We start from the raw sequence: 219,659 nt of genomic DNA, 5'->3' as shown, positions 1-219,659 counted from the left end.
GACCATACCCTGGCGGTCTGACTCCGCAGCGGACAGGGGCTGACCGGGAGGGCTTAACGCCCTCCCGTGCCGACTAAGGGAGCGAACCGCCCCACTCGCCGATAGCCCGCTTTGCTCTGGCCAAGGCGCTCCCGCCCAGCGCCAGCGGGATGATCCGAGATGCGGGCGCGGCTAGCGGCCCTCGTAGGTCAGCAACGCTTCCACATGATAGGGCGAAACCACGTCCACGCTTGCCGACGAGAGCCACACGCTGTTGCGGTCGCCGAACCAGCGCCGGCCAAGCGATAGCCGGCGGATGAGCGGCCCCTGCCATCCGCTCACCAGCCTTGCCCCCGCTTATGGGAGCAGGGCTAGGGTAGGCTTCACCTCTCCTCCACCACCAGAGACGCCGGCGCACTGCCCAGCGCCTGCCAGCTCGGCCGGTACATCGACTCCACCTGCGGCGGCGGTACGCGGTAGCTGCCCGGGGTCACCGCGCGGGCCAGATAGAGCAGGTGGGTGGTGCCGTAGCCGTCCACGTCCAGCGCCGCCACGTAGCGGTCGCCGCGGTATTCCTGGTGCTTGATCCGCGCGTTCTGCATCGCCTGGCGCCATTCCTTGACCTGGCTGCCGGCGTCGTCGAGGCTCGCCGCGCTCTGCGCCAGGTTCTGGTTTTCCAGCTCCAGGCCGGCGGGCAGCAGGTCCACCACCAGGGCATCGGGCACGCGCTGCTTGGCGCGCACCGCCAGGTGCACCAGCACCAGCTCGCCGCTGGTCAGCCGCTGCAGGTCGAGCGGGCGGCCGTCCATGCCCAGATATTCGCGCTCGATGCTGAGGTTGTCGCCGCCGGCCGCCGGCGGCTGCACCGGGTAGCCGGACAGGGTCAGTTGCTGGTAGAGCTTGGCGCTGCCGGCATTGCTGACGCTCAGCGGCTCGGCCAGCTCGCCGCGCTCCAGCTTGATGCCCGGTTGCCGCTCGCTCAGTTCGAACTGGAAGGCACCACTGGAAAGCGCAGCGCGCCAGGGCTGTTCCGGCTGACCGAGCAGGCCGCGACCGGCGAGGAACAGGGCGTTGCGCTCCTGGGTCGACAGCCAGCGCTGGCCGGCCAGCTCGTCGGCCAGGTCGAACAGCCGCTGCTCGCGCTGGCCGGCGGCCAGGTCGTGTTCCTCCAGCACGGCGAGGATCAGCGCCTGGTCGCGCAGCGCGCTGCCGTAGTCGGCCATCCAGCGCTCGCCGTCGCGCGGCTGGATCAGGCCCTGGGCCAGAGCCTGCTCGCCGCGCGGCGCGTCGCCCATCAGCGTCAAAGCAGCCGCCAGCTGCACCAGCGGCAGACCGGAACGCGCCTCGCTGCGCCGCTCGAACAGGCTGCGCAGCGCGCCCAGCGGCGCCTGCTGGCTGCGCGCCAGGACGTAGCCGGCGTAGGCCTGCACGGCGAAACGGGTGTGGGCGAAGTCCTCGCTGTAGCTGGCCTCGATCAGGCTGCTCTGCTGCAGGTAGCGCAGCAGGCGGTCGCTGGCCTTCTTCAGCGCCTCGGCCGGCACGCCGAAGCCCTGCTCGCGGGCACGCAGGAGGAAATCGGTGACATAGGCGGTGAGCCAGTATTCCTCCTCGCTCTCGGCGCTCCACAGGCCGAAGCCGCCGCTGTGCCGCTGCATACCGAGCAGACGTTCGATGCCCAGTTCGATGCTCTTGCGGCGCTGCTCGTCCGGCTCGCCTGCCAGGCCGAGACGCTCGAGGCTGGCGGCGTCGGCGTAGAGCGAGGGGTAGAGGCCGCTGGTGGTCTGCTCCAGACAGCCGTAGGGGTAAGCCTTGAGCGCGCGGATCTGCTCGCCGAGGTTCAGCGGCGGCCGGCTCGACAGCGCCAGCAGCGCTTCCAGCCCGGCCGGCTCGAACGCCGCCAGGCTGCCGGCCGGCAGGCTCCAGGGCTCGCCCTCGCCGAGCACCGCACGGAAATGCCGCAGCTGCGCCGGATAGGCCGGGCGAATGCCCAGGGTCCATTCGCGGCTGAAGTCGCCGAGTTCCTCACCCGGCAGCGCCAGACCCTGCACCTCGACATGGATACGCCCCTGGCCCAGGCCGCCCTCGGCGCGCACCGGGATGCGCAGGGTGGTGCGCTGGCCGTCGGCCAGCTGGATCGGCGCCTCGCCGCGCTGCAGCAGGCGCAGCTGGCCATCCACGTCCACCCGTACGTCGAGCTGCTGCTCGGCGCCGGAGAGGTTGGTCAAATCCAGCGCCAGGCTGGTTTCGTCGCCGCCAGCGAGAAAGCGCGGCATCGACAGCTCGGCGATCAGCGGCGCGGCGACCAGCGTCTTGGCCTCGGCCATGCCGAAGCGCTCGTCGCTCCAGGCCTGCGCCATCAGGCGCAGCTCGCCGTTGAAGTCGGGAATATCCAGGCTGACTTCGCCCTCGCCCTGCTCGCTGAGCTGCAGCGCTTCGCTCTGCAGGGCGACGATCAGCACGCTGGTGTCCGGGCGCTTGCCGCCGGCGGCCAGCCCGGCGTCGCCGCCGAAGGCCAGGCTGGCCAGGCGGCCCTGCCCCTCGATCAGCTGGCCGTAGACGTCCAGCTGATCGGCGCCGTAGGCCTTGCGCCCGAAGAAACTGGCGAAGGGATCGGGGGTGGCGTAATCGGTGATATTGAGGATGCCGACATCCACCGCGGCGACCAGCACCCGCACTTTCTCGGGGATGCTGCCGTCGGCGTTGCGCGCACTGACCTTGACCTTCAGCGGCTGCTTGGGTCGCATCTTTTCCGGCGCCTCGAGGGTCAGCGCCAGCTGGCGCGGCGCACGCTGCAGCGGCAGGTGCAGCAGGCCGACGGCGCGCTTGGGCGTGACCTGCGCCTTGCGCTCGCCGGGGCGCACCACCTGGGCGCTGAGATACAGGTCGTGACGCGCCCAGGCCGGGTCGATGGGCAGCTCGAAGGTCTTGCCTGCCGCCGGCACGCTGATTTCCTGCCACCACAGCGGTCCCTCGCTGGATTCCAGCAGCAGGTAGCCGCTGCCGGCGGCCGGCGGGGTGACGCTGATCCTGGCCACATCGCCCGCGGCGTAGGCCGGCTGGTCCAGCGCCAGCTTGACCTGGTCGGGACGCACCGCGCCGCCCTCGGCGTTGTCCTGCCAGCGGTAGCCGGCCCAGAAGCGCAGGCTGCTGAGCAGGCCGGTGCGGTTGTCCACCAGCTCGACCCGGTAGGGGCCCCACTCCACCGGGAAGCTGACCTTGGTGGTGCCGCCGGCCTCGATGCTCAGCGGCTCCTCGCTGAGGGTGAGGAACTTCTCGTTGAAGTTGTGCCGCCAGCCCTCACCGTCGGAGAAGCTCCAGAAGTAGTCGCGGCGCTCGCGCACCAGGCGCACGGTCAGGTCGTCGGCGGCCAGCTTGTTGCCGGCGGCATCGGCCACCAGCAGCTCGAACTCGGCCAGGCTGTCGGCATCCACCTCCTCGCCGTCGAACAGCCCGCGCAGCCCCGGCAGACGCTCGGCCGGCCATACCGGCTGGACGATGCGCCGGGTGATCGGCCGGCCGCCGGATTCCTGCAGGCTGGCCTGGAGGATCAGGCGCAGCGGCGATTTGGCCTCGCCCCAGCGGTTTTCCGGGCGCAGCACGGCGCGGCCCTGGTCGTCGAGACTGATCTCGTCGAGTTCCTGATCCTGAGTCAGATCGGCCTCGGTGACGTCGCCGAACTGGTAGCCCGGCAGGCTCGCCACCGCCTCGCGCAGCGGCCGCACGTAGAGCTGGCCGGTCAGGCGGTTGCCGGCGGCCGGCGCGCCGTAGAGGTAGCGGCCGGTCACGGCGAACTCGGGATTGTCGCCCGGCGCATAGGGCTGCTCGCGGCCCTTGAGTTCCAGGGCCAGGCGTTCGGGGAGGAAGTCCTCGACGAGAAACTCGTACAGCTGCGGGCTGCCGTCGCCGAGGTCGAGCAGCAGCTGCCAGCGCCCGGTGGGCGCCTCCTCGGCCAGCTGCAGCTGGTACTGGTAGAGGCCCCCCTCGTCCGCCGTCCAGACGAACTTGCGGCTGACCTGCTCGTCCGGCCGGCGCACCTCGACGCTCACCGGCTGGGCCTTGACCGGCTTGCCGTCGGCGTCGCGCAGCAGGGCATTGAGCAGCACCGTCTCGCCGGGGCGATAGAGGTCGCGCGGGCCGAACACGAACAGCTGCAGCGGATGCGCCTTAGGCCCGGCGATATCGAACTCGGCCAGGTCCAGCGCCGGTGCATTGAGGCGCAGCAGGCTGGTCTGCTCGCCCTGCTTGGCCAGCAGCAACTGGGCCTTGGCCGGCAGCGGCAACTGGGCGTGACCGGCGGCGTCGGTCTTGCCCTCGGCGAGCAGCGCGCCGTCGCCATCGAGCAGCTCGAGCTGTACCCCGGCCTGCGCCTGGCCACCTTCCAGGGCCTGGGTGAAGACGTCGAGACGGTCGCGGTAGCGGTGCGCGGACAGGCCGATGTCGCTCAGGGAAAACAGCGTCGCCGGCTGCGAATAGCTGTAGCTGCCGGCCTCGCGCATCACCGCTAGGTACACCCCGGGCTGCTTGAACGGCTCCAGGCCGGCGATCGGCAGCAGCAGGGTCTCGCGCGTGTTGCGCGCCGGGTTGAGGTCGAAACGTCCGCCGTAGACCAGCTCGGCCATCGGCAGCAGCTCGCGCGCCTCCCAGGTGTCGAGGTTGCTGCTGCGCCCCCAGCGGGCGAGGAAGCCCGGCAGCGCCTCGGGCTTGATGCGGAAGAACTCGACGTTGACCTTGTCGACGTTCAGCGCGATCACCGGCAGGCCCTCGGCCAGGCGGGTCGGCAGCAGCGAGCCGCGGCTGGCGAAACCGACGCTGGCCTGCAGGTCGCGGGTCTCCAGGCGGCTGACGTGCTCGGCGGCAAGCTTGGCGCCATTGATGCCGCGCAGGCCGGCGTCGATGGTCAGCACCAGCTTGCGCTTGGGCTCCAGGTGGCGCAGGCGCAGTTCGCTCAGGTTTTCGGACAGTTCCCAGGCGCCGTCGACCTTGCCGTCCTTGCTGTCGACCAGGTGCAGGCGCTCGGCGAAGAGCTGGTCGGGATCGAGCGGCACGGAGAAGGTCACCGACAACGCGCTGGCGCCGTCCAGTTGCACCTCGGACACGTCGACCACCTCCAGTTCGCGGCCGGCATGGCGCGCGGCCAGCGCGGCGCGATCCACCGCCGGCTGCGGCGGGCGCTGCTGCTCGGCCGCGGGCGCGGTGCTGGTGACGGTGGCGGGGTCCTGGGATGAATCGCAGGCGCTGAGCAGGCTCAGGGCGAGGGCCAGAAGCAGTCCTTTGTTCGGCATTGCGGGCTCCGGTATAGGGGGGCGCAGAGAACCCCAACTATAGCCGAGCGCCTACCCAGGGAGGAGGCGCGGCGGCGAAAGCGCCAAGCCGCGCACAGCTCCCTGGCCCAAGCACGACGACGATTTCAGCCGCGGTTCAATGGCACAGCTCGCAGACCTCGGCATTGGGCGCCAGGGTGAAGAAGTCGTCCATCGACATATGCACCAGGTTCTCGTGGTCGCCGGCCTCCAGGTAGACGTCCGCCAGCCGCGCCAGTTGCGGGTCGATCAGCATGTCCAGGCCATACAGCGCGCCGAGCGCCGGCACCGCGCCGCGCTGGCAGTCCTTGAACAGGCCGACCAGGTTCTGCTCGCCGCTCAGTTGCCAGCGCTGGCTGCCCTTGCGCACCTTGTCCAGGTCGAGCTTGCGGTTGGCCGGCAGCACGGCCATCAGGTAGTGGCCGCGGCGGTCGTCGAGGATCACCGGCTTGGCCATGCGCGCAGCAGGAATGTGCGCCTTGCGCGCCGCCTCCAGGCTGGTGGCCGAGGGCTCGTGCTCGATCAGTTTGTAGTCGCAATGCGCCCGCTGCAGATGGCGCTCCAGGGTTTCGGCCATACGCATGATCCACCTCCTCGGTCGCCGCGGCGACGCTTGGTTGACTGGCCCTGAAAAAAGTCTAGCCAGACCGGCAGGCAGGCGAAGGTGCGGTTGCTGCTATGACCAGACGGCCATAGCAGCAAAGGTACTAACGCCGCCTATAATCGCCGCTTTGCCGGAGCCGCCCATGTCCGCCCTGCTCGACGCCTGGCGCCACACCCCGACCCAGCGCCGGGTCTGGGCCCTGGCCGCGCCAATGATTCTCTCCAACCTGTCGGTGCCGCTGGTGGCGCTGGTCGACAGCGCCGTGGTCGGTCACCTGCCGCACGCCCACCAGCTGGCGGCGGTGGCGGTGGGCGGCAGCCTCTACACCCTGCTGACCTGGGCCATGGGCTTTCTGCGCATGGGCAGCACCGGCTTCGCCGCTCAGGCCGCCGGCCGCGGCGACGGCGGCGCGCTGCGCCAGGTGCTGCTGCAGGGCCTGCTGCTCGGCGTGCTGCTGGCGCTGCTGCTGGCCGTGCTGGCGATCCCCTTCAGCGGCGTCGCGCTGGGTCTGATGCGGCCATCGGCGGCACTCGACGCGCTGGCCCGCGAGTATTTCCAGATCCGCCTGTTCGGCCTGCCCGCGGCCCTGGCGAGCTACGCCCTGGTCGGCTGGCTGCTGGGCACGCAAAACGCGCGTGGGCCGCTGGCGATTCTGCTCACCGCCAACCTGCTCAACGTGGCCCTGGACCTGTGGTTCGTGCTCGGCCTGCAGTGGGGCGTGGCCGGCGCGGCCTGGGCCTCGGTGATCGCCGAATGGAGCGCCGCCCTGCTCGGCCTGTGGCTGACGCGCCGTGCCCTGACGCGCTACCCCGGGCAGTTCGAGCGCGCGGCGCTGAAGCGCTGGCGCAACTGGCGGCCGCTGCTGGCGGTGAACCGCGACATCTTCATCCGCACCCTGGCGCTGCAGCTGGTGTTCTTCCTCATCACCGTGCAGGGCACCCGCCTGGGCGACGCCACGGTGGCGGCCAACGCCCTGCTGCTCAACGGCCTGCTGCTCACCGCCCACGCCCTCGACGGCCTGGCCCATGCGGTCGAGGCGCTGTGCGGCCATGCCCTCGGCGCCCGCGACCGCGCCGCGCTGCGCCGCTCGCTGCTGGTGGCCGGGGCCTGGTCGCTGCTGGCCAGCCTCGGCTTCGCCCTGTTCTTCCTGTTCGGCGGACACTGGTTCATCGGCCTGCAGACCGATATCGCCGCGGTGCGCGACACCGCACTGCAGTACCTGCCCTACCTGGCGCTGCTGCCGTTGCTGGCGGTGTGGAGCTACCTGCTCGACGGCCTGTTTATCGGCGCCACCCGGGCGCGGGAGATGCGCGACGCCATGCTGATCGCCCTGGCGCTGGCCCTGCCGCTGGGCTGGGCGCTGCAGGCGCTGGGCAACCACGGCCTGTGGCTGGCCTTTCTCGCCTTCATGGGGCTGCGAAGCCTGGTGCTGGCTGGCTATGCTTGGCACTTGAGTCGTCGCGACCGCTGGTTCGCCCCACCGCCAGCAGGAGAGACCGCCCCTGCTCAGCGCTGAGCTGCCACACAACGAAGCCCAGCGCCAACAGGCCCTGCAGCGCACCGACCAGGCGCTGTACCGGGCCAAGCGCGGCGAACTCGCCGCAACCGATCAATAACCCGCAAGGAGCACTCGATGGCCGCCGCACTCGTCGCCTATCTGCACTTTCTGGCGATCTTCGCCCTGTTCGCCCTGCTCAGCGTCGAGCATGTGCTGTTCAAGGCGCCGCTGGATCTGCGCCGCGCGCGCAGCCTGATGCTCACCGACCTGGCCTACGGTATCTGCGCCGGCCTGGTGCTGCTCACTGGCCTCGCGCGGGTGCTGTGGTACGGCAAGGGCTGGGCCTACTACCTGCACAACAGCCTGTTCCACGCCAAGGTGGGGCTGTTCATTCTGGTCGGCCTGCTGTCGATCCTGCCTACCGTGGTCTTCCTCAACTGGCGCCCGGCGCTCAAGACCGGCCGGGTGCCGGAACCCAGCGCCCGGCAGATCGTCCTGGTGACCTGGTGCATTCGCCTGGAGTTGCTGCTGCTGTTGCTGCTGCCGCTACTGGCGGCGCTGCTGGCGCGGGGTTATGGAGTGATCGGCTAACGAATCGGCGGCCGGGTGCAGCCACCCTGGCCGGCGGCGGGGTTTCACCTGCCGCACAGAATCCTGGCCCGGATGCAATCCGGGGCCGAGCGCGGCGTTCCCGAATTGCCTCCGGCGGCGCTTACAGCCCCTGCAGGGCGTCGAGCAGCGCCTGGTTCTGCTCCGGCGCACCGATGCTGATGCGCAGGAACTGGGCGATGCGCTGCTGCTTGAAGTGACGCACTATCACGCCCTGCTCGCGCAGGCCGGCGGCCAGGGTGGCGGCGTCCTTGTCCGGGTGGCGGGCGAAGACGAAGTTGGCGGCCGACGGCAGCACCTCGAAACCCAGGCCCTGCAGCCCGGCGACCACCGCCTCGCGGCTGGCGATCACCTGCTGGCAGGTCTGCTCGAAGTAGGCACGATCCTCGAACGCCGCCGCCGCGCCGGCGATGGCCATGCGATCGAGCGGGTAGGAGTTGAAGCTGTTCTTGATCCGCTCCAGCGCTTCGATCAGCTCCGGGTGGCCGACCGCGATGCCCACGCGCAGCCCGGCCAGCGAGCGCGACTTGGACAGGGTCTGGGTGACCAGCAGGTTCGGGTAGCGGTCGACCAGGGCGATGGCGCTCTGGCCGCCGAAATCGATGTAGGCCTCGTCCACCAGCACCACCGAATCCGGATTAACCTGCAGCAGCCGCTCGATGGCGTCGAGCGCCAGCAGGCAGCCGGTCGGCGCGTTGGGGTTGGGGAAGATGATGCCGGCATTGGGCCGGGCGTAATCCTCGATGCGGATCTGGAAGGCATCGTCGAGCGGCAGCGCCTCGAACTCGATGCCGTACAGGCCACAGTAGACCGGGTAGAAGCTGTAGGTGACATCCGGGAACAGCAGCGGCTTGCCGTGCTGGAACAGACCGTGGAAGGCGTGCGCCAGCACCTCGTCGGAGCCGTTGCCGACGAACACCTGGGCGGTGCTCACGCCGTAGTAGTCGGCGACCGCCTGCTTCAGGCGTTCGCCGTTGGGGTCCGGGTACAGGCGCAGGTTGTCGTTCAGCTCGGCCTGCATCGCGGCGATGGCCTTGGGCGACGGGCCGTAGGGGTTCTCGTTGGTGTTGAGCTTGACCAGCTTGCTCAGCTTGGGCTGCTCGCCCGGCACGTAGGGCACCAGGTCTTTGACGAAGGGGCTCCAGAACTTGCTCATCTGCCCTTCTCTCCTCGAATTCGTTGCGTTTTTGATGGGTATCGCTGCGCTCAACCCATCCTACATTCAGCCTTTGATCCGGTACTCGGCGCTGCGCGCATGGGCGGTCAGCGACTCGCCGCGGGCCAGCACCGAGGCGCTCTTGCCCAGCTCCGAGGCGCCGTCCGGCGAGCAGAAGATGATCGACGAGCGCTTCTGGAAGTCGTACACCCCCAGCGGCGAAGAGAAGCGCGCGGTGCCGGAAGTGGGCAGCACGTGGTTGGGGCCGGCGACGTAATCGCCCAGCGCCTCGGCGGTGTAGCGCCCCATGAAGATCGCGCCGGCATGACGAATCTGCGGCAGCCAGGCCTCCGGGTCGGCCACCGACAGTTCCAGGTGCTCGGGGGCGATGCGGTTGGCCACCTCGATGGCCTGGGCCATGTCGGTCACCTGGATCAGCGCGCCACGGCCTTCCAGCGAGGTGCGGATGATCTCGGCACGCTCCATGCTCGGCAAGAGCCTCTCGATGCTCTCGGCGACGCGGTCGAGGAAGGCGGCATCGGGACTGACCAGGATCGACTGGGCGTCCTCGTCGTGCTCGGCCTGGGAGAACAGGTCCATGGCGATCCAGTCCGGATCGGTCTGGCCGTCGCAGACCACGAGAATTTCCGAGGGCCCGGCGATCATGTCGATGCCGACCTTGCCGAACACGTGGCGCTTGGCGGTTGCCACGTAGATGTTGCCCGGGCCGACGATCTTGTCCACCGGCGGCACGCTCTCGGTGCCATAGGCCAGCGCCGCCACGGCCTGGGCCCCACCGATGGTGAACACGCGGTCGACGCCGGCGATGGCGGCCGCGGCCAGGACGATCTCGTTGATCTCGCCGCGCGGGGTCGGCACCACCATCACCACCTCGGGCACGCCGGCGACCTTGGCCGGGATGGCGTTCATCAATACCGAGGATGGATAGGAAGCCTTGCCGCCCGGCACGTACAGGCCGGCACGATCCAGCGGGGTGACCTTCTGCCCCAGCACGGTGCCGTCGGCCTCGCTGTAGCGCCAGGAATCCTGTTTCTGCCGCTCGTGGTAGCTGCGCACGCGCTCGGCCGCGACTTCCAGCGCCTGGCGCTGCGCGGGGGAAATACGTTCGAGGGCCAGTTCCAGGCGCTCGCGCGGCAGGATCAGGTCGGCCATGCTGGCGACCTCCAGGCCATCGAAACGCTGGGTGTATTCGACCAGCGCGGCATCGCCCCGCTCGCGCACGGCCTGGATGATCTCCAGCACGCGCTGGTTGACGCCATCGTCGGACACACTCTCCCAGCTCAGCAGATGATCCAGGTGTCGGGCGAAGTCCTGGTCAGCGGCGTTGAGTCGGCGAACAGCAATGGGAGCGGTCATGGCAAAGCCTCGTGTAATGGCAAATCTCAGGCGCCGCTAGAGTAGCAAGCCCACCGTGCGGGCACCTGAGAATTTGGCTATGACACGGATAGGCTGCGGGATGTCAGCTGGTATGTCGCGCCTCGACGGCGCCGCGCAGGGTCTCGATCAGCGCCTGGATACGGGCGTGCTGCATCTTCATCGAGGCCTTGTTGACGATCAGCCGCGAGCTGATGGTGGCGATCAGCTCCTGCGGCTCCAGACCGTTGGCGCGCAGGGTGTTGCCGGTGTCGACCACGTCGATGATCTTGTCGGCCAGGCCCACCAGCGGTGCCAGCTCCATCGAGCCATACAGCTTGATGATGTCGACCTGACGACCCTGCTCGGCGTAGTAGCGCTTGGCGACATTGACGAACTTGGTGGCCACGCGCAGGCGCCCTTTCGGCTCCGGCGCACCGACCTTGCCCGCGGTCATCAGCTTGCACTGGGCGATCTGCAGGTCCAGCGGCTCGTACAGGCCCTGGCCGCCGTACTCCATCAGCACGTCCTTGCCGGCCACGCCGAGATCCGCGGCGCCGTGCTCGACATAGGTCGGCACGTCGGTGGCGCGTACGATCAGCAGGCGCACGTCATCCTGGGTGGTGGGGATGATCAGCTTGCGGCTCTTGTCCGGGTTCTCGGTCGGCTCGATGCCCGCGGCCGCCAGCAGCGGCAGGGTGTCGTCGAGGATGCGGCCTTTGGACAGGGCGATGGTCAGCATGGAGCGGTTTCCTTGAACGGCAACGGCCACTCCGACAAGGAGCGGCCATACGGCAGTGGACGCGAGCGCTTAGCCCGGTACGCGGCGAATCTTGGCGCCGAGCAGCTGCAGCTTCTCTTCGATGCACTCGTAGCCACGGTCGATGTGGTAGATGCGGTCGATCAGGGTGTCGCCCTCGGCCATCAGCGCCGCCAGCACCAGGCTGGCCGAGGCGCGCAGGTCGGTGGCCATGACCGGTGCGCCCTTGAGCTGCTCTACCCCGGTGACGATGGCGGTGTTGCCTTCGACCAGGATATTGGCGCCCATGCGCAGCATCTCGTAGACGTGCATGAAGCGGTTCTCGAACACCGTTTCGATCACTGTGCCGGTCCCCTCGGCCACCGCATTGAGGGCGATGAACTGCGCCTGCATGTCGGTGGGGAAGGCCGGATAGGGCGCGGTGCGCAGGTTGACCGCCTTGGGTCGCTTGCCCTTCATGTCCAGCTCGATCCAGTCCGGACCGGTGCTGATCTCGGCGCCGGCTTCCTGCAGCTTGGCCAGCACGGCCTCCAGCGTCGAGGGGTCGGCGTCCTTGACCTTGACCCGACCGCCGGTGATGGCCGCGGCCACCAGGTAGGTGCCGGTCTCGATGCGGTCGGGCATCACGCTGAAGCGCGCGCCGTGCAGGCGCTCGACGCCGTCGATGACGATGGTGTCGGTGCCGGCGCCCTGGATCTTGGCGCCCATGGCGTTCAGGCAGTTGGCCAGGTCGACCACTTCCGGCTCGCGCGCGGCGTTTTCCAGCACGCTGCGACCCTTGGCCAGGGTCGCGGCCATCATGATGTTCTCGGTGCCGGTAACGCTGACCACGTCGAAGAAGAAGTGCGCGCCGCGCAGGCCACCTTCCGGCGCCTTGGCCTTGATGTAGCCGCCTTCCACGTCGATCTGTGCGCCCATGGCCTCGAGGCCGCGGATGTGCAGGTCGACCGGGCGCGAACCGATGGCGCAGCCGCCGGGCAGGGCCACCTCGGCTTCGCCGAAGCGCGCGACCATGGGCCCGAGCACCAGGATCGAGGCTCGCATGGTCTTGACCAGCTCGTAGGGCGCGACCAGGGTCTTGATCGAACGCGCGTCGACTTCCACCGACAGCTTCTCGTCGATCACCGGCTCGATGCCCATGCGGCCGAACAGCTCGATCATGGTGGTGATGTCGTGCAGGTGCGGCAGGTTGCAGATGGTCACCGGGGCGTCGCCCAGCAGGGTCGCCGCGAGGATCGGCAGGGCGGAGTTCTTCGCCCCGGAAATGCGGATTTCGCCATCGAGGCGAGCGCCGCCGGTAATGATCAGTTTGTCCATAGGAGTCTCGTCGCCCGCAGGCTCAGGAACGCGCGGCCCAATCGGCCTGGCTGAAGAATTTCATGGTCACGGCGTGGATGCTGCCATCGGCGATCCAGGCATTGAGGTGGGCATAGATCTGCTGCTGGCGTTTGACCGGGCTGAGAGCGGCCAGTTCGTCGCTGATCAGGTTGAGCTGGAAGTTGCAGCCTTCGCCTTCGACTTCCACCTGGGTATTCGGGAGTTTTTCCTCTAGGAGGCTTTTCACTTCTGCAGCCTGCATGCTCGACCTCGATTGACGCATATCGGGCTACCTGCGCCCGCGGGTCGGCCATCATACAAAAAAGCCCCCCGCCTGCGAACCCCGCATGAGGCAGCGCTGACGGAGGGTTTGTGCGCCATTCGGCGCTTGCGCCCCTCGCTGCGCCGTCAGCCGGCGCTGCCCGCGTCCTGCAGCGGCAACAGCTCCAGCAGGCCGCAGACCTGGGCGATCTCGCGCATGTCCGCGGGCAGGCCGCCGATGACCAGCGTCTTGCCCGCTGCCTGGGCGTCGCGCAGGAAGGCCAGCAGCAGGGCCAGACCGACGCTGCTGGATTTCTCCACCGTGGCGCAGTCGACCAGCAACTGCGCCGCGCTGCTAGCGGCGATCAGCCGCGCGCCCCGCTCGCGCAGGGCGGGACCGGTGGAATAGTCGAGCACGCCGGCCAGCTGCAGCTGGCCCGGTGCGCGCTCATCGATGCTCGCCTGACTCACGACTCACCCTTGGCTTCGCGCGCCTTGGCCACGGTATCGGCCCAGGTGTCGATGACCTTGTCCAGGTCGTTGCGATTGTTCTGCATGGACTGGGCGAACTGGTCGCGGAACAGCTTGCCGACGTTGATGCCGTTGATGATCACGTTGCGCAGCTTCCAGGTGCCGTCCTGCGCCACCATGGTGTAGGACAGCGGATAGACCACGCCCTTGCCGTCCTTGATCTCCATGTTCACCGCGGCGCGCTGCGGGTCCTGCTGGCCGGCCACCGGCAGCACGCGGATGTCCTGGTTGTTGTATTCGAGCAGGGCGTTGCCATAGAACTGCATCAGGCTGCGCTTGAAGTTCTCCTGGAAGCGCGCCATCTGCTCGGGCGAGGCCTGGCGCGAGTAGCGCACGGTCATCACCCCGCGGGAGATGCCGTCGACGTCCACCACCGGGCCGAGGATGTCGTTGAGCGCCTGGTAGAAGGCCGCCGGATCGCTGCGGTACTGCTCCTTGTTGGCCTTGAGATCGGCCAGCAGGGTGTCGGTGGTCTGCTGCACCACCTCGTGGGCGCTGGGCGCGGCCAGTGCCAGCAGCGGCATGGCGGCGAGCAGCGCGAGCAGGGAATTACGCAAGGTCTTGAGCATGGATCGGCCCCTCATCAATTGGCTTCGTCTTTATTGACCGAATTGAGCAGGAATTTGCCAATCAGGTCTTCCAGCACCAGCGCCGACTGGGTGTCGTGGATGGTGCCGCCGTCTTTCAGCACCGCCTCCTCGCCGCCGACGCTGATGCCGATGTACTTCTCGCCGAGCAGGCCGGCGGTGAGGATCGACGCGGTGGAGTCCTCCGGCAGGTTGTCCACCCGGCCTTCCAGCTCCATGGTCACGCGGCCCAAGTAATTGTCGCGATCCAGGTCGATGGCGGTGACCTTGCCGATGGTCACCCCGGCCATGGTCACCTTGGCGCGCACGGTGAGCCCGGCGATGTTGTCGAAATAGGCGTAGACCCTGTAGGTATCGGCCGCGCTGCCGACGCTCAGGCCGCTGACGCGCAGGGCCAGCAGCAGCAGGGCCAGCAGACCGGCCATAAGGAACAGGCCGACACCAATCTCCAGCGTGCGGTTTTGCATCAGAAATCTCCAAACATCAAAGCGGTCAGAATGAAATCCAGGCCGAGCACGGCCAGCGAGGCGTACACCACGGTGCGCGTGGTGGCGCGGCTGATGCCTTCGGACGTGGGCTCGCAGTCGTAGCCCTGGAACACGGCGATCCAGGTGACCACGAAGGCGAAGACGACGCTCTTGATCACGCCGTTGAGCACGTCGTCATGAAAGGAAACGCTGTTCTGCATGTTGGCCCAGAACGAGCCTTCGTACACCCCCAGCCAGTCGATGGCGACCATCGCCCCGCCCCAGATGCCGACCACGCTGAAGATCATCGCCAGCAGCGGCATGGAGATGAAGCCGGCCCACAGGCGCGGCGCGATGATGTACTTGAGCGGATCGACGCCGATCATCTCCAGGCTCGACAGCTGCTCGGTGGACTTCATGTTGCCGATCTCGGCGGTCAGCGCCGAACCGGCGCGCCCGGCGAACAGCAACGCGGTGACCACCGGGCCGAGCTCGCGCAACAGGGTTAGGGCGACCATCTGCCCCACCGCCTGCTCGGAACCGTAGTCGACCAGGATGTTGTAACCCTGCAAGGCCAGCACCATGCCGATGAACACGCCGGAGACGACGATGATCGCCAGCGACATCACGCCGACGGCGAACAGTTGCTTGACCAGCAGCTGAAACGGCTTGCCGGCGACGTTGCGGCCGAGCAAGGCGTGCAGCAGAAACAGCACCGAGCGCCCCAGGGTCGCCACCACATCGATACCCGCACGACCGAACAGGCGCAGCCGTTCGAGCGGAGCAATTCTACGCATCAATTTTTCCCCAACAGATCGTCGCGATAATCCGGCGCCGGGAAATGGAACGGCACCGGGCCATCCGGAATGCCCTTCATGAACTGGCGGATGCGCGGGTTATCCGACTCCATCAGCTCGGCCGGCGTGCCCTGGCCGAGCACCTGCGCATCACCGACCACATAGATGTAGTCGGCGATGCTCGCGGTTTCCGCCAGGTCGTGTGACACCACCACGCTGGTGATGCCCAGGGCGTCGTTGAGCAGACGGATCAGGCGCACCAGCACGCCCATGGCGATGGGGTCCTGGCCGACGAACGGCTCGTCGTACAGCAGGATCTGCGGGTCCAGGGCAATCGCCCGGGCCAACGCCACGCGCCTTTTCATGCCGCCGGACAGCTCGTCCGGCATCAGCTCGATGGCGCCGCGCAGGCCGACCGCCTGCAGCTTCATCAGCACGATGTCGCGGATCATCTCGTCCGGCAGCTGGGTGTGCACGCGCAGCGGAAAGGCCACGTTCTCGAACACGTCGAGGTCGGTGAACAGGGCGCCGCTCTGGAAGAGCACGCCCATCTGCTTGCGCATGTCGAACAGCTCGTCGCGCGACAGCTTCGGCAGGCTAACGCCACCCACCCGGACATCGCCAGCGGACGGCCGCAGCTCGGCGGCGATCAGGCGCAGCAAGGTGGTCTTGCCGCAACCGGACGGCCCCATGATGCCGGTGACCTTGCCGCGCGGAATGCGGATATCGACATTGTCGAAGATATCCCGCGAACCGCGCTGAAAACTGACGCCCTGCAACTCGATCGCGTAATCGTGCTCGGCGCTCATCTGAACTCCTTGAAAATCAAGCCTTCCTGGCAGACGCCGCCTCCCGAAGCGGGGACACGCGCCTGCAAGACGAGCCGAAATGGCCGCGGACTATAGCATTTGCCGCCGATGCCGCCCAAGAGCGGCGCCGTCCGGCGTTCAGACTTGCGACAGCATTGGCGTTCGCCAGGCGATCAGGACAGGTGAGCGCGGCGCCCTTTCCCGCTATAATCCCCGTCTTTTTCGTCCGACAGCCTCGCCGAGCATGAACCAGACCCGCGACCTGATAGATTCCGCGCAGCGCACCATCCGCCTCGAAATCGAGGCGGTGCAAGAGCTGCTGCCCCGCATCGACGCCAATTTCGTCAAGGCCTGCGAGCTGATCCTGGCCTGCCAGGGCCGCGTGGTAGTGGTCGGCATGGGCAAGTCCGGGCATATCGGCAACAAGATCGCCGCCACCCTGGCCAGCACCGGCACCACGGCGTTCTTCGTCCACCCGGCCGAGGCCAGCCACGGCGACATGGGCATGATCACCCGCGACGACATCGTTCTGGCCCTGTCCAACTCTGGCTCCACCGCCGAGATCGTCACCCTGCTGCCCTTGATCAAGCGCCTCGGCATTCGCCTGATCAGCATGACCGGCAACCCGGACTCGCCGCTGGCCAAGGCCGCCGAAGTCAATCTCGACGCCCGCGTCACCCAGGAGGCCTGCCCACTGAACCTGGCGCCGACTTCGTCCACCACCGCCAGCCTGGTGCTCGGCGACGCCCTGGCCATCGCCCTGCTGGAAGCGCGCGGCTTCACCGCCGAAGACTTCGCCTTCTCCCATCCCGGCGGCGCCCTCGGCCGGCGCCTGCTGCTCAAGGTGGAAAACGTCATGCACGCAGGCGAAGCCTTGCCGCGGGTGAACCGCGGCACCAGCCTGCGCGACGCCCTGCTGGAAATGACCCAGAAGGGCCTGGGCATGACCGTGGTGCTGGAAGACGACGGCCGCCTGGCCGGCATCTTCACCGACGGCGACCTGCGCCGCACCCTGGACAAGGGCATCGACGTGCGCCAGGCGCTGATCGACGAGGTGATGACCCCGCACGGCAAGACCGCCCGCGCCGAAATGCTCGCCGCCGAGGCGCTGAAAATCATGGAAGACCACAAGATCAACGCCCTGGTGGTGGTCGACGAGCAGGACCAACCGGTCGGCGCGCTGAACATGCACGACCTGTTGCGCGCGGGGGTGATGTGATGAACGACCTGTTGCGCCGCGCCCGCGCGATCAAGCTGGCGATCTTCGACGTCGACGGCGTGCTCACCGATGGCCGCCTGTACTTCCTCGAGGACGGCAGCGAGTTCAAGACCTTCAACACCCTGGACGGCCACGGCATCAAACTGCTGATCGCCTCCGGCGTGCGCACCGCGATCATCAGCGGGCGCAAGACCCCGGTGGTCGAGCGCCGCGCCAACAATCTCGGCATCCAGCACCTGTTCCAGGGCCGCGAGGACAAACTCGTGGTGCTCGACGGCCTGCTCGCCGAACTGGGCCTAAGCTACGAGCAGGTCGCCTACCTGGGTGACGACCTGCCGGATCTTCCGGTGATTCGCCGGGTCGGATTGGGCATGGCCGTGGCCAGCGCCGACGCCTTCGTCCGTGAGCATGCCCATGGCGTGACCCAGGCGCGCGGCGGCGACGGCGCGGCGCGGGAATTCTGCGAACTGATCATGCGTGCCCAGGGCACGCTGGATGCGGCCCAAGCCGCCTACCTGTAGAGCACAGCATGCAGCGTAAAGCCCTCAACTACCTGATCTTCGCCCTGATCGCCTCCCTGGTCGCGGCGCTCGGCTACTGGAACATCGCCCCCGACGGCGACCGCCAGGCCCAGCCGGCAGACAGCGACAACGCCGTGGACTTCTACGTGGTCGGCGCGCGCACCGTGCAGTTCCAGGACGACGGCAAGCTGCACTACCGCATGACCGCGGACAAGCTCGAACACGTCAAGGCCAGCGACATCACCCTGGTCAGCATGCCCAAGCTCGACCTGTACCGCGGCAGCGAACTGCCGTGGAAGGTCACCAGCCAGCGCGCCGAGGTCTCCCCCGGCGGCGTCGAGGTGGAACTCATCGACGACGTGCGCATCGCCCGCACCGACGCCGAGGGCCGCCCGACCATCATCACCAGCAGCCGCATGACCGTGATTCCTGACAAGGAATATGCGCAGACCGAGCAAGCCGTTAGAATCGTCGCGGCCAACGGGGTGACCACGGCACAAGGAATGAAAGCGTACTTGAACGACGGCAGGATGCTCCTGCAGTCCAACGTAAGAGGCCAGCATGAGGTTCGTTAACACCCTCCCCCTGATTCTCAGCCTCGGCGCCGCATTGGGAAGCGCGGCGGCCTGGGCCCTGCCGTCCGACCGCGAGCAGCCGATCCGCATCCAGGCCGACAGCGCCGAGCTGGACGACAAGCAGGGCGTGGCGGTCTACCGCGGCTCCGTGATCATCACCCAGGGCACCCTGAAGATCACCGGCGACACCGTGACCATCACCCAGACCGCCAGCGGCGACATCGACGTGTTCACCTCGGTAGGCAAACCGGCCTACTACGAGCAAAAGCCGGCGGCGGACAAGGAAATCGTCAAGGCCTACGGCCTGACCATCCAGTATTTCGCCAGCAACGAACGCATCGTGCTGATCGACCAGGCCAAGGTGATCCAGGAAGGCAACACCTTCGAGGGCGAGAAGATCGTCTACGACACCCAGCGCCAGATCGTCAACGCCGGCCGTGCCACGGGCACCAACGTCAGCGTGCCGCGCCCGCGTATCGACATGATCATCCAGCCGAAGAACAAACCCGCGGACCAGCAGGCACAGCAGTAATGGCCATTCTCAAAGCCCAACACCTGGCCAAGAGCTACAAGGGCCGCCAGGTCGTCCGCGACGTCAGCCTGAGCATCGAGAGCGGGCAGATCGTCGGCCTGCTCGGCCCCAACGGCGCCGGCAAGACCACCTGCTTCTACATGATCGTCGGCCTGGTGCGCGCCGATCAGGGCCGCGTGCGCATCGACGACCTCGACGTCAGCCACCAACCCATGCACGGCCGCGCCCGCGCCGGGATCGGCTACCTGCCGCAGGAAGCCTCGATCTTCCGCAAGCTGTCGGTGGCCGACAACATCATGGCCATCCTCGAGACGCGCAAGGACCTGGACCGCGCCGGCCGCCAGGCGGAGCTGGAAAACCTGCTGCAGGAATTCCACATCCACCACATCGCCGACAGCCTCGGCATGAGCCTGTCCGGCGGCGAGCGCCGCCGCGTGGAAATCGCCCGCGCCCTGGCCACCAACCCCAAGTTCATCCTGCTCGACGAGCCCTTCGCCGGCGTCGACCCGATCTCGGTGGGCGACATCAAGCAGATCATCCACCACCTCAAGACCAAGGGCATCGGCATCCTGATCACCGATCACAACGTGCGCGAGACCCTGGATATCTGCGAAACCGCCTACATCGTCAACGACGGCCAGCTGATCGCCGAGGGCGACGCCGAGACCATCCTCGCCAACCAGACGGTGAAAGAGGTTTACCTGGGCCACGAATTCCGCCTGTAGCTCGCCCGCTATTTCACTACAGAAATATGGCAAGCCCTAGGCAAAGCCGAGAAGTTCAGGCATATAATTTGCTTCCTGGTGGCGCCGCGGCGCCCTGTAGTGGAAGGCGTAACCCGCCGGTGAATTAAGGTCTGCAATGAAACCATCGCTAGTCCTCAAGATGGGCCAGCAGCTGACGATGACCCCGCAGCTGCAACAGGCTATCCGCCTCCTCCAACTGTCGACCCTGGACCTGCAACAGGAAATCCAGGAGGCACTGGAGTCCAACCCCATGCTCGAGCGCCAGGAAGACGGCGACGACTTCGACAACAGCGACCCCATGGCCGACGGCGCGGAAAGCGCCGCGCCCACCCCGAGCAAGGAAGACAGCTACCAGGAAACGACCCCCACGGTCGACAACCTGGAAGAGGGCGAATGGGGCGAACGCATCCCCAACGAGCTGCCGGTCGATACCGCCTGGGAAGACGTCTACCAGACCAGCGCCAGCAGCCTGCCGAGCAACGACGACGACGAGTGGGACTTCACCACCCGCACCTCCAATGGTGAGAGTCTGCACAGTCATCTGCTCTGGCAACTGAATCTGGCTCCGATGTCGGACAAGGATCGACTGATCGCCGCCACCCTGATCGACTGCATCAACAACGACGGCTACCTGGAAGAAAGCCTCGAGGAAGTCGCCGAATCCTTCGACCCCGAGCTGGACGTCGAACTGGACGAGGTGGAAGTGGTGCTGCACCGCATCCAGCAGTTCGAGCCGGCCGGCATCGGCGCCCGCGACCTGCGCGAATGCCTGCTGCTGCAACTGCGCCAGTTGCCCGCCGGCACGCCCTGGCTGAGCGAGACCCAGCGCGTGGTCGGCGACTACCTTGAACTGCTCGGCAGCCGCGACTACGCCCAGCTGATGCGCCGCAGCAAGCTCAAGGAAGACGAGCTCAAGCAGGTCATCGACCTGATCCAGCGCCTCAACCCGCGCCCGGGTTCGCAGATCGAGTCCAGCGAGCCGGAATACGTGGTGCCCGACGTCATCGTGCGCAAGCACAACGACCGCTGGCTGGTGGAGCTGAACCAGGAGGCCATGCCGCGCCTGCGGGTCAACCCGCAGTACGCCGGCTTCGTCAAACGCGCCGACTCCAGCGCCGACAACACCTTCATGCGCAACCAGCTGCAGGAAGCGCGCTGGTTCATCAAGAGCCTGCAGAGCCGCAACGAGACGCTGATGAAGGTCGCCACGCAGATCGTCGAGCACCAGCGCGGCTTCCTCGACTACGGCGACGAGGCGATGAAGCCCCTGGTGCTGCACGATATCGCCGAGGCGGTGGGCATGCACGAGTCGACCATCTCGCGGGTCACCACGCAGAAGTTCATGCACACCCCGCGCGGCATTTACGAGCTGAAATACTTCTTCTCCAGCCACGTCAGCACCGCCGAGGGGGGCGAATGCTCGTCCACCGCGATCCGCGCCATCATCAAAAAACTGGTTGCCGCAGAAAACGCGAAAAAGCCGTTGAGCGACAGCAAGATCGCTGGTTTACTGGAGGCACAAGGCATCCAAGTCGCCCGTCGGACAGTCGCTAAGTACCGCGAATCCCTCGGCATAGCGCCCTCCAGCGAGCGCAAGCGACTGATGTAGGCCAGATCGATTGGAAGCCTCTCGCTTCCAAGCCAAAGTGTTCCGGCGGCGGGTCGCATAGGACCCGCCTCTTACACAAGGCAACAAGGAGAAAGCGGTATGCAAGTCAACATCAGTGGACACCAGCTGGATGTGACCGACGCCCTGCGTGACTATATCGGCGAGAAACTCGGCCGATTGGAACGCCACTTCGACAAGATCACCAACGTTCAGGTGACCATGGAGGTCGAGAAGCTCAAGCAGAAGATCGAAGCTACCCTGCACGTCGCCGGCGGCGAGGTCGTCGCCAACGCCGAACACCAAGACATGTACGCCGCCATCGACCTGTTGGCCGACAAACTCGACCGTCAACTCATCAAGCACAAGGAAAAGCAGCTCGAACGCCTGCAAGGCGCCACGGCCCGCTGACATTCCCCATCCATGATCCGACTTGAAAACATCCTGACCCCCGGCCGTTCCCTGGTGAACGTGCCGGGCGGCAGTAAGAAACGCGTGCTCGAACAGATCGCCAATCTGGTGGCACGCGACCTGCCCGACCTGGATGCCCAGGACATCTTCGAAAGCCTGATCGCCCGCGAGAAGCTCGGCTCCACCGGCTTCGGCAACGGCATCGCCATTCCCCACTGTCGCCTGGCCGGCTGCAGCGCGCCGATCAGCGCGGTGCTGCGCCTGGACACCGCGGTGGACTTCGACGCCATCGACGGCGCCCCGGTCGACCTGCTGTTCGTCCTGCTGGTGCCGGAAGCGGCCACCGACGCCCACCTCGAACTGCTGCGCCAGATCGCCAGCATGCTCGATCGCCAGGACGTCCGCGAACGTCTGCGCCAGGCCCCGGCCAGCGCGGATCTGTACCAGGTGGTCGTGGACATCCAGAACGGTCAATAAGCATGCGCCTGATCATCGTCAGCGGTCGCTCCGGCTCGGGCAAGAGCACCGCCCTCGATGTACTTGAGGACAACGGCTTCTACTGCATCGACAACCTGCCCGCCGGCCTGCTGCCGGATCTGGCCGAACGCGCCCTGCTCAACACCGAGATGCTGCTGCCGCAGGTGGCGGTGTCGATCGACGCGCGCAACCTGCAGAGCCACCTCAAGCGCTTCCCGGAACTGCTCGAACAGGTGCGCCAGCGCAACATCCGCTGCGACATCCTCTACCTCGACGCCGAAGACGAGACCCTACTCAAGCGCTTCTCGGAAACCCGCAGGCGCCATCCGCTGACCGACGAGAACCGCTCGCTGGCCGAGGCCATCGCCGATGAGAGCCAGGTACTGGCGCCCATCGTCGACCTGGCCGACCTGAAGATCGACACCACCCACCTCAACCTCTACCAGCTGCGCGACAGCCTCAAGCTGCGCCTGCTGGGTCAGCCTGAGCCGGGCACCGCCTTCCTGATCGAATCCTTCGGTTTCAAGCGCGGCATGCCGGTGGACGCCGATCTGGTGTTCGACGCGCGCTGCCTGCCCAACCCCTACTGGAAGCCGGAACTGCGCGACTTCTCCGGGCTGCAGCAGCCGGTGGTCGACTACCTGGCGGCGCAACCGGAGGTCGAGGAAATGTACCAGGACATCCTCGCCTACCTGGAGAAATGGCTGCCGCGCTTCGCCGCCAGCAACCGTGCCTATGTCACCATCGCCATCGGCTGCACCGGCGGTCATCATCGCTCGGTATACCTGGCCAACCGCCTGAGCCAGGCGCTGAAAAAACCGCTGAAGAACGTCCAGGTGCGTCACCGCGACCTCAGCTAAGGAACTCCGCCGCGATGCCAGCCCGTGAAATCACCATCATCAACAAGCTCGGCCTGCACGCCCGCGCCGCCGCCAAGTTCGTCGGCGTGGCCAGCACCTACCCCTGCCAGGTGCGCATCGGTCGCTCCAGCGACAGCCTGGTGGACGGCAAGAGCATCATGGCGGTGATGATGCTGGCGGCCGGCAAGGGCACCCCGGTGCACCTGCACACCGAGGGCGAGCAGGATCACGAGGCGCTGGACGCGCTGGTCGGCCTGATCGAGAACTACTTCGAGGAAGGCGAGTAACCCCCCCAAAAAACCACAAGGCCACCCGCGGGTGGCCTTGTCGTTTCGGCCCATCTCAACTGCCGGCGACGGTCATCTTCTCGATCAGCACCGAGCCGGTGCAGATATTGCCGCGCCGTTCCAGGTCGCGGCCGACCGCGACGATCTGGCGGAACATGTCGCGCAGGTTGCCGGCGATGGTCACCTCCTGCACCGGGAACTGGATCTCGCCGTTCTCCACCCAAAAACCGGCGGCGCCGCGCGAATAGTCGCCGGTGACCAGGTTCAGGCCCTGGCCCATCAGCTCGGTGACCAGCAGGCCGCGCCCCATGCGTTTGAGCAGAGCGACCTGGTCTTCGTCGCCATGGCTGACGAACAGGTTGTGCACGCCGCCGGAGTTGGCCGTGCTCGGCAAGCCCAGCTTGCGTCCGGAATAGGTGCCGAGCACATAGGACACCAGCTCGCCCTTGTCGACGAAGGACTTGGCGTAGGTGGCCAGGCCGTCGCCGTCGAAGGCGGCGCTGCCCAGCGCCCGCGGCAGGTGCGGGCGCTCGTCGAGGCTCAGCCATTCGGGGAACAGGCGCTGGCCCAGCGCACCTTCAAGGAAGGAGGAATGGCGGTACAGGTTGCCGCCGGAAATCGCCGCCAGCAGGTGGCCGAACAGGCCGCCGGCCAGCTCGGCGGCGAACAGCACCGGCACCTCGCAGGTCGGTACCGGGCGCGCGCCGAGGCGGCTCACCGCGCGCAGCGCGGCGCGCCGGCCGATCTCGCCGGCGTCGGCGAGCAGTTCGCCCTGGCGGTTGACGTCGTACCAGTAGTCGCGCTGCATCTGCCCTTCGCCGCCGGCGATCATCACGCAGCTCAGGCTGTGGCGGGTGCTGGCGTAACCGCCGACGAAGCCATGGCTGTTGCCGTAGACGCGGCAGCCCTGGTGGGTGTTGAGGCTGGTGCCGTCGGCGTTGTTGACCCGGGCATCGGCGGCAAAGGCCGCCGCCTCGCAGACCAGCGCCTGCTCCACGGCCTGCTCGGGGCTGATCGACCAGGGATGGTAGAGATCCAACTCGGGCAGCTCGCGGGCCATCAGCGCGGCATCGGCCAGGCCGGCGCATTCGTCCTCGCTGGCGTGCCCGGCAATCGCCAGCGCTGCCGCCACCGTCTCGCGGATCGCCGCGCTGCCGGTGGCCGAGGTGCTCGCCGAGCCCTTGCGCTGGCCGACGTAGAGGGTGATACCAAAGCCCTGATCGCGATTGAACTCGACGGTTTCCACCTCGCCCTGACGCACCGTGGTGGACAGTCCCTGGCCGGCGGACACCGCCACCTCGCAGGCGCTGGCGCCCTGGCGCTTGGCCTCGGCGAGAATCTCTTCGACCTGCGCCTGCAACTGGGGCAGGGCCTGCGGGCCGATCACCTCTACTTCACTCATAACCACTCCGATTCTCAAAATAAGCTGCAAGCCACAAGCAACAGCCGAGTCCGCTCCCATCTTGCCGCTTGAAGCGTGCGGCTTGAAGCTGCCCCTACTGCTATCATGGCGGCGTTTCCCACTGGACCCGCCCCATGTCTGATTCCTTCGACGACTTCTCCCTGGAGAAGAGTAAATCCCAGGTCAAACGCGAGCTGCATGCCCTGCAGGAACTCGGCGAGCGCCTGACCACGCTCAAGCCGGACCTGCTGGCCAAGATGCCGCTGACCGACGCCCTGCGCCGTGCCCTGGCCGAAGCGCCGAAACACACCGCCAACGCCGCGCGCAAACGCCATATCCAGTTCATCGGCAAGCTGATGCGCGAACAGGATGTCGAGGCGATCCTCGCCATGCTCGACCAGGTGGACAGCTCCACCCGCGAATACAACGAGCGCTTCCATGCCCTCGAGCGTTGGCGCGACCGCCTGATCGCCGGCGGCGACGAGGCCCTGGAAGGCTTTATCGGCCAGTACCCGGACGCCGACCGCCAGCACCTGCGCGGGCTGATCCGCCATGCCCAGCACGAGGCGGCGCACAACAAGCCGCCCGCCGCCGCGCGCAAGGTGTTCAAGTACATCCGCGAACTGGACGAAATGCAGCGCGGCCTGCGTTGATAACCTCCATCCGTAACGCCGGTAGGTTGGGCTGAGCACAGCGAAGCCCAACATATGTGCGCCGAACGGACGCCAGTTCGACAGTTGAACGCCGGGCGGAGCGCTGCGCGCTCCCTGTTGGGCTTGGTCGCAAGCTCCTCAACCCAACCTACGCCCCCGTCCCGCCGACGGTGATGGCGTCGATCTTCAGGGTCGGCTGGCCGACGCCCACCGGCACCGACTGGCCGTCCTTGCCGCAGGTACCGACGCCGCTGTCCAGCGCCAGGTCGTTGCCCACCATCGACACCCGACTCATGGCCTCCGGGCCGTTGCCGATCAGGGTCGCGCCCTTGACCGGGGCGGTGATCCGGCCGTCCTCGATCAGGTAGGCCTCGCTGGTGGAGAAGACGAACTTGCCGCTGGTGATGTCGACCTGGCCGCCGCCGAGGTTGGCGCAGTAGATGCCCTTCTTCACCGAACGGATGATCTCCTCCGGGTCGCTCTGCCCGGCCAGCATGTAGGTGTTGGTCATGCGCGGCATCGGCAGGTGCGCGTAGGACTCGCGGCGGCCGTTGCCGGTGCGCGCCACGCCCATCAGGCGGGCGTTGAGCTTGTCCTGCATGTAGCCCTTGAGCACGCCGTTCTCGATCAGCGTGGTGCACTGGGTCGGCGTGCCTTCGTCGTCGACGCTGAGCGAACCTCGCCGCCCTTCCAGGGTACCGTCGTCGACTATGGTGCACAGGCTGGAGGCGACCCGCTCGCCGATGCGGCCGCTGTAGGCCGAGCTGCCCTTGCGGTTGAAGTCGCCCTCCAGGCCGTGGCCGACCGCCTCGTGCAGCAGCACGCCGGACCAGCCGGCGCCCATCACCACCGGCAGGGTGCCGGCCGGCGCGGGAATCGCCTCGAGGTTGACCAGGGCCTGGCGCAGCGCCTCGCGGGCATAGCCCATGGCGCGATCCTCTTCGAGGAAATAGCGGTAGTCGGTGCGCCCGCCGCCGCCATGGCCGCCGCGCTCGCGACGGCCGTTGTGCTCGACTATGACGCTGACGTTGAAACGCACCAGCGGGCGCACGTCGGCGCTCAGACTGCCGTCGTGGGCGGCCACCAGCACCCGGTCCCAGACCCCGGCCAGGCTCACGGTGACCTGCTTGATGCGCGGATCGAGGGCGCGGGTGGCGCGGTCGATGCGTTGCAGCAGCTCGACCTTCTCGGCGCGGCCGAGCACGTCCAGGGGGTTGTCCGGTGCGTAGAGGGCACTGACCTGCGGGCTGGCGAAGGCCTGCACTCGGCCCTGCTGCCCGGCGCGGGAGATCGAGCGGGCGGCGCGCGCCGCCTGGCGCAGGGCATCCAGGGTGATGGCGTTGCTGTAGGCGAAGCCGGTCTTCTCGCCGGACTGGGCGCGCACGCCGACGCCCTGGTCGAGGTTGAAGCTGCCCTCCTTGACGATGCCGTCCTCCAGCACCCAGGTTTCCGAGACCTGGCTCTGGAAATACAGGTCGGCGGCGTCGATCCCCGGGCCGGCGAGTTCGCCGAGCACGCCGGGCAGGCTGTCGAGGGTCAGGTTGCCGGGGGCGAGCAGGTGCTCGCTGACGGACATCAGCATCGGGTTCATGGTCACTCCACTGCAATCGGACGCACGGCGTCCGATGAAAGAATTCTGCGGTGCGCCTGCACCGGCATGCGTTGCCGGATCGCCGCCTGCTCGGCGCCGTCACGGCTGGCCAGCAGCACCGCCTGGCCCTGATCCTGCTCGGCCAGCACGCGGCCCCAGGGGTCGACGATGGCCGAATGACCGAAGGTCTGCCGCGGCCCGGGGTGCTCGCCACCCTGCCCCGCCGCCAGCACATAGCACTGGGTCTCGATGGCGCGGGCGCGCACCAGCACCTGCCAGTGCGCGGCGCCGGTCACCGCGGTGAAGGCCGAGGGCGCGCTGATCAGCTCGGCGCCGGCCTGGCGTAGCGCGCCGTACAGCTCGGGAAAGCGCAGATCGTAGCAGACGCTCAGGCCCAGGCGGCCGACCGGGGTATCGGCGACCACGATGCGCTGGCCATGGGCGAAGTCGTCCGACTCGCGGTAGCTGCCACGGTTGTCGGCCACTTCGACGTCGAACAGGTGCAGCTTGTCGTAGCGCGCCACCCGCTGGCCGGCGTCGTCGATCAGCAGCGAACAGGCATGCGGCTTGGCCTCGGGCGCCTCGTCCGGCGGCAACGGCAGGGTGCCGGCGACTATCCACAACTTGAGGTCGCGCGCGGCCCGTTGCAACCAGGGCAGGATTGGCCCCTGGCCCAGCGCCTCGGCACGGCCGAGCGCGGCCAGGTCGCGGCGGCCCATGGCGGCGAAGTTCTCCGGCAGCACCGCCAGGCGCGCGCCGCCGGCCGCCGCCTGTTCCAGCAGTTGGCGGGCCTGGGTCAAATTGGCCAGCACGTCGTCCTGACTGACCATCTGGATCACGGCAAAGGTCATGGCATACCCGATATGGGATGGAAGCGGATGGCTGACAGCTTACCTGGGTTTCTCGAAAGGCTTGTCAAAACTGATCTGCGGACTCTGCATGGGGCCCTTGACGTCGTACTGCACGCTGGCGAAGCGCGCCACGCGGTCGCCGAGCAGCTTGTCGACGACGAACAGCGCGCCGCCGATGGCCGGGGCGCCGACGATCAGCGCGGCCAGCGGCAGGTTGTTGGTCACCGGCAGGGTCACCAGCAGCTTGGCGTCGATCCGCTCGTTACGCATGTCGAGGTTGCCGTTGAGCTCCAGGTTGCTCGACGGGCCGCTCAGCACGATCGGCTCGCGGGTGACGAACAGGCCGTCGTTGGCCTGCAGCCGCCCCTTGACCCGGTCGTAGCTCAGGCCCTTGCCGAGCAGGTCGGAAAAATCCAGGCGCAGGCGGCGGCCGATGGAGTCGAAATTGAGCAGGCCGAACACCCGCAGCGCCTGCGCCGAACCCTGCACCTCGACGAACTGGCCGTTGCGCAGCGCCGGTTCCAGGCTGCCGGAGAAGCGCTTGAGCGACAGCCAGGCCGGCGAGCCCGGCCAGTTGCCGTCGATATCCAGGCGGAAGCTCTCGCTGGTGGCGCTGGGGGCATAGCCCCAGGCCAGCAGCACCTTGGCCAGGTCCTTGCCCTGCAGACGGCCCTGGTACCAGCTGCGCGTGGCCCCCGGCGCGCCGCGCCAGCCGGCGCTGCCGCCGACCTTGAGGCCCTGCAGGTCGAGATCGAGCTGGTCGAAACGCACGCCGTCCGCCTCCGGGCGCGCCTGCAGCGACCAGGCACCGAGAATCTTGGCGCCGCGCCGCACCTCGCCGATGCGGATATCCAGCGCCGGAATCTGCCGCGGGTCGACGGCCGCCAGCGGGTCCGGCGCATCCGCCGGCTTGTCCGGATCGGCGGGCGGCAGGCGCAGGTAATCGAGCTCCACGCGAATCGGCGTCTCCGCCGCATCGGCCAGCAGCACGCGACCGGCCGCCAGTTCGCTGTCCAGTTGCAGGGCCCAGGCCTGGCCCTCGCGCGCCAGGCCCACTTGCAGATCGTTGAACTCGCTGCCGAAGCCGCGGAAACGCTCGATCCGCAGCTGGGCGTCCTTGAACAGGCGCTGGCTCTCGGCGTCCACGCTCACCGCATGACGCTGGCGCACCTGCTGCCAGGCGTCCCAGTTCAGCTCGTCGAGCCGGCCGCGCAGGCGCAGGCCCTGGCTGCTGGGCAGCCGCGCCGGGGTGCCGCCGAGCATCAGCTCGCCGCGCCCCTGGCTCAGCTCGCCCGGCGGCGCGGCCAGGGCCAGGCTGGCCAGGTTCTGGTAGTCGAGCCAGTAGCGCCGCTCGCGGCCGGCCAGGGTCATGCGCCAGTCGGCGTAGCGCTCCTCGCCGGCCGCCTTGGCGAAGGGCGGCGGCAGGTCGATGGCCACGCCCTTGAGATTGGAGTCGACGCGCAGCTGGCTGTCGTCGCCGTCCAGGGTCAGGCGCAGGCGGTAGGGCAGCAGGCCGCTAAGCGGCAGGCTCTGCTCGATGCCGAGCCACTGACGCAGGGTCTCCACCTCGGCCTGGCCGCGCAGATCGAACAGGGTGCGTGTCCGTCCCCGCGCGCCTTCGGCGCTGATGCTGCCGCGCACCTGGCGGCCGAACACCTGGGCCCGCACGTCCGGCGCACTCAGGCCGCTGGCGCTGTTGAAACGGAATGCCCCCTGGATCTGGCTCAGTTGCAGGGCGGGATTGACCAGCTCGAGGTGCGCGCCTTCGGTGGCGAAGTCCACCACCACGCCGGGCGGCGCGCCCTTGGCCAGCGGGATGTCCAGCTGCAGGCGCCCGGCCAGCGGGCCCTCGCCCTGCCAGCCGGCGAACAGCTCGGCGGTGCCCAGCGGCGCCTCCTGCAGCAGCTTGAGGGCGTCGCCCAGGCTGCTGCTCACCTCGCCGTCGAGCTGCAGGCGCGGCGGCTGACCGTTGTGCAGCAGCGGGATAGCGGCGCTGACCGCGCTCACCTGGCTGTCCAGCAGGCGCCCCTGCTGCAGGCGCACGCGTACGCCGTCGTCCTCGATCAGCACCTGGCCGCGGCCTTCGCGCAGCGCCGGCCAGCCGGGCTGGAAGGCCAGCTCGGCCTCCGCCACCTGGAAGAACAGGCTGAGGCTGCGCGCCGTGATGGCCGCGCCCTTGTTCAGCGAACCCTGGTACTGGAAGTAGCCCTCCTCCACCTTGCCGGCACGGATCGCGCTCTGCAGCCAGCGGCTCAGTTCGGCGCTCATGCCCGGCGAGCGGGTCGGCAGGTATTTCTCGGTGTAGGCCGCATCGCCGTCGCGCAGGCCGACGCGCAGGTCCATGTAGTCCTCGGCGTCGGGGTCGCGGCGCATGCGGATCAGCATGTCGCCGGCGAGCTGCCCTTCCTCGCCGTCCAGGCGCATATAGGGGCTGGCCAGGGTCAGGCCATCGTCGTTCCAGGCCCAGCTCAGCCGCGCCTGAGCGTGGCGGTAACGCCAGGGGGCGGGGAACAGCTGATCCAGGTGCAGGGCGAAATTCTCGCTATTGAGGCGCAGCTCGCCCTGAAACGGGTTCCCCGACACGCTGCCGCTGACGTTCTCGGCCGCCGGCGCGCCGCGGTAGGCGGCGATGCCGACCCGCTCCAGGTTGGCGGCGAACTGCAGGCGCGCTGCGCCCTCGCGGCGCGGCTGGTAGTCCAGCTGCAGGTTGGCCACGCCGCCCACCGGGGCCAGCCCGGCCAGCGTCTGCTCGGCGGCCTCCGGCAGCGGCGCCAGGGCCTGGACCAGCGGCGCCCAGGCGGCCAGGTCGAAGCGGTCGGCGCGCAGTTGCCAGCGTTCGTCGTCGCTGCCGGCGTGGCTCTGACTCAGGGCCAGGTGCAGCTCGCCGATGCGCCGCTCGCCCTGGTTGAAGGCCAGGGAATCGAGCTGCACCTGTATCCCCGCGTCGCCACGCTGGAAATAGGCATTGAAGGCCAGATCCTCCAGGCTCACCGCCTCGCGCTCGGCGTAGCCGCCGCGCACCTGCGGCGCATGCAGGCGCAGCGCGCCGCGCTGCAACTCGCCGCCGCGACTGCTCAGCCACAGCTCGCCGCCGGCCTGCAGGCGCTGCACCTGCCAGGCGGCGGTCAGGCGCGGCGGCAGCCAGGCGGCCCAGTCGCTCTGCGGCAAACTCAGGTAGAGCTCGGCCTGGGTCTGCCGCCACTGCTGCGGCTGCATGCGGGTACGCAGCTGCAGGCTCAGCGGCTGGCCGTCGGGCAGCAGCAGGCGGGCGTCGAGACGCTGGCGGTTGACGCCGTAACGCAGGCTGAGGTTGAGGTAACTGAGTTTCAGCGGCTCCTGTCCGGCGGCCTGCAGCACCAGCTGGCTGTCCACCAGGCTCAGGCGCTGCACCACGCGCAGCCGTTGCAGCAGCTCGGCGATGTCGGCGCGCCCGCCCTGCGGCCCGTCGGGCAGGCCCTGCAGGCGCCAGCTGCCGTCGTCCTGCTGCTGCACGTGCAGCTGCAAACCGGTCAGTTGCAGGTGGCCGATGCGCGCGCGCCGTGCCAGCAGGCTGGCCAGCAGGTCCGGCACCACCCGCACCCGGTCCAGCACCAGGCGCTGCTCGCCATCGCCGACCTGCACGTCGCGCGCCACCAGCAAGGGGGCGAAGCCCTGCCACTGCCCTTCCAGCGCACCGATGCGCACCGGCACGCCGAGCGCGGCGCCGGCGCGGTTCTCCGCCTCCAGGCGGTACTCGGCGACCAGCGGCACCAGCTCGCGGCCCAGGCTGACGTACAGCGCCGCCAGCACCAGCAGCGCGGCACAGAGCCCCAGGCCCCAGCGCAGCAGGGCCATGAACAGACGGGCCAGCGCGTTCATCTCAGCGGCGCCTCAGAGCAGCACCACATCGTACTGTTCCTGGGAGTACATGGTTTCCACCTGGAACTTGATGGTGCGGCCGATAAAGGCCTCCAGATCGGCGACATTGCCCGACTCCTCGTCGAGCAGGCGGTCGACCACCTTCTGGTTGGCCAGCACCCGGTAGCCCTCGGCCTGGTAGGCGCGCGCCTCGCGCAGGATCTCGCGGAAGATCTCGTAGCAGATGGTCTCCGCCGTCTTCAGCTTGCCGCGGCCCTGGCAGGCGCTGCACGGCTCGCAGAGCACCTGTTCGAGGCTCTCGCGGGTGCGCTTGCGGGTCATCTGCACCAGCCCCAGCTCGGTGATGCCGATGATGTTGGTCTTGGCGTGGTCGCGCTCCAGCTGCTTCTCCAGGGTGCGCAGCACCTGGCGCTGGTGCTCCTCGTCTTCCATGTCGATGAAATCGATGATGATGATCCCGCCCAGGTTGCGTAGACGCAGCTGGCGGGCGATGGCGGTGGCCGCCTCGAGGTTGGTCTTGAAGATGGTCTCTTCGAGGGTGCGGTGGCCGACGAAGGCGCCGGTGTTGACGTCGATGGTGCTCATCGCCTCGGCCGGGTCGACGATCAGGTAGCCGCCGGACTTGAGCGGCACCTTGCGCTCCAGCGCGCGCTGGATCTCGTCCTCGACGCCGTAGAGGTCGAAGATCGGCCGCTCGCCGGGGTAGTGCTCGAGGCGGTCGGCAATTTCCGGCATCAACTCGGCGACGAACTGGGTGATCTTCTGGAAGGTCTCGCGCGAGTCGACGCGGATCTTCTCGGTGCGCGGGCTGACCAGGTCGCGCAGGGTGCGCAGGGCCAGCGACAGGTCCTCGTAGATCACCGAGGGCGCCTTGGCGTTCTGGATCTGCGCGGCGATCTGGTCCCACAGCCGGCGCAGGTAACGGATGTCGATGAGGATCTCGTCGGCGCCGGCGCCTTCGGCGGCGGTGCGCAGGATAAAGCCGCCGGCCTCCTCGATGCCCTCGGCCGCCACGCAGTCGGCGACCACCTGCTTGAGCCGCTCGCGCTCGGCCTCGTCCTCGATCTTCAGCGAGATGCCGACGTGGCTGGTGCGCGGCATGTACACCAGGTAGCGCGAGGGAATCGACAGCTGGGTGGTCAGGCGCGCGCCCTTGCTGGCGATGGGGTCCTTGGTCACCTGCACCACCAGGGCCTGGCCCTCGTGCACCAGGGCGCTGATCGGCTCCACCGCGGCGCCCTCGCGGGTGGAAATTTCCGAGGCGTGGATAAAGGCCGCACGCTCCAGGCCGATGTCGACGAACGCCGCCTGCATGCCCGGCAGCACGCGCACCACCTTGCCCTTGTAGATGTTGCCGACGATGCCGCGCTTCTGCGTGCGTTCGACGTGCACTTCCTGCAGCACGCCGTTTTCCACCACCGCCACGCGCGATTCCATCGGCGTGATATTGATCAGAATCTCTTCGCTCATGCATCCATCCCGCTGGATTGGGCGGCGCGCTGCCGCAAGTTTAGCGCTGGGCCGGCAACTGCCAGCAGGCAATGCCGAATTCGCCGAGCAACTCGGCCGTCTCGCACAGCGGCAGGCCGACCACCGCCGAATAGCTGCCTTCGAGGCGGCTGACGAATACCGCCGCCAGCCCCTGGATACCATAGCTGCCGGCCTTGTCGCACGGCTCGCCGCTGGCCCAGTAGGCTTCGATCTCGCGCTCGCTCAGGGCGCGGAAGGTCACGCTGCTGGCCACCACCCGCGCCGCCTCGCGTCCGCCGCCGGCCAGCGCCACCGCGGTCAGCACCTGATGGCTGCGCCCGGACAGCGCCTGCAGCATGGCGCGCGACTCGGCGAAATCGGCCGGTTTGCCGAGGATGCGCCCATCGAGCACCACCACGGTATCGGCGCCGAGCACCACGGCATCGGCTGACCCGCTCAGGGCGGCCAGGCCGGCGCGCGCCTTTTCCCGCGCCAGGCGCTCTACATAGGCGACGGCGGGCTCGTCTGGCAACGGATTTTCGTCTATCGCGGCGATTTGCGTGACGCAGGGCACGGCGATCTGCGCCAGCAGCTCGCGGCGGCGCGGCGAGGCAGAGGCCAGAAACAGCTTGGCCATACGAACTTCTCCCTGTCGGGCGAGGCGCGGCCGGCCGCAGCTGGCACGCTCAGTTGACGTTAAGGCGCTGGTGCAGCCCGCGCAGGATGACGCAGACCCAGGGCCAGAGCAGCGCGCTGACCAGCGCCGGCAGCACGAAGGCCAGGGTCGGCGGACGGCTGCCGGTCAGGGCATTGAGCCACAGCTGCACCAGCTGGGCCAGACCGAACACCACCAGCAGCACGGTACTCTGCTGCCACATGGGGAACATGCGCAGGCGCTGGTGCAGGCTCAGCACCAGGAAGGTGATCAGGGTCAGGATCAGCGCGTTCTGCCCGAGCAGGGTGCCGAACAGCACGTCCTGGGCCAGGCCGAGCACCCAGGCGGTGGTCATGCCGACCCGATGCGGCAGGGCCAGCACCCAGTAGGTGAGCAGCAGCGCCACCCACAGCGGCCGGCCGATCTGCATGAACTCCGGCAGCGGCGAGACGCTGAGCAGCAGGCCGAAGGCCAGGCTGAGCCAGATCACCCAGCCGTTGCGCGGTTGCACGCCGACCATCAGTTGGTCTCCTCTGCGGGGGCGGGCGACGCCACCGGGGCCGCGGCCGACTCGGCAGCGGCCGGCGCAGCGCCCTGGCTGCGCGCCTGCTCGGCCTCGCGGTCGGCGGCTTCCTGGGCCTCGGCGGAATCGTTGGCGCGCTGTTCCGGGGTGCGCTGATCGGAGAACACCAGCAGCAGGTAGCGGCTGCGATTGAGCGCGGCGGTGGGTACGGCGCGGACGATGGCGAAGGGCTGGCCGGAGTCGTGGATCACCTCCTTGACCGTGGCCACCGGGTAACCGGCGGGAAAGCGCTGGCCCATGCCGGAGCTGACCAGCAGGTCGCCTTCCTTGATGTCGGCGGTGTCGGCCACGTGGCGCAGTTCCAGGCGCTCCGGGTTGCCGGTGCCGACGGCGATGGCGCGCAGGCCGCTGCGGTTGACCTGCACCGGAATGCTGTGGGTGGTGTCGGTGAGCAGCAGCACCCGCGCGGTGTAGGGCATGATCTCGACCACCTGGCCCATCAGGCCGCGGGCGTCGAGCACCGGCTGGCCGAGGAATACGCCGTCCTTTTCGCCCTTGTCGATGAGGATGCGGTGGGTATAGGGGTTGGGGTCGACGCCGATCAGCTCGCCGACCAGCACTTCCTCGTCCAACAGCGCCGCCGAGTTGAGCAGCTCGCGCAGGCGCACGTTCTGCTCGGTCAGCGCGGCCAGCTTCTGCAGGCGACGCTGCAGCAGCAGGGCCTCGGCCTTGAGCTTCTCGTTCTCCGCCATCAGTTCGCTGCGACTGGAAATCTGCTGGGTGGCGCCATCCCAGGCGCGCACCGGCAAGTCGGCCAGCCAGTAGAAGGGCGTCAGCACCAGGCCCAGCTGGCTGCGCAGCGGCTTGAGCGCCTCGAAACGGGCATCGACCACCATCAGCACGGCCGAGAGCACGGCCAGCACCAGCAGGCGGATGCCCAGCGAGGGGCCTTTGGCGAAGAGCGGCTTAATGGCCGACCCCTTGTGCGCCGCGAGGGCGGAAGACGCGCGAGTTCATGCGAAAGACAAACCGATCCGGCAAGGAATGGGGCGAGTGTACTGCAGTGCTTGAACATGCGCGTGCCGCCCGAAGGCGGCACGGCGGACCCGGCTGGAGCGTCGGATTACTCCGAGGACAGCAGGTCCATGGTGTGGCGATCCATCATCTCCAGCGCCTTGCCGCCGCCACGGGCGACGCAGGTCAGCGGGTCTTCGGCGACTATCACCGGCAGGCCGGTTTCCTGCGACAGCAGCTTGTCCAGATCGCGCAGCAGCGCACCGCCGCCGGTCAGCACCAGGCCGCGTTCGGCGATGTCCGAGGCCAGCTCGGGCGGCGACTGCTCCAGCGCGCTCTTGACCGCCTGGACGATGGTCGCCAGGGATTCCTGCAGCGCTTCGAGCACTTCGTTGGAATTGAGGGTGAAGCTGCGCGGCACGCCCTCGGCCAGGTTGCGGCCGCGCACGTCGACTTCGCGGATTTCGCCGCCCGGGTAGGCGGTACCGATTTCCTGCTTGATCCGCTCGGCGGTGGATTCGCCGATCAGCGAGCCGTAGTTACGGCGCACGTAGGTGATGATGGCTTCGTCGAAGCGGTCGCCGCCGACCCGCACGGATTCGGCGTAGACCACGCCGTTCAGCGAGATCAGGGCGATTTCGGTGGTGCCGCCGCCGATGTCGACGACCATCGAGCCGCGCGCCTCTTCCACCGGCAGGCCGGCGCCGATGGCCGCGGCCATCGGTTCTTCGATCAGGAACACTTCGCGGGCGCCGGCGCCGAGCGCCGATTCGCGGATGGCGCGGCGCTCGACCTGGGTCGACTTGCACGGCACGCAGATCAGCACGCGCGGCGAGGGCTGCAGGAAGCTGTTCTCGTGCACCTTGTTGATGAAGTACTGCAGCATCTTCTCGCAGACGCTGAAGTCGGCGATCACGCCGTCCTTCATCGGGCGGATGGCGGCGATGTTGCCCGGGGTACGGCCGAGCATGCGCTTGGCCTCGGAACCGACGGCGACGACACTTTTCTGGTTACCGTGGGTACGGATGGCGACCACCGACGGCTCGTTCAGCACGATGCCGCGTTCGCGCACATAAATGAGGGTATTGGCAGTGCCCAGGTCGATCGACAGATCGCTGGAAAACATGCCACGCAGTTTCTTGAACATGGGGAAAGGGACCCTAGGCAACGCGTGGGTAAAGGCAAAGCGCGAAAACGCGCAGGTAAAAAGTGCGGCAAACTCTAACAACGGCAGGGATTTTGAGCAAGGCGGCAATATGGTAGATTGCCTGTTTTTCCGGGCCTTGCAGCCGCACATCGCGGCCTTTGACCGCCGGCTCGCGACATCCGTTCCCTGCGTCAGGCACGCATAGCAAGACCCCGATCACACTTCCACTGGAGAACCCCCGATGGCGCTTGAACGCTCCGAGGTGGAAAAAATCGCCCACCTGGCCCGCCTGGGCCTGAACGAAGGCGATCTTCCGCAAACCACCGCGACCCTGAACAACATCCTCGGCCTGATCGATCAGATGCAGGCGGTCGACACCCAGGGCATCGAGCCCCTGGCCCACCCGCTGGAAGCCACCCAGCGCCTGCGCGCCGACGTGGTCTGCGAGAGCAACCAGCGCGACGCCTACCAGGCCATCGCCCCGGCCGTGGAAAACGGCCTGTACCTCGTGCCGAAAGTCATCGAATAAAGGAAAGGGCCTGACATGCATCAACTGACCCTGGCCGAGATCGCCCGCGCACTCGCCGCCAAAGAATTCTCCGCCGAAGAGCTGAGCCGCAGCCTGCTGGCGCGCATCGCGCAGCTCGATCCGCAGCTCAACAGCTTTATCACCGTCACCAGCGATCTCGCCATCGAGCAGGCCAAGGCCGCCGACGCCCGTCGCGCCGCTGGCGAGAGCGGCGCCCTGCTCGGCGCGCCGATCGCCCACAAGGACCTGTTCTGCACCAAGAACGTGCTGACTTCCTGCGGCTCGAAGATCCTCACCGGCTTCAAGGCGCCCTACGACGCCACCGTGGTGGAAAAGCTCGCAGCCGCCGGCGCCGTGACCCTGGGCAAGCTGAACATGGACGAGTTCGCCATGGGCTCGGCCAACGAATCCAGCCACTACGGCCCGGTGAAGAACCCCTGGGACCTCTCCCGCGTACCCGGCGGCTCCAGCGGCGGCAGCGCCGCCGCGGTGGCCGCGCGCCTGCTGCCGGCCGCCACCGGCACCGACACCGGCGGTTCGATCCGCCAGCCGGCGGCGCTGACCAACCTCACCGGGATCAAGCCCACCTACGGCCGGGTTTCGCGCTGGGGCATGATCGCCTATGCCTCCAGCCTCGATCAGGGCGGCCCGCTGGCCCGCACCGCCGAGGACTGCGCCCTGCTGCTCGGCGCCATGGCCGGCTTCGATGCCAAGGACTCCACCAGCGTCGAGCAGCCGGTGGACGACTACCTGGCTGCCCTGAGCCAACCGCTGGCCGGCCTGCGCATCGGCCTGCCCAAGGAATACTTCGGCGCCGGCCTCGACGCGCGTATCGGCGAGAAGGTGCTGGCCGTGGTCGAGGAGCTGAAGAAGCTCGGCGCCACGGTGAAGGACATCTCGCTGCCGAATATGCAGCACGCGATTCCCGCCTACTACGTGATCGCGCCGGCCGAGGCCAGCTCCAACCTGTCGCGCTTCGACGGCGTGCGCTTCGGCTACCGCTGCGAAAACCCGGTCAACCTCGAAGACCTGTACAAGCGTTCGCGCGGCGAAGGCTTCGGCGCCGAGGTCAAGCGGCGCATCATGGTCGGCACCTACGCGCTGTCGGCCGGTTACTACGACGCCTACTACATCAAGGCGCAGCAGATCCGCCGACTGATCAAGAACGACTTCGTCGCGGCCTTCCAGGATGTCGACCTGATCCTCGGCCCGACCACGCCGAACCTGGCCTGGAAGCTCGGCGAGAAGAACGCCGACCCGGTGTCCGCCTACCTGGAAGACATCTACACCATCACCGCCAACCTGGCCGGCATCCCCGGTCTGTCGATGCCGGCCGGCTTCGTCGATGGTCTGCCGGTGGGCGTGCAGCTGCTCGGCAACTACTTCCAGGAAGGCCGCCTGCTGAATGTCGCGCACCAGTACCAGCAGGTCAGCGACTGGCATAAACAAGCACCGAGCGGCTTCTGAGGACGACAAAGATGCAATGGGAAACAGTCATCGGGCTCGAGATTCACGCTCAGCTCAGCACCCAATCGAAGATCTTCTCGGCCAGCGCCACCAGCTTCGGCGCCGAGCCCAACACCCAGGCCAGCCTGATCGACCTCGGCATGCCCGGCACCCTGCCGGTGCTCAACGCCGAGGCGGTGCGCATGGCGGTGAAATTCGGCCTGGCGATCGACGCGCACATCGCGCCGCAGAACGTCTTCGCCCGCAAGAACTACTTCTACCCTGACCTGCCCAAGGGCTATCAGACCAGCCAGATGGAGCATCCCATCGTCGGCAAGGGTCATCTGGACATCAGCCTGGAAGACGGCACGGTCAAGCGCATCGGCATCACCCGCGCGCACCTGGAAGAGGACGCCGGCAAGAGCCTGCACGAAGACTTCCACGGCATGAGCGGTATCGACCTGAACCGTGCCGGCACGCCGCTACTGGAGATCGTCTCCGAGCCGGATATCCGCTCGGCCAAGGAGGCGGTGGCCTATGTCAAAGCCATCCACGCCCTGGTGCGTTATCTGGGCATCTGCGACGGCAATATGGCCGAAGGCTCGCTGCGCTGCGACTGCAACGTCTCGGTACGGCCCAAGGGTCAGGTCGAGTTCGGCACCCGCGCCGAGATCAAGAACGTCAACTCCTTCCGCTTTATCGAAAAGGCCATCAACCACGAGGTGCAGCGGCAGATCGAGCTGATCGAGGACGGCGGCCAGGTGGTGCAGGAAACCCGCCTGTACGACCCGAACAAGGACCAGACCCGCTCCATGCGCAGCAAGGAGGAAGCCAACGACTACCGCTACTTCCCCTGCCCCGACCTGCTGCCGGTGGTGATCGAGCCAAGCTTCCTCGACGAGGTGCGCGCCAGCCTGCCGGAGCTGCCGGTGCAGAAGCGCGAGCGTTTCGAGAGCCAGTTCGGCCTGTCCACCTACGACGCCACGGTGCTGGCCGCCAGTCGCGAGCTGGCCGACTACTTCGAGGCGGTCAATGCGGTGTGCGGCGACGCCAAGCTGGCGGCCAACTGGGTGATGGGCGAGCTGTCCAGCCTGCTCAACAAGGACAACCTGGAAATCGAGCAGTCGCCGGTGTCCGCCGAGCAGCTGGGCGGGATGATCCTGCGCATCAAGGACAACACCATCAGCGGCAAGATCGCCAAGATGGTGTTCGAGGCCCTGGCGGCCGGCGAAGGCACCAGCGCCGATGAAGTGATCGAGAAGAAGGGCCTCAAGCAGGTCACCGACTCCGGCGCCATCGAGAAGATGCTCGACGAAGTGCTGGCGGCCAACGCCGAGCAGGTCGAGCAGTATCGCGCCAGCGATGAAGCCAAGCGCGGCAAGATGTTCGGCTTCTTCGTCGGCCAGGCGATGAAGGCCTCGAAAGGCAAGGCCAACCCGGGGCAAGTGAACGAACTGCTGAAGAAGAAGCTCGAAGGCTGAGCCGGATCGGCTCGCTTGCCACAGCTGTAACGACGCCGGGCTTGCCCGGCGTTCGTTTACCTGGAGAACCAGACGATGCTCATTTGTAACCCGGATGCAATCCGGGAATCCTTGCGCCCCCGGATTGCATCCGGGCTACAGGCCGTCGTCGTGCTCGGCCTGCTCGCCGTGCTCGCCGGCTGCTCCACCTTCGGCAGCGGCAGCGGTGCCACGGAAACCGGCAAGGCCTCCTACTATGGCGACCGCCACCATGGTCGCAAGACCGCCAGCGGCGAGCGCTTCGACCAGCACGCGCTGACCGCTGCGCACCGCAGCCTGCCGTTCGGCACCCGGGTGCGGGTCACCAATCTGAGCAACGAACGCAGCGTGGTGGTGCGCATCAACGACCGCGGCCCCTTCGTGCGCGGGCGCATCATCGACGTCTCGCGCGCCGCCGCCGAACGCCTGGGCATGCTGCGCGCCGGCGTGGTGCCGGTGCGGGTCGAGCAACTGAAGTGAAACAGGACTGGTAACAAATAGCGCCCCCGCCCCTCTGGCGCGGCGATACGCCATCGCTACACTAGCCGCATTTTTCCCGGAGCCCCCGCAATGACAATGATGACCTACGTCTACCTGATCGCCGGCCTGGTGCTGCTGGTCGCCGGCGCCGAGGTGCTGGTACGCGGCGCCGCCAAGCTGGCCGCGCAGTTCGGCATCCCGCCGCTGATCATCGGCCTCACCGTGGTGGCCTTCGGCACCAGCGCGCCAGAAACCGCGGTCAGCGTGCAGTCGGCGATCAACGGCAGCGGCGACCTAGCGATCGGCAACGTGGTCGGCAGCAACATCGCCAACGTCCTGCTGATTCTCGGCCTGACCGCCCTGGTCGCACCGCTGATCGTCTCGCGCCAGCTGATCCGCCTCGACGTGCCGATCATGATCGGCGCCAGCCTGGTGACCTTCGCCCTGGCCTGGGACGGCGAACTGAGCCGCCTCGACGGCGCCCTGCTGTTCGCCGGCGTGCTGGCCTACACCGGCTTTCTGATCTACAGCGCCCGCCAGGACAAGGGCGGCGCAGACGACGAGTTCGCCAAGGAATTCGGCCTGAACGAACCGGCCAAGCCCCATGCCTGGGTGGTCAACCTGGGCCTGATCGTCGCCGGCCTGGTGCTGCTGGTGGGCGGCTCCAACCTGCTGGTCGAAGGCGCCGTGCAACTGGCCCGCGCCCTCGGTCTGTCGGAGCTGGTGATCGGCCTGACCGTGATCGCCGTCGGCACCTCGCTGCCGGAACTGGCCACCTCGATCATCGCCGCCTTCAAGGGCGAGCGCGACATCGCCGTGGGCAACATAGTCGGCAGCAACATCTTCAACCTGCTGTGCGTGCTGGGCCTGGCCTCGCTGGTGGCGCCGGCGGCGATTTCCGTGTCGCCCAACGCCCTGGCCTTCGACTTCCCGGTGATGATCGCGGTGGCCGTGGCCTGCCTGCCGATCTTCTTCGCCGGCTACCGCATCAACCGCTGGGAAGGCGCGCTGTTCCTCGCCTACTACGCGGCCTACACCGGCTACCTGGTGCTGTTCGCCACCGGCCGGCCGTTCGCCCAGACCTTCGGCGAGGCGATGATCGGCTACGTGCTGCCGCTGACCGCCGTGACCCTGGCGATCATCGCCGTGCGTGCCTGGCACAAGCAGCGCGGCCAGGAGATCTGAACATGAGCGACAACCACGAGCAGGGTCTCAAGGTACGCCGCGAGGTGATGGGCGACGCCTTCGTCGAGCGCGCCCTGGGCAACGCCACCACGTTCACCCAGCCGCTGCAGGACTTCGTCAACGAGCACGCCTGGGGCGGCGTGTGGACCCGCGACGGCCTGCCGCGCGCCACCCGCAGCCTGATCACCCTGGCCGCGCTGACCGCGCTGAAGTGCCCGCAGGAACTCAAGGGCCACGTGCGCGGCGCGCTGAACAACGGCTGCACGGTGGAGGAAATCCGCGAGACCCTGCTGCACTGCGCGGTCTACGCCGGCGTGCCGGCCAGCATCGACGCCTTCCGCGCGGCGCAGGAAGTGATCGAGGACTACCAGCGCAGCACTTGAGCTGGACATGCGGCCGTGGGCGGGGCTTCACAGCGAAGGTCGCCGCTGAAGCCCCTCCCGCAGGCGGCCCGCCGCTCGCTAGATCCAGCCGCCCCATTGCAATAGCAACAGCCCAACATTGGTGGTCACCACCGCCGCCAAGGTGGTGATCACGATGATCGCCGCCGCCAGTTCGTGGTTGGCGCCCACGGCGCGGGCCATTACGAAGCTGGCCGCCGCCGTGGGGCTGGCGAAGTAGAGGAAGAGGATCGCCAGATCCGCCTCGCGAAAGCCGTACAGCCAGGCGCCCGCGGTTGCCAGCAGCGGCAGCCAGACCATCTTCATCAGGCTGGAACTCAGCGCCGTGCCGCTGCTGCGGCGCAGCGAGGCCAGGCTGAGGGTGCCGCCGATGCAGATCAGCGCCAGTGGCAGGGTCATCTGCGCGAAGTACTCGGCCGAGGTCAGCAGCCAGTCCGGCAACGCGATCCGCCAGTAGGCGAAGGGAATCGCCAGCAACACGCCGATGATCAGCGGATTGCGCAGGATGCTCCTGGCGATGGCCAGCGGCCCGGTCTTGGCGCCGGGGCTGTAGATGGCCAGGACGATGGCCGAGAGCACGTTGTAGCAGAGGATCACCACCCCGCCGAGCACCGCCCCCAGGGACAGGCCGTAGTCGCCGTAGAGGCTGGTGGCCAGGGCCAGACCGACGATGCCGTTGTTACCGCGAAAGGCGCCCTGGGTGTAGATGCCGCGATCCTCGAAGGGGATGCGCCAGATCGCCCAACCCCAGGCCAGGACGAAGCAGACCAGGGTGGCAGCGACGAAGAACAGCAGCAGCGCCGGCTGCAGGGCGCTGCCCAGATCGGCCCGGACTATGCCGAGAAACAGCAGGGTCGGCATGGTGCCGCGAAACACCAGGCTCGAGGCGGTATCGATAAAGGTGCGGTCGATCCAGTGCAGGCGCTTGAGCGCCACGCCGAGAAACAGCATGGCGAATACCGGCGCGGTGATGGCGAGGGTTTGCTGGACGACGGCGAACATGGCGATCCCGGCGGGAGTTGTATGACGACCTATGTTAGCCGGCTAATCATTGCCCTGCTACCGTCGCCCGTTCGATTCCGTAGCCCGGATGCAATCCGGGGTTGACGGTTGCGTTTGACGCGCAGTCAGCGCCGTACCGGACGCTTCTGCAACTTGCGCTGCAGGGTACGGCGGTGCATGCCGAGGGCGCGGGCGGTGGCGGAGATATTGCCTTCGTGCTCGGCCAGCACGCGCTGGATATGCTCCCACTGCAGGCGATCCACCGACATCGGGTTTTCCGGCACCAGGCTGTCGAGGTCGGCGTGTTCGGAGAGCAGCGCGGTGAGCACGTCGTCGGCGTCGGCCGGCTTGCACAGGTAGTTGGCCGCGCCGCGCTTGATCGCCTCCACCGCGGTGGCGATGCTGGAGTAGCCGGTGAGGATCACCACGCGCATCTCCGGATCGAGCTCGAGCAGCTTGGGCAGCAGCACCAGGCCGGAGTCGCCTTCCATCTTCAGGTCGACCACGGCGTAGTCGGGCAGGTCTTCCCTGGCCAGGGCCAGGCCCTCGTCGGCATTGGCCGCGGTGGACACGCGCAGGCCGCGGCGGCTCATGGCGCGGGCCATGACGCGGGTGAAGGTGGGATCGTCGTCCACCAGCAGCAGGTGCGGTTGCTCTTCGCCGTCGAACAGGGATTCGTCGCTCATGGTTTTTCCTTGTCAGGCCACGCCATAGGCTCGCGGCAACTTCAGTTCGGTGAGGGTGCCGCCTTCTTCATGGTTATACAACTTAACCGTGCCGCCGGCACGGGTCACGCTGGCCTGGCTGAGAAACAGGCCGAGGCCGAAGCCCTTGCCCTTGGTGGTGAAGAACGGCCGGCCGAGCTGCTCGGCGATCGCCAGCGGCACGCCGGTGCCGTGGTCGCGGATGCTCAGACGCAGCCACTGGTGATCCCAGTCGAGGCGGATGTCGAGTTTGTCCGGGCAGGCGTCGGCGGCGTTGTTGAGCAGGTTGAGCAGCGCCTGGGTCAGGTCGGCCGGTGGCATCAAGCGCGGCGGCGTGCCGCGGCCCAGGCACTGGTAGCGGTAGCTGGCCTCGGGGCGCATCAGGTGCCAGCGATTGAGGGTGGTTTCCAGCCACTCGACGCAGGACTGCTCGACCACCGCCTGGCGCCGGTCCGCCTCGGCGGCGCGCACCAGTTGCTGCAGGGTGTCCTTGCACAGCTTGACCTGTTCCTGCAGCAGCGCCAGGTCGTCCTGCAGCGCCGGCCTGTCGCGGTACTCCTGGCGCAGCTCCTTGAGCAGCACGCTCATGGTCGCCAGCGGCGTGCCCAGCTCGTGGGCGGCGCCGGCGGCCTGGGTGGCCACGGCCAGCAGCTGCTGGTCGCGCAGGCTCTCCTCGCGGCGCTCGGCGCGCAGCTCGTCCTGGCGGCGCAGCTCCTCGGCCATCTTGGCGACGAAGAAGGTGATCAGCGCCGCGGACAGGGCGAAGCTCAGCCACATGCCGTAGACCAGCAGGCTCTCGCGCGCCGCCGGCAGCTCCAGCGGATGGGTCCACACCAGCAGCAGGGTGTAGCCGGCCAGCGCCAGACCGGCGAGGACGATGGTGAACAGCCACGGCAAGGTCGCCGCGGCGATGGTCAGCGGCACCAGGTAATAGGAGACGAAGGGGTTGGTCGAGCCGCCGGTGTAATACAGCAGCACGCTGTGGATGATCAGGTCGCAGGCCAGCTGCACCGCGTATTCCAGCTCGGTGACCGGCCACGGGCCACGCAGCCGCAGGGCGGTGCCCAGGCACAGCAGCAGCGACACGCCGAGGGTCGCCGACAGCTCCAGCCAGGGCAACGGCAGCATCCCCGACTTGTAGGCGAGCCCCACCGAACCGGCCTGGGCGGCCAGCACGAGGATACGGATCAGGGTCAGGCGCCAGAGGTTCTGGCGGCTGGCGGACAGCAACTGCACGGGTTCGAGCATGACAACTCCCTAGGTGCGCGGAGTATAACCAAGCCCGACGCGGCCTTCCGCCGCTGCGGCAACCGGCCGCATGCGGCGCCGCCGCGCCTGCTTCTGGTGCGTACCGCCTGGTCGCGGCATGGCGCCGCACCAGCCCGGGGCGGCGCGCGCCGATAGGGCAACGGGGGCAACCCGCCGCCAGGCTTTTCTGACTCCATGGCCAGGTTTTTGCTTTGACTCCGCTCGCCTCCTATCGACGAGCGATTTCCATGTCCGCCCCACCCAATGCCCCACGCCTGCAGCTGACCGCCATCAGCAAGCAATACCCCGGCTGCCTGGCCAACGACCGTATCGACCTGACCATCGCCCCCGGCGAGATCTGCGCCCTGCTCGGCGAGAACGGTGCCGGCAAGAGCACCCTGATGAAGATCATCTACGGCGTCACCCAGCCCAGCAGCGGCGAAATCCGTTGGCAGGGCGAACGGCTGGCGATGCGCGACCCGGCCATGGCACGCCGCCTGGGTATCGGCATGGTGTTCCAGCATTTCTCGCTGTTCGAGACCCTGACCGTCGCCGAGAACATCGCCCTGGCCATGGGCGCGCAGGCTGGTACGCCGAAGCAGCTGGAGCCGAAGATTCGCGAGGTGTCGCAGCGCTACGGCATGGCGCTGGAGCCGACGCGCCTGGTGCATAGCCTGTCCATCGGTGAGCGCCAGCGCGTGGAAATCGTCCGCTGCCTGATGCAGGACATCCAACTGCTGATCCTCGACGAACCGACCTCGGTGCTCACCCCGCAGGAGGCCGACGAGCTGTTCGTCACCCTGCGCCGCCTGGCCGCCGAGGGCTGCAGCATCCTCTTTATCAGCCACAAGCTCGGCGAGGTGCGCGCGCTGTGCCAGAGCGCCACGGTGCTGCGTGGCGGGCGCGTGTCCGGCCATTGCGTGCCGGCCGAATGCAGCGACCTGCAGCTGGCGCGGTTGATGGTCGGCGATGCCGAGGGCCTGGAAAGCAGCTACCCGAAAGTCAGCGGCGGCCTGCCACGGCTGCGCGTCGATGACCTCAGCTGGCACAACCCCGACCCGTTCGGCTGCTCGCTCGAACACCTTCGCCTGGAGGTGCGCAGCGGCGAGATCGTCGGCATCGCTGGAGTGGCCGGCAATGGCCAGGACGAATTGCTCGCCCTGCTCAGCGGCGAAACCCGCCTACCGCGTGGCGAACGCGAGCGGGTCAGCCTGGATGCCACGCCGGTGGCCAACCTGCCCCCCGATGCACGGCGCGGGCTGGGCCTGGCCTTCGTACCGGCAGAACGCCTCGGCCATGGCGCCGTGCCGGAGATGAGCCTGGTGGACAACGCCCTGCTCACCGCCTTCGGCCAGGGCCTGGTCAAGGGCGGCCTGGTGCAGCGCGGCAAGGTGCGCGCACTGGCCGAGGAAATCATCCGCCGCTTCGCAGTGAAGACGCCGAATGCCGATACCGTGGCGCGCAGCCTGTCCGGCGGCAATCTGCAGAAATTTATCCTCGGTCGAGAGATTCTGCAGAACCCGAAACTGCTGGTGGCCGCGCACCCGACCTGGGGCGTGGACGTCGGCGCGGCCGCCGCCATCCACCGCGCGCTGATCGCCCTGCGCGATGCCGGCGCGGCGATCCTGGTGATATCCGAAGACCTCGACGAGCTGCTGCAGATCAGCGACCGCATCGGCGCGCTGTGCAGCGGGCGGCTGTCGCCGCTGACCGAGACGGCGCAGGTCTCCAGCGTAGACGTCGGCCGCTGGATGGCCGGTGAATTCGATCAACCCGCCGCCGCTGCGGCCTGCTGACGGAGCCCGTCATGCTGTTATCCCTGCAACCGCGCGGCCAGGCGTCGCGCCCCATGCTCTGGCTGTCGCCGCTGCTGGCCGCTGTACTGACCCTGGTCAGCGGTGTGCTGCTGTTCACCCTGCTCGGCCATAACCCGCTGGAAACCCTGCACACCCTGCTGATCGCCCCGGTCAGCGACTGGTACGGCGTGTCCGAACTGCTGGTCAAGGCACTGCCGATTCTGCTCTGTGCCCTCGGCTTGGCGGTGGCCTACCAGGCGCGCATCTGGAACATCGGCGCCGAAGGCCAACTGCTGATCGGCGCCCTCGCCGGCAGCGCCATGGCCCTGCAACTGATCGACTGGGACAGCCGCTGGGCGCTGGCCTGGGTAGTGCTGGCCGGCACCTGCGCGGGTGCGGCCTGGGCCGGGCTCACCGCCTGGTTGCGCACGCAGTTCAACGCCAACGAAATCCTCACCAGCATCATGCTCAACTACATCGCGCTGAACCTGCTGCTGTTCTTCGTGCATGGCCCGCTGAAGGACCCGGCCGGTTTCAACTTCCCCGAGTCGGCCATGTTCGGCGATACCAGTCGCCTGCCGCTGGTCAGCGAGGACGGACGCCTGCACGGCGGCCTGTACCTGGCGCTGCTGGCCCTGGTGGCGGTGTGGGTGCTGCTGCACAAGAGCTTTCTCGGCTTCCAGATCAAGGTACTCGGCCTGGACAGCCGCGCCGCCGGCTTCGTCGGCTTTCGCGAGAAGCGCCTGGTGTGGTTCGCCCTGCTGGTCAGCGGCGCCCTGGCCGGTCTGGCCGGCGTCGGCGAAGTGGCCGGCCCCATCGGTCAACTGGTGCCGCAGGTCTCGCCCGGCTACGGCTACGCGGCGATCACCGTGGCCTTTCTGGGGCGCCTCAATCCGCTCGGCATCGTCGCTGCCAGCCTGCTGATGGCGCTGCTCTACCTGGGCGGCGAGAACGCGCAGATGAACCTCAACCTGCCGCAGGCGATCACCCAGCTGTTCCAGGGAATGATGCTGTTCTACCTGCTGGCCTGCGACGTGCTGATCCTCTACCGGCCACGGCTGAAGTGGAAATGGGCACGCCGCGAAACGCTTGCCGAAGCCACCACCTGAACGCCAAGGAAATCCCCATGGATCTCGATCTGTTGACCAATATCTTCTACGCCATGGTGCGCACCGGCACACCGCTGCTGCTGGTGGCCCTGGGCGAGCTGGTGTGCGAGAAAAGCGGCGTGCTCAACCTCGGCCAGGAAGGCATGATGCTGTTCGGCGCAGTGATCGGCTTTATCGTCGCCTTCAGCACCGGCAGCCTGTGGCTGGGCGTGCTGCTGGCGATGGCCGCCGGCATGCTGCTGTCGCTGCTGTTCGCTGCCGTGGCACTGGGCTTCAACGCCAACCAGGTGGCCACCGGCCTGGCCCTGACCATCTTCGGCGTCGGCCTGTCCACCTTCGTCGGCGCCGCCTGGGTCGGCAAGCCGCTGAGCGGCTTCGAGCCCATCGTCATTCCAATGCTGTCCGATATCCCGCTGATCGGGCGCATGCTGTTCGCCCAGGACGTGCTGATCTACCTGTCCTTCGCCCTGTTCGCCCTGGTGGCCTGGGTGCTGCTGAAAAGCCGCATCGGCCTGATCATCCAGGCCGTCGGCGAGAACCCGGACGCCGCCAGCGCCATGGGCCTGCCGGTACTGCGCGTGCGCACCCTGGCGGTGCTGTTCGGCGGCGCCATGGCCGGCCTGGCGGGCGGCTACCTGTCGCTGGCCTACACGCCGATGTGGGCGGAAAACATGACCGCCGGGCGTGGCTGGATCGCCCTGGCGCTGGTGGTGTTCGCCAGCTGGCGGGTGCTGCGCGTGCTGCTCGGCGCCTACCTGTTCGGCCTGGCCAGCATCCTCCACCTGGTGGCGCAGGGCATCGGCCTGTCGATCCCCTCGAACCTGCTGGCCATGCTGCCCTACGTCGCCACTATCCTGGTGCTGGTGCTGCTCTCGCGCGATGCGATCAAGACCCGGCTGTATGCGCCGGTGTCGCTGGGCCAGCCGTGGCAGCCGGGGCATTGAGATGAGTAACGGTGCGCGCGGCCGGTAGGGTGCGCCGCGCACCGGACATTGCCCCTGACCCCAGAGTCAGCTATCGTGCGCCGCACGTCGTTCTGGCGCACCTGGATCAGCAGACAGGGTCAACACTGAGCTGGCTTACCTGACATCAACCTCAGAGGAGCCTGCTCATGGCAGCTACCCGTATCTGGATCAAGAACCCGCTCGCCATCTTCACCGCCAACGACCTGGACGCTTCCGGCGGCCTGGTGATCGAGGGTGGCCGCATCACCGAAGTGCTCAGCAAAGGCCAGCAGCCGTCAACAGCCTGCGAGCAAACCTTCGATGCCCGCGAGCATGTGCTGCTACCGGGCCTGATCAACACCCACCATCACTTCTACCAGACCCTCACCCGCGCCTGGGCGCCGGTGGTCAATCAGCCGCTGTTCCCCTGGTTGAAGACGCTCTACCCGGTGTGGGCGCGCCTCACGCCGGAGAAACTGGCCCTGGCCAGCAAGGTGGCGCTGGCCGAACTGCTGCTATCCGGCTGCAGCACGGCTGCCGATCACCATTACCTGTTCCCCGGCGGCCTGGAGAATGCCATCGACGTACAGGTCGAGGCCGTGCGCGAGCTGGGCATGCGCGCCATGCTCACCCGCGGTTCGATGAGCCTGGGCGAAGCCGACGGCGGCCTGCCGCCGCAGCAGACGGTGCAGCAGGGCGAGGTGATCCTGGCCGACAGCCAGCGCCTGATCGGCCAGTACCACCAGCGCGGCGACGGCGCGCAGATCCAGATCGCCCTGGCGCCCTGCTCGCCCTTCTCGGTGACCCAGGCCATCATGCGCCAGAGCGCCGAGCTGGCCGAGGAACTGGACGTGCGCCTGCACACCCACCTGGCCGAAACCCTCGACGAGGAAGACTTCTGCCTGCAGCGCTTCGGCCTGCGCACCGTGGATTACCTGGACAGCGTCGGCTGGCTCGGCCCGCGCACCTGGCTGGCCCACGGCATCCATTTCAACCCCGACGAAATCGCCCGCCTTGGCGCCGCCGGCACCGGCATCTGCCATTGCCCCAGCTCCAACATGCGCCTGGCTTCGGGCATCTGCCCCAGCGTCGAGCTGGAGGCCGCCGGTGCGCCGCTGGGCCTGGGCGTCGACGGCTCGGCCTCCAACGATGCGTCGAACATGATCCTCGAGGCGCGCCAGGCGCTGTACATCCAGCGCCTACGCTACGGCGCCGAACAGATCACCCCGCAACGCGTGCTCGGCTGGGCCAGCAAGGGCTCGGCGAAATTGCTGGGGCGCAGCGATATCGGCGAGCTGGCCGTCGGCAAGCAGGCCGACCTGGCGCTGTTCAAGCTCGACGAGCTGCGCTTCTCCGGCAGCCACGATCCGCTCTCCGCGCTGCTGCTGTGCGGCGCCGACCGCGCCGACCGGATGATGATCGCCGGCATCTGGCGCGTCATCGACGGGCAGATCGAAGGGCTGGATGTGGCGCAGTTGATCGCCGATCACCGTCAGGCGGCGCGTGAGCTGATCAACGGCTGAGGACGCCCGAGCAGTGAGCCGTGCGCACCGCATCACGACGGTGTGCACGGCACACACTACCGGCCAAAGACGCCACATCTCGCACCACAACGCAGCACCTGCACATCCTGCGCACCAATAGCGCTCCGCCATCTTCCCAGCCCTTGCCCGCCAGGGCTTTCGCCACGGATATCTGTCTTATTGGTCAGCTTTTTGCAGTCAGGGGATCAGCCAACCAACGGCCATCCCGACACCAAGACTGGAGCTGCACCCACCATGCACAAGAAGAGCAAGAAACCGCTGCTGCACACCCTCGTCGCCGCCCTGGGCTTTGGCGCCATGCTCGGCGCCTCGGCCGCCGACCCGCTGAAGGTCGGCTTCGTCTACATCGGCCCCATCGGCGACCACGGCTGGACCTACCAGCACGAGCAGGGCCGCCAGGCGCTGATCAAGGAGCTGGGCGACAAGGTCAGCACCAGCTTCGTCGAGAACGTACCGGAAGGCGCCGATGCCGAGCGGGTGATTCGCAACATGGCCAAGGGCGGCTACGACCTGATCTTCACCACCTCCTTCGGCTACATGAACCCGACGCTGAAGGTGGCCAAGCAATTTCCCAAGGTCACCTTCGAGCACGCCACCGGCTACAAGCAGGACAAGAACCTCGCCACCTACCTGTCGCGCTCCTACGAGGGGCGCTACGTCGGCGGCTTCCTCGCGGCGAAGATGACCAAGACCAAGAAGGTCGGCTACGTCGCCTCCTTCCCCATCCCCGAGGTGATCCGCGACATCAACGCCATCCAGCTGGCCCTGGACAAGTACAACCCGGGCACCGAGATCAAGGTGGTGTGGGTCAACACCTGGTTCGATCCGGGCAAGGAATCCGACGCCGCCAACGCGCTGATCGACCAGGGCGTGGACGTGATCTTCCAGCACACCGACAGCCCGGCGCCGATCCAGACCGCCGAGCGCCGCGGCGTCCACGCCGTGGGCTATGCCTCGGACATGGCCCACTTCGGGCCCAAGGCCGTGCTCACCTCCATCGTCAACGACTGGGGCCCGCACTACGTCAAATCCACCCAGGCGGTGCTCGACGGCAACTGGCAGAGCCAGGACTTCTGGGGCGGCCTGGCCGAGGACACCATCGACCTGCCGATCAGCGACCTGGTACCGGCCGAGGTGAAGAGCGAGGCCGAGCAGATCATCGCCGACATCCGCAGCGGCAAGTTCCACCCTTTCACCGGTCCGATCAAGGATCAGAGCGGCGCGGTGCGCATCGCCGACGGCGTGAGCGCGACCAACGCCGAACTGGCCGCGATGAACTACTACGTGGAAAACCTGAAGGCCGAGTTGCCGCAGTAAGCGGCTGGCGGGTTTCACCCGCAGCCTTGCAACTACCGATGCCGTCCCTGTTTATCTCAGCAGAACCGCATCACCGTGGCGCCGGTCTTCGGCGCCACGTACCGCTGCCCTGGGTACGAGAAGACTCGCAGCACCGCCCCCGGAGCTTTTATGCACAGCCTACCCCTTATCGATATCGCCCCTCTGTACAGCAACGACGCGTCGGCCTGGCCTGCCGTGGCCGAACAGATCGACCGCGCCTGCCGCGACTGGGGCTTCTTCTATATCGTCGGCCACCCCATCCGCGCCGAGCGCATCGACGCCCTGCTCAGTGCGGCGAAGCGCTTCTTCGCCCTGCCTGCCGACGACAAACTCAAGATCGATATCACCCAGACCGCCCACCATCGTGGCTATGGCGCCATCGCCACCGAGCAGCTCGACCCGAGCAAGCCGAGCGACCTGAAGGAAACCTTCGATATGGGTTTCCATATGCCGGTGGATCATCCGGATGTCGTGGCCGGCAAACCGCTGCGCGGGCCGAATCGCCACCCGGATCTGCCCGGCTGGGCCGCGCTGATGGAACAGCATTACGCCGATATGCAGGCGCTGGCCAAGACCCTGCTGCGCGCCATGGCCATGGCCCTGGACATCGCGCACGACTTCTTCGACGCGCGCTTCCATGAGCCGATCAGCGTGCTGCGCCTGATTCACTACCCGCCGCGCCACACCGCCAGCAGCAGTGACCAGCAGGGCGCCGGCGCGCATACCGATTACGGCTGCATCACCCTGCTCTACCAGGACGATGCCGGTGGCCTGCAGGTGCGTTCGCGCGACGGCCAGTGGGTCGACGCGCCGCCGCTGGCCGGCAGCTTCGTGGTCAATATCGGCGACATGCTGGCGCGCTGGAGCAACGACCGCTACACCTCCACCCCGCACCGGGTGATCAGCCCGCTGGGGGTGGATCGCTACTCCATGCCCTTCTTCGCCGAGCCGCACCCGGACACCCTGATCGACTGCCTGCCGAACTGCTCCAGCGCGGACAACCCGGCCAAGTACCCGCCGGTGACCAGCGCCGCGTACCTGCTGTCGCGCTTCGCCGATACCTATGCCTATCGGCGTGAGGCGGCACAGGGCTGATTGCAGCGTAGGGTGGATGACGCTCTTTTCATCCACCGCTCGTGCAGCCGGAACGAACGTTGTGGTGGACATGAAAAGCGAAGTCCACCCTACGCAGCGGGCCATGCGGCACAGCGCGATCCTGTCCCAGCGGTTAAACTTGGCCGCACCGCAAGCCTGACGACGAGAACCGACCATGCCCGAATGGCTCAACGCCCTGCCCAAGGCCGAACTGCACCTGCACCTGGAGGGCTCGTTGGAGCCCGAGCTGCTGTTCGCCCTGGCCGAACGCAACCGCATCGCCCTGCCCTGGGCCGATGTCGAGACCCTGCGCGCGGCCTATGCCTTCAACAACCTGCAGGAATTTCTCGACCTGTATTACGCCGGCGCCAACGTGCTGCGCAGCGAGCAGGACTTCTACGACCTGACCTGGGCCTACCTGCAGCGCTGCAAGGCGCAGAACGTCATCCACGTCGAACCCTTCTTCGACCCGCAGACCCACACCGACCGCGGCGTGCCCTTCGAGGTGGTGCTGCGCGGCATCCAGCAGGCACTGCGCGACGGCGAGCAGCAACTGGGCATCAGCCATGGCCTGATCCTCAGCTTCCTGCGCCATCTGCCCGAGGAAGAGGCGTTCAAGACCCTGGAACAGGCCATGCCGTTCCGCGACGCCTTTATCGGCGTCGGCCTCGACAGCTCGGAAAAAGGCTTCCCGCCCCGGCTGTTCCAGCGGGTGTTCGCCAAGGCGCGCAGCGAAGGCCTGCACGCGGTGGCGCATGCCGGCGAGGAAGGCCCGCCCGAGTACATCTGGGAAGCGCTGGACCTGCTCAAGGTCGAGCGCATTGACCACGGCGTGCGCGCCAGCGAGGACGAGCGGCTGATGCAGCGCCTTATCGACGAGCAGATCCCGCTGACCGTCTGTCCGCTGTCCAATATCAAGCTGTGCGTGTTCGAGCACATGGGCCAGCACAACATCCTCGAGATGCTCGAGCGCGGGGTGAAGGTGACGGTGAACTCGGACGATCCGGCCTACTTCGGCGGCTATGTCGGCGAGAACTTCGCCGCCCTGCACCAGCACCTGGGTATGACCGAGGCCCAAGCCCAGCGCCTGGCGCAGAACAGCCTGGACGCGCGCCTGGCCTGATGCCGCAGGGCTCCCCCCCGAGCCCTGCCCCTTCCGCTAGAATGCGCCCTTTCCTCGCCCTGTCGGTCGCCGCATGTCCGCCATCCCCGCCCCCACCGCTCCCCTGGTCGCCATCGTCGGCGGCGGCCCCGCCGGCTTGATGGCCGCTGAGGTGCTGGCCCGCGCCGGGGTGCGCGTCGAGCTGTACGACGCCATGCCCTCGCTGGGCCGCAAGTTCCTCCTGGCCGGGGTCGGCGGCATGAATATCACCCACTCGGAACCGAAGGACGCCTTTGTCGGCCGCTACGGCGAGCGTCAGCGGGAAGTCGCGGCGCTGCTGCAGGACTTCGACGCCGACGCCCTGCGCGCCTGGATTCACGACCTGGGCATCGACACCTTCGTCGGCACCTCCGGGCGCGTGTTTCCCACCGACATGAAGGCCGCGCCGCTGCTGCGCGCCTGGCTGCGCCGCCTGCGCGAACTGGGCGTGACCCTGCACACCCGCACCCGCTGGCTGGGCTGGAACGACGACGGCAGCCTGCGCCTGGCCACTGCCGACGGCGAACGCCGGCTCGCGGCCGACGCCTGCCTGCTGGCCCTGGGCGGCGGCAGCTGGCCGCGACTGGGCTCCGACGGCGCCTGGACGACGCTGCTGCAGGCGCGCGGCGTCGAGGTGGCGGCGCTGCAGCCGAGCAACTGCGGTTTCGAGGTCGCCGGCTGGAGCGAGCACCTGCGGGACAAGTTCGCCGGCGCGCCCCTGAAGAACGTCGCCCTGAGCCTGCCCGGTGAGGACGCACGGATCGGCGAGTTCGTCCTCACCGAGAGCGGCGTCGAGGGCAGCCTGGTCTACGCCTTCTCCGCCGCCATTCGCCGCGCCATCGAGGCCGAGGGCCAGGCGGTGATCAGCCTCGACCTGCTGCCGCAGACGCCGCTGGCCAAGCTGCAGCAGGCGCTGGCCAGGCCGCGCGGCAAGCAGTCGATGGCCAAGCATCTGCAGCGCCAGGCCGGTCTGGACGGCGTCAAGGCCGCCCTGCTGCGCGAGCTGGCGCCGGCCGCCGCCTTCGCCGATCCGCCCGCCCTGGCGTCCTGGATCAAGGCGCTGCCGCTCACCCTGCTGCGCCCACGGCCGCTGGCCGAGGCGATCAGCAGCGCCGGCGGGGTACCCTTCGAGGCGCTCGATGACGGCCTGATGCTCAGGGCGCTGCCCGGGGTGTTCTGCGCCGGCGAAATGCTCGACTGGGAGGCGCCCACCGGCGGCTACCTGCTCACCGCCTGCTTCGCCAGCGGCCGGGTCGCCGCCCACGGCCTGTTGAACTGGCTGCGCCACGCCAACCGCGACTAAGCTCAGGGGCCCCCCCACTGCGCACAGGTCCTTCGCCACCGTGACTCCCCTGCTGGTCTGCGACGACTCCGCCATGGCGCGCAAGCAGCTGATCCGCGCCCTGCCCGCCGAATGGCCGGTGGCCCTGAGCCAGGCCGGCAATGGCGAGGAGGCGCTGGCGCTGGTCCGCCAGGGCCGCGGCCAGGTGCTGCTGCTGGACCTGACCATGCCGATTCTGGACGGCTACCAGACCCTCGCCGCGCTGCGCGCCGAGGGCCTCGAGAGCCAGGTGATAGTGGTCTCCGGCGACGTGCAGGAGGAAGCCCTGCGCCGCGTGCGCGAGCTGGGTGCGCTGGCCTTTATCCAGAAGCCGGCCGACCCCGAGCGGCTGCGCCAAACCCTGATCGAGCTGGGCCTGTTCGCCCCCCAGGCTACGCCGACGGCGCAGGCCCAGGCCGCCGCCCTGGACGCGCTCAAGGTCAGCTTCCGCGACGCCCTGCGCGAGGTCAGCAACGTCGCCATGGGCCGCGCCGCCGCGCTGCTGGCCAGGGTGCTCGGGGGGTTCGTGCAGCTGCCGGTGCCGCAGGTGAATATCTTCGAGGTCGGCGAACTGCATATGACCCTGCTCGACGCCCAGCGCGGCGAGCGTTTCAGCGCCATCTGCCAGGGCTTTATCGGCGAGGCCATCGCCGGCGAGGCGCTGCTGCTGTTCCACGACTCGGAAGTGGACGACATGGCGCGCCTGCTCGGCTGGCAGCCGGAGAGCGAGGCGCAGACCTCGGAGATGCTCCTGGATCTGGCCAGCATCCTGATCGGCGCCTGCCTGGCCGGCATCGCCGAGCAGCTCGACCTGCGCTTCTCCCAGGGCCATCCGCAGCTGCTCGGCCAGCACGCCAGCCTCGATCAGCTGATCCAGATCAACCGCCAGCGCTGGCGCAAGACCCTGGCGGTGGAGATCAGCTACAGCCTGGAGGGCCACGCCATCCACTTCGACCTGCTGCTGCTCTTTACCGAAGACTCGATCGCCCGTCTGACGACGAAGATCGGCTACCTGATGGAGTGAGGCGATGCCCGCGCAGATCGACATCCGCGAAGTTCACTGGCTGCTCGACATCGTCCAGTGCATCGACGTCGGCGTGCTGGTGCTCGACCGCCAGTACCGCGTCGAGGTGTGGAACGCCTTTATGGAAAACCACTCCGGGCTGGGCCCGGATCAGGTGCAGGGCCGCTCGCTGTTCGAGCTGTTCCCCGAACTGGACCGGCCCTGGCTGGAGCGCAAGGTGGAAAGCGTGGTGCAACTGGGCACCCGCGCCTTCAGCCTGTGGCAACAGCGCCCCTACCTGCTGCGCTTCAACAGCTACCAGCCGATCACCGGCCGGGCCGACTTCATGTACCAGAATGTCACCCTGCTGCCGCTGGCCGGCCAGCCGGTGGAGCATGTGTGCCTGGTGATCTATGACATGACCGCCGCGGCGGTGGCGGCGCAGGCCCACACCGTGCGATGAAGCCGCCGTAGCCGCGCGCGATATGCCCCGAATCTCATCCGTGCTGCGGCTGAGTGCGGCGCCTTACTTCTTGCCACCCTTGGGCTTGCCGCCGAAGCTCGGCACCTTGCGCACCGCCTTGGCCTTGGGCTTGGCATCCTCTTCCTCGAACCAGCGGCCGAGGTGGATATTGCCCTTGCCGGCCGACTTGGCCGCGCCGGGGATGAGTTTCTGCTTGGGCTTCTTCGGTTTCTTCAGCACCTGGCCGCCAACCGCCGTCAGGGGTACGCGGTGGTCGGGGATGAAATCAGGCTCGTCGACGCGCTTGATCAGCTGCTGGGTGAGGTTCTCGATGGCCGCCAGCTGCTCCACCTCGTCGGCGCACACCAGCGAGATCGCCTCGCCCGTGGCGCCGGCGCGACCGGTGCGGCCGATACGGTGCACGTAGTCCTCGGCGTTGATCGGCAGATCCAGGTTGACCACCAGCGGCAGGTCGTCGATATCCAGCCCGCGCGCGGCCACGTCGGTGGCCACCAGTACCTGCACCTCGCCGGCCTTGAACCGCTCCAGCGCACGCAGGCGCGCCGGCTGCGGCTTGTCGCCGTGGATCGAGTCGGCGGCCACACCGATGGCCAGCAGCTCCTGTTCGAGCTGATCGACGCCCTTGCGCGTCTTGGCGAATACCAGCACCTGGCCCCAGCGTTTTTTCTGCAACAAGTGCAGAAACAGCTCGCCCTTGCGCTTCTTGTCCACCGGGATCAGCCACTGCTTGACGCTCTTGGCCGCGGCGTTGCGCGGGCTGACCTCGACCGACAGCGGGTCGCGCAGCAGCTCGCCGGCCATCTGCCGGATAACGTCGGAGAAGGTGGCGGAGAACAGCAGGGTCTGGCGCTTTTTCGGCAGGGCGCTGAACAGCTCGTCCAGCTCGCGGGCAAAGCCCAGGTCGAGCATGCGGTCGGCCTCGTCGAGCACCAGGCACTGCAGCTGGTTGAACCTGACCGCGTTCTGCCGGTAAAGGTCGAGCAATCGTCCCGGCGTGGCCACCAGCACGTCGACGCCCTTGCGCAGCTTCATCATCTGCGGGTTGATGCTGACCCCGCCGTACACCGCGTAGCAGCTCAGCGGCAGGTGCTGGCCGTAGACCAGGAAGCTCTGCAGCACCTGCTCGGCCAGCTCGCGGGTCGGCGCCAGCACCAGCGCGCGCACCGAGTTGCTCGCCACCTGCGGGCCTTCCAGGGTCAGGCGCTGCAACAGCGGCAGGGCGAAGCCGGCGGTCTTGCCGGTGCCGGTCTGCGCCGCGGCCATCAGGTCGCGGCCCTTGAGCACGGCGGGAATCGCCTGGCTCTGCACCGGGGTCGGGGTCTGGTAGTCGAGGCCAGCGAGGCTGCGCAGCAGCGGCTCGATCAGGCCGAGGGAGGCGAAGGTCATGGGGGGCAACCGGTCGAAAAGAAACAGGCGCGCAGTTTACCCGGTCTGCGCCCATGGCAGGGGCGAAGCTGCTATTCACCTGGCCCGGATGCAATCCGGGGAGGTTGGCCGCAAAGCCATCCGGGCCACGACTCGCTAGCCGGCGGCCAGCAGCGCGCGCACCTTGGCCGCCGACAGCTTCTGCAACTGGCAGAGCAATGCGTGATCGGCCTGGTGCCGGCCGTGGCGGCGGCGCAACAGGTCGAACAGGTGCAGGGTCAGGTTGGCCGCCATCTCGGCATCGGCCAGGGCGCGGTGGGCGCGGCCGGTGTCCGGCAGCCCGGCCCAGCGGTTGAGGTTGCCCAGCTTGTGGCTCGGCGCCTCCGGCAGCAGGCGCCGCGACAGCAGCAGCGAGCAGGCGAACGGCTGTCGCCGGCGACGGCGGATGCGCGCCAGTTCGGCGTCCCAGAATTTCTGGTCGAAGGCGGCGTTGTGCGCCAGCAGCGGCCGCTCGCCGATAAAGTCGGCCACCTCGGTCATCACCTGGTCGGACGGCGGCGCCGCGCGCAGCATGGCGTTGCTGATGCCGGTGAGCTGCTCGATAAAGGGCGGCACCCAGGCGCCGCTGTTCATCAGGCTCTGGTAGCGGGCGACGATCTGCCCGCCCTCGATGATGGCCACGCCGATCTCGGTGGCACGGGCCTGGTCCGGCGACACGCCGGTGGTTTCGAAGTCGATGACGGCAATGGATTCCACGAATGTCCTCAATGACTCTTGAGCAGCAGGCTGCCCTCGATGGGCACGTAACGGCTGGCGGCGCGGATCAGCGATTGCGCGGTCAGCCCCGGCACGCCGTAGGCGATCGCCTCGGTGCCGCGCTGGCGCACGCGCTCGAGCAGCAGGTCGAAATCGCCGTCGCCGGAGGCCAGCACCACCACGTCGACCCGCTCGGCGGCGTCGAGCACGTCGATGCAGATGCCGACGTCCCAGTCGCCCTTGGCCGAGCCGTCGCTGCGCTGGATATAGGGTTTGAGCTTCACGGTGAAGCCGAGCTTGCGCAGGATCTGCTGGAACTGCTGCTGCTTGGCGTCGCCGCGCTCGATGGCATAGGCGTAGGCCTCGACTATCTGCCCCTGGCGGCTGGCGTCGGCCCAGAAGGCGGCGTAGTCGAAATGGCAGCCATGGGCCTGGCGCACCGTGTAGTAGAGGTTCTGTACGTCGGCGAATACGGCGATCTTCTTCACCGGGCATCCTCGGTCGGCGGGCGGAAAGCCCTGCCAGTATGCCAGAGCATTGCCATCAGCGCGGAGCGCGCGGCGCCTCTGCTACAGTGCGGGTCTTCGTCTTTGCCGAGTTCTGCCGATGAATCCACTGCCGATCCTGCGCGATGCCTGGTTCTTCTTCAGCCACAACCTGGCGGCCATAGCCCGCCTGTGCCTGCCGCTGCTGCTGGCCGAGGCCATCGCCCAGGTGCTGCTGGCGGCTCAGCTCGGCGAAGGCGCCAATCCGGCCTACGGCATCCTCCTCGGCGTACTCTTCTATCCGCTCTACGCCGCGCAGCTGATCCTCTTCCTCGACGCCCGCAGCAACGGCCGCGCAGCGACCGGCAACGAGTTGTTCGCCGCCGCCCTGCGCCTGTGGCCGGGGTTCGCCCTGCTGGCCGGACTGAGCACCCTGGCGATCCTGCTCGGGCTGTCGCTGCTGGTGCTGCCGGGCATCTGGATCATGGTCAAGCTGGCCTTCGCCGAGCTGCTTCTGGTGCTGCGCGGGCAGCCGCCGATGAACGCCCTGCGGGGCAGCTTCGAGTTGACCAATGGGCGCTTCTGGGAGGTGTTCAGCTGCCTGGCCGGCGTGCTGGTGCCGCTCTGGCTGCTCGACTGGTGGACCCTGCCGAGCCGCGACGACAGCCTGCTGTGGGTGCTGCAGCAGACGGCCAGCGGCTTCCTCCAGCTGTTCGCCCTGGTGGTGCTGTTCCGCCTGTTCATGCTGCTCGACCGGCAGCAGGCGCAACGGCAAAACAGCGACTAGGCTTGGCCGTCTCGCCAACCAAGGAGCCCCGTCATGAGCGACGCCAACCCCAGCATCCTGTCCCACGTATCCATCGGCACCAACCGTTTCGAGGCGGCCTGCGACTTCTACGCCAAGGTGCTGGCCACCCTCGGCTGCAAGGAAATCATGCGTCACCCCGGCGCCGTGGCCTTCGGCCGCGAGTACCCGGAGTTCTGGGTGCAGACGCCGATCGACGGCCAGCCGGCGACCCTCGGCAACGGCAGCCATTTCGGTTTCGTCGCCCCGGACAAGGCCGCGGTGCACGCCTTCCACCAGGCCGCACTGGCCGCCGGCGCCCGCGACGAGGGTCAGCCGGGGCCGCGCCCGGAGTATGGCGAACCCTATTACGGCTGCTTCGTGCGCGATCTCGACGGGCACAAGATCGAGGCCGCCTACTGGGACATGGACCTGGTTCAGCAGCTCTACGGCGAGCCGCATAACCACTAGCAGGGGCGCCGCCCGTTACTGGCGCGCCGCCACCGGCTGGTAGCGCAGCGCGGTGCGGCGCGACAGCTCCGCCAGCAGGTCGATATCCAGGCCCTGCAGCTTGCCGCTTGCGCCCTGCATGCGAAACGGCGGCCACACACAGGTCGGTCATCACTCGCAGCGGCGCGTCCTCGGCCCGGCACAGCGGCGCCAGCAGAAACGCATCAGCCCCGCCCCGAACCCTGCGGTTTGAGCCCGGACAGCCGCGGCAGCAGCACCCGCTCGAACAGCCGCGGGAAGAAGCGCGCCAGCACCCGCGCGCGCCAGTCGACGTTGGACAGCACCAGCAGGCGCCGGCGCCTCAGTGCGCCGTGGTAGATCGCCTCGGCGACGTCCTGCGGCGAGGCCACCTTGCCCATCGCCAGCGGCGGCTGGGCGGCCACCGAACCGTCGCCGACCAGGGCGTTCTTGCGCAGGTCGGTGGCGGTGAAGCCGGGGCACACCAGCATGACGTTGACCCCCGAGCCCTTGAGCTCGTAGCGCAGGGTCTCGAACAGGCCGTGCAGGGCGTGCTTGCTGGCGTTGTAGGCGCTGCGGTAGAGCAGCGGGGCGATGCCCGACAGCGAACTGAGCACGATGATCTGCCCACCGCGGGCGATCAGGCTGGGCAGCGCCGCCTGGGTGCAATGCAGCGCGCCGAAGTAGTTGACCGCCATGACCCGCTGGAACACCTCCAGGCTGGTGTCGGCGAAGGTGCTGCGGTGGGTGATGCCGGCGTTGTTGACCAGCACGTCGATGCCGCCGAAACGCTCGATGGCCAGGGCCACTGCGCGCTGCACCGCGGCGGCGTCGGCGACGTCGCAGAGCAGGCCAAGGGCCTCGGCGTTGTGGTGATCGGCCAGGTGCTGCACCAGGCTGTCGAGCGCCGCCTGCTGCAGATCGAAAATCACCAGGCGCGCGCCGGCCTGGGCCATGCGCACGGCCAGGGCGCGGCCGATGCCGGCGCAGCCGCCGGTGATCAGCACCACCTTGCGGTCGAACACCTTGTTGGCGAATACCTTGCGATACATGAACTGCCCCCCACGAGCCAAGCCTGGCCGACACTACAACCTGTTATGGCTGCCATCGCAACAGGGCGGCGTGGCCGTGTGCTTGCAGCCACAGAAAAACAGGGTGTCGGTCTGCTCGGCATGGTACTTCAGCGGCGTCAGTCCACTGCCCTTGTGGCTGCCGTCGCAGAACGGCTGGCTGGCACTGCGCCCGCAACGGCACCAGAAGTAATCCTGCCCGGCCTGAACCTCGACCGCATAGGGGCCGCGCTGGGCAATCAGCGGCTCGTTCATCGCACCCTCCCGGCAGGACGGCGCCACGCCTGGGCCGATGGGCCGCAGTCGGGTATCCTCGCCTCCTTCCAGCATAGCCGCCCGCGTCGCCATGTCCCTGCCCCGCCCGTTTCGCCTGCTGCTCGCCCTGGTGGCGCTGCTCGGCCTGTCCCTTGCCCTGGTCCATGCGCTGAGCTGGCGCCCGGCGCCGCGCGAGCCGGCGCCGCTGGCCTGCAGCGGCCAGGTAGCGCAGCTGCAGCCGGGACAGGCGCTCAAGGTGATGACCTGGAACCTGCAGTACCTGGCCGGCAAGGGTCATGTGTTCTGGTACGACCTGCCCGGCGGCGACGGCCCCGACGACCGGCCCAGCGCCGCGGATCTGGCCAGCACCCTCGACGAGGTGGTGCGGGTGCTGCGCGACGAGCAGCCGGATGTCGTCCTGCTGCAGGAGCTGCACGACGGCGCCCGGGCCAGCGACCATCAGGATCAACTGGCCCTGCTGCAAGCGCGCCTGGCCGACCTCTACCCCTGCGCCAGCCAGGCCTTCTACTGGCAGGCCGGCTTCGTCCCGCACCCGCGCATCCTCGGCAGCGTCGGCATGAAGCTGGCCACCCTCAGCCGCTTCCGGATCGCCCGCGCCGAGCGCCTGCAACTGCCGCAGCGGCCCGGCAACCCGCTGACGCGCCCGTTGCAGCCCAAGCCCGCGCTGCTGGTCAGCCATCTGCCGATCCGCGGCGGCGGCGAGCTGGTGACGCTCAACGGCCATTTCGATGCCTTCGCCCGGGGCGACGACACCCAGGCGCGCCAGCTGAGCATGACCGACGGCCTGCTGCGCCAGCTGCAGGCCGCGGGCACGCCCTGGGTGCTCGGCGGCGACTTCGACCTGCTGCCGCCCGGCCAGTTGCCGGACGCTGAGCGCAGCCGCTACGCCAGCGACAACCGCCTGCAGGAGCTGGCCGCGCGCTACCCGCTGATCCCCAGCCTGGATCAGGCGGCTGGCGGCGAGCAGGCGCGCTGGTACACCCACTACCCCAACGACCCGGCCGCCAGCGGCCCTGACCGCACCCTCGACTACCTGCTGCACAGCCCGCGGCTGACTCCGCTGAGCAGCACGGTGCGCCAGCACGACACGCTGCACATCTCCGATCATCTGCCGCTGATCGGCCGCTTCTTTCTGCCCAGCCTCGACTAATCTGCGAAGGACAGGGGCTGGACAAGCGCCACCGCGGTTGGCCATGCTGGTCGCGTGACACTTTTATAACGACAAGACGGCGCCGAGCCGCGTACTCCCAGATGCCAAGATGCTGCTGCCTTCTGCTCGCCGCCCTGCTGTGGCTACCGAGCCTTGCCGCCACGGCCGAGATCGACGCGCTGCGCCAGGTCAGCGTCGGCTATTACGAATTCCCGCCCTACTCCTACACCGACGCCCAGGGCCGCCCCAGCGGCGCCATCCTCGAACTCAGCGCACGCCTGCTGCGCCACGCCGGCTACCAGGCGCATTTCCGCTCCTACCCCGGTGCGCGCCTGTACAGCGGCCTGCGTGACGGCAGCGTGCAGCTGTGGCCCGGCGCCCCGGGCAAAGCGGAGCTGGTCGGGCACACCCTGGAGGCCCGCCACCGCCTCGGCGAGATCACCCTCAACCTGTATTTCCGCCGCGACACGCCGCTGCCGCGTCTGCCCGACGATCTCAAGGACAGCGGAGTGATCCTGATCAGCGGCTACAGCTACTGGCAGGAGGTCAACCAGTGGCTCGCCGACCCGGCGCTGGGCATAGTGGAACACCGCACCGCCAGCCACACCGCCGCCCTGGAGATGCTGCAGCGCCGCCGCGGCGACTACCTGCTGGACTACCAGACCCCGGTGGAGCAGGCGCGCCGGCGCCTGGGCATGGGCGAGCTGCCCTTCGTCCAGCTGCAGCGCCTGCCGCTGAAGCTGATCGTCTCGCGCCATGTCCCCGGCGCCGAGGCGTTGCGCGATGCCCTCGACCGCGCCTACGAGGAACTGCGCGCCGCCGGCGAAGACCTGCAGTTGCCTTGAGCCGTGTCAGCGCGGCTCGGGGCTCTCGCCGTCTCGGAGCAGCGTCAGCGCATGGGCCAGGCTGGCCGCGGACAGTTCGCCGAGATGGCTGCCCAGCTGACGCCCATCAGCGGCGTAGAACAGCGTGCTGGGCAAGGCGCGCGAGCCGACCTGCTCGCCCAGGCGATTGCCGGCGTCGAGCAGCACGTTGCCCAGCCCCGGCGCCTCGGCATCGAGAAAGGCCGCCACCTGCGCGGCGGACTCGCCCTGATTGACGAACAGAAAGGTCATCCCCGGCTCGTCGCGCTGCGCGGCGGCCAGCACCGGCATTTCGCGTCGACAGGGCGGGCACCAGCTGGCCCAGAGGTTGACCACCAGCGGCTTGCCGGCGAAATCCTGCAGATTGACCGCACGCCCCTGCAAATCCTGCAGGGCCAGATCGGGTAGCCGGGTGCCCTGCTGCAGGGCCTGCAGCACCGCGCTGCCGCCCAGCCAGCAGGCCAGGCCCAGCGCCATGGCCGTCGCCAGCGGCCGACGCAGACGCGCGTCGCGCCAAAGGTACCAGGCGCCCAGGGTCAGCGCGGCGAGCAGCCCCGGCCAGGCGAGAAAGCCGCCGTCGCGGATATCCAGCACCCGCCACGGCGCCGCACGGTAGAACTCGGCGTAGACCAGCACGAAGGCCAGCCGGGCCACCAGCAGCCCCAGCAGCAACAGGCGAAACAGCTGCCGCTCCGGGTTGCAGCCCTGGCGCCGGCCACTCCACCAACCCGCCAGGGTCGCCAGCAGCAGGCTGCCGAGCAACAGCAGATGGTCGGTGGCCAGGGCCAATGGGCCTATATCGAGGGTCAGCATGGCAACTCCGCAGACAGAAGACAGCGGCTGGGACAGTCCCCGGCCGCCGCGGGTTCACTTGCGCGGCTTGGCCCGCGCGGTGGGTTCGGCGATCAGCGGGTCGTCCGGCCAGTAATGCTTGGGATACCTGCCCTTCAGATCCTTCTTCACCTCCAGGTAGGTATTGGCCCAGAAGCTGGCCAGGTCCTGGGTCACCTGCACCGGCCGCCGCGCCGGCGACAGCAGGTGCAGCTTGAGCCCCAGGCGGCCGCCGGCGATGCGCGGGGTGGCGGCCAGGCCGAACAGTTCCTGCAGGCGCACGGCCAGCACCGGCGGCTGTTCCCTGTAGTCGATGGCGATGCGCGAGCCGGACGGCACCGTCAGCGCCCGCGGCGCCAGCTCGTCGAGACGCTGCGGCAGCGGCCAGGGCAGCAGGGTCGGCAGGATCGAAGGCAGGTCGAGGCTGGCGAAGTGGCTGAGACGATTGACCTTGCTCAAGTAAGGCGTCAGCCACTGCTCGAGGCTGGCCAGCAGCGCGGCGTCGGACAGGTCCGGCCATTCGCTCTGCCCCTGCTGCCGCATATCCAGTTCGCGCAGCAGCGCCACCCGCGCCTGCCATTGGCGCAGCTCCGGCGTCCAGGGCAGCAGCTCCAGGCCCTTGCGCCGTACCAGGCCGACCAGCGCCCGGCAGCGTGCCTCCTCGTCCAGCGCGGCCAGCGCCTGGCGCTCCAGCACCAGCTCGCCAACCTTGCGCTGACGCTCGGCGCGCAGCACGCCTTCGCGCTCGTCCCAGTCGAGCACATCCAGCGTCTCGACCTGCTCGGCCAGCTCGCACTCGAACAACGCCGGGTCGAGGTCGGCGGCGAGATAGATGCGCTCCTCGCGCTGGCCCTGGCGACTGCCTAGATCGGCTACCACCAGCCATTCGTGCTTCATCAGCGCGTCCGCCTCGGCGAACTGCGCGGCGCGGCCGTTGGCCAGGCGATAGTCGGCGCCACCAGCGCGGCGCTGCTGGGCGATGCGATCGGGGTAGGCGAAGGCCAGCAGGCAGCCGAGCCAGCGCGGGTGTTCGGGCTCGCTCACCGCCTGGGTCACTGGCCGGCCCTTGAGCAGGCCCTGGAACTGCCGCGCCAGTTGCCGGGCGCGCTGCACGCCGCCCTGGGCCGAGCGCCCGGCACGGCTGTCGCCACTGAGCAGGGCCAGGCGATTGTGCAGATCGGCGCCGCCGCCGCGGAGGATATCGCGCTCGGACAACAGCGCCGCCAGGTCGCAGGCCAGCGCGCCGAGGCCCAGCGTCTGGCCGCGCAGCAACAGGTGGGCGAGACGCGGATGCGCCGGCAGCTCGGCCATGGCCTGGCCGTGGGCGTTGAGCGCGCCGCGCGCATCCAGCGCGCCGAGGCGGCCGAGCAGCTCCAGCGCCTGGGCGTAGGCGGCGGGCGGCGGTGCGTCGAGCCAGCTCAGCTCCTGCGGCGTCACGCCCCAGCGCAGCAGCTGCAGGGCCAGCCCGGCCAGATCCGCCTGAAGAATCTCCGCCGCGGAATAGGCGCTTAGCTGTTCGTGCTGGTGCTCCGACCACAGCCGGTAGCAGGCGCCCGGCTGCAGGCGCCCGGCCCGCCCGGCGCGCTGGGTGGCCGAGGCGCGCGAGATGCGCTGGGTATCGAGGCGGGTCATGCCGCTGGCCGGATCGAAACGCGGCACCCGCGCCAAGCCGGCGTCGACCACCACGCGCACGCCGTCGATGGTCAGGCTGGTCTCGGCGATATTGGTGGCCAGCACCACCTTGCGCGTGCCGGGCGGCGCCGGCTCGATGGCGGCGCGCTGGGCGGACAGATCCAGCTCGCCGTGCAGCGGGCAGAGCCGGATGTCGCCCTGCCCGGCCAGGGCCTCGCCCAGCTGCTCGGCAACGCGGCGGATCTCGGCCTGGCCGGGGAGGAACACCAGCAGGCTGCCCGGCTCGTCGGCCAGCGCCTGCAGCACGGTTTGCACCACCCGCGGCTCGATCCACTCGCCCGGCGGCGATGACGCCCCCCAGCGGATATCCACCGGGAACATGCGGCCCTCGCTGCGCAGCACCGGCGCCTCGCCGAGCAACGCCGCCAGGCGCTGCCCTTCCAGGGTGGCGGACATCAGCAGCAGCTTGAGCGGCGGCGCGCCGCTGTCCGCGCCGCGAAACATGGCGCGGCCATTGAGGCACAGCGCCAGGGCCAGGTCGGCGTCCAGGCTGCGCTCCATGAACTCGTCGAAGATCACCAGGCCGACGCCGTCCAGCGCCGGATCGTCCTGCAGGCGGCGGGCGAGGATGCCCTCGGTGACCACCTCGATGCGGGTGTTCGGCCCGATCTTGCTGTCCAGGCGGATGCGGTAGCCGACGGTCTCGCCGACCCGCTCGCCCAGTTCGCTGGCCAGGCGCTCGGCGGCGGCGCGGGCGGCCAGGCGCCGCGGTTCGAGCATGAGGATCGACTGGCCCGCCAGCCAGGCCTGGTCCAGCAGCGCCAGCGGCACGCGGGTGGTCTTGCCGGCGCCGGGCGGCGCCTCCAGTACGGCTTCGTCACGGTCAGCCAGGGCCTCGCGCAGGGCCGGCAGCAGGGCATCGATGGGCAGGGCGTTCATGGGCTCTCCACGGCAGGCCGGCGATTATAGCGGCGAACTGCCAACAGGCTCGCGGGTCAGAGAGTTCGGACAGCAGTTTTGCAATCACCGCCTTGCTATAGTTGCGCCACTTTTCTCCCTGGAGGTGCTCGATGCGCACGCAATCCCGCGTTATCGCCGGCGTTCTCGCCGTCGCCCTGTTCACCCAGCTGACCGCCTGCGGCACCCTGTTCTACCCGGACCGCCGCGGCCAGATCGAAGGCAAGATCGACCCGGCGGTCGCCGCCATGGACGCCATCGGCATCCTGTTCTTCGTCATTCCCGGGCTGATCGCCTTCGCCATCGACTTCGCCACCGGCGCCATCTACCTGCCCGGCGGCCAGACCGCCCAGCTCGACCCGCAGCAGCTCAAGCAACTGGTGGATGCCGAGGGCAAGCTCGACCAGGCCGGCCTCAAGGCGCTGATCGAGCGCAGCACCGGTCACCAACTGCCGCTGGACGACCCGCGCCTGATCCGCCACAGCGGCAGCGCCCAGCAACTGGCCGCCTTCGGCCTGCGCCCGGCGGCCTGAGCCACTCATGCAGATCCAGCGCCAGCATGCCCGACTGATGCGCCTGGCCACCGCCGCGGCGCTGGCGGTGGCGCTGAGTCTGGTGCTGGCCAAGGCGATCGCCTGGTGGCTGAGCGGCTCGGTCAGTCTGCTGGCCGGGCTCACCGACTCGCTGCTCGATAGCGCCGCCTCACTGATAAACTTGGTGGCGGTGCACTTCGCCCTGCAGCCGGCCGATGAGGATCACCGCTACGGCCACGGCAAGGCCGAAGCCCTGGCCGGCCTCGGCCAGTCGCTGTTCATCGGCATCAGCGCCGTGCTGGTGGGGATTCAGGGCGTGCAGCGCCTGCTCGCGCCGCAGCCGCTGGCGGCCGAGGGCCTGGGCATCGCGGTGATGCTGCTGTCGCTGGCGCTGACCGTCGCCCTGCTGCTGTTCCAGCGCCGCGTGGTGCGCGAGACCGGCTCCACCGCGATCCACGCCGACTCGCTGCACTACCGCTCGGACATCCTGCTCAACGGCAGCATCCTGCTGGCCCTGCTGCTGGCCAGTCTCGGCTGGCAGCAGGGCGATGCGCTGTTCGCCGTCGGCATCGCCGGCTACATCCTGTGGAGCGCCGTCAGCATCCTCCGCGAAGCGGTGGCGGTGCTGATGGATCAGGAACTGGCCCCGGAGATCAGCACGCGTATGCACCTGCTGGCCTGCAGCGTGCCCGGCGTGCTCGGTGCCCACGACCTGCGCACGCGCATCTCCGGCACCCGCTGGTTCGTCCAGCTGCACCTGGAACTGCCCGGCGAGATCAGCCTGTCCCAGGCCCACGCCCACTGCGTGGCGGTGGAGGCGGCGATCCGCAGCGAATTCCCGCGCGCCGAGGTGCTGGTGCACGCCGACCCGCCGGAAGTGGTCGAGCGCTGAGGCTGCCGCTCGCGGCCCGAGCCGATGAGCGGCTGGTGCGCGGCGCACCCTACGAACCCGACTCGCCGTCTACGCGACCAATAAAAAAGGGGCCTTGCGGCCCCCTCGGGGAATCTGTCCGGTGCTGGCGGTGTTGTCGCCGCTTTCGTCGCCCGCCTGGTTGGGCAGTGCGGACCCGGGTGCCGGTGCGATCCGGTGGGATCGCCGGCGCCGGCTCGCCTGGTTGGGCGAGGCCGGTGGGACTTGTCGTCCGGGCCGTGAAACTGAAAGAAAGCTTACGCCCGCAGCGCCGAAGAAATATTGCGAACATTGCTCACAAACCTGCCACTTGCGCAATTTTTAACTAAGCGCGCATGATTAAAAGCAATCCAATCAGACAGCGAGCCAAAAGTGGACAAACTCGACCGCTACGACCTCAACATTCTCGCCGAATTGCAGCGCGACGCCGGCCTGTCCAATCAGGAGCTGGCCGAACGCATCGGCCTGTCGCCCTCGCCCTGCTCGCGGCGGGTCAAGCAGCTGGAGGACGACGGCTACATCCTCGGCCAGGTCGCCCTGCTCGATCGCAAGAAGCTCGGCCTGAGCCTGACCGCCTACGTGCTGATCGGCATGGACCGCCACACCCCGGAGCGTTTCGAGCATTTCCAGGAGCAGATCCGCAAGTGCCCGGAGGTGCTCGAATGCTGCCTGGTCACCGGGATGGACGCCGACTACCAGCTCAAGGTGGTGGTGCCGGACATGGATCACTACCAGAAGCTGCTGCTCGGCACCCTGACCCGCATCGACGGCGTCTCCAGCGTGCGCTCCAGCTTCGTCCTGCAGCAGATCCTCTCCAGCACCCAGCTGCCGCTGCAGCACCTGCGCGACTGAAGGTCGCAGGCCCGGCGCGGAAATGCCGCAGGGCGGATCGGGGCGCGTATAATCTGCGCCCCGCGTTTGCCGTCCGAACCACGAGGCCCCATGGAAACCGAACAATTCGAAGCCCTGATGATGTACGTGCTGGTCGGCGGGCTGATGCTGTTCATGTTCTTCATCATCTGGGACCTGGCGAAGAAATCCAAGGCCGGCCGCCTGGGTACCGCCATCCTGTTCCTCGGCCTGGGCCTGTGCCTGTTCGCCTTCCTCGCCAAGCCGATCATCACCTACATCATCGAGACCGCCCGCGGCATTCACGGCTGAGGCCGACCACGGCACGGACGAGCCAGGCGCAAGCGCGCCGCCACTGACAAGGAGTTTGCATGAGCGCCGCCAACCTGGTGATGCAGAGCTATGGACGCTGCTGCGCCAGCCCCGCTTTCTTCGACGATTTCTACCGCCATTTCCTCGCCAGCTCGCCGCTGATCCGCGAGAAATTCGCCAAAACCGACATGAGCGGGCAGAAGCAGCTGCTGCGCCAGGGCATCCTCAACCTGGTGATGCACGCCCGCGGCCTGCCCGATACCAAGCTGCGCGCCCTCGGCGAATCGCACTCGCGCCAGCGCCTGGACATCCGCCCCGAACTCTACGACCTGTGGCTCGACGCGCTGCTGCTGAGCATCAACCAGCACGACAATGCGTGCGATGCGGATATTCGCCAGGCCTGGCGCGAGGTGCTGAACCAGGGCATCGCGGTAATCAAGGCGGGCTACTGAAAACAGCGGCGGCGCCCAGTAGGGCGCGCCGTGTGCACTAGCCTGCGCGCCCGACCTGCAGAAACGCAAAGGCCCGCCGGAGGGCGGGCCCGCCTGGATCGCGCCAGGGACTAGACGCGAAACGCGCCGATCAACTGCTTGAGCCGCGAGACCAGCTCGCTCAGCTCGCGGCTGGCCTGTTCGGTCTGGCTGGCGCCGGCGGCGGTGCGTTCGCCGGCGTGGTTGATCTCGACGATGTTCTGGTCGATGTCGTGGGCCACCGCGGTCTGCTGCTCGGCGGCGGCGGCGATCTGCTGGTTCTGGTCGACGATCAAGCCCACCGCACCGAGGATGTTCTCCAGCGCCTGCTGCACCTTGGCCGACTCGCTGACCGTGCCATCGGCCATCTGGTGGCTGGCGTTCATCGCCTTGACCGCCGCACCGACGCCGCCCTGAAGCTTGGCGATCATCGACTCGATTTCCTCGGTGGACTGCTGGGTGCGCTTGGCCAGGTTGCGCACCTCGTCGGCCACCACGGCGAAGCCGCGGCCCTGCTCGCCGGCACGCGCCGCCTCGATGGCGGCGTTGAGCGCCAGCAGGTTGGTCTGCTCGGCGATGCCCTTGATCACGTCGAGCACCTGGCTGATCGAGGCGCTGTCGCTGGCCAGCTGGTTGATCACCGCCACCGACTGGTCGATCTCGCCGGCCAGACGCTGGATGGCGCCGACCTGGGTCTCGACCAGGGCGCGGCCGCTGACCGTTTCCTGGTTGACGCTCTGCGCGCTGCCCACCGCGGCGGCGGCGCTGCGCGCCACTTCCTGAGCGGTGGCGGACATCTGGTTCATCGCCGTCGCCACCTGTTCGATCTGCGCTCGCTGGCCGGCCACCGCCTGGTTGCTCTCGCCGGACACCAGCTCGACGCGGTCGGCCTGGCCCTCGACTTCGCCGACGGTATGGCCGACCCGCTCGATCAGGTCGTGGATACGCACCACGGTCTGGTTGAACACCTGGCCCAGTTCACCCAGTTCGTCGCGGCTCTGCGCCTGGAAGCTCACGGTCATGTCGCCGGCAGCGACCTTTTCCATCACCTGGCCGAGGGTCTTCAGGGTGGAGCGGGTGGAAACGTAGAAGCCGGCGTAGAGGTAGAGAATCAACAGGAACACCACTACCAGGGCCGCCACCAGCAGCACCATCTGCGCGCGGTTGTCGTTCAGGCGCTCGCTCAGCTGGCTGTCGAGGAAGGCCAGCAGGCCGTCGTTGAAGGCATGGGTCTTGGCCATCTGCTGGCTGACCTGGTCGTAGAATTGCGCCCAGGGCGTGTCCAGACTGTCGGCGATGATCACCTGATCCTCGAACAGCACGGCGCTGTCCTTGAGGGTCTGCCGGCTGGCCTCGGCCAGGCTGCCCAGGCCGTTCTGCGCGGCGACGTTGCCGGCCAGCGCTTCCTGCAGGTTGAGGCCGTACTCGGCGTGCAGCTTTTCCAGTTGCAGCAGCAGGTCGTCGAACTTGGTGCTGGCCGCGGAGTTGAGGAAGCCCTGGCCCAGGGAGTAGGAGCCAATGGCCCGGCCCTGGCTGAGCACATCGGTGACCTGCGGGGTGACGTTGGCGATCAGCTCGGTGATCTGCCGCACCTGCCGCTGCGGGTCCTGGCTGAGGCCGGCCTGGCTGGCCACCAGCTTGATGAACACCTGGGAGGAGCCGAGCAGCTTCTCGACTATCACCGTCTTGCTCTGCAACGAGGTCTCGGCCTCGGCGCTCTTCAATGCGGCGAGCATCTCGTCGCGCTTGGCGGAGAACTCGGCGGCCTGCTCGGCATCGCGCACCACCGGCTCGAGGCCTTGCAGGCCGGCGTCGAGCGCCTGCTGCAACTGCTTGATGCGCCCCTCCAGATCGCCGGCCTGGCCGGACTGGCCGATCATCGCGTTGATCTGCACCAGGTCGTTGAGGCTCTCCAGATCGCGGCGCAACTGCAGGCTGTCGCCGAGCAACTCAAGGCTTTCCAGTGCGCTCTGGGTGCCGACGAACTGGCGATAGGAGTCACGCACCAGGTAGAAGTTGGTGACCAGCATGGGCAGGAAGAACAGAACGCTGATCAGGCTGAACTTCATGCCGAAGCTGAGGCGATTCATCAGCGCGATGGCCGGATACAACACGGTCTTCACTAGACGTCTCCAGTTGCCATTATTGTTATGAGTGTTGCCTGGACCGCCGCCGAGCCTCTCATGGGCTGACGACGGCGTCCTGTGCAGCCCGATCTGTATGTGAGTAGGCGCCGTCTATACAGGCAGGCAGTGAGACGGACATCACGAAAACAGGATCGACCACGGCCTCCTATATACCCGTTATCGACGCCGATCTCTGTAACTTAAGGTTAAGCGTCCGTCCCTAGGGGATTAGACCCACCATCCGTCGCCTGGATTAGCCGCCGGCGTAATCCGGGCCATGCAACCGCCGCGGATTTCGGGTTCCGCGTTGATCGCCGATTGCGCTCAGACCAGCAGCACCCAAAGGGCGTAGCCGGCGTACCAGACCACCGCGGCGCGGATCAGCAGCTGCCAGAGCTGATCCAGGGTATCGACGCCCGCCTCGCCCAGCACCGGCGCCGGCATTTCCCCGGCGGCCCGCCCGGCCTTGATCACCAGCTGCGCCGCGGAAATGTCCCAGCTGAGCAGCTCGTGCAGCAAGGCGCGGCTGACCGCGACGAAATTGCCGACCAGGGCGAAGCTGGAGGCCAGTACCCGCGCCGGCAGCCAGTCGAAGGCGTGCCGCAGCTGCACCGCGCGTTCGCGCAGCGCCGGCTGCTCGGCATGTTCGGCGCAAAGCGCCAGCAGGCGATAGGCCAGGGCGGCCATGGGCCCGAGCAACAGGTACCAGAAGATCACCGCAAAGAAACTCTGGTAGGCCTGCCACAGCAGATGCCCCTGCACCTGCTGCAGGAGTTCGGCACCCTCCTCCGGCTGCAGCGCCAGGTCACGCTCCACCACGTGGTAGGCCGCCTGCCCGTCGCCGCGGCGCCAGGCGTCGCGAAACGGTCCCAGTGCGGTCAGCAGATCGCCCCGTCCCAGGCTGTAGATCAGCACCAGCAGGTGCACCGGCAGCGCCAGCCAGCCGTAGGCCATCGGTTCGAGCACCAGCAGCACCAGGCCCAGTGCCAGCACCGGCACCAGCACCAGCGCTGCCAGACACAACCAGGGCGCCTGCTGCAGACTGCCCTGCTGCAGCCGCTGCAACTGGGCCAGCCAGGGGCCGTCCTGCTGGATGCGCAGGCGCCAGGCGGAGAACTTCTCGACCCACAGCACCAGCAGAATCACCAGAAAACTCATCGTACTTCTCCTTTAATCCTTGAGCGCGGCGTGCAGACGCGACCAGTCGAAGGCCGGCCCCGGGTCGGTCTTGCGCCCGGGGGCGATATCGCTGTGGCCGCGAATGCGCTGCGCCGACAGCGCCGGGTAGGCGGCCAGCAGCTGGCGCGTCAGCTCGCCCAGACAGGCATACTGGGCATCGGTGTAGGGCTGCTCGTCAGTGCCTTCCAGCTCCACGCCGAGGGAAAAATCGTTGCAGTTGTCGCGCCCCTCGAACCAGGACTGCCCGGCATGCCAGGCGCGATCCAGGCAGGAGACGAACTGGGTCAGCGTACCGTCGCGCTCGATGAAGAAATGCGCGGAGACCCGCAGCGTGGCGATCTCGGCATAGAAGGGGTGCTCGTCCAGCGGCAGGCGGTTCTGGAAGAACGCCTGCACCTTGCCGGTGCCGAACTGCCCGGGCGGCAGGCTGATGTTATGCACCACCAGCAGCGATACCTCGCCGCTTGGCCGCGCATTGAAATTCGGCGAAGGGCAATGGCCAATGCCCTGGAACCAGCCGGTGGAGGGGTCAAGCTGCATGGGGCGCTCCTGAACGAGGCCCCACTCTAGAGCAGCCAGCCGCAGCGGCCAAGGGCGCGCAAGGATTGGAAAAGATTCGGCCCGGAAATCGAGCACGCGGCTTCGTGGTCGTAGGTTGGGCTGAGAAGCCCGCGACGAAGCCCAACAGCGGCGCACGCCGCATCAGCATCGCCGGGGCCACATGGGTGGCCCGGCAGAACGCCTCAGGCGTTCTTCAGCTTGCGCAGATTGCCGATCACCGACTCCAGGGCGCGGTCGAACAGCAGCGCGTCGTCGAGCAGGCGGATGGCGTTGCGGCGGAACTCCACGGCCAGGCCGGTGCGGGTCTTCTCCAGCACCTTCATGCCGGTGCGGTTGACGAAGACGAACTTGCCGGTGGGCTTGATGATCGCCGCCAGCTTGCAGCGCAGCTTGTGCTCCTCGTCTTCCTGGAACTCGACCCAGCTACCGACGCGCAGGTTGTCCACCTGCAGCAGCGCCTCGTCGTCGTCCGGCAGCGCCACTTCCGGCTCCTGCGGGTGGGTCTGGCCGGGCGCCAGGAGAACGATCTCCTCGATCACCTCGACCATCGCCGGTGTGTCCTCGACTGGCTCGGCCGGCGGCAGCTCCAGCAGCGGCAGCTCGAGGCCGGCTTCGGCCAGGGCGCTACGCTGCTCTTCGTCGAGCGCGGCCGGGGCCACCTCGGCCTCCGGGGCGGCGCGCTTGAAACGCTGGAAGGCCTGCACGTGCAGCACCTCCAGCTGGCTGAAGAACTCGCTGGTGGAGAAGGGATCGAAGGCCGCACTGGCCATCCCCTCGCGCAGCGCCTTGAGTAAGCCGGGCACCAGTTCCAGCAGGCGCAAGCGCGCCTCGGGATCTTCATGCGGCGCCACGCTCCAGACCAGATCGTCCATGGTCTGCAGAGCAGCCTGCCACTCCGGCGAATCCACCCCATGCTTGAGGCAGGAGAGCATCAGTACCTTGCTCCAGGCTTCCTGCAGCAAACGCACCACCACCTCGGGCAGGGTCTTGCCCAGCAGCCGCTCGTTCAAGGCCTGCTCCACCTCGCGGCGGGCCAGTTCGGCCTTGGCGCTGCCTTCCTCGGCATCGCGGGTGCGTTGTTCGAGCAGCTCGCTGCGCCTACGCTCGTCGCCAGTGAAAGCCATGAACTCGGCAAGCAGCTCGGAGAAGATGCTCGGGTCGTCGACGAAATCGTTGAGCAGACGCTGCACCACCTGTTCGATCTTCTGGTACAGGCTGTCGCGCTGGGCGTCGTCCTGATCGACCCAGCCCAGGGCCGCCGAGGCGATCTCGTTGAGCAACCGGCGCGCCGGGTGGCTGCCGCGGCTGAAGAAGGTCTTGTCCAGCACCGCGACCTTGAGCATGGGAATCTGCAGGCGGCCGATCAGCGCCTTGAGTGAGTCCGGCAGGGTGCGGTCGTCGAGGATGAACTCGAACAGCATCGACACCAGGTTGATCACGTCCTCGTCGACTTCGCCGACCACGCGCGCCTTGCCGCTCTTGGCGCTGGCGCGCACCAGCAGCTGCTCGAGCTGATCGCGCAGGTCGAAATCGGCCACGCTGACCTGTGCCGGCGCGCGCTGCTGCATGTGCGACAGCAGGCGCATCAGGTCGTTGCTGGAAATCGGCAGCGCATCGGCCACCTGGGCGCGCCTGGGCATCGCCGTGCCGCGCACCTGGGAGAGCAGCTCCTGCAGGGCGCCGAACACCTCCTGCACACCCTCTCCGGCTCCTTCCAGCAGCGGAATGCCTTCCTCGCCTGCGCCGTGGGCGTGTGCGGAGGCGGCCGGACGCTGCTGCCGACGCGGCGCGGCGGACTTCAGCTCGGGCAGCACACCGGCGGCCACCAGTGCCTGGTTGGCCTCGGCATAGAGCAGATCGCTGCCGCCCAGCACGTATTTTTCGAACAGTTTGAGGATGATCAGCTTGACCTTGATTTCCACGCCCAGGCTGCTGCAGGCATCGAGGAAATGCTCGCTGAGCTGGGTCGGCCCGAGCGGGTTGCTCTTGTCGTCGAGCTTCTTGCTGATCACCGCATTGAGACGGGTGGTGAGGTGCCCGAGGGCGACGCCGTCACGGCTCATTACCTTGGCCACCATGGCATCCAGGGCCACGGTTTCTTCCAGCTCGTCGTTCTGCACCAGGCTCAGGCTGTCGAACGACACCGCATCCAGCGCCGGTTGCGGCCTGCCGATTTCGTACTGATTGAGGCTGGAAAAGGATTCGAAGACCTTCTGCAGGAAACCGCGCTCGATGTTCTTGCGCTTCAGGCGCAGGTCGCGCATGGCCTCGAAGAAGGTGTTCTGCTCGGCATTGCTGGTCGCCCGGTCGGCCATCTCGAAGAGGGTATCGTCGGCGTTGTCGAACAGGCTCTGCAGGCTCTGCTTGAGCTGTTGCGCAGCTTTGTCACGCACCTGAATCAGCGCCACGGGCAGTCTTCCTACCGGCGAAGTTGGCGATTGCTCAGCGGCGGCCTTGTTCAGAGGCACCACATTCGCGTCGGTCTTCATTCTAGTCTCCCGCAGACTGCCCGAACTCGGGCCTTCTGGTCTGCACAGCGTCAACCGAGCGTCGTCCGTAACGTCAAAGGCCTGGCGTCAATAATGAAAAAAGTAAAGGCATTATAGGGAGGCTTCACGCCACACCAAGCCAATTTTTCCCACATCCATGACCCAGGTCACAGATAGTGCCCGACTACCTCCAGACGGTCGTCACCACGGGACGAGCGCCACACCTACAGCGTAACGGCCCATGCGTCAGCCCGCTGCACCAATGGTCGGCTGCCCCTATAATCGCCGCACCCCCGACCCGGAGCCGACCATGCCCAACCTCACCCTCGCCGACCTCACCGCCGAAATCGAGGCCAATGTCCGCCGCGCCCTGGCCGAGGACATCGGCAGCGGCGACATCACCGCCCAGCTGATTCCCGCCGAGCGCCTGGCCAGCGCCCGCGTCATCACCCGCGAGGCGGCGGTGGTCTGCGGCACGGCCTGGGTCGATGCAGTGTTCCGCCAGCTCGACCCGCGCGTGGCGGTGCACTGGCAGGTGCAGGACGGCGACCGGGTCAGCGCCGAGCAGACCCTGTTCAGCGTCGAAGGCCCGGCCCGCGCCCTGCTCAGCGGCGAACGCAGCGCGCTGAACTTCCTGCAGACCCTGTCGGCCGTCGCCACCCGCTGCCGCCACTACGCCGACCTGGTCCAAGGCACCGCGGTGAAGCTGCTGGACACCCGCAAGACCCTGCCCGGCCTGCGCCTGGCGCAGAAATACGCGGTGACCTGCGGCGGCTGCCACAACCACCGCATCGGCCTGTACGACGCCTTCCTTATTAAAGAGAACCATATCGCCGCCTGCGGCGGCATCACCCAGGCCGTCAGCGCCGCCCAACAGATCGCCCCGGGCAAGCCGGTGGAGGTGGAAGTGGAGAACCTGGAAGAACTGCGCCAGGCCCTGGCAGCCGGCGCCGATATCGTCATGCTTGACGAGCTTTCACTGGAAGATATGCGCGAGGCCGTACGCCTGACCGCCGGCCGCGCCAAGCTGGAAGCCTCCGGCGGCATCAACGACAGCACCCTGCGCAGCATCGCCGAGACGGGCGTGGACTACATCTCGCTGGGCACCCTGACCAAGGACGTGAAGGCGGTGGACCTGTCGATGCGACTGGCGTTGTAACCACCCTGAGTAGCCCGGATGCAATCCGGGCTACTCGATAGCGAGCTCACAGGCTGGATCACGCTTCGCCGATCCGCCACAGCACCGGAAGGTGGATGAAAAAGCGTCATCCACCCTACGCGCAGAGCGTTCGGCTTACGACGCCTGGCGCGCGGCCCCTTCGAGAATATTGAAGAACACGGTTTCCAGGGAAACCGCCGGCTTGATCGTCAGCAGGTGGCCTCCGATCTGGTTCAGATGGGCGATAAAGGCCGGCAGATCCGCCTGCATCACCTCGCACTCGAACTCACCCTCGCGCAACACGCGAACCTGCTCGCCGATCGGCTGCGCGGCGTGATAGCGCACCAGCATATCGTCGGCGCGCTCGGCGGCCAGTTCGCGCGGGGAACGCACGGTCAGCAGCTCGCCCTTGTTGATGAAACCGAAACGGTCGGCGATGCGCTCGACGTCGTGCAGCACATGGGAGGTGAAGAAAATCGCCCCGCCCTGCTGTTTGAACTCGGTGAGGATATCCACCACATCCTTGCGCCCCACCGGGTCGAGCCCGGACAACGGCTCGTCCAGCACCAACAGCCTGGGCTGCACCACCATGGCATGCGCCAGCGCCACGCGCTGCACATTACCCTTGGACAACTCGCGGATACGCCGCTTGGCGTTCATATCCACGGAGAAGCGCTCCAGCCAGTGCATACACCAGGCATCGGCGTCCGCTCGTTTGATGCCGTACATGGAAAGCCCCATGCGCAGGATTTCCAGCGGCGTGAACTGCTCGTACAGAGCCGGCGTTTCGGGCACGTAGGCTAGGGGGGCGCGAGCTGAAGCATTGCGCGCATCCACACCATAGATGCTCACCTGGCCCTGATAGTCGTTGATGATGTCGAGCATCACCTTGATCGTCGTGGACTTGCCGGCGCCATTAGGCCCGACAAAACCGAAGACTTCGCCCTCGGTGAGCGCGAAGCTGATGTCCTTCAGCGCCCGAACCTCTTTGCCCTTGACGCGAAACGTCTGGCTGACGCTCTTGAACTCCAGCACAGCACTCACTGCTGACTCTCCATACCGGGAATTTTCAGTTCTTTAAACTCGATTCGCCCGTCGCGTAACTCGTAACCAAGCCTCAACGGGTCTTGCGGAAGCGTAGACATCGCCCCGGAATCGACCAACTGCTGCAAATCCTGCAAAGGACCATGACCCTCCTCGTAGCGACGCTGGGCAGCCCGCAGGTCGATCAACCCCTGCAGTCGCATCACCCGCTTGTCGAGCATCTCACGCAGTTTGGGATCATGGGTCGTATCACGCTGTTGCATCAGGTAATTCAATGCCAAACGCTCATCTGCCAGCGCCTCGGCTCGCAACATGATCGCCATGCGTCGCAAGGTGACAGCGTTCTCCGGCCAGCGCTCTGCAGACAGTTCCAGGGCCTGCACCGCCTGCGTCTTGTCCTTCTCGAAAAAGGCCAGATTGACCCCATAGAAGAAGGGCGGGATACCGTCCCAGAAACGGCAATTCACGGCTCGGCGCAACACATCGTTACCCTCGCCAACCGCCCCACCCCAGGTCAGCAAACCGTTGGCCAGGTAATAGTTGTCTTCGTGGCAGGCATTGAGCTGGGCGACGACCACCTGCGCACGAACCAAATAATGAATATCGGCCTGGCCCTGGTCCACAGCCGTAGCAGAGAGGCGTATGGCCTCCAGGTTCGCAGCAAGAAAGCGATCACCAGCATAAAGCGCGGTCAATACCGGGGCTGACACCACAACACGGTCCTTGACCGTGGCGTTGTGAAAGACAATTGGCTGACCACTGCGCCACAGCACCGCAGCCACGAACGCAGCGAAACCGGCGAGAGCGAACAGAAGACTCAAGGAGCGCTTGAACATGATCAAGCGAAACGCTTGCGCTGCAATACCCACACCGCCAACCAGAGGAAGGCGAAACCGTAGGCCAGGCAGCTGAGCACCAGCACACCCAGGTCACTGGGCAGGAATTCCATGCGGCCATAAAGGGCGGTCATGCGGATGTCTAGCGAGCCCAGGTCGGGCAGCAGGTAGCCAAGCACACCGACGCCGGCTCGGTAGCTCTCCGCGCCCTCGACGACCCAGGTTTCGCGCGTCAGCAATTCGATGATGGCCGCAAAGGAGCGCGCCATCAGCATAAAGCCCAGCGTACCGATCAGCACGAAACTGGGCGTGGAGGCGACCATGGCCAGGAAGACAGCCAGCGCCGTCAACACCAGCAGATCCAGCCCGATCAGCGCCACGGTCGCGACATAAGGCCAGCCCAGCGAAACGCCGGTGGCCTGGGCGTAGTCTTCGCCGATCCAGGCCACCAGCAGGCCGAGCGCAAGCGCCATCACGATCAGCACGCAGGACATCAATACGACAACAGACGCGAAGCGGCCAAGCAGCAAACCCTGCCTGGGACGCGGATACGTCAGGGAAGAAAGGAAATAACGCCTGTCGAACTCGCGCGAAAGCAGTTCCTGCACCACCAGTACCATGATCAGTGGCAGGATCAGGCGCATCACCGACAACCCAACGTCCAGCCCTACGGTTGCAGGTTGGCGGCCGCTGAACTCGGAGGCCATCCAGACGATAAGCAGAAGAAAGAAGAGCGATATACCAGCGAGCCAGAGAAAGTGAGCGCGGAAAGCGAGCAGGAGGCCCGAGCGAAAATCAGAAAGCATATGCAAGTGGGTATCTGGAGGATGAAAAATTCAGCTGTTATACCGCAAACAGGAGCGCCATATACAGAGAGCGGATTACTTTCGAGTGGAGGCCATGATCCACAGTGAATTCTTGACGTCGGCCTGAGCATTGGCGTCGTTCGCCTTGGCGCGATACTCGTTGAACTGTGGAATGGCGATGGCAGCGAGAATGCCAATAATAGCGACCACGATCATCAACTCGATCAATGTGAAACCGGAACTTTTAGAACGCATAGATTGCACTGCCCACATTGAAGATACCTATCTCGCCAATAAAAAGGCCGTGAAGATAGCTCCCCACGGCCTCGGTTCTAACAGTAACTAAAAGCGTTACTGGAAGTTGACCAACTGAGCTTCAGGCACGCCAGCTGCGCAGTTGGCGCTCAGCGACTGGGCACCAACGCTACCACCAGTGCTGGAAGCACGGTAGCCACGGTAGCTCGGGTTAGCCACTGGGATAACCGTGCCCGCAGGCTGACCTGCACAAGAGGCGTCGTTAAAAACAGGCTGGTTACTGCCATCTACGCCGATCTGAGCGCAAACCAGACTGGAGCTACGGCTGCCAGTCTCGTGGCATGCACCAACGTTAATGGCGTTGCGAGTTTCGTCACAGTTGTAGGCACCAATCACACCTTTCGAAAGGTTCAGCTTTACAGTATCGCCAAGAATAGTGCACTCGTTAGTGGTGATATCCTCACCGCTGTCAATAACTGTCGGGGCAGCCATCACAGAGGAAGCGAAAACAACAGCAGAAGCGGCAAACAGAGCCAGCAGATTCTTCTTCATATCAATCACCCTTAGCGCTGAGCGGCAGTCATGACGCTGATGGAGTTCTTCACATCAGCCTGAGCAGTGGAGTCGTTCGCCTTGGCGCGATACTCGTTGAACTGCGGGATGGCGATGGCGGCGAGGATACCGATGATCGCAACGACGATCATCAGCTCGATCAGGGTGAAACCCTTTTGCTTCTTCAGAGACTTCATGGATTAACTCCTATGTGGTTAAGGTCAGCGACCTGAACCGGATAATGCAGACACCATGCCAAAAGCGGAAATCCCGTAAAGTCAGCAGAAAAGCCGAACAAGCGCCACTCAATGGAAACGCACACCGGCAACATGTGACGCTTTTCGTCACACCTAATAACGAGGCTTGGGCCAGCGCCGAATATGGGCTATATAAGCAGCACTATTTCCCAGACCAAGCGCCCGAATCATGAGCGATACCGCCCAACTGACCGGCCTCGCCCGCCAACTGGTCAACGCCAGTCTTCTCGACGAACGCACCGCCAGCCAGGCCTTTGCCCAGGCGCTGCGTAATAAGATCCCCCTGGTTTCCTATCTGGTGCAGAACAAGCTGGCCTCCAGCCGCGCCGTGGCCGAAATCGCCTCCGAGCAGTTCGGCGTGCCCTACTTCGACCTCAGCGCCATCGACAAGGACAGCCAACCCCGGGAAATCATCAGCGAAAAGCTGTGCCGTCAGCACCGCGTGCTACCGCTGTACCGGCGCGGCAACAAGCTTTTTATCGCCCTGTCCGACCCCACCAACCATCAGGCCATCACCGATGTGCAGTTCAGCACCGGCATCAGCACCGAAGCCCTGCTAGTAGAGGACGACAAGCTGGGCGAGGCGCTGGACAAGTTCTTCGACACTGGTAACAGTGGCATGGAAGATCTGGCTGACGTCGACCTGGATGGTCTCGATGTCGAAGCGGTCAATGACGACAAGGACGATGCCGCCGGGGGCGATGCCGACGACGCCCCGGTGGTGCGCTTTATCAACAAGATGCTGCTGGATGCCATCAAAGGCGGCTCCTCCGACCTGCATTTCGAGCCTTACGAAAAAGCCTATCGCGTGCGTTTTCGTACCGACGGCATGCTCCATGAAGTGGCCCGTCCGCCTATTCAGCTGGCCAGCCGACTCTCGGCACGTCTCAAGGTGATGGCGCAGCTGGATATTTCCGAGCGGCGCAAGCCACAGGATGGCCGGATCAAGATGAAGATCTCGAAGAACAAGGCCATCGACTTTCGCGTCAACACCCTGCCCACCCTGTGGGGCGAGAAGATCGTGATGCGAATCCTCGACCCCACCAGCGCGCAGATGGGCATCGACGCGCTGGGCTACGAGGAGGAGCAGAAGGAGCTCTACATGACTGCGCTCAAGCAGCCGCAGGGCATGATCCTGGTCACCGGCCCCACCGGCTCGGGCAAAACGGTGTCGCTCTACACCGGCCTGAATATCCTCAACACCACGGATATCAATATCTCCACCGCGGAAGACCCGGTGGAAATCAATCTGGAAGGCATCAACCAGGTCAACGTCAATCCCAAGCACGGCATGGACTTCGCCCAGGCACTGCGCGCCTTTCTGCGTCAGGACCCGGACGTGATCATGGTCGGTGAGATTCGCGACCTGGAAACCGCTGAGATCGCCATCAAGGCCGCACAGACCGGGCATATGGTGATGTCCACCCTGCACACCAACAGCGCCGCGGAAACCCTGACCCGCCTGCGCAACATGGGGGTGCCGGCGTTCAACATCGCCACCTCGGTCAACCTGATCATCGCTCAGCGCCTGGCGCGCAAACTCTGCGGATGCAAGAAGGAAGTGCAAGTCCCGCACGACGTACTGATAAAAGAAGGCTTCCCGGAAAACAAGATCGGCAGCTTCAAGCTCTACGCGCCCAACGGCTGCGATAACTGCAAAGGCGGCTATAAAGGAAGGGTGGGGATTTATGAAGTAGTTAAAATCACGCCTTCGCTGCAACGCATTATCATGGAAGAAGGCAACTCCATCGAAATCGCCGCACAGGCCAAAGCCGATGGCTTTCACGACCTCCGTACTTCCGGGCTTTACAAGGCGATGCAAGGCATTACCAGCCTGGAAGAAGTCAACCGCGTGACCAAGGATTAATCCATGGCGGAAAAAGCTCTAAAAACCAGCGTATTCGCCTGGGAAGGTACCGACAGGAAGGGCGCCAAGATCAAGGGCGAGTTGTCTGGCCAATCCCCCGCCTTGGTCAAGGCGCAGCTGCGCAAGCAGGGCATCAACCCGCTCAAGGTACGCAAGAAAGCCATATCGCTGTTCGGCGCCGGCAAGAAGATCAAGCCGATGGATATCGCCTTGTTCACCCGGCAGATGGCCACCATGATGAAGGCCGGGGTGCCGCTGCTGCAGTCCTTCGACATCATCAGCGAAGGCTTCGACAACCCCAATATGCGCAAGCTGATCGACGACGTGAAGCAGGAAGTCGCCGCCGGTAACAGCTTCGCTTCCTCCCTGCGCAAGAAGCCGGAGTTTTTCGACGACCTGTACTGCAATCTGGTGGACTCGGGCGAACAATCCGGTGCACTGGAAACCCTGCTGGATCGTATCGCCACCTACAAGGAAAAAACCGAAGAACTCAAGGCCAAGATCAAGAAGGCCATGACCTACCCCATCGCAGTAATTGTTGTGGCGATCATCGTTACCGCAATCCTACTGATCAAGGTGGTACCGCAGTTCGAAAGCGTATTCGAAGGTTTCGGCGCTCAGTTGCCTGCCTTCACCATGGTGGTGGTAAATCTCTCCAGATGGCTGCAGGAATGGTGGTTCCTGGTGCTGTTTGCCTTGTTTATTTCGATTTACAGCTTCAGCCAGACATATAAACGCTCGGAAAAGTTTCGCGATGCTCTGGATAGGGCTCTACTGAAAGCGCCTATCGTTGGCGACATTCTGTACAAGGCTGTCGTCGCGCGCTTCGCGCGCACCCTGGCGACCACCTTTGCCGCCGGCGTGCCGCTGGTGGATGCACTGGATTCGGTAGCGGGCGCTACAGGCAACGTGGTCTTCCGCAATGCGGTGAACAGGATCAAGACTGACGTGTCCTCGGGCACCCAGCTCAATTTTTCCATGCGCAATACGGGCATCTTCCCCACCATGGCCGTGCAAATGACCGCCATCGGCGAAGAGGCCGGCTCGCTGGACGAAATGCTGGACAAGACCGCGAGCTATTACGAAGCGGAAGTGGACAATGCGGTGGACAACCTGACCACCCTGATGGAGCCGCTGATCATGTCGGTGCTCGGCGTGCTGGTAGGCGGCCTGATCATCGCTATGTACCTGCCCATCTTCCAACTGGGCTCGGTGGTTGGTTAATCAATGGTTCTCGACATTCTGGCCGACAGCTTGTCGGCCTTCGTTTTTGCCTGTGTCGTTTTTGGCCTGCTGATCGGCAGTTTCCTCAACGTGGTGATCTACCGTCTGCCGCTGATGCTCCAGCGCGACTGGCAGAGCCAGGCGCGCGAGGTGCTGGAGTTGCCGCCGGCGCCCAAGGCGCAGACTTTCAACCTGGTTCTGCCCAATTCCAGTTGCCCCAGCTGCGGCCATGAAATCCGTCCCTGGGAGAATATCCCGGTGCTCAGCTACCTGTTCCTGCGCGGCAAGTGTTCGAACTGCAAGGCGCCGATCGGCAAGCGCTACCCGCTGGTGGAGCTGGCTTGCGGGCTGCTATCCGGCTATGTCGCCTGGCATTTCGGCTTTACCTGGCAGGCCGGTGCCATGCTGGTGCTGGCCTGGGGCCTGCTGGCGATGAGCCTGATCGATGCCGACCACCAGCTGCTGCCCGATGTGCTGGTGCTGCCGCTGCTGTGGCTGGGGCTGATCGTCAACTATTTCGGTCTGTTCACCAGCCTGGAAGACGCGCTGTGGGGGGCGATTGCCGGCTACCTGAGCCTGTGGTCGGTGTACTGGCTGTTCAAGCTGATCACCGGCAAGGAAGGCATGGGCTATGGCGATTTCAAGCTGCTGGCCATGCTCGGCGCCTGGGGTGGCTGGCAGATTCTGCCGCTGACCATCCTGCTGTCGTCGCTGGTCGGCGCGGTGCTCGGGGTGATCATGCTGCGCCTGCGCGGCAGCGACGCCGGCACGCCGATCCCCTTCGGCCCCTACCTGGCCATCGCCGGCGGGATCGCCCTGCTCTGGGGCGATGCGATTACCGGCAGCTATCTGAAGTTCGCCGGGTTCTAGCCGTGGGGTGCGCCGCGCGCACCAACCAACCGGTTCCGCCAGAAGCCTAGGCTGGACATGCCGCCAGGCTCGTCCAGCGCGGAACCGGCAATGGTGGACAAGGCGTCGCTATGTCCACCCTACCCATTCATGCAGTTGCCTTCGCTTGTGGCTTGAGGCTTGCCGCTGGCGGCTCCCTACCCCTACCCTTGCGCCACCCGAATCCAAGGACTTGCCCATGTTGCAATGGATGACTCGCCCGGGCTGGCCCGGCCACCTGCTCGCACTCGGCGCCGGCGCCCTTACCCCGCTAGTCCTCGCCCCCTTCGATATCTGGCCACTGGCCCTGCTGTCGATCGCCCTGCTCTACCTGGGCCTGCGCGAGCTTCGCCCCGGCCAGGCGGCGCTGCGCGGCTGGAGCTATGGCTTCGGCCTGTTCGCCGCTGGCACCAGCTGGGTCTACGTCAGCATCCATGACTACGGTGCTGCCTCGCCGGCGCTGGCCGGTTTCCTCACCCTGGGTTTCGTCGCCGGTCTCGGCCTGTTCTTCGCCCTGGCCGCCGCGCTTTGGGCGCGCTGGCTGCGCCGCAGCGAGGCGCCGCTGGCTGACGCCCTGGCCTTCGCGGCCCTGTGGCTGGCTCAGGAAGTGTTCCGCGGCTGGTTCCTCACCGGTTTTCCCTGGCTCTACGCCGGCTACAGCCAGCTGGACGGGCCGCTGGCCGGCCTGGCACCGCTGGGCGGGGTCTGGCTGATTTCCTTCAGTCTGGCGCTGTCCGCGGCGCTGCTGGTCAACCTGCCGCGCCTGCGGGCGCGCAAGGCCTTCCTCGCCGTCGGCCTGGCGCTGCTGCTGACGCCCTGGGTCGCCGGCCCGGCGTTCAAGGATCGCCCCTGGACTCGTCCGGCCGGCGACAGCCTGACGGTCGCCGCCGTGCAGGGCAACGTCGAACAGAACCTGAAATGGGATCCGGCCCAGCTCAACGCCCAGCTGGCGCTGTACCGCGACCTCAGTTTCAGCGCCGAGCGGGTGGACCTGCTGGTCTGGCCGGAAACCGCCATCCCGGTGCTCAAGGATCTGGCGCAAGGCTATATCGGCGTGATGGATCGCTTCGCCCGCGAGCAGGGCAGCGCGCTGATCACCGGGGTGCCGGTGCGCCAGGCCAATGAACGCGGCGAGCTGCGTTACTACAACGCCATCACCAGCTTCGGCGACGGCCAGGGCACCTACCTCAAGCAGAAGCTGGTGCCCTTCGGCGAGTACGTGCCGCTGCAGGAGGTGCTGCGCGGGCTGATCGCCTTCTTCGACCTGCCGATGTCCGACTTCGCCCGCGGCCCGGCCGAGCAGCCGCCGTTGCTGGCCAAGGGTTATCGGGTGGCGCCCTATATCTGCTACGAGGTGGTCTACCCGGAATTCGCCGCGGCGTTGGCGGCCGATAGCGAGATCCTGCTGACGGTGAGCAACGACGCCTGGTTCGGCACCTCCATCGGCCCGCTGCAGCACCTGCAGATGGCGCAGATGCGTGCGCTGGAGGCCGGCCGCTGGATGATCCGCGCCACCAACAACGGCATGACGGTGGTGATCGACCCGCAGGGCCGAATCCAGTTCGAGCTGCCGCAGTTCGAACAGGGCGTGCTCTACGGCGAAGTGCTGCCGATGACGGGGCTGACGCCCTACCTGCAGTGGCGCATCTGGCCGCTGGCGATCCTCTGCGCCCTGCTGCTGGGCTGGGCGCTGCTGGCCGGGCGCATGGCCAAGACGGTCTAGCCGGCCGTCTCGGGGGATAAGGCTATGCCTGTGTTAAGCGTTGGGAGTGGGCGCAAAGGCCGTAGGGCGGGCTTTAGCCCACGCCAACCACCCTTGGTGGGCTAAAGCCCACCCTACAAGGCCAAAGCGGATCGCCGCGCGGCGCCACCTACGCCAGCAGGCCGGCTCAGGCCAGTTCGACACGGTTGCGGCCCTTGCTCTTGGCCTGGTAGAGGGCGTCGTCGACCCGCTTGTAGAAGGCCTCCGGCGAGTCGTCGCACAACGGCAGGTAGTCGCCGACGCCGATGCTGCAGGTGATCGACAGGCTCAACGCCGGCAGTTGCAGCGGCTCCTGCTCCAGTTCGCGGCGAAAGCGTTCGGCCAGGTGCAGCGCCTGTTCCAGGCTGGTGTGCGGCATCAGCACGGCGAACTCCTCGCCGCCCAGGCGCAGGAGGATGTCGCTGTCGCGGCGAAACACCTTGCGCATGCGTTCGGCGAACAGGTGCAGGCAGAGGTCGCCGGCGCTGTGGCCGTGGCGGTCGTTGACCTGCTTGAACCAGTCGATATCCAGCAGCACCAGGGCCAGCGAGCCGTGCTGGCGACGCACGGAGGCCAGCCAGTTGCTCAGCAGCACGTTGAACTGGTAGCGATTGCCCAGCCCGGTGAGGGCGTCGGTGCGGCTGCGCTGGTCGAGCTCCTCGCTGTGCTGGCGCAGGCGCATCTCGCGCTCCAGGCCGATGCGGTACTCGCGGTGCCAGCGGTAGAGAAACAGCATCATGTAGGCCAGGTAGATCAGCAGCGCCACCGACTCGGCCGGCGCGTCGCGCTCCTGCCAGAACTTCACCGCGGTGGCCGGCAAGTAGATCAGCAGCATGGCCAAGGCGCAGGGGCCGCGGCGCATCGGGTAGGTGAAGGCCATGGCGGTGGCGAACACCACCACGTTGAGCATCACCATCAGGTGCGAGACGTCTAGCGCCCGGCTCAGCTCGACCCCGGCCAGCATCAGCCCCCACAGCAGCGCCTGCAGCAGCATCAGCAGCCAGTGCTGGCGCAGCCAAAGCTGCAGGCCGATCTCGCCGCGCTGCTCGCGGGGTTCGTGGAGGATGCGCAGGGCGACGAACAGCAGCAGCAACAGGCCGCCGGCCAACCAGAGCCAGAGGTTCTGCATCGGCGAGCGGCTGGTCAGCCACAACAGGCACCAGGCCAGCAGGTAGTAGAAGCCGCCAAAACGCGAGCGCGCGTGCACGTCGTTCGCCTCGCGCCACAGCTTGAAGGCACTGCTGGACATCTTCACTTCAGGCAGCATGGTGCGCACTCCGACCACTACAGCATCAGCCTAGTCGAATGATGGCATTTTGGCTCCTCGCCAGGAGTGCAAACCGAAACTATGCAAAGCAGAGGTCATGTGTTGCGCCGCGCCTGTGTAGGGTGGACATGGCGCAGCCTTGTCCACCCTGGCCGGCGATGCGCGGACAAGCGTTCGACATGTCCGCCCTACTCGAACGCTTCAAGCGCTCAGGCGTGCACCAGCCGATCGCGCCCCTGCGCCTTGGCGCGGTAGAGGGCGCGGTCGACCCGACGGAAGAAGGCCTCGGCTTCGGCGTCCTGCTCGACGTCGAAGCTACCGACGCCGAGGCTGGCGGTCAGCGGCAGTAGCTGCTCGCCCAAGCGCAGGCCGTCGCGAGCCAACTCCTGGCGGAATTGCTCGGCCAGGGCGGCGGCGTGCGCCAGGTCGGTGTTCGGCAGCAGCACGCCGAATTCCTCGCCACCCAGGCGCAGCAGGGCGTCGCCGTCGCGACGGAACACCTCGCGCAGGCGCTCGGCGAAGGCGCTGAGGCAGGCGTCGCCACAACTATGGCCATACTCGTCGTTGATCCGCTTGAACCAGTCGATATCCAGCAGCACCAGCGACAACGGCTCGCCGCGGCGCCGGGCGTTGGCCACCAGGCTGGGGAACAGGTTGTTGAACTGGTAGCGATTGCCCAGCTGGGTCAGGCTGTCGGTGCGGCTGAGCAGGTCGAGGCGCGCCTGTTGTTCCAGCAGCTTGAGTTCCAGGGCCAGAGTGGCCTGGTACTCGCGGTGGCTGCGGCCGAGCACCAGCAGCAGGTAACTCAGGTAGCAGGCCAGAGTCACCAGCAGTGCACGCTGCTGCGGCCACTCCAACGCCAGCACCACCAGACCGGGCAGGTAGAGCAGCGCGATGGCGAGCATGGCGCGGCGCTTGCGCATGGCGAAGTTGAAGGTCATCGCCGTGCTGAAGGCGACGGTGGCCAGGGTGGCGATCAGCGCCGAGTCGGCGAACTCGGCGCGGTACAGCGCCCAGGCGTGGGCCTGGCCCCAGCACAGCGAGGTGAGCAGCAGCAGGCCCCAGTGCTGGTCGAGCCAGCGCTGCAGCTGCTGCGGGTTGTCCAGCGGGCCGGGACGGTGCAACTGGCGCGCCAGCAGCAGGACGAAGAACAGCGCACTACCGCCCAGGCCGACAGCGAGCAGGCCAGCGGGATCGGCGCTGAACAGCCAGGTCAGCAGCCAGGCCAGCAGGTAGTAGAAACCGCCCAGACGGGTCCGAATGCGGGTGTCTTGCACTTCGCGCCAGAGGGCAAAGGCGGCGGGATGGCGCGGTACTTCGGCGTCGGTCATGGCGTTTGTGATCACAGCAACTACTGGCCTGAGCATAGCGCCTTTTGCCGAGCAGCGAGATATCGAACTGCCAGTATCGTTGCGCCGCCCGTCTGCCAGCCCGCTAGCGCAACAGCAGCAGCGGGCCGGTGCTGGTCTGCAGCATATGGCTGGTGGTGCTGCCGACCAGGAACTGGCGGATGCGCGAATGGCCATAGGCGCCCATCACCAGCAGGTCGATGTCCTGCTCGGCCTGGTAGTCATGCAGGGTCGGCTCGACCTCGCCGGCGCGGATCGCCAGCTGCACCTGATGGCCGCCGGCGACCAGGCGCCGCTCGGCCTGCTGCAACTGGGCGCGAGCGGCGTCGCTGTCGGCGCCGACCATCACCACATGGATCGGCAGGCCCTGGAACAGCGGGCTGGCGGCGAGCAGGTCGACGCCCTTGTCGCAGGTGGCGCTGCCGTCGTAGGCCAGCATCAGGCTGCGCGGCGCCTGGAACTGGCCGGGGCTGACCAGAATCGGCCGATGCAGGGTGCGGATCACGCTTTCCAGCTGGCTGCCCACCAGTTGGCTGACCGCGTCGCTGGTCTCGCCCTGGCGGCCGATCACCAGCAGACGGATGTCGTTCTCCAGCTCGCGCAGACTGCCGGCCAGATCGCCATGGCGCTGGCGCAGCTGCGGGTTGGCCACGCCGTCGCGCTGGGCGCGTTCCCTGGCCGCCTCCAGGGCCAGGCGACCTTGCTCCAGCCCCAGCTTGCTGCGCCGTTCGTCGAGTTCGGCCAGTTCCTGCAGCAGCTGCTCGCGGCTGCCCAGGGCGATATTGCCGGACAGGTCGCTGCGCGGCGGGTACTGCTTGTGGTCGAGCACATGCAGCAGGGTCAGAGGCGCGCCCAGACGCAGGCTGGCCCAGGCGGCGCAGTCGCACACCGCCGGGGACGACAGGGAACCGTCGATGCAAGCCAGTACCTGGGTCATGGTGGTGGTTGCTCCTCTCGCTCAAGTCCGGCCTCAACGGCTCGCGGCATCACCTTAGCAACCCCGCCCTCGAAGTCAAAGGCGGCGCGCAGTCGCCAGGCCCGGCTAACACCCGGTTACCTTTTGCCCCAGAGCCCCGGCCGAACGCATGCCGCAGCGCCCGGTCGAACGCCAGCCTCTTGCGAGGCCGGCAGGCGCGTTCAACTGCAACACAGGGCCGCCATACTGCCGTTTTCCCACCTGTCTGCGAGCGCTTTAGCGATGCTGTCCGCTGCCAAGGGGGTGCTAGGAAGGCTACCTGTCGTCAGCCCATGGAAATGGGCACTGTTGCTATTCGTCCTGCTGATGGTCTATCAGGTGCGCGCCCTGCATCTGGACGACCGTCTGTACTTCTGGATCAAGACCAGTTGGCACGAAGAGGCCTGGGAACACCGCAGCCTGTGGCTGCCGGAATACCGCGTGAGCATCGAGGCCAAGGCGGTGGCGGGGGTGACGGACAATTTCTCCGGGCTGAGTTACGACGACGACCGCGACCAGCTCTGGGCCGTGGTCAACAACCCCGAACAGTTGCTGCGCCTGAGCCCGGACGGCGAGTTGCTCGCGCGCTACCCGCTGAGCGGTTTCGAGGACGTCGAAGGCGTCACCTACCTGGGCGACGGCCTGTTGCTGCTGGCCGAGGAACGCCAGCACGGCCTGGTGGCGGTTCAGGTGCCGGAAAAGCCGGGGCCGCTGTTTCGCGAGGACTACCGGGCGCTGACCCTGGGCATCGGCCTGGGCGGCAACCAGGGCTTCGAGGGGCTGGGCTACGACCGCGCCGGCGACCGCCTGTTCGTGGTCAAGGAACACTCGCCGCGCAAGCTCTACGAAATCCGCGGCCTGAAAAGCAGCCTGGCCGGCGACTTCAACCTGGAGATCATCGACCGCCAGGCCTGGATCGAGCGCAAGGTGTTCGCCACCGACCTGTCGTCCGTGCATTTCGACGAACGCACCGGGCACCTGGTGCTGCTCAGCGACGAATCCCAGCTGCTGATCGAGCTGGACGGCGCGGGCCAGCTGATCAGCTTCCGCTCCCTGCTGCAGGGCTTCGCCGGCCTGGGCAGCAGCGTGCCGCAGGCCGAGGGGGTGACCTTCGACAAGCGCGGCAACCTCTACCTGGCCAGCGAACCCAACCTGTTCTACCGTTTCGAGCGCGACTGACCCAGCCTTGCCGGGGGGTCGGGCGGCGCTCCGATCTAGCCCATGCCAACCCCCGTGGTGGGCTAAAGCCCACCCTACGCGTTGTCCCCACTCCCAACTCTTGCCTTTGCAAGCGCCGGCAGACTCAGCCGCGGCGAATCAGCCAGATCCCGGCGACGATCAGCAACAGGCCGGCGACCTTGCCCAGGCTGATCGGCGCCTGGCGAAAGCCGGCCCAGCCGAAGTGGTCGAGCAGCAGCGCCATGCCCAGCTGGCCGGCGATCACCAGCACCATGAACAGCAGCGCGCCGACCCGCGGTCCGGCGAAGGCGGCGGTGGCGATGAAGAAGGCGCCGAGCAGGCCGCCGCTCCAGTGCCACCAGGTCAGCACCTTGAGGGCGGCGAAGCTCGGCGCCTCGCGCTGCACCAGCACCATCAGCAGCAGCGCCAGGCCGCCCACGGCGAAGGATATGAAGGCCGCCGCCAGCACGCTGGAAACCTGCTTGGCCAGCTGGCCGTTGATCCCGGCCTGCAGCGGCAGGAAGGCGCCGGCGACCAGCGGCAGGGCGAGCATCCACCAGGGTATGGCAGGCATGGCGATCTCCAGCAGAACACGAGCGCGCGATTATGCCGCAAATCCTGTCCGCCCCGTCAGCCCACGGAGGCCGGCGGCATCACAGCGGCTTGCTGAACTGCAGCAGGGCGACCCGCTGCTGGCGGTGATCGCGACGCTCCACCAGCCCGCTGAGCGCGTAGCCCAGGCGCGGATAGAGCAGCAGCCCGGCGCTGTTGGCGTTGAAGCAGGACACGCGCATCTCGCGGGCCTTGAAGTGCTGACGGGCGAGCGCCTCCATGGCCTCGATCAGCTGCTGCGCCACGCCCTGGCCGCGCGCCCAGGGCGCCACCATGACGTTGCCCAGGGCGCAATACTCGCCGTGCTGCCACTGGTAGAAGTTGGCGAAGCCGGCGACCCGGTCGTCCAGGCAGACCACCGTGCTGTCGCGGCGCTCGGCCATGGCCGCGGCCAGTTGGCCGACGCTCAGCGGCCAGCTGGCCTTGGGGTAGCAGTAGAAGAGTTCGTCGGCGTTCTGCGGGAAGGTCACCACCGCGGCGAGGTCGGCGGCCTGCGCCGGGCGGACGGTGAAGCTGGAGGTCGTGGGCATGGCGGGACCAGTCGGGGAAGGAGATGCCGAGCCTAGTGCGTCGTCTGGCAATAATCCATCGCGCCGCGATTCTCCGCGACAGCCTGATGACCTCAGCGTGGCGGATACTGCACCAGCACCTTGGCCACGGTCTCGCGAATCGCCGCGGCGCGCTCGGCCGGGCTGGGCGCGTTGTTGCGCAGCACCTGCCGGGCGCTGCCGCGCCAGACCAGCTTGCCGTCGCGGCCGTCGATCAGGTCGATCTGCAGGGTGCCGACCTGGTAGTCCAGGGTGCGCGTCTCGGTGTAGGCCGGGCCGCCCCAGTAGCCGCCCCAGGGCCCGCCCCAGAAGCCGCCGTGGTAGGTGCTGACCTGGCTCTGCTTGTTCTCCACGATCAGCGCCGCCTGCACCCGCAAATCGGCCGGAGTGCCGCCGGCGGCCGGACGCAGGCCGCGCTGGTCGAGCTGTTCGGCGGTGGCGTCGCGGATGCGCTGCTCGGTGAGGTCGCTGTGCAGGCGCGGATCGTTGGGGCTGTAGGTCAGCGCCGGCTCCTGCCAGCTCCAGCTGCGGTAGGCGGCGAAGTCGCGACTGGTGTCGTAGTCGCGCTCGACCTGGATGCTCTGGCAGGCGGCCATCAGCGCCAGGGCCGGGAGAATCAGTAGACGCGGGAACATGGTGGTTTTTCCTCAGCCATCAATAGGGCGGGTAACCGCGCAGGGCGGCCTTGACCGCGGCGCGCAGGGCATCGGCGCGCTCGCTCTGGCTGCCGCCGCTGCGCGCCTCGCCGCTGCCGCTCCACACCGGCTGGCCGTCGCGGCCGTCGAAGAACTGCACGTACACCACCGCCACTTCCTCTTCGTAGGTGCGCACCAGCGGCACGCTGCCCCAGGCGCCGTAGCCATCCCAGTGCCGGCCATGGCCGTAGTAGGCGCCATAGTCGTCGTAATACTGGCGCAGGCGCCGCTCCAGGTTGAGCGAGGCGCTGACCTGCAGGTCGCCGGGCTGGCCGGCCGGCGCCGGACGCAGGCCGTGCTGGTCGAGGCCGCTGCCGAGGCTTTCGGCCAGCAGCTCGCTGCCGGCCCAGGCGCTGCCCGCCGGCAGCTGGCCGCCCTGCCAGCTCCAGTTGCGGTAGCGTCCGTAGTCGCGCGGCGGCGCCGGGTAGGCGCTGCGGTCGAAGACCTGGGCGGCCTCGGGCGGCGCCGGCGGCATCGGCAGGGATTGCGCCTGGTAGGGATTGGGGCTCTGGCAGGCGACCAGCAACGGCAATGACAGGATGGCGATGGCGGTGCGCATGGTGTTCTCCGTGGTCGCGCGCGGCATACCCAGTGGTTTCAGGCTACGCCCGGCCTGCCGCAGCGTCCATCGCGGCCGATCAGAGCGGCCGGCACAGCCAGTGCAGGTAGCGCCCCAGCCCGGCGAAGCTGGGGTGGCGGCGGTAGGCCAGCTCCATTTCCAGCAGGTCGAGCAGCTCGGCCTTGGCCTGGAACTCCTGCGGCATGTAGTCGTGGAACACGCGCACGCCGCTGCGGCTTTCGACCTGCCACTGCGCACCGAGTTGCGCCGCCAGCTCGCGTGGGTCGAGCGGGCGTTGCGGGGTCAGGCTCTGTCCCTCGCCGGCGAAGCGCTCCTTGCGCAGCTTGCGGAAATGGCCCTTGAGCAGGTTGCGGTAGACCAGCGCGTCCTTGTTGTAGAAGGCCAGCGACAGCCAGCCGTCCGGCGCGACCAGCTGGTGCAGCACCGGCAGGATCGCCGCCGGCTCGGCCAGCCATTCCAGCACGGCGTGGCACAGCACCAGGTCGAAGGGCTGCTCAAGCTGGCCGAGCAGCTCCTGCCAGGGCGCCTGGATAAAGGTGGCGGCCTGGCCGGCCTCGGCGAAGCGCTGGCGGGCGCCGTCGAGCATCGGTGCGGCCGGTTCGGCCAGGGTCAGCTGGTGACCGCGCTGGGCCAACCACAGGCTCATGTGGCCGAGCCCGGCGCCGACATCGAGCACCCGCAGCGGACGCTCGGGCAGCGCCTCGGCCAGGTCGGCCTGGAGCACGGCGAGGCGGATGGCGCCCTTGGCGCCGCCGTAGATCTTCTCGGCGAAACGGGTCGCCAGCTCGTCGAAGTGGCGGTCGCTCATTGGCCGAAGCGCCGTTCGCTATCGGCCAGCTTGGCCCGCACCACCTGCTCCATGTCCAGACCCAGTTCGCTGCACAGCAGCAGCAGGTAGAGCACGATGTCGCCGACTTCCTGGCCGGCATGGGCGAGCTTGTCCGCCGGCAACTGGCGCGATTCGTCCTCGGACAGCCACTGGAAGATCTCCACCAGCTCGGCCATCTCCACGCTGGCGGCCATGGCCAGGTTCTTCGGGCTATGGAAGCGCTTCCACTGGTTGCCGTCGCGGATGGCGTGCAGACGGGCGGTGAGTTCGGGCAGGTTCATGACGGGCTCCTTTCGAGCCGCATAGCTTCGGCTCGAACGGGGCGTGCTGCAAGCGGCGCTTGACCGGCGCGTAGCCCGGATGCAACCCGGCAAAGGTGCATCCCGGCCCCCGGATGGCATCCGGGCTACTTCAGGCTTGCAGCGGCTGCCAGCTGCCGGCCATATGCGGCACGTCGCCCGCGCCGAGCAGGCGGAACTGGCCGCTCGCCGCGGGTTCGCTGGCCTGCAGCGCGACATGCGCCGGCAGCAGCACCGGCTTCTGGAAACGCACCTCCACCTCGTAACCCGCCAGCGGCAGCCGCCCCTGCAGCTCGGCCAGGCAGCGCGCCTTGTTCCACAAGCCATGGGCGATGGCGCGGGGAAAGCCGAACAGCTTGGCGCTGGCCGCATACAGGTGGATCGGGTTGTAGTCGCCGGCCACCCGCGCGTAGCGCCGTCCGGTATCGGCCGGCGCCGCCCAGTCGGCCAGCGGCGTCAGTTCCAGCGGCGCCTGCTCCGCGCGCGTTGGCGGCTGGCCATCCAAGCGCAGGGCGCGGCAGAGGATGCGGCTGTCGCCCTCCCAGAGCAGGCCGAGCTGGTCTTCCAGGCGGGTGATCAGGCTGAAGCTGGCGCCCTTGTCGTGCACCTGCAGGTCGGCCAGTTGCACGCTTGCCTGAAACGGCCCCAGGCCGCCGAGCGGGCGCAGCACGCGGATGCGGTTTTCCAGGTGCACCAGGCCGAGCAGTGGGAAGGGAAAGCGGTGGTCGGTGAGCAACTTCATCTGCAGACCGAAGGCGAGGAGATGCGGGTAGATCGGCGGCAAATAGGCGCTCTCGGCGATGCCGCAGACCTGGCGATAGCGCGCCAGGTGCGCAGGGCTGACCTCTACCGGGCAGCGCAGGCCCAGCTGCGGCAGGCAGCGGCCAGTCACCCGGCGCCGCAGGGCGGCGCGCAGGAACAGGCCGGGCAAGGCCGGCGGGGCGTTGAGGTCGAGCCAGTCGACGGCCATGGGCAAACTCCTCGGCAAATGAATGCAGCAGCTTAGCCGCCCCGCTCGTCCCGACATTGGCTGCGCTGCCCGCCTCTGCGGCAAGCCAGTCAATCCGCCTGCCGCGCCGGTTTGCGCCATGGCCTCTGCTGCCCCTAAGATGGCGGCGCCTCACGGATAACAAGAAAACCTAAAAAAATGCGTGATCTGACCGACGATGTGGCGCTGATGCGCCCGGTAATCGATGCCTTGCGTGCCAGCGGAACCGACCCCGACCGGGTGTTGGCGCGCGTCGGCCTGCCGCCCGGCGGCCTGCCTGCCGGACGCTTCCCGCACAGCGCCCAGGCGCTGTTCTGGAAAGCCGCCAGCGAAGAGTGCGGGCAGGAGCATGTCGGCCTGTTCCTGGCCCAGCACCTGCCGGCCTTCCATGGCCTGCTGCTGGAATACCTGTTCCTCTCCAGCGACACCTTCGGCAGCGGCCTGCGCCATGCCCTGCGCTACGTGCGCCTGCTCTCCGACACGCTCAACGCCGGCCTGCAGGTGCAGGGCGAACGCGCCGTGCTCAGCCTGGGCCTGGCGCCCGATACGCCGCGGCACTTTCCCGAAATGCTCGCCGGCGCGGTGATCCGTCTGTTCGACGCCCTGACCGAAGGCGCATTCGTCGCCCGCGAGGTGCGCTTGATGCATGCCGCAGGCGCACCGGCGGCGCGCTACCAGCAGGTCTACGGCTGCCCCGCACGGCTCGGCGCCGAGGACTACGCCCTGGTGTTCGACGCCGCGGTGCTGGACAAGGCCTCGCGCCATGCCGCGCCCGAACTGCTGCGCATGCACGAGTCGCTGGCGCGCCGGCAACTGGCCGAGGTGGAGCGCCTGGACCTGGTGCGCCAGGTGCGCGAGCTGATCGGCGAACTGCTGGTCGATGGCGGCGCCACCCTGGAGCAGGTGGCGGCGCGGCTGAACATGCCGGCGCGGCGCCTGCGCGAGCGCCTGGCCATGGCCGGGGTGCGCTTCAACGACCTGATCACCGACTACCGCTGCCGCCTGGCCAAGGAGCTACTGCTGAAGACCGACGAGCGCATCGAAGTGATAGTCGAGCGCACCGGCTTCTCCGAACCGAGCACCTTCTACCGCGCCTTCAAGCGCTGGGTCGGCGAGACGCCGGTGGAGTTTCGCAAGCGCGGCAAGGCGTGAGGCGACGTTTCGCTCTGGTGGGCTGAAGCCCACCCTACAACCGACGCCCTCCTGGATGGGCCGGGCGGCGCTCCGCTTCAGCCCACCAATTCCACTCAGGCGCCCAGCAGACTCTGCCCGCACACCCGCAGCACCTGCGCGGTGACCGCGCCGGAGCCGGGCTGGGCGAACCAGGCCACGGCCTCGGCGACGTCCTGTGGCAGGCCGCCCTGGCTCATCGAGTTCATCCGCCGCCCGGCTTCGCGGATGCCCAGCGGGATGGCGGCGGTCATCTGCGTCTCGATAAAGCCCGGCGCCACCGCGTTGATGCTGATGCCGCGCTTGGCCAGCGCCGGCGCCCAGGCCTGGGCCAGGCCGATCACTCCGGCCTTGCTCGTCGCATAGTTGGTCTGGCCGAGATTGCCGGCGATGCCGCTGATCGAGGCGATCAGCACCACGCGGCCGTTGTCGTGCAGCTTGCCGGCGTCCAGCAGGGCCTGGGTCAGCACTTGCGGGGCCTGGAGGTTGACCGCGATCACCGAGTTCCAGAAGGCATCGCTCATCTTCGCCAGGGTCTTGTCGCGGGTGATGCCGGCGTTGTGCACGACGATATCGACGCCATCCGGCAGCGCCTCGACCAGACGCTGCGGCGCCTCCTCGGCGCAGATATCCAGGGCCACGCCGCGCCCACCCAGGCGCGCGGCCAGGGCCTCGAGCGCCGCGGCGGCCGGCGGCACGTCGAGCAGGATCACCTCGGCGCCGTCGCGCGCCAGCACTTCGGCGATGGCCGCGCCGATGCCGCGCGAGGCGCCGGTGACCAGCGCCTTCTTGCCGGCCAGCGGCCGCGTCCAGTCGCGCACCTGCTCGGCGCAGGCCCCCAGGCGCAGCACCTGGCCGGAGACGTAGGCGCTCTTCGGCGACAGGAAGAAGCGCAGCGCGCCTTCCAGCTGCTGCTCGCCGCCCTTGCCGACGTAGAGCAGCTGCACGTTGCCGCCGCGGCGGATCTCCTTGCCCAGCGAGCGGCTGAAGCCTTCCAGCGAACGCTGCACGCTGGCGGCGACAGGGTCCTTCAGCGATTCCGGCGCGCGCCCCAGCAGCACCACCCGCGGGCACTGGCCCAGGCCCTTGAACGCCGGCTGGAAGAAGTCGCGCAGCTCGATCAGTTGCTCGAAGCGGGTCAGGCCACTGGCGTCGAACAGCAGCGCCTTGAGCTTGGGGCCGTGCTCGGCGGTCCAGCGTGGCAGCTCCAGCTGGCCTTCGCGGGCGGCGAACAGCTGATCGGTGAGCTTGTTGGCGAAGGGCTGCACGGCCTTGAGCAGGTCACCTTCGCCGCCGAGCAGCAGGGCGCCGTCCACCGGGCGCATGCGGCCGGCCAGCCAGCGCTCCAGGCGCAGCGGCGCCGGCAGGCCGAGGGCGCCGACCAGGCGGCGGCCGGCGGCGGAGTTGGCGAAGGCGAGGTAAGGGTCGGACATGAACGGGCTCCTGTGGGCGAATCAAAGAACGTGTCTACGATTTCGCGAGCTAGAGCCATGCAAGGCGAAAACAGGCGAGGACGCGGAGTTTACGAGTTGTAAATGAGCAGTCCGAGCCTGTTTTCAACGCAGCAGGGCCGACGCGCAGCAGATCGTAGACACGTTCTAAAGTCGTGCCACTCTACGCAGTGACGGGCCAAGCGCAATTGACCGCACTGCCTGGGGCCGCGGCAAGGCGGCCAATGCAGATGCGGCTGCGCGCGCTAGCCTGTAGCCCAATCTTTATTCGCAAGGAGTCAGCATGGCCCAGCTACGCCGGGTCGCCATAGTCGGCGGCAACCGCATCCCCTTCGCCCGCTCCAACACCGCCTACGCCACGGCGAGCAACCAGGAGATGCTGACCAGCGCCCTCGAGGGCCTGGTGGAGCGCTTCAACCTGCACGGTGAGCGCCTCGGCGAGGTGGTGGCCGGCGCCGTGCTCAAGCACTCGCGCGACTTCAACCTGACCCGCGAATGCGTGCTCGGCTCGCGCCTGGCGCCCGAGACCCCGGCCTACGACCTGCAGCAGGCCTGCGGCACCGGCCTGGAGGCGGCGCTGCTGGTGGCCAACAAGATCGCCCTGGGGCAGATCGACTGCGGCATCGCCGGCGGCGTCGACACCACCTCCGACGCGCCGATCGGGGTCAACGAGGGGCTGCGCAAGATTCTGCTGGAGGCCAACCGCGGCAAGCGCACGCTGGACAAGCTCAAGAGCCTGCTGCAGATCCGCCCGCGCCACCTGGCCCCGGCCATCCCGCGCAACGGCGAGCCGCGCACCGGGCTGTCGATGGGCGAGCACTGCGAGCTGATGGCGCAGCGCTGGGCGATTGCGCGCGACGAGCAGGACCAGCTGGCCCTGGCCAGCCACCAGAAACTCGCCGCCGCCTATGCCGAAGGCTGGCACGACGACCTGCTCACGCCGTTTCGCGGCCTGACCCGCGACCAGAACCTGCGCGCCGACATCAGCGCCGAGAAGCTGGCCAGCCTCAAGCCCTGCTTCGAGCGTGGCCCGCGCGGCACCCTGACCGCGGCCAACTCCACGCCGCTGACCGACGGCGCCTCGCTGGTGCTGCTGGCCAGCGAGGACTGGGCCAAGGCGCGCGGCCTGCCGGTGCTGGCCTACCTGCGCGACGGCGAGGCGGCGGCGGTGGATTTCGTCCGGGGCCAGGAGGGCCTGCTGATGGCGCCGGTCTATGCCGTGCCGCGGCTGCTGGCGCGCAACGGCCTGAGCCTGCAGGACTTCGACTACTACGAGATTCACGAGGCCTTCGCCGCCCAGGTGCTGTGCACCCTCAAGGCCTGGGAAGACGCCGACTACTGCCGTGAGCGCCTGGGCCTGGACGCGCCGCTGGGCGCCATCGACCGCAGCCGGATGAACGTCAAGGGCAGCTCGCTCGCCGCTGGCCACCCCTTCGCCGCCACCGGCGGGCGCATCGTCGCCAACCTGGCCAAGCTGCTTGCGGCGGCCGGGCAGGGGCGCGGGCTGATCTCCATCTGCGCCGCCGGCGGTCAGGGTGTGACCGCGATCCTGGAAAAGTAATCCAATGTCGGTGAGCGCAAGTCATCGCGCTCACGCGATGTAAGCAACTCCGTGAATTGGGGCGGCCCGCGCGATGCGCGGCCGCCTATTTTTTGGCCTGCCATTCCTGGTGGCCAGCCTGCGGGCCGTCGCTGCGCGACGGTGAAGGATGCTCCCGACGTTTTTGCTCGGCCGTGCCGCCCACCTGTAGGGTGTCGCGGGGCCGCCTGGGCCGTGCGCACCGCCCATACCCCAGCCTGCGGTAGCCTGCCGCGCGGCAAATCACCACAGCGTCAAGCACGCCCAGACCCGCTAGTCTTTTCGTCGTGGATTGATCCAGGTCAATACAACCTTCGTGGGTTTGCGCCTGCGGGCCATTGGGCCCGACCTCCGCTGCGCCTCGCTCGACAAGAACAATTGCGCCTTGCTGTGACTCCAACGCCTGGAGTCTGTGGCCCGGCAGACCGTGCCGGGTCCGAGATAACCTGTATGAGGATGTGCCATGTTCGGTTTAGAGGCCCTCGATCTCGCCCGAATCCAGTTTGCCTTCACCATTTCCTTTCACATCATCTTCCCCGCCATCACCATCGGTCTGGCCAGCTACCTGGCCGTACTCGAAGGCCTGTGGCTGAGAACCGGCGAGACGGTGTACCGCGACCTCTACCACTTCTGGGCGAAGATCTTCGCGGTCAACTTCGGCATGGGCGTGGTCTCCGGCCTGGTCATGGCCTACCAGTTCGGCACCAACTGGAGCGCCTTCTCCGACTTCGCCGGGGCGGTCACCGGCCCCTTGCTGACCTATGAGGTGCTCACCGCCTTCTTCCTCGAGGCGGGCTTCCTCGGCGTCATGCTGTTCGGCTGGAACCGCGTCGGCCCAGGCCTGCACTTCTTCTCCACGCTGATGGTGGCGATCGGCACGCTGATCTCGACCTTCTGGATTCTCGCCTCCAACAGCTGGATGCACACCCCGCAGGGCTTCGAGATAGTCGACGGCCGGGTGATCCCGGTGGACTGGTTCGCCGTGGTGTTCAACCCCTCCTTCCCCTACCGCCTGGCGCATATGGCCACGGCGGCCTTCCTCGCCACCGCCTTCTTCGTCGGCGCCTCGGCGGCCTGGCACCTGCTGCGCGGGCGCGACAACCCGGCGATCCGCAAGATGCTGTCGATGGCGGTGTGGATGGCGCTGATCGTCGCGCCGGTGCAGGCCTTTATCGGCGACCTGCACGGCCTCAACACGCTGAAATACCAGCCGGCCAAGATCGCCGCGATGGAAGGCCACTGGGACAACAGCAGCGGCGAGCCGACCCCGCTGATCCTGTTCGGCTGGCCGGACATGGAACGCGAGGAAACCCGCTTCAAGGTCGAGATTCCGGCGCTGGGCAGCCTGATCCTGACCCACAGCCTGGACAAGCAGGTGCCGGCGCTGAAGGAATTCGCGCCCGAGGATCGGCCCAACTCCACCATAGTGTTCTGGACCTTCCGGGTGATGGTCGCCATGGGCCTGCTGATGATCCTGGTCGGCCTCTGGGGCACCTGGCTGCGCTACCGCGGCCGCCTGTTCGCCTCGCGGCCCTTCCTGCACCTGGCGGTGTGGATGGGCCCGTCCGGCATCCTGGCCATCCTCGCCGGCTGGTACACCACCGAGATCGGCCGTCAGCCGTGGATCGTCCAGGGCCTGATGCGCACCGTCGATGCCTCGTCCGGGCACAGCTTCGCGCAGATGAGCCTGACCCTGGCGCTGTTCGTGGTGGTCTACTTCGCCCTGTTCGGCGCCGGCATCGGCTACATGCTGCGCCTGGTGCGCAAGGGCCCGCGGATCGACGAGGGCCAGGAAGTCACCCAGGGCGGCCCGGGCCAGCCGCGCACGCCGTCGCGGCCGCTGTCGGCGGCGCAAGAGGACTTCGACGACACGGAAACCGATCTGCCGGGCGGGAGGGCCTGAACATGGGTATCGATCTTTCGCTGATCTGGGCGGTGATCATCGCCTTCGGCGTGATGATGTACGTGGTGATGGACGGCTTCGATCTGGGCATCGGCATCCTCTTCCCCTTCGTCCGGGACGAGGGCGAGCGCGACGTGATGATGAATACCGTGGCGCCGGTGTGGGACGGCAACGAGACCTGGCTAGTGCTCGGCGGCGCGGCGCTGTTCGGCGCCTTCCCGCTGGCCTACGCGGTGGTGCTCGACGCCCTCTACCTGCCGCTGATCCTGATGCTGCTGGGGCTGATCTTCCGCGGCGTGGCCTTCGAGTTCCGCTTCAAGGCCAAGGCGGCCAAGCGTCACCTGTGGGACAAGGCCTTTATCGGCGGCTCGCTGACCGCGACCTTCTTCCAGGGCGTGGCGCTGGGCGCCTATATCGACGGTTTCGAGGTGGTCGAGCGGACCTATGCCGGCGGCGCCCTGGACTGGCTGACGCCCTTCTCGCTGTTCTGCGGCCTGGCGTTGATCGCCGCCTACGCGCTGCTCGGCTGCACCTGGCTGATCATGAAGACCGAAGGCCGCCTGCAGCTGCAGATGCACGACCTGGCGCGGCCGCTGGTGTTCGTCCTGCTGGCGGTGACCGGCATCGTCAGCCTGTGGACGCCGCTGGCACACCCGGAGATCGCCGAGCGCTGGTTCAGCCTGCCGAACCTGTTCTGGTTCATGCCGGTGCCGGTGCTGGTGCTGGTCTGCACCTGGGCGCTGCTCAAGGCGGTGGCGGAAAACGCCCACTACTCGCCCTTCCTGCTCACCCTGGTGCTGATCTTCCTCGGCTACAGCGGCTTGGGGATAAGCCTGTGGCCCAACGTCATCCCGCCGTCGATCAGCATCTGGGAAGCCGCCGCGCCGCCGCAGAGCCAGGGCTTCATCCTGGTCGGCGCGCTGTTCATCATCCCTTTCATCCTGATGTACACCGCCTGGAGCTACTACGTGTTCCGCGGCAAGGTGACCCAGGAAGACGGTTACCACTGAGGGCGCGCCATGCACGATGCCGAGAAGAAACCGCTGTGGCAGCGCCTGGGCTGGCTGGTATTGATCTGGGCCGCCAGCGTGCTGGCCCTGGGCGCGTTGTCCTGGTTGCTGCGCCTATTCATGCAGGCGGCGGGGATGGGCACACCCTAGCAGGCCGTTGAAAAACGTAGGCGAGGCAGCCAGCGCAATACCGATGGCAGCCCCGCAAAAACAGGCGAAAAGCGGCTGGGGTCGCAGGCGACTTTACGAGTAGTAAATGAGCATTTTGAGCCTGTTTTTAACGCCGCGATGGCAACGTAGGTAGTTTTTCCACGGCCTGCTGCTCAGCCGCCGGACTCGCCCTGCAACTGCTCGAGCAGCAGTTGCAGCTGGGCCAGGCGCGCGCCGGGGTCGTCCTGCTGCAGCACCTGCAGCTTCTGCCCCGGCTCCAGCGGCAACAGGTAGGCCAGCTGGTTGGCCAGTTGCGCCTGGCCGACGGCCACGCCGCCCATGCCCAGCGAGGCCACCAGCGGGTGTTCGGCCAGCGCCGCCAGCAGCGCGGCGAGGTCGGCATGCTCGGCCAGCAGCGGGCATTCCGCGGCCTCATCCAGCCAGTCCACCTCGGCGATGGTCAGCTGATCCGGCAGCACCTGGGCGCTGCGCACCCGGAAACGCCGACCACCTTCGACGCGAATCCCCAGCAGGCCGTTGGGCCGCTGCTGGAAGTCACGCACCAGCGCCTCGCACCCGATGGCGGCAAAGCTGCTGGCGGCCTCGCCGACCTCCTCGCCCTCGACTATGCAGACCACGCCGAAACCGCTGCCCTGCTTCATGCAGCGGCTGATCATGTCCAGGTAGCGCGCCTCGAATATCTGCAGATCGAGCATGCAGCCGGGGAACAGCACGGTGTTGAGCGGAAACAGCGGCAGATTCATCGTCACCTCACAGCAGCAGAACAATCGCCAGCGGCAACAGCACGGCGGTGATCACGCCCATCAGGCTCATGGCCAGGGCGGCGAAGGCGCCGCACTCGTCGCTTTCCTGCAACGCCCTCGCCGTGCCCACCGCATGCGCGGTGATGCCCAGCGCCATGCCCTGCGCCGCCGGATGCTGGACCCCGCACAGGCGCAGCAACGAGGGCCCGACGATGGCGCCGATGACCCCGGTGATCATCACGAACACCGCCGCCAGCGCGGCGATGCCGCCGATCTGTTCGGCCACCAGCATGGCGATTGGCGAAGTCACCGATTTCGGCGCCATGCTCATCAGCATCAGCCGCTCGGCGCCGAACAGCCAGGCCAGCCCGGCGCCCAGCACCGTGGCCAGGGTGCCGGCAATCAGCAGGGTCAGCACGATCGGCCAGAACAGCTGGCGGATGCGCCGCAGGTTGAGGTACAGCGGCACCGCCAGGGCCACGGTGGCCGGGCCGAGCAGCAGGGTCAGGGCCGCGACGCTGCTCCTGTACTCGGCGAAGCTCAGGCCGCAGACCAGCAGGATGCCGATCACCGTCAGCATCGACACCAGCACCGGCTGCAGGAACACCCAGCGGGTGCGCTCGTAGGCGGCGATGGCCAGCTGGTAGGCGCCCAGGGTGATGCCGATACCGAATAATGGGTGATGGGTCAGCGCCTGCCAGGCGCCCTGCCAGTCCGGACTCATGCCTGCTCCCGGCGCTGCTGGCGCTCGATCAGTTTCTGCATCAGCCAGCCGGCGAAGGCCACCGACAGCAGCAGCGACAGCAGCAGCGCGCCGACCACCGCCCAGAAGTCGGCGAGGATGTCGCCGGCATAGGCCATCACCCCCACGGCCGGCGGCACCAGGATCAGCGGCAGGTACTTGAGCAGGCTGCTGGAGGCGACGCTGAGCGGCTCGCCCACCTCGCCGCGCAGCATGAGGAAGACGAACAGCAACAGCATGCCGATGATCGGCCCGGGCAGCATGGGCAGCAGCAGGACGTTGAGGGCGGTACCGAGCAACTGGCACAACACCAGCCAGGACAGGCCGCGAAGCAGCATGGGCAAAATCTCCGAAAGGTGCGATGCCGAATGGCGGAAGCTGTTTGCGCTCTCCAACGCAGCAAAGCCACCGCGCAGCAGATCGCCAACGGGTTCTCAGGGGTATTCGGGCATCTTCAAGGACATGCCGGCCATTATAGGCGCGATGGCCGCGCGCTGGCCCCTGTCTTGCTTCGCCTGCCGCGCCTATGCCGCGTCATTCAGTGCGGCGAGCCAGGCTTGACCCGGTGCCGGCCTCGTGATGATCTAGCCGGCAAGGGTTCCACGCAAAAACAACAACACCCGCGTCCTCAAGGAGGAACTATGCCGTTCGTACCCGTAGCAGAGCTCAAGGACTATGTTGGCAAGGAACTCGGCAAGTCCGAGTGGCTGACCATCGACCAGCAGCGCATCAACCAGTTCGCCGAATGCACCGGCGACCACCAGTTCATCCACGTCGACCCGGAAAAGGCCAAGCTGACCCCCTTCGGCACCACCATCGCCCACGGTTTCCTGTCGCTGTCGCTGGTGCCGATGCTGATGGAAGGCATCATGATCATGCCCCAGGGCCTGAAGATGGCGGTGAATTACGGCCTCGACAGCGTGCGCTTCATCCAGCCGGTGAAGGTCGATTCCAAGGTGCGCCTGACGGTGACCCTGACCGACGCCAATGAGAAGAACCCCGGCCAGTGGCTGCTCAAGGCCCGCGCCGTGCTGGAGATCGAAGGCCAGGAAAAACCGGCCTATATCGCCGAACCGCTGACCCTCTGCTTCGTCTGACCCCTCGCGGCGGGCTCCGCCCCGCCCTTCGCCGAAGCGTGCGGCGCAGCAGCGCAAGCGCCCGCGCTTGCGGCATACTGCCGGCAATGCCCCGACCCGGACGTCTGCCATGAAGCCGCTTGCGCTGCGCCTACTGCCCCTCTGCCTGACCCTGCTGCTCGGCGGCTGCGACGAGGCGCGCAGCCTGCTGCCGGCCGATGCCGTGCTGCCCGACGGCGCGCAGTACCGCGGCGAGATAGTCGACGGCCTGCTGCAGGGCCCGGGGCGTCTGGACTACCGCAACGGCAGCTGGTTCGTCGGCCAGTTCAAGGACGGCCAGCTCGACGGCCCCGGCGAATGGCAGGGCCCGGGCGGCGAACATTACCTGGGGGAATTTCGCCAGGGCATGTTCCACGGCCAGGGCACCCTCACCTACAGCGACGGCAGCCGCTACCAGGGCGGTTTCGCGCGCAACCGCTTTGCCGGCGAGGGTCTGCTGGAACAGGGCGACCAGCGCTACCAGGGCGAATTCGCCGACGACCGTTTCCACGGCCTGGGCAAACTCGAAACGGACGACGGCAGCAGCTTCCAGGGCCAGTTCGTCAACGGCCAGCCGGAAGGCCAGGGGGTCCGCCGCGACGCCTACGGCAACCAGTTCAGCGGGGTGTTCAGCCAGGGCCAGCTCAACGGCCAGGGCAGCTTCAGCAACGCCGAGGGCGACACCTACAGCGGCGGCTTCAAGGACAGCGAGTTCCACGGCAAGGGCCGCTACCAGAGCGCGGCTGGCGACGTCTGGAGCGGCGAATTCAGCGCGGGCGTGCTCGACGGCCCGGGCGAGTACATCGGCAGCGACGGCAGCCGCTATGTCGGCCAGTTCGAGGAGTGGCGCTACCAGGGCGAGGGCCTGCTGACCCTGGCCGACGGCAGCCACTACCAGGGCCAGTTCGTCGCCGGCGACTATGCCGGCAACGGCACCCTGACCCTGGCCGACGGCAGCCGCCAGGCCGGCACCTGGCAACGCGGCCGGCGCGTGCGCGACGAACAGGGCCAGGCCCTGCCGGATGCCCTGGAACTGGGCCTGCTGCAGCAGGGCCGACTGCTCGACGAGGCCATCGCCGCGCTGCCCGCCTCCACCCCCGCGCGCGAGCTGTACGCCCTGACCCTGGCCGGCGACGGCAAGCAGAGCGTGTTCATGCGCGAGGCAGACTACGTCAGCCGCCTGCTGCGCGAGCGCTTCGGCGCCCACGGCAGCATCAGCCTGATCAACCACCGCGACCACCTCGCCGACCGCCCGCTGGCCACCCGCGAGAACCTCAGCCGCGCGGTGCAGGCCCTGGCCGAGCGCAGCGGCGAGGAAGACCTGGTGTTCATCTACCTGACCAGCCACGGCTCGCGCGAGCACGAGCTCAACCTCGACCAGCCGCGCCTGCAGCTGGCCGACCTGCCCGCCAGCGAGCTCGCCGCGCTGCTCGCCCCGCTCAAGCAGCGCCACAAGGTGGTGGTGATCTCGGCCTGCTATTCCGGCGGTTTCATCCCGCCGCTCAAGGACGACAAGACCCTGGTGATGACCGCCGCGCGCGCCGACCGGGTATCCTTCGGCTGCAGCGAAGAGAACGACTTCACCTACTTCGGCCGCGCCCTGTTCGCCGAGGCCCTGGGAGAGACCGACAACCTCGAACGCGCCTTCGAACTGGCCAAGGAACGCGTCGCCGAACGCGAACAGGCCGACGACTATCAACCCTCCGAACCGCAGATCTGGGCCCCGCGCGGCGTGCTCCAGCACTGGCGCAGCCTGCGCCAGAGCCAGGCCGAACGCGCCCTCAGCGCCGTGGCCAGCAACGACGCCAACGACTAAGCTCAGCTGTAACGGACAAGAGACAACTGCATGTACCTGACCCCGCAGCACATCCTGCTCGCCGGCGCCACCGGCCTCACCGGCGAACACCTGCTCGACCGCCTGCTCAGCGAACCCACCGTGGCCCGCGTGCTGGCACCGACGCGCCGGCCGCTGGCCGCCCACGCCCACCTGGACAACCCGGTGGGCGAGTTGGCCGAGCTGCTGCCGCAGCTGGCCGGGCCCGTCGACACCGCCTTCTGCTGCCTGGGCAGCACGATCAAGCAGGCCGGCTCGCAGGAGGCCTTCCGCGCCATCGATCACGACCTGGTCCTGGCCTTCGCCCGCCGCGCCCGCGAGCTGGGCGCACGGCATCTGCTGGTGGTCAGCGCCCTCGGCGCCGATCCCAATTCCTCGGTGTTCTACAACCGCGTCAAGGGCGAGACCGAACAGGCGCTGAAAGCCATGGACTGGCCGCAACTAACCATCGTCCGCCCCTCGCTGCTGCTCGGCGCGCGCCGCGAGTTCCGCCTCGGCGAACGCCTGGCCGCGCCGCTGCTGCGCTGGCTGCCGGGCAAGTACCGCGGCATCGAGGCCTGCGCCCTGGCCCGCGCGCTGTGGCGCCTGGCCCTGGAGGAAGAGGACGGTGTGCGCGTGATAGAGTCCTCCGACCTGCGCCGCCTGGGGCGCTGACGCCGTGGACGAAGCAATGCAACCGACAAGCCTGATCGAAGCCCTGCAAAACGCCGACATGCTGGAGATCGACGGCCTGCACGCCTGGCAGTTCGACCTCGACACCGAACTGCTGGCCCAGGTCAGCTCCGGCTCCGGCAGCGCCGACAGCGCGACCAAGCCACTGCTGCAGGTGCACTGCATCGACGGTCGCGAGCGCCGCCTGTGGCAGTTCTCCCTGGCCGCGGTGCAGGCCGCCCGGCACGTCGCGGAGGACGACAGCTGGCGCCTCGACGGCAGCGACGCGAGCCACAGCCTCAAGTGCTTCGCCGCCTTTCGCGGCGACAACGAGACTGACGACGCCGACGAGGCCTGAACCGTGGGCCTCTACGAGCGCCATATCCTGCCGCACCTGATCGATTTCGCCTGCGGCATGGGCGAGGTGATGAAGGTGCGCGCGCAGCTCGTGCCCCTGGCACGCGGACGGGTGCTGGAGATCGGCATCGGCAGCGGCCTCAACCTGGGGTTTTATGATCCGCAGCGCGTCGAGAGGGTGGTCGGCGTCGACCCGTCCGCCGCGATGCAGGCCCTGGCCAGAAACCGCGCCGCCGCCTGCGCGGTGCCGGTGGAAATGATCGCCCTGGAACTGGGGCAGATCCAGGCCGAGGACGCCAGCTTCGACGATATCGTCTGCACCTTCACCCTGTGCACCATCCCCGACGCCGTGGCGGCCCTGCGCGAGATGCGCCGCGTGCTCAAGCCCGGCGGTCGCCTGCTGTTCGGCGAGCACGGCCTGGCCCCGGACCTGCCGGTGCTGCGCTGGCAGAAGCGCCTGACGCCCTGGTGGAAACCGCTGGCCGGCGGCTGCCACCTGGACCGCGATATCCCCGCGCTGATCGAAGCCGGCGGCTTTCATGTCCGCCAGCTGGACAGCGGCTACCTCAAGGGGCCGCGGCCGATGACCCATGTCTATCGCGGCTGGGCCGACTAGCAGGGGCCGTTGAAAAACCACCTACGTTTTTCAACGGCCTGCCAAGCTCGCATCCTCGCCGCGGCAGGCCATACTGCAACTCAGGTTGTTGGACCTCCACCGAAGGGAAGCCGACTCGCGCATGAAGCCCGCCACGCCGTCCATCCGTCTCCGCCCGTTCGCCCTGTGCCTGGCCCTGCTGGCGGGTGCCTGGCCGCTGTTGGCCGAGGCGCGTACGGTGCGCGTCGGCCTGTATGCCAACGAGCCGAAGCTGTTCCAGAACGATGCGGGCCAGCCCGCGGGCATTCTCGGCGAGCTGCTGCTGGCCATCGCCCGCGAGGAGGGCTGGCAGCTGCAGCCCGTGCCCTGCGCCTGGCAGCAGTGTCTGCAGCTGGCCCAGGACGGCGAGATCGACCTGCTGCCGGACGTCGCCTTCAACGAGGAGCGCGCCCGCGTGCTGGATTTCCACCGCGTGCCGTCACTGTTCAGCTGGTCGCAGCTGTACAGCCACGAGGAAGTGCAGCTGCGCAGCGTGCTCGACCTGCGCGGCCTGCGCATCGCCGCGCTGGAGGGTTCGGTCCAGTACCAGTACCTGCAGAACCTGCTGTACAGCTTCGGCCTGCAGGCGCAGATGATTCCGCTGCGCGACCTGCGCCAGGGCTTCGAGCTGGTGGTGGCGCGCCAGGCCGATGCGGTGGCGGCCAATCATCTATTCGGCGACTTCAACGCGCCCAGCTACCGCCTGACCGGCACGCCGATCATGTTCCAGCCGGCGCAGCTGTTCTACGCCACGCGCAAGGGCCGCAACGCCGACCTGCTGAGCGCCATCGACCGGCATCTACAGGTCTGGCAGGACGCGCCCGACTCGATCTACTACCAGGTGCTGCAGCGCTGGGGCGGCGAGCAGGCGCGCTGGCGCGTGCCCACCCTGCTCTGGTGGGGCCTGGCGACGCTCGGCCTGCTGCTGGCGCTGGCCGTTGGCGGTGGCCTGCTGCTGCGCCGCCAGGTGGCGGACAAGACCCGTCACCTCAAGGCCAGCGAAGAGCGCCTGAACACCATCCTCGACAGCGTCGAGGCCTACATCTACATCAAGGACCCGCAATTTCGCTACCAGTACGCCAACCGCAAAGTCTGCGAGCTGTTCGGGCTGCCGCCGGCGCAGGTGATCGGCAAGACCGACGCCGCCTTCTTCGACGCCGAGACCGTGCTGGCGCTGCAGCACAACGACCGGCGCGTGCTGCGCGGCGAGCGCATGGAAACCGAGGAAACCAACCGCTCCTGCAACGGCCGGCGCGAACGCACCTACCTCTCGGTCAAGCTGCCGCTGCGCGCCGCCGACGGCAGCATCTATGCCCTGTGCGGCATCTCCACCGACATCAGCGAGCACAAGAAGAACCTCGAACAGATTCACCAACTGGCCTATTACGACGCGCTGACCGGCCTGCCCAACCGCCGCCTGCTGCTCGAACGCCTGCAGTTCGCCCTGGCGCGCAGCGCGCGCAACCGCCGCGAGGGCGCGCTGCTGTTCATCGACCTGGACAACTTCAAGCAGCTCAACGACACCCTCGGCCACGACATGGGCGACCTGCTGCTGCAGCAGGTCGGTGATCGCCTGCTCGATCAGCTGCGCCAGGAAGACAGCCTGGCGCGCCTGGGCGGCGACGAGTTCGTGCTGATGCTGGAGAACCTCGACCCCGAGCCGCAGGCCGCCATCGCCGCCATCGAACAGGTCGCCGACAAGCTCCTGCGCGCCCTGGCCAAACCCTTCGAGCTGCCCGGACACAGCCACGACAGCAGCGCCAGCATCGGCGTGGCGCTGTTCTCCCAGCCCCACGACCGGCCGGAGGAACTGCTCAAGCACGCCGACCTGGCGATGTACGAAGCCAAGGCCGCCGGGCGCAACACCCTGCGCTTCTTCGACCCGCGCATGCAGCAGGCGCTGACCGCCCGCGCCGCCCTGGAACACGAGCTGCGCCGCGCCCTGGCCGACGGCCAGCTGCTGCTGCACTACCAGCCGCAGGTCGACCAGCACGGCACACTGCTCGGCGTCGAAGCCCTGGTGCGCTGGCAGCACCCGCAACGCGGCCTGGTGCCACCGGGCGAGTTCATTCCGCTGGCCGAGGGCTGCGGGCTGATCCTGCCGATAGGCCGCTGGATTCTGCACAGCGCCTGCCGCCAGCTGGCCAGTTGGGCGCAGGATCCGCGCCAGACCGGGCTGACCCTGGCGATCAACGTCAGCGCGCGCCAGTTCCATCACCCCGATTTCGTCGCCGACGTGCTCGCCGCCCTGACGGAAAGCGGCGCCGACCCGCAGCGCCTGGAGCTGGAGCTGACCGAAAGCCAGCTGGTGCAGGACATCGAGGCGCTGATCGGCAAGATGGGCCAGCTCAAGGCCCACGGCGTGCGCTTCTCGCTGGACGATTTCGGCACCGGCTACTCCTCGCTGAGCTACCTCAAGCGCCTGCCGCTGGACCAGCTGAAGATCGACCGCAGCTTCGTCCACGACCTGCAGGGCAGCGCCAGCGACACCGCCATAGTGCGCACCATCCTGGCCCTGGGCCAGGCCCTGGAGCTGCGGGTGATAGCCGAAGGCGTGGAAAACCAGGCGCAGCGCGACGCCCTGCTGCGCCTGGGCTGCCATTACTTCCAGGGCTACCTCTACGGCGCCCCGCAGCCGGCCGAGCAACTCGGCCTGCACGGCACGACGCCGGCCAGCGTGCGCCAGGGCGCGGGCCTGCAGGGCTGAGGCGTCAGGTCGTCTCGCGCAGCGCCAGGCCGTCCACCAGGCCGGCGGCGATGGCCATGCCCACCAGCTCCGCCAGCGTCTCGGCCTGCATGCGCTTCATCACCCGTGAGCGGTATAGGTCGACGGTCTTCACGCTGATATCGAGCTGCTCGGCGACTTCGCGGTTGGTGTAGCCGCGCACCAGCGGCAACAGCACGTCACGCTCGCGCGGGGTGAGCTGGTCGAGCCGCGCCTGCACCTCGGCCAGACGCGGATCGTGCCGGGGCCGGGACGGACGGCGATCCAGCGCCTGCTGCACGCTGTCGAGCAACAGCTGCTCGTTGTAGGGCTTCTCGATGAAGTCCACCGCACCGGCCTTGAACGCGCGCACGACTATGGGCACATCGGCATGGCCACTGACGAAGATCACCGGCAGGTCGATGCCGCGCGCGCGCATCTCCTCCTGCACGTTCAGCCCGCCCATGCCCGGCATGCGCACGTCCAGCAGCACACAGGCGTTGGCGCCGGGGTCGCAGGCGTCGAGAAAGGCGCGCCCGCTGGTGAAGGGCACGCCGCTCAGGCCCACCGATTCCAGCAGCCAGAGCGTCGAGTCGAGCATGCCCTGGTCGTCATCGACCACGTAAACCCGTTGTTGCATCCCTGGCTGCTCCTCTTGTTGTTATGACTCTCGTTGCTCGCGGCTACTCGTCCCTGCCCAACGGCAAACGGCACTCCAGGCACAACCCGCCGCCCTCGACCGGCAATGCCTCCAGCGCCCCGCCAAAGCCTTCGACGATGCTGCGGCTCATGGATAGACCAAGGCCCAGGCCGTCCTCCTTGCTGGTGTAGAAGGGGATGAACAGCTTGCCCATCTGCTCATCGCTGACACCCGGCCCCTGGTCGATCACCCGGATCGCCAGGCTGCCGTCGGCTTCGCCGGCCTCCAGACGCACCTGCGAAGGCGCGCCCGGGTGACGTTCGCGGTTGGCATCGATGGCGTTGCGCAGCAGGTTGAGCAGCACCTGTTCGAGCAACACACGGTCGGCGAATACCGGCGGCAGATTGTCCGGCAAGGCGTCGCTGACCGCCACCTGCGCAGTGCTCGCCTCCCAGTTGCACAGACGCACCGCTTCGCGCGCCACCTCGGCCAGATTGAGCGCCTGCATGCGCCGCTGGCCCTTGCGCAGGAAGGCGCGCAGGCGCTTGATCACCACCGAGGCGTGATTGGCATGTTCGGTGATGCGCGCCAATCCCCGAGCCACCTTCTCGACACCCACCGGATCGCCGCCGACACCCTGCAGGTAGCGCTGGCTGGCGCTGGCGTAGTTGACCACTGCTGCCAGCGGCTGGTTGATTTCGTGGGCGATGCCCGAGGCCAGCTCGCCCAGGGTGATGAGACGCGTGGTATGCGCCAGCTCGTCCTCCAGACGGCGCTTGTTCTCCTCGGCCTGGATGCGTGCGGTGATGTCGCGCGACACACTGACCACCTCGACCACCGCGCCGGTGTAGGTTTCGCGTATGGCGCGACTGGCCGTCTCGAACCACAGGTAGTGCCCGTCGCGGTGGCGGATGCGGTAGGTCATGGTGTGATAACCGTCCTGCTCCAGCGCCTCGCGCGCCTGCTTGGCCTGCTGCAGTTGGTCCTGCGGATGCAGCAGGCCGTCGACCGCCATGCCGCGCAGTTCTTCCGGCCAGTAGCCGAGCAGCGTCCAGCAGGCCGGCGAGGCGTCGAGAAACACGCCGTCCGGCGTATGCCGGGAAATCAGGTCGGTGGTGTTCTCGGTGATCAGCCGGTACAGCCGCCGCGCCCGCGCGGCCTCGCGCTGTTCGCGAATTTCCTGGGTCGCCTCGCGGCAGCGCGCCAGCACCCGCTGCTCTGCCACATCGGGGATAAAGCTCCAGATCAGGATGCGCGCGCCGTCCTGCGCCTCCACCGCCTCGATGGCCCGGCATTGCTCCAGGCAGGCGCGCACCAGCGGCACATGGTTGACCGGCAACAGCGCGCCGACCTGGGCCAACACGCGCTCGCCGAGCAGCGCCTGCAGCGCCTGGTTGAACTCCAGCGGACGCGCCCGCTCGTCGAGCAGCAGCGCCGGCTGCGGATCGGCCGACAGCAGCGGCGCACTGCGGCTCATGCCACTGGCCAGGCCGACCAGTTGCGCCAGCAGCTCGCGCAGCCAGGGCAGCCATTCCAGGCCGGCGTCTTCGTCCACCTGCAGCAGCAACAGACCGGCGCCCCCCTCCTCCAGGCTCAGCGCCAGCGCCTGACCGTGATGAATGGCGGCGCGGCGCAGGCACCCGGCCAGCCAGCAGGGCAGCTGACGCACAGCTTCCAGGCTGAGGCAGGGCTGCGTCGTCAGCGCGTCGAACAGGGCCTGATCGCTGGCGGCCAGCGGATCCCCCTGCCCCGGTGGCAAACGCGGTCCGCCATCGTCCTGGGCATAGGTGCGACTGGCCGGCTGCCAGGCCAGGTACCAGGCCTGGCGCACCTGCGGGCAGCCCAGCACGGCGCGGCGCAAAGCGGCCGCCCGCTCGTGGAGGGATGGCGCTTCGCGCTGGATACGCAGCCAGGCCTGCAGCGGCACGGCCGCTCGATCGCTTGAAAGACTCATATAGTAATTATTCTATAAAACCTTGGTACATCTTCCATAAAAAATAGAAATGACCTATAAATCACCGCCAGCAAGCTTCGGTAATGCCTGCATCATTACCGGAATAACCAGAGCTAACAATCAGCCAAAGGTGTATCCGCCATGTCGATCTACGAGCAGGGTCTCGGCCGCGCCGCCGTCAACCATGTCGCCCTCAGCCCCCTGAGCTTCATCGAACGTACCGCGGCGGTTTACCCGCACTACCCGGCCGTGGTGCATGGCTCGATCCGTCGCAACTGGGCCGAGACCTACGCGCGCTGCCGGCGCCTGGCCTCGGCGCTGGCCGGCCGTGGCATCGGCCAGGGCGACACGGTGGCGGTGATGCTGCCGAACATCCCGGCCATGCTCGAAGCGCATTTCGGCGTGCCGATGATCGGCGCGGTGCTCAACACCCTCAACGTGCGTCTGGATGCCGAGGCCATCGCCTTCATGCTGCAGCATGGCGAGGCCAAGGTGGTGATCGCCGACCGCGAGTTCCATGAGGTGATCCACGCCGCCATCGGCATGCTCGACCACCCGCCGCTGGTGATCGATGTCGACGACCCCGAGTACGGCGAAGGCCAGGCAGTCAGCGAGCTGGACTACGAGGCCTTCCTCGCCGAGGGCGACCCCGCGTTCGCCTGGCAGTGGCCGACGGACGAGTGGCAGGCCATCAGCCTCAACTACACCTCCGGCACCACCGGCAACCCCAAGGGCGTGGTCTACCACCACCGCGGCGCCTTCCTCAACGCCATGGGCAACCAGATGACCTGGGCCATGGGCAACCACCCGGTCTACCTGTGGACCCTGCCGATGTTCCACTGCAACGGCTGGTGCTACCCCTGGACGGTCACTGCGCTGGCCGGCGTGCACGTGTTCCTGCGCCGCGTCGACCCGGCGAAGATCCTCACCCTGATCCGCGACGAGCAGGTCACTCACCTGTGCGGCGCACCCATAGTGCTCAACGCCCTGGTGAACATGCCGGCCGAGGCCAAGGCGGCCATCGATCATCCGGTCAAGGCCATGGTCGCCGGCGCTGCGCCACCGGCCAAGGTGATCGGCGCGGTGGAGGAAATGGGCATCCATGTCACCCATGTGTACGGCCTGACCGAGGTCTACGGCCCGGTGACACTGTGCGCCTGGCACGCCGAATGGGACGAACTGCCGCTGGAGGAGCGCGCCACCATCAAGGCGCGCCAGGGCGTGCGCTACCCGACCCTGGAAGGGGTGATGGTGGCCGACCCGAAGACCCTGGAACCGGTGCCGCGTGACGGTCAGACCATCGGCGAGATCTTCATGCGCGGCAACACCGTGATGAAGGGCTACCTGAAGAACCCCAGCGCCACCGCCGAGGCCTTCGAAGGCGGCTGGTTCCACACCGGCGACCTGGGCGTGTGCCACGCCGACGGCTACGTGGAAATCCGCGACCGCCTCAAGGACATCATCATCTCCGGCGGCGAGAACATCTCCACCATCGAGGTCGAGGGCGTGCTCTATCGCCACCCGGCGGTGCTGGAGGCGGCGGTGGTCGCCCGTCCGGACGAGAAATGGGGCGAGACGCCCTGCGCCTTCATCACCCTGAAGACCGGCCAGCAGGCCAGCGACAGCGAAATCATGACCTTCTGCCGCGAGCACCTGGCCGGCTTCAAGGTGCCCAAGACCGTGGTCTTCACCCAGTTGCCCAAGACCAGCACCGGCAAGATCCAGAAATTCGTCCTGCGCGATATGGCCAAGGCCCTCTGATCACGTAGCCCGGATGCAATCCGGGGACAGCGATTCGGATTCCCCGGATTGCATCCGGGCTACGGCAAAACCGCACCGTTTGCACAACAACAAGAACCGGCCCAGGCGGCCGACGGAGAACCCTCATGCAAATCTTCAAGCGCCGTGACGGCGACGAACAACCGCACTGGCCCCTCGGCCCGTTCAAGCTGCGCCTGCCCTTCGTGCATTACCGCTGGGAAACCGCGGAGATGCTGCAGGCACTGATCATGTTCGTGGTCAGCCTGGCGATGATTCCGCTGCTGGAGAAATACCTCGGCCTGCCCTACGACGTGGCCCTGGCCTACGTGGTGGTGTGCGGCATCGGCTTCATGCTGCCGGCGCTGCTCGGCGTGCCGCTGGTGCCGGGTTGGATCACTCCCGGCATTCCGGTGGTGCTGCTGTTTCTCGGCAACTACGAGCCGGGTCCTGCGGCCATTCAGGCGCTGTTCGCCCTGCAGTTCCTGGTGTTCGTGATCTTCCTCTTCCTCGGCGTCACCCGCCTGGGCAGCGCCCTGGTGCGGCTGATCCCCAACTCGATGAAGGGCGGCATCATCATCGGCGCCGGCATCGCCGCGCTGATGGGCGAGATCAGCGCCGGCGGCCGCCTGGCCAACACGCCGATCTCCCTGGTTCTCGGCAGCCTGATCTGCCTGTACCTGATGTTCTCGGTGTCGTTCAAGGGCCTGACCGAGCGCGTGCCGCTGGCGCGCAAGATCGTCAACTACGGCATGGTGCCGGGCATGCTGATCGCCATCTTCATCGGCATCGCCGTGGGCGAGTACAAGATGCCGGACGTCAAATGGGGCATCACCGCGCCGGCCTTCGGCGAAATGTGGAACTACCTGCCCTTCAACGTCGGCTTCCCCGGCCTGGACGTGTTCATGCTGGCCGTGCCCACCGCGGTGATCGCCTACGTGATCGCCTTCGGCGACATCATCGTCGGCCAGTCGCTGATGCAGCGCGCCGATGAACTGCGCACCGACGAGGTGATCGAAAACAACGTCGACCGCATTCACCTGGTGACCGCCATCCGCAACGCCCTGCATGCCTTCTTCGCGCCCTACCCGGGCCTGGCCGGCCCGCTGTGGACGGCCGTGGCGGCGACCATGGCCGAGCGCTACAAGTACGGGCGCAAGGCGATGGACTCGATCTACAGCGGCGCCGGCACCTTCTGGATCACCGGTTTCGCCGCGCTGTTCATGCTGCCGCTGGTCAGTTTCTTCCAGCCGGTGCTGCCGATCGCCCTGTCGCTGACGCTGATCCTCACCGGCTACATCTGCCTGATGGTCGGTTTCGAGCAGCTCAACAACAACACCGAGCGCGGCATCGCCGGCACCATGGGTGTGGTGCTCGCCGTCTACGGCGCGGGCTGGGGCCTGGCCGCGGGCGCGGCGCTGTACATCCTGGTCGAACGCACCCATCTGCTTAAATTCACCAGCATCAAGGATAAGACGCGCGAGCCGGCCGAAGCCGACTGACGCCTTTCGTTCCACACGCGCCGCGCCTGCCGCGGCGCCCCTGCTGTCGAGGTTGCACCATGCCCGAATTCAACGCCCCGCTGCGCGATATGCGCTTCGTCCTTCATGAAGTCTTCCAGGCGCCGAGCCTGTGGGCGCGCCTGCCGGCCCTGGCCGAAACCGTCGATGCCGACACCGCCGACGCCATCCTCGAAGAAGCGGCCAAGGTCACCGGCACGCTGATCGCCCCCCTGAATCGCAGCGGCGACGAGGAAGGCGCGCAGTGGGAAGGCGGCGACGTGCGCACCCCGGCCGGTTTCCGCGAGGCCTATGCCACCTACACCGAGGGCGGCTGGGTCGGCCTGTCCGGCAACCCGAATTACGGCGGCATGGGCATGCCCAAGATGCTCGCCGTGGCCTTCGAGGAGATGCTCTACGCCGCCGGCTCCAGCTTCGCGCTGTATTCCGCGCTGAGTTCCGGCGCCTGCCTGGCCATCGACGCCCACGCCAGCGAGGAGCTGAAGTCCACCTACCTGCCGCCAATGTACGAGGGCCGCTGGGCCGGCTCCATGTGCCTGACCGAGGCCCATGCCGGCACCGATCTGGGCATCATCAGAACCCGCGCCGAGCCGCAGGCCGACGGCAGCTACAAGATCAGCGGCAGCAAGATCTTTATCACCGGCGGCGAGCAGGACCTGACCGAGAACATCATCCACCTGGTGTTGGCCAAGCTGCCGGACGCGCCGGCCGGGCCGAAGGGCATCTCGCTGTTTCTGGTGCCCAAGGTGATGGTCAACGCCGATGGCAGCCTCGGCGCGCGCAACGCCGTAAGCTGCGGCTCCATCGAACACAAGATGGGCATCAAGGCCTCGGCCACCTGCGTGATGAACTTCGACGGCGCCACCGGCTACCTGATCGGCGAAGTGAACAAGGGCCTGGCGGCGATGTTCACCATGATGAACTACGAGCGTCTGTCCATCGGCATCCAGGGTATCGGCTGTGCCGAGGCTTCCTATCAGTCGGCGGTGGCTTATGCCCGCGAACGTATCCAGAGCCGCGCCGCCACCGGCCCGGTCAATCAGGACAAGATTGCCGACCCGATCATCGTCCACGCCGACGTACGCCGCATGCTGCTGACCATGAAGGCGCTGAACGAAGGTGGTCGTGCTTTCGCCTGCTACGTCGGTCAGCAGCTGGATCTGGCCAAGTACGCCGAGGACGCCAGCGAACGGCAGAACGCCGAAGCCCTGGTGGCCCTGCTCACCCCGGTGGCCAAGGCCTTCTTCACCGACACCGGGCTGGAAAGCTGCGTGCACGGCCAGCAGGTGTTCGGCGGCCACGGCTATATCCGCGAGTGGGGTCAGGAGCAGCTGGTGCGCGACGTGCGCATCGCACAGATCTATGAGGGCACCAATGGCATCCAGGCGCTCGACCTGCTCGGGCGCAAGGTGGTGGCCAACGGCGGCGCCGCGCTGCGCCTGTTCGCCGCCGAGGTGCGCGACTTCGCCCATGCCCATGAATCGCCCTTCGGCGAGCGCCTGATCGAAGCGCTGGAGCGCCTGGAAGCGGTCAGCGGCTGGCTGCTGGAGCAGGCCAAGAGCGAGCCCAACGCCGTCGGCGCTGCCTCGGTGGAGTACCTGCACCTGTTCGGCTACGTCGCCTACGCCTACATGTGGGCGCGCATGGCCGCCGTGGCGCAGGGCAAGCAAGGCGAAGACCAAGCCTTCTACGGCGCCAAGCTGGCCACCGCCGAGTTTTTCTTCGCCCGCCTGCTGCCACGCAGCCTGAGCCTGGAGGCGAGCATCCGTGGCGGCAGCGCCCCGCTCTACGGCCTCGCTGCCGAGCAGTTCTGAAACCTTTGAGCGTGTTGCGCGGCGTCCCTCTGCGAGGCGCCGCGCCTTTTTATTCCCCGTAGCCCGGATGCAATCCGGGGACAGTCGGCAGGCCTCTCCCGGATTGCATCCGGCTACAATCTCCGCCGCACCACGGCCCATAACAAGAGTCCTCCCATGCGAACCCTGACCACCCTGACCGGCAACAGCCAGAAACTCGATGGCGGCGCCATGTTCGGCAACGCGCCCAAGGCGCTGTGGCAGCGCTGGATGCCGGCCGACGACCTCAATCGCATCGACCTCGGGTGCCGCGCCCTGCTGGTGCAGGAAGACGAGCGCAATATCCTGGTGGAAACCGGCATCGGCGCCTTCTTCAGCCCCGAGATGAAGCAGCGCTTCGGCGTGCAGGAAGAGCGTCACGTGCTGCTCGACGAACTGGCGAAAGTCGGTCTGAGCGACGCCGACATCGATATCGTCGTGCTCACCCACCTGCACTTCGACCATGCCGGCGGCCTGCTCGCCGCCTGGCAGGAGGGTCAGCCGGCGCGCCTGCTGTTCCCCAACGCCCGCTTCGTCAGCGGCCGCCGCCAATGGCAGCGGGCGCGCCAGCCCCATGCCCGCGACCGCGCCTCCTACATCCCCGAGCTGCTGGACCTGCTGGAAGCCAGCGGCCGCCTGCAGCTGATCGACGAAACCGAAAGCTGTGAGCTGCTCGGCCCCGACTGGCGCCTGCACTGGAGCGACGGCCACACCCCGGGCCAGCTGCTGCCGGAAGTGGCCATGCCGGGCGGGCCGGTGGTGTTTCCCGGCGACCTGATCCCCGGCGCGCCCTGGGTGCACCTGCCGATCACCATGGGTTACGACCGCTTTCCCGAAGGCCTGATCGAGGAGAAGGAAGCCCTGCTGGCCGACCTCGTCGCCCGTGGCGGGCGCCTGGTGTTCACCCATGATCCGGAGGTGGCCATGGGTCGGGTAACGCGCGACGAAAAAGGTCGCTACGGGCTCGATGAGGCGGCAAAAGCGGCACATCTGCTGGCAAGTTGAAGCCAAGCGGTCTTGACGGCCTCGGCGGGCAGCGCGAGCATGGCCGCTTCGCTCGGCCGCCCGCCGAAACCGCCGCGACCATTCGACAGCCCTGGGGAACCGCCTTATGAGCCTGGCCTCCGTTCGTGCCTTCCTCGCTGACAAAGCGCCCGACATCCACATCATCGAGCTGCCCTCCAGCACCGCCACCGTGGCCCTGGCTGCCGAAGCGCATGGCGTATCGCCGGGGCAGATCGCCAAGACCCTGGCCTTTCGCATCGCCGAACGCGACGTGCTGATCGTCGCCCGCGGCGATGCGCGCATCGACAACCGCAAGATGAAGGAATGCTTCGGCGCCAAGGCGCGCATGCTCGATGCGCAGACCGTGGTCGAACTGACCAGCCATCCGGTCGGCGGCGTCTGCCCCTTCGGCCTGGCCACGCCGCTCAGCGTCTACTGCGACCGCTCGCTGCTGGCCTTCGCCGAAGTGCTGCCGGCCGCCGGCGCCACCCACAGCGCCGTGCGCATCGCCCCCGAGCGCATGGCCGAGTTGGTCGACGCCGAGTGGATCGATGTGTGTATGGAAGTGGAAACCGAGCCCTGCCTCTGATGGCCAAGCTCAAGGTGTTCTACAACAGCGCCTGCCCGGTGTGCGACGCCGGCATCGCGGCGCAGCGCAAGCGCATGCAGGCCGGCGGCGACTGCCCGGTGGAATGGGTCGACGTGCACCGGCAGCCGCAGACCGTCGAGGAGCTGAACCAGGCTCTGGAGCCGGTGCGCGAGCGCCTGCACCTGCGCGACGAGCAGGGCCAGGTGCTGGTCGGCGTGGACGCCTTTTCCGTGCTTTTCGCACACACCCGCGGCCAGCGCTGGCTGGCCCGCCTGCTGCGCCTGCCCGGCCTGCATTGGCTGGCGCAGCGCGCCTACAACCTGTTCGCCCGCGCCCTGTATCGCTGGAACCGCTGGCGCCGGCACTGGTAGTGCGGCCCGGGCGCCCGCTTCTCGCGCCAGGTTTCTGCACACGCAACTGCAAAACGGGCCATGGCCTGCGAAGCGCCCCCGCCATGAAGGCCATTTGTCCGCCGCATGACCGACCTTCATATGCCTGAATGCGACCTTTGCGGTAGAATCCGCCCCCTCTTTCTACCGCCCAGCTGATTTTTCTCAGGGGAATGCCATGTTCAGCCGTGATTTGAACCTTGCTCGTTATGACGCCGAATTATTTGCCGCGATGGAGCAGGAAGCCCAGCGTCAGGAAGAACATATCGAGCTGATCGCCTCGGAAAACTACACCAGCCCGGCGGTGATGGAAGCCCAGGGCAGCGTGCTGACCAACAAGTACGCCGAAGGCTACCCGGGCAAGCGCTACTACGGCGGTTGCGAGTACGTCGACGTGGTCGAGCAGCTGGCCATCGACCGCGCCAAGCAGCTGTTCGGCGCCGACTACGCCAATGTCCAGCCGCACTCCGGCTCGCAGGCCAACTCGGCCGTGTACATGGCCCTGCTCAACGCCGGCGACACCGTGCTGGGCATGAGCCTGGCCCACGGCGGCCACCTGACCCACGGCGCCAGCGTCAGCTTCTCCGGCAAGATCTACAACGCCGTGCAGTACGGCATCACCGACGCCGGCCTGATCGACTACGACGAAGTCGAGCGCCTGGCGGTCGAGCACAAGCCGAAGATGATCATCGCCGGCTTCAGCGCCTACTCCCAGGTGCTGGACTTCCCGCGTTTCCGCGCCATCGCCGACAAGGTCGGCGCCTACCTGTTCGTCGACATGGCTCACGTCGCCGGTCTGGTCGCTGCCGGCCTGTACCCGAACCCGGTGCCCTTCGCCGACGTGGTCACCACCACCACCCACAAGACCCTGCGCGGCCCGCGCGGTGGCCTGATCCTGGCGCGCAAGAACGAGGAGCTGGAGAAGAAGTTCAACTCCGCGGTGTTCCCTGGCGGCCAGGGCGGCCCGCTGGAGCACGTCATCGCGGCCAAGGCCGTGTGCTTCAAGGAAGCCCTGCAGCCTGAGTTCAAGGCCTACCAGGCGCAGGTGATCAAGAACGCCCAGACCATGGCCGGCGTGTTCATCGACAACGGCTACGACGTGGTTTCCGGCGGCACCGAGAACCACCTGTTCCTGCTCTCGCTGATCAAGCAGGACATCACCGGTAAGGACGCCGACGCCGCCCTGGGCCGCGCCTTTATCACCGTGAACAAGAACAGCGTGCCGAACGATCCGCGCTCGCCCTTCGTCACCTCCGGTCTGCGCATCGGCACCCCGGCGGTGACCACCCGCGGTTTCAAGGAAGAGGAATGCCGCCAGCTGGCCGGCTGGATCTGCGAAGTGCTGGCCAACATCGGCAACGACGAAGTCGAAGGCCGCGTGCGCGAGCAGGTCAAGGCGCTGTGCGCCAAGTTCCCGGTCTACGGCAACTAAGCTTCAGCCGCGAATGAAAAAGCCCGCCAATTCGGCGGGCTTTTTTGTGGCCAACGGAATCAGGCCGGCTGTTTCACATAGCGCGCTAGCTGGGCGTCGCGGCTCATAACGTCGAGGGTCGCGGCCAGCACTTGCTCGCTGGTGACGTCGGCCTGGGAGAAGATGCTGCCGAAGTTCTGGTAGGTGACCTTGGCGAAATGCGCGCGGTCCTGCGCCTCGATGCCCAGCAGGGTGGCATAGGCGTCCAGCGCTTCGCCCTGGCCGACCGCCATGTCTTCGGCGATGGAGTCGAGCATGCCGTTCATCGCCAGCCACGAACGGCCGCCATAGCCCATCGCCACGCTGGTGTCGCAGCCGTTGGTGCCGGAGGTCATGCCGAAGGTGGCGTTGCCCGAGGTGCCGTTGGTGGTGGTGGCCAGCAGGTGCGGGGCCAGACCGCGCTGCCCTTCGAATACCATGTTGCCCCAGCCGCAGCCATTGCCGCCGGCGGCGTTGGCGAACGCCCCGGTGCTGGCCAGGCTCAGCACGCCCACAATCAAACCCCTGCTCAGCAGTCGCTTGTCCATATCTGTTGCTCCGCAATGTCTTGGTAATGGAAACCGCACAAAGAGCTTTGGCGACACTTGCCAGGCTGTCAAACTCGCCCCCGCAAATCGTGGGCCGTGCGGCAAACGGCAGCGCGCCGCCAGCAGCCTTGGCTATAGTGATGGAAATCCTCCAGGAGTACGGGCATGAGTGAATCAGCCAACGAGCGTCGGCGCTTTCAGCGCATCGCCTTCGACGCGCCCATCGCAATCGCCCAGGGCGAACGGCGCTGGACGGCGGCTCTGCACGACCTCTCGCTCAAGGGCCTGATGATCAAGAAACCGCGCGACTGGAACGGCGACCCGGACCAGCCGTTCGAGGCGCAGATCGACCTGGGCGGCGAGGCCCAGGTGAAGATGGAAGTGGTGCTGACCCGCACCCAGCAGGATCACCTAGGCTTCGTCTGCCGGCATATCGACCTGGACTCCATCAGCCACCTGCGCCGCCTGGTGGAGCTGAACCTGGGCGACGAGAGCCTGCTGGAGCGCGAGCTGGCGGCGCTGGGCGAGGACGAGACGCCATAGCGGCTCGGCTGGGTTGAGCGCAACGATTCCCATCGCGGCGGCGCCGCGCGGGGTTACGCGGCGCCAGGAATCGCTATCGACCCGGGATACATGCCCACGCCGCTGACCCGACCTACGCCCCGGATCTACTCGAACAAGGCATCCAGCGCCTGCTCCAGGCGCGTCACGGCGATGATCGCAAGGCCGCCCGGCGCTTCCTTGGGCGCGTTGCCCTTGGGCACTATGGCGCGCTTGAAGCCGTGCTTGGCCGCCTCCTTCAGCCGTTCCTGGCCGCTCGGCACCGGGCGGATCTCGCCGGACAGGCCGACCTCGCCGAACACCAGCAGATCGTGCGGCAGCGGACGGTTGCGCAGGCTGGAGATCACCGCCGCCATCAAGGCCAGGTCGGAGGCGGTTTCCAGCACCTTGACCCCGCCGACCACGTTGAGGAACACGTCCTGGTCGTAGGTGGGGATGCCGCCGTGGCGGTGCAGCACCGCCAGCAGCATGGCCAGGCGGTTCTGGTCCAGGCCCAGGGTGACCCGGCGCGGGTTGGCCATATGGCTGGTGTCGACCAGCGCCTGCACCTCCACCAGCATCGGCCGGGTGCCCTCCCAGGTGGCCATCACCACGCTGCCGGGGACCTCCTCCTGGGCGCGGGTAAGGAAGATCGCCGAGGGGTTGGTGACCTCCTTGAGGCCCTTGTCGGTCATGCCGAACACGCCCAGCTCGTTGATCGCGCCGAAGCGGTTCTTCACCGCGCGCAGCAGGCGCAGGCGGCCATCGGACTCGCCCTCGAAATACAGCACGGTGTCGACCATATGCTCGAGCACGCGCGGCCCGGCCAGGGCGCCCTCCTTGGTCACGTGGCCGACCAGGAAGATCGCCGTGCCGCTCTGCTTGGCGTAGCGCACCAAGAGCGCGGCGCTCTCGCGCACCTGGGCGACGCCGCCGGGGGCCGACTGCAGCTGCTCGGTGAAGATGGTCTGGATCGAGTCGATGACCATCACCTTGGGCTTTTCCGCCCGCGCGGTGGCGATGATGCTCTCGATGCAGGTCTCGGTCATCACCTTCAGCTGGTCCTCGGGCAGGCCGAGGCGGCGGGCGCGCATGGCCACCTGCTGCTGCGATTCCTCGCCGGTGACGTACAGCGCGGGAAAGCGCGTGGCGATGTTGCACAGGGTCTGCAGCAGGATGGTCGACTTGCCGATGCCGGGGTCGCCGCCGATCAGCACCACCGAGCCGTCCACCAGGCCGCCGCCGAGCACCCGGTCCAGCTCGCCGGAGGCGGTGGAAAAGCGCGGCACCTCCTCGACGCTGACCTCGGCCAGGGTCTTGATCTGTGCCTGCTGGCCGGCCCAGCCGGTACGCCCGCTCGGCGCCGAGACGCCTTCCAGCACGGTTTCCACCAGGGTATTCCAGGCCCCGCACTCGCCGCACTGACCGGCCCATTTGGGGAAGGTGGCGCCGCACTCGGTGCAGCCGTACATGCGCTTGGCCTTGGCCATGGGGGACAGTCCTGCCTGCTGAACAAAGGCTGGAACGATACCGAACAACTGGATAAATTTACAGACCCGCCAAGCCGCTCCCTGGAGCCCCCATGCAGATCGAACTGCTGCCCACCGCTGTCGACCAGCTTCCCCTGATCCGTAATCTCTACCAGTTCTACGCCTACGAGAGTTCGGACTGGGAGCAGGAAGAGGTCGAGAACGACGGCCGCTTCTATATCCACGAGCCGCACCTGGCGCGCTACTGGCAGGAGTCGGGCTGGAGCGCGCAGCTGATTCTCGCCGACGGTTTCATCGCCGGCTTCCTGCTGATCGAGCGCAGCGAACTGCCGGGCATCGACGCCGCGGAATTCGCCGACCTGTTCATCCTCAAGAAATACCGCCGCCAGGGCATCGGCCGCGCCTTGGTGCAGCAGCTGCTGGGCGACGGCAGCCCCTGGCTGCTGCGTTTCTACCGCCAGGACGAACTGGCGTGCGCCTTCTGGCAACAGCTGTTCAAGGAGCTGCCGCGACCGCCGCGACAGATCTGGAGCGAGGATGAAGCGGACGGCCTGCTCAGCTACCTGATCAATCCGCCCACGCACTGAGCGGCGCCGGCAGGCGCGGCGGCCGGCCGGGAGGGCGCCGCGCGCCCGGGGCCGTGTCCGGTTTCGCGGCGCCCCCTGTTCGAATGGCGTCAGCTCTTGCAGTCGTTGCCGCAGCCGCAGCACTGCCCGGCGGCGCGCTTGAGCTGGCGCGCCAGCTCGTCCTTGAGTGCCACGCGGCTGTGCTTGAGGGCGCCGAGGGCGCTATCGTCGAGCAGTTCGATGCCGTCCTCGATGCGGCAGATGCGTTTGTCCAGCGCCTCGTAGTCGTCGGCCTGACGGGCGAACTGAGCGTCCTGCCGGCGCAGGCGCTGCAGTTCGTCGCGGTGTTCGGGGAAGTCGTGGATCAGCGGGTGATGGTCGACGTGCATGCGCAAGCTCCTTGGTTGGGGGTTGCGCGCAGCCTAGACCGACCTCGGGCGCCGCTCGTTGATCCGGGTCAAGCGCCGCCTAGGTCGCGACGGCGCGCAGCAGGCTGGCGATCTCGTCCTTCAGGCCGACCCGTTGCAGCTTGAGCCCCTGCAGGGTCAGGTCATCGACGGCGACGCGGCCGTCCTCGATTTCGTAGATGCGCTTGTCCAGCTCTTCGTATTCTTCGGCCATGCGGGCGAAGCGCGCATCGTGCTGCATCAGCTGGCGCAGGGCGCCGTTGTGTTGGGGAAATTCGCGAGTCAGCGGATGATGTTCGAGCGGCATGGAAGTCCCTCCCAGGAGATGGCCTTATTAGCCTAGTCGAGCTGCGGCTCGGCGGCTCGGCCGACGGCGAATTTCGCCCTCGACGAGACGAGCGGCCGTGTTGCCCAGGGCCTCGCGCCCGTGCTGGCGAAAGGCGCCATCGGCACGCGTCGCTTATTTCGATATTGCCTTTGCAACCTGACTGCGGCCCAATCGCAGGCTATAAACACAGTTGGCAACAGCATCGGCAAAGGGAGTAAGGCATGAGCATCCTCAGCGAATTCAAGGCTTTCGCGGTCAAGGGCAATGTGGTCGACATGGCCGTCGGCATCATCATCGGCGCGGCGTTCGGCAAGATCGTCTCGTCCTTCGTCGGCGACGTGGTGATGCCGCCGCTGGGCATCCTCATCGGCGGGGTGGATTTCTCCGACCTGGCCATCGTGCTCAAGGCCGCCGAGGGCGAGGTGCCGGCGGTGACCCTGGGCTACGGCAAGTTCATCCAGACCGTCATCGACTTCACCATCGTCGCCTTCGCCATCTTCATGGGCATCAAGGTGCTCAACAAGCTCAAGCGCGAGGAAGAAGCCGCCCCCGCCGCGCCGCCGGCGCCGACCAAGGAGCAGGAGCTGCTCGGCGAGATCCGCGACCTGCTCAAGGCGCAGCAGGGCAAGGAGTGAGCCATGCGGCGAGGCGTGCCCAGCACGCCTCGCCGCATCTGGACACGAAATGTTGCAGCTTTGCCGGCCGTGCGCCGGCCATTTCCGTTAAATTGGTCGGCCATTAGCCACCTCCTCCCATTACATGACACTCCTGATAGCGTTCGCTGTCCTCTCCATCCTGGTTTCGTTCATCTGTTCCATCCTCGAAGCCGCCCTGCTTTCCCTGACGCCCAGCTATATCGCCCAGCAGAAGGTCGATCGCCCCAAGCTGTACGAGCGGCTGAAAGAGCTCAAAGACAAGATCGACCAGCCGCTGGCCGCCATCCTCACGCTGAACACCGTGGCCCATACCGTGGGCGCCACCGGCGTCGGCGCGCAGGTGACCATCGTCTTCGGCGACGGCTATCTCGGCGCCGCCTCGGCGATCATGACCCTGCTGATCCTGGTGCTCTCGGAGATCCTGCCGAAGACCATCGGCGCCCGCTACTGGCGTGCCCTGGCGCCCTTCCTGCCGAGCCTGCTGGGCGCCATGATCCTGCTGCTCAAGCCATTCATCGTTATGTCCGACCTGATCATGCGCCTGTTCGGCGGCAAGGAGCCGGAGCACGACATTCGCCAGGAGATCAAGGCGCTGACCCTGCTCGGCCGCGAACTGGGCAAGCTCGACGAAGACGAGCAGCGGGTGATCAGCAATATCCTCGACCTGCACGAGATCAAGCTGCGCGACATCATGACCCCGCGCATCGTCTGCGAATCGGCGGACCCGGACGACTCGATCGGCGCCTTCAAGGCGCGGGTCAAGCAGAGCCAGTTCTCCCGCTACCCGGTGATAGGCGCGGACGAAGCGCCACTGGGCGTGGTGTTCCGCTACGACGCCCTGGCCGCCGAGGACGACGCCGCACCGGTGACCAGCATCATGAAGCCGCTCAAGGTGGTGCCGGAAAGCATGAACGTGGAAAACCTGATGACCCAGCTGATGCAGGAACGCCAGCACATGTGCCTGGTATACGACGAGTTCGGCAGCTGGCGCGGCCTGGTGACCCTGGAAGACATCATGGAGACCATCATCGGCAAGCCGATCCTCGACGAGACCGACGATATCCCCAATATGCGCCGCTTCGCCAAGCGCCGCTGGGAGCACCGCATCAAGGCGATCCGCGAGGAGTGAACTACCAGTAGTTCTCCACCGCCACCTGGCCGGGGCGGCGGGTCAGCGCCAGGTTCAAGTTGCGCGCCCTGAGCACGGCGCGGGTGTCCTCGATCATCTGCGGGTTGCCGCAGAGCATGAGGCGCGAGTGCTCGGGCGCAAGCTTCAGGCCGGCGGCGCGTTCCAGCTCGCCGTTCTCGATCAGGCTGGTGACCCGCGCATGGAGTGCCCCGGGCACCTGCTCGCGGGTGACCACCGGCAGGTACTGCAGCTTGTGCCCCGCCCCCTCCAGCCATTCGCGCCGCGGCAGATCGGCGATCAGCTCCTGATAGGCCAGCTCGCCGCGGTCGCGGGCGCTGTACACCAGGACGATGCGCTCGAAGCGCTGCCAGACCTCCAGGTCCTGCAGGATCGACAGGAAGGGCGCCAGCCCGGTGCCGGTGCCGATCAGCCAGAGGTCGCGGCCATCGGCGAAGCGGTCGAGGGTGAGAAAGCCGGTGGCCTGCTTCTCCACCAGCAGCTCGTCGCCGGGCGCAAGGCCGCTCAGCTCGCTGGTGAACTCGCCGCCGGGCACGACGATGGAGAAGAATTCCAGATAGTCGTCGTGCGGCGCCGACACCATCGAATAGGCACGCCAGACAATGCAGCCGCTGGCCTTGCGCACGCCGAGGCGGACGAACTGTCCGGCACGGAAGCGGAACCCCGCGTCGCGGGTGCAGCGCAGGCTGAACAGACTGGGCGACCAGACACGCACCTCGGTCAGGACCTGGCGGGTGAACTTCTCTTCGCTGACGGTCATACTTCCCCCTTTGCTCAACTCCCATGCAGTCTCGCGCAAAGCGGGCGCGACAAACACCGACGGTTTCCATGCCTATTCTCGACACCCCCTTCGCCCAGCTCGATCTGCTGCGCCAGCCGCATCAGCCGAACGAACCGCTGCAGGCTTTCGACGCCGCCGACGAGTACCTGCTCAAGCACCTGCACGAGCAGGGCCTGGGCGCGAGCGACACGGTGCTGCTGCTCAACGACGGCTTCGGCGCCCTGGCCTGCTCGCTGGCCGGGCAGTGCCGGCTGACCAGCAGCGGCGACTCGCACCTGGGCCGTATCGCCCTGGACAACAACCTGGCGCGCAACGGCCTGGCCAGCGACGCCGTGACCTTCGTGCCGGCCAGCGACACGCCGCAGGGGCCGTTCGACTGGGTGCTGATCCGCGTGCCCAAGACCCTGGCCCTGCTGGAGGAACAGCTGATCCGCCTGCACGGCCAGCTCGCCCCCGGCGCACGGGTGGTGGCCGGCGCCATGGTCAAGCACCTGCCGCGCGCCGCCGGCGATCTGCTGGAACGATACATCGGCCCGGTACAGGCCTCGCTGGCACTGAAGAAGGCTCGCCTGCTGACCGCCACACCGGAGACCAAGGCAGCGCCCGCATCGCCCTACCCGACGCGTTACCGATTGGACAACCCGGCCATCGAGCTGCTCAACCATGCCAATCTGTTCTGCCGCGAGGGCCTGGACATCGGCACCCGCGCCTTCCTGCCGCACCTGCCGCGCCACCTCGGGCGCCTGCGCGTGGCGGATCTGGGCTGCGGCAACGGCGTGCTCGGCATCGCCTACGCCCTCGGCAGCCCGCAGGCGCAGCTGACGCTGGTGGACGAGTCGTACATGGCGGTGCAGTCGGCGCGGGACAACTGGCGGGCGGCCCTGGGCGAGCGGCCGGTGGAGATCCGCGCCGGCGACGGCCTGGCCGAGCAGCCGGCCGATTCGCTGGACCTGGTGCTGTGCAACCCACCCTTCCACCAGCAGCAGGTGGTCGGCGATTTTCTCGCCTGGCGCATGTTCCAGCAGGCCCGCGCCGCGCTGGTCAAAGGCGGCGAGCTGTGGATAGTCGGCAACCGCCACCTGGGCTACCACGCCAAGCTGGGACGGCTGTTCCGCGGCGTCGAACAGGTGGCGGCGACGCCCAAGTTCGTGGTGCTCAAGGCGGTGAAATAGGCGCCACGCTTACCAGCGCCCATAGGCCAGCGGATAGAGCAGCAAGCCCAGCGCCTCGTTGAGCAACTGGCCGCTCTGCCACACCGCCTTGGCCTCCGGCAGCCAGCCGCCTAGCGGCCTGGCGCTGCCGCCGCCGAGAAAGCCCATGGGAGCCGCGATCACCTCGAAGCCGGCCTGCTCGAAACACCAGCGCGCCCGCGGCATGTGCCAGGCCTGGGTCACCAGCACCACCCGGCGCACGCCCTGCGGCTGCAGCAGTTCGGCGCTGAAGCGGGCGTTCTCCCAGGTGGTGCGGCTGCGCTGCTCCAGCCAGCGCACCGGCTGGCCGTAGTCGCTGGCCAGGGTCTCGGCCATCAGCGCCGCCTCGCTGGGCGGCTGACCGTAGTGCAGGCCGCCGCTGGTCGCCAGCGGCAAACCCGAGGCCCGTGCCAGGCGTGCGGCGTAGCGCAGCCGCTCGAGCGCCAGGGTGCCGGGCTGGTCGCCGCCGCCCCAGGCCGGATCGTTCTGCTCGCGCCCGGCGCCGAGAATCACGATGGCATCGGCGCGCTGCGCCAGCGCCGGCCACTGCACCGCGCTCAGCGCCGGTTCGCGCTCCAGCTGACGCGCGCTCCACTCCACCACGAGCGGCAGGCTCATCAGCCACAGGCCGCCGCAGCCGAGGACGAAGCAGGCGCCAGCCAGCCGCGGAAAGCGCCGGCGCAACCACCAGGCGAGCACGATGAGCAGCACCAGCACGCCGGGCGGCATCAGCAGTTGTTTGAGGATGTAACGAATCGGCATGGGCACCTCCAGGGTGCCCAAGCCTAGCGAGGATTGCCGCTGCGAAACAGCTTCGAGCCACAGGACTGACAGGCCTGGGCATCCTGACCGCGCTGCCAGCTCACCGGCGTGCCGCACAGCGCGCAACACAGCGCCTGACGCCGCTTGAGCAGTGGCTTGGCCTTGGCCACCGGGCGAACGCCGGCGGCCTTGCCGACTCGCAGCGGCTGACGCTGGATCAGCGCCAGTTCCTCGGCGGCGGCATGCCAGCCGCGCAGCCAGTGCAGGTCGCGATTGAGGTAGGCGCGGATCAGTTCCAGCTCGGCAGGGCTCAGGCCGTCCAGCTCCAGCTCGCGCATCGGCTCGGCGTGCAAGCGACTGGCGGTCTCGGCTTCCTCGAGCGCCAGGGCAAGGCGTTGCAATAGCCGCTCGTACAGGCCGCCGCCCCGCTCCACTTGCCGCAGTTCACCCATCCAACACCTCGCGAGGCCCGACACCCGCGGCCCATAAGCAAAGCTTAGCGAAGGCCCCGCAAGCAGCCGGACGCCGCGACAAACGGCGCGCGCCGTGCAATCTGGGTTTCCCTCGGCAGACGGCGCTCATGTATGCTACGGCGCTTTCCGTAAGAGCCTGTTTACGATCTTCTGGATTAGAGCCAGACAAGGCGGAAGTGGCCGAGAAAGCGCAGTTTACGAGTGGTAAATGAGCATTCGAGGGCGCTTCCAACGCCCTATGGCCGACAGCCAGAAGATCGTAGGCAGCCTCTAAAGCCCCTTTGCCAGCGCCAGAGCCATGCACGAACAGTACTCGCCCCGTGAAATCGAAGCCGCCGCGCAGTCCCATTGGGACGCGCAGAAATCCTTTGTCGTGAGCGAACAGCCGGGCAAGGACACCTTCTACTGCCTGTCGATGTTCCCCTACCCCAGCGGCAAGCTGCACATGGGCCACGTGCGCAACTACACCATCGGCGACGTGATCGCCCGCTACCAGCGTATGCAGGGCAAGAACGTGCTGCAGCCGATGGGCTGGGACGCCTTCGGCATGCCGGCGGAAAACGCCGCGATGAAGAACCAGGTGGCGCCGGCGAAGTGGACCTACGAGAACATCGAGTACATGAAGTCCCAGCTGAAATCGCTGGGCCTGGCCATCGACTGGACCCGCGAAGTCACCACCTGCAAGCCGGATTACTACCGCTGGGAGCAGTGGCTGTTCACCCGCCTGTTCGAGAAGGGCGTGATCTACCGCAAGAACGGCACGGTGAACTGGGACCCGGTGGACCAGACCGTACTGGCCAACGAGCAGGTGATCGACGGCCGCGGCTGGCGCTCGGGTGCGCTGATCGAGAAGCGCGAAATCCCGATGTACTACTTCAAGATCACCGCTTACGCCGATGAGCTGCTGAGCAGCCTGGACGAGCTGGATGGCTGGCCCGAGCAGGTCAAGACCATGCAGCGCAACTGGATCGGCAAGAGTTTCGGTGCCGACATCGTGTTCGACTACGACGTCGCCAGCATCGGCAGCGAGGGTCAGCTGAAGGTCTATTCGACCCGTCCGGACACCCTGATGGGCGCCACCTACGTCGCCGTGGCCGCCGAGCACCCGCTGGCGCAGCGCGCCGCTGCGGGCAACCCAGCGATTGCCGCCTTTATCGCCGAGTGCAAGGCCGGCTCCGTGGCCGAGGCCGACATGGCCACCATGGAGAAGAAGGGCCTGGCCACCGGCCAGTTCGTCATCCATCCGCTCACCCAGCAAAAGCTGCCGGTGTTCGTCGCCAACTACGTGCTGTGGGGCTACGGCGAAGGCGCGGTGATGGCCGTGCCGGCGCACGACGAGCGCGACTTCGAGTTCGCCCACAAGTACGACCTGCCGATCCAGCAGGTCTACGCCGCCGCGGACAAGGACTACGACAGCGCCGAGTGGCAGGCCTGGTACACCGACAAGGACGGCCTGACCACCGTCAACTCCGGCAAGTACGACGGCAAGGACTTCACCGCCGCCTTCGACGCCATAGTCGCCGACCTGGAAGCGACCGGCCACGGCGCGCGCAAGACCCAGTTCCGCCTGCGTGACTGGGGCATCAGCCGCCAGCGTTACTGGGGCTGCCCGATCCCGATCATCCACTGCGACGCCTGCGGCGACGTGCCGGTGCCGGAAGACCAGCTGCCGGTGGTGCTGCCCGAAGACGTGGTGCCGGACGGCGCCGGTTCGCCGCTGGCCAAGATGCCCGAGTTCTACCAGTGCAGCTGCCCGAAATGCGGCGCGCCGGCCAAACGCGAAACCGACACCATGGACACCTTCGTGGAAAGCTCCTGGTACTACGCGCGCTACGCCTCGCCGAGCTACACCCAGGGCATGGTCGACCCGGCCGCGGCCAACCACTGGCTGCCGGTGGATCAATATATCGGCGGCATCGAGCACGCCATCCTGCACCTGCTCTATGCGCGCTTCTTCCACAAGCTGATGCGCGACGAAGGCCTGGTGTCGTCCAACGAACCGTTCAAGAACCTGCTGACCCAGGGCATGGTGGTCGCCGAGACCTACTACCGCACCCTGGAAACCGGCGGCAAGGACTGGTTCAACCCGGCCGACGTGGAAGTCGAGCGTGACGCCAAGGCCAAGGTCATAGGTGCCCGCCTCAAGTCCGACGGTTTGCCGGTGGAAATCGGCGGCACCGAGAAGATGTCCAAGTCGAAGAACAACGGCGTCGACCCGCAGGCGATGATCGACGCCTACGGCGCCGACACCTGCCGCCTGTTCATGATGTTCGCCTCGCCGCCCGACATGAGCTGCGAATGGTCCGACTCCGGCATCGAGGGCGCCAACCGCTTCCTGCGCCGCGTCTGGCGCCTGGCTCACAGCCATGTCGCTGCCGGCCTGCCGGGCCAGCTGGATATCGCGACGCTGAGCGACGAGCAGAAGGCCGTGCGCCGCGCCATCCACCTGGCGATCAAGCAGGCCAGCAACGATATCGGCCAGCACCACAAGTTCAACACCGCCGTCGCCCAGGTGATGACCCTGATGAACGTGCTGGAAAAGGCCGCCACCGCGAGCGAACAGGATCGCGCGCTGCTGCACGAAGGTCTGGAGACCGTCGTCCTGCTGCTGGCACCGATCACCCCGCACATCAGCCACGAGCTGTGGCAGCGCCTGGGTCATGCCAACGCGGTGATCGACGCGCAGTGGCCGCAGTTCGATGAGTCCGCCCTGGTGCAGGACAGCCTGACCCTGGTGGTGCAGGTCAACGGCAAGCTGCGCGGCGAGATCATCGTTGCGGCCGACGCCAGCCGCGAGGAAGTCGAGGCCGCCGCCCGCAGCAACGACAACGTCCTGCGTTTCACCGAAGGCCTGGCGATTCGCAAGGTCATAGTCGTGCCGGGCAAGCTGGTCAACATAGTCGCCAACTGATTAAGCTCGGCGCCATTGCCGCACGGCGCCGGGAACCGCCAAGGGGATTTGATAATGATGAAACGGAATCTGCTGATCGTCGGCCTGGCCGCCCTGCTCAGCGCGTGCGGCTTCCAGCTGCGTGGCACCGGCGACGTACAGTTCGCCCTCAAGGAACTCAACGTCACCGCGCGCAACGCCTACGGCGAAACCGTGCAGCAACTGCGCGACGTACTCGAGAGCAACGACGTCAAGGTCTACGCCGGCGCGCCCTACACCCTGGTGCTGAGCAACGAGAGCGAAAACCGCCGCAGCGCCAGCTACACCAGCGGCGCCCGTACCGCCGAGTACGAACTGGTCATGGCCCTGGAGTACCAGATCCGCGGCGCGCAGAACCTGCTGCTGACCAGCAACCGCGTCGAGGTGCAGAACTACTACCAGCAGGACGACAACAACCTGACCGGTTCGGACCAGGAGGCCGCCCAGCTGCGCAACGAACTGCGTCGCGAGCTGATCCAGCAACTGGCGCAGAACCTGCAGCAGATCACCCCGGCCCAGCTCGATCAGCTGCAGCAGACCGCCGAGGCGCGCGCCAAGGCCGAGGCCGAAGCGCTGGAAGCCGCGCGCCGGGCACGCGAGGCCGAGGTCGCCCCGCAGCAGTCGCCGATCGAACTGCCGATCCAGTAAGGCCCCCGGGCCGCCGCCGCGGCCCGACGCCCTCCCCGCCTCCGATGACATCACCGCGATGAAGCTTGCCCCCGCGCAACTCGGCAAACACCTGCAAGGTTCGCTCGCGCCCGTCTACGCGGTCAGCGGCGACGAGCCGCTGCTGTGCCAGGAGGCCGCCGACGCCATCCGCAACGCCTGCCGCCAGCAGGGCTTCGCCGAACGTCAGGTGTTCAACGCCGAAGCCAACTTCGACTGGGGCAACCTGCTGCAGGCCGGCGCCAGCCTGTCGCTGTTCGCCGAAAAGCGCCTGCTGGAACTGCGCCTGCCGTCCGGCAAGCCTGGCGACAAGGGCACGGCCGCCCTGCTCGAATACCTCGCCCGGCCGCCGGAAGACACCGTGCTGCTGCTGACCCTGCCCAAGCTCGACGGCAGCACACAGAAGTCCAAGTGGGCCAAGGCGCTGATCGACGGCCAGGTGAGCCAGTTCGTGCAGATCTGGCCGGTGGACGCCAACCAGCTGCCGCAATGGATTCGCCAGCGCCTGGCCCAGGCGGGCCTCAGCGCCAGCGCCGATGCGGTGGAGATGATCGCCGCCCGGGTGGAAGGCAACCTGCTGGCCGCCGCCCAGGAAGTGGAGAAACTCAAGCTGCTCGCCGAAGGCAATCAGGTCGACGCCGAGACGGTGCAGGCGGCGGTGGCCGATAGCGCCCGTTTCGACGTCTTCGGCCTGATCGACTGCGCCCTGGCCGGCGATGCGGCGCACGCCCTGCGCATGCTCGAAGGGCTGCGCGGCGAAGGCGTGGAAACCCCGGTGATCCTCTGGGCGCTGGCGCGCGAGATTCGCCTGCTGGCCGGCATCGCCCACCAGCAGAGCCAGGGTATCCCGCTCGACAAAGCCTTCGCCAGCGCCCGCCCGCCGGTGTGGGACAAGCGCCGCCCGCTGGTTTCCAAGGCACTGCAGCGGCACAGCAGCAAACGCTGGGGCCAGTTGCTGCAGCAGGCCCAGCAGATCGATGCGCAGATCAAGGGCCAGGCCGCCGGCGACCCGTGGAGCAACCTGGCACTGCTGACCCTGCAACTGGCCGGCCAGCGCCTGCGCCTGTAATTCCTGCTGGCCTGCTTCCTTGTAGGGTGGGTTTCAGCCCACGCCGACCACCGTTGGTGGGCTAAAGCCCACCCTACGAGCTGCAACTGGCTGGCCAGCGCCTGCGTATCGACTAGCACCCTGCCTGGACATTTTCTGTACAGCGGCGCATAGTCCGCCACGCCTGCATCCACGCAGGTCTGCAGAGGAACCCGCATGAGCAAGAAAGCCGCAAAGCGGCCCAACCAGGCCAAATCCATCGTCGCCCAGCCCCTGTTCCGTTCCCGCCAGGAACGACCGCAGAAAGGCAAAGGCAGCTACCGCCGCGAAGCCTCCCAGCACAACTGGGAGGCTTCTTGCTTTATGGGCCGGGAAAATGCGTCGATGGCCCTGTTCGCGGCGTCGGCATGCTAAGGTAGCCACCTGCAAAACGCTTCGAGATAGACATGTCGCCCCATTTCCCGCGCCGTGCTCTGGCCACGGCCATGCACCTGCTGCCCCTGCTCCTGCTGACCGCCTGTGCCCAGGCACCGGCCGAGAACCTGCCCACCACGAGCAACGCCAGCGCCATGCTCGCCCCGATCCCGGCCGAGCCGATCGCGCAGCCCGCGCCGAGCTTCGCCGAATGGCGCCAGGCCCTGCGCGACGAAGCGCTGGCCGCCGGCATCGACGCCGCCCTGTTCGACCGCGTATTCGCCGCCATCAGCCCCGACCCGGCCGTGCTCAAGGCCGACAGCAGCCAGCCGGAATTCACCCGCCCGGTGTGGGAATACCTCGACGGCGCGGTGTCCGCCAGCCGCATCGGCCGCGGCCGCGTGCTGCTGGCCCAGCACAACGCCGTGCTGCAACGCATCGAGCGGCAATATGGCGTCGAGGCCCAGGTGCTGGTGGCGATCTGGGGCCTGGAGAGCAACTTCGGCAGCAATATCGGCAGCCACAGCGTGATCCGCTCCCTCGCCACCCTGGCCTTCGAGGGACGCCGCCAGGGCTTCTGGCGCAGCCAGCTGCTGGCCGCCCTGCAGATCCTGCAGCACGGCGACATCGCCGGCGAGCGCATGATCGGCTCCTGGGCCGGCGCGATGGGCCAGACCCAGTTCATGCCGACCACCTACAACCAGCACGCGGTGGACTTCGACGGCGACGGCAAGCGCGACCTGTGGAACTCCTCGAGCGACGCCCTGGCCTCCGCCGCCCACTACCTGCAGGCCTCGGGCTGGCAGCGTGGCCAGCCCTGGGGCTTCGAGGTGCGCCTGCCGGCTGGCTTCGACTACGCCCTGGCCGACCCGGAGCAGCGCCGCAGCCTGGCCGAATGGGCCGAGCTCGGCGTCCGCCCGATCGCCCCGACCGGCGCCGCCGCCAGCGCCCGCGCCAACCTGCTGCTGCCCGCCGGCCATCGCGGCCCGGCCTTCCTGCTGCTGGACAACTTCCGCAGCATCCTCAAGTACAACAATTCCACCTCCTACGCCCTGGCCATCGGCCTGCTCGCCGACAACCTGCTGCGCCCCACCGAAGTCCAGGGCAGCTGGCCGCGCGGCGAACGCCAGCTGGGCCGCAGCGAGCGCATCGAGCTGCAGGAACTGCTGGCGATGAACGGTTTCGACCCGGGCCCGGCCGACGGCATCATCGGCGCCAATACGCGCAAGGCGATCCGCGCCCTGCAGCTGCAGCTGAACTGGCCGGCGGACGGCTACCCCAACGAGGAACTGCTCAAGCAGTTGCGCGGGCGCTAGGCGGATTCGTCCAGGAGCCTTCCCGAGCCGCCCATCGGCGCCGGCAGGTCCCTGAACTTGGGCAGGCCGTCGGCGATGGCCAGTACCCGTTCCTGATAGTGCACATGGACGCTGGGCCGAAACTCCAGACTCGGCAACAGTGCGGCGTAGACGTCAACCAGGCCGGCCTGCGGATGCTCGGTGAACAGGTGGCCACCACAACGGGTACACCAGTGCCGCCGGCTGCCGGGAGTGCCGGCATAGCAGCCCAGGTGTTCCGCGCCCCGCAGCAGCTCGAAGTCCTGCGGCCGCCACAGGCTGAAGGCATTGACCGGGCCGGCCGACCAGTGTCGACAGGATTCGCAGTGACAGAAACCCATGGCTTGCGGCTCACCGCGGACACGCACCTCGACGGCGCCACAGAAGCAGCGCCCTACATGTGCCAGCTTCTCGTTCATCACTCGCACCTCCTCAGCAATCATCGACGAAGCGCAGCGCCTGCGCCGGGTTTCTATGCACTTTCAGGTCGAAGATATCGGGCCGGCCGTAGTGACCGCTCACGTCCAGGGTGCGCCGCGCCGGGGCAACCCGGGCGGCGTCGATATCGGCATAGAGGATGCCTTCCTCGCGATGCATCGGCCCTGCCACCACCTTGCCGCCTGGATCCACAACTACCGAGTCGCCATCGTTGATCCACTCTTCGGGGTCCGCGAACAGCTGCTCACGCCCCGGGAAATCTGCCGGAATATCGCGGCCACGCAACAACGAACCGCTGCCCAGCACCCAGCAACGCCCTTCCAGGGCGATGTGGCGCATGCTGCACAGCCAGCCCTCGCCACTGTCGTAGGTAGGCGCCAGATAAACCTCCACACCCTGGGCGTAGAGCGCGTAACGCGCCAGGGGCATATAGTTTTCCCAGCAGATCAGGCAGCCCACTCTCCCCACCGGGGTGTCCACTACCCGTAACCCGGAAGCGTCGCCGAGCCCGTGCACCATGCGCTCCGGATTGGTCGGCATGAGCTTTCGGTGGTGGTTCTTCAGCTCACCGTCGGTGCCGATCAGCGCCACGCTGTTGTACAGCGTGCCACCGCCCAGGCGTCGCTCACACTCATGGAAACCGCACACCAGGCTGACTCGCCGCTCGCGTGCCACCTGACACAGGGGCTGTAGGTCACCGGCGCCGAGGTCGATCGCATTGGCCTGCAAGCGGGCATGCAACTGGCTGCTCAACGCGCCATCGCGCCCCGGTGCCAGGCGCCATATCCACGAGGGATAGCCGGGGATGTAGAGTTCCGGCAGCACCACCAGCTCGGCGCCGGTGGCTGCGGCTTCCTCTACCGACTGCCGCGCACGCTCCAGACTCGCCTCGCGGTCGAGCAGCACCGGTGGGCGTTGGATGATTGCGATTCTGCTCATGACCTGATCCTCGTTCGGACTGGAGGTCCCAGCCTGAGACTGGCGAAATGCCCCGGCTAGTCCAGAATCTGAAGTGTTGGCGAGCGGAGGTGGGCGAGGTGGAAGACAGCTATGGCCAGTTCTGCACCGTGGCCCGCGGCGCCGAGGCTCTCTGCGAACGCTGGACGCCCCTGGTGATACGCGAGCTGCTGTGTGGCAGCAAGCGTTTCAACGAACTGCATCGCGGCGTGCCACGCATGTCGACCAGCCTGCTCGCCCAGCGTCTGCGCCACCTGGAAGAAATCGGCGTGATTCGCCGCGAAGCGGCGGGCAAGGTCTGGAAATATCACCTGACCGAGGCGGGCGAAGAGCTGCGCCCGGTGATCACGGCACTCGGCCAGTGGGGCGCACGCTGGATCGGCAGCCGCTTGCGCGACGACGAGCTGGATGCCGGACTGCTGATGTGGGATATCCGCCGCTTCGTCCACCTGGAGCTGTTCCCGGCGCAACCGGTGATCATCCAGTTTGACCTGCACGATGCGCGTCCAGGGGAGCGCCACTGGTGGCTGGTGGTGGAAGCCGGAATCGCCGACCTGTGTCGCGACGATCCCGGCCAGGTACCAACCCTGCTGATGAGGAGCAGCGTGCGTACACTGACCGAGATATGGACCGGCGATCGCGACGCGCAGGATGCCCTGCATAACGACGACGTGCAGGTGGCGGGCCAGGCCCTTTTCGCCAGACAGCTCTGGGCCTGGCTGGGCACCAGCGCCTTCGCGCCGCTACGCCGGGCACATCGCGGCTCGACGAGCTGACCCCGCGCAACCTCTGCTCACCGCGACCTGAATGCCCCACAGCGCCTGTCTGGCGCAGAGCGGTCGACTTCCGGCAGGACGTCCGCCGCCCCCTTCTGTGATAAACTGCCGGCCGGCCGCAAGCCCCTCGGGGCCTCTACCGGAGTCCAGATTTCCGATGTCAGACACATCCTCGCCCAAACCCGTTGCCAGCGGCGACAAATTCCGCACCGCTCAGGGCATCACCGCGATCAAGGATGGCCAGAAGCGCCGCGCCTCGGCCGAGCCCCAGGTGTTCGAGCCCAAGCCCAAGTGGCTGCGGGTCAAGGCGCCCGGCGGCAGCCGCTTCGAGGCGGTCAAGCGCAACGTCGGCGAGCACCGACTGAGCACCGTGTGCCAGGAATCGCACTGCCCGAACATGGGCGAGTGCTGGTCCAACGGTACCGCCACCATCATGCTGATGGGCTCGGTATGCACCCGCGCCTGCCGCTTCTGCGCGGTGGATACCGGCAACCCGAACGGCTGGCTGGACCTGGAAGAGCCGCAGAACACCGCCAAGTCGGTGGAGCTGATGGCGCTGCGCTATATCGTGCTGACCTCGGTAGACCGCGACGACCTCGACGACGGCGGCGCCAGCCACTACGCCGCCTGCGTTCGGGCGATCAAGGACAACACCCCGCAGGTGGTGGTGGAAGCCCTGACCCCCGACTTCGACGGCGACCTGTCGGCCATCGAGAAGGTGGTGGACTCGGGCCTCGAGGTATTCGCGCAGAACGTCGAGACGGTCAAGCGCCTGACCCACGTGGTGCGCGACCCGCGCGCCGGCTACGAGAAGACCCTGGGCGTGCTGGCCCACGCCAAGCGCCACCGTCCGGACGTGCTGACCAAGACCAGCCTGATGCTCGGCCTGGGCGAGAGCGACGAAGAAGTCATCCAGACCATGGACGACCTGCGCGCCATCGGCGTGGACATCCTCACCCTCGGCCAGTACCTGCAGCCGACGCGCAACCACCTGAAGGTGCAGCGCTGGGTCAGCCCCGAGGAATTCAATCGGTTCCGCGATATCGGCCTGGCGAAAGGCTTCATGGAAGTCGCCGCCGGCCCGCTGGTTCGCTCCAGCTACCGCGCCGACCGGGTATTCGAGAAGAACAACCTGGGCCTGGCCGCGCCGGTACCGGTGCCAGGCCAGGAAGTCGACGCCAGCCTGATTCCGGCGCTGAATCTGAACTGAGCCAGCTCTTCACGACAAACGAAAAAGGGACGCCTCGGCGTCCCTTTTTCGTTGCTCAGAGCAGGGTGCGCCGTACGCACCACTGGCTCGAGGCCGGATCTTCGGTGAACGCGCGACCTAGGAATATCCCAATCTATGGCGCAGCGCCTGCTCCAGGCGCTGCGCCACCTCGTCGAGCGCGGGCGGCGCGGCGAGCAGGTCGCGCATCTGCACCATCTTCAGCCCGGCGTAACCGCAGGGGTTGATGCGCAGGAAGGGCGTCATGTCCATGTCGACGTTCAGCGCCAGACCGTGGAATGAGCAGCCGCGGCTGACCCGCAGGCCCAGCGAGGCGATCTTGTCGCCGGCCACGTACACACCCGGCGCGTCGGCCTTGGGCGCCGCCGCGATGCCGTAGCCGGCCAGCACGTCCACCAGGCCCTGCTCCATGGCGGTGACCAGCTCGCGCACGCCCAGCTCCAGGCGGCGCAGATCCAGCATCAGGTAGGCCACCAGCTGGCCGGGGCCGTGGTAGGTGACCTGGCCGCCGCGCTCGACCTGGATCACCGGGATGTCGCCCGGCGCCAGCAGGTGCTCGGCCTTGCCGGCCTGGCCCTGGGTGAACACCTTGGGGTGCTGCAGCAACCAGATCTCATCCGGCGTCTGCGCATCGCGCTCGCTGGTCAGTCGACGCATGGCCTCCAGGGTCGGTTGATAGTCCACCAGCCCCAGACGACGAACGACGAGCTCGGGCACTAGAGCACCATATGCACGCGGCCGGTGGCGCGCAGGTCGAGGTGGATGGCCTGCAGCTGCTCGACGCTGGTGGCGGTGATCAGCACCTGCACCGAGAGGAAGTTGCCGTTGCGGCTGTCGCGCATCACCAGGGTGGAGGCATCCAGATCCGGCGCATGACGCTGGATCACTTCGATCACCAGATCGGAGAAGCCCTCGCCGGCGGTGCCGATCACCTTGATCGGGTAACGCTCGCAGGGGAATTCGATTTTCGGGGCTTGAACGTCGCTATCGGTCATGGCTTGTGCCCGTCCAGGAAAAGGGCCGCGCCGGGCTGACGCGGCCGGGCGCTATCAGTTGAACAGGCCGAAGAAGAACAGGCGGATGCTGTCCCACAGGCGGCGCAGCAGGCCACCTTCCTCGACGGCTTCCAGGGCCACCAGATCGGCGCTGTGCACCACCTGCTCACCCAGTTTGACCTCGACCTTGCCGATCACGTCGCCCTGCTGGATGGGGGCGATCAGCTGCGGGTTGAGGGTCATGCCGGCCTGCAGTTTTTCCAGCTGGCCCTTGGGCAGGGTCAGGGTCAGGTCCTCGGCCAGACCGGCCTTGACCTGGCGGCTGGCGCCCTTCCACACGTCGGCCTGGGCCAATTCGGCGCCCTTCTGGTAGAAGGTGCGGGTCTCGAAGAAGCGGAAGCCGTAGGTCAGCAGTTTCTGCACCTCGGCGGCGCGAGCCTGCTCGCTGACGGTGCCGAACACCGCGGCGATCAGGCGCTGGCCGTCGCGCACGGCGGAGGCGACCAGGCAGTAGCCGGCTTCTTCGGTGTGGCCGGTCTTCAGGCCGTCGACGGTCTTGTCGCGCCACAGCAGCAGGTTGCGGTTGGGCTGCTTGATGCCATTCCAGAGGAATTCCTTCTGCGCGTAGATGGCGTAGTGGGCCTGGTCCTCGAAGATGATGGCGCGGGCCAGCTTGGCCATGTCGTGGGCCGAGGAGTAGTGCTCCGGATCCGGCCAGCCGGTGGAGTTCATGAAGTGGCTGTTGGTCAGGCCGAGACGCTGGCCATGGCTGTTCATCATGTCGGCGAAGGCCTCTTCGCTGCCGGCGATATGCTCGGCGATGGCCACGCTGGCGTCGTTGCCGGACTGGATGATGATGCCGTGCAGCAGGTCGTCGACCGAGACTTCCTTGCCCACCTCGATGAACATCTTCGAGCCACCCATGCGCCAGGCCTTCTCGCTGATGCGCACCAGGTCGCTTTCCTTGATCTGGCCGCGATTGATCTCCAGGGTGGCGATATAGGCGGTCATCAGCTTGGTCAGGCTGGCCGGCGGCAGGCGCTGATCGCCATTGTTCTCCACCAGCACGTTGCCGCTGGCGGCGTCCATCAGCACATAGGAGGTCGCCGCCAGTTGCGGCGGCGCCGGGATCACCTGCTGCTGGCTGGCCCAGGCGAGCGGCGCGGCCAGTAGGGTCAGGAACAGGGAAGCACGTTGCGCGAAGCTGGTGATATTCATCCGTCTCTCGAAAGTCGTTGCATGGGTGTTGAATGGCCCCGCAGGGCCTGCGCTCGATCCGCCGCAAGCGGCGGACCTGGGGTTAGTCCGGCAAATGCCGGTTAAGTGCCATCAATCGGCACGCACCAGGGTCGGCTGACCCAGGTTGGCCAGGCGCACGCTGCTCTGCAGCTGCTCAGCCTCGCCCTGGCTGCCGATCGGGCCCAGGCGTACGCGATGGAGAATCTGCTGGTCGCGCACCACTGAGCTGATGAACACCGGGGCACTCACCGTCTGGCTCAGCTTGGCCTTGAGCAGCTCCGCAGCGTCCGGATTGGCGAAGGCTGCCACCTGGAGATACAGGCCAGAGGCTGCGAGTGAATCGTTTTTTTTTGCGTCGATCTGCACCGGCAGCACGGCCGCGGCGTGCTGCGCCGGCGGCGGCGAATACTGCTCGAGCACCTGCGGCAGCGGCTGGGCCACGGGCTGCGCCACGGCGGCCTTGGCCGGCTGGCTGCCCGCCAGCACCAGCGGTACCGGACGGCCCTGCTGCGCCCACCACTCGTGCGGGTCGATGCCCTCGACCTTGACCCGCGCGGTGCCCTTCTCGGCATAGCCGAGCTTCTTCGCCGCGGCGAAGGACAGGTCGATGATGCGGTCGGAGTAGAACGGCCCGCGGTCGTTGACCCGCAGGATCACCGTCTTGCCGTTCTCCAGGTTGGTCACCCGCACGTAGCTCGGCAGCGGCAGGGTCTTGTGCGCCGCGGTCATACCATACAGGTCGTAGGTCTCGCCGTTGGCGGTGGCCTGGCCGTGGAACTTGGTGCCGTACCAGGAGGCCGGGCCCACCGCCTGGTAGCGACGGGCGTCCTGGATCGGGTAGTACTGCTGGCCGAACACCACATAGGGGCTGGCCTTGACCGGCCCGTAGTGCGGCATGGGGATGGCGTCGGGAATCCGCGACACGTCGACGTCCCACCAGGGCGCGCCGTCCTTGTGCGGGCGGTTGAAGTCGCCCGGTCCGGAAATCCCCGCCGGCGCGCTGGGCGTCGCCACGGTTTGCGGCGCCCGCTTCGACGAACAGCTCGCCAGCAGCAGCGCGGCGGCCACGCAGACGGCCAGCGGCAGCAGTTTGCAGCTGTTCATCGCTGCCCCCGCGCGTCGACCAAGAGTTCGGCAAGCTGGTTGACCGCCATGGCGTACATCACGCTGCGGTTGTAACGGGTGATGGTGTAGAAGTTGGGCAGGCCGAACCAGTATTCGTCGCCCTCGGCGCCTTCCAGGCGGAACGCGGTCACCGGCAAGTCGTCGGCCAGCGGAGCCTGCGCCTGCCAGCCCAGTGCGCGCAGCTCGGCGACCGTCTTCACCGGGTCCAGGCCCTGGGTCAGACCCTCGTCGACGCGCGCGCCGCTGACCTGGACGCGACTGGCCACCTGGCCGCCGGCCTGCCAGCCGTGGCGCTTGAAGTAGCTGGCGACGCTGCCGATGGCATCGGTGGGGTTGCTCCAGATATTGATATGGCCGTCGCCATCGAAATCCACCGCGTAGGCGCGGAAGCTGCTCGGCATGAACTGCGGCAGGCCCATGGCGCCGGCGTAGGAGCCCTTGAGGCTGATCGGGTCGACCTGCTCCTCGCGGGTCAGCATGAGGAATTCGCGCAGCTCCTTGCGGAAGAAGGGCGCGCGCGGCGGGTAGTCGAAGGCCAGGGTGGACAGCGCGTCCATCACCCGCCAGCTGCCGGTGTTGCCGCCGTAGAAGGTCTCCACGCCGATGATGGCGACGATGAACTGCGCCGGCACGCCGTACTCGGCCTCGGCCTTGTCCAGCGCGGCCTGGTGCTGGCGCCAGAAGTCGACGCCCTGGGCGATGCGCTTGTCGGTGATAAAGATCGGCCGGTAGTCCTTCCACGGCTTGACCTTCTCCGCCGGGCGCGAGATGGCGTCGAGAATCGCCTGCTTGCGCTCCACCTCGGCGAACAGAGCGAGCAGTTGCTCGCTGGCGAAACCGTAGTCGCGGGTCATTTCCTCGACGAACTCGGCCACCTGCGGCGAGCCGTCGTAGTCGGCGGCCAGTGCCTGGGCGCCGGATACCCCCGCCAGGCCCATCCCCAAAAGCGTTCGAGCTGCCCAGCCGCGCAGTAGATGCATTGAATTCATTACCCCAATCAAACCTGTGCGATCCACTTTCTATGGGTGTGGATTGCCATCAAGACCCCAAAACCTGACAGTAGCGTCACCAGATGGGTTCCGCCGTAACTAATGAACGGCAGCGGCACCCCCACCACCGGCAACAGGCCGCTGACCATGCCGATGTTGACGAACACATAGACGAAGAAGGTCATGGTCAGCGCGCCCGCCAGCAGCTTGCCGAACAGCGTCTGCGCCTGGGCGGTGATCACCAGGCCGCGCGCGATCAGCAGCAGGTACAGCAGCAGCAGCAGGCAGACGCCGACCAGGCCGAACTCTTCGGCGAGCACGGCAATGATAAAGTCCGTATGGCTTTCCGGCAAAAAATCCAGGTGCGACTGGGTGCCCAGCAGCCAGCCCTTGCCCAGCACGCCGCCGGAACCGATGGCCGCCTTGGACTGGATGATGTTCCAGCCCGAGCCCAGCGGATCGCTCTCCGGGTTGAGGAAGGTCAGCACGCGGCGCTTCTGGTAGTCGTGCATGACGAAGTACCACATGCCCACCGCGATCGGCACCACCGCCGCCACCGCGCCGACGATCCAGCGCCACTGCAGACCGGCCATGAACACCACGAAGGCGCCCGAGGCGAGGATCAGCAGCGAGGTGCCCAGATCCGGCTGCTTGAGGATCAGCACGAAGGGCACGCCGATCATCGCCAGGCAGACGAGCACGTGCTTGGGCCGCGGCGGCAGGCTGCGCTTGGCCAGGTACCAGGCGACCGTCATCGGCATGATGATCTTGAGGATTTCCGAGGGCTGGAAGCGGATCACCCCGGGAATGTTGATCCAGCGCGTGGCGCCCATGGCGGTGTGGCCCATCACCTCGACCACCACCAGCAGGCCGACGCCGCCCAGGTAGGCCAGCGGTACCCAGCGCGCCATGAAGCGCGGATCGAACTGGGCGATCACCAGCATGCCGGCCAGGCCGATGCCGAACGAGGTGGCCTGCTTGAGCAGCAGGTCGACGTTCTTGCCGCTGGCCGAATAGAGGATGAACAGGCTGCCGGCGCCGAGGATCAGCAACAGCAGCAGCAGCCAGCCGTCGATATGCAGACGCTGCAACAGGCCGGCACGGCGGCGCAGCACGTCCTCGTCGGACAGGGTACGGTCGAAATTGCTCATCATCGTTGACTGACCTCGGCGCTCTGCGCCGGTGCGTATTCGGCCTTGAGCTGGCCGCCGTCGTCCAGCAGCCAGGCGTCCATCACCTGCTTGACCACCGGCGCGGCCACGCCGGAACCGGACTCGCCGTTCTCCACCATCACCGCCACGGCGATCTGCGGGTTCTGCGCCGGGGCGAAGGCGACGAACAGGGCGTGGTCGCGGTGGCGTTCCTGCAGCTTCTCGCGGTCGTACTTCTCGCCCTGCTTGATCGCCACCACCTGGGCCGTGCCGCTCTTGCCGGCGATGCGGTAGACCGAGCTGTCGCCGACCTTGCGCGCGGTGCCACGGGCACCGTGCAGCACCTGCTCCATGCCGCGGATGCCATAGTCCCAGAACTTCGCATCGCGCAGGACGATGTCCGGCAGCGGGTTGGAATCGACCGGCAGCGCGCCGTCGATGCTCTTGGCCAGGTGCGGGCGAATCCACTTGCCGCGGGTGGCCATCAGCGCGGTGGCCTGGGCCAGCTGCAGCGGCGTGGTCTGCATGTAGCCCTGGCCGATGCCGAGGATCAGCGTCTCGCCCGGGTACCAGGGCTGGCGGTAGCGCGCGCGCTTCCAGTCGCGCGACGGCATCAGCCCGGCGGTTTCCTCGAACATGTCCAGCGCCACGCGCTGGCCCAGGCCGAAGCGGCTCATATAGGCGTGCATGCGATCGACGCCCATCTTGTGCGCCAGGTCGTAGAAGTAGGTGTCGTTGGAGCGGGCGATGGCCAGTTCCAGGTCGACCCAGCCGTCGCCGCTGCGGTTCCAGTTGCGGTACTTGTGGCTGTGATTGGGCAACTGGTAGAAGCCCGGGTCGAATACCCGTGAGGTGGGCGTGACCACCCCGGCATCGAGGCCAGCCACCGCCACCATCGGCTTGATGGTCGAACCCGGCGGGTAGAGGCCGCGCAGCACACGGTTGTACAGCGGCTGGTCGATAGAGTCGCGCAGCTCGCCATAGGCCTTGAAGCTGATGCCGGTGACGAAGGGGTTGGGGTCGAAGCTGGGCTGGCTGACCATCGCCAGCACCTCGCCGGTCTGCGGCTGGATCGCCACCACCGCGCCGCGACGCCCGCCCAGGGCGTGCTCGGCCGCCTCCTGCAGGCGCACGTCGAGGCTCAGCACTATGTCCTTGCCCGGCTTCGGGTCGATGCGGTTGAGCACCCGCAGCACGCGGCCGCGGGCGTTGGTCTCGACTTCCTCGTACCCCACCTCGCCGTGCAGCTCGTCCTCGTAGAACCGTTCGATGCCGGTCTTGCCGATATGGTGGGTGCCGGCATAGTCGGTGGGGTCGAGGCGCTTGAGCTCCTGTTCGTTGATCCGCCCGACATAGCCCACCGAATGGGCGAAATGCTCGCGCTGCGGGTAGTGGCGTACCAGTTGCGCCGCCACCTCGACGCCGGGCAGGCGGAACTGGTTGACCGCGATGCGGGCGATCTGCTCCTCGGACAGCTCGAACAGGATCGGCACCGGTTCGAACGGCCGCCGCCCCTGGCGCACGCGCTTCTCGAAGAGGGCGCGCTCGTCCGCCGACAGCTCCAGCACCTCGACCACCACGTCCAGCACCTGCTGCCAGTCGCCGGCGCGCTCGCGGGTCACGGTGAGGCTGAAGCTGGGGCGGTTGTCGGCGATGATCACGCCGTTGCGGTCGAAGATCAGCCCGCGGGTCGGCGGAATCGGCTGCACATGGATGCGGTTGTTCTCCGCCAGGGTGGTGTGATGCTCGTACTGCACCACCTGCAGGTAGTACATGCGCGCCACCAGCACGGCGCTCAGCAGCAGGATCGCGACGCCGCCGACCAGCACGCGCCGGCGCACCTGGCGGGCGTCCTTTTCGTGATCCTTGAGGCGAATCGGCTGCGGCATCGTGGCTTACTTGGTCACTTGTGGTACGGATGGCCGGACAGCACGGTCCAGGCCCGGTAGATCTGTTCGCCGAGCAGGATGCGCACCAGCGGGTGCGGCAGGGTCAGCGGCGACAGCGACCAGCGCTGCTCGCTGCGCGCGCAGACCTCCGGCGCCAGCCCTTCCGGGCCGCCGACCATGAGGTTGACAGTGCGCGCATCCAGGCGCCAGCGGTCCAGCTCGGCGGCCAACTGCTCGGTGCTCCACGGCTTGCCATGGACCTCGAGGGTGACGATGCGCTCGCCCGGCTGCACCTTGCTCAGCATCGCCTCGCCCTCCTGACGGATCAGACGGGCGACGTCGGCGTTCTTGCCGCGCGTGTTCAGCGGGATTTCCACCAGCTCCAGCGGCAACTCGGCCGGCAGGCGCTTGACGTACTCCTGCCAGCCCTCCTCGACCCAGCGCGGCATGCGCGAACCGACGGCGATCAACTTGATCCGCACGGCTCGCGCTTACTCGGCCGAGTGCTGGGCGCGGCTCTGCTCGGCGCCCTGCCACAGGCGCTCGAGGTCGTAGAACTGACGCGCGGTGGGCAGCATCACGTGGACGACGATGTCGCCCAGGTCGAGCAGGGCCCATTCGCCGCTGTCCAGGCCTTCGCTGCCGATCGGGCGCACGCCGCGCTCCTTGACCTTTTCCAGGACGTTGTCAACCAGCGCCTTGACCTGACGGCTGGAGCTACCGCTGGCGATCACCATGAAATCGGTGATGCTGGTCTTGTCCTTGACGTCGATCACGGTGATGTCGCTCGCCTTGATCTCTTCCAGCGCCGCGACGGCGATCTTGACCAGCTCGTCGCTGGGCATGCTGTGCTTCTTCATAAATGACTCGTTTGCCTCGTGTAATGGGACGCCTGCGCACATGCGCGACGCTTCAAGCATGCGGCGCAGAATACAAACCCTGCGCCTGGATATAGGCCAGTACTGCATCCGGCAGCAGAAAACGCGCCGATTTGCCGGCCGCCAGCAACTGGCGAATCTGCGTGGCCGACACCGCCAGCGGGGTCTGCCAGATGAAACTGATCTGCCCGCCCGGCCCCTGCAGGCTCAGCGGGTCGCTGACGCTGCGCGCCGCCAGCAGGTCGCGCAGCGCCTCCGGCGCCTCGCTGTCGGCATCCGGCCGCTGCAGCACCAGCAGGTGGCAGTGGTCGAGCAACTCCTGCCAACGGTGCCAGCTCGGCAGGCCGCAGAAGGCGTCCCAGCCGAGCAGGAGAAACAGCTGGTCGTGCGCGGCCAGCTCGCCACGCAGCGACTCCAGGGTGTCCACCGTGTACGACGGCTTGTCGCGCTTCAGCTCGCGGTCGTCGACCTTGAGCCGCGGCTCGCCGGCCACCGCCAGCTCGACCATGGCCAGACGCTGCTCGGCGCTCACCTGTGGCGCCTGGCGATGCGGCGGGCGCGCGCTGGGCACCAGGCGCAACTCGTCCAGGCCCATGAACTCGGTCACCTCCAGCGCCGCGCGCAGGTGGCCGATATGCACCGGATTGAAGGTGCCGCCGAGCAGGCCGATGCGTCGGGCGGCGCTGCCCCGGGCGTCGTCAGGCTTGGCCATCAGGTGCGAATATGTCCGTCGCCGAAGACCACGTACTTCTCGCTGGTCAGGCCCTCCAGGCCGACCGGACCGCGGGCGTGCAGCTTGTCGGTGGAGATGCCGATCTCCGCGCCCAGGCCGTACTCGAAACCATCGGCGAAACGGGTCGAAGCGTTGACCATCACCGAGGCGGAGTCCACCTCGGTAAGAAAACGCCGCGCATCGCTGAAGTTCTCGGTGATGATGGCGTCGGTATGCTGCGAGCCATAGTGGTTGATGTGCTCGATGGCCGCCTCCAGCGAATCGACGACGCGAATCGCCAGGATCGGCGCGTTGTACTCGGCGAACCAGTCGTCCTCGCTGGCCACCAGCACGTCGCTGCCGAGCAGCTCGCGGGTGGCTGCGTCGCCACGCAGCTCGACGCCCTTGTCGCGGTAGATGGCGGCCAGCGGCGGCAGCACGCGGGCGGCGATATCCTTGTGTACCAGCAGGGTTTCCATGGCGTTGCACGGCGAATAGCGCTGGGTCTTGGCGTTGTCGCAGACGCGAATGGCCTTGTCGAGATCGGCAGCCACATCGACATAGACGTGACAGACGCCGTCCAGATGCTTGATCACCGGCACCTTGGCATCACGACTGATGCGCTCGATCAGGCCCTTGCCGCCGCGCGGCACGATCACGTCGACGAATTCCGGCATGGCGATCAGCTCGCCCACTGCGGCGCGGTCGGTGGTTTCCACCACCTGCACGCAGGCGGCCGGCAGACCGGACTCGGCCAGGCCCTGCTGGATGCAGGCGGCGATGGCGCGGTTGGAGTGGATCGCCTCCGAGCCGCCACGCAGGATGGTGGCATTGCCGGACTTCAGGCACAGGCTGGCGGCGTCGATGGTCACATTGGGCCGCGACTCGTAGATGATGCCGATCACCCCCAGCGGTACGCGCATCTTGCCGACCTGGATGCCGGACGGCAGGTAGCGCATGTCACGGATCTCGCCGATCGGGTCGGGCAGGGTCGCCACCTGGCGCAGGCCTTCGATCATGCCGTCGATCACCGCCGGCGTCAGCGCCAGGCGGTCGAGCATGGCCGGCTCCAGGCCACTGGCGCGGCCGGCGGCCAGGTCCAGTTCGTTGGCGGCGGAAAGCTCGGCGCGGGCGGCGTCGAGGGCGGCGGCGGCGGCCTGCAGGGCGCGGTTCTTCTGCGCGGTGCTGGCCCGGGCGAGCACCCGCGAAGCCTGGCGGGCGGCCTGGCCCAGGCGGGTCATGTAAGCGTGCACGGACTCGGTCATGGCGGCGGAGGTCTGGCAGTTGAAAAAAGGGGCTGATTATAGCGGGCTCGCGAGGCCGCGCCCAGCGGCGTCCGGTAAGCGGTAGACAAGCCGTTCGCCCGGCCCCCTCGGTAACGCCGCCAGGCCCCTGGCAGCGGGCCTGGCGGTGCGACGGTGACACCCGCCGGCACAGGCCGCCCGAAGGTTGGGTAAACAAAAACCGGCGCAATGTTTACCTTCAAGCTCAGGTTTTGTCCGACAAGATCGCGCCGGCGCAGTCTGCCGCCCGCTTGAGAACAAGAAAAATCGCCGGAGTGCATACCATGCGTTACCGCACCGACTACAGCGCCGCTCTGCTCGCCAGCCCGCCGGCAATCCTGGCCATCGGCGACTGGCGCCTGCACTACCAGGCCTATTCGAGCCGCGAGCAGGACGCCCGCGCGCCGGTGCTGCTGCTCGGCGGCGCCTTCCAGAGCTTTCGCTCCTTCGCCGCCGAGGTCGACGAGCTGCTCGCCGCCCACCCGGTGATCCTGCTCGACCTGCCCAGCCAGGGCGGCAACCTGCAGCTGGCGCCGGAGCTCGGTCTGGAGCAGCTGGCCGACCTGATCGCCGCCTTCGCCGAACAGCTGCAGCTGCCGCCGCTGATGCCCATCGGCCTGTCCTACGGCTCGGCGCTGGCCGCACTGTTCGCCGCGCGCCATCCGCAGCGCTGCGCGCGCCTGCTGCTGGCCGGCATCACCGCCTTCGGCCGGCCCGGCGCACGGCTGCTGCTGGAAGAGGGCCTGGCCCTGCTCGACGAGGGCCGCGCCGGCGAATTCGCCCAGGGCGCGCTGACCGGCCTGCTCAACCCGCTGCACCTGGACGACACCGGCATCGCGCCGGTATTTCGCAAGGCCCTGCTGCGGCAGATCCAGCGCCTGAGCCCGGCCGAAGTCGAGCGCTACCGGCAGAACAGCCGGCGCCTGCTGGCCTTCCAGGGCTTTGCCCGCCACCCGCAGTGCCCGACCCTGGTGCTGGCCGGCGAACACGACCATTTCACCCAACCCTGGGAGCACGCCCACTTCGCCGCGGCCTGCGCCCAGGGCGAATGCGCCCTGGTGCACCAGGCCGACCACCTCGCCCAGTTCGAACGGCGCGAGGCCTGCGCCGCGCTCTATCGCCCCTTCCTCGGCGAGCGCCCGCTGCCGGCCCGCAGCCCGGGCAGCACGCGGTTGCCGCGCGAGCGGCTGCTGAGCCTGGACAAGCGCTGCGAACCGCGCCTGGCGCCGCGCCAGCGCCAGGCCGTGCTGCGCCATGCCGACGGCCTGCGTTGGCCGGTGGAGCTGAGCGAGCTTGGCTTCTTCGGCGGCCTGCTGCAGGCCGACCTGCCGCCCGAGCTGCCCGGCCGCGGCTGGCAGCTGCTGGCCGGCGAACTGCCGGCGCAGCCGCTGTTGCCGCTGCGCCGCGACGCCCGGGGCCTGGCCTTCGTGTTCCCGCACACCGACGCCGCGGCCAGCCAGGCGCTGGCCGCGCTGATCCACCCCGCTCCGCTGCCGGCAGCCGCCTGCGCCTAGCCCGGATGCAATCCGGGCTAGGTAAGCCCCTCGGGTCGCCCTACACCTGCGCCTGAATCACCCGCACCAGCCCGGGCACCCGCGCCGGCGGCAGGCCCAGGCTGAGCGCATCGGCGCTGGGGTCGAAGACCTGCACCGTGGCGAAACCGCAACGCTGGAAGCCCGCCACTATCTCGCCATGATCGCGGTAATGCAGCGGGTAGCTGCCACGGGTCAGCCGGCCGATCAGCTCGACGCCCCAGCGCAGCTGGCGATAGCGCGGATGCTCGCGCAGGTCCGGGTACAGCTCGGTCAGGTAGGTGGCGCCGGCGAAACCGCGCAGCTCAATGGCCAGGCGGCTCCAGAAGCCTTCGATCAGCGCCAGCGGAAAGTAGTTGACCAGCCCCTCGGTGATCACCAGCACCGGCTGCCGGCGATCCAGCTCGGCGAACAGCGCGGCCAGGCTGTGACGGCCCTGCTCGGCGAGGATATCCACCGCGCGCACCTGGTGCTCGCCACCCAGCCAGCCCTCGCCGTGCAGCAGCAGGCGCTTGCGCGCGGCCATGGCCGGCAGGTCCGCCTCGACATAACGCAGCTGCGGATAACGCGCGCAGAAGCGCCGGCCGCGCGGCGACAGGCCGCAGGCGATTTCCACCACCTGGCGCACACCGCCCTGCTCGATGGCGGCGGTGAGCTGCGCATCGATCTGCAGGTGGCGCTGCAGCAGGAAGGCCTCGATATCCAGGCCGAAGCCGACCCGTGCGCCCCAGGTAACGGGCCACAACAGCTTGTGCACGAAACGGCCGAAGGCGGTGACGAAGGCCGGCTCGGCCAGGCGGTGGCGGTACCAGACGTAACCGGTGTAGTGCGCGGACGGGCTGATATGGGCGCTGCTGGCACGGCTGCGTTCAGGCATTTTTAAGGCTCTTATTGTTATGCTCGCGGCCCAGCCTAAGCCGCCGCGAGCCCCTACGACAGCCCATGCCCACCGAACCCACCCTTAGTTTGCCCTGGCCGCAGGCCCGCCCGCTGGCCGACGCCTTCTTCGACCGCGATGCCCAGCTGGTGGCGCGTGAGCTGCTCGGCAAGGTGATCCGCCACCGCGTCGGCGCGCTCTGGCTCAGCGCACGGATCATCGAGACCGAGGCCTATTACCTGGTCGACAAGGGCAGCCACGCCTCGCTCGGCTACACCGAGAAACGCAAGGCGCTGTTCGCAGATGGCGGGCACATCTACATGTATTACGCGCGCGGCGGCGACTCGTTGAACTTCAGCGCCCATGGTCCGGGCAACGCGGTGCTGATCAAATCCGCACTGCCCTGGCTGGATGCCGTCAGCGGAGAGCCGGCGCTGGCGGCGATGCAGCGCAACAACCCGGCCAGCGACGGCTCGCCGCGCCCGCCGCAGCGTCTGTGCGCCGGCCAAACCCTGCTGTGCAAGGCACTGGGCCTCAAGGTGGCGGACTGGGACGCGCGCCGCTTCGACCCGCAGCGCCTGTTCGTCGAGGATGTCGGCGAGCGGCCGCAGCGCATCGTGCAGTGCGCGCGCCTGGGCATCCCCCAGGGCCGCGACGAACACCTGCCCTACCGCTTCGTCGATGCCGCCTTCGCCCGCCACTGCACGCGCAACCCGCTGCGCCGCGGCCAGGTCGAAGGCCAGGATTACCGCCTGTTGCCGAACGCAGGAGACGCGCCATGAGCGCCTGGCTGGAACACCTCACCGACTGGCTGGGCGGCAACCCCGAGTGGCTGGGACTGGCCATCTTCCTCATCGCCCTGTTCGAGTGCCTGGCCCTGGTCGGCATCCTCCTGCCCGGTGTGCTGCTGCTGTTCAGCGTCGCCCTGCTGGCCGGCAGCGGCGTGCTGACGCTGTGGCAGACCCTGCTGCTGGCCTATGCCGGCGGCCTGTGCGGCGACCTGCTGTCGTACAGCCTCGGCCGCCGCTTCAAAGAGGACATCCCGCGCCTGCCGCTGCTGCGCCGCCACCCGGAGTGGGTGCTGCGCGCCGAGCTGTATTTCCAGCGCTACGGCATGGCCAGCCTGCTGGTGGGGCGCTTTATCGGCCCGTTGCGCCCGATGCTGCCGCTGGCCGCCGGCATGCTCGGCATGCCGCTGCCGCGCTTTATCGCCATCAGCCTGCTGGCCGCCGCCGGCTGGGCGGTGGCCTACCTGCTGCCCGGCTGGGCCACCGGCGCCGCGCTGCGCCTGCCGATGGCCGAGGGTTTCTGGAGCGAGGCGGCGATTCTGCTGGCCGGCATCGGCCTGATCCTGCTGCTGACGGTGCAGGCCAGCCTGGCCGAGAAGCGCTACGCCTGCCTGCTCGGCGGCGGCCTGAGCCTGCTCCTGCTGCTGGCCCTGATGCTCGGCTGGCCGCACCTGGACGCCCTCGACCAGGGCCTGATGACCCTGGTGCAGGAGCAGCGCCAGGCCCATCTGGACGCGACCATGGTGCTGCTCACCCGGCTCGGCGACCTGCGCACCCAGCTGGCCGCCGCCATCCTGCTGTGCGGCCTGCTGCTGCTCGCCCGGCAGTGGCGGCCGGCACTGTTCGCCGGCGCCACCCTGCTGTGCACCGCGCTGGCCAACGGCGCGCTGAAGAACGGCTTCGCCCGCGCCCGGCCGGGCATCCTCAGCGAACCGCTGACCAGCTTCAGTTTCCCCAGCGGGCACAGCTCGGCGGCCTTCGCCTTCTTCCTGGTGCTCGGCGTGCTGGCCGGCCGCGGCCAGGGCGCACGGCTGCGCCTGGCCTGGCTGCTGCTGGCCAGCCTGCCGGCGCTGGCCATCGCCCTGTCGCGGGTCTACCTCGGCGTGCACTGGCCCAGCGACATCATCGCCGGCGCCCTGCTGGCCTGCGCCGTGTGCGGCCTGAGCCTGGCCGCCAGCCAGCGCCGGCAGACGCTGACGGCGCTACCGGCGCGGCTCTGGTGGCTGCTGCTGCCGGCCTGCCTGGCGCTGCTCGGCGGCATGGCCACCTGGCACCTGTCCGCCGCCGTGCTGCGCTACAGCTACTAGAGAGGCCGCTACAGGCGGAACTTGCCCATCTGCCCGGCCAGGTCGTCGGCCAGGCGGCTGAGGGTCTGGCAGTCCTCGCGGCAGGCGCGCACCTCGCCGGCGGTGGCGTGGGCCAGGTCGGCGATGCCCTGCACGTTGCGGTTGATCTCCTCGGTCACCGAACTCTGCTCCTCGGTGGCCGCCGCCACCTGGGTGTTCATGTCGCTGATCGCCTCCACCTGCGCGGTGATGGCGCCGAGCGACTGACCGGTGCGCTGGCTGGCCTCGACCCCGGTGCCGGTGGCTGCCTGGCCGGCGTGCATCGAGCTGACCGCGGCCTCGGCGCCGTGCTTGAGGCGCTGGATCATCTGCTGGATCTCGTCGGTGGAGGCCTGGGTGCGGCTGGCCAGGGTGCGCACCTCGTCGGCCACCACGGCGAAGCCGCGGCCCATCTCGCCGGCGCGCGCCGCCTCGATGGCGGCGTTCAGCGCCAGCAGGTTGGTCTGCTCGGAGATGCCGCGGATCACCGCCAGCACCTGGTCGATGGACGCCACCTGCTCGGCCAGCTCGGCCACCGCGCCGGCGGCGGTGCCGATATCGGCGGACATCTGCTCGATATGGCCGATGGACTGGCGCACCACCTGGCGCGCCTGCTGCGCCTCGTCGCGGGCGCTGTGCGAGGACTGCGCGGCGCTGCTGGCGTTGCGCGCGATCTCCTGCACGGTCAGGCCCATCTCGTGCACCGCGGTGGCCACCATATCGGTCATTTCCTGCTGCTGGCCGGCACGCCCGGCGGTGTTCTCCACCACCTGGGCGACCTGGCCGACCGCGCCGCGCAGGCGCTCGCTGGTGGCCAGCACCTCGCCGATCAGCTCGCGCTGGCTGGCCAGGAAGCGGTTGAAGCCACGCGCCAGGTCGCCCAGCTCGTCGCCACGCGACTCGTCGAGACGCCGGGTCAGGTCGCCGCCGCCGCCACCGATTTCCACCAGCGCCTGGGTCACCTGGCGGATCGGCCGCACCAGGCCGCGCGCCAGCAGCACCACCAGGCCGAGGAACAGCAGCGCCACGGCGACGCCGATCAGGCTGGTCAGCAGCAGCGCCTGACGCGCCTCGGCGTAGATTTCCGCCTCCGGCACCTCGCTGACCAGCAGCCAGTCGAGGCTGGCGAACTTCTGCGCCACCGCCAGGAAGGCCTCGCCGTCGCGCTCGAAACGCACCGCACGGCCGTCGCCGAGCAGCACCTGGCGCGCCGCCTCGGCACCGAACAGCTGCTCCAGTTGGCCGCTGCCGCTGAGCTCGGAGCGCGGATGCACCTTGACCCCGCCCTGGCCGTCGACCAGGAACACCTGGCCGCGCTCGCCGAAGCGGAACTCGCTGATCATCTTCGACATGTCCGCCAGGTCGTAGCCCAGGCCGGACACGCCGAGGGTCTTGCCGCCCTGCTTGATGCGCTGGTTGATGAACAGGGTCGGCTGACGCGTACCCTTGTCGATGTCGATTTCCAGCACCCGGTCGCGATCGCCGTCGACCAGGCGATAGAACCACTGGTTCTCCGCCTGGTTGCGGTCGAGGGTGCGCATCAGCCCCTCGCCGGTGGTGTAGTTGCCGCTGGCCAGGCCGACGATGGAGGTGGTCATGGCGTTCTGCTGGGCGCGCACGCCCTCCAGGTAGCGGGCGAACTCGTCGCGCCGCGCCTCGTCCTCGCCGGCCGCCAGCCAGTCCTGCACCAGGCTGTTCTCGGCGATCGAGGCGTTGGCGGTGATCGGCGCGGTGAGCACCCGCTCGAGGTCGTTGCGGATCGCCAACACCCGCGCCGGTAAAGCCTCCTCCACCAGGTAGCGTTCGGTCAGGCGATCGACCACCGCCGAGTAGATGCCGACCACGATGAGGATGCTGGCCAGCAGGGCGGCGCCCATGCTGAGGATCAACTGCCACTGAATGCTGCGTTGCCAGAGGCGCATGGGGAGTCTCCCGCTTATTGTTGGAATCAGGACGAGCGACTGGATACAGAATTGTTCACAATTTGTAAATCCATGACCGCTGACCGGCGTATCGGCAACGCCGCGCCAAGCTTGATCGCCGCCCGGCAGTTAGCCGACAGCCGCGCAGCGGGCGGCGCACCCTGCGCGCCCCGTCGGGCTTCGCTGCGCTCAGCGCCAACCTACCAGCGTCAGCAGCGCCAGCAGGCCGCTGATGCTGAAGAAGGCCAGCACGGTGGCCGCCACCAGGGCCGCGGCGCAGCGCTCCTCGAGGCCGAAGCGCTGGCCGAGGATGGGGTAGATGCTCATCATCGGCGCACTGGCGAACAGCAGCCCGGCCACCATCAGCTGCGGCTCCACCCCCGGCAGCAGGAGGAAGGCCACCAGCAGCGCCAGCGGATGCAGGATCAGCTTGCCCAGCGCGGCCTGGGTCACGTCCGCCGCCATGCCGCGGGTCTTCAGGCCGTACAGGCTGCCGCCGATGACGAACAGCGCCACCGGCGCCGAGGCGCTGGCGAGCATGTCCACCACCTTGAACGGCACGGCCGGCAGGCGGATCTGCAGCAACGACAGCAGCAGGCCGAGGCCGATGGCCAGGATCAGCGGGTTGCGCGCCAGGCGCAGGCCGGTTTCGCGCACCAGCGCCCAGCCGCCGTTGCCGCGCTGCGCGCCGGCTTCGGCCAGGGCCAGGGCCAGCGGGATCAGCAGCAGATTCTCCACCAGCATGCCGAGGGCCATGGCTACCGCCGCGGTCTGGCCAAGCACCATGACGGCGATGGGGTAGCCGATAAAACCGCTGTTGGACACCGACATGCCCATGGCCAGGATGGCGCTGGCCGACTGGCCCTGCCCGCGCCACCAGCGCGCCACGGCGAAACCGGCGGCGAACAGGCTCAGCGAGGCCAGCGCGTAGGCGGCCAGATAGGGCCAGTTGAGCACCTCGTCGAGGCGCCGCTCGGTCAGCGCCTTGAGCAGCAGCGCCGGCAGGGCGAAGTTGATCACCAAGACGCCGAGGCCGCGCATCTGCTCGCGACTGAGCAGGCCGCCGCGCACCGAGAGAAACCCCAGGCCGATAAGGATGAAGATCGGCGCGGTGATCCCCAGCACCGTCAGCATGCCAGGCGCTCCGGGCGTTCCACGCGCAGCTGCGCCAGGCGCGAGCGGGTGCGGGCGAAGTCGAGGTGGCCGACGCCGGCGCACAGCGTCGCCAGGCTGGCCTCGCCCTGCAGCCAGAGCTCGATGCCGGCGTCGTAGGCGATATCGACGAAGTTGACCAGGCGCTGCTGCTCGTCCGCCGAGCAGCGCCCGAGCGGCGGCAATTCGCCGACGGCGATACGGGCGAAACGCCGGCACAGCTCCAGGTAGTCGGCGCTGGCCAACGGCTGGCGGCACAGCGCGGCGAAGTCCAGCCACAGGCCGCGCTCGTCCGCCGCCCAGGCCGTCAGGCTACGCCGCCCCAGCGCCACCTGCTGCGCCGCCGCGCGCCAGCCCAGGCACGCGCCGAACAGAGCGCCCGAGCCCTGCAGGTAACGCCCCCAATGCCGCGTGCTCAGCGGGCGGTAATCGGGGCCGTCGTCCAGGCGCAGCACCAGGCAATGGCGCTGCAGCAGCTCGGCGAAGGGCTTGAAACGGCTGTGGTAGAGCGGATTGGGGCAGAGTCCGGCGGGCGCGTAGTTGGAACTCAGCAGCAGGATGCAGTCCAGGCTCAGCAGGTGCTGCAGCAGGCGCCCGAGGAGGATCGCATCGCCGATGTCGTGCACGTGGAACTCGTCGAGGTAGAACAGCTGCGTCTCGCTCGCCAGCGCCGCGGCCACCCGTGCCAGCGGATCGGCCTGCCCGCCGTGGGTCAGCGCACGTCGCTGCACCTCCTGCAGCAACGCGTGCACATGCAGGCGCCGCTTGGCTGCGACCGGCGCGGCCTGGAACAGGGCATCGAGCAGCAGGCTCTTGCCGCGCCCGACGCCGCCCCACAGGTAGGCACCGGCGGCGGGCCGGCGCAGCCAGGCAGACGGCCGCAGGCGCGCCTGCAGCCAGTCGCCCAGGCGCGCCAGCATGCGCGTCTGGGCCTCGTCCAGTTGCAGGCCGCGCGCCTCGATCAGGCGAACGGCCTGCGCGGCCAGCTCAGAAGTCAAAGAACACGGTCTCGCCTTCGCCCTGGATGCGGATGTCGAAGCGGTAGGCCGGCTTGCCGTCCACCTCGCAGCGTTTGGCGATCAGCGTCTCGCGGCGCTGCGGCTGTTCGATCAGGTTGAGCACCGGGTCCTTGGCGTTGGCCTCGGCCTCGTCTTCGAAGTACAGCCGGGTGTTGAGGTGGATATTGATGCCGCGAGCGAATAGCGCGACGTTGACATGCGGCGCCATCGCCACGCCGGCGGCGTTGCGCACCACGCCCGGCTTGATCGTATAGGCGGTCCACTCGCTACCGGCATCGAAGGTGGTGGCGGTACGACCGAAACCGTTGAACGCCTTGTTCTGGTCGTAAGCCTCGTCGTACCGGCCCTGGTGGTCGGCCTGCCACAGCTCGAGGAAGGCGTCGCGCACCAGATGGCCGTTGCCGTCGTAGACGTGACCGACCAGCAGGATGTGCTCGCCGGGCGCGTCGGGCCCCGCCATCTGGTTCCAGATTTCCTGTTCGCGGGTCGGGTTGCCGGCCGCGGCCAGGGCCAGGCCGATGTGCACGTAGGGGCCGGCGGTTTGAGAAGGGGTTTCCGGCAGCAATTCAACAGGCATGGTCATCCTCCTCACTTGTTCTCGAAATGGGTTTGGCGCTGGCCGCGCAAGACAATGTCGAAACGGTACGCCAGGCAATCCATTGGATTGGCCGTGCTCATGTCGAGCTTGGCAATCAGCGTCTGCACCGCGTCCGGGTTGGCGATGGACTTGACGATCGGGCACAGCGGGATCAGCGGATCGCCCTCGAAATACAGCTGGGTGATCAGCCGCGTGGCAATCGACGGGCCGTTGAGCGAGAAGTGGATATGCGCCGGGCGCCAGTCGTTGGGGCCATTGCGCCAGGGGTAGGGGCCGGGCTTGATGGTGCGGAAGATATAGCGCCCTTCGCTGTCGGTCAGGGCACGGCCGACACCGCCGAAGTTGGGGTCGAGCGGCGCCAGGTAGCGGTCGTTCTTGTGCCGGTAGCGGCCACCGGCGTTGGCCTGCCACATTTCTACCAGGGTGTGCGGGATCGGCTTGCCGTACTGATCCATCACCCGCCCGGAAACGATGATGCGCTCGCCGATGGGCAGGCCACCGTTGTTGAAGTTGAGCAGCAGGTCGTTGTCGTGCTCGCCGAACTCCAGGTGCGAGAAGTCCGGGCCGGTGGTTTCGGAGATCGACTGCGGGATGCTCACCAGCGCCTGGCGCGGCGAACGGGCGATGGAGGTCTTGTAATCGGGCGTCAGGGCTTTGGGGTGCCAGTTGCGGTCACGAATGACGAAACGGCGATTGTCCTCGGCAGGCATGGTGCGCTCCTGTTGTGGCTATTGTGGAGTCAGTGGCCACAGTGTCCGGCAAAGCGCACGCGGGGAACATTGAAAAGACGCCGCCAATGCATAACCAAATGGTTATGAAAACAGCCCCTCGCAGTAGGCCTCGGCCACCTCACGCAGCGCCGCGCAGAACTGCTCGGCGGCCAGCGGCAAGGCCAGCGCGCCGTTGCGGCAGATGCCCACCGAACCGCCCGGTTCCTGCACGCCCAGCTGCAGCTCGACCAGCTCGCCACGCTGCACGTCCAGGCACACCGCGTCCTGCGGCGCCACCCACAGCGCATCGCCGGACAGCACGTAGCGCCGACTCAGCGCCGGCGACAGGGTCTCCAGGCGTTGCCGCGACGGCGTCACTCCGCACTGCACGAACAGGCTGTCGGCATGCTTGCGGATGGTGGTGCCCGCCGTCGGCAGCACCAGCGGGTAATCGCCAAGCTGTCCCAGCGCGGCGGCGCCGGCAGCCAGCAACGGGTGACCGGGGCGCACCACCAGGGTCATGGATTCGCTGTACAGGTGCTCGAAGGTCAGGCCCTGGATGTCCGGGCTGTCGGTCATGCGGCCGACCACCAGGTCCAGCTCGCCGACGCGCAACTGACCGAGCAGGTAGGCGCCCGGCCCGGTGGCGACGCTGACCACCAGCGCCGCCTGGCGCTCGTGCAGGCGCCGCACCACCTCGGGAATCAGCAGGCTCTCGACGGTGGACAGCACGCCGACGCGCACCTGGCCGGCCTCGTGCTCGCCGCCGCGCAGGCTGTTGACCCCGTCGCGCAGCGCCTGCACGCAGGGCCCGGCGTAGCGCATGAAGGCCACCCCGGCCGGGGTCAGGCTGACACCACTCTTGCCGCGCTCGAACAGGCTGGCGGCGAGGATCTCCTCCAGCTCCTTGAGCGTCTTGGAAATCGCCGGCTGGCTCACCGCCAGGGCATCGGCGGCCTTGGCGAAGCTGCGCTGACGGGCGATCTCGAGAAAGCAAAGCAGGTGGCGGAATTTGATGCGGGTGTCGATGTTCATCGCGGGCACCGAATGGGAATGGGCCGATCATGCCGCAAAGCGCCGCCGCCGCCCAAGCGCTGCGGGAAACGAGGCGGCATGGCTCCTGCATAAATTGCTAGCAATATTTCATTGTTCGCTAGCCAGGAGCCTCCCATGTTGGCCGAATCCACCCGCGGCGTGATCTGCACCCCCCACCCCGCCGCCACCCGCAGCGGCCTGGCCATGCTCGATGCCGGTGGCAGCGCCATCGACGCCATGCTCGCCGCCAGCGCCACCCTGGCCGCCGTCTACCCGCACATGACCGGCATCGGCGGCGATGCCCTGTGGCTGCTCCATGACCGCGAAGTGCGCACCATTGTGGGGATCGGCCAGGCCGGCCAGCGTCTGCCGGCAGGCGGCAGCATCGGCCTGCGCGGCCCCAGCGCCCTGGCCACCACCGCCGGCGCCATCGCCAGCTGGCAACTGGCCGCCGATATCAGTCGCCAGCAATGGGGTTCGCGTCTGGGCTGGGCGGATCTGTTCGAGCAAGCCATCCATCATGCCGAGCACGGCCACCCGGTCTCCGACTCGCAACTGTTCTGGCAGGACTATCGCTGCGAGCTGATCGACCAGCTGCCGGACCTCCACCCGCTGTGCAAGACCGCCGAAGGCCGCTGGCTCGCCCCCGGCGACACCCTGCGCCAGCCGCGCCTGGCCGACAGCCTGCGCCACCTGGCGCGCAAGGGGCTCGACGAGTTCTACCGCGGCGAGCTGGCGCAGGCCTTCAGCGAAGCCTTCCAGGCGCATGACTGCGGCCTGAGCGGCGAGGACCTGGCCGCCACCCGCGCCGAACTGGCCGCGCCGATCAGCATCCGCTACCGCCAGGGCACCCTCTACAACGTCGCCCCGCCCTGCCAGGGCCTGTATACCCTGCAGGCCATGCTGGCGCTGCGCAGCCGTGCGCTGGGCGACTGCGGCAACGGCAGCGCGCGCTATTACCACTGGCTGGTGGAGGCGATCAAACAGGGCCTGCTGCGCCGCAACGCCGAACTGTGCGACCCGCGCCACCGCGACTGGTCCTGGGCCGCCAGCCTCGACGACGCCATGGCCGCGCGCTACGCCGCCGCCATCGACGACCAGCGCGCCCAGCCCTGGGCCGAACCCGGTCGCCCGGCCGACACCATCTGGATGGCCGCCTGCGATGCCGAAGGGCGCAGCGCCTGCCTGATCCAGAGCCTGTTCCACGACTTCGGCTCCGGCTGCGTGCTGGGCGACACCGGTGTGCTCTGGCAGAACCGCGCCGCCGGCTTCAATGCCAACCCGCAGCATGCCAACGCCTGGGCGCCGGGCAAGCGCCCCGCGCACACCCTCAACCCGTCCTGCTACCTGGCCGACGACGGCCGCCGCTGGTTCTTCGGTACCCAGGGCGGCGATGGCCAGCCGCAGACGCAGATGGTGCTGGCCAGCCAGTTGATCGATTTCCAGCAACCCATCGACCAGGCCTTGCACATGCCGCGCTTTCTGCTCGGGCGCAGCTTCTTCGACAGCACCGACAACCTCAAGCTGGAGGCGCCGGCGGGCGAGGCGGTGATGGCTGAACTTGAGCGCCTGGGACACCAGGTCGAGCGCATCCCGGCCCTCAGCCCCTACACCGGCCAGGCCGGCATCATCGCCATCGGCCGCGACGGCAGGCGCCAGGCGATGCACGACCCGCGCGGCCAGGGCGATGCGCTGGGCCAGCGCGCTTGAGCGGCGCCGGCGACGCCACGGATTTACCGGAGCCGGCGGCACTGGCGATAATGGCCGCCATTGCCCGCAAGAGCGTTGATTCGATGGCCGAGAAGACCGTGACCGCCAAACAGCAGGAGGTGCAGCGCATCGTCGATGCGCTGGCCAAGGCCATTGCCCAGCATCGCCTGCCGCCCGGCATGCGCCTGATCGAGGCGCAGATCGTCGAGTCGCTGCAGGCCAACCGCAACCATGTGCAGGTGGCCCTGCAACGCCTGGCGATGCAGAAGATCGTCACCATCGAGCCCAACCGCGGCGCCCTGGTCGCGCAACCCAGCGCCCAGGAGGCGCGCGATGTGTTCGCCGCCCGCCGCGCGGTGGAGCGCGCCATAGTCGAGGCGATCACCCCGGCGATCATGCAGCAGCATGCCGAGCGCATCGCCGCGCAGATGGCCAAGGAACGCGCCGCCACCAGCAGCAGCGACCGCCGCGCCATCGTCCGCGAGCTCAGCGAGTTCCACCGCATGCTCGGCGAGATCTGCGGCAACGCGGTGCTGCGCGACATCCTCGACAACCTGATGGTGCGCAGCTCGCTGATCGTCGCCCTGTACCAGCGCAACGACGTGCCCTCTTGCGCCTCGGACGAGCACCAGCAGGTGCTCGACGCCCTCGCCGCCGGCCAGCGCGAGCAGGCCGTGGCGCTGATGATCGAACACCTCGACGAACTGGAAGGCCAGCTGGCCCTGCATCAGGAGCAGAACGCCGAGGTCAACCTGCGCGAGGCGCTCGCCGAGCTCTAATCACTCGGGCGCAGCAGCCGTGGCCGTTCCCGTACGAAGGTCTGCCGACCGTTCTTGAAGCCCAGCAGCGGCGGGCTGAGTTCGCCGATCACCGCGGCCGGGTGCGGCGCATCGAGGACGATGAAGTCCGCCCGGCAACCCGGTGCCAGGCCGTAGTCGCGCAGGCGCAGCAGGCGCGCCGAATCACTGGAGATCCAGCCCAGGCAGGTCTGCAGCTCGGCGTGGGTGCCGAGCTGGGCGACGTTGGCGTAGAGGTTGGCCTGGCGGATCAGCGAGGCGTCGCCGTAGGGGGTGAAGGGGTTGCCCAGGTTGTTGGTCGACAGCGAACAGGTCACCCCGCCGGCGTGCAAGCGCTCCAGCGGCGCCAGGCCGCGCGGTTTGCCATGGCTGCACTGGCGGCCGCCGAGGTAGAGGTCGGTGCTCGGCAGGCAGGTCACCTGCACCCCGGCCGCGGCCAGTTGCGCGGTGATCGCCTGCAGCGGCTCGGCCGCCAGCATCGACAGCTTGGTCGCATGACCGACGGTAACCCGGCCGCCCCAGCCGTGCCGCTCGGTACAGCGCAGCACCTCGGGCAGGGTCATGCCCGCGGGGTCGAGGTCGAAGTCCAGGTGGAAGTCCAGATCGCAATCGTGCGCCACCGCCAGCTCGAACAAGCGGCGAATCTGCCCATGCGGATCGCTGTCGGTATAGGGGCAGCCGCCGAGCACCTCGGCGCCCTGCGCCAACGCCTGACACAGCAACGCCTCGGTGCCCGGATTGTTGAGCAGGCCCTCCTGGGGGAACACGCAGAGCTGCAGGTCCAGCGCCCAGGCGTAGTCGGCCTGCAGCCGGCGCACCGCGTTGAAACCGGTCAGGCCGATCTGCGGGTCGATCTCGACGTGGGTGCGCATATGCATGGTGCCCTGGGCGATGGCCAGCTCCAGCACTCGTGCGCCGCGCTGGTAGACATCCGCCTCGGTGAAGCCGGCCTTGGCCGCCGAGGTCTCGGCGATGGCCTCGGCCAGGGTACCGGCGCGCAGGTTGCAGCGTTCGAGGATGCAGGCCTTGTCCAGGTGGATATGGGTTTCGATCAGCCCCGGCAGCACCAGGCCGCCGCCCAGGTCCAGCTCGCGCGGGCAGGCGTCGGCGCTGAAGGCATCGACGAAGCGGCCCCGTTCCACCCGCAGCTCGGCGAGGCGGGTGGGCGCGTCCGGCAAACGCAGGTTGTGCAGATACCACGCACTCATGCGGCGCTCTCCCCCAGGTAGGCGGCTTCCAGCTCGGGGTCGTTGCGCAGCTCGGCAGCGCTGCCGGATTTGACGATGCGCCCGGTCTCCAGCACGTAGGCACGGTCGGCCACCTGCAGTGCGAGGTTGGCCATCTGGTCCACCAGCAGCAGGGTCACGCCCTCGTCGCGCAGGCTCGCCAGGGCATCGTAGAGCTCGGCGATCATCGCCGGCGCCAGGCCCAGCGAGGGCTCGTCGAGCAGCAGGATGCGCGGTTTGGCCATCAGCCCGCGGCCCACCGCGACCATCTGCTGCTCGCCGCCGGAAAGCAGCCCGGCCGGGCTGTCCAGGCGCTCGCGCAAGCGCGGGAAGCGGCGCAGGATGGCCTCGATCTCGACCTCGGCATCCACCTGGTCGGTACGGGTGTAGGCGCCCAGCAGCAGGTTGTCGCGCACGCTGAGCTGGGGGAACAGTTGCCGGCCTTCCGGCACCAGGGCCAGGCCGCGCGCGGCGATGGCGCTGGCCTCGGCCTTCTCGATATTGACGTCGTCCAGCACCACGAGGCCCGAAGACGGCCGCTTGAGCCCTGCCAGGCACTGCAGGATGCTCGACTTGCCGGCGCCATTGGCGCCGAGAATCGCCACCAGCTCGCCGGGATTGACCAGCAGATCCACGCCTTGCACCACCGGCGCTGCGCCGTAGTCGACCACCAGGTCCTTGACGAACAGGATGGCGTCGCGGCTGCCGTCCCAGGCCGCGCCGCGCGGCTGCGCCTGGTAGTCGGTGCTGCCCAGGTAGGCGGCGACCACCCGCGGGTCCTGTCGCACCTCGTCCGGGGTGCCCCAGGCAATCGGACGGCCGGCATCGAGCACCAGGATGCGTTGTGACACCGCCATCACCAGTGGCATGTCGTGCTCCACCAGGATCACCGCGATGCCGAAGCCGGCCAGGGTCTTGAACAGCCCGGCCAGGCGGTCGGTATCACTACGGCTGAGGCCAGCGGCCGGCTCGTCGAGCAGCAGCACCCGCGGCCGACTAGCCAGGGCGCGGGCGATTTCCACCAGACGCCGGTCGACATGTGGCAGATCGTCCGCCGCGCAGGTCACCGAGCCGCGATAGCCCACCAGCGCCAACAGGTTCAGCGCCAGCTCTTCCTGCTCGGCCGGCGGGCGCGCCAGCGGCAGGCCAAGCTGGCCCTGCTGCATGGCCGCCAGCAGGTTCTCCAGCACGCTCATCTCACCGAACAACTGGGTGGTCTGGTAGGTGCGGGCGATACCGGCGCGGGCGATCTTCCAGGCCGGCAGGCCAGCCAGTTGCTGCTCCAGTTCGATCTGCCCGGAATCGGGGGCGTAGAAGCCGCTGATCAGATTTAGCAGCGTGGTCTTGCCGGCGCCATTGGGGCCGATCACCGAGGTGATGCTGCCCTGCTCGGCACTGAAGCTGATCGCGCTGGCCGCCTGCACGCCGCCGAAGCGGATGCCGACGTCGCGCACCTGCAGTCCTTGCGCCTCACCACCGCTGCGCTCGAACCAGCGCGCCAGCAGATGACGGTTGGCACTCTTCGGCGCGTAGGCCGGCGGCGCCTGCCACCAGCGCTGCTGCAAAGCGCCGAGCACACCGCGCGGCGCCAGCCAGAGCACCGCGAGCAGGAGCATGGAGAAGATCAGTAGGCGGTATTCGGCCAGGCCCGAGAGCATCTCCGGCAGCAGCACGATCAGCAGCGCCCCGAGCACCGGGCCGAACAGCGTGCCGCTGCCGCCGACTATCACCGCCAGGACGAACAGGATCGACTGCGAGAAGGGGAAGGAGTCCGGGCTGATGAACATCATCAGCGGCGCCACCAGACCGCCGGCCATACCGGTCAGGGTGGCCGACAGGGCGAAGGCCAGGGTCTTGGTCTGCATCGGGTTGAAGCCCAGCGAACGCGCGGCGATTTCCGTCGACTTCACCGCGCGCATCGCCCGCCCCCAGCCGCTGCCCTGCAGACGCCGGTAGAAGGCCAGTGCCGCCACCATCAGCGCGGTGGCCAGCAGGGCCAGGCCGGTATTGCCGTCCAGCCCGCCAAACGCGGGCATGGGAATGCCGATCAGGCCGTTGGCACCGCCAGTCAGCGACTGCCACTCGATCAGCCCGTGGTGCACCATGAAGGCGAAGGCGATGGTCACCATCGCCAGATAGGGCCCGGTGACACGCAGCGCCGGTAGCGCCAGCAGGGCACCGACCAGGCCGCTGCCGAGGCCGGCGATGATCAGCGCCAGGCCCAGCGGCAAGCCGGCCATCAGCAGCAGCGCCGAGATGTAGGCGCCGATGGCGTAGAAGGCGATATGGCCGAAGGAAATCTGCCCGGACAGGCCCATGAGGATGTTCAGGCCGACACCGACCACGGCCACCAGCGCACAGAAGGTGAAGACCAGCAGCGAATAACTGTCCAGCACGAAGGCCAGGCTGCTGCCCAGCAGCGCCAGCGCGGCCAGGCCGCTTGGCGCCAGGTAGCGGTTGCTCAGGTTCATACTTTCACCAGTGTCTGTTTGCCGAACAGGCCGTTGGGACGCAGCGCCAGGGCGATGATGACCAGGCCGAAGGTAAAGATCTGGGTGAAGGCCGAGCCGAACTGCAGGGTGATCAGCGCCTCGGTCAGGCCGAACAGCAGGCCGGCGAGGAACACCCCGTTGGCGCTGGCGATACCGCCGAGAATGGCCACGGCGAACGCCTTGAGGCCGAACAGCGTGCCCATGTCGGCATGCACGTTGTACAGCGGCGCGATCAACAGTCCGGCGATGCCGGCGAACACCGTCGACACGGCGAAGGCGCAGGCCACCACGCGGTTGACCCGAATCCCCATCAGCTGCGCCGCACGCGGATTCTGCACGCAGGCCTCGAGCACCTTGCCCAGGCGCGTGTAGCGGCGCACCAGGTACAGCGCCAGGGCGATGCCGGCACCGGCCAGGGGGATCAGCAGCTGCAGCGCCTGGACGTTGCTGCCCAGCACCTGCAGGTGCTGATGCAGCAGGGCCACGTCGAACTGACGCGGCTCCTTGCCGAAGCTGAACAGCACCAGGTTGTCCACCAGGATGCCGCCCGCCACCGTGGCCATCAGCCAGGCTTCAGAGCCGCGGCTATGGAAGGGCCGCACCAGGAACAGTTCGATGGCCAGGCCGTACAGCGCGCACAGCGCCAGGCTCAAGACAGCCGCCAGCCACCAGGGCAGGCCGGCGGTGACGCAGAGGCTGTAGCCGAGCACCGCGCCGATCATCATGGCGCTGCCCTGGGCGAAGTTGACGGTACGCGACACCACGTAGGTGATGTGAAAGCCCAGGGCGAGCAGCGCATACATGCTGCCCAGGCCGAGCCCGCTGATGATTGCGGCGGTAAGCATGGCAAATCCTCCACCGGCCGCTGCCGCGGCCGGACTGGCTGGTTCAGTGCTGGATCGGCACGATTTCGTCACCCTCGAAGCGGGTGAACACGTAGTCGTCCACGCCCAGGGCATCGTGCTGCTCGGCGCTGAACGGTTTCTCGTAGGTCTTGATCAGGCCTTCGTAGCGCTGGATGCCGTAGTAGCCGTCGCGGATCGCCGGCCCCTCGGTGCTGCCCGCGGCGGCGATGGCCTGCGCGGTCAGGTGCAGGGCGTCGTAGGCGTTGGCGATGCCCACCGCCGGGGTGACGTCGGCCAGGCTCTTGATCTCCGGATAGCGCTTTTGCAGCGCGGCGAAGATCGCCTCGCCCCTGGCGTCGCCCTCCTGGCTGAAGGTGTAGGTCTGGATGAAGTGCACGCGCCCGGCATTGGGCCCGGCCAGCTCACCGAAACGTCCGCCAGCCGGCCCCCAGTGCGACACCACCGGCACGTCCCAGCCCATGCGATCGAGCGACTTGACCACCTGCGCCGACGGCGCGACGTTGGCCACCAGCAGCAGGGTATCGGCGCCGGCCTGCTTGAGCCGACTGAGCTGCGGCACCACATCGAGATCGCTGCCCTCGATGCGCTCCACCCCGGCCACCGGCATGCCGCGCGCCGCCAGCGCCTTGCGGAAACCCTGCTCGTTGGATTCGCCCCAGGGGTTGTTGATCAGGATCATCCCCGGCTTCTGGGTGGCGAAGTGCTTCTGCGCATAGCTGACCAGCGCCTCGTCCACCAGCTCGTCCACCGCCGACACGCGGAACACGTAGTTGTCGGCGGCGCCGTTGCGGGTGATCGGCGTGCCGGCCGCCCATACCCCCATGAACGGCATCTTCATCTGATTGGCCAGCGGCACTATGGCCAGCGACACCGGCGTATCCAGCCCGCCGAAGAGCACCGCGACCTTCTCCCGCTGGATCAGCTCGCGCGCCGCCAGCAGCCCCTTGGACGGGTTGCTTTCGTCATCGCGGCGCACCAATTGCAGCGGACGCCCGAGCACACCGCCCTGGGCGTTGACCTCGTCGATGGCGATGGTCAGGCCGCGGGTCAGCGCCTCGCCGGACTTCGCCGACTGCCCGGACAGCGCCGCCACCAGGCCGACCTTGATCGGCTCGGACGCCTGTGCGGACAGGGAAAACCAACAACTCAACGCGAACGCCGCAGCCAGGCACGGCTTCAGACGACGCGGAAACGACAATAGCGTGGACATGGCACTCTCCTAATTGCTAGCTTTTGCACAAACATTGCTAGCAAAACAGGTGCCACCCCGGCAAAGCCCGCAAATACGGGCCTTGTCCATGGCGCCACTTCCGAAACCGCCCCATTGCCTGGCACGACGCACCAGCAGGATGCAGCCAGGCCCAAGGAGAACCCATGCCCAGCGAACACCCCGCCGTCACCCTGGTTCGCCAGTTCCTCGAACTGTCGATGATCCCCGATCCGCAGGGCGCCGCCCGCTACATGGCCGCCGACGTGCGCATCACCTTCACCGGCGGCCGCGCCATGCCCGATGCCCAGGCCATCACCGCCTTCAACGGCAGTCGCTACAACTGGGTGAAGAAAGCCATGGGCCAGTTCGACTGGACCGAGCATGCCGACCACTGCGTGGTGTATTCCAACGGCACCCTCTACGGCCAGTGGCCGGACGGCCGCAGCTTCTCCGGCAATCGCTACCTCGACCGCTTCGAGGTGCGCGACGGCCTGATCACCCGCATGGATGTTTGGAACGACAGCGCCGAGTGGATTCTGCAGCCGCAGATCAACCGCGACTGACGCGACGGCGCCTGGCACTTTGGTCGCACTTGGCTGACCGAATGGTCAGCCCTATGCTGCACTCTTTTCGTGCGAGCCTGCGCCATGTCCCTGCCCGATCTGCTGCTGTTGGTCCTCGCCGGTTTCGCCGCTGGCGGCATGAATGCCCTGGCCGGCGGCGGCACCTTCTTCTCCTTCCCGGCGCTGCTCGCCGCCGGTCTGCCGCCGGTGACGGCCAATGCCACCAATGCTGTGGCGCTATGGCCGGCCAGCCTGGCCGGCGCCTGGGCCGCGCGCGCCTCGTTGCGGCCGCTGGGTCGTTACCTGATCCCGCTGCTGCTGGCCGGCCTGGCCGGCGGCCTGCTCGGCGGCCTGTTGCTGCTGGCCGGCGGCGACGATGTATTCCGCGTGCTGATCCCCTGGCTGCTGTTGGCGGCCACCGCGCTGTTCGCCGCCAGCCCCTGGCTGGGGCGCTGGCTGGCGGCGCGGCGCAAGGCCGCCGAGCACCCGCCGCATACGCCGCTGTCGCTGGGCGCGCATATCGGCGTATCGATCTACGGCGGCTACTTCGGCGCCGGCATGGGCATCCTGCAGCTGGCCGCCTTCTCCATCGAGGGCCACGCCCTGGCCCGCGCCAACGCGCTGAAGAACCTGATCTCGGCAGTGATCTACAGCATCGCCACCCTGACCTTCGTCATCGCCGGGCGGGTCAGCTGGTACGAGCTGGCCATCCTGCTCACCGGCGCCACCCTTGGCGGCTACGCCGGCGGCGCACTGGGCGAAAAACTGCCGCCGGCGCTGCTGCGCGCCTTGGTCATTCTGGTGGGCAGCGGGATGACGCTGTACTACTTCTGGAGCACCTATTTGCGTTAGGCGCTAGGCGCCAGGCGTTGGGCTTCGCTGCGCTCAGCGCCAACCTACGCACCGACCTGGCCAGGGGCCCCGCTGATTTGCCCGAGGGGCGCGGCTCTGCTAGTGTCGCGCCCGTTTCTACGCTGCCCGAGACCCGCCGCCATGGCCCGCAAGAAAGCCGCCCCCGACTTCGAACATTCCCTCGCCGAGCTGCAGGCGCTGGTCGAGCGCCTGGAGAGCGGCGAGCTGTCGCTGGAAGACTCGCTGACCGCCTTCGAGCAGGGCATCGGCCTGACCCGCGAGTGCCAGGCCGCCCTGGCCCAGGCCGAGCAGAAGGTGCAGATCCTCCTGGAGCGCGACGGCGAGCTGGAGCCGGCGCCCTTCGACGCGGACCCGGCGGCATGATCAAGGCTTACCAGGCGAGCTGCCAGGCCCGCGTCGACGCCGCCCTCGAGCCGCTGTTCCAGGCCCCGCGTGCGGAGCTCGAACGCCTCTACCAGGCCATGCGCTACAGCGTGATGAACGGCGGCAAGCGCGTGCGCCCGCTGCTGGTCTACGCCGCCTGCGAGGCATTGGGCGGCAAGCTGGACCGCGCCGATGGCGCCGCCTGTGCGGTGGAGCTGATCCACGCCTATTCCCTGGTGCACGACGACCTGCCGGCGATGGACGACGACGACCTGCGCCGCGGCCAGCCGACCACCCACAAGGCCTTCGACGAGGCCAGTGCCATCCTCGCCGGCGATGGCCTGCAGAGCCTGGCCTTCGAGGTGCTCGCCGACCGCCGGCGCAACCCGCAGGACGCCGAGACCCGCCTGCAGATGATCGCGGCCCTGAGCGCCGCCGCCGGCCCGGCCGGCATGGTCGGCGGCCAGGCCATCGACCTCGGCGCGGTGGGCCTGCCGCTCGACCAGAGCGCCCTGGAAACCATGCACCGGCACAAGACCGGCGCGCTGATCGAGGCCAGCGTGCAGCTCGGCGCCCTGGCCAGCGGCAACGCCGACGAGCTCGGTCTCAAGGCGCTGCAGCAGTACGCCCGCGCCATCGGCCTGGCCTTCCAGGTGCAGGACGACATCCTCGACGTGGAGAGCGACACCGCCACCCTGGGCAAGACCCAAGGCAAGGATGAGGCCAACCACAAACCCACCTACCCCGCCCTGCTCGGCCTCGACGCCGCCAAGGCCTACGCCCTGGAACTGCGCGACCAGGCCCTGCACCTGCTGCGCCCCTTCGGCAGCCAGGCTGAGCCGCTGCGCGAGCTGGCGCGCTATATCGTCGAACGGCGCAGCTAGCCGATAGGCGGTGGCGCGCCCTGCGGCCAACGTCATCATCACCATCTATACCAGCATGATCGCCGCATAAGGCTTGCTTTACCCCCGCGACCAGCCTCCTAAGATGGCTCCATAACGACAAGACGTCCGGAGCCGCCATGCCCTTTTCCGCCCTGCTGATCGCCAACCGCGGCGAGATCGCCATCCGCATCGCCCAGGCCTGCGCCGACCTCGGTATCCGCAGCGTGGCGGTGTACGCCGAGGACGACAGCGCCTGCCTGCACATACGCAAGGCCGACCTGGCCGTGCCACTGGCTGGACGCGGCCCGGCGGCCTATCTGGACATGGATCAGCTCATTGCCGTCGCCCGCGAGCACGGCTGCAGCGCCATCCACCCCGGCTACGGTTTTCTCGCCGAGAACGCCGAATTCGCCCGCCGCTGCCAGGATGGCGGGCTGACCTTCGTCGGTCCGACGCCGGAAACCCTGCGACTGTTCGGCGACAAGGCCGCCGCCCGCGCCCTGGCCGAACGCTGCGCAGTGCCGCTGGTACCGGGGATCAACCAGGCGGTGACGCCGGAGCAGGCCGCGGACTTTCTCGCCGAACACGGCAGCGTGATGCTCAAGGCCCTGGCCGGCGGCGGTGGACGGGGCATGCGTGCAGTGGAGGATGCCGCGCAGCTGGCCGAGGCCTTCGCCCGCTGCGCCTCGGAGGCCCAGGGCGCCTTCGGTAGCGGCGCGCTGTACGTGGAGAAGCGCGTGCGCCGCGCCCGGCATATCGAAGTGCAGGTGCTCGGCGACGGCAGCGGCGCAGTCAGCCATCTGTGGGAGCGCGACTGCAGCCTGCAGCGCCGCCACCAGAAGCTGGTGGAAATCGCCCCCAGTCCCGACCTGGACGCCGCCACCCGCGAGGCCATCATCGCCAGCGCCCTGCGCCTGGCGGCCGAGTTGCAGTATCGCGGCATCGGCACCTTCGAATTCCTCCTCGACCTCGACCAGCCCGGGCGCTTCTACTTCATGGAAGCCAACCCGCGCGTGCAGGTGGAGCACACCGTCACCGAGCAGGTCACCGGCATCGATCTGCTGCATACGCAACTGCACCTGGCCGCCGGCAGCAGCCTGGCCGAGCTGAATCTGCTCACACCTCCCGCGACAAAGGGCTATGCCGTACAGCTGCGTCTGAATCTGGAAACCCTGCTCACCGATGGCACGACGCGCCCGGCCGCCGGCGTGCTCGGCGCCTACCAGCCGCCCAGCGGCCCGGGCCTGCGCGTGGATGGCTGCGGCTATGCCGGCTACGCCGTCAGCCCGGCCTATGACTCGCTGATCGCCAAGCTGATCGCCAGCGCCAGCGACTACACCGGGGCCCTGCGCCGCGCCTACCGGGGGCTGTGCGAGTTTCGCCTCGAAGGCGTGGCGAGCAACCTGCACCTGCTGCAGAACCTGCTGCAGCGCGACGAGGTGATCGCCCATCGGGTCGACACCACCTACGTCGAGCGTCACCTGAGCGAGCTGCTGGCCGCCCGCGAGCAGGCCCACCCGCACCGTTACTTTGCCGGCGACGCATCTGCGCAAAGCGCCAGATCCAGCCTCGACGCCCCGCCCGGCACCCTGGCCCTCAGCGCGCCCAGCGCCGGCGTGCTGGTCAGCCTGGCGGTGGCCGAAGGCGACGCCGTGGCCGCCGGTCAGCGCATCGCCGTGCTGGAGGCGATGAAGATGGAGTTCGAGGTCAAGGCCGAGCACAGCGGTATCGTCCGCGCGCTGGCCGTTGCACCCGGGGACGCCATCGGCGAGGGCCAGGCGCTGGCGTTTCTGCAGCCGGCCGAGGTGGACAGCCTCGACGCCCACGGCGAGCAGGCCGTCGACCTGGCGCATATCCGCGCCGACCTGGCCGAAGTGCTGGAACGCCATGCGCGCCTGACCGATGCGCGCCGCCCCGAGGCCGTGGCCAAGCGGCGCAAGAGCGGCCAGCGCACCGCGCGCGAGAACCTCGCCGACCTGCTCGACGAGGGCAGCTTCAACGAGTACGGCGCCCTGGCCCTGGCCGCCCAGCGCCGCCGGCGTTCGGCCGAAGAACTGCTGGAGCTGAGCCCGGCCGACGGCCTGATCGGCGGCACCGGCACGGTCGGCGCCGCGCAGTTCGGCGCGGAGGCGGCGCGCTGCATGGCCATCGCCTACGACTACACGGTATTCGCCGGCACCCAGGGCGTGATGAACCACAAGAAGACCGACCGCCTGCTCGGCCTCGCGGCGCAGTGGCGCCTGCCGGTGGTGCTGTTCGCCGAAGGCGGCGGTGGGCGGCCGGGCGATACCGATTTCGTCGGTGTGGCCGGGCTGGACTGCCACACCTTCGCCGCCATGGCCAGGCTCTCCGGCCTGGTGCCGACGGTGGGCGTGGTCTCCGGCCGCTGCTTCGCCGGCAACGCCGCCTTGCTCGGCTGCTGCGATGCGATCATCGCCACGCAGAATGCGACCATCGGCATGGCCGGCCCGGCGATGATCGAAGGCGGCGGCCTGGGCAGTTTCACCCCCGAACAGGTCGGCCCGACCAGCGTGCAGGGCCCCAACGGGGTGATCGACGTGCTGGTGGAGGACGAAGCCGCAGCGGTCGCCGTGGCCAAGCAGTACCTGGGGTATTTCCAGGGCCCAGTGAGCGACTGGCAATGCAGCGATCCTCGTGAGCTGCGCCACGTCATTCCGGAAAACCGCCTGCGCGTGTACGACATCCGCAAGGTGATCGAACTGCTGGCCGACGAGGGCAGCGTGCTGGAGCTGCGCCGCCAGTTCGCCCCCGGCCTGATCACCGCGCTGGTGCGCATCGAGGGCAAGCCCTTCGGCCTGCTCGCCAACAACCCCGCGCATCTGGGCGGCGCCATCGATGCCGTGGCCGGCGACAAGGCCTCGCGCTTCCTGCAACTGTGCGAGGCGCATGACCTGCCCATCGTCTCGCTGTGCGACACCCCCGGTTTCATGGTCGGCCCGGAGGCGGAGAAACAGGCCACGGTGCGCCACGTCTCGCGCCTGTTCGTCACCGCCGCCAGCCTGACGGTGCCCTTCTTCACCCTGGTGCTGCGCAAGGGCTACGGCCTCGGCGCCCAGGCCATGGCCGCCGGCAGTTTCCACGCGCCCTTGTTCACCGCCGCCTGGCCCAGCGCCGAGTTCGGCGCCATGGGCCTGGAGGGCGCGGTGCGCCTGGGTTTCGCCAAGGAGCTGGCGGCCCAGGCGGACGACCCCGCGCGCCAGGCGCTGTTCGACAAGCTGGTGGCCAAGGCCTACGAAAACGGCAAGGCGCTGAACATGGCCAGCTACCTGGAAATCGATGCGGTGATCGACCCGGCCGACAGCCGCGCCTGGCTGCTCCGCGGGCTGGCCGCCACGCCCCGACCGGCGCGGTGCGAGGGGCGCAAGCGGCCGTTCGTCGATACCTGGTAGAGGCCTGGCGCAGGGGCGCCGGCCTGTCGCGCAGGGCTTGAAGCTTGCGGCGGTGGTTTTCGGGTAAACTGCGCATCTTTTTACGCCTATAACGATTCGCCTGATGCCGACCACTTTCCACGAGATCCCCCGCGAGCGCCCGCTGACGCCCCTGCTGGACCGCGCCAACACGCCGGACGAGCTGCGCCGGCTGGCCGAAGCGGACCTGGAAACCCTCGCCGACGAACTGCGCCAGTACCTGCTGTACAGCGTCGGCCAGAGCGGTGGCCATTTCGGCGCCGGCCTCGGCGTGATCGAGCTGACCATCGCCCTGCATTACGTCTTCGACACCCCCGACGACCGCCTGGTGTGGGACGTCGGCCACCAGGCCTACCCGCACAAGATCCTCACCGGCCGCCGCGAGCGCATGGCCACGCTGCGCCAGAAGGACGGCCTGGCCGCCTTCCCGCGCCGCAGCGAGAGCGAGTACGACACCTTCGGCGTCGGCCACTCCAGCACCAGCATCAGCGCCGCACTGGGCATGGCCATCGCCGCCCGCCTGCAGGGCGAGCGGCGCAAGAGCGTGGCGGTGATCGGCGACGGCGCGCTGACCGCCGGCATGGCCTTCGAGGCGCTCAACCACGCCAGCGAGGTCGGCGCCAACATGCTGGTGGTGCTCAACGACAACGACATGTCGATCTCCAAGAATGTCGGCGGGCTGTCCAACTACCTGGCCAAGATCCTCTCCAGCCGCACCTACGCCAGCATGCGCGAGGGCAGCAAGAAGATCCTCTCGCGCCTGCCTGGCGCCTGGGAGATCGCGCGCAAGACCGAGGAACACGCCAAGGGCATGCTGGTACCCGGCACCCTGTTCGAGGAACTGGGCTGGAACTATATCGGCCCCATCGACGGCCACGACCTGCCCACCCTGCTCGCCACCCTGCGCAATATGCGCGACCTGGACGGCCCGCAGTTCCTCCATGTGGTGACCAAGAAGGGCAAGGGCTTCGCCCCGGCCGAGGCCGACCCGATCGGCTACCACGCCATTACCAAGCTGGAGCCGGTCAAGCCCGATGCCGCGCCGCTCTCCAGCCAGAAACGGCCGGCCGGCCCGAAATACTCCAACGTGTTCGGCCAGTGGCTGTGCGACATGGCCGCAGCAGACTCGCGCCTGGTCGGCATCACCCCGGCGATGAAGGAAGGCTCGGACCTGGTGGCCTTCGCCGAACGCTTCCCGGCGCGCTACTTCGATGTCGCCATCGCCGAGCAGCACGCCGTCACCCTGGCCGCCGGCATGGCCTGCGACGGGGTCAAGCCGGTGGTGGCGATCTACTCGACCTTCCTCCAGCGCGGCTACGACCAGCTGATCCACGACGTGGCGGTGCAGAACCTCGACGTGCTGTTCGCCATCGACCGCGCCGGCCTGGTCGGCGAGGACGGCCCGACCCACGCCGGCAGCTTCGATATCTCCTACCTGCGCTGCATCCCCGGCATGCTGGTGATGACCCCCAGCGACGAGAACGAGCTGCGCCGCATGCTCACCACCGGCTACCTGTTCGACGGCCCGGCGGCGGTGCGCTACCCGCGCGGCAGCGGCCCCAACGCCACCATCGACCCAGGCCTGGCGCCGCTGGAAATCGGCAAGGGCCTGATCCGTCGCCAGGGCCGCCGCGTCGCCCTGCTGGCCTTCGGCGTGCAACTGGCCGAGGCGCTGCAGGTCGGCGAGACGCTGGACGCCACGGTGGTCGACATGCGTTTCGTCAAACCGCTGGACGCCGCCCTGCTGCGCGAACTGGCGGCCAGCCACGAGCTGCTGGTGAGCATCGAGGAAAACGCGGTGATGGGCGGCGCCGGCAGCGCGGTCGGCGAGTTCCTCGCCGCCGAGAACATCGTCAAGCCGCTGCTGCAGCTGGGCCTGCCCGACTACTACGTCGAACACGCCAAGCCGGCGCAGATGCTCAAAGAATGCGGCCTCGACCAGGCCGGCATCGAAGCCGCGGTGCGCGCGCGCCTGGCCCAGTTGCCCGCCTGAACATGAGACCCGCTCATCGCTGAATGAGCGGACCTTGCTTGTCATTCATCCCGCCGCGCACTAGGGTGCGCGGCATTGCATGTTCCGCCAGGGTGCGCCGCTAACACGGCGTGAAACGGGAAGTCGGTGCGCCCATCCGGGCAATCCCGACGCTGCCCCCGCAACGGTAATCGACGGCAGGCCGCAAGCCTGCACCTTGTCCACGGCCACTGGGTATTCCCGGGAAGGCGGACCGGGGTCGTGAGCCCGGAGACCGGCCCCGGCGGTGCGACTGGTGTTGCGGAGGGCCGCACCGTCAAGCGCCGCCCTGCGCGCGCTTGCCCCTGCCCTCCTCGAACGTCTGCCGACCTTTGAGGAATATCCCTGATGAAACTGTCCCCCCTGGCCCTGGCCATCGCCGTTCTGCCCGGCCTCGCCCTGGCCGCCGAACCCTACGCCGCCGAGCCGCTGGTGATCACCTCCGGGCGCCTGGCCGAACCGCAAGCCCAGGCCACCGCCGCCACCACGGTGTTCGAGCGGGCGGATATCGAGCGTTTGCAGGTCAGCAGCGTGCCCGATCTGCTCAGCCGCGTCCCTGGCGTATCCATCGTGCAGAACGGCGGCCGCGGCAGCCTGACCAGCCTGTTTCTGCGTGGCGCCAACGCCAACCAGACTCTGGTGCTGGTCGACGGCGTGCGTCTGAATGCCGCCGCCAGCGGCCTGGCCCGCCTGGAATTCCTCAGCCCCGAGCAGATCGAGCGCATCGAGGTGGTGCGCGGCCCACGTTCGGCGCTGTATGGCGCCGACGCCATCGGCGGGGTGATCCAGATTTTCACCCGCCAGGGCGAGGCCGGCCTGCAACCGCGCCTGCGCCTGGCCGCCGGTAGCCAGCAGACCTTCGAACGCAGCCTGGGACTGTCCGGCGGCGACCAGCGCACGCGTTTCGACCTCGGCGCCAGCCTGGTCGAGCGCGCCGGCTTCGACCGCTCAGCAGACGCTCGCGGCTATGACGGCGACCACGACGGCCTGCGCCGCAAGGCCTTCAACCTGAGCCTGCAGCACCGCTTCAACGAACGCCTCGAAGGCGGTCTGAGCCTGCTCGAACAGCATGGCGAGAGCGAGTACGACGACCTGTTCAGCTTCGTGCCGGGCAACCCCAGCGAGCGCTTCAGCGTTTCCACTGCCGCGGCCCATCTCGAGGCGCAGCTCGCCGAGCGCTGGAGCAGTCGCCTGGAGCTCGGCCACGGCGAGGACAAGAGCGACAACCGCGACCCGCTGAACGCCAGCAACAACTATCAGTACAACACCTACCGCGACAGCGCGGGCTGGCTCAACACCCTGCAACTGAGCGACGCCCAGCAGCTGCTGCTCGGTCTCGACTGGTACGAGGACCGCCTGGGCAGCGACAGCGAGTTCAGCCAGACCGAGCGCTGGAACCGGGCCGCCTTCGTCCAGCACCGCTTCCGTGGCGAGGGCTTCGCCACCGAGCTGGGCCTGCGCCACGACGACAACCAGCAGTTCGGCAGCGAGAACACCTGGAACGCGGCACTGAGCCTGGACCTGAGCGAGCGTCTCGAGCTGCTGCTGAGCTACGGCGAGGGCTTCCACGCGCCGACCTTCAACGACCTGTATTTCCCCACCAGCTCGTTCTATGGCGGCAACCCGAACCTGGCCCCCGAGCGCTCGAAGACCTACGAGGTGCAACTGCGCGGCGAGCACCTGGACAGCCGCTGGAGCCTGTCGGCCTACCGCACCGAGGTCGAAGACCTGATCACCGTAGTCAGCGATCCGCTGACCTTCTTCAGCACCCCGATGAACGTCAACCAGGCACGCCTGCAAGGCCTGGAACTGAGCCTGGAACGCGAGGTGCTGGGCTGGCAGGCCGCTCTCGGCGCCAGCCTGCTCGACCCACGTGATCGCGACAGCGGCCACACCCTGCCGCGCCGCGCCAAACGCAGCCTGAGCCTGGATCTGGACCGTCAGTTCGGCGCCTTCGCCGCCGGCCTCACCTGGCAGGCCGTCTCCGGGCGCTACGACGATGCCGCCAACACCCGCGAGATCGCCGGCTACGGCCTGCTGGGCGCGCGGGCCAGCTGGCGGATGAACGAGGAGCTGCTGTGGCAGGTCAAGGTCGACAACCTGCTGGACAAGGACTATTCCCAGGCGCTGTACAGCCGACCGAACGACCCCTTCTTCGGTAGCGTGAGTTACTACGGCTACCGCGAGGAAGGCCGCAGCGCCCTGCTCTCGCTGACCTGGACGCCGCAACTCTGATCCCGGTGCTCACGGTGCACCAAGCCGCTCCAGGCTAACGCGCCGTGGCCAGCCGCTCGCACAGCCGCTCGATGGCGCCGAGCATCTGCCGGCTGGGCCGCTCCAGGCCCCTGTCCGGCACCGCCCAGACCTGGCCGCGGCGCACCGCGCGCAGCTGCGGCCAGGCCTGCCAGCTCGACAGTTCGGCATTGCTGCCGCCGAGAATCACCTCGGGGTCGCGCGCCAGCACCGCCTCGATGCCGACCTGGGGCGCCGGCTGGCTCAGGTCGGCGAACAGGTTGCGCGCGCCGCACACCGCCAGCGCATCGCCGATCAGCTGCTCGCCGCCGATGGTATAGAGCGGCTGGTGCCAGACCTGATAGAACACCGCCAACGGCCGCTCGCGCCGGTAACGCTGGCGCAACCCGGCCAGCTCGGCGCGAAACTCCGCCGCCAGCCGCTCGCCCCGTTCGGCGCGACCGATACGCTCGGCGATAAGGATAAAGGCCTCGGCCAACTGGTCGAGGCGCGCCGGCTCGACCACCAGCAGGGGAATGCCGAAACGCTGCAACTGCGCCTGCTGCGCCGCCGGCACGCTGCCTGGAGCGATCAGGATCAAGTCGGGCGCCAGCTGCAGCAGGCGCTCGAACTCCAGCTGGCCGTAGCGGCCGACGGTGGGCAGCTGGGCCAGCGCGGCGGGATGCTCGTCGCCTGCCAGCACGCCGACCAGCAGGTCGGCGGCATCCAGCTCGAGCATGATCTCGCTGAGCGACGGCGCCAGGCTGACCACCCGTGGTGCGGCCGCCAGCGGCAGGGCCAGCAGACACAGGGCCAGCAGCAGTGCGCGCATCAGCCGAGTTGGCGGGGAATGCGGTAGAGGCAGTGCAGGACGATGCTCGACAGCGCCAGCAGCACCAGGGGTATCGCCTCCAGCCCGGCCAGCACCGCCAGGGCGGCGATCCAGGCCGGCAGCGCCGCGCCGAGCAGTGCACGCAAACGCACACGATCCAGCTCCAGCCAGGCGGCCCGCTCGGCGTCGCTGTCCAGGGCTTTGTCGGTGGCGATCAGCGCACGCTTGTAGGCGGCGAACAGCGGCAGGCTGACGAACATCGAGGCCAGCCCGGCGACGAACAGCGGCAGGCTCAGCACCGTGGTGGCGCCGCCGCCGAACAGCAGGTTGAAGACGAACAAGGGTGCCAGCGCCACGCCCAGCTGGCGCCACCAGGCGAGCGCCAGACGGCGCTTGACCTGGCCGCGGGTCATAGGCTGTCCTCGGCCTCGCCCTGGTGCTGGTTGCCCAGCATATGGCCGAGCTTGCCGGCCTTGGTGGCGAGGTAGCGCTTGTTGTAGGGGTTGTGCTCGATCTGCAGCGGCACGCGGTGATCCACGGCGATGCCCATGTCACCCAGCGCCTTGACCTTGCGCGGGTTGTTGGTCATCAGCTTGAGGCTCTTGATGCCCAGGTGGGCGAGCATCGGCTGGCAGATCGCGTAGTCGCGCTGGTCGGCGCCGAAGCCCAGGCGCTCGTTGGCCTCGACGGTGTCGGCGCCGCCGTCCTGCAGCTCGTAGGCGCGGATCTTGTTCAGCAGGCCGATGCCGCGGCCTTCCTGGCGCAGGTACAGCAGCACGCCACGGCCTTCGTTGGCGATCGCCTGCAACGCCGCCTGCAGCTGCGCGCCGCAGTCGCAGCGCAGGCTGAACAGGGCGTCGCCGGTCAGGCACTCGGAGTGCAGGCGGCCCAGCACCGGCGCGCCGTCGGCCACAGCGCCGAAGGTCAGGGCGACGTGCTCCTTGCCGGTGGCCTGGTCGAGGAAGCCGTGCATGGTGAACACGCCGAAGGGCGTGGGCAGTTGGGAGGCGGCGACGAACACGACGGACACCGGATACTCCTAGCAATGAGTACGAAACAGGGGCGGCATTGTATCAGCAGGCCCCGCCGCCGGGTCAGTCAGAATTGCCGATCATCAGTATCGAAACGCTCAATGCCGCGCTCATAGCTTGGATTCGAGCACCAGCATGCCCTGCTCCTCGCGCCAGCCGACCCGGCCGAGGAAGCTCATGCCCAGCAGCGCCTCGTGCGGCGCGCCACCCTCCAGCACCACGGCCTCGACGCCGAGCACCTCCAGATCGCCGATCTTCACCCGGTCGAGCATCACCCGCCAGCCGCGGGTGACGCCGCTGGCGGTGTTGACCTGCAGCGGCCGGCCGCTGACCCGGTAATCGATACCCAGGCGCTTGGCATGGGCGTCGTTGAGCGCCACCGAGGTGGCACCGGTGTCCACCAGGAACTGCACGGTCTGGCCGTTGACCGAGCCGGCCACCCAGTAGTGGCCGCCGATGCCCTTGGCGATGCTCAGGCGCTTCTTCACCGGTTCGGCGAAGCCGGTGCTGTATTCGCGGCTCAGCGGATAGCTGCGCTCGACGCCGTCGACGCGCAGCACCGCACCCTGCTTGTCGACGCTGACCACCTGCACCCCGCCCGGCCCGCTCTGGCCGACCCGCACCAGCTTGCGCTGGCCGTCGACGTTGAGCACCGCCGCGCCGGGGAACAGGCCGACCACCTGCACCTGCGAGGCGGCCCAGCACAGCGGGCCGAACAGCAGGGCGAGGACAACGAGGCAGTGGCGCAAATGCATGGGGACGGCCTCCCGGCTCAGTCGAAGGGATAGGGTTGCTGCCAGTGCTGGAACAGCGGGCGCAGCTCGCCGCTGGCCACCAGTTCGCCCAGGCGTCGGTCGTAGACCCCGGCCAGGCTGCGGCCGCGCGGGGTGTCGGCGAAGCCGAGGTACAGCGGCAGGCGGGTCAGTTCGCTGATGCGGTAACGCCCGGCGTCCGGCGCCTCGCTCAGCACCTCGTCCACCTCGGTGCGGGCGTCGATATAGAAATCCGCGTGGCCCAGCTCGAGCATGCCGAGGATACCGCTGCGCCGGTGAATTTCCCGGTAGTCGCGCACATTCGGCAGATAGGCCTGGTAGCCGTAGCCGCGCATCCAGGCCAGGCGGTAGTCGGCGAGGTTGTCCAGGGTCAGTTGCGGCTTGTCGCGCAGGCCGAGCGCGGCGATCTGGTCGGCGTCGTAGTGCCAGCGCGGGTAGAACACGCCCTCGCTGACCTCGTCGCGGTAGGAGCCGACCCAGGCATCGGCCTCGCCACGCTGCACCAGGCCGATGGAACGGGTATAGGGCACGCTATGAATGCGCAAGGCGACGCCGGCCGGCTCGAACACCCGGCGCAGCACGTCCCAGGCCAGCCCGGTGCCATCGGCATGGGTGTGCCCGTTCCACACCTCGCTGGCCAGGCGGATCTCGCCGGGCGGGGCGTCCTGCGCCTGCGCCCCGCTCGCCCCGATCAGCAGCAACACGCCGGCCAGCAGCCAGCCCGTCAGCGCCATGCCCTTGCCCTCTAGAAGCCCAACGATGCCGCGTAGCTGTCCCAACCCCAGACCAGGCCCTGCATGGCCAGCCAGGCGAACACCCCGGCGATCACGTCGTCGAGCATGATGCCGACGCCGCCGTGCACATGGCGGTCGATCCAGCGGATCGGCCAGGGCTTGACGATGTCGAACAGGCGGAACATGAGAAAGCCTAGCAGCAGCCAGACCCAGCCCTCGGGCACCAGCCACAGGGTGATCCACATGCCGACCATCTCGTCCCAGACGATGCCTTCGTGGTCGTGCACCCGCAAGTCATCGGCGACCTTGCCGCACAGCCAGAAGCCGAACAGCATGGTCACCCCCAGCATCAGCCAGTAGCCCCAGTCCGGCAGCATCTGCCACAGCGGCACGAACGGCAGCGCCACCAGCGAGCCCCAGGTGCCCGGCGCCTTGGGCAGGGTGCCGGAGCCGAAGCCGAAGGCGATGAAGTGCCAGGGATTGCGCCACACCGAAGGCGGGACGTACTCGGCGGGAACCTGGTTGGGGTGATCGGTCACGCGGCATTCATCCTGTCAGAAATGTTGGTAACCGCTGTGCGGCGGCGCGACGAGCCGCCCCGTACCATCCAGCAGCTGCACGCCGCTGCCGGCCAGCACCCGGCCGATGGCGCGCACCTCGGGCCAATCGGCCTGCAGGTCGGCGAGCAAGGCTGGCGGTAGGGTAAAGGCCAGTCGGTAGTCGTCGCCACCGCTCAGCGCACAGGCCAGCGCCTGCCGCTCGCCGGCGAACGCCAGCAATGCCGGCGACAGCGGCAGCCGCGCCTGCTCGACCTGCAGGGCGACACCCGAGGCCTTGGCGATATGCCCGCAGTCGGCGAGCAGACCGTCGGAGATATCCAGCGCCGCCGTGGCCCGCCCACGCAGGGCCTGGCCCAGCGCCAGCTGCGGCTGCGGCGACCAGTAGCGCGCCAGCAGGGGCTCGGCGAGTTCGGCCGCGGCCGTCCGCTGCCCCAGCACCAGCGGCAACGCGCCGGCGCCGTCGCCGAGACTGCCGCCGACGCAAAGCAGATCGCCCACTTGCGCGCCGCAGCGAGTCAGCGCCTGGCCAGCCGGCACCCGGCCGAACACGGTCAGGGTCAGGCTCAGCGGGCCGCGCGTGGTGTCGCCGCCGACCAGCGCCAGCGAACAGTTCTGCGCCATCAGCTGCAGGCCGCGAGCGAACTCGGCCAGCCAGATGTCCTCGGCGGCGGGCAGGGTCAGGGCCAGGGTAAAGGCCAGGGGCGTGGCGCCCATGGCGGCCAGGTCGCTGGCCGATACCGCCAGCGCGCGCTGGCCGAGCAGGAAGGCATCGCAGGATTCGGGAAAATGCACCCCGGCGACCAGGGTGTCGGTGGACACCGCCAGCTGCTCGCCGGCTGGCAGCGCCAGCAGCGCGCAATCGTCGCCGATGCCGCGAACCACGCCGTCGCCGCCCTGGGCGCAGGGGGCGGCGGCGAAGTAATGACGGATCAGCTCGAACTCACCCATGGAGCCTCCCCTCTCCCTCTGGGAGAGGGGTTGGGGGTGAGGGTGCTCGGACAACGCGATCCATGCTCAACGCTTGTTGGCGCCCACTTCGGCGGCACGCAGCTTGGGCGCCAGCTTGTCGAGGATGCCGTTGACGAACTTGTGCCCGTCGGTGGCGCCGAACACCTTGGCCAGCTCGATGCCCTCGTTGATCACCACCTTGTAGGGCACGTCGACGCGGTTCTTCAGCTCGTAGGTGGACAGGCGCAGGATGGCCAGCTCGACCGGATCGATCTCTGCCAGCGGGCGATCGAGCAGCGGCGTGAAGGCCTCGTCCAGCTCGGCCTTCTGCCGCGGCACGCCGTGCAGTATCTCGTGGAAGTAGGCGCCGTCGACCTTGCTGAAATCGTTGTCGACGCGGAACTGCGCTTCGATCTCGTTCAGCGGCTGGCCGGCGATGTGCCAGGAGTACAGGGCCTGCATCGCCAGGGTACGGGCCTCGCGGCGGGCGAGAATCTTGCCGCTGGGGCCCTTCTTGGCCGGCTGGCCGTTACCGGAGTTGCTCACTTGGCCTCCAACTGCGCCAGCAGGCTGACCATTTCCAGGGCAGACAGCGCAGCTTCGGCACCCTTGTTACCCGCCTTGGTGCCGGAACGTTCGATGGCTTGTTCGATGGAGTCGACGGTCAGCACGCCGAAGGCGACCGGTACGCCGTACTCCATGGACACCTGAGCCAGACCCTTGGTGCACTCGCCGGCGACGTATTCGAAGTGCGGAGTGCCGCCACGGATGACCGCGCCAAGGGCGATGATCGCCGCGTACTCGCCGCGCTGAGCGACCTTCTGGGTGACCAGCGGAATCTCGAAGGCGCCCGGCGCGCGGATGATGGTGATGTCGCTCTCGCTCACGCCGTGGCGAACCAGGGCGTCGATGGCGCCACTGACCAGGCTCTCGACGACGAAGCTGTTGAAACGGCCTACCACCAGGGCGTATTTGCCCTTCGGGGCGATGAAGGTACCTTCGATGGTCTTCAGGGTCATGACGGGTCTCACTAGGGTTAAAGAGCCGGAGCGGCGGTGCGCTCCGAAAAATAAAATTCGTGCTCCCTGGGGAGCTGGCTTTGCTCCCCTCTCCCATAAATGGGAGAGGGTCATCAGCTTTGGCCCTTCGGGCCGCGGTCAGTCAGCCGGCAGGTATTCTACAACCTCGAGATCGAAGCCGGATATCGCGTTGAACTTCATCGGCGAGCTCAGCAGGCGCATCTTGCGCACGCCGAGGTCGCGCAGGATCTGCGAGCCGGCGCCCACCGTGCTGTAGGTGGCCGGAGTCGCCGGCTGCTGGCGGCCGAGGTGGGCCAGCAGCTCCGGGCCGGTCAGCGGGTTGCCCAGCAGCAGCACCACGCCGCTGCCGGCCTTGGCCACCTCGGCCATGGCCGCGCGCAGGCTCCAGCGCCCCGGCTGGTTGACCAGGAACAGGTCGCGCAGCGGGTCCATGTTGTGCACCCGCACCAGGGTCGGCTCCTCGGCGCACAGCTTGCCCAGGGTCAGCGCCATGTGCGCGGTGTCTTCCACCGCGTCGCGGTAGGTGACCAGGTTGAACTGGCCCAGCTCGGTGTCCAGCGGCTGCTCGCTGATGCGTTCGACGGTGCGCTCGTGGATCAGGCGGTAGTGGATCAGGTCGGCGATGGTGCCGATCTTCAGACCGTGCTGCTCGGCGAAGGCCTCCAGCTCCGGGCGACGGGCCATGGTGCCGTCGTCGTTCATGATCTCGCAGATCACCCCGCTCGGCTCGAAGCCGCCCATGCGCGCCAGGTCGCAGGCCGCTTCGGTGTGGCCGGCGCGCGCCAGTACGCCGCCGGGTTGGGCCATCAGCGGGAAGATATGACCGGGGCTGACGATATCGTCGGCCACCGCATTGCGCGCCACCGCGGCCTGCACGGTGCGCGCCCGGTCGGCGGCGGAGATGCCGGTGGTGACGCCTTCGGCGGCCTCGATGGAGACGGTGAACTTGGTGCCGAAGCCGGAACCGTTGCGCGGCGCCATCAGCGGCAGCTTGAGCAGCTCGCAGCGCTCGCGGGTCATCGGCATGCAGATCAACCCGCGGGCGAAGCGGGCCATAAAGTTGATATGTTCGGCCGTGACGCATTCCGAAGCGATGATGATGTCGCCCTCGTTCTCGCGGTCCTCGTCATCCATGAGGATGACCATCTTGCCGGCGCGGATGTCTTCGATCAGTTCTTCAGCGGTGTTGAGCGCCATCGGGGCGTCTCCTCAATTCTTCAGGTAGCCGTGTTCGGCGAGAAAGCTTTCGGTCAGGCCCGAGGCCTTGGGTTCGGCGGCCTTGTCGCCGAGCAGCAGGCGCTCCAGGTAGCGCGCCAGCAGGTCCACTTCGAGGTTGACCTTACGCCCGGCCTGGTAGTCGACCATGATGGTCTCGGCCAGGGTGTGCGGCACTATGGTCAGTTCGAACTCGGCGCCATCGACCGCGTTGACGGTCAGGCTGGTGCCGTCGACGGTGATCGAGCCCTTGTGCGCGATGTACCTGGCCAGCTCGCGCGGCGCGCGCACCCGGAATTGCACGGCGCGGGCGTTATCGGCACGCGAGACGATCTCGCCGACGCCGTCGACGTGGCCGCTGACCAGATGCCCGCCGAGGCGGCTGGTGGGGGTCAGGGCCTTCTCCAGGTTGACCGCACTGCCGGGCTTGAGATCGACGAAGGCGGTGCGCGCCAGGGTCTCGCGGCTGACGTCGGCCCAGAAGCCGTCGCCGGGCAGCTCCACTGCGGTCAGGCACACGCCGTTGACGGCGATGCTGTCGCCGAGCTTGACGTCGCCCAGGTCGAGCTTGCCGGTGGCGACATAGACGCGCACATCACCGCCCTTGGGGGTCATGGCACGGATGCTGCCGATGGCTTCGATTATGCCGGTGAACATGCGCCCTCCGGTTTCTCACTGAAGATGATGCGAAACAGCATGGACGAACTCCTGTTTGGGTCAGAAACAGGGCAATGCCGATCGATAGGGATTTCGCGGACGCGCACGCGGCGCCCGAGGAGGGAATCCCGCTCTCTCTTTATCCGGACTATACCGTCGGCCCCGGAATCGCACCGGGTCTGCTGACCTCGCCGAAACGAGCGCTCGCGGGCTAGGCAGAATCCGCCATTACCGCCGGTGGGGAATTCCACCCCGCCCTGAGAACGTTGCGGCCAGTCGCCCGGCCGAGTGGCGTTTTACCATATTTATCGCCGCACCGCATGACCCCAGGGGGACGCCGTGGCGACCTGCCGTCGGCAGGTTGGGCTGAGGAGCCTGCGACCAAGCCCAACATGGGCGTGGGGATCGCCGGGATCGTGGAGAATGCCAAGATCGCCGGGCGGAGCGCGACGCGCTCCCTGTTGGGCTTCGCTGCGCTCAGCGCCAACCTACGGCCGCGCGGTGATCTGCCAGTCGTCGCCGATGGCGCGGATATCCACGATCTGCAGCTCGGGCGCCTCGGCCATGCGGTTGAGCGGCAGGTCGAGCAGCGGCCGGGCACTGGAGCCGAGCAGCTTGGCCGCCATGAAGATGCGGTATTCGTCCACCAGCCCGGCGCGGGCGAAGGCGCCGGCCAGGCGCGGCCCGGCCTCCACCAGCACCTCGTTGGCACCGCGCGCGGCCAGTTCTTCGAGCAGCTTGCGCAAGTTGACGTGACCGTTGCTGCCGGGCACGGCAAGCAGCTCATGGCCCTCCTGCTGGTAACGCTCGCGCGCCAGCGCGGCGGCGCAGGTCGCCACCAGCGCCGGCCCGGCCTGGAAGAAGGCCTTGTCCAACGGCACCCGCAGGCGTCCGTCGACCAGCACGCGCAACGGCGGACGGCGCTGCGCCAGGGCGGTCAACTCGGCGCCCAGGCCCAGTTCGTCGGGGCGCACGGTCAGCCGCGCGTCGTCGCTCAGCACGGTATCGGCGCCGCTCAGCACCACGCTGGCCTGGGCGCGCAGGCGCTGCACCTCGGCACGCGCCGCCGGGCCGGTGATCCACTGGCTCTCGCCGCTGGCCATGGCGGTGCGCCCGTCCAGGCTCATCGCCAGCTTGACTCGCACCAGCGGCAGGCCGCTCTCCATGCGTTTGACAAAGCCGGCATTGAGCGCTCGCGCCTCGCTTTCCAGCACGCCGCTGCGCACCTCGATCCCGGCCTCGGCCAGGCGCTTGAGACCCTTGCCGGCGACCTGCGGATTGGGGTCCTGCATGGCCGCCACCACCAGCGCCACTCCGGCGGCGATCAGGCCGTCGGCGCAGGGCGGGGTGCGGCCGAAATGGCTGCAGGGTTCCAGGGTGACGTAGGCGGTGGCGCCGCGCGCCAGCTCGCCGGCCTGGCGCAGGGCGTGCACCTCGGCGTGCGGCTCGCCGGCACGGGCATGCCAGCCTTCGCCGACGATGCGCCCGTCACGCACGATGACGCAACCGACCCGCGGATTGGGATGGGTGGAGTACAGGCCCTTGCGCGCCAGCTGCAGGGCGCGCGCCATGAAGGCGTGGTCGTGTGCGCTCATCGGGCTTTCGACGGCTCGCGAGAGAGGCGCTCGATCTCTTCGCGGAACTCGTTGAGATCCTGGAAACGCCGGTACACCGAGGCGAAACGGATGTAGGCGACCTCGTCGAGCTTGCGCAGCTCGCCCATCACCAGCTCGCCGAGCACCAGGGACTTCACCTCGCGTTCGCCGGTGGCGCGCAATTGCTGCTTGATGCGGGCGATGGCTTCCTCGAGGCGCTCGACGCTCACCGGGCGCTTCTCCAGCGCGCGCTGCATGCCGGCACGCAGCTTGTCCTCGTCGAACGGCTGGCGGCTGCCGTCCTGCTTGATCAGGCGCGGCATCACCAGTTCGGCGGTCTCGAAGGTGGTGAAGCGTTCGCCGCAGGCCACGCATTCGCGGCGACGGCGCACCTGATCGCCCTCGGCGACCAGACGCGAATCGATGACCTTGGTGTCGTTGGCGGCGCAGAATGGACAATGCATGGCAGGCGCTGGCAGGTGGCGGCAAAGGCGCCATGGTAGCGCATCGAAGCGGCAAGACAAGCCAGGTGCTTTAGGCTATACAGACGCCCGCCCGAACAGCAGAAGACGCCATGAACCTATACCTGCCGCTGCTTGCCCTGATCCTCACCGGCCTGCTCGGCGCCTGCGCCAGCGAGCCCGCCACGCCGCCCGCGCCGCCGCCGAGCCCGCCGAGCGCGGCACCCGCGGTCGAGCCGCGCAACCTGCTGCCCAGCCTGCGCGGTCAGCTGCTCGGCGTGGCCGCCGGCGCCGAGGTGGACCTGGCGCTGCTGGCGGTCGACGCGCGCGGGCGCCCCGCTACCCTGCTCGGCCACCTGCTGCTGCGCAGCGACGGCAACCCACTGCCCTTCGCCCTGCACTTCGAGCCGGCCAGTTTTCCCGGCGACCAGCGCGTTGAGCTGCGCGGCCGCGTCACCCAGTCCGGACGCCTGGTGCAGCGCCTGCCAGCGCAAACCATCGCCGCCCCGCAGAGCCGCGACCTCGGTCCGCTGCGCCTGGTGCCGGCGCCATGAGCGCCCCGGCATCCCTGCAAGGCGCGCTAAGCGAACTGCTCGGCGATGCCCGCCTGGTGGCCGAAACGCTGCCCGGCAGCGACATCGCCCTGTGGCTGATCGACGCCGGCAATATGGACCGCGCCTTCAGTCCCGAGGAAACCCGGCGCATCCTAGAAGAACCGCCCTACTGGTGCTTCTGCTGGGCCAGCGGCCTGGTGCTGGCGCGCTGGCTGGCCGAGCGCCCCGAGTGGGTGCGCGGCAAGCGCGTGCTGGATTTCGGCGCAGGCAGTGGCGTAGCCGCCATCGCCGCAGCCAAGGCCGGCGCCGCCGAGGTGGTGGCCTGCGACCTCGACCCGCTGGCGCTGGCCGCCTGCCGCGCCAATGCCGCGCTCAATGGCGTGACGCTGGACTACTCGGAAGATTTCTTCGCCGAGGCCGACCGCTACGACCTGATTCTGGTGGCCGACGTGCTCTACGACCGCGCCAACCTGCCGCTGCTCGATCATTTCCTCAGCCGCGGTCGCCAGGCGCTGGTGGCCGACTCGCGAGTCAAGGACTTCCAGCACCCGCTGTACCGCCGCCTGGCGCTGCTCGACGGCTGTACCTGGCCGGATCTGGCCGAGCCGGCCGAATTCCGCGAGGTCAGCCTGTATCATGCGCTACGACCGAGGTAGCCCGGATGCAGTCCGGGGAACAGGCAGCAGCGCCCCCCTTGTTTCGCGGGTCGCCTGCCCGCATTAATAGACCATTGCCCTGCCCTTCGAGACCGACCATGAGCGATTCCCCCTATATCTTCGACGTATCCGGCGCCGCCAGCTTCGAACAGCTGGTGATCGAGAACTCCTTCCACAAGCCGGTACTGGTGGACTTCTGGGCCGAATGGTGTGCGCCGTGCAAGGCGCTGATGCCGCTGATGGCGAAGATCACCGAGCAATACGCCGGCGAACTGCTGCTGGCCAAGGTCGACTGCGATGTCGAGCAGGACATCGTCCAGCGCTTCGGCATCCGCAGCCTGCCCACCGTGGTGCTGTTCAAGGACGGCCAGCCGGTGGACGGCTTCGCCGGCGCCCAGCCGGAAGCGGCGATTCGCCAGATGCTCGCCCCCCATGTCGCCGAGCCGGCGCCGGCCGCGGCCGACCCGCTGGAAGCCGCCCAGGCGCTGTTTGCCGACGGCCGCTTCGCCGACGCAGAAGCGCTGCTCAAGCAGCTGCTGACGGAGAACAACGAGCACGCCGCGGCGCTGATTCTCTACGCCCGCTGCCTGGCCGAGCGCGGCGAACTGGGCGAAGCCGAGGCGGTGCTGAATGCGGTGAAAGGCGACGAACACAAGCAGGCCCTGGCCGGCGCCAAGGCGCAGTTGACCTTCCTCCGTCAGGCCGCCGACCTGCCGGAAGTGGCCACCCTGAAGAGCCGTCTGGCGCAGGACGCCGGCGACGACGAGGCGGCCTATCAGTTGGCCGTACAGCAGCTGGCCCGCCAGCAGTACGAACCGGCGCTGGATGCCCTGCTCAAGCTGTTCGTGCGAAACCGCGGCTACCAGGACGGCCTGCCGCACAAGACCCTGCTGCAGGTGTTCGACCTGCTCGGCGGCGACCACCCGCTGGTCACCGCCTACCGCCGCAAGCTGTATCAGGCGATCTACTGACTCAGGCCGGAACCCGGACGGTAGGTTGGGCTGAGCGCCGCGAAGCCCCACACCGCGCCCCAGAGACAGCGGCAGAACGCTTTGTTGGGCTTCGCAGGCTCAGCAACGACCTAGGCTGGCTCGCCCACCCAGCGATAGATCGGCGCATCGGCGCCGGTTTCCATACGGATCTGCGCGCAGTGGCGCAGGCGCACCAGCAGGCGCTTGCCGGCCGCCTCGCCGCCGGCCAGCGCGGCCAGTTGGCCGAGCAGCTGCGGCCCCTCCACCTGCCCGGCGTCGCGCACCAGTTGCAGGGCGGTCTGCCAGAGCGCGTCATTGCTGCCGGCCGAGACGGCCGGCGCTGGCACCTCGGTCGCTGGCACGACACTCAGGCCTGCCGTCAGGCGCGCCCAATCCTCGGCCTCCAGTTCCACAGTCAGGTCCACCGGCCAGTCGCCGATGCGTCCGCGTATGCGCAGCATGATCGTTCTCCCATTCCCAGCGCCCATGCTCCCATGACGCCTGTGCGCTGGCCAGGCCGGCACAAAAGTTGTTATAACGTAACGATTAAAACCCGTACCGGAGACGCCCCATGCGCCGACTGCTGCTCGCCCTGCCCTTCGCCCTGTTGCCCCTGGCCGTCGCCCAGGCGCATGAACACAAACACGACCACGATCATCATGACCACGCACACGACAGCCTCGGCGCTCACGAGCACGGCGTCGCCAGCCTCAACGTGGCGCTCGACGGCCAGACCCTGGAGCTGCAGCTGGAAAGCCCGGCGATGAACCTGGTGGGTTTCGAGCACGCCGCCAAGAGCGACGCCGACAAGGCCAAGGTGGCCACCGCCAAGGCCGAACTGGAACAGCCGCTGAGCCTGTTCGCCCTGGCCGCCGGCGACTGCAAGGCGACCCAGGTGGAACTGCAGAGCCCGCTGTTCGGCGACGCAGGTCACCATGACCACGACCATCATGAGCATCAGAGCGAGCACAGCGAGATCCACGCCCACTACCGTTTCGACTGCGCCCGCGCCAACGACTTGAAACAGTTGGACCTGGCCGAGCTGTTCAAACGCTTCCCCGCCACCGAGAAGATTCAGGTACAACTGATCGGCCCGAGCGGCCAGCAGGGCGTGGAACTGACTCCCGCCCAGCCGCGCCTGAATTTCTGAAGCCGTAGGGTGGATGAGGCTCTTCTCATCCACCGTGGGAGCGCCATGGTGGATGGGTGAAGCGTCATCCACCCTACACGCAGGCCCATAAACCACCCGATAGCCGGACCATGACCCAATCCCTGATCGACCTCGCCGACCTCGGCTTCGCCTGGCCCGGCCAGGCGCCCTTGCTGGACATCCCCCGCTTCACCCTCGAGCGCGGCGAGACCCTGTTCCTCAAGGGCCCCAGCGGCAGCGGCAAGACCACCTTGCTCGGCCTGCTCGGCGGCGTGCAGAAGGCCCAGCGCGGGCATATCCGCCTGCTCGGCCAGGACCTCGGCCAGCTCTCGGCCGGCGCCCGCGACCATTTTCGCGTCGATCACACCGGCTACATCTTCCAGCAGTTCAACCTGCTGCCCTTTCTCTCGGTGCGCGACAACGTCGAACTGCCCTGCCGCTTCTCGCGCCTGCGCGCCGAGCGTGCGCGCCAGCGCCATGGCAGCGTCGATGCTGCCGCCGCCGCCCTGCTCGACCACCTCGGCCTGCGCGCCGACCTGCTCGGGCGGCGCGCCGACGAACTGTCGATCGGCCAGCAGCAGCGCGTCGCCGCCGCCCGCGCGCTGATCGGCCAGCCGGAACTGGTGATCGCCGACGAACCCACCTCGGCGCTGGACTTCGATGCCCGTGAGGCCTTCCTCCAGCTGTTGTTCGCCGAATGCCGCGCGGCCGGCGCCAGCCTGCTGTTCGTCAGCCACGACCAGAGCCTGGCGCCGCTGTTCGACCGCAGCCTGTCGCTGGCCGAACTCAACCGCGCCACGCGCCCGCAGGAGGCCTGAGATGCATCTGATCCGCATCGCCCTGGCCAGCCTGGCCAACCGCCGTTTCACCGCCCTGCTCACGGTGTTCGCCATCGCCCTGTCGGTGTGCCTGCTGCTGGCGGTGGAACGGGTGCGCACCGAGGCGCGCGCCAGCTTCGCCAACACCATCAGCGGCACCGACCTGATCGTCGGCGCGCGCTCGGGCAGCGTCAATCTGCTGCTGTATTCGGTGTTCCGCATCGGCAACGCCACCAACAATATCCGCTGGGACAGCTTCGAGCGCTTCGCCCAGCACCGCCAGGTCAAATGGGCCATCCCCATCTCCCTCGGCGACTCGCACCGCGGCTACCGGGTGATGGGCACCAGCGCCGCCTACTTCGAGCACTACCGCTACGCCCGCAGCCAAGAGCTGCAGCTGGCCCAGGGTCGCGCCTTCGCCGAGGATCCCTTCGAGGTGGTGCTCGGCGCCGAAGTGGCCCAGTCCCTGGGCTACGACCTCGGCGAGCAGATCGTCCTGGCCCATGGCGTGGCCCGCATCAGCCTGGTCAAGCACGACGACAAGCCGTTCACCGTGGTCGGCATCCTCGCCCGCACCGGCACCCCGGTGGACCGCACCCTGCATATCTCCCTGGCCGGCATGGAGGCGCTGCACGTCGACTGGCAGAACGGCATGCCGGCGCGCGGCGCGGCGCAGGTCAGTGCCGAGCAGGCGCGCGCCATGGACCTGCAACCCAAGCAGATCACCGCGATGCTGCTGGGCCTGAACAGCAAGATCGCCACCTTCAGCCTGCAGCGCGAGATCAACGAGTTCCGCGGCGAACCCTTGCTGGCGATCCTCCCCGGGGTGGCCCTGCAGGAGCTGTGGAGCCTGATGGGCACGGCCGAGCAGGCGCTGTTCGTGGTCTCGCTGTTCGTCGTGCTGACCGGCCTGATCGGCATGCTCACGGCGATCCTCACCAGCCTTAACGAACGCCGCCGCGAGATGGCGATCCTGCGCTCGGTGGGCGCGCGGCCCTGGCATATCGCCAGCTTGCTGGTGCTGGAGGCCTTCGCCCTGGCCCTGGCCGGCGTGCTGCTCGGCCTGCTGCTGCTGTACCTGGGCATCGCCGCCAGCCAGGGCTATGTGCAGGCCAACTACGGCCTGTACCTGGCGTTCAATGCGCCGTCGGGTTACGAATGGAAGCTGCTTGGCGCCATCCTCGCCGCCGCCCTGCTGATGGGCAGCGTGCCGGCCTGGCGTGCCTACCGCCAGTCGCTGGCCGATGGCCTGTCGATCAGGCTCTGAGAGCCTGTTCATGATCTGCTGCGCGTCGGCGCTACTGCGTTAAAAACAAGCTCGGAAAGCCGCTTGCGGCTAACGCACTTCAGTGCGGCCCCGAAGGGGCGAGCGGAGCGAGTAATGCTCATGTACAAAAAGTACACTCCGCTTCCTCCCTTGTTTTTGCCTTGTATCGCTCTAGCTCGCAAGATCGTGAACAAGGCTCTGAGGCAAAGTGGGCCGCGCCTGGCGTACACTGCGCGGGCGCTCCTATAACGAGGTTTTCCATGTCCCGCCCCCTGCTCGCCACCCTGCTGCTCTCGCTGGCCCTGCCGCTGGCCGCCGCCGAGGTGCGCGAACTCACCTGGTCCGAACTGGTGCCGGCCGATGCGCCGCCGCAGCAGATGGACGCCGCCCCTATCCACGACCTCTCGCAGCTGGCCGACGCCCTGGCCGAGTCCGGCCCGGCGGCCATGCAGCAATCGCCGGCCGCACCGGTGGTGAAGGAACTGGACGGCCAGGCCATCAAGCTGCCCGGCTATATAGTGCCGCTGGATGTGACCGACGAAGGCCGGGTGATCGAGTTCCTCCTGGTGCCCTACTTCGGCGCCTGCATCCACGTGCCGCCGCCGCCGTCGAACCAGATAGTCCACGTCACCAGCGAGCTGGGCGTGCTGCTCGATGCGCTGTACCAGCCGTTCTGGGTCGAGGGACCGCTGAAGGTCGAGCACGTCAGCAGCGAGCTGGCCGAGGTCGGCTACCAGATGGCGGCGGACAAGATTTATGCTTACGAGCTGCCCGATAGCTGAACGCCGCCCGCGACACAAAAACGAAAAAGCCAGACCCCAGGGTCTGGCTTTTTCGTTGGCAAAGGCTGCGCTAGCGCCGGTGTAGGAGCGGCTCTAGCCGCGAAACCCTCGCCGCGCTGCGCACGGAGCCCCCAAGGGTCGGTGGCCTAGCTGCGACTGGCGACCCGGTTTTCCTGCTCGAAACGCAGCTCGCTTTCCGCCCACTGGCGCCAGGAGCGCACCTTGCTGCGTTCGGCGCCGCTGCGCTCGGCACGCGCCAGCGCCTCCAGGCCGGCCTGCCAGCGCGCCTGCTCCAGCTCCAGCTGGGCGACGTACAGCCAGTGCTTGCCGTTGCCGCTGCGCTCGGCCAGCGGGCGCAGCACGCGCACCGCCGCAGCGCGATCGCGTGCCTGCCACCAGAACAGGCCCAGACGCTCCTGGCGCGCCGCGGTGTTGGCCAGCAGGCCGCTGTCGAGCATGCCGGCAAGCAGTTTGGCGCCCTGCCAGGGTTGATCCGCTGCGCCGGCGAGCAGCACCAGGTTGTCCAGCTCGGACTCGCTGAAACGCAGGCCCTTGCTGTGCGCCGCACGCAGGGTGGCCAGCGCCTTGTCCTGGCTGCCGGCCATCTGCTGCAGCCCGGCCAACTGGCGCCAGCCCTTGGCGTCGTCCGGCTTACGCGCCAGCAGCTGGCGCTGCCAGCGCTCGGCCTGGGCATAGCGCTTGAGGTCGGCGTTGGCGCCGACCAAAAACTGCAGCCAGATATCGCCGGCCTTGGGGTTGGCCTGTACGTAACGCTCGGCCAGTGGCAAGGCCTTGGCCGGCTGGTTCAGGCCCTGATAGGCCTGCACCAGCAGCTGCAGCACTTCTTCGGAGGCCTTGCCCTGCTCCGGCGCCAGCAACTCCACCACCTTGGCGAAACGGCGCTCGCCGAGGTTGAGCTTGGCCAGGTTGAGGCGTTCGCCGGCGAGCATCTGCTCGTCCAGCTTGCCGCTGCGCACGGCCTTGTCCAGCCAGTCGATGGCCTGGCCGTTGTGGCCGGCCGACCAGGCCACATAGGCCTGACTGCGCCAGATCAGCGCCTCTTCGAGGCTGCCGCTCTTGGCCTCGGCAGCCTCCAGCGCCTTGCGCGCCGCGCCGTGATCGCCCTTCTGCTGCGCCGTCTGCGCGGCGTTGAGGGCGCGGAACACGGCCGGGTCGATGGTTTGCTGGGCCATGCCGGGCACGGCCGCAGCGCTGAGCATCACGAGCAACAACCAACGGTACATGGTCAGCTCCTTTGCAGACGGAAGTAGAGGGTTTTCACCGCCTCGCGATCCACCGCCAGGCCGCCCTCGGTGCGCGGCGCGAAGCGCCAGCGCGCGGCGGCGCGGCGCGCCTCGCGTTCGAACACGTTGCGCGGGTTGGCTTCCAGCACGCGGATGTTCTCCACGTTGCCGGAGCGGTTGATGGTGAAGGCCAGCTTGACGAAGCCTTCGATGCCGCGCTGCAGGGCGTAGCGCGGGTAGTCCGGGCGCACGTCGTTGAGCGGCATCACTTCGCTTTCCATGCCGCCCATCTGCCCGCCGGACTCGGCCGCGGTGCTCGGCGGCGTCGGCGCCGGCGCGCCCGGGGCCAGGCCGGACAGGCTCGGCGCCGGCGCACTGTTGACGGCAATGCCGCTGGCCAGGCTGGGCAGCTGGATATCCAGGGCTGGCAGCTTGGCACTCGGCGTGGCCGTCTGCGGAGTGGGCGGCGTCGGCGGTTGCGGGGTCTGCGGCTGCGGCGGTTGCGGCGCCTGCTGGCGGGTGCGGCTGGCCGTCTCGCTGGCGTTGCCGTCCATGCGCACGAAGTTGGCCACGCTGATCGGCTCTTCGCTCGGCTTGGCGCGGGGCGGGGCGACCATATAGAGCATCAGGGCGAACAGGCCCAGGGCCATCAGGCAGGCGCCGAGAAAGGACAGCGGCAGGCGCATCAGTTGACTCCGCTACCGGCGGCCAGCGCCACGTCCTGCACGCCGGCGAGGCGCGCCTGGTCCATGACCTGCACCACCAGGCCGGTGCGTGCGTCCTGGTCGGCCTGCACCACCACCGCGCCCTCCGGCTGGTCGACGCGCATGCGCTCGACGTGGGCGCGCACGCTGCGGATGTCCACCGGCTGCTTGTCCATCCACACCTGGCCGTCGGCGGTGACGGCGATGAGGATATTGCCCTTGTCCTGCGGGTTGGCGGTTTCCGCCTGCGGGCGCTGCACTTCGACGCCGGACTCGCGGATAAAGGAGCTGGTGACGATGAAGAAGATCAGCATGATGAAGACCACGTCGAGCATCGGCGTGAGGTCGATGCCGGTGTCTTCGTCCTGCTGGTGGTGACGACGCATTCTCATGTTGGGCGATCTCAGTCGTGACGCAGCTGGTCGGCCAGCCGCTCGATGGCCTGGCTGGCTTCGCGCTCGAGGCGCGCCAGGCTGAACAATCCGGGAATGGCCAGGACCATGCCGGCCATGGTCGGCAGGGTCGCCTGCCAGACGCCGGCGGCCATGCCGCGCGGGTTACCGGTGCCGTTGAGGGCGAGCACGTCGAACACCGCGATCATGCCGACCACGGTGCCGAGCAGGCCGAGCAGCGGATAGAGCGCCACCAGGGTCTTACTCAGGCGCAGCGGCGCGGCCAGCTGCTGGCGGGCCTGGGCCAGCCAGGCGGCGCGCACCGCGCGCTGCCAGTTGCCGGTGTCGTCGGCCAGCACCTGCTGCCAGGCCTCGCGGCGCTCCTGCACCCAGCGCGGGAAGACCCGGCGCATGTACCAGAAGCGCTCGAACACCAGGGTCCAGAACACCACACAGAGCGCGGCCAGCGCCCACATCACCACGCCGCCGGCGCCCATGAAGTCGCGCAGCGCATGGGCGCTGTCGACCAGGTGCAGCCAGAAGGCGAACAGCTCAGTCACGGCGCGGCGCTCCCGACAGGTGCAGGGCGATCAGGCCGGCGCTCTGCTGCTCCAGAATCTGGATCAGGCCCTTGCTGCGGCTGGCCAGCAGGCTGTGCAGGAACAGCAGCGGGATGGCCACCACCAGACCCAGCACGGTGGTCACCAGCGCCTGGGAGATGCCGTCGGCCATCAGCCGCGAGTCGCCGCCACCGCTCTGGGTGATGGCCTGGAAGGTGACGATCATGCCGGTCACGGTGCCGAGCAGGCCGAGCAGCGGCGCCACCGCGGCGAGCAGCTTGAGCAGGCCCTGGCCCTTCTCCAGCGGCGGGGTCTCCTGCAGGATCGCCTCGTCCAGCTTCAGCTCCAGGGTTTCCAGATCGGCCAGCTGCGGCTTCGGCCCCAGCACGCCGATCACCCGGCCCAGCGGGTTGTCGCCCCGCGGTGCGCTGAGGTCGTGCATCTGCGCCTTGACGCCGCTGCCGACGCGGCCCAGGTAGACCATGCGCCAGGCCGCCAGGAGCAGGCCGAGCGCGCCGAGCACGACGATCACCCAACCGACCAGGCCGCCCTGCTGCAGGCGATCCCACAGCGTCGGCTGCTGCTGCAGCTGCGCCAGCAGGCTGCCGCGGCTGGGGTCGATGGGCAGCGTGGCGAGGGCGTCGCGGCTGTCCAGGTAGTCTTCGACCTGGCCCAGGCCGGAGGGTTGCCGCGGCGGCGCCACCAGCTCGCCGGCGTCGGCGTCGTAACGCAGGAAGGCGTCCTCGCCGTAGACCGCGAAGGCGCCGACGCGCAGCACCTGCTGCTCGCTGCGCGAGCCATCGGCAGCGACCACCGGCAGCTGCAGGCGCTCGATGCGGCCGCTGGCGGCCAGGTCTTCGAGCAGCAGCATCCAGTAGCCGTCGAGGTCTTCGGCAGACGGCAGCGAGCGGCTCTCGGCCAGTGCCTTGAGACGCTTCAGGCGCTCGGGGTACTGGGCGTTGAGCAGGCTGTCCTGCCACTGCCCGGCAACGTCGCCGGCGCTCTGACGGACCACACCGAACAGTTCACCAAGGTGGCCGACGCGCTGCGCCAGCAGTTTTTCCTGTTCGGCCAGCTCGGCCTCCTGACGGTCGAACTCGGCCTTCAGCCGCTCGGCCTCGGCCTTCTGCAGGTTCAGTGCAGAGCGGGCGGCGGCGAGCAGTTGCGCCTGCTCGCCGCGCTTGGCGAGGAAGGCCTGCTCGCGCTCCTGCATAGCGCTGACTTCGGCGGCGCGCTCGCTGCGGATGCGCTGCAACAGTTGATCGGGGCTGAGGGTTTCGGCTACGGCGGCCAGCGCCGGCAACAGGCTGAGCGCCAGTACGGCTACAACACGACGACTCATTGGGCGGCCTCCTCGGCCAGGGTCTTGATCGGCAGGGACAGCACGGCGGGCGCCTGCTGCTGGCGGGCAATGGCGATAGCCTGGGTCAGCGGACGCCGCGCGCCGCCGTCGAGCACTTCCCAGGCCTGAGCCTGCGGGTTCCACCAGCCGCTCTCGTGGGCGTCGAGGGTCTGGTAATAGAGCATGCTGCGGCCCAGGCGGAGGAATTCGACGCTGCGCGAGTCGCCGTCGGCCTGGCTCAGCTCGCCGCGCCAGGCCTCCAAGGTGCGGCCGTAGTCGCTCTCGATCTGGTAGGCCTCGAGGATGCGCCGGTACTTGTCGGCCAGGCTGACGTCGGCGCGCGGCAGCAGATCCTGCAGCTGGGCCAGACGATCCTCGCGCTCTTCGGGGAGGAACGGCAGGTCGGCGGCGATGAACTGGCCGAGCACCTCGACCATCTTGACCATCTGCGGGCTGACCGCCTCCTGGGTGCGTTCGATGCCGTCCAGCTGCTGCTGGTAGCTGGCCAGTTCCTGGCGCTGCGCTTCGACCAGGTCACGCAGCTGACTGTTATAACCTTTCAATGCCTCAGCCTGCTGCAAGGCATTGCGGTACTCGGTGAGCATTTCGCGGCTGGCATCGTCCAGCTGCTCGACGCGGCCCTGGGAGGCCTTGGCCTCGGCGGCCAGGCGCTGGCTCTCGTCCAGTGCGGCATCCAGCGGCGCGGCAGCCAGCGAACCGCTGGCCAGCATCAGGGCGACGGCCAGGGAGCGAAGGGGGAAGCGATTCATGCGGAGAAGGTCCTCGACAGACGGGCTTGCTGCAAAAAGAGAAACATTATCATCTGCAAAGTACAATCGAAGCAATGGACAAATCGCCGCGCGCAGAACCCGCTCATCCATTGAGCTGGATCAAAGAGCCAATCGATGCATGGCTTAGCATTTATTCCAACCCAGACATCCGCCGACTCGATTGGAGTTCACTATGCACAAGTCGCTGTTCACCGCCTCCCTGCTGGCCCTGGCCATCGCCGCGCCCCTGGCGCAGGCCCACCAGGCCGGCGACATCATCGTGCGCGCCGGCGCCGCCACCGTCGATCCGCGCGAAGACAGCGGCAACATCGATCACGCCGTGCTGGGCAAGGTCCCCGGCAGCGGCGCCACCCTCGACAGCGACACCCAGCTGGGCCTGAACTTCGCCTATATGCTCACCGACCACCTGGGCATCGAACTGCTGGCGGCCACCCCGTTCAGCCACGACGTCGGGGTCAAGGGCATGCCGGGCGCCTTCGCCGGGCTGAACGGCAAGCTGGGCAGCCTCAAGCACCTGCCGCCGACCCTCAGCGCCGTCTACTACCCGCTGGACAAGGCCTCGACCTTCCAGCCCTACGTCGGCCTGGGCATCAACTACACCTGGTTCTTCGACACCGAGCTGAGCAGCGAGGCCGAAGCCAAGGGCTTCAGCGGCCTGGACCTGAAGGACTCCTGGGGCCTGTCCGGCCAGGTGGGCATGGACTACATGCTGAGCGACCAGCTGATGCTCAACGCCCAGGTGCGCTACATCGACATCGACACCACCGGCACCACCCACCTGGCCGGCGACAAGGTCAAGGTCGACGTGGATGTCGACCCCTTCGTGTACATGGTCGGCCTGGGCTACAAGTTCTAAGCCGTCCTGCAACGAAAAAAGCCGGCATCAGCCGGCTTCTTTCATTCCAGGGGCTACAAGGCGAGCAGACGCCTGAGCCCCTCGCGCAGCGGCGTCGGCGGCGGCAGGCGGTACTGCGCCTGCAGGCGGCGGTTGTCGGCACGGGAATGACGGATATCGCCGGCGCGCGCCGGCAGATGGCTCACCGGCGGCAGGCCGCCACAGAGCGCACCGATCTCCGCCAGCAACTGGTTGAGGCTGACCGCTTGGTTCCAGCCGACGTTGGCCGGCTGCGCGTCGACCTGCGCGCCGGTCAGGCCCTGGACCAGCAGCTCGATCAGATCGCCGACGTAGAAGAAGTCGCGGGTCTGCTCGCCGTCGCCGAACACGCTGATCGGCAGGCCCTGCTGCACGCGCTGGGTGAAGATGCTGATCACCCCGGAATAGGGCGAGGACGGATCCTGGCGCGGACCGTAGATATTGAAGAAGCGGAAGATCGCCGGTTCCAGACCATGCTGGCGGCGGTAGAAATCCAGGTACTGCTCGCTGGCCAGCTTGTCCACCGCGTAGGGGGTCAGCGGCGCCTTGGCGGTGTCCTCGTCGATGGCCTGGCCTTCGCCGTTGTTGCCGTAGACCGCCGCGCTGGAGGCATAGAGCACGCGCCGCACGCCGTGCCGGCGCATGGCCTCGCAGACGTTGAGGGTGCCGACGAAGTTGCTCTGGTGGGTGGCCACCGGGTCGTCCACCGAGGCCTGCACCGAGGCCACCGCGGCCAGGTGCGCCACTGCCGCGCACCCGGCCACCGCCTGGGCAACGACCTCGGCATCGGCGACATCGCCCTCGATCAGGCGCAGGCGCGGATTGTCCAGCGGCAGGTTGCTGCGCTTGCCCATGGACAGGTTGTCCAGCACGCGCACGCCGTGACCGGCAGCCAGCAGGGCATCGACCAGGTGCGAGCCGATAAAGCCGGCACCGCCGGTTACGAGAATTTCAGCCATGACGGTAATAGCGGTCCAGCAGGCTCGGCAGACCGGCACGCCAGGCGCGCGGCTTGATGCCGAAGGTGTGAAGGATTTTCTTGCAGGCCAGCACTGCGTGCTGCGGCTCGTCGGCGGCGTCCGGGCGGGCGGCGTGGGCCTGCGGCGCGATGTCCTCGACCAGGTTGCCGCGGTAATGGCGCGCCTCGCTCAGCACCGCCTGGCCCAGGCTCAGCGAGGTGCTCGCCTCGTGGCCGCCGTAGTGGTAGGTGCCCCACAAGGGCGATTCGCAGTCGAGCTGCTTGAGCACGGCGAGGATCACCCGCGCGGCATCGTCCACCGGCGTCGGGTTGCCACGCCGGTCGTCGGCCAAATACAGCGCGTCGTCGCGCTCGGCGCGCTGCAGAAAGCGCCCGAGCAGGCCTTCGCGGCTGTCGTCGAGCAGCCAGCCGAAGCGCAGCAGCACATGCCGCGGACAGATCGCCCGCACGCTCTGCTCCAGCCGCCACAGCGCCTGGCCGCGCAACCCCAGCGGAATCGGTTCCTCCTTCTCGCTGTAGGCCGTAGCCCGCGAGCCGTCGAACACCCGGTAGCTGGAAGGTTGCAGCAGGACGATGGCGTGATGCTGACAGAGTTCGGCGAGCCGCTCGACCGCGCGCTCCTGGGTGGCCAGGCGCGCCTCGGCCACCGCTTCGGCCTGAAACCAGTCGAAGTAGTAGGCCAGATTGACCAGGGCATCCGGGCGGGTGTCATCGAGCAACTGGGTCAGGCTGGCGGCATCCCAGCCCGATTCCGGCGGTCTGGGCGCCAGGAAGCCGATGTCTTCCTCGGCGCCGAGACGGATCAGCGCTTGCCCCAGGGCACTACCACCGCCCAGCAGCATCAGGCGCATTCGCATAGGCTAGAGCCCGCTCCGCTTAGAACGGGATGTCGTCGTCGAAGCTGTCGTAGTCCGGCGCTGGCTGGGCCTGCTGTTGCGGCGCGGCACGCTCCTGACGCGGCGCCTGCTGCGGCTCGCGCTGCGGGGCCGGGCGCGACTGGCGCGGCGCACCGCCTTCGTCACCGCTCGGGCGGCCGCCGAGCAGCTGCATGGTGCCCTGCATGTCGACGATGATCTCGGTGGTGTAGCGCTTGATGCCGTCCTTTTCCCACTCGCGGGTCTGCAGCTTGCCTTCGATGTACACCTGCGAACCCTTGCGCAGGTACTCGCCGGCGATCTCGGCGACCTTGCCGAACAGGGCGACGCGGTGCCACTCGGTCTTCTCGACCTTCTGCCCGGTCTGCTTGTCGGTCCACTGCTCGCTGGTGGCCAGGCTCAGGTTGGTGACCGCGTTGCCGCTGGGCAGGTAGCGCGTTTCCGGGTCCTGGCCGCAGGTGCCGACCAGAATGACTTTGTTAACCCCACGGGCCATAACGTTCTCCTAGGCTCAGCACGCCGCTGGCGCCGCTGCAATCAGGCGTTCCAGGGACGTGCGATCCACTTGTTGGGTGTCCACTTTGATATAGATGGCCGCTTCGTCGACCACCACCACGGCATCCGCCACTCCCGGCGTAGCCTTCAGGCGTTCGACCAGTCCGACATCGGCCAGTGCCGCGGCGTCGAGCGGCAGGCGCAGGCTGGTCACATACGGCGGTTCGCGCATAGTAACAGCAATGGCCAGCCAAATTGCACAGAGCGCCGCACAGCCGATGAACACGCCCTCCAGGCCATGCTGCTGGTACAGCCAGCCGCCGAGAATGCCGCCCAGCGCGGCGCCGAGGAACTGGCTGGTGGAGTACACGCCCATCGCCGTGCCCTTGCCGCCGGCCGGCGCCACCTTGCTCACCAGCGACGGCAGCGAGGCCTCCAGCAGGTTGAACGCGGTGAAGAACAGCACGGTGCCCAGCACCAGCGCGCGCAGGCTGCTGCCGAACAGGGCGAAATACAGCTCGCAGAGCAGCAGCACCGCCACCGCACCGAGCAGCACGCGCTTCATCTGGCGCTTCTTCTCGGCATAGATGATGAACGGCACCATGCCGAAGAAGCCGATCAGCAGCGCGGTGAGGTAGACCCACCAGTGTTCTTCCTTGGCCAGTCCGCCCTGCTCCACCAGCGCCAGCGGCAGGGCGACGAAGCTGGCCATCAGCACCGCGTGTAGGGCCAGGATGGCGAAGTCCAGGCGCAGCAGGTCGGCGTGCTTGAGGGTCGGCCACAGCGCCTGCGTCGCCACCCCGGATTCGCGGTGCTGCAGCGGCCCGGCGTTCCTCGGCACCAGGCCGGCGACGATCAGGATGCCCAGCAGCGCCATCGCCGCGGTGGCCCAGAACAGCCCGGCCAGGCCGAAGGCGCGGGTCAGCAGCGGGCCGAGCACCATGGCCACGGCGAACGACAGGCCGATGCTCATGCCGATCATGGCCATGGCCTTGGTCCGGTGCTGCTCGCGGGTCAGGTCCGAGAGCAGCGCCATCACCGCCGCCGAGATGGCCCCGGCGCCCTGCAGCACGCGGCCGGCGATCACGCCCCAGATGGAATCGGCATTGGCCGCCAGCATGCTGCCGGCGGCGAAGATCAGCAGCCCGGCATAGATCACCGGGCGGCGGCCGATGCGGTCGCTGAGCATGCCGAAGGGAATCTGCAGCAGCGCCTGGGTCAGGCCGTAGGCGCCGATGGCCAGGCCGATCAGCGCCGGGGTACTGCCGGCCAGGTCCATGCCGTAGGTGGCCAGCACCGGCAGGACCATGAACATGCCCAGCATGCGGAACGCGAACACCAGCGCCAGGCCACCGGCCGCGCGGGCTTCGCCGCCACTCATGCGCTCGCTGTGCGGATCGTGCATGGAAAAAGTCCCGTGAAAATCAGCCGGCGATTCTAGCAGCGAAGGCGCAGGCGGCACAGGCACGCGAATTGCCGCAGGGCGCAGCCGGGATGCACGCGCAGGTCGTTCGGCAAGCGGCGATGCAGGTCGCGGCCAGACCGCAACAGGCCCTATACTCGCCGGTTTCTGCCCGCCACGCGAGGCCGCTGTAAGTGGACAAGATTCTGATCCGGGGTGCGCGCACCCACAACCTGAAGAACATCGACCTGACCCTGCCGCGCGACAAGCTGATCGTGATCACCGGCCTGTCCGGCTCGGGCAAGTCGTCGCTGGCCTTCGACACCCTCTACGCCGAGGGCCAACGCCGCTACGTGGAGTCGTTGTCGGCCTACGCCCGGCAGTTCCTGTCGATGATGGAGAAGCCCGACGTCGACACCATCGAGGGCCTCTCCCCGGCCATCTCCATCGAGCAGAAGTCCACTTCGCACAACCCGCGCTCGACCGTCGGCACCATCACCGAGATCTACGACTACCTGCGCCTGCTCTACGCCCGCGTCGGCATCCCGCGCTGTCCGGACCACGACGTGCCGCTGGAGGCGCAGACCGTCAGCCAGATGGTCGACCAGGTGCTGGCCCTGCCGGAAGGACACAAGCTGATGCTGCTGGCGCCGGTGGTGCGCGAGCGCAAGGGCGAGCACCTGTCGGTGTTCGAGGAGCTGCGCGCGCAGGGCTTCGTCCGCGCCCGGGTCAACGGCAAGCTGCATGAGCTGGACGAGCTGCCCAAGCTGGACAAGCAGAAGAAGCATTCCATCGACGTGGTGGTGGACCGCTTCAAGGTGCGCCAAGACCTGCAGCAGCGCCTGGCCGAGTCCTTCGAGACCGCCCTCGGCCTGGCCGACGGCATCGCCCTGATCGCGCCGATGGACGACGAAGAAGGCGACGAGATCATCTTCTCCGCACGCTTCGCCTGCCCGCACTGCGGTCACTCGATCAGCGAGCTGGAACCCAAGCTGTTCTCCTTCAACAACCCGGCCGGCGCCTGCCCGACCTGCGACGGCCTGGGGGTGAAGCAGTTCTTCGACGCCAAGCGCCTGGTCAATGGCGAGCTGACCCTGGCCGAGGGCGCGATCCGCGGCTGGGACCGGCGCAACGTCTACTACTTCCAGATGCTCGGCTCGCTGGCTGCGCACTATGGCTTCAGCCTGGAGCAGCCGTTCGACGACCTGGCCGCCGAGCATCAGAAGGTCATCCTGTTCGGCAGCGGTACGCAAAACGTCGACTTCAAGTACCTCAACGACCGCGGCGACATCGTCAAACGCTCGCACCCCTTCGAGGGCATCATCCCCAACCTCGAGCGACGCTACCGCGAGACCGAGTCGGCCAGCGTGCGCGAGGAGCTGGCCAAGTTCCTCAGCACCCAGCCCTGCCCGGACTGCCGCGGCACCCGCCTGCGCCGCGAGGCGCGGCATGTCTGGGTCGGCGAGAAGACCCTGCCGGCGGTCAGCGGCCTGCCGGTGGGCGACGCCTGCGACTACTTCGGCAGCCTGCACCTGACCGGCCGGCGCGGCGAGATCGCCGAGAAGATCCTCAAGGAAATCCGCGAGCGCCTGCAGTTCCTGGTCAACGTCGGCCTCGACTACCTGACCCTGGACCGCAGCGCCGACACCCTGTCCGGCGGCGAGGCGCAGCGCATCCGCCTGGCCAGCCAGATCGGCGCCGGCCTGGTGGGGGTGATGTACATTCTCGACGAGCCCAGCATCGGCTTGCACCAGCGCGACAACGAGCGCCTGCTGGGCACCCTCACCCACCTGCGCAACCTGGGCAACACGGTGATCGTCGTCGAGCACGACGAGGACGCCATCCGCCTGGCCGACTACGTGGTGGACATCGGCCCCGGCGCAGGCGTGCACGGCGGGCGCATCGTCGCCGAGGGCACTCCGGACGAGGTCATGGCGCATGCCGATTCGCTGACCGGCAAGTACCTGTCCGGCCGCGAGAGGATCCGCTACCCGGCCACGCGCACCCCGCGCGACAAGAAGAAGCAGCTCAAGCTCAAGGGCGCGCGCGGCAACAACCTGCGCAATGTCGATCTGGAGATCCCGGTCGGCCTGCTCACCTGCGTCACCGGGGTGTCCGGCTCGGGCAAGTCGACCCTGATCAACAACACCCTGTTCCCGCTCACCGCCACCGCGCTGAACGGCGCCACCACCCTGGAAGCCGCGGCCCACGACTCGTTCGACGGCCTGCAGCACCTCGACAAGGTGGTCGACATCGACCAGAGCCCGATCGGCCGCACACCGCGCTCCAACCCGGCGACCTACACCGGGCTGTTCACCCCGATCCGCGAACTGTTCGCCGGCGTGCCGGAATCGCGCTCGCGCGGCTACGGCCCGGGGCGCTTCAGCTTCAACGTCAAGGGCGGACGCTGCGAGGCCTGCCAGGGCGACGGCGTGATCAAGGTGGAGATGCACTTTCTGCCGGACATCTACGTGCCCTGCGACGTGTGCAAGGGCAAGCGCTACAACCGCGAAACCCTGGAAGTGAAGTACAAGGGCAAGAGCATCACCGAGGTGCTCGACATGACCATCGAGGAGGCGCGCGCCTTCTTCGACGCCGTGCCGGCCATCGCCCGCAAGCTGCAGACGCTGATGGACGTCGGCCTGTCCTATATCAAGCTGGGGCAGAGCGCGACCACCCTGTCCGGCGGCGAGGCGCAGCGGGTCAAGCTGAGTCGCGAGCTGAGCAAGCGCGACACCGGCAAGACCCTGTACATCCTCGACGAGCCGACCACCGGCCTGCACTTCGCCGATATCCAGCAGCTGCTCGACGTGCTGCACCGCCTGCGCGACCACGGCAACACCGTGGTGGTGATCGAGCACAACCTGGACGTGATCAAGACCGCCGACTGGCTGGTGGACCTCGGCCCCGAGGGCGGCTCCAAGGGCGGCATGATCATCGCCACCGGCACCCCGGAAGAGGTGGCGGCCAACCCGGCGTCGCACACCGGGCACTTCCTGGGGCCGCTGCTGGAACGCGAGCGCGCCTGAAACCCAAGAGCCCCGCACATGCGGGGCTCTTGGGTTAATGGGCACAGCTTACATCTGGCTCTGCAGGTACTTCTCCAGCCCCAGCCTGTCGATCAGCTGCAGCTGGATCTCCAGCCAGTAGGCGTGGTCTTCCTCGGTGTCCTTGAGCTGGGTCAGGAGGATGTCGCGGCTCTGGTAGTCCTGATGCTTCTCGCACAGCGCGATGCCCTTGCTCAGGGCCGCGCGCACCTCGTACTCCAGGGCCAGGTCCAGCTTCAGCGCCTCGGGCACGGTCTGCCCGTAGGTGAAGGCATTCGGCGCCATGTCCGGCACGCCTTCGAGGAAGATGATGCGCTTGAGCAGCGCATCGGCGTGCTGGGTCTCCTCCTCCATCTCGTGGTTGATGCGCTCGTAGAGCTTGGCGAAGCCCCAGTCCTCGTACAGGCGCGAGTGGATGAAGTACTGGTCGCGCGCGGCCAGCTCGCCCTTGAGCAGTTGCTTGAGGTAATCGATGACTTCGATATGGCCCTTCATGCCGGTGGTCCTTGTTGCAGCCGTGAAATGGGCGAATGCTCCGCCGGCCGCCTGTCGCGGTCAAGCGAAACGCACGGCGCCTCCACGAGGGAGGCGCCGCCAGGTGGATCGGATGGTGCCGGTGAAGCGCCGGATGGCGCGCCACCGGCAACGGTTCAGGCCAGATCGAAACGATCCAGGTTCATCACCTTGGTCCAGGCGGCGACGAAGTCCTTGACCAGCTTCGCCTTGCCGTCGGCGCTGGCATAGACCTCGGCATAGGCGCGCAGCACCGAGTTGGAGCCGAAGATCAGGTCGTTGCGGGTGCCGGTGTATTTCACCTGACCGCTCTTGCTGCACTTGCCCTCGAACACCTCCGCGCCGCCATCCACCGGTTTCCACTCGATGCCCATGTCCAGCAGGTTGACGAAGAAGTCGTTGGACAGCACGCCGACCTGGTCGGTGAACACGCCGTGGGCACCGCCGTCGTGGTTGGCGCCGAGCACGCGCAGGCCGCCGACCAGCGCGGTCAGCTCCGGCGCGCTCAGGGTCAGCAGCTGCGCCTTGTCGATCAGCATGGCCTCGGTCGGCACGCCCAGCTTGCCCTGGCTGTAGTTGCGGAAACCGTCGGCGACGGGCTCGAGCACCGCGAAGGACTCGATGTCGGTCTGATCCTGGCGCGCATCGACCCGTCCGGGGGCGAAGGGCACGTCGACCGCCACCCCGGCCGCCTTGGCGCCCTGCTCCACGCCGACGTTACCGGCCAGCACTATGACATCGGCCAGCGAGGCCTTGCCCGAGGCTTTCTGGATTTCCACCAGCTTGGCCAGCGCCTTGATCGCGCGCTGGTTGACCGGCCAATCCTTCTGCGGCGCCAGGGCCAGACGCGCACCGTTGGCACCGCCGCGCTTGTCGCCGCCGCGGAAGGTCGAGGCCGAGGCCCAGGCCACCGACACCAGATCGCCCACCGACAGCCCGGAGGCGGCGATCTTCGCCTTGAGATCGGCGATGTCGGCGGCGCTGGGGTTGTGCGTGGCGGCCGGCAGCGGGTCCTGCCAGATCATGTCCTCTTTCGGCACTTCCGGGCCGAGGTAGCGGGCCTTCGGCCCCATGTCGCGGTGAGTCAGCTTGTACCAGGCGCGGGCGAAGGCCTCGGCGAAGGCTTGCGGGTCATTGAGGAAACGCTGGGAAATCTTGCCGAACTCCGGGTCGAAACGCAGGGTCAGGTCGGTGGTGAGCATGGTCGGCTTGTGGAATTTGCCCGGCACATGGGCGTCCGGAATGATGTCCGGGGCGTCCTTGGCCACCCACTGCTTGGCGCCGGCCGGCGACTTGGTCAGTTCCCACTCGTACTTGAACAGGTTCTCGAAGAAGTTGTTGCTCCACAGCGCCGGAGTCTTGGTCCAGGTGACCTCGATGCCGCTGGAGATGGTGTCCTTGCCGTGACCGCTGCCGAAATCGCTCATCCAGCCCAGGCCCTGCGCCTCGATCGGCGCCGCCTCCGGCTCCGGCCCCTTGTGCGATTCCGGCGCGGCGCCGTGGGCCTTGCCGAAGGTGTGGCCGCCGGCGATCAGGGCGACGATTTCCTCGTCGTCCATGGCCATGCGGTTGAAGGTGGCGCGAATGTCCTTGGCCGCCAGCATGTAGTCGCCGCTGGCGTTCGGCCCTTCCGGGTTGACGTAGATCAGGCCCATGTGGGTGGCGCCGAACGGCGCCGCCAGCTCGCGATCATCCGTGACCCGCTCCGGGTCGACGCCCAGCCAGGCGATCTCGGCGCCCCAGTTGACGTCCAGATCCGGTTCCCACACGTCCTCGCGGCCGGCGCCGAAACCGAAGGTGCGAAAGCCCATGGACTCCAGCGCCACGTTACCGGCGAGCACCAGCAGGTCGGCCCAGGAGATCTGCTGGCCGTACTTCTGCTTGATCGGCCACAACAGGCGGCGGGTCTTGTCGATGTTGACGTTGTCCGGCCAGGAGTTCAGCGGGGCGAAGCGCTGCTGACCACGACCGCCGCCGCCGCGGCCGTCGGTGATGCGATAGGTGCCAGTGGCGTGCCAGGCCATGCGGATCATTTGCGGGCCGTAGTGGCCGAAGTCGGCCGGCCACCAGTCCTGGCTGTCGGTCATCAGCTTGACCAGGTCGGCCTTCAGCGCCTTGTAGTCGAGCTTCTTGAATTCTTCGGCGTAGTTGAACTTCGCGCCCAGCGGGTTGGACTTTTCCGAATGTTGATTGAGCAGATCCACACGCAACTGGTTCGGCCACCAATCCCGGTTGGTCGTGCCGCCGCCAGCGACGTGGTTGAACGGGCATTTACCTTGGTTCGACATGCTTCTCTCCTTTTTCTCATCGGGTCGGTCCCATCGACTGCGGCCGACGATGGAACAAGCCTAGACCCGCTTCGCCAGGCGAACCAATGCATGGAGCGTAACGACTCGATAGTTATTTTCTTTCAAGAGCCGCATAAAAAACGGGCCGCTGGGGCCCGTTCTTCCATACCTGCAGCAGGCTCAGGCCACGAGGATGAAGCCGACGAACGCCACGCCGGCCGCGATCAGGGTATAGGGCAGCTGGGTGACGGCATGGCTGATCAGATCGCAGCCGGAACCCTGCGCCGCCAGCACCGTGGAATCGCTGTAGAAGCAGGCCTGGCTGCCGAAGGCCGAGGCCGACATCAGCGCGCCGATCACCAGCGGGATGTCCGCGCCCAGCGCATAGGCCAGCGGCATGACGATGGGGATGGTCACGGCGAAGATGCCCCAGGACGAGCCGGTGGCGAAGCTCAGTACCGCCATGCACAGGAACACCATGGCCGGCAGCATCTGCGGGGTCATGTAGGGCTTGAGGCTCTCGACCACGTACTGCGGCAGCATCAGCTGGTCGCAGACGTCCTTGAAGATGAAGGCGGCGATGCAGATGCCGATGGCCGGCAGCATGGTCTTGAAGCCGTCGACCATCTGATCGAGCATCTCCGTCAGCGGCATCAGGCGCTGCAGCAGGTAGAACGGCAGGGTCAGCAGCATGGTGGCGATCATGCCCATCCACACGTCGATGTCGAAGTAGACGGTGAAGCCCACCAGCATGGCCAACGGCACCAGGAAGTTGTGCAGCTTGCCGCCCTCCTTGTCGGCGCCTTCGAACTCCTCCTCCAGCGACTTCATCGCGTAGTTGTGCTCGGCGCTCAACTCGCCCACGTGCATGGCCCCGGCCGAACCGTGGCGCGCCTGCATCTCGACCCTGCGCATCGGGCCGATATCGGGGAACAGGCCGGCGGCCACCAGCAGCACCAGGAGCACCGCGGCCCAGGCGTAGAGCATGTAGGGAATGGCCTGGACGTACACGCCGATGCCCTGCCCGGTCTCGGCGATGCCGTTGTTCTCCAACAGGCCGCCGAAGAACACCGCCCAGGTCGACAGCGGCACCAGCACGCAGATCGGCGCGGCGGTGGAGTCCACCACGTAGGCCAGCTTCTCGCGGGAAACCTTGAAGCGGTCGGTGACGCGCTTCATGGTCTCGCCCACGGTCAGGGCATTGAGGTAATCGTCGACGAAGATCACCACGCCCAGGACGAAGGTCATCAGCAGCGAGGAACGCCGGCCCTTGGCCAGCTTCAGCGCGGCACGACCGAACGCCAGGGCGCCGCCGGTACGCACCAGCAGGGCGATCAGCGCGCCGAAGCTGCCGCACACCAGGATCAGCCAGCCAATGGTTTCGTCCTGCATCACCTTCAGCGAAATCTCGGCGAAGCTGCCCATGGCGTCTTGCGGCGACAGCAACAGCAGGCCGCTGCAAGCACCGATCAGCAAGGCGAGGATGGGACGACGCAGCCAGATGGCCAGGGTCAGGACGACGGCAGGAGGGATAAGACTCAGAGCGGTAGGTTCGGACATGATCGGCAGTTGTTCTTATTGGGGCCGGCGAGCCGGCGAATCAAAGACCGCCGAACCTTACCCGAGCCCAATCTCGTACACAATATCAAACACGACGTGCGGAAAAATATTCACACCCCCAGGGCGCTGATTTCCGACTCGACGAATCACGGGCAACAAAAAACCGGGCGCAAGGCCCGGTTTTTCGTACAACCAGCAACTTACTCGGCAGCTTCTACCGAACCACCGACCGGACGGTCGACCAGTTCAACGTAGGCCATCGGAGCGTTGTCGCCAGCGCGGAAGCCGCACTTGAGGATGCGCAGGTAGCCGCCGTTACGGGTGGCGTAGCGCTTGCCCAGGTCGTTGAACAGCTTGCCGACGATGGCTTTCGAACGGGTACGGTCGAAGGCCAGACGACGGTTGGCAACGCTGTCTTCCTTGGCCAGGGTGATCAGCGGCTCGGCAACGCGACGCAGTTCCTTGGCTTTCGGCAGGGTAGTTTTGATCAGCTCGTGCTCGAACAGCGAGACCGCCATGTTCTGGAACATGGCCTTGCGGTGAGCGCTGGTGCGGCTGAGGTGACGGCCACTTTTACGATGACGCATGGTTCAATTCCTTACCAAACTTGTTCGTTCGGTGATGATGACGATCAGGCAGTGGCCTTATCGTCTTTCTTCAGACTTGCCGGCGGCCAATTGTCGAGGCGCATACCGAGGGACAGACCGCGAGAGGCCAGAACATCCTTGATTTCGGTCAGGGATTTCTTGCCCAGGTTCGGGGTTTTGAGCAGCTCTACTTCGGTGCGCTGAATCAGGTCGCCGATGTAATAGATGTTCTCTGCCTTCAGGCAGTTGGCCGAACGTACGGTCAGTTCCAGGTCGTCGACGGGACGCAGCAGGATCGGATCGATCTCGTCTTCCTGCTCGACCACCACCGGCTCGCTGTCACCCTTGAGGTCGACGAACGCGGCCAGCTGCTGCTGCAGGATGGTCGCGGCACGACGGATGGCCTCTTCGGGGTCCAGGGTACCGTTGGTTTCCAGGTCGATGACCAGTTTGTCCAGGTTGGTGCGCTGCTCGACACGGGCGTTTTCCACCACGTAAGCAACCCGACGCACAGGGCTGAACGAAGCATCCAGCTGCAAGCGACCGATGCTGCGGCTTTCGTCCTCGTCGCTCTGACGCGCGTCAGCCGGCTCATAGCCGCGACCACGAGCTACGGTGAGCTTCATGTTCAGCGCGCCATTGGCGGCCAGGTTAGCGATGACGTGGTCGCCATTGACGATTTCGACATCGTGATCCAGCTGAATATCGGCAGCGGTAACGACGCCCGGGCCCTTCTTAGCCAGAGTCAGGGTCACTTCGTCACGGCCGTGCAGCTTGATAGCCAGACCTTTCAGGTTGAGCAGGATCTCGATGACATCTTCCTGCACACCTTCGATCGCGGAGTACTCGTGGAGTACACCGTCGATCTCGGCCTCGACTACTGCACAGCCAGGCATGGAGGACAACAGGATGCGACGCAGCGCATTGCCCAGGGTATGGCCGAAACCACGCTCGAGAGGCTCGAGGGTGATCTTGGCGCGGGTCGAACTGACCTCCTGCACATCGATGTGGCGGGGGGTCAGGAACTCATTTACCGAAATCTGCATGGATGCACCTATTTTCTAGCCCTTACTTGGAGTAGAGCTCGACAATCAGGCTCTCGTTGATGTCAGCGGACAGATCGCCACGAGCCGGTACGTTCTTGAACACACCAGACTTCTTCTCGGCGTCTACTTCGACCCACTCAACGCGGCCACGCTGGGCGCAGAGCTCAAGAGCCTGAACGATGCGCAGCTGGTTCTTCGATTTCTCGCGAACAGCAACGACGTCGCCAGCTTTAACCTGATAGGACGGTACGTTTACGGTCTGACCGTTGACGCTGATTGCTTTGTGCGAAACCAGCTGACGGGATTCGGCACGGGTAGCGCCAAAGCCCATACGGTAAACCACGTTATCCAGACGGCATTCCAGCAGCTGCAGCAGGTTTTCGCCGGTGGCGCCCTTCTGGCTGGCAGCTTGCTTGTAGTAACCGCTGAACTGACGCTCCAGCACGCCGTAGATACGACGGACTTTCTGCTTCTCACGCAGCTGGGTGCCGTAGTCGGACTGGCGACCGCGACGCTGACCGTGAATACCGGGAGCTGCTTCGATGTTGCACTTAGATTCAAGCGCGCGAACACCGCTCTTCAGGAAGAGATCGGTGCCTTCACGGCGAGACAGTTTGCACTTGGGACCAATGTAACGAGCCATTTCTCACTGTCTCCTGTTTACACGCGACGCTTCTTCGGCGGACGGCACCCGTTGTGCGGGATAGGCGTCACGTCGGTGATGCTGGCGATTTTGTAGCCGCAGGCGTTCAGAGCACGCACAGCGGATTCGCGACCCGGACCCGGGCCCTTGACGTTCACGTCGAGGTTCTTCAGGCCGTACTCCAGTGCAGCCTGACCAGCGCGCTCGGCGGCGATCTGGGCAGCGAACGGAGTGGACTTACGCGAGCCGCGGAAACCCGAACCACCCGAGGTAGCCCAGGACAGGGCGTTGCCCTGACGGTCGGTGATGGTCACGATGGTGTTGTTGAAAGACGCGTGGATGTGGGCGATGCCATCGACCACCGTCTTTTTGACTTTCTTACGAGTACGAGCAGCAGGTTTTGCCATGACTAAATTCCTGTCGATTCGCGAATGCGATTACTTGCGGATCGGCTTACGCGGGCCCTTGCGGGTGCGAGCGTTGGTCTTGGTACGCTGACCGCGAACCGGCAGGCCTTTACGGTGGCGCAGGCCACGGTAGCAACCCAGATCCATCAAGCGCTTGATCTTCATATTCACTTCACGACGCAGGTCGCCTTCGGTATTCACCTTGGCTACTTCGCCACGCAGCTGTTCGATCTGCTCGTCAGTCAGATCCTTGATTTTCGCAGCCGGGTTTACACCGGTAGCGGCACAGATTTGCTGTGCGGTGGTGCGACCGACACCATAGATGTAGGTCAGCGAGATAACAGTGTGCTTGTTATCCGGAATGTTAACGCCTGCAATACGGGCCATTCAGTGGAACTCCAATTGACAGCTACCTACGCCCCGGAAGCCAAGAAATAGGGCGCGAGATATTAACGCTGTAGAAACGATTAATCAACCCGGCAGCGCACTAGCTGCCGGGCTTATCACGCGTGGTTCACACTCAGCCTTGGCGCTGCTTGTGACGCGGCTCTGCGCTGCAGATCACCCGCACGACACCTTCGCGACGGATAATTTTGCAGTTACGGCACAGCTTTTTCACCGATGCACGAACTTTCATTACCAACTCCTCGAACCTTACGGGTGGATCAGCGGAGCATGCCGCTGCCATAGCCCTTCAGGTTGGCTTTCTTCATCAGGGAATCGTACTGGTGAGACACGAGGTGCGATTGCACTTGGGACATGAAGTCCATGACAACCACGACCACGATCAGCAACGAGGTCCCGCCAAGGTAGAACGGAACGTTGGCCGCCACCACCAGGAACTGGGGCAGCAGGCACACGGCCGTCATGTACAGAGCACCGAACATGGTCAAGCGGGTCAGAACGCCATCGATATAGCGCGCCGACTGCTCGCCCGGACGGATGCCCGGAATAAAGGCACCGGACTTCTTCAGGTTTTCCGCTACGTCTTTCGGGTTGAACATCAGCGCCGTGTAGAAGAAGCAGAAGAAAATGATCCCTGCACTAAACAGCAGAATGTTCAACGGCTGACCAGGAGCGATCGCCTGCGAAATGTCCTGCAGCCAGCCCAGACCCTCGGACTGACCGAACCAGGCACCCAGCGAGGCCGGGAACAGCAGAAGGCTGCTGGCGAAAATGGCCGGGATGACCCCCGCCATGTTCACCTTCAGCGGCAGGTGGCTGGTCTGCGCGGCGAAGACCTTACGGCCCTGCTGACGCTTGGCGTAGTGCACCGCAATGCGACGCTGACCACGCTCGATGAACACCACGAAACCGATGATCGCTACTGCCAGCAGGCCGATGGCAATCAGGGCGAAGATGTTGATATCGCCCTGGCGCGCAGACTCGAAAGACTGCCCG

General features: G+C 67.7%; 218 protein-coding genes, 2 pseudogenes and 2 riboswitches (2 of these 222 cut by a window edge). Of the genes and pseudogenes, 96 read left to right on the top strand and 124 right to left on the bottom strand.

What is annotated here, in order from left to right; genetic code table 11:
• Positions 1 to 21, top strand: partial view of a VCBS domain-containing protein gene (locus AC1G9C_RS04320; protein WP_480409541.1) — the end only. It extends 2,268 nt beyond the left edge of the window; the window shows 21 of its 2,289 coding nt (coding positions 2,269-2,289); its start codon lies off the left edge, out of view; the stop codon is at positions 19 to 21.
• Between the two features lie 341 nt (positions 22 to 362).
• Here AC1G9C_RS04320 and AC1G9C_RS04315 read toward each other — a convergent pair whose 3' ends face one another.
• Entirely contained in the window at positions 363 to 5,261 is a 4,899-nt protein-coding gene (locus AC1G9C_RS04315; RefSeq protein ID WP_480409540.1) for an alpha-2-macroglobulin family protein, read from the bottom strand.
• A 136-nt stretch (positions 5,262 to 5,397) separates the two neighbouring features.
• A complete protein-coding gene (locus AC1G9C_RS04310) occupies positions 5,398 to 5,862 on the bottom strand; it encodes an aminoacyl-tRNA deacylase (RefSeq protein WP_021445651.1) in 465 nt (154 codons plus the stop codon).
• Between the two features lie 163 nt (positions 5,863 to 6,025).
• On the opposite strand from AC1G9C_RS04310, the gene AC1G9C_RS04305 reads away from it, so the two are divergent.
• Positions 6,026 to 7,399, top strand: coding sequence for an MATE family efflux transporter (locus AC1G9C_RS04305; protein WP_480409539.1), 1,374 nt, complete (start codon positions 6,026 to 6,028; stop codon positions 7,397 to 7,399).
• Between the two features lie 117 nt (positions 7,400 to 7,516).
• Positions 7,517 to 7,972 carry a DUF2214 family protein gene (locus tag AC1G9C_RS04300; protein WP_122109021.1) on the top strand — a complete coding sequence of 152 codons (456 nt, stop codon included), beginning with the start codon at positions 7,517 to 7,519 and terminating at the stop codon, positions 7,970 to 7,972.
• Positions 7,973 to 8,093: 121 nt separating this feature from the next.
• On the opposite strand, the gene hisC is transcribed toward AC1G9C_RS04300, so the two are convergent.
• The 10 genes from hisC to AC1G9C_RS04250 all read right to left on the bottom strand — a co-directional run bounded on the left by hisC (position 8,094) and on the right by AC1G9C_RS04250 (position 16,049).
• Positions 8,094 to 9,146, bottom strand: coding sequence for a histidinol-phosphate transaminase (gene hisC / locus AC1G9C_RS04295; protein WP_480409538.1), 1,053 nt, complete (start codon positions 9,144 to 9,146; stop codon positions 8,094 to 8,096).
• A 66-nt stretch (positions 9,147 to 9,212) separates the two neighbouring features.
• Positions 9,213 to 10,523: a histidinol dehydrogenase gene (gene hisD / locus AC1G9C_RS04290; RefSeq protein ID WP_021445566.1), complete on the bottom strand. Its 1,311-nt coding sequence runs from the start codon at positions 10,521 to 10,523 to the stop codon at positions 9,213 to 9,215.
• Between the two features lie 103 nt (positions 10,524 to 10,626).
• Positions 10,627 to 11,262: an ATP phosphoribosyltransferase gene (gene hisG / locus AC1G9C_RS04285; protein ID WP_021445567.1), complete on the bottom strand. Its 636-nt coding sequence runs from the start codon at positions 11,260 to 11,262 to the stop codon at positions 10,627 to 10,629.
• Positions 11,263 to 11,331: 69 nt separating this feature from the next.
• Positions 11,332 to 12,597, bottom strand: a complete 1,266-nt coding sequence (gene murA, locus AC1G9C_RS04280) for a UDP-N-acetylglucosamine 1-carboxyvinyltransferase (protein ID WP_397497930.1) — start codon at positions 12,595 to 12,597, stop codon at positions 11,332 to 11,334.
• 22 nt (positions 12,598 to 12,619) lie between these two features.
• Complete coding sequence (locus tag AC1G9C_RS04275; protein ID WP_003459267.1) at positions 12,620 to 12,859, bottom strand: BolA family protein; 240 nt, start codon at positions 12,857 to 12,859, stop codon at positions 12,620 to 12,622.
• A 146-nt stretch (positions 12,860 to 13,005) separates the two neighbouring features.
• Positions 13,006 to 13,329, bottom strand: coding sequence for an STAS domain-containing protein (locus tag AC1G9C_RS04270; protein ID WP_457787953.1), 324 nt, complete (start codon positions 13,327 to 13,329; stop codon positions 13,006 to 13,008).
• A complete protein-coding gene (locus tag AC1G9C_RS04265) occupies positions 13,326 to 13,958 on the bottom strand; it encodes an MlaC/ttg2D family ABC transporter substrate-binding protein (protein WP_397497928.1) in 633 nt (210 codons plus the stop codon). Before AC1G9C_RS04265 ends, AC1G9C_RS04270 begins: the two co-directional genes overlap by 4 nt.
• A gap of 14 nt (positions 13,959 to 13,972) precedes the next feature.
• Positions 13,973 to 14,443 carry an outer membrane lipid asymmetry maintenance protein MlaD gene (gene mlaD / locus AC1G9C_RS04260; protein WP_021445571.1) on the bottom strand — a complete coding sequence of 157 codons (471 nt, stop codon included), beginning with the start codon at positions 14,441 to 14,443 and terminating at the stop codon, positions 13,973 to 13,975.
• Positions 14,443 to 15,240 carry a lipid asymmetry maintenance ABC transporter permease subunit MlaE gene (mlaE, locus tag AC1G9C_RS04255; protein ID WP_457787954.1) on the bottom strand — a complete coding sequence of 266 codons (798 nt, stop codon included), beginning with the start codon at positions 15,238 to 15,240 and terminating at the stop codon, positions 14,443 to 14,445. Before mlaE ends, mlaD begins: the two co-directional genes overlap by 1 nt.
• Complete coding sequence (locus AC1G9C_RS04250) at positions 15,240 to 16,049, bottom strand: ATP-binding cassette domain-containing protein (protein WP_397497926.1); 810 nt, start codon at positions 16,047 to 16,049, stop codon at positions 15,240 to 15,242. The genes mlaE and AC1G9C_RS04250 overlap by 1 nt, the downstream gene beginning before the upstream one ends.
• Positions 16,050 to 16,293: 244 nt before the next feature.
• Between AC1G9C_RS04250 and AC1G9C_RS04245 the strand changes: the two genes are divergently transcribed.
• From AC1G9C_RS04245 to AC1G9C_RS04200, 10 genes are all read left to right on the top strand, one after another.
• Positions 16,294 to 17,268, top strand: coding sequence for a KpsF/GutQ family sugar-phosphate isomerase (locus tag AC1G9C_RS04245; protein ID WP_021445574.1), 975 nt, complete (start codon positions 16,294 to 16,296; stop codon positions 17,266 to 17,268).
• Positions 17,268 to 17,789 (top strand): KdsC family phosphatase, encoded by a 522-nt coding sequence (locus tag AC1G9C_RS04240; RefSeq protein ID WP_021445575.1) that lies wholly within the window; start codon positions 17,268 to 17,270, stop codon positions 17,787 to 17,789. Before AC1G9C_RS04245 ends, AC1G9C_RS04240 begins: the two co-directional genes overlap by 1 nt.
• A gap of 8 nt (positions 17,790 to 17,797) precedes the next feature.
• The gene (lptC, locus tag AC1G9C_RS04235) at positions 17,798 to 18,364 is read left to right on the top strand and encodes an LPS export ABC transporter periplasmic protein LptC (protein WP_480409537.1); all 567 of its coding nucleotides are present in this window, start codon (positions 17,798 to 17,800) and stop codon (positions 18,362 to 18,364) included.
• Positions 18,351 to 18,896 (top strand): lipopolysaccharide transport periplasmic protein LptA, encoded by a 546-nt coding sequence (gene lptA / locus AC1G9C_RS04230; RefSeq protein WP_122109014.1) that lies wholly within the window; start codon positions 18,351 to 18,353, stop codon positions 18,894 to 18,896. The genes lptC and lptA overlap by 14 nt, the downstream gene beginning before the upstream one ends.
• Positions 18,896 to 19,621 (top strand): LPS export ABC transporter ATP-binding protein, encoded by a 726-nt coding sequence (lptB, locus tag AC1G9C_RS04225; RefSeq protein WP_021445578.1) that lies wholly within the window; start codon positions 18,896 to 18,898, stop codon positions 19,619 to 19,621. The genes lptA and lptB overlap by 1 nt, the downstream gene beginning before the upstream one ends.
• 136 nt (positions 19,622 to 19,757) lie before the next feature.
• Positions 19,758 to 21,251, top strand: coding sequence for an RNA polymerase factor sigma-54 (locus AC1G9C_RS04220; RefSeq protein ID WP_397497925.1), 1,494 nt, complete (start codon positions 19,758 to 19,760; stop codon positions 21,249 to 21,251).
• Between the two features lie 99 nt (positions 21,252 to 21,350).
• A complete protein-coding gene (gene hpf / locus AC1G9C_RS04215; protein WP_003242873.1) occupies positions 21,351 to 21,659 on the top strand; it encodes a ribosome hibernation-promoting factor, HPF/YfiA family in 309 nt (102 codons plus the stop codon).
• Between the two features lie 12 nt (positions 21,660 to 21,671).
• Positions 21,672 to 22,136 (top strand): PTS IIA-like nitrogen regulatory protein PtsN, encoded by a 465-nt coding sequence (gene ptsN / locus AC1G9C_RS04210; RefSeq protein ID WP_021445580.1) that lies wholly within the window; start codon positions 21,672 to 21,674, stop codon positions 22,134 to 22,136.
• A 2-nt stretch (positions 22,137 to 22,138) separates the two neighbouring features.
• Positions 22,139 to 22,996, top strand: a complete 858-nt coding sequence (gene rapZ, locus AC1G9C_RS04205; RefSeq protein WP_021445581.1) for an RNase adapter RapZ — start codon at positions 22,139 to 22,141, stop codon at positions 22,994 to 22,996.
• 14 nt (positions 22,997 to 23,010) lie between these two features.
• Positions 23,011 to 23,283 (top strand): HPr family phosphocarrier protein, encoded by a 273-nt coding sequence (locus AC1G9C_RS04200; protein WP_021445582.1) that lies wholly within the window; start codon positions 23,011 to 23,013, stop codon positions 23,281 to 23,283.
• A gap of 55 nt (positions 23,284 to 23,338) precedes the next feature.
• Here AC1G9C_RS04200 and pmbA read toward each other — a convergent pair whose 3' ends face one another.
• Positions 23,339 to 24,685: a metalloprotease PmbA gene (pmbA, locus tag AC1G9C_RS04195; RefSeq protein WP_480409536.1), complete on the bottom strand. Its 1,347-nt coding sequence runs from the start codon at positions 24,683 to 24,685 to the stop codon at positions 23,339 to 23,341.
• A 134-nt stretch (positions 24,686 to 24,819) separates the two neighbouring features.
• Between pmbA and yjgA the strand changes: the two genes are divergently transcribed.
• Positions 24,820 to 25,338 (top strand): ribosome biogenesis factor YjgA, encoded by a 519-nt coding sequence (yjgA, locus tag AC1G9C_RS04190; RefSeq protein ID WP_021444455.1) that lies wholly within the window; start codon positions 24,820 to 24,822, stop codon positions 25,336 to 25,338.
• Positions 25,339 to 25,486: 148 nt separating this feature from the next.
• Here yjgA and tldD read toward each other — a convergent pair whose 3' ends face one another.
• The 8 genes from tldD to mreB form a co-directional block, all read right to left on the bottom strand.
• Positions 25,487 to 26,929, bottom strand: a complete 1,443-nt coding sequence (gene tldD / locus AC1G9C_RS04185) for a metalloprotease TldD (RefSeq protein ID WP_397497923.1) — start codon at positions 26,927 to 26,929, stop codon at positions 25,487 to 25,489.
• Between the two features lie 2 nt (positions 26,930 to 26,931).
• Positions 26,932 to 27,780: a carbon-nitrogen hydrolase family protein gene (locus tag AC1G9C_RS04180; protein ID WP_122109010.1), complete on the bottom strand. Its 849-nt coding sequence runs from the start codon at positions 27,778 to 27,780 to the stop codon at positions 26,932 to 26,934.
• Positions 27,781 to 27,819: 39 nt separating this feature from the next.
• Positions 27,820 to 31,638, bottom strand: coding sequence for a YhdP family protein (locus tag AC1G9C_RS04175; protein ID WP_480409535.1), 3,819 nt, complete (start codon positions 31,636 to 31,638; stop codon positions 27,820 to 27,822).
• 12 nt (positions 31,639 to 31,650) lie between these two features.
• Positions 31,651 to 33,108 (bottom strand): ribonuclease G, encoded by a 1,458-nt coding sequence (rng, locus tag AC1G9C_RS04170; protein ID WP_021444583.1) that lies wholly within the window; start codon positions 33,106 to 33,108, stop codon positions 31,651 to 31,653.
• A 40-nt stretch (positions 33,109 to 33,148) separates the two neighbouring features.
• Complete coding sequence (locus AC1G9C_RS04165) at positions 33,149 to 33,745, bottom strand: Maf family protein (RefSeq protein WP_480409534.1); 597 nt, start codon at positions 33,743 to 33,745, stop codon at positions 33,149 to 33,151.
• A gap of 49 nt (positions 33,746 to 33,794) precedes the next feature.
• Entirely contained in the window at positions 33,795 to 34,283 is a 489-nt protein-coding gene (gene mreD / locus AC1G9C_RS04160; protein WP_122109007.1) for a rod shape-determining protein MreD, read from the bottom strand.
• Entirely contained in the window at positions 34,283 to 35,209 is a 927-nt protein-coding gene (mreC, locus tag AC1G9C_RS04155; protein WP_457787959.1) for a rod shape-determining protein MreC, read from the bottom strand. Before mreC ends, mreD begins: the two co-directional genes overlap by 1 nt.
• A 200-nt stretch (positions 35,210 to 35,409) precedes the next feature.
• Complete coding sequence (gene mreB, locus AC1G9C_RS04150; RefSeq protein WP_031303301.1) at positions 35,410 to 36,447, bottom strand: rod shape-determining protein MreB; 1,038 nt, start codon at positions 36,445 to 36,447, stop codon at positions 35,410 to 35,412.
• 241 nt (positions 36,448 to 36,688) lie between these two features.
• On the opposite strand from mreB, the gene gatC reads away from it, so the two are divergent.
• The 6 genes from gatC (at position 36,689) to AC1G9C_RS04120 (ending at position 41,969) form a co-directional block, all read left to right on the top strand.
• On the top strand, positions 36,689 to 36,976 hold the full coding sequence (gene gatC, locus AC1G9C_RS04145; RefSeq protein WP_021444716.1) for an Asp-tRNA(Asn)/Glu-tRNA(Gln) amidotransferase subunit GatC: 288 nt from the start codon (positions 36,689 to 36,691) through the stop codon (positions 36,974 to 36,976).
• 15 nt (positions 36,977 to 36,991) lie between these two features.
• On the top strand, positions 36,992 to 38,443 hold the full coding sequence (gatA, locus tag AC1G9C_RS04140; RefSeq protein ID WP_480409533.1) for an Asp-tRNA(Asn)/Glu-tRNA(Gln) amidotransferase subunit GatA: 1,452 nt from the start codon (positions 36,992 to 36,994) through the stop codon (positions 38,441 to 38,443).
• Between the two features lie 11 nt (positions 38,444 to 38,454).
• Positions 38,455 to 39,903 (top strand): Asp-tRNA(Asn)/Glu-tRNA(Gln) amidotransferase subunit GatB, encoded by a 1,449-nt coding sequence (gene gatB / locus AC1G9C_RS04135; RefSeq protein ID WP_480409532.1) that lies wholly within the window; start codon positions 38,455 to 38,457, stop codon positions 39,901 to 39,903.
• A gap of 75 nt (positions 39,904 to 39,978) precedes the next feature.
• Positions 39,979 to 40,401, top strand: a complete 423-nt coding sequence (locus AC1G9C_RS04130) for a septal ring lytic transglycosylase RlpA family protein (RefSeq protein ID WP_480409531.1) — start codon at positions 39,979 to 39,981, stop codon at positions 40,399 to 40,401.
• Between the two features lie 90 nt (positions 40,402 to 40,491).
• A complete protein-coding gene (locus tag AC1G9C_RS04125) occupies positions 40,492 to 41,586 on the top strand; it encodes a calcium/sodium antiporter (protein WP_031302916.1) in 1,095 nt (364 codons plus the stop codon).
• Positions 41,587 to 41,588: 2 nt separating this feature from the next.
• Entirely contained in the window at positions 41,589 to 41,969 is a 381-nt protein-coding gene (locus tag AC1G9C_RS04120; protein WP_480409530.1) for a carboxymuconolactone decarboxylase family protein, read from the top strand.
• Positions 41,970 to 42,047: 78 nt separating this feature from the next.
• Here the strand turns inward: AC1G9C_RS04120 and AC1G9C_RS04115 are convergent, their stop codons facing one another.
• From AC1G9C_RS04115 to AC1G9C_RS04105, 3 genes are all read right to left on the bottom strand, one after another.
• Positions 42,048 to 42,989: an AEC family transporter gene (locus AC1G9C_RS04115; RefSeq protein ID WP_122109001.1), complete on the bottom strand. Its 942-nt coding sequence runs from the start codon at positions 42,987 to 42,989 to the stop codon at positions 42,048 to 42,050.
• A gap of 125 nt (positions 42,990 to 43,114) precedes the next feature.
• Entirely contained in the window at positions 43,115 to 43,675 is a 561-nt protein-coding gene (locus tag AC1G9C_RS04110) for a response regulator transcription factor (protein WP_021443216.1), read from the bottom strand.
• A gap of 12 nt (positions 43,676 to 43,687) precedes the next feature.
• Positions 43,688 to 44,941 carry an ATP-binding protein gene (locus AC1G9C_RS04105; protein WP_480409529.1) on the bottom strand — a complete coding sequence of 418 codons (1,254 nt, stop codon included), beginning with the start codon at positions 44,939 to 44,941 and terminating at the stop codon, positions 43,688 to 43,690.
• A gap of 248 nt (positions 44,942 to 45,189) precedes the next feature.
• Here AC1G9C_RS04105 and AC1G9C_RS04100 point away from each other — a divergent pair, with 248 nt between their 5' ends.
• From AC1G9C_RS04100 to AC1G9C_RS04055, 10 genes are all read left to right on the top strand, one after another.
• Positions 45,190 to 46,737, top strand: coding sequence for an ABC transporter ATP-binding protein (locus tag AC1G9C_RS04100; protein ID WP_480409528.1), 1,548 nt, complete (start codon positions 45,190 to 45,192; stop codon positions 46,735 to 46,737).
• Positions 46,738 to 46,748: 11 nt separating this feature from the next.
• The gene (locus AC1G9C_RS04095) at positions 46,749 to 47,846 is read left to right on the top strand and encodes an ABC transporter permease (protein ID WP_480409527.1); all 1,098 of its coding nucleotides are present in this window, start codon (positions 46,749 to 46,751) and stop codon (positions 47,844 to 47,846) included.
• 17 nt (positions 47,847 to 47,863) lie between these two features.
• The gene (locus AC1G9C_RS04090; RefSeq protein ID WP_480409526.1) at positions 47,864 to 48,790 is read left to right on the top strand and encodes an ABC transporter permease; all 927 of its coding nucleotides are present in this window, start codon (positions 47,864 to 47,866) and stop codon (positions 48,788 to 48,790) included.
• 167 nt (positions 48,791 to 48,957) lie between these two features.
• Positions 48,958 to 50,313, top strand: coding sequence for an 8-oxoguanine deaminase (locus AC1G9C_RS04085; protein WP_480409525.1), 1,356 nt, complete (start codon positions 48,958 to 48,960; stop codon positions 50,311 to 50,313).
• A gap of 255 nt (positions 50,314 to 50,568) precedes the next feature.
• Positions 50,569 to 51,651 (top strand): BMP family ABC transporter substrate-binding protein, encoded by a 1,083-nt coding sequence (locus AC1G9C_RS04080; protein WP_480409524.1) that lies wholly within the window; start codon positions 50,569 to 50,571, stop codon positions 51,649 to 51,651.
• 150 nt (positions 51,652 to 51,801) lie between these two features.
• Positions 51,802 to 52,767, top strand: coding sequence for a 2-oxoglutarate and iron-dependent oxygenase domain-containing protein (locus tag AC1G9C_RS04075; protein ID WP_021442602.1), 966 nt, complete (start codon positions 51,802 to 51,804; stop codon positions 52,765 to 52,767).
• A 175-nt stretch (positions 52,768 to 52,942) separates the two neighbouring features.
• Positions 52,943 to 53,890 (top strand): adenosine deaminase, encoded by a 948-nt coding sequence (locus AC1G9C_RS04070; RefSeq protein WP_480409523.1) that lies wholly within the window; start codon positions 52,943 to 52,945, stop codon positions 53,888 to 53,890.
• A 73-nt stretch (positions 53,891 to 53,963) separates the two neighbouring features.
• A complete protein-coding gene (locus tag AC1G9C_RS04065; RefSeq protein ID WP_480409522.1) occupies positions 53,964 to 55,211 on the top strand; it encodes a TIGR03862 family flavoprotein in 1,248 nt (415 codons plus the stop codon).
• Positions 55,212 to 55,251: 40 nt separating this feature from the next.
• On the top strand, positions 55,252 to 56,253 hold the full coding sequence (locus AC1G9C_RS04060; protein WP_480409521.1) for a response regulator: 1,002 nt from the start codon (positions 55,252 to 55,254) through the stop codon (positions 56,251 to 56,253).
• Between the two features lie 4 nt (positions 56,254 to 56,257).
• A complete protein-coding gene (locus tag AC1G9C_RS04055) occupies positions 56,258 to 56,695 on the top strand; it encodes a PAS domain-containing protein (RefSeq protein ID WP_480409520.1) in 438 nt (145 codons plus the stop codon).
• A 63-nt stretch (positions 56,696 to 56,758) separates the two neighbouring features.
• Here AC1G9C_RS04055 and rhlE1 read toward each other — a convergent pair whose 3' ends face one another.
• The 3 genes from rhlE1 to AC1G9C_RS04040 all read right to left on the bottom strand — a co-directional run bounded on the left by rhlE1 (position 56,759) and on the right by AC1G9C_RS04040 (position 59,325).
• Positions 56,759 to 58,102: an RNA helicase RhlE1 gene (gene rhlE1 / locus AC1G9C_RS04050; RefSeq protein WP_480409519.1), complete on the bottom strand. Its 1,344-nt coding sequence runs from the start codon at positions 58,100 to 58,102 to the stop codon at positions 56,759 to 56,761.
• A gap of 135 nt (positions 58,103 to 58,237) precedes the next feature.
• Entirely contained in the window at positions 58,238 to 58,837 is a 600-nt protein-coding gene (locus tag AC1G9C_RS04045; protein ID WP_480409518.1) for a 3'-5' exonuclease, read from the bottom strand.
• Between the two features lie 8 nt (positions 58,838 to 58,845).
• A complete protein-coding gene (locus AC1G9C_RS04040) occupies positions 58,846 to 59,325 on the bottom strand; it encodes a LabA-like NYN domain-containing protein (protein WP_480409517.1) in 480 nt (159 codons plus the stop codon).
• A 118-nt stretch (positions 59,326 to 59,443) separates the two neighbouring features.
• Here AC1G9C_RS04040 and AC1G9C_RS04035 point away from each other — a divergent pair, with 118 nt between their 5' ends.
• Positions 59,444 to 60,109, top strand: a complete 666-nt coding sequence (locus AC1G9C_RS04035; protein ID WP_480409516.1) for a YciC family protein — start codon at positions 59,444 to 59,446, stop codon at positions 60,107 to 60,109.
• Positions 60,110 to 60,142: 33 nt separating this feature from the next.
• Positions 60,143 to 60,577 (top strand): VOC family protein, encoded by a 435-nt coding sequence (locus AC1G9C_RS04030; RefSeq protein WP_021443900.1) that lies wholly within the window; start codon positions 60,143 to 60,145, stop codon positions 60,575 to 60,577.
• Between the two features lie 15 nt (positions 60,578 to 60,592).
• Here the strand turns inward: AC1G9C_RS04030 and AC1G9C_RS04025 are convergent, their stop codons facing one another.
• From AC1G9C_RS04025 to AC1G9C_RS04015, 3 genes are all read right to left on the bottom strand, one after another.
• Positions 60,593 to 60,715 carry a hypothetical protein gene (locus tag AC1G9C_RS04025; protein WP_480409515.1) on the bottom strand — a complete coding sequence of 41 codons (123 nt, stop codon included), beginning with the start codon at positions 60,713 to 60,715 and terminating at the stop codon, positions 60,593 to 60,595.
• Positions 60,716 to 60,780: 65 nt separating this feature from the next.
• Positions 60,781 to 61,626: an SDR family oxidoreductase gene (locus AC1G9C_RS04020; RefSeq protein WP_122108990.1), complete on the bottom strand. Its 846-nt coding sequence runs from the start codon at positions 61,624 to 61,626 to the stop codon at positions 60,781 to 60,783.
• 33 nt (positions 61,627 to 61,659) lie between these two features.
• Positions 61,660 to 61,899: a CDGSH iron-sulfur domain-containing protein gene (locus AC1G9C_RS04015; protein ID WP_122108989.1), complete on the bottom strand. Its 240-nt coding sequence runs from the start codon at positions 61,897 to 61,899 to the stop codon at positions 61,660 to 61,662.
• A gap of 91 nt (positions 61,900 to 61,990) precedes the next feature.
• Here AC1G9C_RS04015 and AC1G9C_RS04010 point away from each other — a divergent pair, with 91 nt between their 5' ends.
• Positions 61,991 to 63,070 carry an endonuclease/exonuclease/phosphatase family protein gene (locus AC1G9C_RS04010; RefSeq protein ID WP_480409514.1) on the top strand — a complete coding sequence of 360 codons (1,080 nt, stop codon included), beginning with the start codon at positions 61,991 to 61,993 and terminating at the stop codon, positions 63,068 to 63,070.
• A 101-nt stretch (positions 63,071 to 63,171) separates the two neighbouring features.
• On the top strand, positions 63,172 to 63,915 hold the full coding sequence (locus tag AC1G9C_RS04005; RefSeq protein WP_122108987.1) for a substrate-binding periplasmic protein: 744 nt from the start codon (positions 63,172 to 63,174) through the stop codon (positions 63,913 to 63,915).
• Between the two features lie 6 nt (positions 63,916 to 63,921).
• Here AC1G9C_RS04005 and AC1G9C_RS04000 read toward each other — a convergent pair whose 3' ends face one another.
• Together AC1G9C_RS04000 and hrpB are read right to left on the bottom strand one after the other, a co-directional pair.
• Positions 63,922 to 64,746 (bottom strand): TlpA family protein disulfide reductase, encoded by an 825-nt coding sequence (locus AC1G9C_RS04000; protein WP_480409513.1) that lies wholly within the window; start codon positions 64,744 to 64,746, stop codon positions 63,922 to 63,924.
• Between the two features lie 54 nt (positions 64,747 to 64,800).
• Positions 64,801 to 67,335 (bottom strand): ATP-dependent helicase HrpB, encoded by a 2,535-nt coding sequence (gene hrpB, locus AC1G9C_RS03995; protein ID WP_480409512.1) that lies wholly within the window; start codon positions 67,333 to 67,335, stop codon positions 64,801 to 64,803.
• Positions 67,336 to 67,466: 131 nt separating this feature from the next.
• On the opposite strand from hrpB, the gene AC1G9C_RS03990 reads away from it, so the two are divergent.
• The 5 genes from AC1G9C_RS03990 (at position 67,467) to AC1G9C_RS03970 (ending at position 70,409) form a co-directional block, all read left to right on the top strand.
• Complete coding sequence (locus tag AC1G9C_RS03990) at positions 67,467 to 67,886, top strand: polyribonucleotide nucleotidyltransferase (RefSeq protein ID WP_457787981.1); 420 nt, start codon at positions 67,467 to 67,469, stop codon at positions 67,884 to 67,886.
• A 7-nt stretch (positions 67,887 to 67,893) separates the two neighbouring features.
• Positions 67,894 to 68,778 (top strand): cation diffusion facilitator family transporter, encoded by an 885-nt coding sequence (locus AC1G9C_RS03985; protein WP_480409511.1) that lies wholly within the window; start codon positions 67,894 to 67,896, stop codon positions 68,776 to 68,778.
• Positions 68,779 to 69,168: 390 nt separating this feature from the next.
• On the top strand, positions 69,169 to 69,648 hold the full coding sequence (locus AC1G9C_RS03980; RefSeq protein ID WP_021443909.1) for an Lrp/AsnC family transcriptional regulator: 480 nt from the start codon (positions 69,169 to 69,171) through the stop codon (positions 69,646 to 69,648).
• A gap of 90 nt (positions 69,649 to 69,738) precedes the next feature.
• The gene (locus AC1G9C_RS03975) at positions 69,739 to 69,957 is read left to right on the top strand and encodes a DUF2788 domain-containing protein (protein WP_003240295.1); all 219 of its coding nucleotides are present in this window, start codon (positions 69,739 to 69,741) and stop codon (positions 69,955 to 69,957) included.
• Between the two features lie 59 nt (positions 69,958 to 70,016).
• The gene (locus tag AC1G9C_RS03970; RefSeq protein WP_480409510.1) at positions 70,017 to 70,409 is read left to right on the top strand and encodes a globin; all 393 of its coding nucleotides are present in this window, start codon (positions 70,017 to 70,019) and stop codon (positions 70,407 to 70,409) included.
• Positions 70,410 to 70,519: 110 nt separating this feature from the next.
• Here AC1G9C_RS03970 and AC1G9C_RS03965 read toward each other — a convergent pair whose 3' ends face one another.
• From AC1G9C_RS03965 to AC1G9C_RS03950, 4 genes are all read right to left on the bottom strand, one after another.
• Entirely contained in the window at positions 70,520 to 72,550 is a 2,031-nt protein-coding gene (locus AC1G9C_RS03965; RefSeq protein WP_480409509.1) for a methyl-accepting chemotaxis protein, read from the bottom strand.
• A gap of 327 nt (positions 72,551 to 72,877) precedes the next feature.
• Positions 72,878 to 73,711 carry a regulatory signaling modulator protein AmpE gene (gene ampE / locus AC1G9C_RS03960; protein WP_480409508.1) on the bottom strand — a complete coding sequence of 278 codons (834 nt, stop codon included), beginning with the start codon at positions 73,709 to 73,711 and terminating at the stop codon, positions 72,878 to 72,880.
• A 12-nt stretch (positions 73,712 to 73,723) separates the two neighbouring features.
• Positions 73,724 to 74,272 (bottom strand): 1,6-anhydro-N-acetylmuramyl-L-alanine amidase AmpD, encoded by a 549-nt coding sequence (ampD, locus tag AC1G9C_RS03955; protein ID WP_021443854.1) that lies wholly within the window; start codon positions 74,270 to 74,272, stop codon positions 73,724 to 73,726.
• A 203-nt stretch (positions 74,273 to 74,475) separates the two neighbouring features.
• Entirely contained in the window at positions 74,476 to 76,782 is a 2,307-nt protein-coding gene (locus AC1G9C_RS03950) for a DUF1631 domain-containing protein (RefSeq protein ID WP_480409507.1), read from the bottom strand.
• A gap of 310 nt (positions 76,783 to 77,092) precedes the next feature.
• On the opposite strand from AC1G9C_RS03950, the gene nadC reads away from it, so the two are divergent.
• Complete coding sequence (gene nadC / locus AC1G9C_RS03945; RefSeq protein WP_480409506.1) at positions 77,093 to 77,941, top strand: carboxylating nicotinate-nucleotide diphosphorylase; 849 nt, start codon at positions 77,093 to 77,095, stop codon at positions 77,939 to 77,941.
• Positions 77,942 to 78,076: 135 nt separating this feature from the next.
• On the opposite strand, the gene AC1G9C_RS03940 is transcribed toward nadC, so the two are convergent.
• The 6 genes from AC1G9C_RS03940 to AC1G9C_RS03915 form a co-directional block, all read right to left on the bottom strand.
• On the bottom strand, positions 78,077 to 78,985 hold the full coding sequence (locus tag AC1G9C_RS03940; RefSeq protein ID WP_480409505.1) for an ABC transporter ATP-binding protein: 909 nt from the start codon (positions 78,983 to 78,985) through the stop codon (positions 78,077 to 78,079).
• Positions 78,982 to 79,821: a hypothetical protein gene (locus tag AC1G9C_RS03935; protein ID WP_480410386.1), complete on the bottom strand. Its 840-nt coding sequence runs from the start codon at positions 79,819 to 79,821 to the stop codon at positions 78,982 to 78,984. Before AC1G9C_RS03935 ends, AC1G9C_RS03940 begins: the two co-directional genes overlap by 4 nt.
• A gap of 2 nt (positions 79,822 to 79,823) precedes the next feature.
• Positions 79,824 to 80,627 (bottom strand): ABC transporter permease, encoded by an 804-nt coding sequence (locus AC1G9C_RS03930; RefSeq protein WP_480409504.1) that lies wholly within the window; start codon positions 80,625 to 80,627, stop codon positions 79,824 to 79,826.
• 75 nt (positions 80,628 to 80,702) lie between these two features.
• Positions 80,703 to 80,900 carry a type IV pilin protein gene (locus AC1G9C_RS03925; RefSeq protein ID WP_480409503.1) on the bottom strand — a complete coding sequence of 66 codons (198 nt, stop codon included), beginning with the start codon at positions 80,898 to 80,900 and terminating at the stop codon, positions 80,703 to 80,705.
• 78 nt (positions 80,901 to 80,978) lie between these two features.
• A complete protein-coding gene (locus AC1G9C_RS03920) occupies positions 80,979 to 81,434 on the bottom strand; it encodes a hypothetical protein (RefSeq protein WP_480409502.1) in 456 nt (151 codons plus the stop codon).
• Positions 81,435 to 81,445: 11 nt separating this feature from the next.
• Positions 81,446 to 81,631: a type IV pilin protein gene (locus AC1G9C_RS03915; RefSeq protein ID WP_003242736.1), complete on the bottom strand. Its 186-nt coding sequence runs from the start codon at positions 81,629 to 81,631 to the stop codon at positions 81,446 to 81,448.
• Positions 81,632 to 81,860: 229 nt separating this feature from the next.
• On the opposite strand from AC1G9C_RS03915, the gene pilB reads away from it, so the two are divergent.
• The 4 genes from pilB (at position 81,861) to lnt (ending at position 87,393) form a co-directional block, all read left to right on the top strand.
• Positions 81,861 to 83,558, top strand: a complete 1,698-nt coding sequence (gene pilB / locus AC1G9C_RS03910) for a type IV-A pilus assembly ATPase PilB (RefSeq protein WP_480409501.1) — start codon at positions 81,861 to 81,863, stop codon at positions 83,556 to 83,558.
• 3 nt (positions 83,559 to 83,561) lie between these two features.
• Positions 83,562 to 84,782, top strand: coding sequence for a type II secretion system F family protein (locus tag AC1G9C_RS03905; RefSeq protein WP_480409500.1), 1,221 nt, complete (start codon positions 83,562 to 83,564; stop codon positions 84,780 to 84,782).
• Between the two features lie 3 nt (positions 84,783 to 84,785).
• Positions 84,786 to 85,652 (top strand): prepilin peptidase, encoded by an 867-nt coding sequence (locus tag AC1G9C_RS03900; RefSeq protein ID WP_480409499.1) that lies wholly within the window; start codon positions 84,786 to 84,788, stop codon positions 85,650 to 85,652.
• A gap of 217 nt (positions 85,653 to 85,869) precedes the next feature.
• Positions 85,870 to 87,393, top strand: coding sequence for an apolipoprotein N-acyltransferase (gene lnt / locus AC1G9C_RS03895; RefSeq protein WP_480409498.1), 1,524 nt, complete (start codon positions 85,870 to 85,872; stop codon positions 87,391 to 87,393).
• A gap of 166 nt (positions 87,394 to 87,559) precedes the next feature.
• On the opposite strand, the gene AC1G9C_RS03890 is transcribed toward lnt, so the two are convergent.
• The 3 genes from AC1G9C_RS03890 to AC1G9C_RS03880 form a co-directional block, all read right to left on the bottom strand.
• The gene (locus AC1G9C_RS03890) at positions 87,560 to 88,678 is read right to left on the bottom strand and encodes a GGDEF domain-containing protein (RefSeq protein ID WP_457787995.1); all 1,119 of its coding nucleotides are present in this window, start codon (positions 88,676 to 88,678) and stop codon (positions 87,560 to 87,562) included.
• 209 nt (positions 88,679 to 88,887) lie between these two features.
• On the bottom strand, positions 88,888 to 90,009 hold the full coding sequence (locus AC1G9C_RS03885) for a GGDEF domain-containing protein (RefSeq protein ID WP_457787996.1): 1,122 nt from the start codon (positions 90,007 to 90,009) through the stop codon (positions 88,888 to 88,890).
• A 103-nt stretch (positions 90,010 to 90,112) separates the two neighbouring features.
• Complete coding sequence (locus AC1G9C_RS03880) at positions 90,113 to 90,964, bottom strand: universal stress protein (RefSeq protein ID WP_480409497.1); 852 nt, start codon at positions 90,962 to 90,964, stop codon at positions 90,113 to 90,115.
• 261 nt (positions 90,965 to 91,225) lie between these two features.
• On the opposite strand from AC1G9C_RS03880, the gene AC1G9C_RS03875 reads away from it, so the two are divergent.
• On the top strand, positions 91,226 to 92,161 hold the full coding sequence (locus tag AC1G9C_RS03875) for an SdiA-regulated domain-containing protein (RefSeq protein WP_031302759.1): 936 nt from the start codon (positions 91,226 to 91,228) through the stop codon (positions 92,159 to 92,161).
• Between the two features lie 124 nt (positions 92,162 to 92,285).
• Here AC1G9C_RS03875 and AC1G9C_RS03870 read toward each other — a convergent pair whose 3' ends face one another.
• The 7 genes from AC1G9C_RS03870 to AC1G9C_RS03840 all read right to left on the bottom strand — a co-directional run bounded on the left by AC1G9C_RS03870 (position 92,286) and on the right by AC1G9C_RS03840 (position 96,694).
• On the bottom strand, positions 92,286 to 92,735 hold the full coding sequence (locus tag AC1G9C_RS03870) for a DMT family transporter (protein ID WP_480409496.1): 450 nt from the start codon (positions 92,733 to 92,735) through the stop codon (positions 92,286 to 92,288).
• 79 nt (positions 92,736 to 92,814) lie between these two features.
• Positions 92,815 to 93,303 carry an N-acetyltransferase family protein gene (locus tag AC1G9C_RS03865; RefSeq protein ID WP_480409495.1) on the bottom strand — a complete coding sequence of 163 codons (489 nt, stop codon included), beginning with the start codon at positions 93,301 to 93,303 and terminating at the stop codon, positions 92,815 to 92,817.
• A 92-nt stretch (positions 93,304 to 93,395) separates the two neighbouring features.
• Positions 93,396 to 93,956 (bottom strand): DUF4136 domain-containing protein, encoded by a 561-nt coding sequence (locus tag AC1G9C_RS03860; protein ID WP_480409494.1) that lies wholly within the window; start codon positions 93,954 to 93,956, stop codon positions 93,396 to 93,398.
• A 19-nt stretch (positions 93,957 to 93,975) separates the two neighbouring features.
• On the bottom strand, positions 93,976 to 94,575 hold the full coding sequence (locus AC1G9C_RS03855) for a DUF4136 domain-containing protein (RefSeq protein ID WP_397495989.1): 600 nt from the start codon (positions 94,573 to 94,575) through the stop codon (positions 93,976 to 93,978).
• 79 nt (positions 94,576 to 94,654) lie between these two features.
• The gene (locus AC1G9C_RS03850) at positions 94,655 to 95,404 is read right to left on the bottom strand and encodes a methyltransferase domain-containing protein (protein WP_397495988.1); all 750 of its coding nucleotides are present in this window, start codon (positions 95,402 to 95,404) and stop codon (positions 94,655 to 94,657) included.
• Positions 95,401 to 95,706: a MazG-like family protein gene (locus AC1G9C_RS03845; protein WP_021445759.1), complete on the bottom strand. Its 306-nt coding sequence runs from the start codon at positions 95,704 to 95,706 to the stop codon at positions 95,401 to 95,403. Before AC1G9C_RS03845 ends, AC1G9C_RS03850 begins: the two co-directional genes overlap by 4 nt.
• A gap of 130 nt (positions 95,707 to 95,836) precedes the next feature.
• Positions 95,837 to 96,694: a MaoC family dehydratase gene (locus AC1G9C_RS03840; RefSeq protein WP_480409493.1), complete on the bottom strand. Its 858-nt coding sequence runs from the start codon at positions 96,692 to 96,694 to the stop codon at positions 95,837 to 95,839.
• Between the two features lie 177 nt (positions 96,695 to 96,871).
• On the opposite strand from AC1G9C_RS03840, the gene AC1G9C_RS03835 reads away from it, so the two are divergent.
• Positions 96,872 to 97,864: an AraC family transcriptional regulator gene (locus tag AC1G9C_RS03835; protein WP_122108110.1), complete on the top strand. Its 993-nt coding sequence runs from the start codon at positions 96,872 to 96,874 to the stop codon at positions 97,862 to 97,864.
• Positions 97,865 to 97,959: 95 nt separating this feature from the next.
• On the opposite strand, the gene AC1G9C_RS03830 is transcribed toward AC1G9C_RS03835, so the two are convergent.
• On the bottom strand, positions 97,960 to 99,315 hold the full coding sequence (locus tag AC1G9C_RS03830; protein WP_480409492.1) for a 3-oxoacyl-ACP reductase: 1,356 nt from the start codon (positions 99,313 to 99,315) through the stop codon (positions 97,960 to 97,962).
• 301 nt (positions 99,316 to 99,616) lie between these two features.
• Between AC1G9C_RS03830 and AC1G9C_RS03825 the strand changes: the two genes are divergently transcribed.
• The 4 genes from AC1G9C_RS03825 (at position 99,617) to AC1G9C_RS03810 (ending at position 103,975) form a co-directional block, all read left to right on the top strand.
• On the top strand, positions 99,617 to 100,894 hold the full coding sequence (locus AC1G9C_RS03825) for an acetyl-CoA C-acetyltransferase (protein WP_480409491.1): 1,278 nt from the start codon (positions 99,617 to 99,619) through the stop codon (positions 100,892 to 100,894).
• Between the two features lie 481 nt (positions 100,895 to 101,375).
• Positions 101,376 to 102,815 (top strand): cytochrome ubiquinol oxidase subunit I, encoded by a 1,440-nt coding sequence (locus tag AC1G9C_RS03820; protein WP_480409490.1) that lies wholly within the window; start codon positions 101,376 to 101,378, stop codon positions 102,813 to 102,815.
• Between the two features lie 2 nt (positions 102,816 to 102,817).
• Complete coding sequence (cydB, locus tag AC1G9C_RS03815; RefSeq protein ID WP_021443069.1) at positions 102,818 to 103,825, top strand: cytochrome d ubiquinol oxidase subunit II; 1,008 nt, start codon at positions 102,818 to 102,820, stop codon at positions 103,823 to 103,825.
• Positions 103,826 to 103,834: 9 nt separating this feature from the next.
• Positions 103,835 to 103,975, top strand: a complete 141-nt coding sequence (locus tag AC1G9C_RS03810; RefSeq protein WP_021443070.1) for a DUF2474 domain-containing protein — start codon at positions 103,835 to 103,837, stop codon at positions 103,973 to 103,975.
• 173 nt (positions 103,976 to 104,148) lie between these two features.
• Here the strand turns inward: AC1G9C_RS03810 and AC1G9C_RS03805 are convergent, their stop codons facing one another.
• From AC1G9C_RS03805 to AC1G9C_RS03795, 3 genes are read right to left on the bottom strand one after another with little or no spacing between them, the layout of a single operon-like run.
• Positions 104,149 to 104,739, bottom strand: a complete 591-nt coding sequence (locus tag AC1G9C_RS03805) for an LON peptidase substrate-binding domain-containing protein (protein WP_021443071.1) — start codon at positions 104,737 to 104,739, stop codon at positions 104,149 to 104,151.
• Positions 104,740 to 104,746: 7 nt separating this feature from the next.
• On the bottom strand, positions 104,747 to 105,463 hold the full coding sequence (locus AC1G9C_RS03800; protein WP_480409489.1) for an LrgB family protein: 717 nt from the start codon (positions 105,461 to 105,463) through the stop codon (positions 104,747 to 104,749).
• Entirely contained in the window at positions 105,460 to 105,819 is a 360-nt protein-coding gene (locus AC1G9C_RS03795; protein ID WP_021443073.1) for a CidA/LrgA family protein, read from the bottom strand. The genes AC1G9C_RS03800 and AC1G9C_RS03795 overlap by 4 nt, the downstream gene beginning before the upstream one ends.
• 303 nt (positions 105,820 to 106,122) lie before the next feature.
• On the opposite strand from AC1G9C_RS03795, the gene AC1G9C_RS03790 reads away from it, so the two are divergent.
• The 6 genes from AC1G9C_RS03790 (at position 106,123) to AC1G9C_RS03765 (ending at position 112,779) form a co-directional block, all read left to right on the top strand.
• Entirely contained in the window at positions 106,123 to 106,578 is a 456-nt protein-coding gene (locus AC1G9C_RS03790) for a MaoC family dehydratase (RefSeq protein ID WP_003240173.1), read from the top strand.
• A 109-nt stretch (positions 106,579 to 106,687) separates the two neighbouring features.
• Positions 106,688 to 108,412 carry a C13 family peptidase gene (locus tag AC1G9C_RS03785; protein ID WP_480409488.1) on the top strand — a complete coding sequence of 575 codons (1,725 nt, stop codon included), beginning with the start codon at positions 106,688 to 106,690 and terminating at the stop codon, positions 108,410 to 108,412.
• 30 nt (positions 108,413 to 108,442) lie between these two features.
• The gene (locus AC1G9C_RS03780; RefSeq protein WP_397495979.1) at positions 108,443 to 109,084 is read left to right on the top strand and encodes an oxidoreductase; all 642 of its coding nucleotides are present in this window, start codon (positions 108,443 to 108,445) and stop codon (positions 109,082 to 109,084) included.
• Positions 109,085 to 109,100: 16 nt separating this feature from the next.
• Positions 109,101 to 109,439 carry a DUF5629 family protein gene (locus AC1G9C_RS03775; RefSeq protein ID WP_021444398.1) on the top strand — a complete coding sequence of 113 codons (339 nt, stop codon included), beginning with the start codon at positions 109,101 to 109,103 and terminating at the stop codon, positions 109,437 to 109,439.
• A gap of 3 nt (positions 109,440 to 109,442) precedes the next feature.
• Entirely contained in the window at positions 109,443 to 110,054 is a 612-nt protein-coding gene (locus AC1G9C_RS03770) for a class I SAM-dependent methyltransferase (protein ID WP_480409487.1), read from the top strand.
• A 121-nt stretch (positions 110,055 to 110,175) separates the two neighbouring features.
• Complete coding sequence (locus AC1G9C_RS03765; RefSeq protein WP_480409486.1) at positions 110,176 to 112,779, top strand: EAL domain-containing protein; 2,604 nt, start codon at positions 110,176 to 110,178, stop codon at positions 112,777 to 112,779.
• Between the two features lie 4 nt (positions 112,780 to 112,783).
• On the opposite strand, the gene AC1G9C_RS03760 is transcribed toward AC1G9C_RS03765, so the two are convergent.
• Positions 112,784 to 113,416: a response regulator transcription factor gene (locus AC1G9C_RS03760; protein WP_480409485.1), complete on the bottom strand. Its 633-nt coding sequence runs from the start codon at positions 113,414 to 113,416 to the stop codon at positions 112,784 to 112,786.
• Positions 113,417 to 113,459: 43 nt separating this feature from the next.
• Entirely contained in the window at positions 113,460 to 115,370 is a 1,911-nt protein-coding gene (locus tag AC1G9C_RS03755; RefSeq protein WP_480409484.1) for a PAS domain-containing sensor histidine kinase, read from the bottom strand.
• Between the two features lie 141 nt (positions 115,371 to 115,511).
• Between AC1G9C_RS03755 and AC1G9C_RS03750 the strand changes: the two genes are divergently transcribed.
• From AC1G9C_RS03750 to glyA, 7 genes are all read left to right on the top strand, one after another.
• Positions 115,512 to 117,131: an acyl-CoA synthetase gene (locus AC1G9C_RS03750; RefSeq protein WP_480409483.1), complete on the top strand. Its 1,620-nt coding sequence runs from the start codon at positions 115,512 to 115,514 to the stop codon at positions 117,129 to 117,131.
• A 125-nt stretch (positions 117,132 to 117,256) separates the two neighbouring features.
• Positions 117,257 to 118,630 (top strand): solute carrier family 23 protein, encoded by a 1,374-nt coding sequence (locus AC1G9C_RS03745; protein ID WP_480409482.1) that lies wholly within the window; start codon positions 117,257 to 117,259, stop codon positions 118,628 to 118,630.
• 59 nt (positions 118,631 to 118,689) lie between these two features.
• Positions 118,690 to 120,462, top strand: coding sequence for an acyl-CoA dehydrogenase C-terminal domain-containing protein (locus AC1G9C_RS03740; protein WP_480409481.1), 1,773 nt, complete (start codon positions 118,690 to 118,692; stop codon positions 120,460 to 120,462).
• Between the two features lie 156 nt (positions 120,463 to 120,618).
• Positions 120,619 to 121,485 (top strand): MBL fold metallo-hydrolase, encoded by an 867-nt coding sequence (locus AC1G9C_RS03735; protein WP_480409480.1) that lies wholly within the window; start codon positions 120,619 to 120,621, stop codon positions 121,483 to 121,485.
• 106 nt (positions 121,486 to 121,591) lie between these two features.
• Positions 121,592 to 122,074: a YbaK/EbsC family protein gene (locus AC1G9C_RS03730; RefSeq protein WP_397495972.1), complete on the top strand. Its 483-nt coding sequence runs from the start codon at positions 121,592 to 121,594 to the stop codon at positions 122,072 to 122,074.
• On the top strand, positions 122,074 to 122,445 hold the full coding sequence (locus tag AC1G9C_RS03725; RefSeq protein ID WP_480409479.1) for a thiol-disulfide oxidoreductase DCC family protein: 372 nt from the start codon (positions 122,074 to 122,076) through the stop codon (positions 122,443 to 122,445). Before AC1G9C_RS03730 ends, AC1G9C_RS03725 begins: the two co-directional genes overlap by 1 nt.
• 196 nt (positions 122,446 to 122,641) lie before the next feature.
• The gene (gene glyA / locus AC1G9C_RS03720) at positions 122,642 to 123,895 is read left to right on the top strand and encodes a serine hydroxymethyltransferase (RefSeq protein ID WP_031303573.1); all 1,254 of its coding nucleotides are present in this window, start codon (positions 122,642 to 122,644) and stop codon (positions 123,893 to 123,895) included.
• Positions 123,896 to 123,954: 59 nt separating this feature from the next.
• Here the strand turns inward: glyA and AC1G9C_RS03715 are convergent, their stop codons facing one another.
• The gene (locus AC1G9C_RS03715) at positions 123,955 to 124,461 is read right to left on the bottom strand and encodes a DUF3015 domain-containing protein (RefSeq protein ID WP_480409478.1); all 507 of its coding nucleotides are present in this window, start codon (positions 124,459 to 124,461) and stop codon (positions 123,955 to 123,957) included.
• A 165-nt stretch (positions 124,462 to 124,626) separates the two neighbouring features.
• Between AC1G9C_RS03715 and AC1G9C_RS03710 the strand changes: the two genes are divergently transcribed.
• A complete protein-coding gene (locus AC1G9C_RS03710; protein ID WP_397497874.1) occupies positions 124,627 to 125,004 on the top strand; it encodes a PilZ domain-containing protein in 378 nt (125 codons plus the stop codon).
• Between the two features lie 125 nt (positions 125,005 to 125,129).
• Here the strand turns inward: AC1G9C_RS03710 and radA are convergent, their stop codons facing one another.
• Complete coding sequence (radA, locus tag AC1G9C_RS03705; protein WP_480409477.1) at positions 125,130 to 126,491, bottom strand: DNA repair protein RadA; 1,362 nt, start codon at positions 126,489 to 126,491, stop codon at positions 125,130 to 125,132.
• A gap of 92 nt (positions 126,492 to 126,583) precedes the next feature.
• On the opposite strand from radA, the gene AC1G9C_RS03700 reads away from it, so the two are divergent.
• A complete protein-coding gene (locus AC1G9C_RS03700) occupies positions 126,584 to 127,078 on the top strand; it encodes a GNAT family N-acetyltransferase (protein ID WP_480409476.1) in 495 nt (164 codons plus the stop codon).
• A gap of 89 nt (positions 127,079 to 127,167) precedes the next feature.
• On the opposite strand, the gene AC1G9C_RS03695 is transcribed toward AC1G9C_RS03700, so the two are convergent.
• On the bottom strand, positions 127,168 to 127,446 hold the full coding sequence (locus AC1G9C_RS03695; protein ID WP_480409475.1) for an HP1242/YdcH family protein: 279 nt from the start codon (positions 127,444 to 127,446) through the stop codon (positions 127,168 to 127,170).
• A 79-nt stretch (positions 127,447 to 127,525) separates the two neighbouring features.
• Positions 127,526 to 127,771 carry an HP1242/YdcH family protein gene (locus AC1G9C_RS03690; RefSeq protein WP_480409474.1) on the bottom strand — a complete coding sequence of 82 codons (246 nt, stop codon included), beginning with the start codon at positions 127,769 to 127,771 and terminating at the stop codon, positions 127,526 to 127,528.
• Positions 127,772 to 128,013: 242 nt separating this feature from the next.
• On the opposite strand from AC1G9C_RS03690, the gene mscL reads away from it, so the two are divergent.
• Positions 128,014 to 128,427 (top strand): large-conductance mechanosensitive channel protein MscL, encoded by a 414-nt coding sequence (mscL, locus tag AC1G9C_RS03685; protein ID WP_021445304.1) that lies wholly within the window; start codon positions 128,014 to 128,016, stop codon positions 128,425 to 128,427.
• A 124-nt stretch (positions 128,428 to 128,551) separates the two neighbouring features.
• Entirely contained in the window at positions 128,552 to 129,577 is a 1,026-nt protein-coding gene (locus AC1G9C_RS03680; RefSeq protein WP_480409473.1) for a CNNM domain-containing protein, read from the top strand.
• Between the two features lies 1 nt (position 129,578).
• Here the strand turns inward: AC1G9C_RS03680 and AC1G9C_RS03675 are convergent, their stop codons facing one another.
• Positions 129,579 to 130,355: a ferredoxin--NADP reductase gene (locus AC1G9C_RS03675; protein ID WP_480409472.1), complete on the bottom strand. Its 777-nt coding sequence runs from the start codon at positions 130,353 to 130,355 to the stop codon at positions 129,579 to 129,581.
• A gap of 68 nt (positions 130,356 to 130,423) precedes the next feature.
• On the opposite strand from AC1G9C_RS03675, the gene AC1G9C_RS03670 reads away from it, so the two are divergent.
• Positions 130,424 to 131,548, top strand: a complete 1,125-nt coding sequence (locus AC1G9C_RS03670) for a methyltransferase (protein WP_480409471.1) — start codon at positions 130,424 to 130,426, stop codon at positions 131,546 to 131,548.
• Positions 131,549 to 131,557: 9 nt separating this feature from the next.
• On the opposite strand, the gene AC1G9C_RS03665 is transcribed toward AC1G9C_RS03670, so the two are convergent.
• Complete coding sequence (locus AC1G9C_RS03665; RefSeq protein ID WP_480409470.1) at positions 131,558 to 132,328, bottom strand: YdcF family protein; 771 nt, start codon at positions 132,326 to 132,328, stop codon at positions 131,558 to 131,560.
• A gap of 23 nt (positions 132,329 to 132,351) precedes the next feature.
• Complete coding sequence (locus AC1G9C_RS03660) at positions 132,352 to 132,780, bottom strand: hypothetical protein (protein ID WP_122108952.1); 429 nt, start codon at positions 132,778 to 132,780, stop codon at positions 132,352 to 132,354.
• Between the two features lie 319 nt (positions 132,781 to 133,099).
• On the opposite strand from AC1G9C_RS03660, the gene leuS reads away from it, so the two are divergent.
• The 5 genes and pseudogenes from leuS (at position 133,100) to AC1G9C_RS03635 (ending at position 139,174) form a co-directional block, all read left to right on the top strand.
• Positions 133,100 to 135,712, top strand: coding sequence for a leucine--tRNA ligase (leuS, locus tag AC1G9C_RS03655; protein ID WP_457788019.1), 2,613 nt, complete (start codon positions 133,100 to 133,102; stop codon positions 135,710 to 135,712).
• A 54-nt stretch (positions 135,713 to 135,766) separates the two neighbouring features.
• On the top strand, positions 135,767 to 136,378 hold the full coding sequence (locus tag AC1G9C_RS03650) for an LPS-assembly lipoprotein LptE (RefSeq protein WP_397497866.1): 612 nt from the start codon (positions 135,767 to 135,769) through the stop codon (positions 136,376 to 136,378).
• A gap of 58 nt (positions 136,379 to 136,436) precedes the next feature.
• Complete coding sequence (gene holA / locus AC1G9C_RS03645; RefSeq protein WP_457788020.1) at positions 136,437 to 137,465, top strand: DNA polymerase III subunit delta; 1,029 nt, start codon at positions 136,437 to 136,439, stop codon at positions 137,463 to 137,465.
• Between the two features lie 195 nt (positions 137,466 to 137,660).
• Positions 137,661 to 137,810 (top strand): annotated as a pseudogene (gene arfA, locus AC1G9C_RS03640) (alternative ribosome rescue factor ArfA); the annotation flags it as partial.
• 80 nt (positions 137,811 to 137,890) lie between these two features.
• A complete protein-coding gene (locus tag AC1G9C_RS03635) occupies positions 137,891 to 139,174 on the top strand; it encodes a lytic murein transglycosylase (protein WP_122108948.1) in 1,284 nt (427 codons plus the stop codon).
• Here AC1G9C_RS03635 and AC1G9C_RS03630 read toward each other — a convergent pair.
• Positions 139,171 to 139,611 carry a GFA family protein gene (locus AC1G9C_RS03630; RefSeq protein ID WP_480409469.1) on the bottom strand — a complete coding sequence of 147 codons (441 nt, stop codon included), beginning with the start codon at positions 139,609 to 139,611 and terminating at the stop codon, positions 139,171 to 139,173. The two genes, AC1G9C_RS03635 and AC1G9C_RS03630, sit on opposite strands and share 4 nt — an antisense overlap.
• 13 nt (positions 139,612 to 139,624) lie before the next feature.
• Positions 139,625 to 140,569, bottom strand: a complete 945-nt coding sequence (locus tag AC1G9C_RS03625) for a carbon-nitrogen hydrolase family protein (RefSeq protein ID WP_480409468.1) — start codon at positions 140,567 to 140,569, stop codon at positions 139,625 to 139,627.
• 98 nt (positions 140,570 to 140,667) lie between these two features.
• Between AC1G9C_RS03625 and AC1G9C_RS03620 the strand changes: the two genes are divergently transcribed.
• Both AC1G9C_RS03620 and lipA read left to right on the top strand, forming a co-directional pair.
• Positions 140,668 to 141,363 carry a winged helix-turn-helix transcriptional regulator gene (locus AC1G9C_RS03620; protein WP_480409467.1) on the top strand — a complete coding sequence of 232 codons (696 nt, stop codon included), beginning with the start codon at positions 140,668 to 140,670 and terminating at the stop codon, positions 141,361 to 141,363.
• Positions 141,364 to 141,520: 157 nt separating this feature from the next.
• Positions 141,521 to 142,573: a lipoyl synthase gene (gene lipA / locus AC1G9C_RS03615; RefSeq protein ID WP_457788024.1), complete on the top strand. Its 1,053-nt coding sequence runs from the start codon at positions 141,521 to 141,523 to the stop codon at positions 142,571 to 142,573.
• A 117-nt stretch (positions 142,574 to 142,690) separates the two neighbouring features.
• On the opposite strand, the gene lipB is transcribed toward lipA, so the two are convergent.
• From lipB to AC1G9C_RS03560, 11 genes are all read right to left on the bottom strand, one after another.
• The gene (lipB, locus tag AC1G9C_RS03610) at positions 142,691 to 143,308 is read right to left on the bottom strand and encodes a lipoyl(octanoyl) transferase LipB (protein WP_480409466.1); all 618 of its coding nucleotides are present in this window, start codon (positions 143,306 to 143,308) and stop codon (positions 142,691 to 142,693) included.
• A complete protein-coding gene (locus AC1G9C_RS03605; RefSeq protein WP_397497863.1) occupies positions 143,308 to 143,586 on the bottom strand; it encodes a DUF493 domain-containing protein in 279 nt (92 codons plus the stop codon). The genes lipB and AC1G9C_RS03605 overlap by 1 nt, the downstream gene beginning before the upstream one ends.
• A 54-nt stretch (positions 143,587 to 143,640) precedes the next feature.
• On the bottom strand, positions 143,641 to 144,804 hold the full coding sequence (locus AC1G9C_RS03600; RefSeq protein ID WP_021441828.1) for a D-alanyl-D-alanine carboxypeptidase family protein: 1,164 nt from the start codon (positions 144,802 to 144,804) through the stop codon (positions 143,641 to 143,643).
• Positions 144,805 to 144,915: 111 nt separating this feature from the next.
• The gene (locus AC1G9C_RS03595) at positions 144,916 to 145,929 is read right to left on the bottom strand and encodes a septal ring lytic transglycosylase RlpA family protein (RefSeq protein WP_021441827.1); all 1,014 of its coding nucleotides are present in this window, start codon (positions 145,927 to 145,929) and stop codon (positions 144,916 to 144,918) included.
• Positions 145,926 to 146,930 (bottom strand): lytic murein transglycosylase B, encoded by a 1,005-nt coding sequence (gene mltB, locus AC1G9C_RS03590; RefSeq protein ID WP_480409465.1) that lies wholly within the window; start codon positions 146,928 to 146,930, stop codon positions 145,926 to 145,928. The genes AC1G9C_RS03595 and mltB overlap by 4 nt, the downstream gene beginning before the upstream one ends.
• A 17-nt stretch (positions 146,931 to 146,947) precedes the next feature.
• Entirely contained in the window at positions 146,948 to 148,051 is a 1,104-nt protein-coding gene (rodA, locus tag AC1G9C_RS03585) for a rod shape-determining protein RodA (RefSeq protein WP_480410385.1), read from the bottom strand.
• A 38-nt stretch (positions 148,052 to 148,089) separates the two neighbouring features.
• Positions 148,090 to 149,979 (bottom strand): penicillin-binding protein 2, encoded by a 1,890-nt coding sequence (gene mrdA, locus AC1G9C_RS03580; RefSeq protein WP_021441824.1) that lies wholly within the window; start codon positions 149,977 to 149,979, stop codon positions 148,090 to 148,092.
• 14 nt (positions 149,980 to 149,993) lie between these two features.
• A complete protein-coding gene (gene rlmH / locus AC1G9C_RS03575; protein WP_021441823.1) occupies positions 149,994 to 150,461 on the bottom strand; it encodes a 23S rRNA (pseudouridine(1915)-N(3))-methyltransferase RlmH in 468 nt (155 codons plus the stop codon).
• A 9-nt stretch (positions 150,462 to 150,470) separates the two neighbouring features.
• The gene (gene rsfS / locus AC1G9C_RS03570; protein WP_031302530.1) at positions 150,471 to 150,824 is read right to left on the bottom strand and encodes a ribosome silencing factor; all 354 of its coding nucleotides are present in this window, start codon (positions 150,822 to 150,824) and stop codon (positions 150,471 to 150,473) included.
• Between the two features lie 67 nt (positions 150,825 to 150,891).
• Positions 150,892 to 151,569 (bottom strand): nicotinate-nucleotide adenylyltransferase, encoded by a 678-nt coding sequence (gene nadD / locus AC1G9C_RS03565; RefSeq protein WP_122108943.1) that lies wholly within the window; start codon positions 151,567 to 151,569, stop codon positions 150,892 to 150,894.
• A complete protein-coding gene (locus AC1G9C_RS03560; RefSeq protein ID WP_457788027.1) occupies positions 151,569 to 152,834 on the bottom strand; it encodes a glutamate-5-semialdehyde dehydrogenase in 1,266 nt (421 codons plus the stop codon). Before AC1G9C_RS03560 ends, nadD begins: the two co-directional genes overlap by 1 nt.
• Positions 152,835 to 153,136: 302 nt before the next feature.
• On the opposite strand from AC1G9C_RS03560, the gene AC1G9C_RS03555 reads away from it, so the two are divergent.
• Positions 153,137 to 154,366 carry an alpha/beta fold hydrolase gene (locus tag AC1G9C_RS03555; RefSeq protein ID WP_480409464.1) on the top strand — a complete coding sequence of 410 codons (1,230 nt, stop codon included), beginning with the start codon at positions 153,137 to 153,139 and terminating at the stop codon, positions 154,364 to 154,366.
• A 40-nt stretch (positions 154,367 to 154,406) separates the two neighbouring features.
• Here AC1G9C_RS03555 and AC1G9C_RS03550 read toward each other — a convergent pair whose 3' ends face one another.
• A complete protein-coding gene (locus tag AC1G9C_RS03550) occupies positions 154,407 to 155,261 on the bottom strand; it encodes a class I SAM-dependent methyltransferase (protein ID WP_397497860.1) in 855 nt (284 codons plus the stop codon).
• 65 nt (positions 155,262 to 155,326) lie between these two features.
• Here AC1G9C_RS03550 and AC1G9C_RS03545 point away from each other — a divergent pair, with 65 nt between their 5' ends.
• Both AC1G9C_RS03545 and AC1G9C_RS03540 read left to right on the top strand, forming a co-directional pair.
• Complete coding sequence (locus AC1G9C_RS03545) at positions 155,327 to 156,043, top strand: DNA-3-methyladenine glycosylase (RefSeq protein WP_397497859.1); 717 nt, start codon at positions 155,327 to 155,329, stop codon at positions 156,041 to 156,043.
• Positions 156,040 to 157,356 (top strand): bifunctional DedA family/phosphatase PAP2 family protein, encoded by a 1,317-nt coding sequence (locus tag AC1G9C_RS03540; protein ID WP_480409463.1) that lies wholly within the window; start codon positions 156,040 to 156,042, stop codon positions 157,354 to 157,356. The genes AC1G9C_RS03545 and AC1G9C_RS03540 overlap by 4 nt, the downstream gene beginning before the upstream one ends.
• An 8-nt stretch (positions 157,357 to 157,364) precedes the next feature.
• Here the strand turns inward: AC1G9C_RS03540 and AC1G9C_RS03535 are convergent, their stop codons facing one another.
• The 7 genes and pseudogenes from AC1G9C_RS03535 to pcaQ form a co-directional block, all read right to left on the bottom strand.
• Entirely contained in the window at positions 157,365 to 158,069 is a 705-nt protein-coding gene (locus tag AC1G9C_RS03535) for a methyl-accepting chemotaxis protein (RefSeq protein ID WP_480410384.1), read from the bottom strand.
• Between the two features lie 207 nt (positions 158,070 to 158,276).
• Positions 158,277 to 159,251 (bottom strand): annotated as a pseudogene (locus AC1G9C_RS03530) (cache domain-containing protein); the annotation flags it as partial.
• 234 nt (positions 159,252 to 159,485) lie between these two features.
• Complete coding sequence (locus tag AC1G9C_RS03525; protein ID WP_480409462.1) at positions 159,486 to 160,430, bottom strand: AEC family transporter; 945 nt, start codon at positions 160,428 to 160,430, stop codon at positions 159,486 to 159,488.
• Entirely contained in the window at positions 160,424 to 161,446 is a 1,023-nt protein-coding gene (gene zapE / locus AC1G9C_RS03520) for a cell division protein ZapE (RefSeq protein ID WP_480409461.1), read from the bottom strand. Before zapE ends, AC1G9C_RS03525 begins: the two co-directional genes overlap by 7 nt.
• Positions 161,436 to 162,044: a protocatechuate 3,4-dioxygenase subunit alpha gene (pcaG, locus tag AC1G9C_RS03515; RefSeq protein ID WP_480409460.1), complete on the bottom strand. Its 609-nt coding sequence runs from the start codon at positions 162,042 to 162,044 to the stop codon at positions 161,436 to 161,438. Before pcaG ends, zapE begins: the two co-directional genes overlap by 11 nt.
• Before the next feature lie 11 nt (positions 162,045 to 162,055).
• Positions 162,056 to 162,775, bottom strand: a complete 720-nt coding sequence (gene pcaH / locus AC1G9C_RS03510) for a protocatechuate 3,4-dioxygenase subunit beta (protein ID WP_480409459.1) — start codon at positions 162,773 to 162,775, stop codon at positions 162,056 to 162,058.
• 102 nt (positions 162,776 to 162,877) lie between these two features.
• Positions 162,878 to 163,810: a pca operon transcription factor PcaQ gene (pcaQ, locus tag AC1G9C_RS03505; protein ID WP_480409458.1), complete on the bottom strand. Its 933-nt coding sequence runs from the start codon at positions 163,808 to 163,810 to the stop codon at positions 162,878 to 162,880.
• Between the two features lie 135 nt (positions 163,811 to 163,945).
• Here pcaQ and AC1G9C_RS03500 point away from each other — a divergent pair, with 135 nt between their 5' ends.
• Positions 163,946 to 165,520 carry a gamma-glutamyltransferase family protein gene (locus AC1G9C_RS03500; RefSeq protein ID WP_480409457.1) on the top strand — a complete coding sequence of 525 codons (1,575 nt, stop codon included), beginning with the start codon at positions 163,946 to 163,948 and terminating at the stop codon, positions 165,518 to 165,520.
• 83 nt (positions 165,521 to 165,603) lie between these two features.
• A complete protein-coding gene (locus tag AC1G9C_RS03495) occupies positions 165,604 to 166,299 on the top strand; it encodes a GntR family transcriptional regulator (protein ID WP_480409456.1) in 696 nt (231 codons plus the stop codon).
• Here AC1G9C_RS03495 and AC1G9C_RS03490 read toward each other — a convergent pair.
• The 4 genes from AC1G9C_RS03490 to AC1G9C_RS03475 are packed head-to-tail and all read right to left on the bottom strand — an operon-like array spanning position 166,296 to position 172,111.
• Positions 166,296 to 167,525 carry an amidohydrolase family protein gene (locus AC1G9C_RS03490; protein ID WP_122108932.1) on the bottom strand — a complete coding sequence of 410 codons (1,230 nt, stop codon included), beginning with the start codon at positions 167,523 to 167,525 and terminating at the stop codon, positions 166,296 to 166,298. The genes AC1G9C_RS03495 and AC1G9C_RS03490 overlap by 4 nt on opposite strands.
• A complete protein-coding gene (locus AC1G9C_RS03485) occupies positions 167,522 to 170,014 on the bottom strand; it encodes a branched-chain amino acid ABC transporter ATP-binding protein/permease (protein WP_480409455.1) in 2,493 nt (830 codons plus the stop codon). The genes AC1G9C_RS03490 and AC1G9C_RS03485 overlap by 4 nt, the downstream gene beginning before the upstream one ends.
• Entirely contained in the window at positions 170,011 to 170,880 is an 870-nt protein-coding gene (locus AC1G9C_RS03480) for a branched-chain amino acid ABC transporter permease (protein ID WP_122108930.1), read from the bottom strand. The genes AC1G9C_RS03485 and AC1G9C_RS03480 overlap by 4 nt, the downstream gene beginning before the upstream one ends.
• A 43-nt stretch (positions 170,881 to 170,923) precedes the next feature.
• Complete coding sequence (locus tag AC1G9C_RS03475) at positions 170,924 to 172,111, bottom strand: ABC transporter substrate-binding protein (RefSeq protein WP_480409454.1); 1,188 nt, start codon at positions 172,109 to 172,111, stop codon at positions 170,924 to 170,926.
• 164 nt (positions 172,112 to 172,275) lie between these two features.
• Here AC1G9C_RS03475 and AC1G9C_RS03470 point away from each other — a divergent pair, with 164 nt between their 5' ends.
• From AC1G9C_RS03470 to AC1G9C_RS03440, 7 genes are all read left to right on the top strand, one after another.
• Positions 172,276 to 172,674, top strand: a complete 399-nt coding sequence (locus AC1G9C_RS03470; protein WP_003244028.1) for a nuclear transport factor 2 family protein — start codon at positions 172,276 to 172,278, stop codon at positions 172,672 to 172,674.
• A gap of 84 nt (positions 172,675 to 172,758) precedes the next feature.
• Positions 172,759 to 173,526, top strand: a complete 768-nt coding sequence (locus AC1G9C_RS03465) for a sulfite exporter TauE/SafE family protein (RefSeq protein WP_480409453.1) — start codon at positions 172,759 to 172,761, stop codon at positions 173,524 to 173,526.
• A gap of 141 nt (positions 173,527 to 173,667) precedes the next feature.
• Positions 173,668 to 173,910 carry an exodeoxyribonuclease VII small subunit gene (locus AC1G9C_RS03460; RefSeq protein WP_196460623.1) on the top strand — a complete coding sequence of 81 codons (243 nt, stop codon included), beginning with the start codon at positions 173,668 to 173,670 and terminating at the stop codon, positions 173,908 to 173,910.
• A complete protein-coding gene (locus tag AC1G9C_RS03455; RefSeq protein ID WP_480409452.1) occupies positions 173,907 to 174,794 on the top strand; it encodes a polyprenyl synthetase family protein in 888 nt (295 codons plus the stop codon). The genes AC1G9C_RS03460 and AC1G9C_RS03455 overlap by 4 nt, the downstream gene beginning before the upstream one ends.
• 137 nt (positions 174,795 to 174,931) lie before the next feature.
• Positions 174,932 to 178,204, top strand: coding sequence for a carboxyl transferase domain-containing protein (locus tag AC1G9C_RS03450; protein ID WP_480409451.1), 3,273 nt, complete (start codon positions 174,932 to 174,934; stop codon positions 178,202 to 178,204).
• A gap of 103 nt (positions 178,205 to 178,307) precedes the next feature.
• A complete protein-coding gene (gene dxs / locus AC1G9C_RS03445) occupies positions 178,308 to 180,215 on the top strand; it encodes a 1-deoxy-D-xylulose-5-phosphate synthase (RefSeq protein ID WP_480409450.1) in 1,908 nt (635 codons plus the stop codon).
• Between the two features lie 73 nt (positions 180,216 to 180,288).
• Positions 180,289 to 180,491: riboswitch (cobalamin riboswitch) on the top strand.
• A 90-nt stretch (positions 180,492 to 180,581) separates the two neighbouring features.
• On the top strand, positions 180,582 to 182,468 hold the full coding sequence (locus AC1G9C_RS03440; protein WP_122108924.1) for a TonB-dependent receptor domain-containing protein: 1,887 nt from the start codon (positions 180,582 to 180,584) through the stop codon (positions 182,466 to 182,468).
• Positions 182,469 to 182,502: 34 nt separating this feature from the next.
• Here the strand turns inward: AC1G9C_RS03440 and AC1G9C_RS03435 are convergent, their stop codons facing one another.
• The 13 genes from AC1G9C_RS03435 to nrdR form a co-directional block, all read right to left on the bottom strand.
• Complete coding sequence (locus AC1G9C_RS03435; RefSeq protein WP_397497847.1) at positions 182,503 to 183,297, bottom strand: cobalamin-binding protein; 795 nt, start codon at positions 183,295 to 183,297, stop codon at positions 182,503 to 182,505.
• A complete protein-coding gene (locus AC1G9C_RS03430; protein WP_480409449.1) occupies positions 183,297 to 183,710 on the bottom strand; it encodes an MFS transporter in 414 nt (137 codons plus the stop codon). The genes AC1G9C_RS03435 and AC1G9C_RS03430 overlap by 1 nt, the downstream gene beginning before the upstream one ends.
• The gene (gene ribA / locus AC1G9C_RS03425) at positions 183,707 to 184,327 is read right to left on the bottom strand and encodes a GTP cyclohydrolase II (RefSeq protein WP_480409448.1); all 621 of its coding nucleotides are present in this window, start codon (positions 184,325 to 184,327) and stop codon (positions 183,707 to 183,709) included. Before ribA ends, AC1G9C_RS03430 begins: the two co-directional genes overlap by 4 nt.
• A 111-nt stretch (positions 184,328 to 184,438) precedes the next feature.
• Entirely contained in the window at positions 184,439 to 185,083 is a 645-nt protein-coding gene (locus tag AC1G9C_RS03420) for a retropepsin-like aspartic protease family protein (RefSeq protein WP_480409447.1), read from the bottom strand.
• 17 nt (positions 185,084 to 185,100) lie between these two features.
• The gene (locus AC1G9C_RS03415) at positions 185,101 to 185,835 is read right to left on the bottom strand and encodes a substrate-binding periplasmic protein (protein WP_480409446.1); all 735 of its coding nucleotides are present in this window, start codon (positions 185,833 to 185,835) and stop codon (positions 185,101 to 185,103) included.
• Between the two features lie 11 nt (positions 185,836 to 185,846).
• Complete coding sequence (locus AC1G9C_RS03410) at positions 185,847 to 186,374, bottom strand: phosphatidylglycerophosphatase A family protein (protein ID WP_021442491.1); 528 nt, start codon at positions 186,372 to 186,374, stop codon at positions 185,847 to 185,849.
• Positions 186,375 to 186,389: 15 nt separating this feature from the next.
• Positions 186,390 to 187,343, bottom strand: coding sequence for a thiamine-phosphate kinase (thiL, locus tag AC1G9C_RS03405; protein ID WP_480409445.1), 954 nt, complete (start codon positions 187,341 to 187,343; stop codon positions 186,390 to 186,392).
• Between the two features lie 66 nt (positions 187,344 to 187,409).
• Positions 187,410 to 187,889 carry a transcription antitermination factor NusB gene (gene nusB / locus AC1G9C_RS03400; RefSeq protein WP_480409444.1) on the bottom strand — a complete coding sequence of 160 codons (480 nt, stop codon included), beginning with the start codon at positions 187,887 to 187,889 and terminating at the stop codon, positions 187,410 to 187,412.
• Entirely contained in the window at positions 187,886 to 188,362 is a 477-nt protein-coding gene (gene ribH / locus AC1G9C_RS03395; RefSeq protein ID WP_012019761.1) for a 6,7-dimethyl-8-ribityllumazine synthase, read from the bottom strand. Before ribH ends, nusB begins: the two co-directional genes overlap by 4 nt.
• A gap of 138 nt (positions 188,363 to 188,500) precedes the next feature.
• Positions 188,501 to 189,580: a bifunctional 3,4-dihydroxy-2-butanone-4-phosphate synthase/GTP cyclohydrolase II gene (ribBA, locus tag AC1G9C_RS03390; RefSeq protein ID WP_021444361.1), complete on the bottom strand. Its 1,080-nt coding sequence runs from the start codon at positions 189,578 to 189,580 to the stop codon at positions 188,501 to 188,503.
• 12 nt (positions 189,581 to 189,592) lie between these two features.
• Positions 189,593 to 190,255, bottom strand: coding sequence for a riboflavin synthase (locus tag AC1G9C_RS03385; RefSeq protein ID WP_021444360.1), 663 nt, complete (start codon positions 190,253 to 190,255; stop codon positions 189,593 to 189,595).
• A gap of 126 nt (positions 190,256 to 190,381) precedes the next feature.
• Positions 190,382 to 190,524, bottom strand: a riboswitch (FMN riboswitch).
• Positions 190,525 to 190,743: 219 nt separating this feature from the next.
• Complete coding sequence (gene ribD / locus AC1G9C_RS03380; RefSeq protein ID WP_122108919.1) at positions 190,744 to 191,850, bottom strand: bifunctional diaminohydroxyphosphoribosylaminopyrimidine deaminase/5-amino-6-(5-phosphoribosylamino)uracil reductase RibD; 1,107 nt, start codon at positions 191,848 to 191,850, stop codon at positions 190,744 to 190,746.
• Positions 191,847 to 192,314, bottom strand: coding sequence for a transcriptional regulator NrdR (gene nrdR, locus AC1G9C_RS03375; protein ID WP_021445840.1), 468 nt, complete (start codon positions 192,312 to 192,314; stop codon positions 191,847 to 191,849). The genes ribD and nrdR overlap by 4 nt, the downstream gene beginning before the upstream one ends.
• Before the next feature lie 110 nt (positions 192,315 to 192,424).
• Between nrdR and AC1G9C_RS03370 the strand changes: the two genes are divergently transcribed.
• The 3 genes from AC1G9C_RS03370 (at position 192,425) to trxA (ending at position 194,492) form a co-directional block, all read left to right on the top strand.
• On the top strand, positions 192,425 to 192,865 hold the full coding sequence (locus tag AC1G9C_RS03370; RefSeq protein ID WP_480409443.1) for a YbaY family lipoprotein: 441 nt from the start codon (positions 192,425 to 192,427) through the stop codon (positions 192,863 to 192,865).
• Positions 192,862 to 193,521, top strand: a complete 660-nt coding sequence (locus AC1G9C_RS03365; protein WP_480409442.1) for a class I SAM-dependent methyltransferase — start codon at positions 192,862 to 192,864, stop codon at positions 193,519 to 193,521. Before AC1G9C_RS03370 ends, AC1G9C_RS03365 begins: the two co-directional genes overlap by 4 nt.
• Before the next feature lie 98 nt (positions 193,522 to 193,619).
• Positions 193,620 to 194,492 (top strand): thioredoxin, encoded by an 873-nt coding sequence (gene trxA, locus AC1G9C_RS03360; RefSeq protein WP_480409441.1) that lies wholly within the window; start codon positions 193,620 to 193,622, stop codon positions 194,490 to 194,492.
• Between the two features lie 110 nt (positions 194,493 to 194,602).
• On the opposite strand, the gene AC1G9C_RS03355 is transcribed toward trxA, so the two are convergent.
• Complete coding sequence (locus AC1G9C_RS03355; RefSeq protein WP_480409440.1) at positions 194,603 to 194,953, bottom strand: hypothetical protein; 351 nt, start codon at positions 194,951 to 194,953, stop codon at positions 194,603 to 194,605.
• Between the two features lie 110 nt (positions 194,954 to 195,063).
• Here AC1G9C_RS03355 and AC1G9C_RS03350 point away from each other — a divergent pair, with 110 nt between their 5' ends.
• From AC1G9C_RS03350 to AC1G9C_RS03335, 4 genes are all read left to right on the top strand, one after another.
• A complete protein-coding gene (locus tag AC1G9C_RS03350) occupies positions 195,064 to 195,642 on the top strand; it encodes a DUF2796 domain-containing protein (protein WP_480409439.1) in 579 nt (192 codons plus the stop codon).
• Positions 195,643 to 195,752: 110 nt separating this feature from the next.
• Complete coding sequence (locus AC1G9C_RS03345; protein WP_397497835.1) at positions 195,753 to 196,460, top strand: ABC transporter ATP-binding protein; 708 nt, start codon at positions 195,753 to 195,755, stop codon at positions 196,458 to 196,460.
• A 1-nt stretch (position 196,461) separates the two neighbouring features.
• Positions 196,462 to 197,727, top strand: a complete 1,266-nt coding sequence (locus AC1G9C_RS03340; RefSeq protein WP_480409438.1) for an ABC transporter permease — start codon at positions 196,462 to 196,464, stop codon at positions 197,725 to 197,727.
• A 260-nt stretch (positions 197,728 to 197,987) separates the two neighbouring features.
• Positions 197,988 to 198,509 (top strand): DUF3299 domain-containing protein, encoded by a 522-nt coding sequence (locus AC1G9C_RS03335; RefSeq protein ID WP_480409437.1) that lies wholly within the window; start codon positions 197,988 to 197,990, stop codon positions 198,507 to 198,509.
• 146 nt (positions 198,510 to 198,655) lie between these two features.
• Here AC1G9C_RS03335 and AC1G9C_RS03330 read toward each other — a convergent pair whose 3' ends face one another.
• Genes AC1G9C_RS03330 through AC1G9C_RS03305 form a run of 6 tightly spaced genes read right to left on the bottom strand, consistent with a single transcriptional unit; the run spans position 198,656 to position 203,521 of the window.
• Entirely contained in the window at positions 198,656 to 199,753 is a 1,098-nt protein-coding gene (locus tag AC1G9C_RS03330) for a tetratricopeptide repeat protein (RefSeq protein ID WP_480409436.1), read from the bottom strand.
• A 2-nt stretch (positions 199,754 to 199,755) separates the two neighbouring features.
• A complete protein-coding gene (locus AC1G9C_RS03325) occupies positions 199,756 to 200,439 on the bottom strand; it encodes a TonB family protein (RefSeq protein ID WP_480409435.1) in 684 nt (227 codons plus the stop codon).
• Positions 200,439 to 200,849, bottom strand: a complete 411-nt coding sequence (locus AC1G9C_RS03320) for an ExbD/TolR family protein (protein WP_031303020.1) — start codon at positions 200,847 to 200,849, stop codon at positions 200,439 to 200,441. The genes AC1G9C_RS03325 and AC1G9C_RS03320 overlap by 1 nt, the downstream gene beginning before the upstream one ends.
• Positions 200,850 to 200,860: 11 nt before the next feature.
• On the bottom strand, positions 200,861 to 201,409 hold the full coding sequence (locus AC1G9C_RS03315; RefSeq protein WP_122108909.1) for a MotA/TolQ/ExbB proton channel family protein: 549 nt from the start codon (positions 201,407 to 201,409) through the stop codon (positions 200,861 to 200,863).
• The gene (locus AC1G9C_RS03310) at positions 201,402 to 202,751 is read right to left on the bottom strand and encodes a MotA/TolQ/ExbB proton channel family protein (protein WP_480409434.1); all 1,350 of its coding nucleotides are present in this window, start codon (positions 202,749 to 202,751) and stop codon (positions 201,402 to 201,404) included. Before AC1G9C_RS03310 ends, AC1G9C_RS03315 begins: the two co-directional genes overlap by 8 nt.
• Entirely contained in the window at positions 202,748 to 203,521 is a 774-nt protein-coding gene (locus tag AC1G9C_RS03305; RefSeq protein ID WP_480409433.1) for a DUF3450 domain-containing protein, read from the bottom strand. The genes AC1G9C_RS03310 and AC1G9C_RS03305 overlap by 4 nt, the downstream gene beginning before the upstream one ends.
• 193 nt (positions 203,522 to 203,714) lie before the next feature.
• Here AC1G9C_RS03305 and AC1G9C_RS03300 point away from each other — a divergent pair, with 193 nt between their 5' ends.
• Positions 203,715 to 204,398, top strand: coding sequence for an OmpW/AlkL family protein (locus AC1G9C_RS03300; RefSeq protein WP_397497828.1), 684 nt, complete (start codon positions 203,715 to 203,717; stop codon positions 204,396 to 204,398).
• A 53-nt stretch (positions 204,399 to 204,451) separates the two neighbouring features.
• On the opposite strand, the gene AC1G9C_RS03295 is transcribed toward AC1G9C_RS03300, so the two are convergent.
• From AC1G9C_RS03295 to AC1G9C_RS03280, 4 genes are read right to left on the bottom strand one after another with little or no spacing between them, the layout of a single operon-like run.
• On the bottom strand, positions 204,452 to 205,375 hold the full coding sequence (locus tag AC1G9C_RS03295; RefSeq protein WP_480409432.1) for an NAD-dependent epimerase/dehydratase family protein: 924 nt from the start codon (positions 205,373 to 205,375) through the stop codon (positions 204,452 to 204,454).
• The gene (locus AC1G9C_RS03290) at positions 205,368 to 206,252 is read right to left on the bottom strand and encodes a sugar nucleotide-binding protein (RefSeq protein ID WP_480409431.1); all 885 of its coding nucleotides are present in this window, start codon (positions 206,250 to 206,252) and stop codon (positions 205,368 to 205,370) included. The genes AC1G9C_RS03295 and AC1G9C_RS03290 overlap by 8 nt, the downstream gene beginning before the upstream one ends.
• A 19-nt stretch (positions 206,253 to 206,271) precedes the next feature.
• Positions 206,272 to 206,766 (bottom strand): single-stranded DNA-binding protein, encoded by a 495-nt coding sequence (locus AC1G9C_RS03285; protein WP_122108904.1) that lies wholly within the window; start codon positions 206,764 to 206,766, stop codon positions 206,272 to 206,274.
• A 15-nt stretch (positions 206,767 to 206,781) separates the two neighbouring features.
• Complete coding sequence (locus AC1G9C_RS03280; RefSeq protein WP_480409430.1) at positions 206,782 to 208,170, bottom strand: MFS transporter; 1,389 nt, start codon at positions 208,168 to 208,170, stop codon at positions 206,782 to 206,784.
• Between the two features lie 191 nt (positions 208,171 to 208,361).
• Here AC1G9C_RS03280 and uvrA point away from each other — a divergent pair, with 191 nt between their 5' ends.
• Entirely contained in the window at positions 208,362 to 211,196 is a 2,835-nt protein-coding gene (gene uvrA, locus AC1G9C_RS03275; RefSeq protein WP_480409429.1) for an excinuclease ABC subunit UvrA, read from the top strand.
• Positions 211,197 to 211,244: 48 nt separating this feature from the next.
• Here the strand turns inward: uvrA and bfr are convergent, their stop codons facing one another.
• From bfr to secY, 10 genes are all read right to left on the bottom strand, one after another.
• Positions 211,245 to 211,709, bottom strand: a complete 465-nt coding sequence (gene bfr, locus AC1G9C_RS03270; protein WP_457788065.1) for a bacterioferritin — start codon at positions 211,707 to 211,709, stop codon at positions 211,245 to 211,247.
• Positions 211,710 to 211,864: 155 nt separating this feature from the next.
• A complete protein-coding gene (gene katG / locus AC1G9C_RS03265; RefSeq protein ID WP_480409428.1) occupies positions 211,865 to 214,015 on the bottom strand; it encodes a catalase/peroxidase HPI in 2,151 nt (716 codons plus the stop codon).
• Positions 214,016 to 214,195: 180 nt separating this feature from the next.
• The gene (locus AC1G9C_RS03260; protein ID WP_480409427.1) at positions 214,196 to 215,575 is read right to left on the bottom strand and encodes a Na+/H+ antiporter NhaC family protein; all 1,380 of its coding nucleotides are present in this window, start codon (positions 215,573 to 215,575) and stop codon (positions 214,196 to 214,198) included.
• Positions 215,576 to 215,775: 200 nt separating this feature from the next.
• On the bottom strand, positions 215,776 to 216,162 hold the full coding sequence (gene rplQ, locus AC1G9C_RS03255) for a 50S ribosomal protein L17 (protein ID WP_003243945.1): 387 nt from the start codon (positions 216,160 to 216,162) through the stop codon (positions 215,776 to 215,778).
• 44 nt (positions 216,163 to 216,206) lie between these two features.
• The gene (locus tag AC1G9C_RS03250; RefSeq protein WP_021444321.1) at positions 216,207 to 217,208 is read right to left on the bottom strand and encodes a DNA-directed RNA polymerase subunit alpha; all 1,002 of its coding nucleotides are present in this window, start codon (positions 217,206 to 217,208) and stop codon (positions 216,207 to 216,209) included.
• A gap of 22 nt (positions 217,209 to 217,230) precedes the next feature.
• Complete coding sequence (gene rpsD / locus AC1G9C_RS03245) at positions 217,231 to 217,851, bottom strand: 30S ribosomal protein S4 (RefSeq protein WP_021444322.1); 621 nt, start codon at positions 217,849 to 217,851, stop codon at positions 217,231 to 217,233.
• Positions 217,852 to 217,868: 17 nt separating this feature from the next.
• Positions 217,869 to 218,258: a 30S ribosomal protein S11 gene (gene rpsK / locus AC1G9C_RS03240; protein WP_003243933.1), complete on the bottom strand. Its 390-nt coding sequence runs from the start codon at positions 218,256 to 218,258 to the stop codon at positions 217,869 to 217,871.
• 30 nt (positions 218,259 to 218,288) lie between these two features.
• Positions 218,289 to 218,645 carry a 30S ribosomal protein S13 gene (gene rpsM / locus AC1G9C_RS03235; RefSeq protein ID WP_021444323.1) on the bottom strand — a complete coding sequence of 119 codons (357 nt, stop codon included), beginning with the start codon at positions 218,643 to 218,645 and terminating at the stop codon, positions 218,289 to 218,291.
• Positions 218,646 to 218,778: 133 nt separating this feature from the next.
• Positions 218,779 to 218,895 (bottom strand): 50S ribosomal protein L36, encoded by a 117-nt coding sequence (rpmJ, locus tag AC1G9C_RS03230; protein ID WP_002555468.1) that lies wholly within the window; start codon positions 218,893 to 218,895, stop codon positions 218,779 to 218,781.
• Between the two features lie 28 nt (positions 218,896 to 218,923).
• Positions 218,924 to 219,659, bottom strand: partial view of a preprotein translocase subunit SecY gene (gene secY, locus AC1G9C_RS03225; protein ID WP_031303184.1) — the 3' portion only. It continues 593 nt past the right edge of the window; 736 of the gene's 1,329 nt are visible here — the last part of the coding sequence; the start codon falls outside the window, past its right edge — the gene reads right to left on this strand; its stop codon occupies positions 218,924 to 218,926.

This window comes from Pseudomonas sp. ABa2, from assembly GCF_056676075.1.
The sequence above is the reverse complement of the archived record's forward strand: the minus strand, read 5'-3'. Positions and strand labels throughout refer to the sequence as shown.

Excerpts from the sequence above, each read along its gene's own strand:
- AC1G9C_RS03825 (WP_480409491.1), top strand. The coding sequence starts at position 99,617 with ATGGCCCAGCTACGCCGGGTCGCCATAGTCGGCGGCAACCGCATCCCC.
- gatC (WP_021444716.1), top strand. The coding sequence starts at position 36,689 with ATGGCGCTTGAACGCTCCGAGGTGGAAAAAATCGCCCACCTGGCCCGC.
- rpmJ (WP_002555468.1), bottom strand. The coding sequence starts at position 218,895 with ATGAAAGTTCGTGCATCGGTGAAAAAGCTGTGCCGTAACTGCAAAATT.
- AC1G9C_RS03535 (WP_480410384.1), bottom strand. The coding sequence starts at position 158,069 with ATGGGCCTGACCGTGCAGGAGATCGCGCGCAACGCCAGCAGCGCCGCG.
- AC1G9C_RS03290 (WP_480409431.1), bottom strand. The coding sequence starts at position 206,252 with ATGCGAATGCGCCTGATGCTGCTGGGCGGTGGTAGTGCCCTGGGGCAA.
- AC1G9C_RS03650 (WP_397497866.1), top strand. The coding sequence starts at position 135,767 with ATGATGAAACGGAATCTGCTGATCGTCGGCCTGGCCGCCCTGCTCAGC.
- AC1G9C_RS03260 (WP_480409427.1), bottom strand. The coding sequence starts at position 215,575 with ATGTCCGAACCTACCGCTCTGAGTCTTATCCCTCCTGCCGTCGTCCTG.
- AC1G9C_RS03860 (WP_480409494.1), bottom strand. The coding sequence starts at position 93,956 with ATGTTCCCGCGTCTACTGATTCTCCCGGCCCTGGCGCTGATGGCCGCC.
- mlaD (WP_021445571.1), bottom strand. The coding sequence starts at position 14,443 with ATGCAAAACCGCACGCTGGAGATTGGTGTCGGCCTGTTCCTTATGGCC.
- AC1G9C_RS03900 (WP_480409499.1), top strand. The coding sequence starts at position 84,786 with ATGGTTCTCGACATTCTGGCCGACAGCTTGTCGGCCTTCGTTTTTGCC.
- AC1G9C_RS03920 (WP_480409502.1), bottom strand. The coding sequence starts at position 81,434 with ATGAAGAAGAATCTGCTGGCTCTGTTTGCCGCTTCTGCTGTTGTTTTC.
- AC1G9C_RS04245 (WP_021445574.1), top strand. The coding sequence starts at position 16,294 with ATGAACCAGACCCGCGACCTGATAGATTCCGCGCAGCGCACCATCCGC.
- AC1G9C_RS03325 (WP_480409435.1), bottom strand. The coding sequence starts at position 200,439 with ATGCGCCTGCCGCTGTCCTTTCTCGGCGCCTGCCTGATGGCCCTGGGC.
- ribBA (WP_021444361.1), bottom strand. The coding sequence starts at position 189,580 with ATGGCGCTCAACACCGCTGAAGAACTGATCGAAGACATCCGCGCCGGC.
- AC1G9C_RS03340 (WP_480409438.1), top strand. The coding sequence starts at position 196,462 with ATGCATCTGATCCGCATCGCCCTGGCCAGCCTGGCCAACCGCCGTTTC.
- AC1G9C_RS03460 (WP_196460623.1), top strand. The coding sequence starts at position 173,668 with ATGGCCCGCAAGAAAGCCGCCCCCGACTTCGAACATTCCCTCGCCGAG.
- AC1G9C_RS03560 (WP_457788027.1), bottom strand. The coding sequence starts at position 152,834 with ATGACCGAGTCCGTGCACGCTTACATGACCCGCCTGGGCCAGGCCGCC.
- hisG (WP_021445567.1), bottom strand. The coding sequence starts at position 11,262 with ATGCTGACCATCGCCCTGTCCAAAGGCCGCATCCTCGACGACACCCTG.
- AC1G9C_RS03930 (WP_480409504.1), bottom strand. The coding sequence starts at position 80,627 with ATGCTTTCTGATTTTCGCTCGGGCCTCCTGCTCGCTTTCCGCGCTCAC.
- AC1G9C_RS04200 (WP_021445582.1), top strand. The coding sequence starts at position 23,011 with ATGCCAGCCCGTGAAATCACCATCATCAACAAGCTCGGCCTGCACGCC.
- AC1G9C_RS04005 (WP_122108987.1), top strand. The coding sequence starts at position 63,172 with ATGCCAAGATGCTGCTGCCTTCTGCTCGCCGCCCTGCTGTGGCTACCG.
- lnt (WP_480409498.1), top strand. The coding sequence starts at position 85,870 with ATGTTGCAATGGATGACTCGCCCGGGCTGGCCCGGCCACCTGCTCGCA.
- AC1G9C_RS03725 (WP_480409479.1), top strand. The coding sequence starts at position 122,074 with ATGGCCAAGCTCAAGGTGTTCTACAACAGCGCCTGCCCGGTGTGCGAC.
- AC1G9C_RS03365 (WP_480409442.1), top strand. The coding sequence starts at position 192,862 with ATGAGCGCCCCGGCATCCCTGCAAGGCGCGCTAAGCGAACTGCTCGGC.
- AC1G9C_RS04030 (WP_021443900.1), top strand. The coding sequence starts at position 60,143 with ATGAGCGACGCCAACCCCAGCATCCTGTCCCACGTATCCATCGGCACC.
- mreD (WP_122109007.1), bottom strand. The coding sequence starts at position 34,283 with ATGGTCGGCGTGCAACCGCGCAACGGCTGGGTGATCTGGCTCAGCCTG.
- AC1G9C_RS03875 (WP_031302759.1), top strand. The coding sequence starts at position 91,226 with ATGCTGTCCGCTGCCAAGGGGGTGCTAGGAAGGCTACCTGTCGTCAGC.
- AC1G9C_RS03345 (WP_397497835.1), top strand. The coding sequence starts at position 195,753 with ATGACCCAATCCCTGATCGACCTCGCCGACCTCGGCTTCGCCTGGCCC.
- dxs (WP_480409450.1), top strand. The coding sequence starts at position 178,308 with ATGCCGACCACTTTCCACGAGATCCCCCGCGAGCGCCCGCTGACGCCC.
- AC1G9C_RS03790 (WP_003240173.1), top strand. The coding sequence starts at position 106,123 with ATGCCGTTCGTACCCGTAGCAGAGCTCAAGGACTATGTTGGCAAGGAA.
- AC1G9C_RS03985 (WP_480409511.1), top strand. The coding sequence starts at position 67,894 with ATGCAGATCCAGCGCCAGCATGCCCGACTGATGCGCCTGGCCACCGCC.
- cydB (WP_021443069.1), top strand. The coding sequence starts at position 102,818 with ATGGGTATCGATCTTTCGCTGATCTGGGCGGTGATCATCGCCTTCGGC.
- AC1G9C_RS04095 (WP_480409527.1), top strand. The coding sequence starts at position 46,749 with ATGCTGTTATCCCTGCAACCGCGCGGCCAGGCGTCGCGCCCCATGCTC.
- AC1G9C_RS03935 (WP_480410386.1), bottom strand. The coding sequence starts at position 79,821 with ATGTTCAAGCGCTCCTTGAGTCTTCTGTTCGCTCTCGCCGGTTTCGCT.
- AC1G9C_RS03740 (WP_480409481.1), top strand. The coding sequence starts at position 118,690 with ATGCCCGAATTCAACGCCCCGCTGCGCGATATGCGCTTCGTCCTTCAT.
- AC1G9C_RS03490 (WP_122108932.1), bottom strand. The coding sequence starts at position 167,525 with ATGAGTGCGTGGTATCTGCACAACCTGCGTTTGCCGGACGCGCCCACC.
- AC1G9C_RS03845 (WP_021445759.1), bottom strand. The coding sequence starts at position 95,706 with ATGAACCTGCCCGAACTCACCGCCCGTCTGCACGCCATCCGCGACGGC.
- AC1G9C_RS03820 (WP_480409490.1), top strand. The coding sequence starts at position 101,376 with ATGTTCGGTTTAGAGGCCCTCGATCTCGCCCGAATCCAGTTTGCCTTC.
- AC1G9C_RS03880 (WP_480409497.1), bottom strand. The coding sequence starts at position 90,964 with ATGACCCAGGTACTGGCTTGCATCGACGGTTCCCTGTCGTCCCCGGCG.
- AC1G9C_RS03285 (WP_122108904.1), bottom strand. The coding sequence starts at position 206,766 with ATGGCCCGTGGGGTTAACAAAGTCATTCTGGTCGGCACCTGCGGCCAG.
- AC1G9C_RS04090 (WP_480409526.1), top strand. The coding sequence starts at position 47,864 with ATGGATCTCGATCTGTTGACCAATATCTTCTACGCCATGGTGCGCACC.
- rng (WP_021444583.1), bottom strand. The coding sequence starts at position 33,108 with ATGAGCGAAGAGATTCTGATCAATATCACGCCGATGGAATCGCGCGTG.
- AC1G9C_RS03450 (WP_480409451.1), top strand. The coding sequence starts at position 174,932 with ATGCCCTTTTCCGCCCTGCTGATCGCCAACCGCGGCGAGATCGCCATC.
- AC1G9C_RS03695 (WP_480409475.1), bottom strand. The coding sequence starts at position 127,446 with ATGCACGTCGACCATCACCCGCTGATCCACGACTTCCCCGAACACCGC.
- AC1G9C_RS03975 (WP_003240295.1), top strand. The coding sequence starts at position 69,739 with ATGGAAACCGAACAATTCGAAGCCCTGATGATGTACGTGCTGGTCGGC.
- rpsM (WP_021444323.1), bottom strand. The coding sequence starts at position 218,645 with ATGGCCCGTATTGCAGGCGTTAACATTCCGGATAACAAGCACACTGTT.
- AC1G9C_RS04305 (WP_480409539.1), top strand. The coding sequence starts at position 6,026 with ATGTCCGCCCTGCTCGACGCCTGGCGCCACACCCCGACCCAGCGCCGG.
- AC1G9C_RS03465 (WP_480409453.1), top strand. The coding sequence starts at position 172,759 with ATGTCCCTGCCCGATCTGCTGCTGTTGGTCCTCGCCGGTTTCGCCGCT.
- mltB (WP_480409465.1), bottom strand. The coding sequence starts at position 146,930 with ATGCATCTACTGCGCGGCTGGGCAGCTCGAACGCTTTTGGGGATGGGC.
- AC1G9C_RS04310 (WP_021445651.1), bottom strand. The coding sequence starts at position 5,862 with ATGCGTATGGCCGAAACCCTGGAGCGCCATCTGCAGCGGGCGCATTGC.
- AC1G9C_RS03625 (WP_480409468.1), bottom strand. The coding sequence starts at position 140,569 with ATGAGCAGAATCGCAATCATCCAACGCCCACCGGTGCTGCTCGACCGC.
- lptA (WP_122109014.1), top strand. The coding sequence starts at position 18,351 with ATGAGGTTCGTTAACACCCTCCCCCTGATTCTCAGCCTCGGCGCCGCA.
- nadD (WP_122108943.1), bottom strand. The coding sequence starts at position 151,569 with ATGGCCAAGCCTGACGACGCCCGGGGCAGCGCCGCCCGACGCATCGGC.
- rpsD (WP_021444322.1), bottom strand. The coding sequence starts at position 217,851 with ATGGCTCGTTACATTGGTCCCAAGTGCAAACTGTCTCGCCGTGAAGGC.
- AC1G9C_RS03680 (WP_480409473.1), top strand. The coding sequence starts at position 128,552 with ATGACACTCCTGATAGCGTTCGCTGTCCTCTCCATCCTGGTTTCGTTC.
- pcaQ (WP_480409458.1), bottom strand. The coding sequence starts at position 163,810 with ATGAACATCGACACCCGCATCAAATTCCGCCACCTGCTTTGCTTTCTC.
- AC1G9C_RS03350 (WP_480409439.1), top strand. The coding sequence starts at position 195,064 with ATGCGCCGACTGCTGCTCGCCCTGCCCTTCGCCCTGTTGCCCCTGGCC.
- mrdA (WP_021441824.1), bottom strand. The coding sequence starts at position 149,979 with ATGCCGCAGCCGATTCGCCTCAAGGATCACGAAAAGGACGCCCGCCAG.
- AC1G9C_RS03545 (WP_397497859.1), top strand. The coding sequence starts at position 155,327 with ATGCCCACCGAACCCACCCTTAGTTTGCCCTGGCCGCAGGCCCGCCCG.
- trxA (WP_480409441.1), top strand. The coding sequence starts at position 193,620 with ATGAGCGATTCCCCCTATATCTTCGACGTATCCGGCGCCGCCAGCTTC.
- AC1G9C_RS04065 (WP_480409522.1), top strand. The coding sequence starts at position 53,964 with ATGTCCGCCATCCCCGCCCCCACCGCTCCCCTGGTCGCCATCGTCGGC.
- AC1G9C_RS03300 (WP_397497828.1), top strand. The coding sequence starts at position 203,715 with ATGCACAAGTCGCTGTTCACCGCCTCCCTGCTGGCCCTGGCCATCGCC.
- AC1G9C_RS04105 (WP_480409529.1), bottom strand. The coding sequence starts at position 44,941 with ATGCTCGAACCCGTGCAGTTGCTGTCCGCCAGCCGCCAGAACCTCTGG.
- hisC (WP_480409538.1), bottom strand. The coding sequence starts at position 9,146 with ATGAGCAAGTTCTGGAGCCCCTTCGTCAAAGACCTGGTGCCCTACGTG.
- AC1G9C_RS04250 (WP_397497926.1), bottom strand. The coding sequence starts at position 16,049 with ATGAGCGCCGAGCACGATTACGCGATCGAGTTGCAGGGCGTCAGTTTT.
- AC1G9C_RS03970 (WP_480409510.1), top strand. The coding sequence starts at position 70,017 with ATGAGCGCCGCCAACCTGGTGATGCAGAGCTATGGACGCTGCTGCGCC.
- AC1G9C_RS04125 (WP_031302916.1), top strand. The coding sequence starts at position 40,492 with ATGACAATGATGACCTACGTCTACCTGATCGCCGGCCTGGTGCTGCTG.
- AC1G9C_RS03735 (WP_480409480.1), top strand. The coding sequence starts at position 120,619 with ATGCGAACCCTGACCACCCTGACCGGCAACAGCCAGAAACTCGATGGC.
- rplQ (WP_003243945.1), bottom strand. The coding sequence starts at position 216,162 with ATGCGTCATCGTAAAAGTGGCCGTCACCTCAGCCGCACCAGCGCTCAC.
- AC1G9C_RS03785 (WP_480409488.1), top strand. The coding sequence starts at position 106,688 with ATGAAGCCGCTTGCGCTGCGCCTACTGCCCCTCTGCCTGACCCTGCTG.
- AC1G9C_RS03755 (WP_480409484.1), bottom strand. The coding sequence starts at position 115,370 with ATGAGTCTTTCAAGCGATCGAGCGGCCGTGCCGCTGCAGGCCTGGCTG.
- AC1G9C_RS03435 (WP_397497847.1), bottom strand. The coding sequence starts at position 183,297 with ATGCGCGCACTGCTGCTGGCCCTGTGTCTGCTGGCCCTGCCGCTGGCG.
- AC1G9C_RS03630 (WP_480409469.1), bottom strand. The coding sequence starts at position 139,611 with ATGAACGAGAAGCTGGCACATGTAGGGCGCTGCTTCTGTGGCGCCGTC.
- AC1G9C_RS03525 (WP_480409462.1), bottom strand. The coding sequence starts at position 160,430 with ATGCTGACGGTGCTGGGGATCACCGCGCCGATCTTCATCCTTATCGGC.
- pilB (WP_480409501.1), top strand. The coding sequence starts at position 81,861 with ATGAGCGATACCGCCCAACTGACCGGCCTCGCCCGCCAACTGGTCAAC.
- AC1G9C_RS03540 (WP_480409463.1), top strand. The coding sequence starts at position 156,040 with ATGAGCGCCTGGCTGGAACACCTCACCGACTGGCTGGGCGGCAACCCC.
- AC1G9C_RS04165 (WP_480409534.1), bottom strand. The coding sequence starts at position 33,745 with ATGGCCAAGCTGTTTCTGGCCTCTGCCTCGCCGCGCCGCCGCGAGCTG.
- AC1G9C_RS04055 (WP_480409520.1), top strand. The coding sequence starts at position 56,258 with ATGCCCGCGCAGATCGACATCCGCGAAGTTCACTGGCTGCTCGACATC.
- AC1G9C_RS03870 (WP_480409496.1), bottom strand. The coding sequence starts at position 92,735 with ATGCCTGCCATACCCTGGTGGATGCTCGCCCTGCCGCTGGTCGCCGGC.
- AC1G9C_RS03805 (WP_021443071.1), bottom strand. The coding sequence starts at position 104,739 with ATGAATCTGCCGCTGTTTCCGCTCAACACCGTGCTGTTCCCCGGCTGC.
- ampE (WP_480409508.1), bottom strand. The coding sequence starts at position 73,711 with ATGAGTTTTCTGGTGATTCTGCTGGTGCTGTGGGTCGAGAAGTTCTCC.
- AC1G9C_RS04240 (WP_021445575.1), top strand. The coding sequence starts at position 17,268 with ATGAACGACCTGTTGCGCCGCGCCCGCGCGATCAAGCTGGCGATCTTC.
- AC1G9C_RS03850 (WP_397495988.1), bottom strand. The coding sequence starts at position 95,404 with ATGAGCGACCGCCACTTCGACGAGCTGGCGACCCGTTTCGCCGAGAAG.
- AC1G9C_RS03310 (WP_480409434.1), bottom strand. The coding sequence starts at position 202,751 with ATGAGTCGTCGTGTTGTAGCCGTACTGGCGCTCAGCCTGTTGCCGGCG.
- AC1G9C_RS03430 (WP_480409449.1), bottom strand. The coding sequence starts at position 183,710 with ATGACCCGCGGCCAGGTCAAGCGCCGTCTGGCGCTCGCCTGGTGGCGC.
- AC1G9C_RS03605 (WP_397497863.1), bottom strand. The coding sequence starts at position 143,586 with ATGACCGATAGCGACGTTCAAGCCCCGAAAATCGAATTCCCCTGCGAG.
- AC1G9C_RS04275 (WP_003459267.1), bottom strand. The coding sequence starts at position 12,859 with ATGCAGGCTGCAGAAGTGAAAAGCCTCCTAGAGGAAAAACTCCCGAAT.
- AC1G9C_RS03855 (WP_397495989.1), bottom strand. The coding sequence starts at position 94,575 with ATGCGCACCGCCATCGCCATCCTGTCATTGCCGTTGCTGGTCGCCTGC.
- AC1G9C_RS03500 (WP_480409457.1), top strand. The coding sequence starts at position 163,946 with ATGTTGGCCGAATCCACCCGCGGCGTGATCTGCACCCCCCACCCCGCC.
- ptsN (WP_021445580.1), top strand. The coding sequence starts at position 21,672 with ATGATCCGACTTGAAAACATCCTGACCCCCGGCCGTTCCCTGGTGAAC.
- AC1G9C_RS03830 (WP_480409492.1), bottom strand. The coding sequence starts at position 99,315 with ATGTCCGACCCTTACCTCGCCTTCGCCAACTCCGCCGCCGGCCGCCGC.
- pmbA (WP_480409536.1), bottom strand. The coding sequence starts at position 24,685 with ATGAGTGAAGTAGAGGTGATCGGCCCGCAGGCCCTGCCCCAGTTGCAG.
- AC1G9C_RS03690 (WP_480409474.1), bottom strand. The coding sequence starts at position 127,771 with ATGCCGCTCGAACATCATCCGCTGACTCGCGAATTTCCCCAACACAAC.
- AC1G9C_RS04000 (WP_480409513.1), bottom strand. The coding sequence starts at position 64,746 with ATGCTGACCCTCGATATAGGCCCATTGGCCCTGGCCACCGACCATCTG.
- thiL (WP_480409445.1), bottom strand. The coding sequence starts at position 187,343 with ATGGGTGAGTTCGAGCTGATCCGTCATTACTTCGCCGCCGCCCCCTGC.
- AC1G9C_RS03800 (WP_480409489.1), bottom strand. The coding sequence starts at position 105,463 with ATGAGTCCGGACTGGCAGGGCGCCTGGCAGGCGCTGACCCATCACCCA.
- AC1G9C_RS03795 (WP_021443073.1), bottom strand. The coding sequence starts at position 105,819 with ATGCTGCTTCGCGGCCTGTCCTGGCTGGTGTTGTGCCAGTTGCTCGGT.
- yjgA (WP_021444455.1), top strand. The coding sequence starts at position 24,820 with ATGTCTGATTCCTTCGACGACTTCTCCCTGGAGAAGAGTAAATCCCAG.
- AC1G9C_RS04070 (WP_480409523.1), top strand. The coding sequence starts at position 52,943 with ATGCCCGAATGGCTCAACGCCCTGCCCAAGGCCGAACTGCACCTGCAC.
- AC1G9C_RS04020 (WP_122108990.1), bottom strand. The coding sequence starts at position 61,626 with ATGTATCGCAAGGTATTCGCCAACAAGGTGTTCGACCGCAAGGTGGTG.
- AC1G9C_RS04130 (WP_480409531.1), top strand. The coding sequence starts at position 39,979 with ATGCTCATTTGTAACCCGGATGCAATCCGGGAATCCTTGCGCCCCCGG.
- AC1G9C_RS03840 (WP_480409493.1), bottom strand. The coding sequence starts at position 96,694 with ATGGCCGTCGACTGGCTCGACCTCAACGCCCCGCCGGCCTTGCCCGGC.
- AC1G9C_RS03905 (WP_480409500.1), top strand. The coding sequence starts at position 83,562 with ATGGCGGAAAAAGCTCTAAAAACCAGCGTATTCGCCTGGGAAGGTACC.
- ampD (WP_021443854.1), bottom strand. The coding sequence starts at position 74,272 with ATGCAGCTTGACCCCTCCACCGGCTGGTTCCAGGGCATTGGCCATTGC.
- rhlE1 (WP_480409519.1), bottom strand. The coding sequence starts at position 58,102 with ATGACCTTCGCCTCCCTCGGCCTGATCGAGCCGCTGCTGCGCAGCCTC.
- AC1G9C_RS03665 (WP_480409470.1), bottom strand. The coding sequence starts at position 132,328 with ATGCCGATTCGTTACATCCTCAAACAACTGCTGATGCCGCCCGGCGTG.
- AC1G9C_RS03745 (WP_480409482.1), top strand. The coding sequence starts at position 117,257 with ATGCAAATCTTCAAGCGCCGTGACGGCGACGAACAACCGCACTGGCCC.
- tldD (WP_397497923.1), bottom strand. The coding sequence starts at position 26,929 with ATGAACCCGATGCTGATGTCCGTCAGCGAGCACCTGCTCGCCCCCGGC.
- mscL (WP_021445304.1), top strand. The coding sequence starts at position 128,014 with ATGAGCATCCTCAGCGAATTCAAGGCTTTCGCGGTCAAGGGCAATGTG.
- AC1G9C_RS03915 (WP_003242736.1), bottom strand. The coding sequence starts at position 81,631 with ATGAAGTCTCTGAAGAAGCAAAAGGGTTTCACCCTGATCGAGCTGATG.
- AC1G9C_RS03250 (WP_021444321.1), bottom strand. The coding sequence starts at position 217,208 with ATGCAGATTTCGGTAAATGAGTTCCTGACCCCCCGCCACATCGATGTG.
- AC1G9C_RS04300 (WP_122109021.1), top strand. The coding sequence starts at position 7,517 with ATGGCCGCCGCACTCGTCGCCTATCTGCACTTTCTGGCGATCTTCGCC.
- AC1G9C_RS03280 (WP_480409430.1), bottom strand. The coding sequence starts at position 208,170 with ATGCACGATCCGCACAGCGAGCGCATGAGTGGCGGCGAAGCCCGCGCG.
- pcaH (WP_480409459.1), bottom strand. The coding sequence starts at position 162,775 with ATGCCTGCCGAGGACAATCGCCGTTTCGTCATTCGTGACCGCAACTGG.
- AC1G9C_RS04100 (WP_480409528.1), top strand. The coding sequence starts at position 45,190 with ATGTCCGCCCCACCCAATGCCCCACGCCTGCAGCTGACCGCCATCAGC.
- AC1G9C_RS03420 (WP_480409447.1), bottom strand. The coding sequence starts at position 185,083 with ATGCATTTGCGCCACTGCCTCGTTGTCCTCGCCCTGCTGTTCGGCCCG.
- ribH (WP_012019761.1), bottom strand. The coding sequence starts at position 188,362 with ATGACCCTGAAGACCATCGAAGGTACCTTCATCGCCCCGAAGGGCAAA.
- AC1G9C_RS03385 (WP_021444360.1), bottom strand. The coding sequence starts at position 190,255 with ATGTTCACCGGCATAATCGAAGCCATCGGCAGCATCCGTGCCATGACC.
- AC1G9C_RS03730 (WP_397495972.1), top strand. The coding sequence starts at position 121,592 with ATGAGCCTGGCCTCCGTTCGTGCCTTCCTCGCTGACAAAGCGCCCGAC.
- rsfS (WP_031302530.1), bottom strand. The coding sequence starts at position 150,824 with ATGCCCAGCGACGAGCTGGTCAAGATCGCCGTCGCGGCGCTGGAAGAG.
- AC1G9C_RS04220 (WP_397497925.1), top strand. The coding sequence starts at position 19,758 with ATGAAACCATCGCTAGTCCTCAAGATGGGCCAGCAGCTGACGATGACC.
- AC1G9C_RS04115 (WP_122109001.1), bottom strand. The coding sequence starts at position 42,989 with ATGTTCGCCGTCGTCCAGCAAACCCTCGCCATCACCGCGCCGGTATTC.
- murA (WP_397497930.1), bottom strand. The coding sequence starts at position 12,597 with ATGGACAAACTGATCATTACCGGCGGCGCTCGCCTCGATGGCGAAATC.
- AC1G9C_RS03700 (WP_480409476.1), top strand. The coding sequence starts at position 126,584 with ATGCAGATCGAACTGCTGCCCACCGCTGTCGACCAGCTTCCCCTGATC.
- AC1G9C_RS04315 (WP_480409540.1), bottom strand. The coding sequence starts at position 5,261 with ATGCCGAACAAAGGACTGCTTCTGGCCCTCGCCCTGAGCCTGCTCAGC.
- AC1G9C_RS04175 (WP_480409535.1), bottom strand. The coding sequence starts at position 31,638 with ATGAACGCGCTGGCCCGTCTGTTCATGGCCCTGCTGCGCTGGGGCCTG.
- AC1G9C_RS03715 (WP_480409478.1), bottom strand. The coding sequence starts at position 124,461 with ATGGACAAGCGACTGCTGAGCAGGGGTTTGATTGTGGGCGTGCTGAGC.
- AC1G9C_RS03475 (WP_480409454.1), bottom strand. The coding sequence starts at position 172,111 with ATGTCCACGCTATTGTCGTTTCCGCGTCGTCTGAAGCCGTGCCTGGCT.
- nrdR (WP_021445840.1), bottom strand. The coding sequence starts at position 192,314 with ATGCATTGTCCATTCTGCGCCGCCAACGACACCAAGGTCATCGATTCG.
- AC1G9C_RS03865 (WP_480409495.1), bottom strand. The coding sequence starts at position 93,303 with ATGCCCACGACCTCCAGCTTCACCGTCCGCCCGGCGCAGGCCGCCGAC.
- AC1G9C_RS03555 (WP_480409464.1), top strand. The coding sequence starts at position 153,137 with ATGCGTTACCGCACCGACTACAGCGCCGCTCTGCTCGCCAGCCCGCCG.
- AC1G9C_RS04120 (WP_480409530.1), top strand. The coding sequence starts at position 41,589 with ATGAGCGACAACCACGAGCAGGGTCTCAAGGTACGCCGCGAGGTGATG.
- AC1G9C_RS03660 (WP_122108952.1), bottom strand. The coding sequence starts at position 132,780 with ATGGGTGAACTGCGGCAAGTGGAGCGGGGCGGCGGCCTGTACGAGCGG.
- rapZ (WP_021445581.1), top strand. The coding sequence starts at position 22,139 with ATGCGCCTGATCATCGTCAGCGGTCGCTCCGGCTCGGGCAAGAGCACC.
- AC1G9C_RS03370 (WP_480409443.1), top strand. The coding sequence starts at position 192,425 with ATGAACCTATACCTGCCGCTGCTTGCCCTGATCCTCACCGGCCTGCTC.
- hpf (WP_003242873.1), top strand. The coding sequence starts at position 21,351 with ATGCAAGTCAACATCAGTGGACACCAGCTGGATGTGACCGACGCCCTG.
- holA (WP_457788020.1), top strand. The coding sequence starts at position 136,437 with ATGAAGCTTGCCCCCGCGCAACTCGGCAAACACCTGCAAGGTTCGCTC.
- AC1G9C_RS04265 (WP_397497928.1), bottom strand. The coding sequence starts at position 13,958 with ATGCTCAAGACCTTGCGTAATTCCCTGCTCGCGCTGCTCGCCGCCATG.
- rpsK (WP_003243933.1), bottom strand. The coding sequence starts at position 218,258 with ATGGCAAAACCTGCTGCTCGTACTCGTAAGAAAGTCAAAAAGACGGTG.
- lipA (WP_457788024.1), top strand. The coding sequence starts at position 141,521 with ATGTCAGACACATCCTCGCCCAAACCCGTTGCCAGCGGCGACAAATTC.
- AC1G9C_RS03550 (WP_397497860.1), bottom strand. The coding sequence starts at position 155,261 with ATGCCTGAACGCAGCCGTGCCAGCAGCGCCCATATCAGCCCGTCCGCG.
- AC1G9C_RS04075 (WP_021442602.1), top strand. The coding sequence starts at position 51,802 with ATGCACAGCCTACCCCTTATCGATATCGCCCCTCTGTACAGCAACGAC.
- AC1G9C_RS03440 (WP_122108924.1), top strand. The coding sequence starts at position 180,582 with ATGAAACTGTCCCCCCTGGCCCTGGCCATCGCCGTTCTGCCCGGCCTC.
- AC1G9C_RS03780 (WP_397495979.1), top strand. The coding sequence starts at position 108,443 with ATGTACCTGACCCCGCAGCACATCCTGCTCGCCGGCGCCACCGGCCTC.
- AC1G9C_RS03990 (WP_457787981.1), top strand. The coding sequence starts at position 67,467 with ATGCGCACGCAATCCCGCGTTATCGCCGGCGTTCTCGCCGTCGCCCTG.
- AC1G9C_RS03485 (WP_480409455.1), bottom strand. The coding sequence starts at position 170,014 with ATGAACCTGAGCAACCGCTACCTGGCGCCAAGCGGCCTGGCCGCGCTG.
- AC1G9C_RS03670 (WP_480409471.1), top strand. The coding sequence starts at position 130,424 with ATGCCTATTCTCGACACCCCCTTCGCCCAGCTCGATCTGCTGCGCCAG.
- AC1G9C_RS03335 (WP_480409437.1), top strand. The coding sequence starts at position 197,988 with ATGTCCCGCCCCCTGCTCGCCACCCTGCTGCTCTCGCTGGCCCTGCCG.
- AC1G9C_RS03355 (WP_480409440.1), bottom strand. The coding sequence starts at position 194,953 with ATGCTGCGCATACGCGGACGCATCGGCGACTGGCCGGTGGACCTGACT.
- AC1G9C_RS04010 (WP_480409514.1), top strand. The coding sequence starts at position 61,991 with ATGTCCCTGCCCCGCCCGTTTCGCCTGCTGCTCGCCCTGGTGGCGCTG.
- gatA (WP_480409533.1), top strand. The coding sequence starts at position 36,992 with ATGCATCAACTGACCCTGGCCGAGATCGCCCGCGCACTCGCCGCCAAA.
- AC1G9C_RS03775 (WP_021444398.1), top strand. The coding sequence starts at position 109,101 with ATGCAACCGACAAGCCTGATCGAAGCCCTGCAAAACGCCGACATGCTG.
- mreB (WP_031303301.1), bottom strand. The coding sequence starts at position 36,447 with ATGTTCAAGAAACTGCGTGGCATGTTTTCCAGCGATCTGTCGATCGAC.
- radA (WP_480409477.1), bottom strand. The coding sequence starts at position 126,491 with ATGGCCAAGGCCAAGCGCATGTACGGCTGCACCGAGTGCGGCGCCACC.
- nadC (WP_480409506.1), top strand. The coding sequence starts at position 77,093 with ATGCCCAACCTCACCCTCGCCGACCTCACCGCCGAAATCGAGGCCAAT.
- AC1G9C_RS03415 (WP_480409446.1), bottom strand. The coding sequence starts at position 185,835 with ATGGCGCTGACGGGCTGGCTGCTGGCCGGCGTGTTGCTGCTGATCGGG.
- AC1G9C_RS03320 (WP_031303020.1), bottom strand. The coding sequence starts at position 200,849 with ATGAGAATGCGTCGTCACCACCAGCAGGACGAAGACACCGGCATCGAC.
- AC1G9C_RS04085 (WP_480409525.1), top strand. The coding sequence starts at position 48,958 with ATGGCAGCTACCCGTATCTGGATCAAGAACCCGCTCGCCATCTTCACC.
- AC1G9C_RS03760 (WP_480409485.1), bottom strand. The coding sequence starts at position 113,416 with ATGCAACAACGGGTTTACGTGGTCGATGACGACCAGGGCATGCTCGAC.
- gatB (WP_480409532.1), top strand. The coding sequence starts at position 38,455 with ATGCAATGGGAAACAGTCATCGGGCTCGAGATTCACGCTCAGCTCAGC.
- AC1G9C_RS03835 (WP_122108110.1), top strand. The coding sequence starts at position 96,872 with ATGCGTGATCTGACCGACGATGTGGCGCTGATGCGCCCGGTAATCGAT.
- lptC (WP_480409537.1), top strand. The coding sequence starts at position 17,798 with ATGCAGCGTAAAGCCCTCAACTACCTGATCTTCGCCCTGATCGCCTCC.
- AC1G9C_RS03480 (WP_122108930.1), bottom strand. The coding sequence starts at position 170,880 with ATGCTTACCGCCGCAATCATCAGCGGGCTCGGCCTGGGCAGCATGTAT.
- hisD (WP_021445566.1), bottom strand. The coding sequence starts at position 10,523 with ATGACCGCTCCCATTGCTGTTCGCCGACTCAACGCCGCTGACCAGGAC.
- AC1G9C_RS04110 (WP_021443216.1), bottom strand. The coding sequence starts at position 43,675 with ATGAGCGACGAATCCCTGTTCGACGGCGAAGAGCAACCGCACCTGCTG.
- AC1G9C_RS03295 (WP_480409432.1), bottom strand. The coding sequence starts at position 205,375 with ATGGCTGAAATTCTCGTAACCGGCGGTGCCGGCTTTATCGGCTCGCAC.
- AC1G9C_RS03710 (WP_397497874.1), top strand. The coding sequence starts at position 124,627 with ATGAGTGAATCAGCCAACGAGCGTCGGCGCTTTCAGCGCATCGCCTTC.
- glyA (WP_031303573.1), top strand. The coding sequence starts at position 122,642 with ATGTTCAGCCGTGATTTGAACCTTGCTCGTTATGACGCCGAATTATTT.
- katG (WP_480409428.1), bottom strand. The coding sequence starts at position 214,015 with ATGTCGAACCAAGGTAAATGCCCGTTCAACCACGTCGCTGGCGGCGGC.
- AC1G9C_RS03470 (WP_003244028.1), top strand. The coding sequence starts at position 172,276 with ATGCCCAGCGAACACCCCGCCGTCACCCTGGTTCGCCAGTTCCTCGAA.
- leuS (WP_457788019.1), top strand. The coding sequence starts at position 133,100 with ATGCACGAACAGTACTCGCCCCGTGAAATCGAAGCCGCCGCGCAGTCC.
- mlaE (WP_457787954.1), bottom strand. The coding sequence starts at position 15,240 with ATGCGTAGAATTGCTCCGCTCGAACGGCTGCGCCTGTTCGGTCGTGCG.
- AC1G9C_RS03330 (WP_480409436.1), bottom strand. The coding sequence starts at position 199,753 with ATGTACCGTTGGTTGTTGCTCGTGATGCTCAGCGCTGCGGCCGTGCCC.
- AC1G9C_RS04180 (WP_122109010.1), bottom strand. The coding sequence starts at position 27,780 with ATGACCTTTGCCGTGATCCAGATGGTCAGTCAGGACGACGTGCTGGCC.
- AC1G9C_RS03635 (WP_122108948.1), top strand. The coding sequence starts at position 137,891 with ATGTCGCCCCATTTCCCGCGCCGTGCTCTGGCCACGGCCATGCACCTG.
- AC1G9C_RS03305 (WP_480409433.1), bottom strand. The coding sequence starts at position 203,521 with ATGAATCGCTTCCCCCTTCGCTCCCTGGCCGTCGCCCTGATGCTGGCC.
- ribD (WP_122108919.1), bottom strand. The coding sequence starts at position 191,850 with ATGAGCGCACACGACCACGCCTTCATGGCGCGCGCCCTGCAGCTGGCG.
- AC1G9C_RS03675 (WP_480409472.1), bottom strand. The coding sequence starts at position 130,355 with ATGACCGTCAGCGAAGAGAAGTTCACCCGCCAGGTCCTGACCGAGGTG.
- AC1G9C_RS03600 (WP_021441828.1), bottom strand. The coding sequence starts at position 144,804 with ATGAATATCACCAGCTTCGCGCAACGTGCTTCCCTGTTCCTGACCCTA.
- AC1G9C_RS03455 (WP_480409452.1), top strand. The coding sequence starts at position 173,907 with ATGATCAAGGCTTACCAGGCGAGCTGCCAGGCCCGCGTCGACGCCGCC.
- AC1G9C_RS03595 (WP_021441827.1), bottom strand. The coding sequence starts at position 145,929 with ATGAACAGCTGCAAACTGCTGCCGCTGGCCGTCTGCGTGGCCGCCGCG.
- AC1G9C_RS03750 (WP_480409483.1), top strand. The coding sequence starts at position 115,512 with ATGTCGATCTACGAGCAGGGTCTCGGCCGCGCCGCCGTCAACCATGTC.
- AC1G9C_RS03890 (WP_457787995.1), bottom strand. The coding sequence starts at position 88,678 with ATGCTGCCTGAAGTGAAGATGTCCAGCAGTGCCTTCAAGCTGTGGCGC.
- AC1G9C_RS04035 (WP_480409516.1), top strand. The coding sequence starts at position 59,444 with ATGAATCCACTGCCGATCCTGCGCGATGCCTGGTTCTTCTTCAGCCAC.
- AC1G9C_RS03765 (WP_480409486.1), top strand. The coding sequence starts at position 110,176 with ATGAAGCCCGCCACGCCGTCCATCCGTCTCCGCCCGTTCGCCCTGTGC.
- pcaG (WP_480409460.1), bottom strand. The coding sequence starts at position 162,044 with ATGCCTGTTGAATTGCTGCCGGAAACCCCTTCTCAAACCGCCGGCCCC.
- AC1G9C_RS03885 (WP_457787996.1), bottom strand. The coding sequence starts at position 90,009 with ATGACCGACGCCGAAGTACCGCGCCATCCCGCCGCCTTTGCCCTCTGG.
- bfr (WP_457788065.1), bottom strand. The coding sequence starts at position 211,709 with ATGAAGGGCCATATCGAAGTCATCGATTACCTCAAGCAACTGCTCAAG.
- hrpB (WP_480409512.1), bottom strand. The coding sequence starts at position 67,335 with ATGAACGCCCTGCCCATCGATGCCCTGCTGCCGGCCCTGCGCGAGGCC.
- AC1G9C_RS03950 (WP_480409507.1), bottom strand. The coding sequence starts at position 76,782 with ATGAAGACCGACGCGAATGTGGTGCCTCTGAACAAGGCCGCCGCTGAG.
- AC1G9C_RS03495 (WP_480409456.1), top strand. The coding sequence starts at position 165,604 with ATGGCCGAGAAGACCGTGACCGCCAAACAGCAGGAGGTGCAGCGCATC.
- AC1G9C_RS04015 (WP_122108989.1), bottom strand. The coding sequence starts at position 61,899 with ATGAACGAGCCGCTGATTGCCCAGCGCGGCCCCTATGCGGTCGAGGTT.
- AC1G9C_RS03810 (WP_021443070.1), top strand. The coding sequence starts at position 103,835 with ATGCACGATGCCGAGAAGAAACCGCTGTGGCAGCGCCTGGGCTGGCTG.
- AC1G9C_RS03925 (WP_480409503.1), bottom strand. The coding sequence starts at position 80,900 with ATGTGGGCAGTGCAATCTATGCGTTCTAAAAGTTCCGGTTTCACATTG.
- AC1G9C_RS04080 (WP_480409524.1), top strand. The coding sequence starts at position 50,569 with ATGCACAAGAAGAGCAAGAAACCGCTGCTGCACACCCTCGTCGCCGCC.
- lptB (WP_021445578.1), top strand. The coding sequence starts at position 18,896 with ATGGCCATTCTCAAAGCCCAACACCTGGCCAAGAGCTACAAGGGCCGC.